General features: G+C 74.1%; 200 protein-coding genes and 2 pseudogenes (1 of these 202 running past the window's edge). 87 read left to right on the forward strand and 115 right to left on the reverse strand.

What is annotated here, in order from left to right; genetic code table 11:
* The 5 genes from ACFQRF_RS04435 to ACFQRF_RS04455 form a co-directional block, all read right to left on the reverse strand.
* Positions 1-178: the 5' portion of a hypothetical protein gene (locus ACFQRF_RS04435; RefSeq protein ID WP_379869080.1), read on the reverse strand. It extends 2 nt beyond the left edge of the window; only the first 178 of its 180 coding nucleotides appear in the window; the start codon lies at positions 176-178; only part of the stop codon is in view: it crosses the left edge, with 1 base visible at position 1.
* Between the two features lie 17 nt (positions 179-195).
* Complete coding sequence (locus ACFQRF_RS04440; protein WP_379869082.1) at positions 196-3,750, reverse strand: TM0106 family RecB-like putative nuclease; 3,555 nt, start codon at positions 3,748-3,750, stop codon at positions 196-198.
* Between the two features lie 138 nt (positions 3,751-3,888).
* Positions 3,889-4,605, reverse strand: coding sequence for a septal ring lytic transglycosylase RlpA family protein (locus tag ACFQRF_RS04445; RefSeq protein WP_379869083.1), 717 nt, complete (start codon positions 4,603-4,605; stop codon positions 3,889-3,891).
* Between the two features lie 406 nt (positions 4,606-5,011).
* Positions 5,012-5,959 carry a ribonuclease Z gene (locus tag ACFQRF_RS04450; protein ID WP_379869085.1) on the reverse strand — a complete coding sequence of 316 codons (948 nt, stop codon included), beginning with the start codon at positions 5,957-5,959 and terminating at the stop codon, positions 5,012-5,014.
* A gap of 39 nt (positions 5,960-5,998) precedes the next feature.
* Entirely contained in the window at positions 5,999-6,616 is a 618-nt protein-coding gene (locus tag ACFQRF_RS04455; RefSeq protein ID WP_379869086.1) for a CGNR zinc finger domain-containing protein, read from the reverse strand.
* A gap of 82 nt (positions 6,617-6,698) precedes the next feature.
* Between ACFQRF_RS04455 and ACFQRF_RS04460 the strand changes: the two genes are divergently transcribed.
* Positions 6,699-7,871: an epoxide hydrolase family protein gene (locus ACFQRF_RS04460; RefSeq protein ID WP_379869088.1), complete on the forward strand. Its 1,173-nt coding sequence runs from the start codon at positions 6,699-6,701 to the stop codon at positions 7,869-7,871.
* Positions 7,872-7,910: 39 nt separating this feature from the next.
* Here the strand turns inward: ACFQRF_RS04460 and ACFQRF_RS04465 are convergent, their stop codons facing one another.
* The 5 genes from ACFQRF_RS04465 to nirB all read right to left on the reverse strand — a co-directional run bounded on the left by ACFQRF_RS04465 (position 7,911) and on the right by nirB (position 14,043).
* Positions 7,911-9,092: a hypothetical protein gene (locus tag ACFQRF_RS04465; RefSeq protein ID WP_379869089.1), complete on the reverse strand. Its 1,182-nt coding sequence runs from the start codon at positions 9,090-9,092 to the stop codon at positions 7,911-7,913.
* Positions 9,093-9,244: 152 nt separating this feature from the next.
* Complete coding sequence (locus tag ACFQRF_RS04470) at positions 9,245-9,940, reverse strand: sirohydrochlorin chelatase (protein WP_379869091.1); 696 nt, start codon at positions 9,938-9,940, stop codon at positions 9,245-9,247.
* 37 nt (positions 9,941-9,977) lie between these two features.
* Complete coding sequence (locus tag ACFQRF_RS04475; protein WP_379869092.1) at positions 9,978-11,147, reverse strand: uroporphyrinogen-III synthase; 1,170 nt, start codon at positions 11,145-11,147, stop codon at positions 9,978-9,980.
* Complete coding sequence (gene nirD / locus ACFQRF_RS04480; protein WP_379869093.1) at positions 11,144-11,518, reverse strand: nitrite reductase small subunit NirD; 375 nt, start codon at positions 11,516-11,518, stop codon at positions 11,144-11,146. The genes ACFQRF_RS04475 and nirD overlap by 4 nt, the downstream gene beginning before the upstream one ends.
* A 5-nt stretch (positions 11,519-11,523) precedes the next feature.
* Complete coding sequence (gene nirB / locus ACFQRF_RS04485) at positions 11,524-14,043, reverse strand: nitrite reductase large subunit NirB (protein ID WP_379869095.1); 2,520 nt, start codon at positions 14,041-14,043, stop codon at positions 11,524-11,526.
* 390 nt (positions 14,044-14,433) lie between these two features.
* On the opposite strand from nirB, the gene ACFQRF_RS04490 reads away from it, so the two are divergent.
* Complete coding sequence (locus tag ACFQRF_RS04490; protein WP_379869097.1) at positions 14,434-14,991, forward strand: hypothetical protein; 558 nt, start codon at positions 14,434-14,436, stop codon at positions 14,989-14,991.
* Between the two features lie 93 nt (positions 14,992-15,084).
* Positions 15,085-15,903, forward strand: coding sequence for a hypothetical protein (locus ACFQRF_RS04495; protein ID WP_379869098.1), 819 nt, complete (start codon positions 15,085-15,087; stop codon positions 15,901-15,903).
* Between the two features lie 183 nt (positions 15,904-16,086).
* On the opposite strand, the gene ACFQRF_RS04500 is transcribed toward ACFQRF_RS04495, so the two are convergent.
* From ACFQRF_RS04500 to ACFQRF_RS04510, 3 genes are read right to left on the reverse strand one after another with little or no spacing between them, the layout of a single operon-like run.
* Positions 16,087-17,520: an FAD-dependent oxidoreductase gene (locus tag ACFQRF_RS04500; protein WP_379869100.1), complete on the reverse strand. Its 1,434-nt coding sequence runs from the start codon at positions 17,518-17,520 to the stop codon at positions 16,087-16,089.
* Entirely contained in the window at positions 17,517-19,634 is a 2,118-nt protein-coding gene (locus ACFQRF_RS04505; RefSeq protein ID WP_379869101.1) for a molybdopterin oxidoreductase family protein, read from the reverse strand. The genes ACFQRF_RS04500 and ACFQRF_RS04505 overlap by 4 nt, the downstream gene beginning before the upstream one ends.
* Positions 19,631-21,013 (reverse strand): MFS transporter, encoded by a 1,383-nt coding sequence (locus ACFQRF_RS04510; protein WP_379869103.1) that lies wholly within the window; start codon positions 21,011-21,013, stop codon positions 19,631-19,633. Before ACFQRF_RS04510 ends, ACFQRF_RS04505 begins: the two co-directional genes overlap by 4 nt.
* 131 nt (positions 21,014-21,144) lie before the next feature.
* On the opposite strand from ACFQRF_RS04510, the gene ACFQRF_RS04515 reads away from it, so the two are divergent.
* The gene (locus ACFQRF_RS04515) at positions 21,145-21,351 is read left to right on the forward strand and encodes a hypothetical protein (RefSeq protein WP_379869105.1); all 207 of its coding nucleotides are present in this window, start codon (positions 21,145-21,147) and stop codon (positions 21,349-21,351) included.
* 102 nt (positions 21,352-21,453) lie between these two features.
* Here ACFQRF_RS04515 and ACFQRF_RS04520 read toward each other — a convergent pair whose 3' ends face one another.
* The 6 genes from ACFQRF_RS04520 to aroF all read right to left on the reverse strand — a co-directional run bounded on the left by ACFQRF_RS04520 (position 21,454) and on the right by aroF (position 27,988).
* Positions 21,454-22,302 (reverse strand): class I SAM-dependent methyltransferase, encoded by an 849-nt coding sequence (locus tag ACFQRF_RS04520; protein ID WP_379869106.1) that lies wholly within the window; start codon positions 22,300-22,302, stop codon positions 21,454-21,456.
* Positions 22,303-22,367: 65 nt separating this feature from the next.
* Complete coding sequence (locus tag ACFQRF_RS04525; protein ID WP_379869108.1) at positions 22,368-23,825, reverse strand: 4-hydroxyphenylacetate 3-hydroxylase family protein; 1,458 nt, start codon at positions 23,823-23,825, stop codon at positions 22,368-22,370.
* Positions 23,812-24,402: a flavin reductase family protein gene (locus tag ACFQRF_RS04530; RefSeq protein WP_379869109.1), complete on the reverse strand. Its 591-nt coding sequence runs from the start codon at positions 24,400-24,402 to the stop codon at positions 23,812-23,814. The genes ACFQRF_RS04525 and ACFQRF_RS04530 overlap by 14 nt, the downstream gene beginning before the upstream one ends.
* Positions 24,399-26,240: an asparagine synthase (glutamine-hydrolyzing) gene (asnB, locus tag ACFQRF_RS04535; protein ID WP_379869111.1), complete on the reverse strand. Its 1,842-nt coding sequence runs from the start codon at positions 26,238-26,240 to the stop codon at positions 24,399-24,401. The genes ACFQRF_RS04530 and asnB overlap by 4 nt, the downstream gene beginning before the upstream one ends.
* A gap of 3 nt (positions 26,241-26,243) precedes the next feature.
* The gene (locus ACFQRF_RS04540) at positions 26,244-26,942 is read right to left on the reverse strand and encodes a hypothetical protein (protein WP_379869113.1); all 699 of its coding nucleotides are present in this window, start codon (positions 26,940-26,942) and stop codon (positions 26,244-26,246) included.
* Positions 26,939-27,988, reverse strand: coding sequence for a 3-deoxy-7-phosphoheptulonate synthase (aroF, locus tag ACFQRF_RS04545; RefSeq protein WP_379869115.1), 1,050 nt, complete (start codon positions 27,986-27,988; stop codon positions 26,939-26,941). The genes ACFQRF_RS04540 and aroF overlap by 4 nt, the downstream gene beginning before the upstream one ends.
* A gap of 658 nt (positions 27,989-28,646) precedes the next feature.
* Between aroF and ACFQRF_RS04550 the strand changes: the two genes are divergently transcribed.
* From ACFQRF_RS04550 to ACFQRF_RS04580, 7 genes are all read left to right on the forward strand, one after another.
* Entirely contained in the window at positions 28,647-29,903 is a 1,257-nt protein-coding gene (locus ACFQRF_RS04550) for an MFS transporter (RefSeq protein WP_379869117.1), read from the forward strand.
* A 110-nt stretch (positions 29,904-30,013) separates the two neighbouring features.
* Entirely contained in the window at positions 30,014-30,985 is a 972-nt protein-coding gene (locus ACFQRF_RS04555) for a helix-turn-helix domain-containing protein (RefSeq protein ID WP_379869119.1), read from the forward strand.
* Positions 30,986-31,082: 97 nt separating this feature from the next.
* On the forward strand, positions 31,083-32,726 hold the full coding sequence (locus tag ACFQRF_RS04560) for an ABC transporter substrate-binding protein (protein WP_379869120.1): 1,644 nt from the start codon (positions 31,083-31,085) through the stop codon (positions 32,724-32,726).
* Positions 32,723-33,667, forward strand: coding sequence for an ABC transporter permease (locus tag ACFQRF_RS04565; RefSeq protein ID WP_379869122.1), 945 nt, complete (start codon positions 32,723-32,725; stop codon positions 33,665-33,667). The genes ACFQRF_RS04560 and ACFQRF_RS04565 overlap by 4 nt, the downstream gene beginning before the upstream one ends.
* Positions 33,664-34,521: an ABC transporter permease gene (locus tag ACFQRF_RS04570; RefSeq protein ID WP_379869124.1), complete on the forward strand. Its 858-nt coding sequence runs from the start codon at positions 33,664-33,666 to the stop codon at positions 34,519-34,521. Before ACFQRF_RS04565 ends, ACFQRF_RS04570 begins: the two co-directional genes overlap by 4 nt.
* Before the next feature lie 402 nt (positions 34,522-34,923).
* Positions 34,924-36,399, forward strand: a complete 1,476-nt coding sequence (locus ACFQRF_RS04575) for an ATP-binding cassette domain-containing protein (protein WP_379869125.1) — start codon at positions 34,924-34,926, stop codon at positions 36,397-36,399.
* A gap of 83 nt (positions 36,400-36,482) precedes the next feature.
* Entirely contained in the window at positions 36,483-37,583 is a 1,101-nt protein-coding gene (locus tag ACFQRF_RS04580) for an LLM class flavin-dependent oxidoreductase (RefSeq protein ID WP_379869127.1), read from the forward strand.
* Positions 37,584-37,648: 65 nt separating this feature from the next.
* Here the strand turns inward: ACFQRF_RS04580 and ACFQRF_RS04585 are convergent, their stop codons facing one another.
* Entirely contained in the window at positions 37,649-38,545 is an 897-nt protein-coding gene (locus ACFQRF_RS04585) for an alpha/beta fold hydrolase (RefSeq protein ID WP_379869128.1), read from the reverse strand.
* 229 nt (positions 38,546-38,774) lie between these two features.
* Here ACFQRF_RS04585 and ACFQRF_RS04590 point away from each other — a divergent pair, with 229 nt between their 5' ends.
* Positions 38,775-39,029: a response regulator transcription factor gene (locus ACFQRF_RS04590; RefSeq protein ID WP_379869130.1), complete on the forward strand. Its 255-nt coding sequence runs from the start codon at positions 38,775-38,777 to the stop codon at positions 39,027-39,029.
* A gap of 130 nt (positions 39,030-39,159) precedes the next feature.
* On the opposite strand, the gene ACFQRF_RS04595 is transcribed toward ACFQRF_RS04590, so the two are convergent.
* The 8 genes from ACFQRF_RS04595 to ACFQRF_RS04630 form a co-directional block, all read right to left on the reverse strand.
* Positions 39,160-39,456 (reverse strand): GNAT family N-acetyltransferase, encoded by a 297-nt coding sequence (locus ACFQRF_RS04595; protein ID WP_379869131.1) that lies wholly within the window; start codon positions 39,454-39,456, stop codon positions 39,160-39,162.
* Positions 39,453-39,722, reverse strand: a complete 270-nt coding sequence (locus ACFQRF_RS04600) for a GNAT family N-acetyltransferase (RefSeq protein WP_379869133.1) — start codon at positions 39,720-39,722, stop codon at positions 39,453-39,455. Before ACFQRF_RS04600 ends, ACFQRF_RS04595 begins: the two co-directional genes overlap by 4 nt.
* 89 nt (positions 39,723-39,811) lie before the next feature.
* Positions 39,812-40,690 (reverse strand): metal ABC transporter permease, encoded by an 879-nt coding sequence (locus ACFQRF_RS04605; protein ID WP_379869134.1) that lies wholly within the window; start codon positions 40,688-40,690, stop codon positions 39,812-39,814.
* Entirely contained in the window at positions 40,690-41,430 is a 741-nt protein-coding gene (locus ACFQRF_RS04610; protein ID WP_379869135.1) for a metal ABC transporter ATP-binding protein, read from the reverse strand. The genes ACFQRF_RS04605 and ACFQRF_RS04610 overlap by 1 nt, the downstream gene beginning before the upstream one ends.
* Positions 41,427-42,371, reverse strand: coding sequence for a metal ABC transporter substrate-binding protein (locus tag ACFQRF_RS04615; protein ID WP_379869137.1), 945 nt, complete (start codon positions 42,369-42,371; stop codon positions 41,427-41,429). Before ACFQRF_RS04615 ends, ACFQRF_RS04610 begins: the two co-directional genes overlap by 4 nt.
* Positions 42,372-42,891: 520 nt before the next feature.
* Positions 42,892-44,688: an SGNH/GDSL hydrolase family protein gene (locus ACFQRF_RS04620; RefSeq protein ID WP_379869138.1), complete on the reverse strand. Its 1,797-nt coding sequence runs from the start codon at positions 44,686-44,688 to the stop codon at positions 42,892-42,894.
* 199 nt (positions 44,689-44,887) lie between these two features.
* A complete protein-coding gene (locus tag ACFQRF_RS04625) occupies positions 44,888-45,151 on the reverse strand; it encodes a hypothetical protein (RefSeq protein WP_379869140.1) in 264 nt (87 codons plus the stop codon).
* 136 nt (positions 45,152-45,287) lie between these two features.
* Positions 45,288-46,022, reverse strand: coding sequence for a metal-dependent transcriptional regulator (locus tag ACFQRF_RS04630; protein WP_379869141.1), 735 nt, complete (start codon positions 46,020-46,022; stop codon positions 45,288-45,290).
* 280 nt (positions 46,023-46,302) lie between these two features.
* Here ACFQRF_RS04630 and ACFQRF_RS04635 point away from each other — a divergent pair, with 280 nt between their 5' ends.
* Entirely contained in the window at positions 46,303-49,764 is a 3,462-nt protein-coding gene (locus ACFQRF_RS04635) for a DNA polymerase III subunit alpha (protein ID WP_379869143.1), read from the forward strand.
* A gap of 43 nt (positions 49,765-49,807) precedes the next feature.
* Here the strand turns inward: ACFQRF_RS04635 and ACFQRF_RS04640 are convergent, their stop codons facing one another.
* Positions 49,808-50,956, reverse strand: a complete 1,149-nt coding sequence (locus ACFQRF_RS04640) for an MFS transporter (RefSeq protein WP_379869144.1) — start codon at positions 50,954-50,956, stop codon at positions 49,808-49,810.
* Positions 50,957-51,161: 205 nt separating this feature from the next.
* Between ACFQRF_RS04640 and ACFQRF_RS04645 the strand changes: the two genes are divergently transcribed.
* The 4 genes from ACFQRF_RS04645 (at position 51,162) to ACFQRF_RS04660 (ending at position 56,607) form a co-directional block, all read left to right on the forward strand.
* A complete protein-coding gene (locus tag ACFQRF_RS04645) occupies positions 51,162-52,541 on the forward strand; it encodes an FAD-binding oxidoreductase (protein ID WP_379869145.1) in 1,380 nt (459 codons plus the stop codon).
* Between the two features lie 666 nt (positions 52,542-53,207).
* Positions 53,208-54,209, forward strand: coding sequence for an ABC transporter substrate-binding protein (locus tag ACFQRF_RS04650; protein ID WP_379869147.1), 1,002 nt, complete (start codon positions 53,208-53,210; stop codon positions 54,207-54,209).
* A gap of 681 nt (positions 54,210-54,890) precedes the next feature.
* Positions 54,891-55,826: a hypothetical protein gene (locus ACFQRF_RS04655; protein ID WP_379869149.1), complete on the forward strand. Its 936-nt coding sequence runs from the start codon at positions 54,891-54,893 to the stop codon at positions 55,824-55,826.
* A 19-nt stretch (positions 55,827-55,845) separates the two neighbouring features.
* A complete protein-coding gene (locus ACFQRF_RS04660; RefSeq protein ID WP_379869150.1) occupies positions 55,846-56,607 on the forward strand; it encodes a phosphotransferase in 762 nt (253 codons plus the stop codon).
* Positions 56,608-56,742: 135 nt separating this feature from the next.
* On the opposite strand, the gene ACFQRF_RS04665 is transcribed toward ACFQRF_RS04660, so the two are convergent.
* A complete protein-coding gene (locus ACFQRF_RS04665) occupies positions 56,743-57,351 on the reverse strand; it encodes a TetR/AcrR family transcriptional regulator (protein ID WP_379869152.1) in 609 nt (202 codons plus the stop codon).
* A gap of 98 nt (positions 57,352-57,449) precedes the next feature.
* Here ACFQRF_RS04665 and ACFQRF_RS04670 point away from each other — a divergent pair, with 98 nt between their 5' ends.
* A complete protein-coding gene (locus ACFQRF_RS04670; protein WP_379869153.1) occupies positions 57,450-57,881 on the forward strand; it encodes a hypothetical protein in 432 nt (143 codons plus the stop codon).
* Positions 57,882-58,215: 334 nt separating this feature from the next.
* Here the strand turns inward: ACFQRF_RS04670 and ACFQRF_RS04675 are convergent, their stop codons facing one another.
* Positions 58,216-58,839 (reverse strand): TetR/AcrR family transcriptional regulator, encoded by a 624-nt coding sequence (locus tag ACFQRF_RS04675; protein WP_379869155.1) that lies wholly within the window; start codon positions 58,837-58,839, stop codon positions 58,216-58,218.
* Positions 58,840-58,935: 96 nt separating this feature from the next.
* On the opposite strand from ACFQRF_RS04675, the gene ACFQRF_RS04680 reads away from it, so the two are divergent.
* On the forward strand, positions 58,936-59,364 hold the full coding sequence (locus ACFQRF_RS04680; RefSeq protein WP_379869157.1) for an organic hydroperoxide resistance protein: 429 nt from the start codon (positions 58,936-58,938) through the stop codon (positions 59,362-59,364).
* 445 nt (positions 59,365-59,809) lie between these two features.
* On the opposite strand, the gene ACFQRF_RS04685 is transcribed toward ACFQRF_RS04680, so the two are convergent.
* Positions 59,810-60,775: an alpha/beta hydrolase gene (locus ACFQRF_RS04685; protein ID WP_379869158.1), complete on the reverse strand. Its 966-nt coding sequence runs from the start codon at positions 60,773-60,775 to the stop codon at positions 59,810-59,812.
* Positions 60,776-61,306: 531 nt separating this feature from the next.
* Entirely contained in the window at positions 61,307-62,317 is a 1,011-nt protein-coding gene (locus ACFQRF_RS04690; RefSeq protein WP_379869160.1) for an acyltransferase domain-containing protein, read from the reverse strand.
* Positions 62,318-62,504: 187 nt separating this feature from the next.
* Here ACFQRF_RS04690 and ACFQRF_RS04695 point away from each other — a divergent pair, with 187 nt between their 5' ends.
* Positions 62,505-64,124, forward strand: a complete 1,620-nt coding sequence (locus tag ACFQRF_RS04695; RefSeq protein WP_379869161.1) for an AMP-binding protein — start codon at positions 62,505-62,507, stop codon at positions 64,122-64,124.
* A gap of 59 nt (positions 64,125-64,183) precedes the next feature.
* On the opposite strand, the gene ACFQRF_RS04700 is transcribed toward ACFQRF_RS04695, so the two are convergent.
* The 5 genes from ACFQRF_RS04700 to ACFQRF_RS04720 all read right to left on the reverse strand — a co-directional run bounded on the left by ACFQRF_RS04700 (position 64,184) and on the right by ACFQRF_RS04720 (position 66,986).
* A complete protein-coding gene (locus tag ACFQRF_RS04700; RefSeq protein ID WP_379869162.1) occupies positions 64,184-64,441 on the reverse strand; it encodes a type II toxin-antitoxin system RelE family toxin in 258 nt (85 codons plus the stop codon).
* Positions 64,438-64,704: a type II toxin-antitoxin system prevent-host-death family antitoxin gene (locus tag ACFQRF_RS04705; protein ID WP_379869163.1), complete on the reverse strand. Its 267-nt coding sequence runs from the start codon at positions 64,702-64,704 to the stop codon at positions 64,438-64,440. The genes ACFQRF_RS04700 and ACFQRF_RS04705 overlap by 4 nt, the downstream gene beginning before the upstream one ends.
* Before the next feature lie 64 nt (positions 64,705-64,768).
* On the reverse strand, positions 64,769-65,101 hold the full coding sequence (locus tag ACFQRF_RS04710) for a 4a-hydroxytetrahydrobiopterin dehydratase (protein ID WP_379869164.1): 333 nt from the start codon (positions 65,099-65,101) through the stop codon (positions 64,769-64,771).
* Between the two features lie 112 nt (positions 65,102-65,213).
* Positions 65,214-66,086 carry an SDR family oxidoreductase gene (locus ACFQRF_RS04715; protein WP_379869165.1) on the reverse strand — a complete coding sequence of 291 codons (873 nt, stop codon included), beginning with the start codon at positions 66,084-66,086 and terminating at the stop codon, positions 65,214-65,216.
* 123 nt (positions 66,087-66,209) lie between these two features.
* Positions 66,210-66,986, reverse strand: a complete 777-nt coding sequence (locus tag ACFQRF_RS04720; protein WP_379869167.1) for a hypothetical protein — start codon at positions 66,984-66,986, stop codon at positions 66,210-66,212.
* A gap of 168 nt (positions 66,987-67,154) precedes the next feature.
* Here ACFQRF_RS04720 and ACFQRF_RS04725 point away from each other — a divergent pair, with 168 nt between their 5' ends.
* From ACFQRF_RS04725 to ACFQRF_RS04745, 5 genes are all read left to right on the forward strand, one after another.
* Positions 67,155-68,231 carry an AAA family ATPase gene (locus ACFQRF_RS04725; protein WP_379869168.1) on the forward strand — a complete coding sequence of 359 codons (1,077 nt, stop codon included), beginning with the start codon at positions 67,155-67,157 and terminating at the stop codon, positions 68,229-68,231.
* A gap of 4 nt (positions 68,232-68,235) precedes the next feature.
* Entirely contained in the window at positions 68,236-69,216 is a 981-nt protein-coding gene (locus ACFQRF_RS04730) for a DUF58 domain-containing protein (protein ID WP_379869170.1), read from the forward strand.
* 37 nt (positions 69,217-69,253) lie between these two features.
* Entirely contained in the window at positions 69,254-70,201 is a 948-nt protein-coding gene (locus ACFQRF_RS04735) for a VWA domain-containing protein (protein WP_379869171.1), read from the forward strand.
* A 288-nt stretch (positions 70,202-70,489) separates the two neighbouring features.
* Positions 70,490-71,230, forward strand: coding sequence for an HAD family hydrolase (locus tag ACFQRF_RS04740; protein WP_379869172.1), 741 nt, complete (start codon positions 70,490-70,492; stop codon positions 71,228-71,230).
* The gene (locus tag ACFQRF_RS04745) at positions 71,227-72,063 is read left to right on the forward strand and encodes an NUDIX hydrolase (protein WP_379869174.1); all 837 of its coding nucleotides are present in this window, start codon (positions 71,227-71,229) and stop codon (positions 72,061-72,063) included. Before ACFQRF_RS04740 ends, ACFQRF_RS04745 begins: the two co-directional genes overlap by 4 nt.
* A 97-nt stretch (positions 72,064-72,160) precedes the next feature.
* Here the strand turns inward: ACFQRF_RS04745 and ACFQRF_RS04750 are convergent, their stop codons facing one another.
* The 3 genes from ACFQRF_RS04750 to ACFQRF_RS27715 form a co-directional block, all read right to left on the reverse strand.
* Positions 72,161-73,441, reverse strand: a complete 1,281-nt coding sequence (locus tag ACFQRF_RS04750; RefSeq protein ID WP_379869175.1) for an APC family permease — start codon at positions 73,439-73,441, stop codon at positions 72,161-72,163.
* 120 nt (positions 73,442-73,561) lie between these two features.
* Positions 73,562-73,828, reverse strand: coding sequence for a DUF1876 domain-containing protein (locus ACFQRF_RS27710; protein WP_417498554.1), 267 nt, complete (start codon positions 73,826-73,828; stop codon positions 73,562-73,564).
* 55 nt (positions 73,829-73,883) lie between these two features.
* Positions 73,884-74,087, reverse strand: coding sequence for a DUF1918 domain-containing protein (locus ACFQRF_RS27715; RefSeq protein ID WP_417498555.1), 204 nt, complete (start codon positions 74,085-74,087; stop codon positions 73,884-73,886).
* Positions 74,088-74,342: 255 nt separating this feature from the next.
* Here ACFQRF_RS27715 and ACFQRF_RS04760 point away from each other — a divergent pair, with 255 nt between their 5' ends.
* The 4 genes from ACFQRF_RS04760 to ACFQRF_RS04775 all read left to right on the forward strand — a co-directional run bounded on the left by ACFQRF_RS04760 (position 74,343) and on the right by ACFQRF_RS04775 (position 78,400).
* Positions 74,343-74,984 carry a class I SAM-dependent methyltransferase gene (locus tag ACFQRF_RS04760; RefSeq protein ID WP_379869177.1) on the forward strand — a complete coding sequence of 214 codons (642 nt, stop codon included), beginning with the start codon at positions 74,343-74,345 and terminating at the stop codon, positions 74,982-74,984.
* A 91-nt stretch (positions 74,985-75,075) separates the two neighbouring features.
* Positions 75,076-75,660 carry a TrmH family RNA methyltransferase gene (locus ACFQRF_RS04765; RefSeq protein WP_379869178.1) on the forward strand — a complete coding sequence of 195 codons (585 nt, stop codon included), beginning with the start codon at positions 75,076-75,078 and terminating at the stop codon, positions 75,658-75,660.
* Positions 75,661-76,004: 344 nt separating this feature from the next.
* Positions 76,005-77,393 carry a hemolysin family protein gene (locus ACFQRF_RS04770; RefSeq protein WP_379869180.1) on the forward strand — a complete coding sequence of 463 codons (1,389 nt, stop codon included), beginning with the start codon at positions 76,005-76,007 and terminating at the stop codon, positions 77,391-77,393.
* Positions 77,390-78,400, forward strand: coding sequence for a hemolysin family protein (locus ACFQRF_RS04775; RefSeq protein WP_379869181.1), 1,011 nt, complete (start codon positions 77,390-77,392; stop codon positions 78,398-78,400). The genes ACFQRF_RS04770 and ACFQRF_RS04775 overlap by 4 nt, the downstream gene beginning before the upstream one ends.
* Before the next feature lie 70 nt (positions 78,401-78,470).
* Here ACFQRF_RS04775 and ACFQRF_RS04780 read toward each other — a convergent pair whose 3' ends face one another.
* Positions 78,471-79,643 (reverse strand): MFS transporter, encoded by a 1,173-nt coding sequence (locus ACFQRF_RS04780; RefSeq protein WP_379869182.1) that lies wholly within the window; start codon positions 79,641-79,643, stop codon positions 78,471-78,473.
* Positions 79,644-79,697: 54 nt separating this feature from the next.
* On the opposite strand from ACFQRF_RS04780, the gene ACFQRF_RS04785 reads away from it, so the two are divergent.
* Together ACFQRF_RS04785 and ACFQRF_RS04790 are read left to right on the forward strand one after the other, a co-directional pair.
* Positions 79,698-80,447, forward strand: a complete 750-nt coding sequence (locus ACFQRF_RS04785) for an AraC family transcriptional regulator (RefSeq protein ID WP_379869184.1) — start codon at positions 79,698-79,700, stop codon at positions 80,445-80,447.
* 176 nt (positions 80,448-80,623) lie between these two features.
* Positions 80,624-80,884 (forward strand): hypothetical protein, encoded by a 261-nt coding sequence (locus ACFQRF_RS04790; protein ID WP_379869185.1) that lies wholly within the window; start codon positions 80,624-80,626, stop codon positions 80,882-80,884.
* 114 nt (positions 80,885-80,998) lie between these two features.
* Here ACFQRF_RS04790 and ACFQRF_RS04795 read toward each other — a convergent pair whose 3' ends face one another.
* On the reverse strand, positions 80,999-81,385 hold the full coding sequence (locus tag ACFQRF_RS04795) for a hypothetical protein (protein ID WP_379869187.1): 387 nt from the start codon (positions 81,383-81,385) through the stop codon (positions 80,999-81,001).
* 179 nt (positions 81,386-81,564) lie between these two features.
* On the opposite strand from ACFQRF_RS04795, the gene ACFQRF_RS04800 reads away from it, so the two are divergent.
* Positions 81,565-82,500, forward strand: coding sequence for a DMT family transporter (locus ACFQRF_RS04800; protein ID WP_379869188.1), 936 nt, complete (start codon positions 81,565-81,567; stop codon positions 82,498-82,500).
* Between the two features lie 55 nt (positions 82,501-82,555).
* Here ACFQRF_RS04800 and ACFQRF_RS04805 read toward each other — a convergent pair whose 3' ends face one another.
* Positions 82,556-83,017: a MarR family winged helix-turn-helix transcriptional regulator gene (locus ACFQRF_RS04805; protein ID WP_379869190.1), complete on the reverse strand. Its 462-nt coding sequence runs from the start codon at positions 83,015-83,017 to the stop codon at positions 82,556-82,558.
* Between the two features lie 127 nt (positions 83,018-83,144).
* Here ACFQRF_RS04805 and ACFQRF_RS04810 point away from each other — a divergent pair, with 127 nt between their 5' ends.
* Positions 83,145-83,792 carry a nitroreductase family protein gene (locus ACFQRF_RS04810; RefSeq protein ID WP_379869192.1) on the forward strand — a complete coding sequence of 216 codons (648 nt, stop codon included), beginning with the start codon at positions 83,145-83,147 and terminating at the stop codon, positions 83,790-83,792.
* Positions 83,793-83,824: 32 nt separating this feature from the next.
* On the opposite strand, the gene ACFQRF_RS04815 is transcribed toward ACFQRF_RS04810, so the two are convergent.
* On the reverse strand, positions 83,825-84,016 hold the full coding sequence (locus ACFQRF_RS04815; RefSeq protein WP_379869193.1) for a hypothetical protein: 192 nt from the start codon (positions 84,014-84,016) through the stop codon (positions 83,825-83,827).
* A gap of 191 nt (positions 84,017-84,207) precedes the next feature.
* Between ACFQRF_RS04815 and ACFQRF_RS04820 the strand changes: the two genes are divergently transcribed.
* Both ACFQRF_RS04820 and ACFQRF_RS04825 read left to right on the forward strand, forming a co-directional pair.
* Positions 84,208-85,296, forward strand: coding sequence for an FAD-dependent oxidoreductase (locus ACFQRF_RS04820; RefSeq protein ID WP_379869195.1), 1,089 nt, complete (start codon positions 84,208-84,210; stop codon positions 85,294-85,296).
* Between the two features lie 68 nt (positions 85,297-85,364).
* The gene (locus tag ACFQRF_RS04825) at positions 85,365-86,327 is read left to right on the forward strand and encodes a nucleoside hydrolase (RefSeq protein ID WP_379869197.1); all 963 of its coding nucleotides are present in this window, start codon (positions 85,365-85,367) and stop codon (positions 86,325-86,327) included.
* Positions 86,328-86,358: 31 nt separating this feature from the next.
* Here the strand turns inward: ACFQRF_RS04825 and ACFQRF_RS04830 are convergent, their stop codons facing one another.
* Positions 86,359-87,210 carry an SRPBCC family protein gene (locus ACFQRF_RS04830; protein WP_379869198.1) on the reverse strand — a complete coding sequence of 284 codons (852 nt, stop codon included), beginning with the start codon at positions 87,208-87,210 and terminating at the stop codon, positions 86,359-86,361.
* 287 nt (positions 87,211-87,497) lie between these two features.
* A complete protein-coding gene (locus ACFQRF_RS04835) occupies positions 87,498-87,962 on the reverse strand; it encodes a hypothetical protein (RefSeq protein WP_379869200.1) in 465 nt (154 codons plus the stop codon).
* Positions 87,963-88,197: 235 nt separating this feature from the next.
* Here ACFQRF_RS04835 and rpmG point away from each other — a divergent pair, with 235 nt between their 5' ends.
* From rpmG to rpmF, 3 genes are read left to right on the forward strand one after another with little or no spacing between them, the layout of a single operon-like run.
* Positions 88,198-88,362: a 50S ribosomal protein L33 gene (gene rpmG, locus ACFQRF_RS04840; RefSeq protein ID WP_379869201.1), complete on the forward strand. Its 165-nt coding sequence runs from the start codon at positions 88,198-88,200 to the stop codon at positions 88,360-88,362.
* 39 nt (positions 88,363-88,401) lie between these two features.
* Positions 88,402-88,647, forward strand: coding sequence for a type B 50S ribosomal protein L31 (locus ACFQRF_RS04845; protein ID WP_379869203.1), 246 nt, complete (start codon positions 88,402-88,404; stop codon positions 88,645-88,647).
* Positions 88,648-88,681: 34 nt separating this feature from the next.
* Complete coding sequence (gene rpmF / locus ACFQRF_RS04850; RefSeq protein ID WP_379869204.1) at positions 88,682-88,852, forward strand: 50S ribosomal protein L32; 171 nt, start codon at positions 88,682-88,684, stop codon at positions 88,850-88,852.
* A 1,125-nt stretch (positions 88,853-89,977) separates the two neighbouring features.
* On the opposite strand, the gene ACFQRF_RS04855 is transcribed toward rpmF, so the two are convergent.
* From ACFQRF_RS04855 to ACFQRF_RS04865, 3 genes are read right to left on the reverse strand one after another with little or no spacing between them, the layout of a single operon-like run.
* Positions 89,978-90,826, reverse strand: coding sequence for a citryl-CoA lyase (locus ACFQRF_RS04855; protein ID WP_379869206.1), 849 nt, complete (start codon positions 90,824-90,826; stop codon positions 89,978-89,980).
* Positions 90,823-92,046 (reverse strand): CaiB/BaiF CoA transferase family protein, encoded by a 1,224-nt coding sequence (locus tag ACFQRF_RS04860; RefSeq protein WP_379869207.1) that lies wholly within the window; start codon positions 92,044-92,046, stop codon positions 90,823-90,825. Before ACFQRF_RS04860 ends, ACFQRF_RS04855 begins: the two co-directional genes overlap by 4 nt.
* The gene (locus ACFQRF_RS04865; protein WP_379869209.1) at positions 92,043-92,816 is read right to left on the reverse strand and encodes an IclR family transcriptional regulator; all 774 of its coding nucleotides are present in this window, start codon (positions 92,814-92,816) and stop codon (positions 92,043-92,045) included. Before ACFQRF_RS04865 ends, ACFQRF_RS04860 begins: the two co-directional genes overlap by 4 nt.
* Positions 92,817-93,192: 376 nt before the next feature.
* Between ACFQRF_RS04865 and ACFQRF_RS04870 the strand changes: the two genes are divergently transcribed.
* The 3 genes from ACFQRF_RS04870 to ACFQRF_RS04880 are packed head-to-tail and all read left to right on the forward strand — an operon-like array spanning position 93,193 to position 96,367.
* Entirely contained in the window at positions 93,193-94,182 is a 990-nt protein-coding gene (locus tag ACFQRF_RS04870) for a Bug family tripartite tricarboxylate transporter substrate binding protein (RefSeq protein ID WP_379869210.1), read from the forward strand.
* A complete protein-coding gene (locus ACFQRF_RS04875; RefSeq protein ID WP_379869212.1) occupies positions 94,179-94,811 on the forward strand; it encodes a tripartite tricarboxylate transporter TctB family protein in 633 nt (210 codons plus the stop codon). Before ACFQRF_RS04870 ends, ACFQRF_RS04875 begins: the two co-directional genes overlap by 4 nt.
* Positions 94,811-96,367, forward strand: a complete 1,557-nt coding sequence (locus tag ACFQRF_RS04880; protein WP_379869213.1) for a tripartite tricarboxylate transporter permease — start codon at positions 94,811-94,813, stop codon at positions 96,365-96,367. Before ACFQRF_RS04875 ends, ACFQRF_RS04880 begins: the two co-directional genes overlap by 1 nt.
* A 52-nt stretch (positions 96,368-96,419) precedes the next feature.
* Here ACFQRF_RS04880 and ACFQRF_RS04885 read toward each other — a convergent pair whose 3' ends face one another.
* On the reverse strand, positions 96,420-98,810 hold the full coding sequence (locus ACFQRF_RS04885) for a lysylphosphatidylglycerol synthase transmembrane domain-containing protein (protein ID WP_379869214.1): 2,391 nt from the start codon (positions 98,808-98,810) through the stop codon (positions 96,420-96,422).
* A gap of 1,696 nt (positions 98,811-100,506) precedes the next feature.
* Between ACFQRF_RS04885 and ACFQRF_RS04890 the strand changes: the two genes are divergently transcribed.
* Both ACFQRF_RS04890 and ACFQRF_RS04895 read left to right on the forward strand, forming a co-directional pair.
* Positions 100,507-101,490, forward strand: a complete 984-nt coding sequence (locus ACFQRF_RS04890; protein WP_379869215.1) for an ATP-dependent DNA ligase — start codon at positions 100,507-100,509, stop codon at positions 101,488-101,490.
* Positions 101,491-101,616: 126 nt separating this feature from the next.
* Entirely contained in the window at positions 101,617-101,973 is a 357-nt protein-coding gene (locus ACFQRF_RS04895) for a transposase (RefSeq protein ID WP_379869216.1), read from the forward strand.
* Between the two features lie 634 nt (positions 101,974-102,607).
* Here ACFQRF_RS04895 and ku read toward each other — a convergent pair.
* From ku to iolC, 6 genes are all read right to left on the reverse strand, one after another.
* Positions 102,608-103,630 (reverse strand): non-homologous end joining protein Ku, encoded by a 1,023-nt coding sequence (gene ku / locus ACFQRF_RS04900; protein WP_379869218.1) that lies wholly within the window; start codon positions 103,628-103,630, stop codon positions 102,608-102,610.
* 110 nt (positions 103,631-103,740) lie between these two features.
* Positions 103,741-105,237 (reverse strand): CoA-acylating methylmalonate-semialdehyde dehydrogenase, encoded by a 1,497-nt coding sequence (locus ACFQRF_RS04905; protein ID WP_379869219.1) that lies wholly within the window; start codon positions 105,235-105,237, stop codon positions 103,741-103,743.
* A gap of 64 nt (positions 105,238-105,301) precedes the next feature.
* Entirely contained in the window at positions 105,302-107,173 is a 1,872-nt protein-coding gene (gene iolD, locus ACFQRF_RS04910; RefSeq protein ID WP_379869220.1) for a 3D-(3,5/4)-trihydroxycyclohexane-1,2-dione acylhydrolase (decyclizing), read from the reverse strand.
* Positions 107,170-108,084: a 5-deoxy-glucuronate isomerase gene (iolB, locus tag ACFQRF_RS04915; protein ID WP_379869222.1), complete on the reverse strand. Its 915-nt coding sequence runs from the start codon at positions 108,082-108,084 to the stop codon at positions 107,170-107,172. Before iolB ends, iolD begins: the two co-directional genes overlap by 4 nt.
* Before the next feature lie 71 nt (positions 108,085-108,155).
* Entirely contained in the window at positions 108,156-109,037 is an 882-nt protein-coding gene (locus ACFQRF_RS04920; RefSeq protein ID WP_379869223.1) for a Cgl0159 family (beta/alpha)8-fold protein, read from the reverse strand.
* A 17-nt stretch (positions 109,038-109,054) separates the two neighbouring features.
* A complete protein-coding gene (gene iolC, locus ACFQRF_RS04925) occupies positions 109,055-110,038 on the reverse strand; it encodes a 5-dehydro-2-deoxygluconokinase (RefSeq protein ID WP_379869225.1) in 984 nt (327 codons plus the stop codon).
* Between the two features lie 205 nt (positions 110,039-110,243).
* Between iolC and ACFQRF_RS04930 the strand changes: the two genes are divergently transcribed.
* A complete protein-coding gene (locus tag ACFQRF_RS04930; protein ID WP_379869756.1) occupies positions 110,244-110,948 on the forward strand; it encodes a GntR family transcriptional regulator in 705 nt (234 codons plus the stop codon).
* A gap of 217 nt (positions 110,949-111,165) precedes the next feature.
* Here the strand turns inward: ACFQRF_RS04930 and ACFQRF_RS04935 are convergent, their stop codons facing one another.
* Positions 111,166-112,308 (reverse strand): alkene reductase, encoded by a 1,143-nt coding sequence (locus ACFQRF_RS04935; protein WP_379869226.1) that lies wholly within the window; start codon positions 112,306-112,308, stop codon positions 111,166-111,168.
* A gap of 61 nt (positions 112,309-112,369) precedes the next feature.
* Here ACFQRF_RS04935 and ACFQRF_RS04940 point away from each other — a divergent pair, with 61 nt between their 5' ends.
* From ACFQRF_RS04940 to ACFQRF_RS04950, 3 genes are all read left to right on the forward strand, one after another.
* The gene (locus ACFQRF_RS04940; RefSeq protein WP_379869227.1) at positions 112,370-112,729 is read left to right on the forward strand and encodes a MerR family transcriptional regulator; all 360 of its coding nucleotides are present in this window, start codon (positions 112,370-112,372) and stop codon (positions 112,727-112,729) included.
* 124 nt (positions 112,730-112,853) lie between these two features.
* The gene (locus ACFQRF_RS04945) at positions 112,854-114,416 is read left to right on the forward strand and encodes an aldehyde dehydrogenase family protein (RefSeq protein ID WP_379869229.1); all 1,563 of its coding nucleotides are present in this window, start codon (positions 112,854-112,856) and stop codon (positions 114,414-114,416) included.
* A 101-nt stretch (positions 114,417-114,517) separates the two neighbouring features.
* On the forward strand, positions 114,518-115,669 hold the full coding sequence (locus tag ACFQRF_RS04950) for a pyroglutamyl peptidase (RefSeq protein ID WP_379869230.1): 1,152 nt from the start codon (positions 114,518-114,520) through the stop codon (positions 115,667-115,669).
* Between the two features lie 45 nt (positions 115,670-115,714).
* Here ACFQRF_RS04950 and ACFQRF_RS04955 read toward each other — a convergent pair whose 3' ends face one another.
* Positions 115,715-116,305 carry a peptidase inhibitor family I36 protein gene (locus ACFQRF_RS04955; RefSeq protein ID WP_379869231.1) on the reverse strand — a complete coding sequence of 197 codons (591 nt, stop codon included), beginning with the start codon at positions 116,303-116,305 and terminating at the stop codon, positions 115,715-115,717.
* 326 nt (positions 116,306-116,631) lie between these two features.
* On the opposite strand from ACFQRF_RS04955, the gene ACFQRF_RS04960 reads away from it, so the two are divergent.
* Complete coding sequence (locus ACFQRF_RS04960) at positions 116,632-117,393, forward strand: N-acetyltransferase (protein ID WP_379869232.1); 762 nt, start codon at positions 116,632-116,634, stop codon at positions 117,391-117,393.
* A 113-nt stretch (positions 117,394-117,506) separates the two neighbouring features.
* Here ACFQRF_RS04960 and ACFQRF_RS04965 read toward each other — a convergent pair whose 3' ends face one another.
* Entirely contained in the window at positions 117,507-118,349 is an 843-nt protein-coding gene (locus ACFQRF_RS04965) for a hypothetical protein (RefSeq protein ID WP_379869233.1), read from the reverse strand.
* Positions 118,350-118,712: 363 nt separating this feature from the next.
* On the opposite strand from ACFQRF_RS04965, the gene ACFQRF_RS04970 reads away from it, so the two are divergent.
* The 3 genes from ACFQRF_RS04970 (at position 118,713) to ACFQRF_RS04980 (ending at position 121,902) form a co-directional block, all read left to right on the forward strand.
* Complete coding sequence (locus tag ACFQRF_RS04970) at positions 118,713-119,471, forward strand: metal-dependent hydrolase (protein ID WP_379869234.1); 759 nt, start codon at positions 118,713-118,715, stop codon at positions 119,469-119,471.
* A 163-nt stretch (positions 119,472-119,634) separates the two neighbouring features.
* The gene (locus ACFQRF_RS04975) at positions 119,635-120,435 is read left to right on the forward strand and encodes a 2OG-Fe(II)-dependent halogenase WelO5 family protein (protein WP_379869236.1); all 801 of its coding nucleotides are present in this window, start codon (positions 119,635-119,637) and stop codon (positions 120,433-120,435) included.
* 333 nt (positions 120,436-120,768) lie between these two features.
* On the forward strand, positions 120,769-121,902 hold the full coding sequence (locus tag ACFQRF_RS04980; protein WP_379869237.1) for a zinc-dependent alcohol dehydrogenase: 1,134 nt from the start codon (positions 120,769-120,771) through the stop codon (positions 121,900-121,902).
* Between the two features lie 95 nt (positions 121,903-121,997).
* Here ACFQRF_RS04980 and ACFQRF_RS04985 read toward each other — a convergent pair whose 3' ends face one another.
* Positions 121,998-122,588 (reverse strand): TetR/AcrR family transcriptional regulator, encoded by a 591-nt coding sequence (locus ACFQRF_RS04985; RefSeq protein ID WP_379869239.1) that lies wholly within the window; start codon positions 122,586-122,588, stop codon positions 121,998-122,000.
* 158 nt (positions 122,589-122,746) lie between these two features.
* Between ACFQRF_RS04985 and ACFQRF_RS04990 the strand changes: the two are divergent.
* Positions 122,747-122,971: pseudogene (locus tag ACFQRF_RS04990) on the forward strand (serine hydrolase); the annotation flags it as partial.
* A 140-nt stretch (positions 122,972-123,111) separates the two neighbouring features.
* On the opposite strand, the gene ACFQRF_RS04995 reads toward ACFQRF_RS04990, so the two are convergent.
* From ACFQRF_RS04995 to ACFQRF_RS05015, 5 genes are all read right to left on the reverse strand, one after another.
* On the reverse strand, positions 123,112-123,582 hold the full coding sequence (locus ACFQRF_RS04995; RefSeq protein WP_379869240.1) for an NUDIX hydrolase: 471 nt from the start codon (positions 123,580-123,582) through the stop codon (positions 123,112-123,114).
* A gap of 988 nt (positions 123,583-124,570) precedes the next feature.
* Complete coding sequence (locus ACFQRF_RS05000; protein WP_379869242.1) at positions 124,571-125,116, reverse strand: CatB-related O-acetyltransferase; 546 nt, start codon at positions 125,114-125,116, stop codon at positions 124,571-124,573.
* 240 nt (positions 125,117-125,356) lie between these two features.
* Positions 125,357-127,060: an ABC-F family ATP-binding cassette domain-containing protein gene (locus ACFQRF_RS05005; protein ID WP_379869243.1), complete on the reverse strand. Its 1,704-nt coding sequence runs from the start codon at positions 127,058-127,060 to the stop codon at positions 125,357-125,359.
* Between the two features lie 367 nt (positions 127,061-127,427).
* Positions 127,428-128,645, reverse strand: coding sequence for a hypothetical protein (locus ACFQRF_RS05010; protein WP_379869245.1), 1,218 nt, complete (start codon positions 128,643-128,645; stop codon positions 127,428-127,430).
* Positions 128,646-129,009: 364 nt separating this feature from the next.
* The gene (locus ACFQRF_RS05015) at positions 129,010-129,294 is read right to left on the reverse strand and encodes a hypothetical protein (protein WP_379869247.1); all 285 of its coding nucleotides are present in this window, start codon (positions 129,292-129,294) and stop codon (positions 129,010-129,012) included.
* 291 nt (positions 129,295-129,585) lie between these two features.
* On the opposite strand from ACFQRF_RS05015, the gene ACFQRF_RS05020 reads away from it, so the two are divergent.
* Positions 129,586-130,794 (forward strand): MFS transporter, encoded by a 1,209-nt coding sequence (locus ACFQRF_RS05020; RefSeq protein WP_379869249.1) that lies wholly within the window; start codon positions 129,586-129,588, stop codon positions 130,792-130,794.
* A 73-nt stretch (positions 130,795-130,867) separates the two neighbouring features.
* On the opposite strand, the gene ACFQRF_RS05025 is transcribed toward ACFQRF_RS05020, so the two are convergent.
* Together ACFQRF_RS05025 and ACFQRF_RS05030 are read right to left on the reverse strand one after the other, a co-directional pair.
* A complete protein-coding gene (locus ACFQRF_RS05025) occupies positions 130,868-131,005 on the reverse strand; it encodes a hypothetical protein (protein ID WP_379869250.1) in 138 nt (45 codons plus the stop codon).
* A gap of 143 nt (positions 131,006-131,148) precedes the next feature.
* The gene (locus tag ACFQRF_RS05030) at positions 131,149-131,610 is read right to left on the reverse strand and encodes a MarR family winged helix-turn-helix transcriptional regulator (protein ID WP_379869252.1); all 462 of its coding nucleotides are present in this window, start codon (positions 131,608-131,610) and stop codon (positions 131,149-131,151) included.
* A 150-nt stretch (positions 131,611-131,760) separates the two neighbouring features.
* Here ACFQRF_RS05030 and ACFQRF_RS05035 point away from each other — a divergent pair, with 150 nt between their 5' ends.
* Positions 131,761-132,810, forward strand: a complete 1,050-nt coding sequence (locus ACFQRF_RS05035; RefSeq protein WP_379869253.1) for a zinc-dependent alcohol dehydrogenase family protein — start codon at positions 131,761-131,763, stop codon at positions 132,808-132,810.
* A 29-nt stretch (positions 132,811-132,839) separates the two neighbouring features.
* Here the strand turns inward: ACFQRF_RS05035 and ACFQRF_RS05040 are convergent, their stop codons facing one another.
* Entirely contained in the window at positions 132,840-134,267 is a 1,428-nt protein-coding gene (locus ACFQRF_RS05040) for a WGR domain-containing protein (protein ID WP_379869255.1), read from the reverse strand.
* Between the two features lie 170 nt (positions 134,268-134,437).
* On the opposite strand from ACFQRF_RS05040, the gene ACFQRF_RS05045 reads away from it, so the two are divergent.
* Positions 134,438-134,878, forward strand: a complete 441-nt coding sequence (locus ACFQRF_RS05045; protein ID WP_379869256.1) for an STAS domain-containing protein — start codon at positions 134,438-134,440, stop codon at positions 134,876-134,878.
* Positions 134,879-135,203: 325 nt separating this feature from the next.
* Here the strand turns inward: ACFQRF_RS05045 and ACFQRF_RS05050 are convergent, their stop codons facing one another.
* The gene (locus ACFQRF_RS05050) at positions 135,204-135,740 is read right to left on the reverse strand and encodes a hypothetical protein (protein WP_379869258.1); all 537 of its coding nucleotides are present in this window, start codon (positions 135,738-135,740) and stop codon (positions 135,204-135,206) included.
* 177 nt (positions 135,741-135,917) lie between these two features.
* Positions 135,918-136,658, reverse strand: coding sequence for a CPBP family intramembrane glutamic endopeptidase (locus tag ACFQRF_RS05055; protein WP_379869259.1), 741 nt, complete (start codon positions 136,656-136,658; stop codon positions 135,918-135,920).
* 652 nt (positions 136,659-137,310) lie between these two features.
* Between ACFQRF_RS05055 and ACFQRF_RS05060 the strand changes: the two genes are divergently transcribed.
* From ACFQRF_RS05060 to ACFQRF_RS05070, 3 genes are all read left to right on the forward strand, one after another.
* Positions 137,311-138,432: a sensor histidine kinase gene (locus ACFQRF_RS05060; RefSeq protein WP_379869261.1), complete on the forward strand. Its 1,122-nt coding sequence runs from the start codon at positions 137,311-137,313 to the stop codon at positions 138,430-138,432.
* Positions 138,433-138,452: 20 nt separating this feature from the next.
* Positions 138,453-139,055 carry a response regulator transcription factor gene (locus ACFQRF_RS05065; RefSeq protein WP_379869262.1) on the forward strand — a complete coding sequence of 201 codons (603 nt, stop codon included), beginning with the start codon at positions 138,453-138,455 and terminating at the stop codon, positions 139,053-139,055.
* Positions 139,056-139,318: 263 nt separating this feature from the next.
* Entirely contained in the window at positions 139,319-141,160 is a 1,842-nt protein-coding gene (locus ACFQRF_RS05070; protein WP_379869264.1) for a bifunctional metallophosphatase/5'-nucleotidase, read from the forward strand.
* A gap of 178 nt (positions 141,161-141,338) precedes the next feature.
* Here ACFQRF_RS05070 and ACFQRF_RS05075 read toward each other — a convergent pair whose 3' ends face one another.
* The 7 genes from ACFQRF_RS05075 to ACFQRF_RS05105 form a co-directional block, all read right to left on the reverse strand.
* Positions 141,339-141,632, reverse strand: coding sequence for a hypothetical protein (locus ACFQRF_RS05075; protein WP_379869265.1), 294 nt, complete (start codon positions 141,630-141,632; stop codon positions 141,339-141,341).
* 82 nt (positions 141,633-141,714) lie between these two features.
* On the reverse strand, positions 141,715-142,032 hold the full coding sequence (locus ACFQRF_RS05080; protein WP_379869267.1) for a hypothetical protein: 318 nt from the start codon (positions 142,030-142,032) through the stop codon (positions 141,715-141,717).
* 166 nt (positions 142,033-142,198) lie between these two features.
* Positions 142,199-142,504: a hypothetical protein gene (locus tag ACFQRF_RS05085; RefSeq protein WP_379869268.1), complete on the reverse strand. Its 306-nt coding sequence runs from the start codon at positions 142,502-142,504 to the stop codon at positions 142,199-142,201.
* 183 nt (positions 142,505-142,687) lie between these two features.
* A complete protein-coding gene (locus ACFQRF_RS05090) occupies positions 142,688-143,011 on the reverse strand; it encodes a hypothetical protein (RefSeq protein WP_379869270.1) in 324 nt (107 codons plus the stop codon).
* A gap of 162 nt (positions 143,012-143,173) precedes the next feature.
* Positions 143,174-144,292, reverse strand: a complete 1,119-nt coding sequence (locus ACFQRF_RS05095; RefSeq protein WP_379869271.1) for an aromatic ring-hydroxylating oxygenase subunit alpha — start codon at positions 144,290-144,292, stop codon at positions 143,174-143,176.
* Positions 144,293-144,296: 4 nt separating this feature from the next.
* Positions 144,297-145,460, reverse strand: a complete 1,164-nt coding sequence (gene solA / locus ACFQRF_RS05100) for an N-methyl-L-tryptophan oxidase (RefSeq protein ID WP_379869273.1) — start codon at positions 145,458-145,460, stop codon at positions 144,297-144,299.
* 34 nt (positions 145,461-145,494) lie between these two features.
* The gene (locus ACFQRF_RS05105; RefSeq protein ID WP_379869274.1) at positions 145,495-147,969 is read right to left on the reverse strand and encodes a GcvT family protein; all 2,475 of its coding nucleotides are present in this window, start codon (positions 147,967-147,969) and stop codon (positions 145,495-145,497) included.
* A gap of 645 nt (positions 147,970-148,614) precedes the next feature.
* On the opposite strand from ACFQRF_RS05105, the gene ACFQRF_RS05110 reads away from it, so the two are divergent.
* Both ACFQRF_RS05110 and ACFQRF_RS05115 read left to right on the forward strand, forming a co-directional pair.
* Positions 148,615-148,932: a bifunctional 3-phenylpropionate/cinnamic acid dioxygenase ferredoxin subunit gene (locus tag ACFQRF_RS05110; protein ID WP_379869758.1), complete on the forward strand. Its 318-nt coding sequence runs from the start codon at positions 148,615-148,617 to the stop codon at positions 148,930-148,932.
* A complete protein-coding gene (locus ACFQRF_RS05115; protein ID WP_379869276.1) occupies positions 148,929-150,113 on the forward strand; it encodes an NAD(P)/FAD-dependent oxidoreductase in 1,185 nt (394 codons plus the stop codon). The genes ACFQRF_RS05110 and ACFQRF_RS05115 overlap by 4 nt, the downstream gene beginning before the upstream one ends.
* Positions 150,114-150,179: 66 nt before the next feature.
* On the opposite strand, the gene ACFQRF_RS05120 is transcribed toward ACFQRF_RS05115, so the two are convergent.
* Both ACFQRF_RS05120 and ACFQRF_RS05125 read right to left on the reverse strand, forming a co-directional pair.
* Positions 150,180-151,544 carry a sodium/glutamate symporter gene (locus ACFQRF_RS05120; protein WP_379869277.1) on the reverse strand — a complete coding sequence of 455 codons (1,365 nt, stop codon included), beginning with the start codon at positions 151,542-151,544 and terminating at the stop codon, positions 150,180-150,182.
* A gap of 175 nt (positions 151,545-151,719) precedes the next feature.
* Entirely contained in the window at positions 151,720-152,367 is a 648-nt protein-coding gene (locus ACFQRF_RS05125; protein ID WP_379869279.1) for a TetR/AcrR family transcriptional regulator, read from the reverse strand.
* Positions 152,368-152,455: 88 nt separating this feature from the next.
* Between ACFQRF_RS05125 and ACFQRF_RS05130 the strand changes: the two genes are divergently transcribed.
* Positions 152,456-153,976 (forward strand): serine hydrolase domain-containing protein, encoded by a 1,521-nt coding sequence (locus tag ACFQRF_RS05130; protein WP_379869280.1) that lies wholly within the window; start codon positions 152,456-152,458, stop codon positions 153,974-153,976.
* A gap of 83 nt (positions 153,977-154,059) precedes the next feature.
* Here the strand turns inward: ACFQRF_RS05130 and ACFQRF_RS05135 are convergent, their stop codons facing one another.
* Positions 154,060-154,752 carry a DUF2848 domain-containing protein gene (locus tag ACFQRF_RS05135; protein ID WP_379869282.1) on the reverse strand — a complete coding sequence of 231 codons (693 nt, stop codon included), beginning with the start codon at positions 154,750-154,752 and terminating at the stop codon, positions 154,060-154,062.
* 85 nt (positions 154,753-154,837) lie between these two features.
* Here ACFQRF_RS05135 and ACFQRF_RS05140 point away from each other — a divergent pair, with 85 nt between their 5' ends.
* Positions 154,838-156,193 (forward strand): MFS transporter, encoded by a 1,356-nt coding sequence (locus tag ACFQRF_RS05140; protein ID WP_379869283.1) that lies wholly within the window; start codon positions 154,838-154,840, stop codon positions 156,191-156,193.
* Positions 156,194-156,229: 36 nt separating this feature from the next.
* Here the strand turns inward: ACFQRF_RS05140 and ACFQRF_RS05145 are convergent, their stop codons facing one another.
* Positions 156,230-156,859 carry a GntR family transcriptional regulator gene (locus ACFQRF_RS05145; protein ID WP_379869285.1) on the reverse strand — a complete coding sequence of 210 codons (630 nt, stop codon included), beginning with the start codon at positions 156,857-156,859 and terminating at the stop codon, positions 156,230-156,232.
* Between the two features lie 74 nt (positions 156,860-156,933).
* Between ACFQRF_RS05145 and ACFQRF_RS05150 the strand changes: the two genes are divergently transcribed.
* The 3 genes from ACFQRF_RS05150 to ACFQRF_RS05160 all read left to right on the forward strand — a co-directional run bounded on the left by ACFQRF_RS05150 (position 156,934) and on the right by ACFQRF_RS05160 (position 159,860).
* Entirely contained in the window at positions 156,934-157,725 is a 792-nt protein-coding gene (locus ACFQRF_RS05150; RefSeq protein ID WP_379869286.1) for a carbon-nitrogen hydrolase family protein, read from the forward strand.
* 279 nt (positions 157,726-158,004) lie between these two features.
* The gene (locus tag ACFQRF_RS05155) at positions 158,005-159,225 is read left to right on the forward strand and encodes a sensor histidine kinase (RefSeq protein ID WP_379869287.1); all 1,221 of its coding nucleotides are present in this window, start codon (positions 158,005-158,007) and stop codon (positions 159,223-159,225) included.
* Positions 159,216-159,860 (forward strand): LuxR C-terminal-related transcriptional regulator, encoded by a 645-nt coding sequence (locus tag ACFQRF_RS05160; RefSeq protein WP_379869289.1) that lies wholly within the window; start codon positions 159,216-159,218, stop codon positions 159,858-159,860. The genes ACFQRF_RS05155 and ACFQRF_RS05160 overlap by 10 nt, the downstream gene beginning before the upstream one ends.
* A 114-nt stretch (positions 159,861-159,974) precedes the next feature.
* Here ACFQRF_RS05160 and ACFQRF_RS05165 read toward each other — a convergent pair whose 3' ends face one another.
* The 5 genes from ACFQRF_RS05165 to ACFQRF_RS05185 all read right to left on the reverse strand — a co-directional run bounded on the left by ACFQRF_RS05165 (position 159,975) and on the right by ACFQRF_RS05185 (position 164,597).
* Entirely contained in the window at positions 159,975-160,151 is a 177-nt protein-coding gene (locus ACFQRF_RS05165) for a DUF397 domain-containing protein (RefSeq protein ID WP_379869290.1), read from the reverse strand.
* Positions 160,144-161,064 (reverse strand): helix-turn-helix domain-containing protein, encoded by a 921-nt coding sequence (locus ACFQRF_RS05170; protein WP_379869292.1) that lies wholly within the window; start codon positions 161,062-161,064, stop codon positions 160,144-160,146. Before ACFQRF_RS05170 ends, ACFQRF_RS05165 begins: the two co-directional genes overlap by 8 nt.
* Before the next feature lie 474 nt (positions 161,065-161,538).
* Positions 161,539-162,243, reverse strand: coding sequence for a carbonic anhydrase (locus ACFQRF_RS05175; protein WP_379869293.1), 705 nt, complete (start codon positions 162,241-162,243; stop codon positions 161,539-161,541).
* Positions 162,244-162,574: 331 nt separating this feature from the next.
* Entirely contained in the window at positions 162,575-163,270 is a 696-nt protein-coding gene (locus tag ACFQRF_RS05180) for a GntR family transcriptional regulator (RefSeq protein WP_379869760.1), read from the reverse strand.
* A 103-nt stretch (positions 163,271-163,373) separates the two neighbouring features.
* On the reverse strand, positions 163,374-164,597 hold the full coding sequence (locus ACFQRF_RS05185) for a molybdopterin molybdotransferase MoeA (RefSeq protein WP_379869294.1): 1,224 nt from the start codon (positions 164,595-164,597) through the stop codon (positions 163,374-163,376).
* A 199-nt stretch (positions 164,598-164,796) separates the two neighbouring features.
* Here ACFQRF_RS05185 and ACFQRF_RS05190 point away from each other — a divergent pair, with 199 nt between their 5' ends.
* On the forward strand, positions 164,797-165,801 hold the full coding sequence (locus tag ACFQRF_RS05190; RefSeq protein ID WP_379869296.1) for a 2-dehydropantoate 2-reductase: 1,005 nt from the start codon (positions 164,797-164,799) through the stop codon (positions 165,799-165,801).
* Positions 165,802-165,938: 137 nt separating this feature from the next.
* Here the strand turns inward: ACFQRF_RS05190 and ACFQRF_RS05195 are convergent, their stop codons facing one another.
* Positions 165,939-166,163, reverse strand: coding sequence for a hypothetical protein (locus ACFQRF_RS05195; protein WP_379869297.1), 225 nt, complete (start codon positions 166,161-166,163; stop codon positions 165,939-165,941).
* A gap of 384 nt (positions 166,164-166,547) precedes the next feature.
* Here ACFQRF_RS05195 and ACFQRF_RS05200 point away from each other — a divergent pair, with 384 nt between their 5' ends.
* The 4 genes from ACFQRF_RS05200 to fdhD all read left to right on the forward strand — a co-directional run bounded on the left by ACFQRF_RS05200 (position 166,548) and on the right by fdhD (position 172,676).
* Entirely contained in the window at positions 166,548-168,533 is a 1,986-nt protein-coding gene (locus ACFQRF_RS05200; RefSeq protein WP_379869299.1) for a molybdopterin oxidoreductase family protein, read from the forward strand.
* 205 nt (positions 168,534-168,738) lie between these two features.
* Entirely contained in the window at positions 168,739-170,727 is a 1,989-nt protein-coding gene (locus tag ACFQRF_RS05205) for an NAD(P)H-dependent oxidoreductase subunit E (RefSeq protein WP_379869300.1), read from the forward strand.
* The gene (locus tag ACFQRF_RS05210; protein WP_379869302.1) at positions 170,724-171,665 is read left to right on the forward strand and encodes a 2Fe-2S iron-sulfur cluster-binding protein; all 942 of its coding nucleotides are present in this window, start codon (positions 170,724-170,726) and stop codon (positions 171,663-171,665) included. The genes ACFQRF_RS05205 and ACFQRF_RS05210 overlap by 4 nt, the downstream gene beginning before the upstream one ends.
* 150 nt (positions 171,666-171,815) lie before the next feature.
* Positions 171,816-172,676, forward strand: a complete 861-nt coding sequence (fdhD, locus tag ACFQRF_RS05215; protein ID WP_379869303.1) for a formate dehydrogenase accessory sulfurtransferase FdhD — start codon at positions 171,816-171,818, stop codon at positions 172,674-172,676.
* A gap of 39 nt (positions 172,677-172,715) precedes the next feature.
* Here fdhD and ACFQRF_RS05220 read toward each other — a convergent pair whose 3' ends face one another.
* Positions 172,716-172,937 (reverse strand): winged helix-turn-helix transcriptional regulator, encoded by a 222-nt coding sequence (locus ACFQRF_RS05220; RefSeq protein WP_379869305.1) that lies wholly within the window; start codon positions 172,935-172,937, stop codon positions 172,716-172,718.
* 16 nt (positions 172,938-172,953) lie between these two features.
* Positions 172,954-173,700 carry a FadR/GntR family transcriptional regulator gene (locus tag ACFQRF_RS05225; protein WP_379869306.1) on the reverse strand — a complete coding sequence of 249 codons (747 nt, stop codon included), beginning with the start codon at positions 173,698-173,700 and terminating at the stop codon, positions 172,954-172,956.
* 299 nt (positions 173,701-173,999) lie between these two features.
* On the opposite strand from ACFQRF_RS05225, the gene ACFQRF_RS05230 reads away from it, so the two are divergent.
* The 5 genes from ACFQRF_RS05230 to ACFQRF_RS05250 all read left to right on the forward strand — a co-directional run bounded on the left by ACFQRF_RS05230 (position 174,000) and on the right by ACFQRF_RS05250 (position 178,256).
* Complete coding sequence (locus ACFQRF_RS05230; protein ID WP_379869308.1) at positions 174,000-174,740, forward strand: (Fe-S)-binding protein; 741 nt, start codon at positions 174,000-174,002, stop codon at positions 174,738-174,740.
* Positions 174,737-176,212 (forward strand): lactate utilization protein B, encoded by a 1,476-nt coding sequence (locus tag ACFQRF_RS05235; RefSeq protein ID WP_379869310.1) that lies wholly within the window; start codon positions 174,737-174,739, stop codon positions 176,210-176,212. Before ACFQRF_RS05230 ends, ACFQRF_RS05235 begins: the two co-directional genes overlap by 4 nt.
* Positions 176,209-176,841 carry a LutC/YkgG family protein gene (locus ACFQRF_RS05240; RefSeq protein ID WP_379869311.1) on the forward strand — a complete coding sequence of 211 codons (633 nt, stop codon included), beginning with the start codon at positions 176,209-176,211 and terminating at the stop codon, positions 176,839-176,841. Before ACFQRF_RS05235 ends, ACFQRF_RS05240 begins: the two co-directional genes overlap by 4 nt.
* A gap of 143 nt (positions 176,842-176,984) precedes the next feature.
* Positions 176,985-178,127: a methyltransferase domain-containing protein gene (locus tag ACFQRF_RS05245; protein WP_379869313.1), complete on the forward strand. Its 1,143-nt coding sequence runs from the start codon at positions 176,985-176,987 to the stop codon at positions 178,125-178,127.
* A gap of 3 nt (positions 178,128-178,130) precedes the next feature.
* Positions 178,131-178,256 carry a hypothetical protein gene (locus ACFQRF_RS05250; RefSeq protein WP_379869314.1) on the forward strand — a complete coding sequence of 42 codons (126 nt, stop codon included), beginning with the start codon at positions 178,131-178,133 and terminating at the stop codon, positions 178,254-178,256.
* A 21-nt stretch (positions 178,257-178,277) separates the two neighbouring features.
* On the opposite strand, the gene ACFQRF_RS05255 is transcribed toward ACFQRF_RS05250, so the two are convergent.
* The 4 genes from ACFQRF_RS05255 to ACFQRF_RS05270 all read right to left on the reverse strand — a co-directional run bounded on the left by ACFQRF_RS05255 (position 178,278) and on the right by ACFQRF_RS05270 (position 185,979).
* Positions 178,278-180,044 (reverse strand): ABC transporter permease subunit, encoded by a 1,767-nt coding sequence (locus ACFQRF_RS05255; RefSeq protein ID WP_379869316.1) that lies wholly within the window; start codon positions 180,042-180,044, stop codon positions 178,278-178,280.
* A gap of 1,701 nt (positions 180,045-181,745) precedes the next feature.
* Positions 181,746-183,233, reverse strand: coding sequence for an ABC transporter substrate-binding protein (locus ACFQRF_RS05260; RefSeq protein WP_379869317.1), 1,488 nt, complete (start codon positions 183,231-183,233; stop codon positions 181,746-181,748).
* A 528-nt stretch (positions 183,234-183,761) separates the two neighbouring features.
* The gene (locus ACFQRF_RS05265) at positions 183,762-185,063 is read right to left on the reverse strand and encodes an MFS transporter (RefSeq protein WP_379869319.1); all 1,302 of its coding nucleotides are present in this window, start codon (positions 185,061-185,063) and stop codon (positions 183,762-183,764) included.
* 139 nt (positions 185,064-185,202) lie between these two features.
* A complete protein-coding gene (locus ACFQRF_RS05270) occupies positions 185,203-185,979 on the reverse strand; it encodes a class I SAM-dependent methyltransferase (protein ID WP_379869320.1) in 777 nt (258 codons plus the stop codon).
* A 460-nt stretch (positions 185,980-186,439) separates the two neighbouring features.
* Here ACFQRF_RS05270 and ACFQRF_RS05275 point away from each other — a divergent pair.
* The 6 genes and pseudogenes from ACFQRF_RS05275 to ACFQRF_RS05300 all read left to right on the forward strand — a co-directional run.
* A pseudogene (locus ACFQRF_RS05275) lies at positions 186,440-186,940 on the forward strand (hypothetical protein); the annotation flags it as partial.
* Positions 186,937-187,380: an SgcJ/EcaC family oxidoreductase gene (locus tag ACFQRF_RS05280; RefSeq protein ID WP_379869322.1), complete on the forward strand. Its 444-nt coding sequence runs from the start codon at positions 186,937-186,939 to the stop codon at positions 187,378-187,380. The pseudogene ACFQRF_RS05275 and the gene ACFQRF_RS05280, both read left to right, overlap by 4 nt.
* A 226-nt stretch (positions 187,381-187,606) precedes the next feature.
* Positions 187,607-189,019 carry a multicopper oxidase family protein gene (locus tag ACFQRF_RS05285; protein WP_379869323.1) on the forward strand — a complete coding sequence of 471 codons (1,413 nt, stop codon included), beginning with the start codon at positions 187,607-187,609 and terminating at the stop codon, positions 189,017-189,019.
* Positions 189,020-189,193: 174 nt separating this feature from the next.
* Positions 189,194-192,145, forward strand: a complete 2,952-nt coding sequence (locus ACFQRF_RS05290) for a glycoside hydrolase family 2 TIM barrel-domain containing protein (RefSeq protein ID WP_379869325.1) — start codon at positions 189,194-189,196, stop codon at positions 192,143-192,145.
* 85 nt (positions 192,146-192,230) lie between these two features.
* A complete protein-coding gene (locus ACFQRF_RS05295) occupies positions 192,231-192,701 on the forward strand; it encodes an NUDIX hydrolase (RefSeq protein WP_379869326.1) in 471 nt (156 codons plus the stop codon).
* A 117-nt stretch (positions 192,702-192,818) separates the two neighbouring features.
* Positions 192,819-193,805 carry an aldo/keto reductase gene (locus tag ACFQRF_RS05300; protein ID WP_379869328.1) on the forward strand — a complete coding sequence of 329 codons (987 nt, stop codon included), beginning with the start codon at positions 192,819-192,821 and terminating at the stop codon, positions 193,803-193,805.
* A gap of 42 nt (positions 193,806-193,847) precedes the next feature.
* Here the strand turns inward: ACFQRF_RS05300 and ACFQRF_RS05305 are convergent, their stop codons facing one another.
* The gene (locus ACFQRF_RS05305) at positions 193,848-195,383 is read right to left on the reverse strand and encodes a cytochrome P450 family protein (protein WP_379869330.1); all 1,536 of its coding nucleotides are present in this window, start codon (positions 195,381-195,383) and stop codon (positions 193,848-193,850) included.
* Positions 195,384-195,633: 250 nt separating this feature from the next.
* Here ACFQRF_RS05305 and ACFQRF_RS05310 point away from each other — a divergent pair, with 250 nt between their 5' ends.
* Positions 195,634-196,017 carry an RNA polymerase-binding protein RbpA gene (locus ACFQRF_RS05310; protein WP_379869331.1) on the forward strand — a complete coding sequence of 128 codons (384 nt, stop codon included), beginning with the start codon at positions 195,634-195,636 and terminating at the stop codon, positions 196,015-196,017.
* Positions 196,018-196,104: 87 nt separating this feature from the next.
* Here ACFQRF_RS05310 and ACFQRF_RS05315 read toward each other — a convergent pair whose 3' ends face one another.
* From ACFQRF_RS05315 to ACFQRF_RS05325, 3 genes are all read right to left on the reverse strand, one after another.
* Positions 196,105-198,066, reverse strand: a complete 1,962-nt coding sequence (locus ACFQRF_RS05315) for an APC family permease (protein WP_379869332.1) — start codon at positions 198,064-198,066, stop codon at positions 196,105-196,107.
* A gap of 143 nt (positions 198,067-198,209) precedes the next feature.
* Positions 198,210-199,007, reverse strand: a complete 798-nt coding sequence (locus tag ACFQRF_RS05320; RefSeq protein ID WP_379869334.1) for an HAD-IIA family hydrolase — start codon at positions 199,005-199,007, stop codon at positions 198,210-198,212.
* An 82-nt stretch (positions 199,008-199,089) separates the two neighbouring features.
* Positions 199,090-199,599 (reverse strand): FxsA family protein, encoded by a 510-nt coding sequence (locus tag ACFQRF_RS05325; RefSeq protein ID WP_379869335.1) that lies wholly within the window; start codon positions 199,597-199,599, stop codon positions 199,090-199,092.
* A gap of 153 nt (positions 199,600-199,752) precedes the next feature.
* Here ACFQRF_RS05325 and ACFQRF_RS05330 point away from each other — a divergent pair, with 153 nt between their 5' ends.
* Entirely contained in the window at positions 199,753-200,718 is a 966-nt protein-coding gene (locus ACFQRF_RS05330; protein WP_379869337.1) for an aldo/keto reductase, read from the forward strand.
* Between the two features lie 37 nt (positions 200,719-200,755).
* Here ACFQRF_RS05330 and lnt read toward each other — a convergent pair whose 3' ends face one another.
* Positions 200,756-202,378 carry an apolipoprotein N-acyltransferase gene (gene lnt / locus ACFQRF_RS05335; RefSeq protein WP_379869338.1) on the reverse strand — a complete coding sequence of 541 codons (1,623 nt, stop codon included), beginning with the start codon at positions 202,376-202,378 and terminating at the stop codon, positions 200,756-200,758.
* An 877-nt stretch (positions 202,379-203,255) separates the two neighbouring features.
* Between lnt and ACFQRF_RS05340 the strand changes: the two genes are divergently transcribed.
* Positions 203,256-204,506, forward strand: a complete 1,251-nt coding sequence (locus ACFQRF_RS05340) for an ABC transporter ATP-binding protein (RefSeq protein WP_379869339.1) — start codon at positions 203,256-203,258, stop codon at positions 204,504-204,506.
* Between the two features lie 115 nt (positions 204,507-204,621).
* On the opposite strand, the gene ACFQRF_RS05345 is transcribed toward ACFQRF_RS05340, so the two are convergent.
* From ACFQRF_RS05345 to ACFQRF_RS05365, 5 genes are all read right to left on the reverse strand, one after another.
* The gene (locus tag ACFQRF_RS05345) at positions 204,622-205,782 is read right to left on the reverse strand and encodes an acyl-CoA dehydrogenase family protein (protein WP_379869761.1); all 1,161 of its coding nucleotides are present in this window, start codon (positions 205,780-205,782) and stop codon (positions 204,622-204,624) included.
* A 423-nt stretch (positions 205,783-206,205) separates the two neighbouring features.
* Complete coding sequence (locus tag ACFQRF_RS05350; RefSeq protein ID WP_379869340.1) at positions 206,206-207,348, reverse strand: glycosyltransferase family 4 protein; 1,143 nt, start codon at positions 207,346-207,348, stop codon at positions 206,206-206,208.
* 49 nt (positions 207,349-207,397) lie between these two features.
* Positions 207,398-208,243 carry a carbohydrate ABC transporter permease gene (locus tag ACFQRF_RS05355; protein WP_379869342.1) on the reverse strand — a complete coding sequence of 282 codons (846 nt, stop codon included), beginning with the start codon at positions 208,241-208,243 and terminating at the stop codon, positions 207,398-207,400.
* Complete coding sequence (locus tag ACFQRF_RS05360) at positions 208,240-209,211, reverse strand: carbohydrate ABC transporter permease (RefSeq protein WP_379869343.1); 972 nt, start codon at positions 209,209-209,211, stop codon at positions 208,240-208,242. The genes ACFQRF_RS05355 and ACFQRF_RS05360 overlap by 4 nt, the downstream gene beginning before the upstream one ends.
* A gap of 23 nt (positions 209,212-209,234) precedes the next feature.
* The gene (locus tag ACFQRF_RS05365; RefSeq protein ID WP_379869345.1) at positions 209,235-210,566 is read right to left on the reverse strand and encodes an ABC transporter substrate-binding protein; all 1,332 of its coding nucleotides are present in this window, start codon (positions 210,564-210,566) and stop codon (positions 209,235-209,237) included.
* A 163-nt stretch (positions 210,567-210,729) separates the two neighbouring features.
* Here ACFQRF_RS05365 and ACFQRF_RS05370 point away from each other — a divergent pair, with 163 nt between their 5' ends.
* Both ACFQRF_RS05370 and ACFQRF_RS05375 read left to right on the forward strand, forming a co-directional pair.
* Positions 210,730-211,785 carry a LacI family DNA-binding transcriptional regulator gene (locus ACFQRF_RS05370; RefSeq protein ID WP_379869347.1) on the forward strand — a complete coding sequence of 352 codons (1,056 nt, stop codon included), beginning with the start codon at positions 210,730-210,732 and terminating at the stop codon, positions 211,783-211,785.
* Complete coding sequence (locus ACFQRF_RS05375; protein WP_379869348.1) at positions 211,782-213,437, forward strand: glycoside hydrolase family 13 protein; 1,656 nt, start codon at positions 211,782-211,784, stop codon at positions 213,435-213,437. The genes ACFQRF_RS05370 and ACFQRF_RS05375 overlap by 4 nt, the downstream gene beginning before the upstream one ends.
* A 259-nt stretch (positions 213,438-213,696) precedes the next feature.
* Here the strand turns inward: ACFQRF_RS05375 and ACFQRF_RS05380 are convergent, their stop codons facing one another.
* The 6 genes from ACFQRF_RS05380 to ACFQRF_RS05405 form a co-directional block, all read right to left on the reverse strand.
* Positions 213,697-216,534, reverse strand: coding sequence for a DEAD/DEAH box helicase (locus ACFQRF_RS05380; RefSeq protein WP_379869350.1), 2,838 nt, complete (start codon positions 216,532-216,534; stop codon positions 213,697-213,699).
* Positions 216,535-216,655: 121 nt separating this feature from the next.
* Entirely contained in the window at positions 216,656-217,030 is a 375-nt protein-coding gene (locus ACFQRF_RS05385) for a DUF397 domain-containing protein (RefSeq protein ID WP_379869351.1), read from the reverse strand.
* Between the two features lie 70 nt (positions 217,031-217,100).
* Positions 217,101-217,958 carry a twin-arginine translocase subunit TatC gene (gene tatC, locus ACFQRF_RS05390; protein ID WP_379869352.1) on the reverse strand — a complete coding sequence of 286 codons (858 nt, stop codon included), beginning with the start codon at positions 217,956-217,958 and terminating at the stop codon, positions 217,101-217,103.
* Between the two features lie 103 nt (positions 217,959-218,061).
* Positions 218,062-218,421 (reverse strand): Sec-independent protein translocase subunit TatA, encoded by a 360-nt coding sequence (tatA, locus tag ACFQRF_RS05395; RefSeq protein WP_379869354.1) that lies wholly within the window; start codon positions 218,419-218,421, stop codon positions 218,062-218,064.
* A 64-nt stretch (positions 218,422-218,485) separates the two neighbouring features.
* Positions 218,486-218,665, reverse strand: a complete 180-nt coding sequence (locus ACFQRF_RS05400; RefSeq protein WP_379869763.1) for a hypothetical protein — start codon at positions 218,663-218,665, stop codon at positions 218,486-218,488.
* A 109-nt stretch (positions 218,666-218,774) separates the two neighbouring features.
* Positions 218,775-220,778 (reverse strand): helix-turn-helix transcriptional regulator, encoded by a 2,004-nt coding sequence (locus ACFQRF_RS05405; protein WP_379869355.1) that lies wholly within the window; start codon positions 220,776-220,778, stop codon positions 218,775-218,777.
* A gap of 72 nt (positions 220,779-220,850) precedes the next feature.
* Here ACFQRF_RS05405 and ACFQRF_RS05410 point away from each other — a divergent pair, with 72 nt between their 5' ends.
* Entirely contained in the window at positions 220,851-221,972 is a 1,122-nt protein-coding gene (locus tag ACFQRF_RS05410) for a DUF3866 family protein (protein ID WP_379869357.1), read from the forward strand.
* An 88-nt stretch (positions 221,973-222,060) separates the two neighbouring features.
* On the opposite strand, the gene ACFQRF_RS05415 is transcribed toward ACFQRF_RS05410, so the two are convergent.
* The 5 genes from ACFQRF_RS05415 to ACFQRF_RS05435 form a co-directional block, all read right to left on the reverse strand.
* On the reverse strand, positions 222,061-223,080 hold the full coding sequence (locus tag ACFQRF_RS05415) for an FKBP-type peptidyl-prolyl cis-trans isomerase (protein WP_379869358.1): 1,020 nt from the start codon (positions 223,078-223,080) through the stop codon (positions 222,061-222,063).
* A gap of 160 nt (positions 223,081-223,240) precedes the next feature.
* Positions 223,241-224,599, reverse strand: a complete 1,359-nt coding sequence (pafA, locus tag ACFQRF_RS05420) for a Pup--protein ligase (protein WP_379869360.1) — start codon at positions 224,597-224,599, stop codon at positions 223,241-223,243.
* A gap of 284 nt (positions 224,600-224,883) precedes the next feature.
* Complete coding sequence (gene prcA, locus ACFQRF_RS05425; RefSeq protein ID WP_379869765.1) at positions 224,884-225,621, reverse strand: proteasome subunit alpha; 738 nt, start codon at positions 225,619-225,621, stop codon at positions 224,884-224,886.
* Positions 225,622-225,704: 83 nt separating this feature from the next.
* Entirely contained in the window at positions 225,705-226,553 is an 849-nt protein-coding gene (gene prcB, locus ACFQRF_RS05430; protein ID WP_379869361.1) for a proteasome subunit beta, read from the reverse strand.
* 254 nt (positions 226,554-226,807) lie between these two features.
* Positions 226,808-227,011: a ubiquitin-like protein Pup gene (locus ACFQRF_RS05435; protein ID WP_379869363.1), complete on the reverse strand. Its 204-nt coding sequence runs from the start codon at positions 227,009-227,011 to the stop codon at positions 226,808-226,810.
* Between the last annotated feature and the right edge of the window lie 114 nt (positions 227,012-227,125).

Raw genomic sequence — 227,125 nt, forward strand, 5'->3', positions numbered from 1 at the left:
AGCTGAGGGTCCACTCGACGTTGCCGATCGCGTCGTCCTTGACCTGGATCGCTGCCAGCGGATCGGCCCAGGTGCCGTCCTCGTCCCAGCGTTCGTACCGCTCGTACGGCCGGCCCGCCGCCGGCCCGGCGACCGTGGGGCCCGCGCGGGCGGCTGAGCGGTACCTCGTTCGGCGCACGGCCACGGGCCGACCGGTCAGCGGCCGGGCCACGGGCGGGCCTGCGTGCACAGGCCCGCGAATCCGGCGAGGACCCGAAGTTCGGCCACCGAGCGCGGTGCCGCGCTCACCAGGTGCGGCGAGTACACCAGGGCCGCCAGGACCTGGGCCCGCGACAGCGCGACGTTCAGCCGGTTGCGGGACAGCACGAAATCCAGGCCGCGGCTGACGTCGGCGGCGCTGGAGACCGTCATGGAGCACAGCACCACCGGCGCCTCCTGCCCCTGGAAGCGGTCCACGGTGCCGACCCGCACCTCGCCGAGGCCGGCCTGTTCCAGTGCACGGCGCAGTGCCCGGACCTGGAGGTTGTACGGCGCCACCACGAGGATGTCGGCGCCGGTGAGCGGCCGGGGGCCGGAGCCGGGTTCGCTGAAGGCGGTGCCGGTCAGCCGGGCCGCGAGGTCGACCACCGCGGTGACCTCCTCCGGGCTGTGCGTGTTGCGGCCGGTGTGCGGCACCTCGACCCGGTACAGGCCCGGCGGCGGCCCGGCCAGGCCGCGCTCGGCGGCGCCGGGGTGGGCGTGCAGTCGCCCGCGGTAGGACAGCCGGGACACCGGCGCGCACACGTCCGGATGCATGCGCCTGGTCTGGTCGAGGAAGTAGCCGCGGGTGGCGTCGATGATCTCCTCGTCGCCCACCAGGTGCTCCAGCGCCGACGCCTGCGCGCCCTCGCCGTGCGTGCCCTGCACGACCTGCGGAAGCTGCTGCGGGTCGCCGAGCAGCACGAGGTCACGGGTGGCGGCGGAGACGGCGAGGGTGTCGGCGAGCGCGAACTGGCCGGCCTCGTCGATGATGAGCACGTCGAAGGGGTCCTCGATGATCGCCTCGTTGGCGAAGTTCCACGCGGTGCCGCCGACCAGGTAGCCGCCCTCCTGCGCGGCGCACCAGGCCACGAGCTCCTTGACGCTCTTGGGCTGGTCCCACGACGCGTCGGGGTCGGGCTTGCGGGCGGGGCGTTTGGCGCACGGCAGCACGACGCCGTGGCCGGCGGCGGCCTTGGCGGCGGCGGCCAGGACGTTCTCGATGGCCTTGTGGCTGGTGGAGCAGACCCCGACACTGCGCCCCTGGCCGACCAGGTGGGTAATGAGCTGCGCGGCGAGGTAGGTCTTGCCCGCGCCCGGCGGTCCCTGGACGGCGAGGTAGGAGGAGTCCAGCCGGTCCACGGCCGCGATGACGGTGGCCACCAGGTCCCCGCCGTGGTCGCGCGGGTCCGGCAGCGTACCGCCGCCGCGCAGCCGGGGCGGGGTGCGGCGCAGCACGTCGAGTCCGGCCAGGTCCGGGAGCGCCGGCAGGCCGGCGACGGCGCGCTCGGTGAGGGCGAGCAGCGCGGCGTCCTTCGGCGCGGCGCGCACCGGCGCGCCCGGGAGCACGGCGACCGGGGCGCGGGAGTAGGTGTCGCCCGGGTCGGTGGTCTCCACGAGGGTGAGCCGTTCGGCGGACGCCGTCTCGACCGCGGCGTTGATCGCCGTGGCCGGCTGTCCGGGCGGGCCGGGGTAGAGCAGCCGCACGTCGTCCCCGGCGGTGAACGGGTGCGGGCGCGCCGGGTCGGCGCGCAGCTCCAGCTCGCGGCGCGTTTTGCGCTGCCGCCCGCTCGGCTCCTGCCAGTCGCCCACCCGCACCCGGACCGGCACCAGGCAGTCGTTGTCGGCCTCCAGTTCCTCCACGGGCGCGGAGACCCGGCGGAAGAACTCCCACCAGGAGGGGTTGGCCTCGCGGCGGTAGTAGCCGACCAGCGCGGCGAGCAGCGCGCGGGCCTGCTGCTCGGCGTCGCGCCGCTCGGCGTCGGCGGGGACGTCGGCGAGCAGCGGCTCGGTGAGCGCCCGGGTCTGCGCCTCGATCTCGGCGCGGCGGCGGGCCGCCTCGGCGGCGCGCTCGTCGGCCTCGGCGTCGGCGAGCTCGGCCTGGACGATCGGGCGCGCGGTGATGCCGTGCTCGGCGCGGCGCTCCTCCAGCCAGTCGCGCAGCCGCGCCGTGGACACGCAGTCGTCGCGGTTGTAGGCGGCGATCCCGGACAGGATCCTCTCGGCGCGGTCGGCGTCCTCGGCGCGCAGCGCGGCGAGGTAGTCCGCGTAGGCGTCGATGCTGGAGGTGGCGGTGGTGACGTCGCCCTCCCGGCCGCCGCCGAGGTACAGCGGTTCCAGGTACTTGATGGAGTAGGAGCGCTGGGAGACGTAGAGGCTCTTCTTGACGACCGTGTACAGGTCGACGAGCCGGCGCTGGCGGAGCAGGTCGTCGACTTCGGCCTCGCGGGTGCCGAAGGTCGCCGCCAGCAGCTTGAGCCGGTCCACCTCGTAGGAGGCGTAGTGGTAGACGTGCGCGTCGGGGTCGGCGTCGATGCGCGCCATGGTGAAGTCGACGAACTCCTCGAACGCCCGCTTCTCCTGCGCGCGGTCGTGCGCCCAGAAGGCGTGGAAGCGCTCCGTGCCGCCGTCAGCGGTGACCGCGCCGAAGAGGTACTCCAGGCCGCGCCCGTCGCCGCCCTCGTAGTAGGGGAATCCCTCCATGTCGAAGAAGACGTCGCCGGGGCTGGGCGCGGGCAGGGTGGCGAGCCCGTCGGCGGAGTGCACCTCGGCGAAGACGGTGCCGACCGGGTTGTCGGCGGTGCGCGTGGCGTCCTGGCGGGTCTGCAGCGCCGCCTGGCGGCGCAGCCGCTGGTAGGAGTGGCGCGGCAGCAGGTCGGGCCGGTCGGCTTCGTCGGCGGCGGCGAGGGCGTCGATGGTGCCGATCCCTGCGTCGCGGAGTTTGCGGGCCTGGTCGGTGCGGATGCCCGCCACGAGCGACAGGTGGCGGGCCGCCGCCCGGCCGTCGGCGCACTGCGCGGCGAAACCGCAGCGGTCACAAGCGTGGCACGGTTCGCCCCACAGCGGGCTGGGCAGGTCGACCGGCGCCCGCAGCCGCCGCAGCAGCCGGCCGCGCACCGAGGTCAGGATGGGGGTGAACTCGGCCACCCGGTGGGCGTGGGTGTGCCGGTCGCCGGTGACCAGGTACATGTGCTCGGGCGCGCCGGGGCCGAGGCGGCCCAGCGCGTCGGCGTAGGCCGACAACTGCAGCACCGCGGACGGGCCGGGGTGGCGGGCGAGCTTGGTGTCCCAGGGCTCGTAGCGGCCTCCGGCGCCGTCGGCGCGGCGCTCGCCGGTGACCGGGTCGACGGCGGTGCTGATGAGGAAGTCGGCGCGGCCGTGGAAGGCCACCCCGGACTCGATCCGCTCGTAGAAGCAGCCCTGGTAGATGACCGGGACCCCGGCGCGCATGGCTTCGGCGGTGGCCTCGGCGGCGGCGCGCATGGCGGTCTCGGTCGGCTCGGGGTTCTCGATGGCGACCACGCCCTCGCCGAACAGCTCCCGCAGCCGCTGGAGTTCGGCGCGCTCGTGCGCGGCGCCCTGCTGGGCGATGAGCGGGTCGATGTCGGTGGGCGCGGGCGCGCCGGGGACCCCGGCCGCCAGGGCGGCCTTCAGCGCGCTGCGGTGGTCGCACTCCATCGCGTCGACGAGATCGGTGGGCGAGATCACCCAGCCCGATGCGGTGCGGAACACCTGCGCGCCCCTCCCCGGTAGACGGTGTTCGGGGCATTCTGCCACCAAGGGACGACCTTGGGTGCGCACCGGCGCGCGGCGTCGCCGTTTCGGCCGGTCACCGGGCCGGCGAGCGGGTCCGGCCCGGGCCGGGCGGCGCTACTCCACGACCTGCCACTCGACGTCGACGACGCCCTGGTCGGCCGAGGCGATGGTCTCGAACGCGGCGGTGGACAGGTCCAGGCAGCGCCCGTCGATGTAGGGACCGCGGTCGTTGATCCGGACGACGACGGACTTGCCGTTGTCGGGGTTGACCACGCGGACCTGGGTGTCGAACGGCAGGGTCTTGTGCGCGGCGGTGAGGGTGCTCGGGTCGAAGTACTCGCCGCTGGCGGTCGGCTGCGGCTCGCTGTACATCGACGCCTCGCACGACCCGCCCTCGCCGGTGGCGGTGCGGCCGCCGGCCGAGTCGGCGGAATCGGAGGAGCCGCCGGATTCGGCGTCCTCGCCGGTGGCGCCGGAGTCCGCGCCGGTGTCGGCGCTCCGTTCCGGCGCGTCCGCGGGCCGGGTGGCGCCGTCGAACGCCTGGACGGCCTGCCGCACGGCCTCGGCGCGGCGCTCTTCGAGCCGCTGGAGGTCGGGGGTGTCCGGCGGGCTCGCGGGGGCGGCGAGGTCGTCGGTCCGTGCCGCCGGAACGGTGCCGGGCCCGCCGTCGGCCGCGGCGGTGCCGGGCTCGGCGCCGAGGTCGTCGACGGCGGCGGCGCCCGCGGCGCCGGCTGCGACGATGACCGCGCCCGACGCGGCGGTGACGAGGAGCAGGCGCCGGGAGGAGAGGCGCTGCCGGAGGGTGGGACGGGGAGGCCGGTGGTTGCCCACGACGACGATCCTTCGAACGGGGACAGGGACGGCCGCGCCCCGGAGACCACCGGTGCTGGGGGTGGGGGTTCGGCGGGGGCGGCGCCACCCGGGGCAGGGGGTGGGGTCGGACCGGCTCTGAGCTGGGGGGACTCTGGAGCGGCCTGACCGAGGGTACGCATGACCTGCGCGTTACCTGAACATGGGACCACAAAATGTGGAAGATGTCACGAATGTCCCACTTGTCGCATTCACCCGGTCCGTCGGTTGGATCGGCGGGCCCCGCAGCGCAGCGGATGCACGGTGGACCGCTTCCGCCGCGCCCCGCACGGTACCGGACGTACGGCGGAAAACCGCGATGAAGGGGAGACCATGCGGGATCATGACCGTCAGCCGGGCAACCCCCGGCCGAGGCGCGGGCCGCTCGTCAGCGGCGGCGCGGCGGGACCGCGATCCGGTCCAGGTCCGCCGCCAGCGTGATCGCACCGTCGAAGTGCCGCGCCGCCTCCGCCACGAACCGTGGCTCGTCGTCGGCCCCATAGCGCTCGGACAGGTGGGTCAGCACCAGCCGGCGCACTCCGGCGTCGGCCGCGATCCGGCCGGCCTGCCCGGCGGTCAGGTGCCGGTACTCCGCCGCCAGCGCCGCCTCGGCGTCGAGATACGTGGATTCGATCACCAGCAGGTCGGCGCCCTCCGCCAGCCGCACCGCGTTATCGCACACCGCGGTGTCCATGACGAACGCGAACACCTGGCCGGGCCGCACCTCGCTGAAGTCCGCCCGCTCCAGCCGGGCGCCCGAGGCGTCCACGACCGTCTCTCCCGCCCTCAGCCGCCCGACGTCCGGCCCGCGCACGCCGCGCTCGGCCAGGCGGCCGGCGAGCATGCGGACCCCGTCGGGCTCGGCGACCCGGTAGCCGTAGGTGGGGACGCTGTGCTCCAGCGGCAGGGCGGTGACCGTGAGGTCGTCCTCGCCGTCGAGCCGCGCCCGCGCGCCCTCGACCGGCTGCGCCACCAGCACGTCGCCACGGCCGAACGCCCCGGGCCGGGCGAACTCCGAGGCGAGCCGCAACCGCTCCCAGTACCGTCGCCCCGCCGCCGGGAACGCCACCCGTACCGGGTGCCGCACCCGGTCCCGCGCGATCCGCTGCACCACACCCGGCAGGCCGAGGCAGTGGTCACCGTGGAAATGCGTGACACAGATCCGCGTGACGTCGTGCGCCGACAGCCCCGCGTACCGCATCTGCCGCTGCGTGCCCTCCCCCGGATCGAACAGGATGCCGTGCGCGTCCCAGCGGAGCAGGTAGCCGTTGTGGTTCCGCCGCTTCGTCGGCACCGCGCTGGAGGTCCCCAGGACCACGAGTTCCCGCGTCGACATGCCGGTGATCATGACAGGTGGGGCGGGGAGCGGCAATTCTCATGACGCGGACGCGTCATGACTCGCGCCCGGACCCGGGGGCGAGTCGCGGGAACCCGGGTTCGTGCGCCGATGGGCGGTGAAGCGCGCCTTCTTCTGGCGATTTCCGCACGTGTTCATGTCACACCATTTACGGGTGCGACTTCGGCTGGTGTCGAAGAAGGCGGCCCGGCAGGTCGGTGATGCGCACAGGGCCAATCTGCCGTCTCGTTCGCCGGCGATGATGCTGATCGCGTCGGCGGCGATCACGCTGAGGGCGTCCGCCACGCGGGAAGCCGAGCCGAGCCGCCATTGCCGCCCGCCCTCGGGCGTCAGGATCGCGGCGGCCCGCCCCTCGGTGCTGCGGTCATTGATGACGTGGACGGCGGATGCGGGGAGGGGGCTCTGGGTCGCGGCCGCTGTCGCGGCGGCGTGAATCGACTCCCGCAGTTCCCGGGCGAGGTCGAGCTGGGCGGTGGTGCACGAGTCCACGGCGAAGCCGTTCACCGCCAGCCAGTCCACGAGCCGGTGCGGCGTGGGGATGCGCTCCACGGCGTCGCCGTGACGCTCCGTCAGCGTCGCCGTGAAGCTGGTCGCCAGCACGTTGCCGAGACGAAAGTCAGGGAGCCCAGCACGCATGGAACCACCTTAGCCGGTTCCATGTCGCCATGCGGCCATGCTAGAACCGTCTTAGCCGGTTCCACCATGGCCAGGAGGTCCCATGCCCCGCCCGACCAGCGACGTGCGAGCGTTCGAAGCCCACGCGACCGACGCCGAACTCGACGATCTGCGCGCGCGGCTGGCCGCGGCGCGGCTACCGGAGCCAGAGACGGTGCATCACGCCGCGCCCGGCCCCCGCCGATGGGAACAGGGCGTCCCTCTCGCCGACCTCGTCGATGTCGTGGACCACTGGCGCACCGGGTACGACTGGCGGTCGTTCGAGGAGCGCCTGAACGGTATCGGCCAGTTCCGCACGACCATTGACGGTCTGGGCATCCACTTCCTGCACCGCCGATCCGCGCGCGCCGATGCCACTCCGCTGATCTTGACGCACGGCTGGCCGGGCAGCATCGCCGAGTTCATCGACGTAGTGGACGAGCTGGCGGATCCGGAGGACGCGGACGCGCCGGCGTTCCACGTGGTGGTCCCGTCGCTCCCCGGCTTCGGTTACAGCGACAAGCCGGCCGCCACCGGGTGGGGGACCGAAAAGATCGCGGCCGCCTGGGTGGAGCTGATGGGAAGGCTCGGCTACCACAGGTTCCTGGCCCACGGCGGCGACTGGGGAGGCAATATCACCACGGTTCTCGGCGGCAGGTTCCCGGCGCACGTTCTCGGCATCCACACGACGTTCGCGGAGGCACCTCCCGGGTCGTCAACGGACGGGCTGACGGCGGTCGAGCGCGGATGGACCGAGGAGACCCGCCATTTCTGGCGGCACCGCGCGGCCTACGCGAAGCAGCAGGCCACCCGGCCGCAGACCATCGGCTACTCGCTCGTCGACTCACCGGTCGGGCTGCTCGCCTGGATACTCGACAAGTTCGCCGAGTGGTCGGACACCGAGGACGGCCCGTTCGAGACGATTTCCCGAGACCGGATTCTTGACGACGTCACCCTCTATTGGCTGACGCGGACCGGCGCGTCGGCGGCCCGCATTTACTACGAGAGCCACAACTCGCTCGATCCCGAGCTCCGGGTCGACGTCCCGTCGGCGATCACCATGTATCCCCGCGACATCGAGAAGTGCCCGCGCCCCTGGGCACAGGAGCGGTACCGGCGGGTCGTCCGATGGAGGTCGCCGGAAAGCGGGGGGCATTTCCCGTCGCTGGAGGTCCCCGGGTATTTCGTCAATGACCTGCGAGAGGGCCTCGCGGCGGTGCTGGCCGCTCACCGGTGAAGCGTTCGGCCGCCCGGCGAAGGTCGCCGGCGCGCGTGGCTAACCCGGCGGCATCCGCGTCACCTCCGGCGCCCCGTCCGGGAACAGCACCCGGGCGGGATCCTCCATCCGGACTCCGTTCAGCGCCGCGACGGCCCGGGCCAGCTCCGGGTTCCGCAGGTGGCCGCCGACCGCCCGGATGATCGTGCGCAGCGCCTCCCGCACGTCGGCCCTGCGGGTCAGCGCCGCGTAGTGCGCCGCCACCGCCGGGGTCCGCGACTGGCAGGCCCAGCAGTGCAGCAGCACCCGCTTGCCCTCCGCGCGCAGGGCCGCGACCGTCCGGGCCGCGTCGTCCAGCACGAAGTGCAGGTTGGGGTTGGCGCCCGGCCTGTCGTGCAGCCACACCTGCACGCCGTCGCGGTCGGCCAGGTGCGCGGGGATGTCGTCGTTGCCCATCCGGCACAGCGAGACGACCGCCTCGGCGGCACCGGACGTGCGGGCGTACTCCATGTCGCACAGCACCACCCCCGGATCGTAGGGGTGCGGCACGTGGAACGCCGGGTTACGCGGCCGTTCGGCCTCCGGCATGGCCAGTGACGGGAGGTGCGGCCAGTCCCCCGGCTCGGTGTTCGGGTCCGCGCCCAGCGCGGTGGCCACCAGACGGCGCGGCGGCAGCACGTCGGCCAGCCGCCGCTGGGGGCCGTGCCCGATCCCGGAGGCGCCCCACCGCGCTCCGGCCAGCGCGCCCGCGTACATCGCGGCCTCGTCCCCGCCCCGGGCGTGCGCGGACCAGATCGCGGCGACCAGTTGCGAGCACGGGAACACCCCGCGCGCCGGATCCAGCCGGGGCACGGGCGTCTCCAGGACGCTGCGCCAGCCGACCAGGGCGGGACCGTGCGGCAGCGACAGGTCGGCCGGGGGCACCCTGCCCTCGGCGACGGTCGCGCGCAGGGCGAGCGTCCAGGTGCGTTCCGGCGCCGACCCGATCTGGCCGGCCAGGCCGGCCGGGTCGTCCAGGTGCCGGACCGCCATGGTGACCAGCCAGGCGAGCTGGGAGGGACCGACGCTGTCGCCTTCGGGGTACGCCAGCTCCACCGCCATGGCCGGCGGCGCGCCGACGAGGCACACGGCCACCGCCGCCCCGAGCAGCGTCCCCGCGGCGCGGTCCAGATAGGGGGCCCTCCGGTCCCAGGGTCGCCGGGTCACCGCGTCATCGACGCCCAGTCCGCTCTCCGGTGGCATGCCGCTCCTCGCCTGGGGGACACCGGCCACGAGCGGTATTCCCCCGGGCGGCGGCGGATCACGGATGCTGCCGGTTCCGGCCACACCGGTGGACAGCGGGGCGCAGCGGGCACCCGCGGACCGATCGGGCGGCGCCGGACACCGCGGTCGCGTCAGACCACCGCCGGTACCGCCGCCGCCCGGAAGCGGGCCACGACCGCCTCGGCGACGGCGTCGTCCGGGCACAGCGGCGCGGCGACGGCGTCGGCGCCGCTGGCGGACAGCCGCGCCTGGAACAGGCCGGGGGCCAGCAGCCAGGACGCGACGGCGACCCGCCGGTGCCCGGCCGCGCGCAGTTCGGCGACCGTCTCGGCGACGGTCGGCGTGCCGGTGGCGATGTAGCCGACGCGGACCGGCGCGGCCAGCTCCCGAGCCAGCCGGCCGGCGGCGTCGGCCACCTCGGCGCGGGCCGCCGGGTCGGAGGAGCCCGCCGCGGCCAGGACCACGGCGTCGCCGCGGCGGCGGCCCGCCTCGTGCAGGCGGCGGGCCGCGGTGCCCACCAGCCGCGGGTCGCGCCCCAGGGCCTCGGTGAGCCGGGCGTCGGCGCGGCCGGCGCGGGCGAGCTGGGCGGGGATGTCCACCCGCACGTGGTACCCGGCGGCCAGGAACGCCGGCACCACGACCACCGGCCCGGTGATGGTGGCGGCGACCTCGCCCACGTCGGGGCGCAGCACGTCGGCGAACCCGAGGCGCACCCGCATTCCGCCGAGCGCGGCCACCCGCCGCGCGAGGGCGCGGGCGACGCCCGTGCCGCGGGGGTCACGGGTGCCGTGCACGGCGAGCAGCAGCGTGGGCTGCGGTGCGGTCACGTTTCCTCCACCTTTCCCGGTCGCCCGTCACGGGCGGCTAGCGGTCGGGGCAGTCGCCCGCGTCGAGCGACAGCCGGTAGCCGCGCTTGACCACGGTCTGGATGATGCGGGAGTCGCCGAGCACCGCGCGCAGCCGCGCCACCGCGGTCTCCACCGCGTGGGCGTCGGCGTCGCCGCCGAGGGAGGCGAGCAGTTCGGCGCGGTCGCGGACCTGGCCGGGCCGCCGGGCGAGTTCGCGCAGCACCCGCATGAGCGCCGGCGAGACCGGGCGCAGTTCGCCGTCGAGCAGCACCGCCTGGCCGCGCAGCCGGAGTTCGTGGCCGGCCACCGGGAGGGTCGGGGCGGACTCCGGAAGCTCCTCGGCGAGCCGCTTGACCAGCGCGCCGATCCGGGCGCGGGCCGGCCACACGGCCGGGATGTCGCGGGCCATGAGCGGCCCGGCGGTCACCGGCCCGACGCACATGGCGAGCGCCCCGCCGCGCAGCGCCGCGATCAGCCGGCGCTCGGCGCCGGTGACGCGGGTGCGGGCCAGCAGCCCGGCGGCGGCGGGCGCGCTGGTGAAGGTGACGGCGTCGACCTGTCCGGCGGCGACCGCCTCGATCAGCCGGTCCAGCGGAGCCACGTCCTCGGGCGTGGTCCACCGGTACACCGGGACCTCCACCACCTCGGCGCCGGCCATGCGCAGCGCGGCGCAGAAGTCCGGGAGGGGTTCGCCGTGCAGCTGGACGGCGACCCGCAGCCCGGACACGCCCCGCTGCAGCAGGTAGTCGAGGACCTCACCGGAGGACTCCGAGGGCGGGGACCACTCCTCGTTGAGGCCGGCGGCGCGGATCGCCCCCTTCGCCTTCGGCCCGCGCGCGAGCAGCCGCGAGAAGCGCATGCCGGTGAGCAGCGGCTCGGCCAGCCCCCACGTCTCGCAGGCCTCCACCCAGCCGCGGAACCCGATGCCGGTGGTGGCGACGACGACGTCGGCGGGCCGCTCGGCCAGCGCGGTGGAGACCGCGCGCAGCCGCCGGTCGTCGCTGAGCGGCACGATCCGCAGCGCCGGGGCGCAGATGACCTCGGCGCCCTTGCGGCGGAGCAGCGCGGTCAGCTCCTCCGCGCGGCGGGCCGCCGTGACGGCCACCGTGAACCCGGTCAGCGGCTCGATCGGCGCGGCGGGCGCGGGGACGCTCAGCCTGTCGACCGAATCTGCCAGGCGGCTCATGTCCGTGTGCGGGAGTCGGAGTGCGCGGCGACCTCGATGACGCCCTCCCTCTCGCGCACCGTGTAGGTGTCCACGCTCACCGAGGGGTCGTCCAGGCAGCGGCCGGTGCGCAGCGAGAAGACCTGCTTGAGCATCGGCGATGCCACGGTCGGCTCGCCGGCGCGGTCGCCGACGATGCCGCGGGAGAGCACGGCCGCGCCGCAGAATGGGTCGATGTTGTCGACGGCGAACAGTTCGCCGTCGAAGGTGCGGAACAGCGCCGCCTGACGGCCGTCGGGCAGGAGCACGGCCACACCGCGCTCCGCCGCGAGCCGGTCCGCCGGGCAGGCGGGGATCCACGTCCGGTCCGGGGCAAGGGTGGTGACGGTCATGGCGATCACACCTCCGCGTGGTGGGTTCGGGTGGTGGGCAGGCCCAGGGTGACGGGGCCGGCGGGGACGGGCTGCTCGCGCTCGGTCTCGAAGCTGATCGTCGGGTCGGGAGTGTCGGGGGCGTTGGCGAAGGAGACGAACCGGGCGAGCTTGTCCGGGTCGTCCAGCACGCCCCGCCACTCGTCGGCGTACCCGGTGACGTGCCGGGCCATCGCGGCCTCCAGGTCGCCGGCGATGCCGAGGCTGTCGTCGACGACGACCGCGCGCACGTGGTCCAGCCCGCCGTCCATCGCCTCGATCCACGCGGCGGTGCGCTGCAGCCGGTCGGCCGTGCGGATGTAGAACATGAGGAACCGGTCGATGTAGCGGATCAGCGTGTCGTGGTCGACGTCGGAGACCAGCAGATCGGCGTGCCGCGGCCGGAAGCCTCCGTTGCCGCCGACGTAGAGGTTCCAGCCGTTCTCGGTGGCGATCACGCCGACGTCCTTGCCGCGCGCCTCCGCGCACTCGCGGGCGCAGCCGGACACCCCGGCCTTGATCTTGTGGGGGGCGCGCAGGCCGCGGTAGCGCAGCTCCAGCTCGATCGCGAGCCCGACCGAGTCCTGCACACCGTAGCGGCACCAGGTGGTGCCGACACAGGACTTGACCGCCCGCAGGGCCTTTCCGTAGGCGTGCCCGGACTCGAACCCGGCGTCCACCAGCCGCCGCCAGATGGCGGGGAGCTGCTCCACGCGGGCGCCGAACATGTCGATGCGCTGTGCGCCGGTGATCTTGGTGTACAGCCCGAAGTCGCGCGCGACCTCGCCGATCACCACGAGCTTGTCGGGCGTGATCTCGCCGCCGGGGATGCGCGGCACGACGGAGTAGGTGCCGTTGCGCTGCAGGTTGGCGAGGAAGCGGTCGTTGGTGTCCTGCAGGGCGGCCTGCTCGCCGTCCAGGATGTGCCCGCCCTGGGTGGCCAGGATGGAGGCGACGGCGGGCTTGCAGACGTCGCAGCCGCGGCCCCGGCCGTAGCGGGTGATGAGCTCGGTGAAGCCGGTGATGCCGGTGGCCAGCACGATCTGCATGAGCTCGGCACGGCTCTGCGGGAAGTGCTCGCACAGCGCGGTGGACTGCTCCACCCCGGACTCGGCGAGCAGGGTCTTGAGCATCGGCAGGCAGGAGCCGCAGCCGGTACCGGCCTTGGTGCAGGTCTTGAGGGCGGGCACGTCCGTGGCGCCGTCGGCGATCGCGGCGGTGATGGCGCCCTTGGTGACGGCGTGGCAGGAGCACACCTGTGCCTCGTCGGGCAGCGCGCCCACGCCGACCCCGCCGTCGCCGCGGCCCGGGGCGATGAGGTCGAGGGGGTCGCCGGGCAGCCGGTGGCCGACCAGGGGGCGCAGCGAGGCGTAGGCGGCGGCGTCGCCGACCAGCACGCCGCCGAGCAGGGTGCCGGCGTCGTCGGAGACGACGAGCTTGGCGTAGCGGCGGCCCGGGGCGTCGTTGAGGACGACCTCCAGCGCGCCGGCGGTGCGGGCGTGCGCGTCACCGAAGCTGGCGACGTCCACGCCGAGCAGCTTGAGCTTGGTGGAGGTGTCCGCACCGGGGAAGGTCGCCGAGCCGCCGAGCAGCCGGTCCGCCGCGACCTCGGCCATGGCGTTGCCGGGCGCGAGCAGCCCGTAGACGGCGCCCTCGATACTGGCGCACTCTCCCACGGCGTACACCGCCGGGTCGGAGGTGCGGCAGGAGGCGTCCACCGCGACGCCGCCACGCGGCCCGAGCTCCAGCCCCGCCTCGCGCGCCAGCTGGTCGCGGGGGCGGATGCCGACGGCGAACACGACGATCTGGGCGGCGATCTCCTCGGCCGCCTCGCCGTCGCCGATCCGCACGTGCGCGACCCGCCCGTCGTCACCGGGCACCAGGCGGCTGACGCCGGCGCCGGCGTGCACGGCGACTCCGGTCTCGGCGACGAGGTGCCCGAGCAGCGCGCCGCCGCCCTCGTCCACCTGCGCGGGCATCAGCCAGGGGGCGAGTTCCACGACGTGCGGTTCGACGCCGAGCAGCCGGAGCGCGTTGGCCGCTTCCAGGCCGAGCAGCCCGCCGCCGATGACGACGCCGGTCGTGGCGGTGCGGGCGGCGGCCGTGATGGCGTCCAGGTCGTCGATGGTCCGGTAGACGTGGCAGCCGGGCAGGTCGTGTCCCGGGACAGGGGGCACGAACGCGGAGGATCCGGTGGCGAGGACGAGGGCGTCGTAGCCGACCACGTCGCCGCCGGCGGTGCGCACCGTGCGTCCGGCGCGGTCGATCGCCACGGCGGGGTCGCCCAGCCGCAGCTCCACACCGTCGCGGGTGGTGAGGTCGGGCAGCCGCAGCCCCTCCTCGGTGGTGCCGTCGAAGTAGGAGGACAGCGCCACCCGGTCGTAGGCCGGGCGGGGCTCCTCCCCGAGCACGACGACATGCCAGGCGCCGGCCGAGTCGCGGTCGCGCACCGCCTCGACCAGGCGGTGCCCCACCATCCCGTTTCCGATGACGACGAGTTGTCTCATGCCGCGTTGCTCTCCTCGCGAGGTCGGCGGGCGCCACGTCGCGTCCCGAAAGCCGTGGTATGTCCTTCAGGCAACCGGGACGGTGTTTCACGACCGTCAGACGAACGTGTCGGGCATGTTTCGTTCTGCTGTCATCGCAGGTGGCGAGCCGGTGAGTGGTGATCTCGGCGCGGAAAGTCCGAGGTGGCGGGGGCCATCGGGGCGGCGGGTGGCAAGGGCCACGGCGCGGGAGGTTTCCGGGCGCCCCCGGCGGGAAAACGGCCCGAGCCGGCGCGCTCGCGGGTGAGACACGGCCACGGGGACCGGCCCGGCGGGGCGGGCCATAATGATCAGCGCCCGCCGCGACACGGCGGACAGCGCCGCATCGCCTGCCAGGAAGGCTCTCCCCCCGTGGACCCCGACATCCTCCGCCCGTGGCCCGAGATCCCCAACGAAGCCACCGCCGGCGACATCGCCCGCGCCCACACCGCGCGCGCCGCGTTCGAGCTGGGCCGGCTGGACCGGATCGACGCCGCCGCCGACCCGGCCGCCCGGACCGCCTCCGTCGAGGCGGCCGTGCACGCCTACGCGGTCGCCTACCTGATGCGCGCCCTGATGCGGTACTCGCCGGACGCCGCGGACGAGACGGCCCGCAACCTGAGCGCGACCGTCGCCGACAACATGGGCGATCTCGTGGAGGAGTGGCTGGACGGCTACGGGATCGACGCGACCACGGTGCTGCAGGACGGACGGGACTCCGTGGTCCCGCGGCGCACCCGGTCCACCGCCGCGACCGTGCACGGCTGGATCGCCGCCGTCCTCGGACTGAGCGGCCCGGCGATGGTCCTGCTGTGGATCTGGCTGGGCGACGTCCGGTGGGGCGTGAGCGCGCTGGTGATCCTCGTCGTCGCCGGCGTGTTCGGAGTCTTCTACAACAACGAGATCGAACGCGGACCCGCCGGGCGGTGAAGGCGGGCGGCGGTCGCCCTGCAGGCGGGTTCTCCTGCCGCGATCGCCCCGTTACGATGACACGGCCAGCACGCGTCCTCGGGAGGTCCGGCCATGGCTGACGGCGACAGGAAAGAGCACGCGACTTACACGGTGGACGACCACCTGCTAGAGATGGCCCGGAACGCTTTCGACGCCGCGTCGCGGGAGTGGGAGGCGACATTCGAAGTGGCCAGCTCCCTCGCCGTGACCTTCCTGGACAGCAGCAGGGACATCACCAGGTTCGGCAACGCCACGGTGGCACGTATCAGAGCCGAGGTCGGCCGCCTGAACGAGTTCCGGTCGCACTCGGCCATGCACGTGCTGGACGCGGCGCGGAACCAGGAGAACGCCAGGCTGCGGGAGCAGGCCGGCCGGCCTGGTATCGGACGTCAGGCGGCACCTGAACCCACTCGGCAAGCGCAACTGATCGCCGGCTATCGCGCCTACCAGGAAGCGACGCGGATACTCGGCAGCCGAACGCGTTCGGTCCGGGGCATCGCCCTGACCGCCGCACGGTACCTTCAGCGGAATACCGGAACCTGGTCGCCGCCCGATGCCCACCGGACGGCCATCCAGAGCGGGACCTCGGGAGTGCCACCGCTCAGGGTGTCGGAGGCACTGGCGGCGCTCCGCCTCCACGAGTCCCAGACGGCGGCCGGCGCAGAGCACGAACTGGGCGAACGGATCGACAGGCTGGTGGCGCTGCGTTCCCAAGCGGCCGGCGCACCGGCGGGATCGCGGGCGGTCGACACCCCGGTATCCGTGAGTGTGACCGTCGCGACGGCACCGGGCGCGGGTGCACGGCGCGGGGCGGCCAGCCGAACGCTCTCAGCGGCGCAGCGGCGGCAGCGAACGTCCCCACATGCCGGGGGCGGCGCGTCGCCGTCCTGACCCCGCGGCTCGCGGAACGGGTGCGCCCGCGCCGTCGTCTGCGGCGGCCTTGCCCCCGGCGGAAGCCGGTCGGGCCGGGACTCCGGCCCGGCCCCGTGTCCGGCCGGTACGGCGCCGAGGTCGGGGCGACGCGCCTCGGCCGCGGGGGCGAGCCGCGGCGCCGCTGTGGCGCCGCGGTCCGGTTCACCCCGCCACGCTGACCGGCGCGGTGTCGTCCCAGGCGGCCAGCAGCGCGTTGACGTCGCGGACGCAGCCGCCGCAGCCCGTGGTGGCCCGCGTGCTCTTGGCCAGGGCCTCCCGGGTGCGGGCGCCGTTCCGCCACGCGTCGGACAGTTGTTCGCGGGTCACGCCGTTGCACCGGCAGACGAGCGCGGGCCCCGCCGTGGCGGCCCCGGCCGCGGGTTCGGGAAGGGCTCGGCCGAGCAGCAGGGCGATCCGGTCGGTGGGCACCGGCGCGGCCAGGTCGTACAACTGGGTGATGGTGGCGGCGGCGTCGGGGAAGCCGAGCAGGATCGCACCGACCACCCGCTCGGACCGGACCGACAGCTTGGCGTAGCGGCGGCCGTGCGGGTCGGACAGCGTGAGCGTCTCGGCGTCGGCGTTCACCTCGCCGAGCGAGGTCAGTTCGACCCCGTCCGCCTTGAGCCGGGTCACCACCGTGCCGCCACGGTAGCGGGCGTGCGGCCCGGCGCCGGTGAGCAGGTCGGCGAGCACCCGGGCCTGGTCCCAGCCGGGCTGGACGAGGCCGGCGCCGCCGTCGGGATGCTGGGCGCAGTCGCCGATGGCGTACACGCCCGGCGCCGACGTGGCCAGGGTGTCATCGACCACGACGCCCCGGTCGACGGCGAGGCCGGCGGCCACGGCCAGTTCCGTGGCGGGCCGGACCCCGGCGGCGACCACCACGCCGGACGCGATGACCACCCGGCCGTCGTCCAGCCACAGCCCCTGCCCCGGCTCCCACCGCGCGGCGGTCCGGCCGGTGATGGCGCCGACTCCGAACCGGCGCAGCGCGGCGGCGAGGATCTCCCCTGCGGCGTCGTCGAGCTGGCGCGGCATCAGCCGCGGCGCCGGCTCGACCACCGTCACCCGGGCGCCGCGCGCGTCCAGGGCGCGCGCCGCCTCCAGGCCGAGCAGCCCACCGCCCAGGACGGCGACCGGCGCCCCCGGGCGGACGTGGTCCAGCACCCGGCGGCAGTCGGCGAGGTCGCGCAGCGTGCTGACGCCGGGCGCGGGCCCACCGCCGGCGGCGGTCAGCCCGTCCACCGGCGGCAGCGCGGCCCGGCTGCCGGTGGCCAGGACCAGTTCGTCGTAGTGCAGGGTCGCGCCGTCGTCGAGGGTGACGTGCCGGTCCGCGGGGTCGAAAGCGGTGGCGGCCACCCCGGTGCGCACCGCGACGGCCGGTCCGTCGGCGGCGGGCAGCAGAATGTCGGACGGGTCCAGGGCGCCGGAGAGCAGCTTGGGGAGCAGCACCCGGTTGTAGGCGGGCTCGGGCTCGGCGCCGACCACGGTCACCCGGATCCGCTCCCCCAGCGGGTCGCGGCGGGCGACCTCCTCAGCGAAGCGCGCGCCGACCATGCCGTTGCCGATGACCACCACGTGCCGCGGTCGCTGTGTCACGACTGTCGCCCTTCCCTCGGTCGTTGACGGGTGTTCCGGTCCGGCGGCTCGGGGTCGGCCGCCGTGAGCCGCACCGCGCACACCTTGAACTCCGGCATCCGGCTGACCGGGTCCAGCGCCGGGTTGGTGAACAGGTTGGCGCTCTGGTCGTCGGCGAAGTGGAACGGCAGGAACACGGTGTCCAGCCGGGCGTCGGCGCGGCAGCGCACGCGCGCCCGGGTGCTGCCGCGCCGCGAGCTGACGAGGGCCCAGTCACCGTCCGCCAGCCCGCTGCGGGCCGCGGTGTCGGGGTGCACCTCGACGTAGGCGGCGGGTTCCGCGGCGGCCAGTTCGGGGACCCGGCGGGTCTGCGCGCCCGACTGGTACTGCGCGAGCACCCGGCCGGTGGTGCCGAGCAGCGGGTAGTCGGCGTCGGCGGTCTCGGCGGAGTCGCGGTGCTCCACGGCGACGAACCGGGCCCGGCCGTCGGGGTGGCCGAACCGGTCCAGGAACAGCCGGGGCGTGGCGGGCCGGTCGGCGGGGCAGGGCCAGTGCAGCGCCTCATCGGAGTCCAGCCGGTGCGGCGTCACCCCGGAGTAGTCCGCGGCGCCGCCCGCCGAGGCGGCACCGAGCTCGGCGAGGACCCGTTCGGGGTCGGCCGGGAACTGGTCGGCGGGCCGGCCGAGGCGGACCGCGAGGCCGTGCAGCACGTCGAGGTCGCTGCGCACCCCCGTCGGCGGGTCGGCGGCGCGGCGGCGGCGCAGCACCCGGCCCTCCAGGTTGGTCATGGTGCCGTCCTCCTCGGCCCACTGGGTGACCGGAAGCACCACGTCGGCGAGTTCCGCGGTTTCGGACAGGAAGAAGTCGGCCACCACCAGCAGATCCAGCGCGGAGAGCCGGTTTCGGACACGGCCCGCGTCCGGCGCCGAGACCACGGGGTTGGACCCGAACAGCAGCAGTGCCGCGGGGCCGTCCGGGGTGCCGAGCGCGTCGAGGAGTTCGTAGGCGCTGCGGCCGGGGCCGGGCAGCGTCTCGGCGGGCACCCCCCAGACGCCGGCCACGTGCGCGCGGGCGGCGGGGTCGTCGATGCGACGGTAGCCGGGGAGCTGGTCGGCCTTCTGCCCGTGCTCCCGGCCGCCCTGCCCGTTGCCCTGGCCGGTGAGGCAGCCGTAGCCGGAGCCGGGGCGGCCGGGTAGGCCGAGGGCGAGCGCGAGGTTGATCCAGGCCGAGACGGTGTCGGTGCCCTTGGCGTGCTGTTCGGCGCCGCGCCCGGTCAGCACGTAGGCGTTGCCGGCCCGGCCGAGCATCCGGGCGGCGGCGCGGATGTCGGCGGCGGCGACCCCGGTGACGCGTTCGGTGCGCTCCGGCCACCAGGCCGCGGCGTGCCGCCACGCCTCGGTGAAGCCGCTGGTGCGCTCGGCCAGGTAGCCGGTGGCCAGCAGCCCTTCGGCGTGCGCGGCGTGCAGCAGGCCGAGCGCCAGCGCGAGGTCGGTGCCGGGGCGCGGGGCCAGGTGCAGCCCGTCGTTGGCGAGGGCGTACTCGGCGGTGGCGCTGCGCCGGGGGTCCACCACGATCAGCCGGGCGCCGCTCAGGTGGCCCATGAGCGGCGGCATGGTCTCGGCGACGTTCGCGCCGGCCAGCAGGATCACGTCGGCTTCGGCGAGGTCGGTGACCGGGAACGGCAGTCCCCGGTCGATCCCGAACGCGCGCAGTCCCGCGGCCGCCGCCGAGGACATGCAGAACCGGCCGTTGTAGTCGATCTGGGACGTGCCGAGCGCGACGCGCGCGAACTTGCCGAGCAGGTAGCTCTTCTCGTTGGTCAGGCCGCCGCCGCCGAACACCGCCACGGAGTCGGCGCCGCGCGATGCGCGCAGGTCGCGCAGCCGGGCGGCGACGTGGTCCAGGGCGGTGTCCCAGCTGACGGGGCGCAGCTCCGCTCCGCGGTCGGTGCGCAGCAACGGGGTGGTGAGCCGGTCGGGGCTGGAGAGCAGCGCCCCGGCGGTCCAGCCCTTGCGGCACAGCCCGCCGCGGTTCGTGGGGAACGGCGCCGGCCGGGTCCGGTAGCCGCCGTCGCCGGTGGGCTCGACGTGCATGGCGCACTGCAGCGCGCAGTAGGGGCAGTGGGTGCGGGTCATGCGGCGGCGGCGGTGACGGGCCGCTCGGCGCGGACCGGGCGGCGCAGGTAGACGGCGTAGGTGACGGCGATGCACACCACGTAGAAGGCGAGGAACGCGACGAGGGCGGGCACGGCGCTGCCGGCGGAGGCGAAGGACTCCCGGAACGCCAGGTTGATGGCGACGCCGCCGAGCGCGCCGACGGCACCGGCGATGCCGATGAGGGCGCCGGACAGCCGCTTGGCCTCGGCGGTGGCCTCGCCGCGCGGGACGCCGGCGGCGATCCGGTCCTCGGCCTTGGCGGCGAAGATGGCCGGGATCATCTTGTAAGTGGAGCCGTTCCCGATCCCGCTGAGCAGGAACAGCGCGACGAACCCGGCGAGGAAGAGCGGCAGCGACGCCTGGACGGAGGCGGCGATGATGACCGCGGTGCCGGCCGCCATCGCGGCGAACGTCCACAGGGTGATCCGGCCGCCGCCGAACCGGTCGGACAGCCAGCCGCCGACCGGCCGGGACAGCGATCCCAGCAGCGGGCCGATGAAAGTGACGGCCGCGGCCTCCAGCGGGGTGCGGTCGAACTGGTTCTGCAGGACGAGGCCGAAGGCGAACCCGTAGCCGATGAACGAACCGAAGGTGCCGATGTAGAGGAAGGACATGATCCAGCTGTGCCGGTCCCGGCAGACCGCGATCTGCGCGGCGGCGTCGGAGCGCGCCCCGGCGAGGTTGTCCATGTGCCGCCAGGCGATCCAGACGGCGACCGCGATCAGCGGCAGGTAGGCGATCGGCAGCAGCCGCGCCTCTCCGAGCCCGAAGGCGGCGATCACGGCGAGCCCGAGCAGTTGCACGGCGGGGACGCCGAGGTTGCCGCCGCCGGCGTTGAGGCCCAGCGCCCAGCCCTTGCTGCGCTCGGGGAAGAAGAAGTTGATGTTGGCCATGGAGGACGCGAAGTTCCCGCCGCCCAGGCCGGCGGTGGCGGCCAGCAGCAGGAACAGCCAGAACGGCGTCTCGGGCCGCTGGATGAGCACCATGGCCACCGCGGTCGGTACCAGCAGCACGGCCGCGGCGAAGATCGACCAGTTGCGTCCGCCGAACCGGGGGACGGCCAGCGTGTAGGGCAGCCGGAGCATCGCCCCGACCAGGGTGACGGCGGAGACGAGCAGGAACTTCTGCTCCGCCGAGAACGTGAATCCGTTCTCGGGCGTCATGAAGAGCACCAGCACCGACCAGATGCTCCACACCGAGAACCCGAGGTGCTCGGCGAAGATGGAGGCCCACAGGTTGCGGTTGGCGACGCGGCGTCCCCGAGTCTGCCAGAAGTGCGGGTCTTCGGGCTCCCAGTGGCTGATCCAGCGTCCGCCCGCACGCTGCTGCCCGGCCGCGGTCTCGGTTTCGGTGTGCACCGTTTCCCGCCTTCCTCAAGGTCGTCACCGGTTCGCCGACGACAGTAGGGCGGGGTGTTTGCCGATGTGTGACCGCTCGTAACGCCGGCGAAACAGCCGCCTCACGTTACGCACCGCGGCGCGGTGAGATCGTGGGAGATCCCGGAGCAGAGATCGCCCGGGACGAAGCCGAGCGGAAGCGTCTCGCGGAGCTCGCGGCGGCCGCTCAGGCCCTCGTTGACGCGGGGGTGACCGTGCGGGACGCGGGGCGGGTGCTGGAGACGTCTCATCAGCGCGTCGCCCAGTTGACCGACCGGCCGGGGCGCGCCCGCGTAGCCGCCGCCCTCGTGCGCCCCTGAACCGGCCGGTTCAGGGGCGATCGGCCGCACGCCCGTCCGGCGCGTGAGAAGGCCCCGGCGTCCGAGTAGTCCGGTGAGGTTCGGGCGGCAGGCGGTCCGTGCTCATTCGCGGCGGCGCAGCCGCCACAGGCGCACGGTCATCGGGTAGACCGAACCGGTTTCGCCCAGCCGCCGCTGCGCCGCGCGGGCGAGGGCGTCGAAGAACGCCACCTGGCGGTCGGGGCCGGCGATACGGCTGAAGTAGTCGCCGAATGTGGCGAGGTGGAAACGCACGTGCTCCGCTCCGTCCGCGGGGCGCATGGCGGGACGGCGTTCCCGCACGGCCTCGCTCTCCAGGGCGGGCGCGAGCAGCGCGGCGACGTCGGCGGCGGGCCGGGCGCGGCGCCCCATCGGGGTGACGCCGTGCCGGCGGAGCAGGTCGGGGAATCCACCGGGCGAGGCGAGGCCGAGGTCGGCGGCCGCGTCGCGGACGAGTTCGTCCTCGCCGCCCAGACCGTCCGCGTCCAGCGCCGGATGGTGGGTGGTGAGTAGCACCCGGCCGTCAGGGGCGAGGTGGGCGGCGATCCAGCGGAACACGGCGCGCTCGTCGGGGTGGAGCCAGTGCAGTACCGAGGTCATCGCGATGACGTCGAACCGGCGCCCTAGGCCGGGCGCGTGCCGCAGGTCCGCCCGGCGGAACCGCACCCGGTCGCCGAGGTCCGCGAGCACGGCGCGCGCCCGGGCCAGGCGGTGCGCGGAGCCGTCGACGCCGAGCCCCGTGGCGGCGGGTTCGGCGTCGAGGAACGCGCGCAGCAGTGCCCCGGTGCCGCACCCGAGGTCGGCGACCGACCGCCAGCCCGCCGGGGCGTGCCGGCGTACCCAGTCGATGTCCTGTCCCTGGCGCAGGTGCCGGATGTCGTCGTAGCCCTCCATTGTGGCGGCGCGGCCGGTCAGCTCTGCGTCGGTGGTCATGGTCTGCTCCGTGTCGTCGGTGGGCGGAGGGCCGGTGCCGGGCGAGCGGGCTCGCGGGGCCTCGCTCACAGGGGGCGGGAGATCAGTTCACGGACCCGGCCGAGGACGTCCTCCTGGTCGTGGCGCAGGAAGAGGTTGATCCGGTTGCGGGCGAGGTCGCCGCGGTGCACGAACTCATAGAGGTCCTGGCGCTGCCCGAAGCCGTCGCCCACCAGGTCCCACGCCAGCCGGAACAGCCGCGACTTCTCTGCGGCGCCGATGTCGCGCCCGCGCATGTACCGGTCGAGCTGCGGCCGCAGTTCGGAGGCCAGGTCGCGTTCGGTGGGCTGCATGAGCACCCCGGAACCGCCGATCCGCCGCAGGATCTGCACGGCGCGCCCGGACGTCTCGGCCGCCCACACCGCGGTGGCGGTGAGGTCGCCGGGCGCGAGCAGCCCGCCGTCGGTCGGGCGCGCGTCGGCCTCGCCGGCGGCGATGAAGTGGTCCAGCACGCGGACGAACGAGGTGAGCTCCCCCAGGTCCTCCTGGATGTTGCGGAAACCGGCCACCCCGATCGAGTCCGCGGCGAGCGTGGCCACCGCCAGCAGGGTGCGCAGCCGTTCCCGGTAGCGGACGAGACCGATGTAGGCGCTCCAGGCGGTGATGCGCCGCAGCCCCTCCAGGGCGAGCGCGCCGTCGTGCAGCAGGAACACCCGGTCCCACGGCACCAGGACGTCCTCGAAGAACAGCATGGCGTCCTGCTCGTCGAACCGCGCGGCGAACGGGTGCGCGTGCCCGTAGGGGGTGGCGCCGAACGGCTCCCGGCACAGGATGCGCAGGCCGGGCGTGGCGAGGGGCAGCGCGAACCACACGACGAACCGTTCGGCGCCGCGTCGCGCGAAGGACGCCGAGAGGTAGACGAGCACCTCGTTGGCGAGCGGTGCCAGCGTGGTGAGCTGCTTGGCGCCGCGTACCACGATCCCGTCCGGCCGCTCGGCGACGATCCGCAGGGCGTTGTCCGGGTGCTCGACCGGGTCGGCGGACCGGTCGATCTGCGGGTCGCCGAGCGCGTGCGTGAGGACGAGGTCGTTCTCGGCGACGTGGGTGTAGTACCGCTCGGCGTTCGCGCCGAACTCCGGCCGCGCCGCCGCCAGCCGGTTCCGGAAGTCGTAGAGGCCGACGAGGATGGTCGCCATGAACGCGGGCGAGCGCCCGTGCTGGCCCCAGGACTCGCGGAACCAGAACTCGGCGCCGCGCCGGACCACGCGCAGGTCGGCCACCGAGCGGGGCGGCCGGTAGGACTGCGCGAGCCGGTTGCCGGTGCGCGGTGACTCCCAGGTGAGCAGGTCGCGGTGGTCGGGGTGATGCTGGAGGTCGAACTGGCGGGCGAGTTCGCGCGCGGCGCCGCGGAACGCGGGGTGCCCGGCGACGTCGCTGACGCGTTCGCCGTCGAGCCAGACCTCCCGCCCGTCGTCGAGGCTGTCGAGGTAGCGCTTGCCGTCCAGCACGCCCTGGGCGGCGGTGAGATCCTCAAGGTCGCTCATGCGGCGGCTCCGATCGGCGTCGGTCGGGTTCGGGCGGGGGTTTCACGGCGAGGGCGCACGGCGCCGTGCCGTGCAGGCGGCCGCGGTGGTAGATCAGGGGCGCTCCGGGGGCGTGCGCCGTCTCCAGGACGCGGCCGAGCAGGATCGTGTGGTCCCCGCCGGGCAGCCGGTGGTGCAGCGCGCAGTCGAATCTGCTGAGCGCGTCGTCGAGCAGCGGGGCGCCGCTGCGCCCCGGGCTGGTCGCGACGGCGGCGAACCGCCCGCGGCTTTGGCCCTGCCCGGGGGCGGCGAACCGTTCGGCGAGGTGGCGCTGTCCGGCGTGCAGCACGCTGACGGCGAACCCGCCGCTGGCGCAGATGACGGCGACGATGGGGCTGCGGGAGTCGACGGCGACCGAGATGAGCGGTGGCTCCAGCGACACCGATGTGAAGGAGGAGACGGTCTTGGCGAAGCTGTGCTCGCCGTCGCTCGCGGCGAGCACGGCGACTCCGGTCGCGAAGCCGCCGGCGGCCGCGCGGAAGGCGGCGGTGTCGAGCGAGGCGGGCGGCGCGGGAGCGCCGGTGGTCCTGCCGGTCACCGGATCCGCACCCGGTGGCCGCGCAGCCAGGCGTCCAGCGCCAGCAGGTAGTCGAGTCCGCCGGTGGGGTGCGGCGCGGCCCGCGGGCCGGGCAGCACCTGCCCGGCCGCCAGCGCGCGCCGGATCCGGGAGCGGTCCACCAGGGTGAACACCGGCGCGTCGGGGGTGGCCAGCAGCTCCCGCACCCCGTCGCGTAGCGCCGTGGCGTAGCTGTCGGCGGAACTGGCCGGGTACCCGCTCTTGCGGCGGTGTGCCACGGCGGCCGGCAGCAGGTCGCCGACCGCGCGCCGCAGCAGCCCCTTCGCGGCGCCGCCCGGGGTCTTGTGGTCCCAGGGCACGTTCCACAGGTACTCGGCGAGCCGGTGGTCGGCGAAGGGGACCCGCACTTCCAGGCCGGCGGCCATGCTCATGCGGTCCTTGCGGTCGAGCAGGGCGGGCAGCCAGCGGGTCAGGGCGAGGTGGCCGATCTCCCGCAGCCGTGCGTCGCGCGGGGTCTCGCCGGCCAGGCGCGGCACCTCCGCCAGGGCCTCCCGGTAGCGCCGGGCCCGGTAGCGCCCGGGGCGGATCTCGGCGCGGGCCTCGGGTGTGAGCAGCTCCTCGGGCAGGACGGCGGCGTGCAGCCACGGAAAGGTGTCGGCGGCCACCGCGGCGGGGTCGTGGAAGTAGGGGTAGCCGCCGAAGACCTCGTCGGCCACCTCCCCGGACAGTGCCACGGTGACGTGCCGCCGGATCCCGCGGAACAGCAGGTGCAGCGACACGTCGGGCTCGCCCCAGCCGGGCAGGTCACGGGCGGCCAGGCCGACGCCGCGCTCGGCGGCGAGTTCGGTGCCGGCCACGACGACCACGGTGTGCGCGGTGCCCAGGTGCGCGGCGGCCGCCCGCGCGTAGGGGGCGTCGTCCTCGCTGTTCCAGGCGCCCAGCGTCTCGGGCCGCTCGTCGGCGGGGAACTCCACGGCGAACGTGGCGAGCTTGTCGGTGCCGCCGGCTCCGCGGGTGTGCGCCGCGGCGAGCGCGGTGACGGCGGTGGAGTCGAGTCCGCCCGAGAGCAGCAGGCCGAGCGGCACGTCGCTGACCAGTTGCCCGGCCACGATGTCCGCCAGCAGGTCGCGGACGGTGCGGACCGTGGTCGGGAGGTCGTGCGGATGCGGGTGGGACTCCAGCCCCCAGTACCGGGTCTCGGTGACACCCTCGGGGGACACCCGCACGACGTGGCCGGGGCGGACCGCGCGCATGCCCCGGTACACGGCGGCGCCGGGGGTGGGCGCGGCGGGGACGGCGAAGAGCTCGGCGAGTCCCTCCGCGTCGACCTCGGCCGGGAACTCCGGGTGGGCGAGGATGGCCTTGGGTTCGGATCCGAAGAGCACGCCGCCGCCCAGAGGCGCGTAGTACAGCGGTTTGACGCCGAGGCGGTCGCGGACGAGGAGCAGCTGGCGGGCGCGCACATCCCAGATCGCGAACGCGAACATGCCGACCAGCCGGGTGACGGCGTCGGCGCCCCAGTGCAGGTAGGCGCGCAGCACCACCTCGGTGTCGGATCGGGTGCGGAAGCGGTGTCCGGCCGCGCTCAGCTCGCGGCGCAGGCCGGAGAAGTTGTACACCTCGCCGCTGTAGGTGATGACGGCCACCGGGGCGCCGTCCTCCTCGGCGACCATGGGCTGTGCGCCGCCTTCGACGTCGATCACCGCGAGTCGGCGGTGCCCGAGCGCCGCGTGCCGGCTCAGCCAGACGCCGTGCGCGTCCGGGCCGCGGCAGGCCATGGAGTCGGCCATTCCGGCGGCGATGTCGCCGGAGCCGCGCAGGTCACGGCCGAAGTCGACCTGTCCGGAGATGCCGCACACCGCTCAGCCCTCCCGTCCCGGAGCCGGCGGAGCGGGCCGGTGCCCGGCGGGGGCGGACGCCTCCCACTCGCAACCGTGCCCGTCGGGGCCGTCCAGCAGGCGGTGGCCGGGGCGGTAGCCCCGGGCGGTGAAGTTCGCGGAGGTGGCGAGCGTGCAGTACTGGCAGGGTGACTCCAGGGTGATGGGGACACCGCGCGCTCGGGCGCGTTCGCGGTAGTCCCAGATGGCGCAGTGCGTGATGGTGATCCCGGCCCGGTAGGGACCGGCGTGGGTCACCTCGTAGTCGGAGCCGTACAGTTCGGCCTGCCCGGCGAGCCGCGTGACGACGTCGGCGGCGCCGCCGCCCCGTTCGGGCTCCACCCGGCGGTGCACGGCGGCGTTGGCGCGCGCCCAGTGCTGGAGTTCGGCCAGGCCGTAGCGGGAGACGAGGAAGTGCTCCATCAGCGCCTGGGCGCGGAAGAACACCCGTTGCCACGCCGCCGGGTCATCGTCGCCGGGGTCGGGGAGGCCGGCAAGGATCTCCGACAGGGTGTGCGGCCATTCGGTCACGGCGGTCTCGGGGTGCCGGCGGACGAGGTGGTCGGTCATGCCGGCGGTGGCCTCGACGACACGCCGCCGCCACAGCGCGGTGCGTTCGGCTGCGGACATGGTCACGACGGCGGCCCGGCGTGGGGGGCGCGGTTCCAGGTCGGTCGACGTCACGAGGGGTTCCCTTCGGCGAGGACGCGGGTGTCGGAGACGAGTGGGCGGCCGAGAGCGCGCAGGACGGGGCGCAGGTCCGCCATGAGCCGGTCGAAGTCGGCGGCCGTGAGAGCCTGCGCCCCGTCGCAGCGCGCGGTCTCGGGCGCGGTGTGCACGTCGAGCAGCAGGCCGTCCGCCCCGGCGGCCGCGGCGGCGAGGGCGAGCGGGCGCACGAGCTCGCGACGGCCGGTGGCGTGGCTAGGGTCGACGAGTACGGGAAGGTGGCCGCGGCGCTTGGCCACGGCGACGGCGCCCAGGTCGAGGGTGAATCGGGTGGCCGGCTCGAAGGTGCGGACGCCGCGTTCGCAGAGGATGACGTGCGGGTTGCCGGTGCGCAGCACGTACTCGGCGGCGCCGAACCACTCGTCGACGGTCGCGGCGAGGCCACGTTTCAGCAGCACCGGGCGACCGCTGCGCCCGGCCTCCTTGAGCAGTTCGAAGTTGTGCATGTTGCGCGCGCCGATCTGGAGTATGTCGGCGCTCTCGGCGACGGCCGCGACGTGCCGCGGGTCGAGCACCTCGGTGACCACGGGGATCGCGGTGACCTCCCGCTGCCGGGCGAGCAGCGCCAGCCCCTCGGCTCCGAGCCCCTGGAAGCTCGCTGGGTGGCTGCGCGGTTTGAAGGCCCCACCGCGCAAGATGGACGCGCCGCCCAGGGCCACGACCGAGGTGATGTCGTTCAGGACGGCCTGGCTCTCCACGGCGCAGGGGCCCGCGGCCACGACGAAGGCGTCCCCGCCGACCTCGACCCCGAATCCGACGTCGACGCGCGTGGTACTTGGCCGGACCCGCCGGGCGGACAGCCACTGGTCGCCGGGAGCGGTGAGGACGTCGATGACGCCGGGGGTGGCGGCCAGCCGGGTGATGGTGGCGGCGCCCGCGTGGCCGTCGACGGCGATCACGCACCGGTCCGGGCCCGGGTGGCGGGTGTGGGTGAGGCCGTTCTCCACGAGGATCCGGTCGATCCCCGCGAGGACGGACGGTCGCGCGTTCGTGATCACTAGCACAGTCGGGGTTTCCGTTCCTGGCCGTGGCGGCAGCGATTAACTCGAATTTAGAGACCGGAATAGTAGGAAAACAAGGATCCGATCGGATCCTCTCTCTCCGCACCACGGCTCCACGGCGTGGAGCGGCCGCCCTCCGGCCGGGCCGCCCGGCGCGGCGGAGCGGGGGGCGTCGAGCGGCTGCTCCCCGGTCATCGCCCCCACACCGGCATCCGGGGGTCGGGCCGGACGGCCGTGCCGCTCGTTGATCAGGGCCACGGCCAGGTCCGCGCACCGGCCGCGGCCGGACACGCCGGGTCCGGCGGCCACCGTGCCGGCGTCGGCGCCCGGCCGGCCGCGGAAGGAACGACGAGGGGGACGGGACGTTCGTGGCGCCGGGCCCCGGGCCCCGTTCGCACCGGGACCGGCCTGCCAGGAGGGAGCAGGACCGCCAGGCCGCACCCGGCACCGGCCGCCGCCCTGTCAGCCTGTGACCCGAGGTCACAGCACATTCCCGGATCTGGCCCCGCTCGCGGCGCGCCGCCGAGAATCGGTGCCGTGGCCGCCGCATGCCCGGCCACGGCCCACGCCTCCGCCTGCGATCCGGCCGTGCCCGCCGTGGCACGGGGAGTCCCGGCGCAGACGCGCAGACCCGCACCCATGAGCAAGAGAAGAGTCGACCGTGTCCGAGACCGCCCCCTCCGGCACCTCCACGCCGGCAACGCCGCGCCGCGCCCCCGCCTGGCTCGGCTACACGGGTGTCTATCTGCTGCTGTTCCTCATCGGCACCGAGACGTTCCTGGTCTCCCCGCTGCTGCCCACGATCGCCGCCGACCTGGACGTCAGCGAGGTGGCGGCAGCGCACACCGTGACCGCCTACACCCTCGCCTACGCGGCCGGGGCACCGTTCCTCGGCGCGCTCTCCGACCGCTTCGGCCGCCACCCCACCATCGTGGCCGGCGCGGCGCTGTTCTGCGTGAGCAACGTGGTCGCCGGTCTGGCACCGTCCCTGGCCATGCTGATCGCCGCGCGGGTGCTCGGCGCGCTCGGCGCGGCGATGGCCGGGCCCTCGATCTGGGCCCATCTGGCCGAGACGTCGCCCGAGGAGAGCCGGGGACGGGCCATCGGCACGGGGATGGCGCTGTTCGCGGCCGGCCAGGTGTTCGGGGTGCCGGCGGGCGGATTCAGCGTCGGGCTCGGCGGGTGGCCCGCGCCGTTCCTGCTGCTCGCGCTGCTCTCGGCGATCGCCGTGGCCGGGGTGGCCGCGCAGACCCGGCCCGGCCGCTGGCCGGACGCCCCCCGGCCGGGCGGGACGGACCTGCGGGCCGTTCTCACGGTCTGGGCGGACGGCACCCTGCGGCACGTGCTGGTGACGGTGCTGTTCCTGCAGGCGGCCAACCTGGGCGCCTACACCTTCCTCGGCGTGGTGCTGCACGCCCGCTTCGGGCTCACGGTGGACCAACTCGGCCTGCTGGGGATCCTGGTCGGCGCGGGCAGCTTCGCCGGATCGCTGGCCGCCGGGCGGCTGGGCGATCGGGCCCGCAGGCTCGGGCGCAGCGGCACCGGCCTCGTCGTGCTGTGGTGTGCGCTCCTCGCCGCGGGCGTGGCGGTCGCCGCCCTGGGCGCGCCGCTGTGGGTGTGCCTCGCCGCGGTGATGGTGTGGTTCTTCGCCAGCGGAGCGTTCGGCACCGACGTGCAGACGCTGCTCATCAACCTGCGCCCGCGCCTGGGTGCGACATCGAGTTCCTGGAACACCGCCTGCCTGTACATCGGAGCGGGAGCGGGGACCTGGGCCGTGGGGCTCGTCGCCGACCAGCGGATCGGGATGGCGGCGGTCGGCGGGGCGCTGGCCGGGGTCGCGGCGCTGCTCGCGGCCGGGCTGGCGCCACGTGTCCGGCGCGGTGCCGCGGTGCCGCCGTCCGGGCCGGACGAGGCGTGACCGTTCCCACGGCCGGCCCGCCGGGGCGGCGGGACGACCACGAAATCCTACTTTATAAGTGGGAAATAGATAGATTGGCGGGGTCGCGTCCGTCGCCCCAGGGAGGCGCCATGCCCGGCCCCGACCACCGCCCGACCACCGCACGCCGGAAGGAACCGGCCCGTGGCAAGGAACTGGGACGGTTCCTGCGCTCGCACCGCGAACGGATCCCGCCGTCCGCGGTCGGTCTCCCCGAGACCCCCCGCCGGCGCACCCCGGGGTTACGCCGCGAGGAGGTCGCCACCCTGGCCGGCGTCGGGCTCGCGTGGTACAGCTGGCTGGAGCAGGGCCGGGTCAACGCCTCCAAGCAGGTCCTCGACGCCATCGCCCGCGCGCTGCGCCTGGACGGCGCGTCCTACCGCTACATGCTGACCCTCGCCGGCCTGCAGCCGCCGCCGGCCGACGAGGAGCGGCACGACTCACTCGCCCGGCGGCTCGACCCGCTGCTCGGCCAGTGGACCAACGGGCCGGCCGTCCTGCTGGACCGCCGCTTCGACTTCTCCGCCTGGAACCTCGCCTACGCCAGCGTCTGGGGCGACCCCGCCGAGCTGCCGGAGAGCCGGCGCAACCTCATGTGGTACCTGGCCGCCGACCCCGGCGCCCGCCGGCTGGTGGTGGACTGGCGGGCCTACGCGGTGGCGGTGCTCCACCAGTTCCGCGCCCAGACCGGGCCGATCGGCGACGACAAGCGGGTCCAGGAGGTGTACGGCCTGCTCCGCGAGGACGCCCCCGACCTGGCCGACTGGTGGAACTGCCAGGGCGTCGCCGACCTCACCGTGGCGGAACTCGCCGTGCGGCCGGCCGGTGATCCGGTCCGGCTCACCTACGCCGCGCTGCGCCCGGTCGACGACCCCGACTCGCTGCTGATCCTGCAGAGCCCGGCCGATCCGGAAAGCCAGCGACGGCTGGCCCGGCACATGATGGCGGGCGGCCGGCCGCGCGACCTGGGCCGGGGGCGCGGCGAACGGCCCACCGGCCAGCCTGTGAGTGATGGTCACCGTACAAACGCCGATCTGCCTGGCATATCGGCGCCGGGATCATGATGGGCGGCGTCCGCGCGACCGCCCCCGCCGGCCGCCCTGTTCCGCGCGACGCGCCCCTGCCCACGGCCGCGTCGCGGCGCCGCCCCTGGAAGGGTCCATGCCCGTCTCGCGATCACCGCACGTCCGCACCGGGTCCGCCGCGATTCTGCTCAGCGCCGTCCTCACGGCCTGCGCGGGCTCCCCGTCGGCGGACGCGCCCGCCGACGGCACCCTCACCTTCGCCGTGGACGTCGGGCCGGACTGCTACGACCCGCACGTCAGCCCGGCCGACATCACCGCCGCCCTCCAGCGCAACGTCTACGACTCGCTGGTCGCCCAGCGCCCGGACGGCACCGTCGAGCCGTGGCTGGCCCGGTCCTGGGAGGTCTCCGAGGACGGCACGCGCTACACCTTCCACCTGCGCCAGGACGTGACCTTCCACGACGGGACGCCGTTCGACGCCGAGGCCGTCAAGACCAACCTCGACCGGATCGCCGACCCCGAGACCGGCTCGCAGTACGCCGCCCAGCTGATCGAGCCCTACGCCTCCTCCGAGGTGCTGGACGAACACACGGTCGAGGTCGAGCTGACCGAACCCCATGCCCCGTTCCTCCAGGCGCTGAGCACCACCTATCTCGGCTTCCACTCCCCCACCTCCATCGAGGAGTACGGCACCGACCTGTGCAATGGCGGCGCGCGGCACGTCGGAACCGGGCCGTTCACCTTCACCGGGTTCACCGAGGGCCAGCAGGCGGTCCTCACCCGCAACGACGACTACGACTGGGCGCCGCCGACGGCCCGGCACACCGGGCCGGCCCACCTTGCGGAGCTGGTGATCCGGTTCATTCCGGAGAACTCCGTACGCACCGGCGCGCTGACCAGCGGCGAGGTCGACGTCATCGACCAGGTCCCGGCCGCCGACATCGCGACGCTGGAGACCGCGGGCGGCGCCCGGATCGTCCGCCAGGACTCCCCCGGCGCCGGCTACACCTACTTCTTCAACACCACCCGGCCGCCCTTCGACGACCGCCGCGCCCGGCTCGCCGTCCGCGCCGCCCTCGACCTCGACCAGATCACGGAGACGCTGTACTCCGGCCAGTACGACCGGGCGTGGAGCCCGCTGACCCCGGCCACGTTCGGCTACGACGAGGGGCTGGAGGGCGGCTGGTCCCACGACCCGGCCGAGGCCGGGCGGCTGCTGGACGAACTCGGCTACACCGGGCGCGACGGACAGGGGTACCGGACCCGCGACGGCGAGCGGTTCAGCATCGAGCTGCTCTACGACCCCACCTACCAGCGCGAGGACCGCATCACCTACGACACCGCGGTGCAGGACCAGCTCCGCCAGGCCGGCATCGAACTGCGCATCACCCCGCTCGGCGACGGCTCCTACGTTTCCACCCGCGACGACGGCGAGTACGACATCATCGCCTTCAGCTGGGGCCGCGCCGACCCCGACGTGCTGCGCACCCTCTACCACTCCGGCCAGCAGCTCGCCGACGGCGGCGCCAACGCCTCCCGGCTGTCCGACCCGCGGATCGACGCCTGGCTGGAGACCGGGCTCACCGAGTCCGGCCCGGAGGCGCGCGCCGCCGCCTACGCGCAGGTGCAGCGCCGCATCGTCGAGGAGGGCTACGCGCTGCCCGCGTTCGTGCAGCCGCGCGTCATCGCCGCCGCGCCGGCCGTGCGGGGACTGGCGTTCGACCCGTCCGCCTGGCCGGTGTTCTACGACGTGCGTCTGGGCGAAGGCGGCTCGCAGTGACGCCGTCCCTGCCGCGCCGGGCCGCCCGGCGGCTGCTCTCGGCGCTGCTGGTCGTCTGGGGAGCGGCCACGATCTCCTTCTGCGTCCTGCACCTCATACCCGGCGATCCGGTCGACGCGGTGCTGGGCCCGCTCGTCGGCGCCTCACCGGAACTGCGCGCGCGGGTCCGCGCCGAGCTCGGCCTGGACGCGCCGCTGTGGGCCCAGTACCTGACTTCGCTCGCCCGGCTGGTGACCCTGGACCTGGGCTGGTCCTACCGGCTGGACCGGCCGGTGGCCGACGTCCTGGCCGACCAGCTGTGGCCCACGGCGGAGCTGGCCGTGGCCGCGCTCGCCCTCGCGGTCCTGCTGGCCGGCACCGCGGCCCTGGCGACGGCGGGGCGCCGGGGCCTCCCGCGCGCCGTGATCTCCGGCGCCGAGCTGGTCGGCGCCGCGGTCCCGTCGTTCTGGGTGGGGGTGGTGGCGCTGACCTTCCTGTCCTTCCGCTGGGGGCTGTTCCCCGGACCCGGCGCCGTCGGCCCGCACGCCCTGGTGCTGCCCGCCCTCACGCTCGCCGTCCCGATCGCCGGCGTGCTGGCGCAGGTGCTGCGGCGGGAGCTGGACGACACGCTCGGCCAGCCGTTCGTGACGTCAGTCCGCGCCCGCGGGGTGGGGCGGACCGGGGTGCTGGTCCGGCACGCGCTGCGGCACGCCGCCGTCCCGCTGCTGACGCTGGCCGGCTGGGTGTTCGCGGGCCTGCTCAGCGGCACCGTGCTCGTGGAGACGGTGTTCGCGCGGCCCGGGCTCGGCAGGGTCCTCGTCTCCGCCGTGACCGCCCGCGACATCCCGGTCGTCAACGCCGTCGTGGTGATCTCGGCGGCGGCGTTCGTCACCGTCAACCTGACCGTCGACGCGCTGTACCGGGTCGTCGACCCGCGGCTGCGCGGGAGCGAGGCGCCATGACCACGCTCGGAGTGCCCGAGGCGGCCCTGTGGGCGGCCACCCCACGGTGGCGGGTCCCGCTGGCGCCGGTGCTGGCCGGCGCCGTGCTGCTGCTGTTCGCCGCCGTGGCGGCGCGCCCGGAGTGGTTCGCCGTGCACTCGCCCACCGCGTCCGACCTCGGCGCGGCCCTGCGGCCGCCCGGACCGGAGCACCCCTTCGGCACGGACCAGCTGGGGCGGGACGTGTTCGCGCGGGTCGCGCACGGGGCGTGGCCGTCGCTGTCGATCGGCGTCGGGGCGACCGCCCTGGGCGTGCTGCTGGGCACGGCCGCCGGTTCGGTGTCGGCGTTCGGCGGCCGGCTGCTGGACCGCGTGATGATGCGGGCGGTCGACGTCGGGCTGGCGTTCCCGGAGCTGCTGCTGGCGCTGATCGTGCTGACGGTGCTCGGCCCGGGGCCGGTCAACGTGCTCGTCGCGATCGGCCTGGCCGCCGCCCCCGGCTACGCCCGGCTGGTCCGCTCCCGGATGCTGGTGGTGCGGGAGTCGGCGTACGTGCAGGCCGCCGTGGTCATGGGGATACCGCGCCCGCTGATCGTCCTGCGCCACGTCCTGCCCAACACCCTGGGACCGGTCAGCGTGCTGGCCACCATCAGCGCGGGGACGGCCATCGTGGTCTCGGCGGGACTCAGCTTCCTCGGGTTCGGCCCGCAGCCGCCCGCCGCGGAGTGGGGGCTCATGCTGTCGGAGGGGCGCGACCACTTGCAGCGCGCGTGGTGGATCGCGGTCTTCCCCGGCGCCGCGGTCACCACGGTGGTGGTGGCGGTGACCGTCGTGGGCCGCTGGCTCAAGGCGAGGCTGGACGGTGGGCCGCAGTGACCTCCGCGCCGCACCCGCTCCGGCTCCACGCTCCGCGATTTCGCACGCCCGGCCCGCCCCGGCCGACCGGCCCTGCTTCCGGGGAGATGCCGGCACCTCAGGACCGCTCCCCGGCCCGGGCCGCGGGCCGTCCCGCCCGTTGCGCACGGGAACGTCCCGGCATCGGCCCGTGGAACGCCCCGCCCGGCCGGCCGGCCACGCGCCGAAATCCGCTCGCGGCACGCCCCGGGCGGCCGCATCCGGCCCTCCCGGGCCGCCCGACGACCTCCGGAGCACGCCGATGACCGACACCGGAACGGACGACGATCTCCTCCGCCTCGACGGCCTCGACGTCACGTTCGGGCGCGGCCGGCGTGCGGTGCACGCGGTCCGCGGCGTCTCGCTGCGCCTGCGCCGGGGCGAGTGCCTGGCCATCGTCGGGGAGTCCGGGTCCGGCAAGAGCGCGGCCGCGGCGTCGGCCTGGTCCTGCAGGACGCCCTGGTCTCGCTCGACCCGCTGCGCACGGTCGGCGCCGAGGTGGCGGAGCCACTGCGGGTGCACCGGATCCTGCCCCGTGACCGGCGCGCCGCGGAGGTGGTCCGGCTGCTGGACGAGGTGGGGGTGCCCGACCCCGGGGAGCGCGCCGCCCAGCACCCGCACGAACTCTCCGGCGGACTGCGGCAGCGGGCGCTCATCGCTTCCGCGCTCGCCGCCCGGCCCGCGGTGCTGGTCGCCGACGAGCCCACGACCGCGCTCGACGTCGTGGTGCAGGACCAGGTGCTGCGGCTGCTCGGCCGGCTGCGCTCGGACGGGCTGGGGCTGCTGCTGATCAGTCACGACCTCGCCGTGGTCGCCCGGATCGCCGACCGCATCGCCGTCATGCACGACGGGCGGATCGTCGAGGAGGGGCCGACCGCCCGGATCCTGGACCGGCCGGCGCATCCGCGCACGCGCGCGCTGCTGGCCGCGGTGCCCGGCCCCATGACCCGGGGACGCCGGCTTTCGGACCGCGCCGCGGCCCGGACCGCCACGCCCACGTCGGCCGAGTCGGCGGCTCCGCCCCGCCCGGGCGGGGGTGCGGCGGTCCTGGCGTGCGAGGGGGTCACCAAGGTGTTCGCGGGGGCGGGCCACCCGGCGCGCACGGCCGTCCGCGATGTCTCGCTGCGCCTGGCGGCCGGCGAGGCTCTGGGCGTCGTCGGGGAGTCGGGGTCGGGGAAGTCGACCCTGGCGCCGCTGGCCATGGGCCTGCTCCCCCCGGACTCCGGGACCGTCACGCTGGAGGGACGCCCGTGGAGCGGCCTGCCCGAGCGCGCCCGGCGGCCCCGGCGCTCGGCCGTCCAGCTGGTGCAGCAGGACCCCCTCAGCTCCTTCGACCCTCGATACCCGGTGGGCCGGGTGCTCGACGAGGCGCTGCGCGCCGCCGGCGAACGGGACCGGTCCCGCCGCCGGGCGCGGGCCGCCGCGCTCCTGGCGCAGGTCGACCTTGACGGGGGGCACCTGCGGCGGCGGCCGGTGGAACTGTCGGGCGGGCAGCGCCAGCGGGTGGCGATCGCGCGGGCGCTGGCGCCGCGCCCCCGCGTCCTCGTCTGCGACGAGCCGGTCTCGGCGCTGGACGCCTCCGTCCAGGCGCAGATCACCGACCTGCTCCCCCACCTGCGCGGGGAGCTGGGGCTGGCACTGCTGTTCATCTCCCACGACCTGGGGGTCGTCCACCATCTCTGCGACCGGGTCGTGGTGATGCGCGACGGCGCGGTCGTGGAGGAAGGACCGGTCGAGCGGGTCTGGCGGGCGCCCGCCCACCCCCACACCGAGCGGCTGCTGGCGGCCGTGCCGGGCCTGCCGCCCGGTTCGGCCGCGGGCGAGCGGCCCCACCCGGCCCACCTGCCCGGCGCGACCTGATCGGTGCCGCGAGGCATCCGTCCCCGGCGTGGCCGCGACCCGCCGGTGACGTCCGGACACCACCTACCCGAGGAAGGGCGAACATGGCACTCGAACTACGCGGCGGGGTCCGGGCGGCGGCTCCGCCCGGCGCGACCGCGGAGCTGCGCCGGGCGGCACGCTTCCTTCCGGATCCACGGGCGCGCGACGCCGACCCCGCCTACGTCACGGAGCGCGCCCGCGCCGAGGAGGCGGACGGCTTCGACAGCGCCCTCGTCACCACCTACAGCTCATGGCCGGATCCGTGGCTGGTGGCCGGCTGGGCGCTGGCGGCGACGCCGCGGCTGCGGGTCACGGTCGCGCACCGGCCGGGGGTCACCGCGCCGACGGCGGCGGCGCGCACGCTGGCCACCCTGGACCGGCTGTCGGGGGGCCGCGCCGGCGTGCACGTGGTGATCGGCTCCAGCGACGTCGACGTCCGCCGCGACGGCGACGTCGCCGGCAAGGAGACCCGCTACCGCAGGGCGCGCGAGTACCTGAGCGTCTTCACCCGCGCCCTCACCGCCCCCGAGCCCTTCGACCACGACGGCGAGTTCTACACCTTCCGCGACGCGTGGTCGGGGCTGCGGCCGGTGCAGCTCCCCCGGCCGCCGATCTCGTTCGGGGGCACCTCCGAGCCCGGCGTGCGGCTGGCCGCGGAGTTCGCCGACGTGTACGCGGTCGGTCAGCGGACTCCGCAGGAGGTGCGCGCGGCCGTCTCCCGGGTGTCCGCGCTCGCCGCCGAGCACGGCCGGCGCCTGCGGTACTGGCGGCACGTGCGGTGCGTGCTCGGGGCCGACGGCACCGCCGCGCGGGAGCGGGCGGCGGAGATCGTGGCGACCGGGGTCCGTGTGATCGGCGAACGGCCGCCCGGAGAGCTGGCGGCATCCGCGCAGCTGGCCCGCGACACCGAGCGCGACCTGCGGTCCGTGGCCGCCGACATCCGCGCGGCGGCGGAACGGCAGCTGCGCGCGGGCATGGCGGGGGTGCTGGTCGGCACGCCGGCCGACGTGGCGGGCAGGATCCTGGAGTTCCACCGGGCGGGGGTCGACATCGTGCAGATCGACGCCTCGACCGAAACGGCGGAGGACGCCGAGCTGCGCCGGGAGCTCGTCGCCCTGCTGCGCTCCGGTGCCGGAACGCGGCCCGCCGCCGCGAACGGCTGACCTTCGGGGGCGCGCCCGCCCGGGGCCGGTGTGGTGCGGCGGGGGCCGGGGCGCCCGGCCCCGGGTCACCGCCCGCCGGAGGTGTCCGGCATCGGTGGCCGGGCGGTGGCCGTGAGGAACGCGCGCAGGTGGCGGGTCGTGGCCTCGGGGGCCTCCTCGGCGAGGAAGTGCCCACTGTCCAGGGCCGCGCCGCGCACGTCGTCGGCCCAGCGGCGCCACACGGCGAGCACGTCGTACCAGGCGTGCACCGTGGAGTGCGCGCCCCAGAGGGCGAGCACCGGGCAGCGGATGCGCCGTCGGCCGAGGTCCGCGGCGTCGTTCGCGCGGTCGATGGTGCTCGCGGCGCGGTAGTCCTCGCACATCGCCTGCACGGCGCCGGGGCGGGCCACCGCCGAGCGGTAGGCCGCGAGCGCCTCGGGCGCGAACACCTCCGCCCCGGTCCCGAAGAAGAAGGTCTCGGGGTCGGCCGCGATGATCCGCTCGGGGATCGGGTGGCGCTGCGCCATGAGGAACCACCGCCAGAGCCCGTGGGCGAGATCGGCGTCGACGCGCTCGTAGGCGTCGAGGGTGGGGACGATGTCGAGAACGGCGAGGGCGCGCACCCGCTCGGGGTGGTCCAGGGCCATCCGGTAAGCGCACCGGCCGCCCCGGTCGTGGCCGGCCACGGCGAAGGCCGGGAAGCCCAGGCGGCGCATCACCTCGACCTGGTCGCGCGCCATGGCGCGCTTGCTGTAGGGCTGGTGGCCGGCGGTGGCCGGTGGCCGGGAGCTGGCGCCGTAGCCGCGCAGGTCGGAGAGGACCACGGTGAAGTCCTCGCTCAGGGCGGGGGCGACCCGGTGCCACATGACGTGGGTCTGCGGGAATCCGTGCAACAGGAGCAGCGGGGGGCCGGAGCCCGCCACGGCCACCGCGATCTCGGCCTCGCCGGTGTCGATCCGGGTGGTGCGGAACCCATCGAGCACGCCGTTCCCCCCTCGGCCCGGCGGCGTCCCCGTCGCACCGCCCGCCGACCAGCCTGACCGAATCGTGGGGAATAGTCCATGGCGGTTTTCCCGGCAGGTAGTAGTGAAAGTCAGCGTATAACCGGAAACCGGATTAGCACTCATAAATGAGGCAGGTCACACCACGATCTTGCGAGGCAGTTGATATGAATAACTGCGACATTTCGCAACGCACGGGGAGCGAAACGGCGTGAAACAACATAACGGGGCAGGAAACTCGGATTCCGCGACGGAGATCTCACCGGAGGAAGCCGGCCTCAACGACCGGGAACGCGACGTGTTACGGCTGCTCGGTGCGGGTTACACCAACCGCCAGATCGCGCGGGAACTCCATCTCGCCGAACCCACGGTGAAGAAGTACCTGTCCCGCGCCATGCGGAAGATCGACCAGCCCGACCGGCTGCGCGCCGGCCTCTACGCCTACCGCCATCTCATCGGCGGCTAGCCGCGCGACTCGCTTCCCGCGCCACCCCGGCGAAACCACGCCGGCCCGCCCGCCCGAATTCCGGCACCGCCACGCGCCCCGTTTCCCGGCGAACCGCCCGCCCCGTCTCCGCCCCCGGATCGGACCGGCGCTACCCCGCCTCCGCCCAGACCACCTCGCCGTCGGCCCACCGGCCGGTCGGCCGCAGCCCGCAGTTGCGGGCCACCGCCTCCGAGGCGGCGTTGCCGGGACGAATGTGCGCGGTCACCGGCCGCAACCCGCGGTCGTGCAGCCACTCCACCAGCGCGCGGGTCGCGCGGGTGCCGATACCGCGTCCCTGCCACGGGACACCGACCAGCCAGGCCAGCACCGCGGCCCGGCCGCCCGGAATCGGCCCCACGGTGGCCTGCACCGTGCCCACCGCCGTCCCCTCCGCGGTGCGGATCACCCAGTTGCACCAGGACACGCGCCCGGTTCGTCGGAACCGGCGAGCATGTCGGCGTAGCGGGAACGCAGCCGGGCGGCACTGGGCGGCGTGCCCCCGATGTAGCGGAACAGTTCGGGGTCGGCCAGCGCCGCCGACATCTCCTCGGCGTGGGAGACCCGCAGCGGCTCCAGGGTGAGATCGCCCGCCTCGATCACGGTCGGGGTGAGCCCCGGTGGCCGTCCCCGCCCGGAAGCCTGCGCGCGCCCGCGTCCCGGATGTGCACCCATGCGCCCCACTGTCACGCACCCGGCCGCGCGGCACAAGCACCCCGCCCGCGCCATCCCCGGCGTGGACGCCCTGCGCCGCGCGGCCGCGCCTAACGGGCCGGCACCGCCGCACGCGCCCGCGCGGCCCGGGCGCGGCGCCGCCACACCACACCGTGCCGCGGCGCGAACAGGTAGGCGACCGTGAACGCCAGCGCCTGGGCCACCACGATCGCGCCGCCGGTGGCGACATCGAGGTGGAAGCTCGCATACGTGCCGAGCACCGACGCCGTCACCGACACCGCGATCGAGATCAGCAGCATCCGCTCGAAACGGTCGGTGAGCAGATAGGCGGTCGCGCCGGGGATGATCACCATGGCCACCACCATGACGATGCCGACCGCCTGCAGCGCGATCACCACCGTCACCGACAGCAGCCCCAGCAGCAGGGCCTCCAGCCGGCGCGGGTTCAGCCCGATGGCGTGCGCGTGCGTGGGGTCGAACGCGAACAGCGTGATGTCGCGGTGCTTGGCCAGCACCACCAGCAGGGTGGCCGCCGCCATGACGAGGATCTGCGCGATGTCGGCGTCGGAGACCCCGAGCACGTTGCCGAACAGGATGTGCATCAGGTCGGTGTCGCTGGGGATCCGCGAGATCAGCACCACGCCGGCCGCGAACATGCCCGTGAACACGACCCCGGTCACGGCGTCGGGCTTGACCCGCGAGGTGCGGCGCACCACCCCGATCAGCGCCACCGAACCGGCGCCGAACACCAGCGCCCCCGCGGCGAACGGCAGCCCGAACAGGTAGGACAGCACCACCCCGGGCAGCACCGCGTGGGAGACGGCGTCGCCGAGCAGCGACCAGCCGATGAGGGTCATCCAGCACGACAGCACCGCGCACACCGCGCCCGCGACCACGCTCACGAGCAGCGCCCGCTGCATGAAGTCGAACTGGAACGGCACCGCGAACCATTCCACCACCGCGCCCATCAGCCCCTCCGCTCCGACCCCGCGCCGACCCCGAACGCCGCGAGCAGCCGCTCCGGCGTCAGCACCTCCTCCGGTGTGCCGTGCGCGACGACGCGCTGCTGGAGCAGCACCGCCTCGTCGCAGAGGCCGGGGACGCTGGCGAGGTCGTGGGTGGAGAGCAGCAGCGTCCGGCCGTCGTCGCGCATGGCGCGCAGCACCTCCACGATCGTGGCCTCGGAGCGTTTGTCCACGCCGGCGAACGGCTCGTCCAGCAGGAACACGCTCGCCCCCTGCGCGATCCCGCGCGCCACGAACGCCCGCTTGCGCTGCCCGCCGGACAGCGCGCCGATCTGCCGGTCGGCGAGGCCGGCCAGCCCCGTGCGCTCCAGCGCGTCGGCGACCGCCGCGTGGTCGGCCGGCCGGGGACGGCGCATCGGCCCCATGTGCCCGTAGCGGCCCATCATGACCACGTCCGCCACGCGCACGGGGAACGCCCAGTCGACCTGCTCGGCCTGCGGGACGTAGCCGACCAGCCCGCGGGAACGCGCCCGCGCCGGCGGCTGCCCGTGCAGCCGGACGGTGCCGCGCTCGGGGGTGATCATCCCGATCACCGTCCGGAACAGGGTGGACTTGCCGGATCCGTTGGTGCCGAGCAGCCCGCAGATGCGGCCCGGCCGCACGGTGAACGCCACGTCGTCGAGCGCGAGCACGTCGCCGTAGCGGACGGTCACGCCCTCCACGGCGACCGCGGTCCCGGTCATGCGCCGCCCTCCTGTCCGGTCAGTCCCGCCGCGATGGTGTCGGCGTCGTGCCGCAGCAGGTCGAGATAGGTGGGCACCGGCCCGTCGGGGTCGGACAGCGAGTCGACGTACAGCACACCGCCCAGAGCCGCACCGGTCTCCCGGGCCACCTGGCGCTGGGCGCCGTCGTTGACGGTGCTCTCACAGAAGACGGCCGGCACCTCGTTCCGCCGGACGAACGTCACCACGTCGGCGATCTGCCGGGGCGTGCCTTCGGAGTCGGCGTTGACCGGCCACAGGTACCGCTCCGTCAGGTCGAGGTCACGCGCGAGATAGGAGAAGGCCCCCTCACAGGTGACGAGCGCCCGCTGCTCGTCGGGGAGGCCGTCGAGGCGGTCGCGGAGGGAGTCGCCGATGTCGGTGATCTCCGCCCGGTAGGACGCGGCATTGGCGGCGAACTCCTCGGCGTGCGCGGGGTCGAGGTCGCTGAGGGCGTCGGCGATGTTGTCGACGTAGACCAGCGCGTTGTCGGGCGACATCCACGCGTGCGGGTTGGCCTGCCCCTCGTACCCTCCGGCAGCGATGGGGATGGTCGGCACCCCGTCGCTCAGCGTGACGGCCGGAGCGTCGACGCGTTCGGTGAACCGCTCGAACCACGCCTCCAGCCCGAGCCCGTTGTGCAGCACGAGATCGGCCCCTTGTGCGCGGACGAGGTCGTCGGGGGTGGGTTCGTATCCGTGGATCTCGGCACCGACGCGGGTGATGGACTCCACTCGAACGGCGTCGCCCGCGACGTTGCGGGTCATGTCGGCCAAGACGGTGAAGGTGGTGAGAACGAGGGGCCGACCGTCGTCGGCCGGGTCGGGGGACGCGGGGGAACAGGCGGCGGCAGCGAACAGAGCCGCGACGGGGAGGACGGTCACGAACCGAAATACGGCGGACCTATCTCGCAAGTTCGGCACACCGAACTTTCTATCACGCGGGGCCAGGGGGCGAACATGGCGGGTTGCGTCCGATTCCGGACGAAGGTCCGTAGACAGGGGTGGTGGTCCGGCCGGTTGCTTGGGCGGAGGTCCGGATGCCGGTGTGGACGATGTTCCTGGCGGGCGCATAGGCCGCGCTTTGGGGCACCCACGTGGGGCGGACGTACGGCCGTCTTGCCTTCGTGGATCGAGACGAGGGTTCGCCCACGCGGGAGCGGAAGAACGGGGCATTGGCCGGTCTGGAGGAACGAGGAGGCGTCCGTGCCGGGGCAAGGATCAGGTCCGCACATTCCTCGCTGAGATCTACACCCCGCGTGCGGGGACAGGCGTCGCCGTCCAGCTGACACCGGGCCGGTCCCGGGCTCATCCCCGCACGCGCGGGGCGGACTCTCGTTGACCTGCGGTTCTCTCGTCAGAAACCAGCGATTCCACACACTTCTATCACCCGCGAAGCCCCGCCCGCGACCCGATCCCCATGACCGCCCCGCGCAGCCACCGCCTATGGCGCGGTGGACGGCCGCAGCACCTCCAGATCGATGGACTCCGCCACCGCGCGCAGGCCGGCGTCGCCCGGGTGGAGGTGGTCGCCGGAGTCGTAGGCGGGCAGTAGCCGGGTGGGGTCGTCCGGGTCGCGCAGGACGGCGTCGAAGTCGAGGACCGCGTCGAAGGTCCCGCCGTTGTCGCGGATGAAGGCGTTGACCTGCTGACGGCGGGCGTCGACGTCGGCCGTGCAGTCGCGGTAGCCGCCGCACGGGGCCACCGTCGCGCCGATGACGCGCAGGCCCTGGGCGCGCGAGCGGGTGGCGATGTCGCGCAGGCCCGCGATGACGTCGGCGGAGCCGGCGCCCCACCGCACGTCGTTGATGCCCTCGAAGACGATGACGGTGTGCGCGCCGGTCTGGGCGAGGACGTCGCGGTCCAGCCGGTTGCGGGCGCTCACGCCGCCGGTGTCGGTGCTCACGCCGTCGCCGGTGTAGCGGTCCGAGGCGATCCGGTTGGCGGAGATGCCCTGGTTGAGCACGCCGTACCGGGGGACGGCCGACTGTGCGGCGAGCCGGTCGGCCAGTACGTCCGGCCAGCGGCGGTTGGCGCCGGAGGTGGAGCCCACCCCGTCGGTGATGGAGTCGCCGAGCATGACCACGCTGCCGGGCCCGCCGACCACGTCGATCCCGGTGAGGAAGGGCCATACCGTGACGCGTTCGCTGAACGCTTCGCCCGATACGTCGCCGGTGTGGTCGCCGCTGTCCGTCGCGGTGCCGTAGTTGGTGCCGGTGGCGGCGGTGTGCACCGGCGCGGCGGTGACCGGCCCGGGCAGGTGCAGGCTGACCAGCAGCTCGGCGCCGGCGGGGATCCGCAGGCCCACGGGGTCGCTGTAGGCCTGCGCGCCGGCGGGGATGCGGACCTCCTGCCGCCCGCCGAAGGACACCGGAACCGGCGTCGCGCGGGCCGTCGCCCCCGACTCGCGCAGGGCCACGGTGACCCGGCCGATCCGGGCCGGCTGGGCGGCGAAGGTGTTGTCCAGCCGGATCCGCACCGCCGGTCCGCCCGTGCTGGCGCGCACCGCCAGTCGCAGCGTCCGGTCCTGCCACGGGCCCACCGGCGCGTACCCGGAGGTGCTGGCCGACCAGGTTCCGGTCCAGCCCGTGTTCTCGCGCACCGCGACCGCGAACACGTGCAGCCGCGCCTGTCCCGCCCGCGGCAGTTCGACGTGCGCCACCGCCCGTGTGGGGTCGACGGGCACGGTGACGGCGTACAGCCGGACCGGCTCGGCGCTCCGGCCGGCCGTGCCGTTGCTGTACGGCAGGGCGACGGCCTTGGTGGCGAGCGGGCCGGTGTCCCAGTCGGGGGCGGTGAGGGTGTACGGCGTCCGGGTGCCGTCCCGGTAGCCGATCAGGCCCGTCCCGCCCGCGGTCCCTCCGGTGCCCGCGACGAGGAAGGTGATCGCGTCGCCCTGCCCGGTCAGGCGGACCCGCTGCCCGTCGGCCACCACGTTGTCCGGCCGCCCCGGCCGGGTGTCAGGCCAGGTGAGCGCGGTACCGTGCAGCACCAGCCGCGCTCCAGGTCCCCATCCGGCGGCGTCGAGGGCCTGGGCGGACAGGCTGCGCCCGGTGCCGTCGAGGTCGGCGTTCGCGGGCGCGGCATCGGAGGAGATCCCCGTGTTGTCGAAGTGGTGCGCCAGCGGACGCACCCCGGACGAGGATTGCGCGGGGGTCTGCGAGGCATCCTCCGCGGCGACGGCGGGCGTCGCGACCGCCCCTGGACCCGCGGCCAGTCCCGTCACCAGAAGCAGCACCACCAGTCGCCGCCGACCGTCCCGCACCCGGCCGGCCCCGTTCCACCTACCACGCACGGTCGCGCCTCTCACTGTCGGCCGCGAGCCAACCGCACGCGGTCACCGCGCTCCACCATAAGTCGGCTGAGTCGCCGGCGGCAGGCACGGTTGCGCCGCGAATCCGTGACCGGGAGCTGAACGGCGCGTTACCCGCAGGCCCGGCTCAGGCGGGTACGGGTGCACGGTCCACCGGCCGCCACCCCGGCTCCGGGGCGACCTCGGTGGCGACGCGGTCCAGCGCCCGCAGGTACCGGTCCTGAATGAGCTTGCCGGGGTGTCCGGGCGGATCGGCTCGGTGGTGCCGGGGAGCGGCCGGTCGGGGCGCGGCCCGGCCACCTCCTCGGGGTGACTGGATGTGGGTGCGGGCGGAGTACGCCTCCTGACTCAGGCCGCGCGGGAAGTGCCCGCGCGCGATCAATCGCTTCACCTATCATCCAGAGGCCGACCCGGCGACGGTAACCGACCGTGCGCACACTGTCAGCAGGTCAGGCCGGTCCTGGCCATGGACTCGTCACTCTGCGTCAGCATCGCACGGCGCGAAGGCGCGCCGATTCGGTGCCCGCTCAGCCCTGCCGCGCGGCGTGCGGCTCCCGCTGTTCCGCGGTCTCCTGCCCGGGGGCGATCCACACCGCGTCGGCGGCCACCAGCCCGATGGACTGGTCGCGCTGCGCGCCCGGGGCGCCCAGGCGGATCACCAGGGGGCCGCCGAAGGGCTGGCGTTCGACGACCTCCACGCGCATCCCGATGGCGATCCGCTGGTCGGCGAGGTAGCGCAGCAGCTCCGGGTCGGAGTCGTTGACGCGGACGATGACACCGGCGGTGCCGACGTCGGCGTGCGAGAGCAGGCGGGTGTCGCGTTCGAGGACCTCGCCGTCACGGGTCGGGATGGGGTCGCCGTGCGGGTCGACGGTGGGGTGGCCGAGGCGGTCGGCGATCCGTTCGACGAACTGGTCGGAGACCACGTGTTCCAGGATGTCGGCCTCCTCGTGGACCTCGTCCCACGAGTAGCCGAGCGCCTCGACGAGGTACAGCTCGATGAGCCGGTGCCGGCGCAGCACCGCCAGCGCGAGCCGGTCGCCGGTCGAGGTGAGGCGGACGTCACCGTAGCGCTGGTGCTCGACCAGGCCGAGGTCGCCGAGCTTGCGCAGCATGCCGGAGACCGACGAGTTGGAGACCGACAGCCGCTCGGCGACCCGCGAGGTGGTCACCGGTCCGGCGCCGCCGCGTTCCTGAAGGTCGTAGATGACCTTCACATAGTCCTCGACCGAGGTGGAAGGCCGGTTCGTCGCAGTCCCCATGTCAGCTACCGTATCGTTCCCCGACGCGCGGGTCCGGGCGCCGACCGTTACGGGGGAGGTTCCGGCCGACGTCTCCGCTCCGCCACGCCGTTTCCCCTTCCCCCAGGTCACGGGTTTGGGACAGCACTTCTCGCGCGTTATAATCCGTACATAAGTTCGAGTGTTTCGGCCGGTCTTCCCCAGGCGTGGCGCCACCCGCCCCGCCATGGCCGCTGCGGCGGCGGGGAGGCGTCCTGGGAACCGACGGCCGGGCCACGGCGCGCAGAGGCAGGCGCGACTGATGCCCGAAACCTTCACCCACCTCGACGTGGTGTCCTCGGCGTCCATGCGGTACGGCACCACCCACCCGCCCGCGCTGGTGGAACGCGCCGCCGAACTGGGCATGCCGGCGCTCGCCCTCACCGACCGCGACGGCGTCTACGGCGCGGTCAAGCACCTGCGCGCCTGCCAGAAGGCCGGCCTGGGCGCCATCCTCGGCGTCAACCTCGCCGTCGCCGCCCCCGAAGGAGGCCGCGTCACCGTCCTGGCCCGCGGGCGGCGCGGCTGGGCGTCGCTGTGCCGGCTGGTCACCACCGCCCACGCCACCGGCGGGCGCGGCGTGCCCGCCTTCCCCCGCGACGCCCTCGCCGCACACGCCGACGGCCTCGTGGTGCTCCTCGGCCCCGAATCCGACGTCGCCCTCGCCGTCCGCGACCGCCACCACGAACGCGCCCGCCGCCTGCTCGACCGCTGGCGCGCGATCGCCGAGGTCGCCGTCGAACTCGTCGACCACTACGGCGCCGGCCAGCGGTCCCAGGCCGCCGCACTGCTGCGGCTGGCCACCGAGACCCGCACCCTCGCCGTGCTCGGCAACGCCGTCCGCTACCCCCGCCCCGCCGACGCCGAGGTCGCGCACGTCCTCGACGAGGCCCGGCGCTGGCTGCCCGGCGGCACCATCCCCGGCCCCGCCGTCACCCAGGCCCACCTCAAGAGCGGCGCGGAGATGCGCGAGGTCGCCGAACGGATCTGCGGCCCCGACCCCGCGGCCGCGCGGCGGCTCATCGCGCACACCCGCGCACTCGCCGCCTCCTGCGTCCTGAACCCCGACACCGACCTCGGAATGGACCGCCCGCACCTGCCCGTCATCCCCGACGCCCGCGACCGGCTGTGGCGGCGCTGCACCGCGGCCCTGCGGGACCGCGGCCTGCACCGCGACGGCCACGCCCGCTCCCGGCTCGCCCACGAACTGGAGATCATCGAGAACAAGGGCTTCCCCGCCTACTTCCTCACCGTCGCCGACATCACCGACCGCATCCGCGCCCACGGCATCCGCTGCTCCATCCGCGGCTCCGGCGCCGGCAGCCTGGTCAACCACCTGCTCGGCATCTCCGCCATCAACCCGCTGACCCACGGCCTGCTCATGGAGCGGTTCCTCACCCCCAGCCGCACCGGCCTGCCCGACATCGACCTGGACGTGGAGTCCGCCCGCCGCCTCGACGCCTACCAGGCGATCTTCGACGCCTACCCCGACGCCGCCTGCGTGTCGATGATGGAGACCTACCGCGCCCGCAGCGCCATCCGCGACGTCGGCGCGGCCATGGGCATCCCCCCGCACGAGATCGACATGCTGGCCAAGGCGTTCCCGCACATCCGCGCCCGGCAGATCCGCTCCGCCCTGGAGGACCTGCCCGAACTGCGCGCCGGCGGGCTGAACCGGCACCCGGCCCGGGCGCTGTTCCGGCTGGCCGAACGTCTCGACGGCCTGCCCCGCCACATCGCCATGCACCCCTGCGGCATCGTCGTCTCCGACTCCGGCCTGCGCGACCGCACCCCGCTGGAACCCAGCCAGCTCGGCTACCCGATGACCCAGTACGACAAGGACGACGTCGAGGAGATGGGGCTGATCAAACTGGACGTCATCGGGGTCCGCATGCAGTCGGCCATGACCCACGCCCTGACCGAGATCGAACGCACCGAGCGGCAGCGCGTCGACATCGACACCGTCCCCCTCGACGACCCCGCCACCTTCGCGATGATCCAGGCCTCCCACACCCTCGGCTGCTTCCAGATCGAGTCGCCCGGCCAGCGCGAACTGGTCAGCCGGCTGCGCCCCGCCGACCTGCACGACCTCATCGTCGACATCTCCCTGTTCCGCCCCGGCCCGGTCAACAGCGACATGATCACCCCGTTCATCGGAATCCGCGACGGCCACCGGCGGCCCGAGTACCCCTCCCCCGTGCTGCGGGACGCGCTCGCCGAGACCGGCGGCGTCGTCATCTTCCACGAGCAGGTCCTCGCGGTGCTGCACGCGATGACCGGATGCGGACTGGACCAGGCCGAGGCCATGCGCCGCCGGCTCGGCACCGACGCCGGCAAGGAGACGGTGCGCGAACGCTTCACCGCCATGGCCCGCGACTGCGGCCACCCCGAGGAGACCGTGCGCCGGGTGTGGGAGATCATCTCCTCCTTCGGCGCGTTCGGCTTCTGTAAGGCGCACGCCGCCGCGTTCGCACTGCCCACCTACCAGTCCGCCTGGCTGAAACGGCACCACCCCGCCGCGTTCTACGCCGGGGTCCTCACCCACGAGCCCGGCATGTACCCGCGCCGCGCCATCATCGACGACGCCCGCCGATTCGGGATCACCGTGCTCGGCGTCGACGTCAACCGCTCCGCACGGCACTGGCAGGTGGAACCGGCCGGCCCCGACGCCCCCGGCATCCGCGCCGGCCTCGCCGACGTCCGCGGCATCACCGACGCCGAGATCGACGCGATCCTCACCGGCCGCCCGTTCGCCTCGCTGCCGGACTTCGTCAACCGCGCCCGCGTCTCACGCGACGTCGTGGACCGGCTGGTGCGGGTCGGCGCCTTCGACGGCCTCCGGCACGGCCACGGCGCGCTCACCCGGCGCGACCTGATGCTCCAGGCCGGCGCCCTGGAACGGGCCGGCAGCCGCGCCCTGGGCGGCGCCCAGCTCCCGATCGGCTTCGTGGAACGCGTCCGCACCGGGGAACTCCCCGAGATGACCCCCGCCGAGGTGGTGCGCACCGAACTGGAGGTCCTCGGCTACGACGCCAGCGGCCACCTGCTGGACGAGCACGCCGACCTGCTCGCCGCGCTCGCCGCCGGCCACCGCGCCGTGCGCGCCCGCGACCTGGACCAGGTCCCGGCCGGGGCCGAGGTGCTGGTCGTCGGCGTCAAGGTGGCCACCCAGACCCCGGCGGTCCGCTCGGGCCAGCGGATCATCTTCACCACGCTGGACGACGCCACCGGCCTGATCGACCTGACGTTCTTCGAGTCGGTGCAGGACCGGTGCGCCGCCACCGTCTTCGGCTCCTGGCTCCTGGCCGTGCGCGGCCGCGTCCGCCGGGTCGGCTCCGGCCTGCCCACCATCAACGCCACCCACGCCTACGACCTGGCGGAACTCGCCGAGGAGTGGCACGCCGACGGCTCCGCCGGGCTGCGCGCCGCCCTGAGCACCGAGTACAGCCTCCGTGGCGGGAACGGGGAGGACGGTCTCCGTGGCGGGAACGGAGAACACAGCCTGCGTGGCGGGAACGGAGAAGACGGCCTCCGCGACGGAAACGGAAGGCGCGGTTCACGGGGCGGGGTCGGCGGCCGCCGCATCCGCTACGCCAACGGCTACCGGCTCTCCGGCTACGCCGACATCCCCCCGGCCGGCACCGCCGACCCGCCACGGAAGCTGGACTCCCCGTTCCCGCCACGCAGGCTGTGGCACGCGAGCCCGGGCAGCTCGGGCGGGTAGCCGGGAGGGCGCCGGGGCCCGGCCGTTCGCACCGACGGGCGCCTCACCGCGGCCGGCGCAGCGTCGCCGCCACCGCCCCCAGCCCCACGCCGAAGGCGGCGAACACCGCCGCGACGCCGATCCCACCGGCCAGCGCGCCCGCGAGCAGCGGCAGCACCGTCTGGCCCAGGTGGTTACCGCTCATCCGCAGCGCCATGGCGGTGCCGCGCGCGTCGGGGGCGGCGGCGTCGGCCACCCACGCCATGGTGAGCGGCTGCCCGATCCCCAGCCCCAGCCCCGCCACGGCCAGCGCGACCGCCAGCGCCCAGACCGGCAGCGGCACGGTCAGCGCGGCCACCGACACCGCCGAGATCACCAGGCTGACGACCAGGACCAGGTGCCGCCCCCACCGGCCGACCGCCGCACCCAGAAACGCCCGGGAGACCACCGAGGCCGCGGCGCGGACCGCGAGCAGCAGACTGACCGCCGCGGCACCGATCCCGCGCTCCTCCCCCAGCGCCGGCAGGTAGACGATCGTCATGTCGATGGCGGCCAGCACGATCAGGGACGCGACGATCGCGGGCGTGACGCCCGGCGCCCGCAGCACGTCCAGGGCGCGGTGCCGGACCGGGGCACCCTCACGGGCCGGGCGGCCCGGCCGGGACGCGGGCGCCGGCATCCCGATGAGCGCGGCCAGCGAGCAGGTGGCCGCCACCCCGGTGCCCAGGAACGCCGGAACGGTGAGCGAGTCGGGCTCGCCGGCGGCCAGCGCCGACAGCAGCAGCGGCCCCAGCAACTGCCCGGCGGACCCGGCGAGCGCGAACATCCCGAACCGGGTGTCGAAGCGCGCCCGCGGCGACCGGTTGGCCACCATGGCCTGCGCGGCGACCATGGCCAGGATCATCCCGATCCCGGCCCCCACCGAGCACGCCACGATGGCCCACGGGTCGTAGGCGAAGGTCAGCCCGAACGCCGACCCCACCAGGAAGAGGCTCCCCAGCAGGTAGGCGGGACGCTCGTCGTGTAAGTCCACCCAGCGGCCGATGGGCAGCGCCACGACGAGCGGAACGATCGATATCGCCGCGCTGAACACGCCGAGCCACCCGGGAGCCAGCCCCATCTCCAGCGCCCGGTAGGAGATGACGGGCCGCAGCGTGGCGACCGCGCCGTGGAAGAGGACTCCGTGGATGAGGATGCGGACGAACCAGCCCACCGGGACGACCTTTCACACCCGGGGCGGACCGCCGCCCACGAGAGTTCGTTAGCGTAACTAAAGGCTTTACGGTGGCTAGCCCTATCAACGCCACGCCCCCGCCGCAACCCCCGCGGTCCGCCCGGCCATCCGCACGCCCCCATGCCGCGCCCGTCCCGGCCACCCCGTAGCCTCGGTGAGGCCGACATCACAGAGGGGAGCTCGCGTGACCGCTGGGATCGCCGACGCGCTGGTCACGGCGCTGGGCGCGGAACAGGTGATCACCGACGCCGACATCGCCGCCGGATACGCCCACGACGAGGCCGAATGGGCGCCTTACGGCCGGCCCGCCGCCGTCGTCCGGCCCCGCCGCACCGAGGACGCCGCCACCACCGTACGGATCTGCGCCGAGGCACGCGTCCCCATCGTCGCCCGCGGCGCCGGCACCGGCCTGTCCGGAGCCGCCAACGCCCTCGACGGCTGCGTCGTGGTCTCCTTCGAACGCATGAACCGCATCCTGCGCATCGACACCGCCGAGAGCACCGCCACCGTCCAGCCCGGCGTCATCAACGACCACCTGCGCGCCCGCGCCGCCGAGGACGGCCTGTGGTACCCGCCCGACCCCGCCAGCAGCCCGTGGTCCACCATCGGCGGCAACGTCGCCACCAACGCCGGCGGCCTGTGCTGCGTCAAGTACGGCGTCACCCGCGACTACGTCCTCGGCCTGGAGGCGGTCATCGGCTCCGGCGACACCGTGCGCCTGGGCCGCCGCACCGCCAAGGGCGTCACCGGCTACGACCTGTGCGGGCTCATGGTCGGCTCCGAGGGCACCCTCGGCCTCGTCACCGAGATCACCGTGCGCCTGCGCCCGCTACGCCGCGCCCCCGAGCACACCGTCGTCGGCTACTTCGACTCCCTCACCGACGCCGGCGCCGCCGTCGCCGCGGTCACCGCCGCCGGCATCGTCCCCTCCGCGCTGGAACTCATCGACCGGTTCTGCCTGCGCGCCGTCGACGACTGGAAGAACATGGGACTGGCCGACGGCGGCGAGGTGCTGCTCCTGAGCCGCAGCGACCTGCCCGGCGAGGCCGGCCGTGCCGAGGCCCGCGCCATCCAGGAGCACTTCGAGGCCGCCGGCGCCGGCTACGCCGTCCGCTCCACCGACGCCCAGGAGGCCGACGCGCTCTTCGCCGCCCGCCGCCTCGCCTACCCCGCGCTGGAACGCCTCGGTCCGCTGCTCACCGAGGACGTTTGCGTCCCCCGAGCCCGGGTCCCGGAGATGCTCGCCCGCATCGAGGCCGCCGCGCGCCGCTTCGACACCCGCATCGGCAACATCGCCCACGCCGGCGACGGCAACCTGCACCCGCTGTTCATCGTCCCGGCCGGCGACCCCGATGCCAAGCAGCGCGCCCAGGAGGCGTTCGAGGTGATCGTGGACGACGCCATCGCGCTGGGCGGCACCGTCACCGGCGAGCACGGCGTCGGCCTGCTGAAACGCCGCGGCGCCGCAGCGGAGCTCGGCCCGCGCGTCATCGAGATGCACCGCGCGGTCAAGGACGCCCTCGACCCGCTGGGGATCTTCAACCCGGGCAAGGTGTTCACCTGACGCACCGTCCGCGGCCGGGAGTCCACCCCCGGACCGCCACCCGCCAATTGCCCGGCCGCCGGTCGCGGACCACGTGACGGGACCCCGAACGCGACGGCCACCGGCGACGCCGAGATCGGCGGCCACCGTGCCCCGGTGCGGGCGCTCCGGTCGCCGCCCGTGCGGACGTACGGATCGCCGCCGAAGTGCGGCACACGCTCCGCGCCGGGGCCCAGGCGCGGCCGGGGCGCGTTCCCTCTCGGGCGCGGGCGGCGATCACGGAGGCCGGCAGCGCGGGGCAGCATGGCTCTTGACGCGTCTCGCGGTGCGGCCGGTGTTCCAGCAGGCCCGCACGCGGTCGGACGATCGAGTCGGACGTCGTCGATGCGGGCCGAACAGATCCGCGTGACCACGGCCCGGGGGGCCGGGACGCGATTTTGGACGCCGGTGGCCGCGCCTGACACCGACACGGACCGGCCGCCCTTCCCACGCCCCTTCCCGCCCGAATACCCGAACGGCGTGCGTCACCGCGTCCAGCCCGGCCCGCCTCAAGAGCGCGGGAGCGCGAGCAGTGCCCGCCCACGCTCCCCGGCCGCCCCGCGCACCCCACTGGCCTCCCCCGACACCACGCCGTATAAGGTAAGCCTCACCTACCACCCAATCCCATCGGAAGAGTTGGACCCCTTCGTGAGCACCCCCAGCACCACCGCCCGCCGCCTCCTCGCCCTCGCGGCCGGCGCGGCGCTCGCCCTCGCCACCGCCTGCGGAGGCACCGAGCCCGCGGCCGACACCGACGACACCGGCGGCGAATGGACCTTCGGCGACGGCACCGGCGACGAGATCACCCTGCCCGAACGCCCCCAGCGCGTCGTCGCCTACTCCGGCGTCGCCGCCGCGCTGTGGGACTACGGCTTCGAAGTCGTCGGCGTCTTCGGCCCGGTCGACGGCGTGGGCGGCGAACCCGCCCCGCAGATCGGCGACGTCGACACCGACCAGGTCGAAACCCTCAGCCAGACCTACGGCGAGCTGAGCGTCGAATCGCTCGCCGCCCTCGAACCCGACCTCATCGTCACGCACGCCTTCGGCGACCTCCTCTGGTACCTGCCCGAGAACACCGAGCAGATCGAGGCCGTCGCGCCCATCGCCACCCTCCAGATCACCGGAGTCTCCGCCGAGCAGCAGATCCAGAACCACCTCGACCTCGCCGTCGCCCTCGGCGTCGATCCCGAGGCCGAGCAGGTCACCGAGGCCCGCGCCACCTACGAGGAGGCCATCGCCCGGCTCGACGCCGCCACCGAGGCCAACCCCGACCTGCGCGTCGTGCCCGTCTCGGCCTCCCCCGACGACTTCTTCGTCGGCAACGCCGCCGCCGGAGGCGACCTCGGCCTGTTCCAGGAACACGGCGTCAACTTCCCGGAGACCGGCGCGCCCACGGGCGACGAGTACGAGCAGCTCGGCTGGGAACAGGCCGACACCTACCCCGCCGACCTCATCCTGCAGGACGCCCGGCCCGACCGGACCCCCGTGGCGGAACTCGCCGGACTGCCCATCTGGGGCGACCTGCCCGCCGTGCGCGCGGGCCAGGTCGGCGAGTGGCGGGCCGAGACCCCGTACAGCTACGCCCGCTACGCCGAGACGGTCAGCGCGCTCGCCGAGGACATCGAGAACTCCGAACCGCTGGACGCCTAGGGCGTGTCTGGAAACCGAACCATGTAGGGATGAACGGCATCACAACCGCATACCCGGGCGTGTCACCCCGCGGGTGAGCGAAGCCTCCGCTAGACGGGTCAACGACCAAGAAGACCTTGTCAGCCGGAGGCTTCGTGCCGCCCCTACGAACAGGGCCACAAACCCCTGGCCGTGGTCATCACCGCCGGGCAGCGCGGGGACGCCCCGGGTTCGTGGCGGTCATGGACCGCATCCGCGTCGCGGGTCGCGGGCGCGGCGGGCCGGCGCGTACCCGCCCGGACCCGACCCGCGCCGGCAAGGCCTACAGCTCCCGCGCGATCCGCTCCCGCCTGCGCGGGCACAGGATCAAGGCGACCATCCCCGAGCCCGCCGACCGGATCGGCTCCCGCGAGCGCGAGGGAAGCCGCGGCGGCCGCCCGCCTGCCTGCCTGCCTTCGACAAGGCCGATTACCGCCACCGCAATGCGGTGGAACGCGGGATCGACCGGCTCAAGCGTGACCGGGCGGTCGCGACCAGCTACGACAAGCCCGCCTCAAGCTAGCAGGCCACCGCCCTGATCGCGGTCACCAACGAATGGCTCTGACCTCCCAGACACGCCCTAGCGGCGCCGCGCTCGCCGGGGTGCACCTGCCCGGCCGGTGCATCCCGGCGAGCCGCCCGCACCGCACTACCATCGGTCACATGCCCCGGCACGTGACCCCGATCCGCGACGGCTCCCGACTGCTGCTGAAGGTCGCCCGCGGCGCCGGACCTCCCGGCCTGCGGATCGAGGCCACCGGCGGCGGACGGTGGTGGCTGGTGCAGGGCACTACCCCCGTCCTCTTCGCCCGCGCCGAGCCGCGCCACTACGGGGTCCGCGTCCTGCGCACCGGGGACTACACGTCTCCCCTGCCGCCGCCGCGCGCCGCCACCGCCCGCGCGGTCGCCGACGGCCCCCATCCACGGCGGCACCTGCGGTGGGCCGACCGATTCGCCCGGTCGCTCGCCGGGTCCCCGGCGGGCTTCCTGTACGAGGGGTATTGGCTGGTCCGCCCCGTGACCCGCCGGCCGGTCGGGGAGGTCGGGACGATGGTGCTCGACCGGCTCCCGCCGATGCCCGACGCCTTCCTCGACTGGTGCGCCGGCTTCGGCGACGGCCCGCAGCGCGGCTTCCTTTCCGAACTCCTCCCGCTGCGCCCGCTCAGCCCGCCCGACGCCCCGCGGGTGCGCGCCTACCGCCGGCAGGCCCGCGAGGGTACGCTGCCGCCGGTCCTGCTGTGGCAGCTCACCGCCACCCAGTGCCCGGTCATCGTGGACGGCCACGACCGCTTCGTCGCCGCACTCGCCGAGGAACAGGCGCCGCCCATGCTGCTCGCCGAGCACGTCGACCTCTCGCCGGGCCTGCTCACCGCCCAGGTGGCCGGTTACACCACACTGGCGCGGCAGGTGCTCCGGCAGATCGACGCCGGCAGTCCCGGCGCGCCCCGCGCGCTCGCCGACATGACGATGTCGCTGGCCGCCGGCCTGCGCGACGGCGAACCGCGCCGCACCCGCGCGTGGCGGCTCCCCGGTGGCCCGGCCGCGTGGCGGGATCGGGCCGACCGGCACGCACCCGGCTGGGCCGAGCGGCCATGGTGACGGCGGACGGCGAGCCGGCATGACCGAGGTCCCGCTGCCCGGCGGATTTGGGAACACCGTGGTGCGGGTCGGCGACACGGTCCGCCGCACGCCCGGTGAACGGGCCGGGTTCGTTCACGAACTGCTCCGTCTCCTGGAACGACGCGGCTGGCCCGGAGCGCCGCGGTTCCACGGGATCGACGACGAGGGCCGGGAGGTGCTGGACTTCATCGCCGGGCATGTGGCGTGGGCGCGGGAGCAGCCGGCCGGGCTGCGTTCGGACGCCTGCCTGGCGGCCGTGGGCGGCCTGCTGCGGGAGTTCCACGACCTGACGGCCGGTACGGCGCTGGCCGGGGACCGCGAGGTGGTCTGCCACAACGACCTCTCCCCCAAGAACACCGTGTACCGCGAGAGCGGAGCGGGACTTCGGCCCGTGGCGTTCATCGACTGGGACCTGGCCGCGCCGGGCGACCGGCTGCACGACGTGGCGCACGTGTGCTGGCAGTACGCCGGTCTCGGCGAACCCGGAACCGGCGTCGCGGTGGCCGCCCGGCGGATCCGCGCGGTCTGCGATGGTTACCGGCTCACCGACCGGAGCGGGCTGGTGGCGGCGATCCTGTGGTGGCAGGACCGGTGCCGGCGGGGCATCGAGTCGGCGGCCATGGCCGGGGAGCCCGCGATGGTGCGGTTGCGCGACAGCGGGGCCGCCGCGCGGGTACGGGGAGCGTGGGAGTGGGTGGCGGCGCACCGTGCGGCGTTGACGCGGCTGCTAGAGGGTGAGGAATTGTCCGATTTAGCATGACCGGCGACCTTTACGAGATAGATTCCATGTGTAGGACGGGTCGTCGCGTCCGCCGTCCCCTCCCCCGCCAACGTCACCGGCGCGACCGCCCGTTCCCCGCCCGGGAATCCCGCCGTCGCCGCACGCCGCGGGGGTTCATCCGGCGGTGCGGTCCTCCAGAAGCGCGTCGATGACCCGGTCGGCGTAGGCGGCGTCGATCGGCTCGGCGGTGACCAGCGACCGCAGGAACAGCGGCGCGATGAGCCGCTCGATGAAGAACGCGACGTCGGTGTCAGGCGAGAGTTCTCCGCGCTCGACTCCGCGCTCGACGATGACGCCGGCACGGGCGAACCGTTCGGTCCAGAACGCCCGGACCGCCACGGCGATCTCCGGAACCTGTCCGGCGTCGGAGACCAGCGTGCGCACCACGGCTTGACCGCTGGGCGAGGAGAGGTAGGCGCCGATCGCGTGCGAGAGCCGGCGCAGGTCCTCGCGCAGCGATCCGGTGTCGGGCGTTGGCACCACCCTGCCGGCCCGCGCGAGCAGCGCTTCCGCGACGAGCTCTTCCTTGTTGGCCCACCGCCGGTACAGCGTCGCCTTGTGCACCTGCGCACGGGTGGCGACCTTTTCGACGCTCAGCTTCGCGTAACCCGACTCGACGATCTCGTCGAGCACCGCGGCGAGAACGGCCTCGTTGACCCGTGCGCTGCGACCACCAGGGCGCATGCGTCGCTGGGGGTCACCTCGGCGGGACGGTGCCGCCATGACCACCACCTCCTTTTGGCGACTACATGTTGCCATAAGCGCGGACTCCTGGGACAGTTCTTGTGGCGACAACCAGTCGCCACAAGGACGGGAGTCTCATGTCGGCGATTGCCAAGCCACCTTCTTCCGATCGCGCGACGCACGCGCGTCTCGACCTCCTCGGCCGGGTTCTGGTGGGCGTCGCGGCGCTCGGTGCCGCGGCCTCGGCCGGGTACGCCCTGTGGTCACTGGGCGGCGCGGACGACGCGATCAAGGTCGTCAGCGCGTGGCAGGCCTACGGCCTGGCCGTGTTCAGCGTGCTGTTCGCGCTGCTCGCGGCGCGTCCGCGCGCCTACCGCGGCGTATGGGAGGTCGTCATCTTCCACAAGCTCGCGATGACCCTGACCGCCATGGTGTACCAGGCGCAGGGCGGCGCGGCCGGTGCGAGCACCACCGTGGTGGTGGACGGGATCCTCACGGTCGTTCTGGTGGCCGGATACGTGCTGTGCCGGGGATGGAGCCGGGAGTCCCCGTCGCCGGAAAACGGCTGAGGAACGCGGGAACGCGCGCTCCGCACCGCGGAGGGGGCAGAGGGCTCCGCGCAGCGAAAGCCACGCGGAGCCGGCAAGCCCGAGCGGGCGGACGCCCACCCGTCATTGACCCGGCCGACCCTGAACGCGGTGCCGGCCGCCCCTGGGCGGTGGTGATGAGCATGCGCCCGGAGTCCGGTGGCAGGCGTGGTGGGGCGTGGCCATGGCCACCCGGCCATCTCGCCCGGGGCCGGGCGGTTCCGCGTCACGGGGCGGCCCCCGCAGCGCACGGGGGCGGCGTCTGGTGGCGTCCATCTGCCGTGGCTTCTCGTGCCGGATCGGCCACGGCCGTGCGTCACGTGATGCCCGGCACCCCTTGGCCGTGGGCCGCGCGCGGGCGCAGGCCGTCGAGGAGGAGGCGGACGATCTCCCGGCGCAGGGCGGTGGGAAGGACGGCGTCGGCGGAGAAGGAGGCGCGCAGCATCGCCACGCCGACCAGCGTCTCGGCCACGATGGAACGCTCGGCGTCGCGCCGGATCTCGCCGCGGAGCGCGGCATCGTGGACGGCGTCCTCGATCGCCGCCTGACAGCGGTCGATGGAGTCCCGCTTGAACGCCGCGTACAGCTCCGGGAACTGCTCGATCTCGGCGACGCAGCGCTGCAGCACACTGCGGCGGGGCTCGGCGAAGGTCGCGGCGAGGCCGTCGAGCAGGACCGCGAGGTCCTCGGCGAGCGACCCGGTGTGCGGGGGTGTCAGCCCGGCGGCGAGCGTCGACATCCCGGCGAGGATCAGGTCCTCCGGCCCCGGCCAGCGCGCGTAGATGCTGCGCTTGGCGGCCCTGGCGCGGACGGCGACGGACGTCACACTGAACTCTGCGATCCCCTTCTCGGCGAGTTCGTCCACGGCCGCGGCGAGTACCCGCTGGTCCACGGACTCGTCGCGGGGTCGCCCCCGGGGCCGGGGAGAGACGGGTTCCATGGCGGCAGGATATAGGTCACCGGCACGGTTGCATAAATGCTCCGCGACGTATTAACGTCACTGAACGAGTCGCATAAATCGCTCGAAGGAGTCGGCATGGGTGACACCCTCTACACCACGACGGCCACGGCGTGGGGCGGACGCGAGGGCAGGGTCGCATCCGGCGACAACCGGCTCGGGCTGGAGCTGTCCGTTCCCAAGAGCATGGGCGGCGACGACGGCCCCGGCACCAACCCCGAGCAGTTGTTCGCCGCCGGCTACGCGGCGTGCTTCCACAGCGCGCTCAAGGCGATCGCGCGCGGCCGCAAGGTGGATGTGAGCGATTCGGCGATCTCCGTCACGATCTCCATCGTGGGCTCCGTCGCCGCAGGTGACCTCGGTCTGCAGGCCCGGATCGAGGCCGAGCTCCCCGGCCTGCCGCCGGACGTCGGTAACGAACTACTGGCCGCCGCCCACGAGGTGTGTCCCTACTCGGCCGCCACACGCGGTAACGTTCCGGTGGAGCTGGCGCTGGTGCAGAGCTGACCGCACCGCCGGATCCAGGACGTCCTCAACGGCGACGCCTTGCCCCCGCCCGACGTCGGCCCCTGTGATGTCGGACGTCGTTGAGGAGGGTGTCCCGGCCGCCACGTGGGCGGCCGGGACGCTTCTTTTCCGCCTGACCGCACGGCTCCAGGGGCGGCCGTCTCGGCGCCGCCCACGGTGTGATCGGCCGGCCACGGCTGGCGGCCGAGCCCGATCCGGCCGGTGAGCAGCACACCGTCGGAGCCGACGGACCGCAGCCAGTAGCGCGGCGGTGCCGGAAGGGCTGCGTCGGCAGCTACAGGTGCCGCCCGCCGCCGGGGAACACCACGGCCCAGTCGAGCCCGAGCCCGGCCACGTGCGCCTCGGCCAGCGAGGTGAGCAGCCGCACCGGTCCCCCGCCGTCCCGGCGCAGCGTGCCGAGGACTACCCCGGCCCGGTTCGGTGGTCATCGCACGGGCTCGTCCTCCCCCGCCCGCAGGCCGCGGCGCAGCGCGCCCATCTTGTCGGCGACCATCCGCTTGCTGACGGCGGCCTCGGTGACCAGCGTGGAGCCGTGGAACGTGCCCGGGTAGTGGAACAGCTCGGTCGGCACCCCCGCCTGGATCAGCCGCCGGGCGTACTCCAGGCCCTCGTCGCGCAGCGGGTCGTACTGGCAGGCGGTGACGCAGGCCGGCGGCAGGCCCGACAAGTCGGCGGCCCGGGCCGGTGCCGCGTACGGTGAGACGCCGGCACCGCCGCGGACTCCCGGCCCCAGGTAGTAGTCCCAGCTCAGCTCGGCGCTGCGGCGGTCCCAGAGCGGGGTGTCCACGAAGTCCCGCATCGACGGGGTGTCGAGCCGGTCGTCCAGCTCCGGGATCCCCAGGTACTGGAAGCACGGCTCCGGTCCGCCACGGTCCCGCGCCAGCAGCGCGACGGCCGCGGCGAGGCCGCCTCCCGCGCTCTCCCCGCCGACCCCGAGCCGCGTGGGGTCGATACCGAGTTCGCCGGCGTGCTCGGCGGCCCAGGTCAGCGCGGCGAAGCAGTCCGCCACCCCGGCCGGAAACGGGTGCTCCGGAGCGAGCCGGTAGTCCACGGAGACCACCACCGCCCCCAGCTCCCCCGCCACTCGGCTCGCCTCGGGGTGGAAACCGTCCACGCTGCCGAGCACGAAGCCTCCCCCGTGGAGGTACAGCAGCCCCGGAAGCTCATCGGCGCGGTCCACCGGCGTGTAGATCCGCGCGCGGACCGGCGGCGCGCCGCCCGGCCCCGGAATCGGGACGTCGCGGTGGTGGACCGGGATGACCGGTTCGTAACGCGACAGTTCCGCGGCCGCGGCCTCCTCCGCCCGCCGGAGCGCCGCGATGTCGGTGATGTCGACCCGCGGCATCAGGTCCAGCCAGGCACGCAGCTCCGGATCGATGGCGTATTCCATGGTTCGCTCTCCCCGTGTCCGGTGCCAGTCGATCACGGCAGGTGTCCGGTCCGCATGCGGCCACGCGCAGCCGTCGCGCATCGGGCGAGATCGGCACCTGGGTCACGGCGCATGCGCATCGGGCATGAACGCCGGACCGTCATGGAGGCGGGGAGCCCGGGCGGCCGGCGCCCGTTCGGGCCGAGCGGGTCCGGCGGATCACCGACAACGGCTCTAACGCGCCGACGCGGCGCCGGACGCGTACCCGCTCCACGGCGTCGCGGACGGACAGCCGGCCGGCGCCTGCCGCGTGGCAGAACCGGACGGCCCGGCCATGGTCGTCGGCCCGCGTGCCCATGCCGCCACTGGATCCGCGGCCGTGATGACCGCGAGCTCGTGGCGCACGGCCGTCCCGGACCCGCTCGGGGACCCGCGCCGACTTGCGCGTCCTTGCGCGTCGCGTCGGCCTCGCGGCGCACGGCCGTCCTGGCGGCGTCGGCGCGGCCCGCGCCGGTGAGCGGAGGTCGCTCCCCTCGGCCAGCGCTCCCGGTCTCACCGCGGCAGCCGCAGCCACCCCGTGCGCACTCGCCAGTGCCCGCCGGCCCGCAGGTGGCCGAGGATCGCCCGTTCCAGCCGGCTGGAGCCCACGACCGCGTCCGGGGCGACCTCCGGGCGCTGGAACACGAACCGGAAGACGTCGGAGTCGCCGTCCGAGCCGCCGTCCAGGAGGGTGAAGCGGCGCTGGAACCGCAAGATGTTGGCCGTCTCGGGCAGGTGGCCGGCGAGCTGCGGGTCCAGCAGCCATGACGTGCAGGTGGCCACCGGGTAGTCGACGCCGAACCGGTCCGCGAAGAACCCGCGGGCTCTGGCCAGGGAGGCGTCCACCGCCTCGGGGGTGAGCGGACCGGTCTGCGGGATGTGCAGGCGCAGCACGGGCCGGCCGGGGGCCAGCTCGGGCCCGAACCGTTGTGCCTCCTCGGGCTCGTACCACCGGACCGCCCCCTGCGTGCGGAGCACGGCGCGCTCGTACTGCAGCCGGCCGAGCTCGTACAGGCCGCCGCGGTAGTGCAGCGCCACCCACGCCGCCACCTCCAGGCCGGACCGCCCGAACATCACGCGGGTCTTGGCGACGTGCCGCCCCACGTCCGCCAGGGTCGCGGCGGTGACCTCCGCCGGCACGCCGTCGCGGGCGTGCGCCGCCCGCAGCAGCGGGGTCGCGGCGGCGAACGCGAACACCGGCGCGCAGCGCACCCGCGCGTCGGCGGCGTCCATGAGTGAGGGCCACTCACGCCAGTCCGTGGCCCCGAGGTCGGCGGCCACCAGAGCGTACATGCGCTCCAGCAGCCACCACCGTTCCGGTCCCCAGCCGGGGCCCGGCCACATCGCGGTGAGTTCGGCGCGGTCCCGCTCGCTCAGCGCGAACGGTCCCAGCGCGGCGTCCGCCCCCTCGGGGCCGGGCAGCGGGACACCGGTGTCGGTGACCGCCACGGCGGTCAGCCGGTCCAGCCAGGGGTGGAGACGCTCCGGCAGACCGAGGCGCTCCCGCACGACGTCGAGGTCCATGCCCCAATCGTGACGGTCGGCGGTGCCGAAGTCACGCCGTCATGTGTTCACGGGGCCACACCACCCCCGCACGCTGAGTGACGGAGCCGTCGCCGGCGGGTGAGAGCCGCAGCACAGACGGGGGCATAGTCTGTCATGACGGGATCCAGCGCACACTCACCGCGGTTCGAAAGGGGACGATCGCTCGATGGCCGATCCGGTACGGCAGGTACACGAGTGGCTGGAGAGCTACGACGCACCCGGCGCCTGTGTGGCGCACCTGCTGTGCGACCGCCACCCGTCCGACGCGATCGCCATCACCGAGGTCCACCCCGACCTGTCCGCGCGGGACCTGACCTACGGCGAGCTGGCCGCGCGCTCGGCGGCCGTCGCCGGCGGCCTCGCCGACCTCGGGGTCGGTCCGGGCGACCGCGTCGCGACCCTGCTGGACAGCGGAATCGACCTGGCCGTGACCGCTCTTGCCGTCTGGCGGCTCGGCGGTGTGCACGTGCCGCTGTTCACCGCGTTCGCGCCCTCGGCCATCGCCCTGCGGCTGCGGGACTCCGGCGCGCGCACGGTCGTCTGCGGTGCCGACCAGCGGTCCAAGCTCGATCCGGGCGACGACCTGCCCGCCGGCTCGGTCTCCGCCGTCGTCACGACCGGCGGGACGCCGCGCCCCGGCGAGCGGACCCTGGCCGATCTGGAGCTCCTGCCACCGGCGCCGGCCGTCGCGATGGGCGGCGGCGCGCCGTTCATGCGGATCTACGCCTCGGGCACCGCCGGGCCGCCGCGCGCGGTCGAGGTGCCGGTGCGCGCGCTCGCCGCGCTGCACGCCTACCACCACTACGGCCTCGACGTCCGTGACGACGACGTGTTCTGGAACGCCGCCGACCCGGGCTGGTTCTACGGCCTCTACCACGGGCTGGTCAGCCCGCTGCTGGCCGGGCACCGCAGCCTGCACCTGCGCGCGGGGTTCGACCCGGAGCTCACCCTCGACGTTCTGGCCAGTTTCGGGGTCACGAACTTCGCGGCCACCCCCACCGTGTACCGCGCGCTGCGCTCGGTTCTGAAGACGCTGCCTCCGGAGATCGTGGTCCGGCGGCTCGCGAGTTCCGGCGAGCCGCTGCACGCCGACGTGGTCGAGTGGGCCGGCGATGTGTTCGGGGTGCCGGTGCACGACCACTACGGCCAGAGCGAGCTAGGGATGTGCGCCGGCAACCACGGCAACGACGAGGTGGCCGTCCCACTGAAGCCCGGCTCGATGGGCACCGCGCTTCCCGGCTGGACGGTCACGGTGCTGGAACCCGTGGCGGACGTCGAGGCCGCGCCCGGGGTGTTCGGCCGGGTCGCGATCGATGTGCCGGCCAGCCCCGCCATGTGGTTCACCGGCTACGAGGGCAACCCGCTGGCCACGGCCCGGCGGTTCAGCCCGGACGGGCGCTGGTACCTCACCGGTGACACGGGCACCCGCGACGCCGTCGGCCGGCTGTACTTCTCCGCACGGGACGACGACGTCATCCTGAGCGGCGGCTACCGGATCACCCCGTTCGACGTGGAGTCGGCGCTGCTGCAGCACCCGGACGTGGAGGAGACCGCCGCCTACGGGGTCCCCGACGAGGTCGTCGGCGAGGTCGTGGCGGCCGACGTGGTGCTGCGCGACGGCGTCCACGGCTCCGACGAACTCGCCGATACCCTCCGGGAACTGGTCCGGGCCCGGGTCGCCTCGCACGCCGGCCCCGGCCGGATCAATTTCGTGGCGCAGCTGCCCCGCACGGCCAGCGGCAAGATCCAGCGGTTCCGGCTCCGGGAGCCGCGGTTGCGAACTTGAGGGCATGTTCGCGGCGCGGGACGAGCCCGCGCCGCTGAAAGCGGCGATCTCGAGATGTTTCACTCATAGATTCGAGACCGGTGCCCGACGTTGAGCACCCAAATAACCAGCTCGCCGTTGTCCAGCGTGTAGATGATTCGATAGTCCCCCACCCGGAGCCGACGCACCTCCGGCATGCCTACCATCGCCGTTGTCCCGAGTCCCAATGGATTCCGCTCCAGCTGCTCCAGCTTTCGAAAGATGTTCATCGTTACTGACTTCGGCAACTTGCGAAGTTCCGCGCGTGCTTCCGGCCGGAATATGGTCCGATACTTCACCCGTTGTCCGCCAGCACTTCAGCGATGACGTCCTCCATCGGGATACCAGGAGCCGGGTTCTGCATGCGCTCCTGCACCATCCGGATGATGGCTTGCTCCTCATACTCCAGATACTTCCGCAGCATGTCGATCGGAACCACCGCCGCGACCTCCCGGCCTCTCCGGCTGATCACGGTCGGCTCATCATCACGGTCGGCGCGATCGACGACGTCGGCCAGATGGTCGCGCACCTGGCGGATGGACTCAACGGGAAGCTCACTCATAAGGCGAATGGTACCACTGGTACCAGTGGTACATCGCAGGCTGTGAGCAAGACGCGCTTCACCCTCACCGGCGCCCCTCCGGATCGCGCTCGCCGCCACCGGCCGCGCCCGCCTTGGTGACCAGGCGGTCGATGCGGGCCGCCAGGTTCAGGTCGCGTTCAGTGATCCCGCCGAGGTCGTGACTGGTGAGGCGGAACCGGACCCGGTCGTACCGGATGTCCATGTCGGGGTGGTGGTTGATCTCCTCCGCCGCGCGTGCCACCTCCGTGACGAGGTGGATGGCCGCCATGAAGTCCGGCAGGGCGACGGTGCGGGTGATGGTGTCGCCCTCACGGGTCCAGTCGCCCGGAAGTTCGGCCAGGCCGGCGGCGATCTGCGTGTCCTCCAGGAGCGGCATGCCGTGCCTCCTCGTCGGTGCTGGGTCCTACGTGGTGGTCCGGGCACGTGGGGGCGGCCCTCGCGGAGTCACCTGCCCGGTCGGCCCCGCGGCGACACCCCGCGGCCGGTGCTCACCGGCGCCACTCCGGATCGAGCTCGCCGCCGCCGCCCGCCCGCCAGCGGGCGAAGCCGCCCTCGGAGTTGATGACCTGGCCGGTGATCCAGCGCGCCTCGTCGGTGGCCAGCCAGGCGATGAGCCGCGCCGGATCGTCCGGGTAGCCCCAGCGGCCGAACGGGAACAGTCTCCCGAGGTCCCGCCACGCCTGTTCGGTGAGGTATCCGGTCTGCACCGGCCCGGGATTGACGGTGTTCACCGTGATGTGCCGGTCGGACAGGTGCTCGGCGAGCGTCAGCGTGATGGCCGCCAGCGCCCCCTTGGCCGAGGCGTAGGCCACCTCCCATGTCATCGGGCCCTGCCCCTGCCCCGACGTCATGAAGAACACCCGCCCACCCGGCCGGCCGTCGTGCTGGGCGGCGAACTCCTTGGCGAGCAGGATGGCGGAGCGGGTGTTGACCGCCCAGTGCCCGTCCAGCTGCTCCGCCGTGATGTGGTCCAGCGTGGTGTCGCCGCCGCTGCGCGCGTGGTTGCACACCAGGATGTCGACATGCCCCAGCTGTTCCACGGCCGCCGCCATGACCCGGGCCGGAGCGCCGGGATCGGCCAGGTCGGCCCCGAAGTCGGCCACGCGCGCCCCGGGCACCGCCAGGGCGGCCCGCACACCGGCCAGCACCTCCCCGATGTCGTCGGCACCCCACGGCTGTTCCTCGTCGTGCGGGCGGTGGTGGTGGCAGAACACGCTGGCCCCGTAGGCGGCCAGCCGCCGGGCGACGGCGTGGCCGATGCCGTCACGCCGGCTCACGCCCGTCACGAGCGCCACCCGGCCGCGCAGCGGCAGGGGATCGCGGGCGAGGTCGTCGATGCCGGGATGTTCGATGTGCGTCATGCTCACAGACTGGCAGCGGCCGCTCGCCGGTCGCATCCGAATTTCCCGGGCTGTGGAAAACCGCCACTGCCCGCACCGGCGCCGGGCGGACGCCGCCGGGCCCCGCCGGCCGGGGCCCCGTGGTCAGGCCAGGCTCGCCGGATCGGACGGGTCCACCGGCACCCCGGTGAAGTCGCGCTCGTCCAGCGGGACCGAGGGGACGTCGCTGGGCCCCGGCGACGGCTCGCCCGAGGAGTCGGGGTCGGGGCTGCCGCTCTCACCCGTCTCGCTGGGCCGTGGGCTCGGCGAAGGCTGCGGGCTCGGAGACGGCGAGCCGCTGCTCTCGGGGTCCGGCGCCGGCTGGGAGTTCGCCTGCTCGCGCACACCCGCCAGCCACAGGTACAGCAGCACGAGCAGCACGAGAAAGAGCATGATGAGCATGAGCAGCCCCGCGATCACCCCGCGGTTGGGGTGGGATTCGGCCGCGGCGGCGCCCCTGCCGCGGGGCAGCCACCCCCAGCGGGCCGCCCCCGGCGAGCCGGCGCCCGACCAATAGGGGGCGTAGCGCGGGGTGCCCGCCGCCCGCGCGCCCGCGACTCCGACCGGCCGCAGGAAGGCGGCGGCCCGGCCGTGGTCGCCGTCGGCGGAGGTGGCCACCCAGGCCACCGACGCACCGGGCGCGCTGGACGCGAGCACCCGGGGAGCCCCCGGCACGCCGGCACCCTTGGACACGGCGGCCGCGAAGCGGTCCCGCGCCGCGGGGTCGGCCGCGGCTCCCTCGCTGAGAACGGCCACGCTCACCGGGCGCCCATCGGCGTCCCGCGCGAGGTACACCACACCCTCGGGGCTCTCACTCACCCGTTCACGCAGCCGGAACGCCCCCAGCTGGCGCGGATCGTAGTCCTGCAGCGGACCAGACACCTGAAAACCGCGGCCCTTCCGTCGCGACGTCCACCCCATACGCCCCACGGCGCCGCGCCCGCTCCACGGTAGGTGGCCCGCGGAGCGGGTAGTCTCGCCGTTGCGTACCCATCAACGTACCCGGCGCGGCCGGCCGCCGGGCGCTGCGGCGCATGGAGGAGTGGATCGATGTCCGACGCCGACGCACACGGCGAGCACACCGGCGCGCAGCGTCAGGGCGCCGACGGGCCCGACGCGGCCGAGGCCACCCGTCTGCTGCGCGCCGCCCTGCACGAGGTCAGCACGGTGATCGTCGGCCAGGACCAGATGGTGGAGCGCACGCTGGTGGCGCTCATCGCCAAGGGCCACTGCCTGCTCGAAGGCGTCCCGGGCGTGGCCAAGACGCTGGCGGTCTCCACGCTCGCCAAGGTCACCGGCGGCACCTTCCACCGCATCCAGTTCACCCCCGACCTGGTGCCGTCCGACATCGTCGGCACCCGCATCTACCACCCGTCGACCGAGAAGTTCGACGTGGAGCTCGGCCCGGTCTTCGCCAACTTCATCCTGGCCGACGAGATCAACCGCGCTCCGGCGAAGGTGCAGTCCTCGCTGCTGGAGGTGATGGCCGAGAAGCAGGTCTCGCTGGCCGGCACCACCTACCCGCTGCCCAGCCCGTTCATCGTGATCGCCACCCAGAACCCGGTGGAGTCCGAGGGCGTCTACCCGCTGCCGGAGGCGCAGCGCGACCGGTTCCTGATGAAGGTCATGGTGCCGCACCCGCGCGCGCACGAGGAGATGGAGATCCTGCGGCGCATGAGCGCCCACCCGCCCGAGGCCCACCAGGTGCTGGATCCCGTCACGCTGCAGGAGCTGCAGACCGAGGCCGAGCGCGTGCACGTCCACCAGCTCATCGCCGACTACGTGGTGCGCCTCGTCATGGCCACCCGTGAACCGGAGACCTACGGCCTGCCGGAGCTGCGCCGGGTCCTGGAGATCGGCGCCAGCCCGCGGGCGACGCTGGGTCTGGTGGCCGCCGCGCGCGCCCTGGCGCTGATCCGCGGCCGCGACTACGTGCTGCCCGACGACGTGCGCCTGCTGGCCCGCGACGTGATGGCGCACCGCCTGGTGCTCACCTTCGACGCGCTCGCCGACGGCGTCACCACGACGCAGATCGTCGACCGCGTCCTGGCCACCGTCCCACCGCCGCGGGTCATCTGGGACGAGCCGCCCGCCGCCGAGACCACCGCGGCCCTGGCCCCCAGGTAGCGCCATGGGCCAGTCCGCCGGTTCCGTGCCGATCGACCCGCGCCGCCACGCCGCGCTGCGCCGCCTCGACCTGCGTGTCGTGCGGCGCCTGGACGGGCTGCTGCACGGCGAGCACCTCGGGCTGCGCCTCGGGCCGGGCAGCGAACCGGCGGAGGCCCGCCTGTACCAGCCCGGCGAGGACGACGTCCGGCGCATGGACTGGTCGGTGACCGCGCGCACCGCCACGCCGCACGTGCGCGATCTGGTGGCCGACCGTGAGCTGGAGAGCTGGACGCTGCTCGACCTGTCGGCCAGCATGGACTTCGGCACGGGCGAGGCCGAGAAGCGCGACGTCGCCATCGGCGCGCTCGCGGCGGTCAACGTCCTCACCCAGCGCGTCGGCGACCGCTTCGGCGCGCACTTCCTGCATCGCGGCCGGATCCGGCGCTGGCCTGCCCGCTCGGGCAAGGCCGCGCTGTTCGCGCTGCTGTCCACGGTCGGCGCGGCGCCCCGCTCCGGCACCGGGGAGCACGTCGAGGGCGTGGACCTGCCGGGCGCGCTCACCGACCTGGCCCGCACCCGGACCCGCCGCGGCCTGCGGGTGGTGATCTCCGACTTCCTCGACCCCGTCCCGCGGGTCGACCCCACCGCCCTCGCGGAGTGGGAGCGCCCGATGCGTCAGCTGACCACGCGGCACCAGGTCCTGGCCATCGAAGTCGTCGATCCGCGGGAGCTCGACCTGCCCGGCATAGGATTGGTGGCGATGCAGGATCCCGAGACCGGACGCGTCCGCGAGGTCCATCTCTCGCCCAAGGTGCAGCAGCGGTACGCCGAGGCCGCCCGCGCGCAACGCGAAGCCGTCCGGGCGAGTCTGCGCCGCTGCGGGGTCCCGCACCTGGTCCTGCGCACCGACCGCGACTGGATCGTGGACCTGGCCCGCTTCGTGACCGAGCAGCGCCGCACCGCCCACCGCCTCGCCCGCCACACTCCGGCGGTGCCCAGATGACGCCCCGGCGTTCCGGCGCAACGACAAGGAGAACCGGGTGACCTTCCTGTCCGCCGGACGGCTGTGGCTGCTCGTCCTGGCCGCCGCCCTCGTCGTCGCCTACGTCGTGCTGCAGAGACGGCGGCGGGACTACGCCCTGCGCTTCACGAACCTGGCGCTGCTCGACCAGGTCGCGCCGCAGCGTCCCGGCTGGCGGCGGCACGTCACGGCGGCGCTGTTCATCATGACCGTGGTGATCCTCATCGGCGCGTTCGCGCGTCCCGCGATGCCCGTGCAGGTGCCGCGTGAGCGCGCCACCATCATCGTCGCCATCGACGTCTCCCCCTCCATGGCCGCCAGCGACGTCTCCCCCGACCGCCTGACGGCGGCCAAGGAGTCCGCGCAGCGCTTCGTGGAGTCGCTGCCGGACCGGTTCAACGTCGGCCTGGTGGCGTTCTCCTCGGCCGCCGCGGTCGTCTCCTCCCCGACTCACGACCACCAGGCGGTCACCGACTCCATCGAGAACCTGCAGATCGCGCCCGGGACCGCCATCGGCGAGGGCGTCTTCACCTCGCTGCAGTCGATCCAGTCCTTCGACTCCGAGGCCGAGGACGACCCGCCGCCGTCCGCCGTCGTGCTGCTCTCCGACGGTGAGAACACCAGCGGCCGCCCGGTGACCGCCGCCGTGGAGGCCGCCTCGGGCGCGGACGTGCCCGTCTCGACGATCGCGTTCGGCACCGGCGCCTCGATCATCGAGATCAACGGCCAGTACGTGGAGGCCAACATCGACAAGGCCGCGCTGGAGAACCTCGCCAACGGGACCGGCGGGCACTTCTACGAGGCCGAGTCGGAGGAGGAGCTCACCGACGTCTACGACGACATCGGTTCCTCGCTGGGCACCGAGACCGTCCACGAGGAGGTCGTGCCGCTCTTCGTGGGGATAGCGCTGCTGTTCGCCGCAGCCACCGCGGTGACCTCGCTCATCTGGTTCCAGCGGCTGCCCTGACGGTGTAGCGCCGCGCGCCCGCCGTGGCGCGATGCCGCCGGGCCCGGCGGCGCCCGGCCCCGCCACGGGGCCACCGCCACGCGCGAGGGCGTATGTGACACCTGAAACCGAGATGTTGGTCACAGCCGCGCGATCGGTGGAGCGCCTGTGCCACGGGGGCCGTCGATCTTCTCGCACCCCTCGCGACCATGGGAAACCCTGAACCCGATACCCACGATCGCCCCGTTGCCCGCTAACGTGGACCCGTTTGTCCTGTCATCCCACACAACACGACGGAATCAAGGAACCATGCCGGAACATACCTCGACCCCCGCGGTCGTCTTCCTCGACCTCGACGACACCCTTCTGGACGATCACGCGGCCAGCTCGGCCGGCCTGCGCACGCTCATGGAGCGACTGGGCCACCCGGACTTCAACGCCGCCCGCCGGCTGTGGGACGTGCAGACCGAGATCTCCTTCGGGGCCTACGTCGCCGGCCGCCTGACCCTCGACGAGCAGCGCCGCGAGCGGGTGCGCGCGCTCGCCACGCAGGCCGGGCACAGCTGGATCAGCGAGGAGCAGTGCGACGAGCTCTTCCAGCGCTACCTGGAATCCCACCGCGCCGCCTGGCGGTCCTTCCACGACGTGGTGCCCGCGCTCACCCGGCTCGCCTCCGCCGGCATCGTCCTGGGGGTCATCACCAACGGCATCGAGTCGCTGCAGCGCGAAAAGCTCGCCACCATGGAGATCACCCGGCACTTCTCCACGATCGTGTGCGCCGACACTGCGGGCGTCGGCAAGCCCGACCCGCGCATCTTCCACATCGCCTGCCAGCAGGTCGGCGCCACCCCGGACCAGTGCTGGCACATCGGCGACCAGCTGCGCGCCGACGCCCTGGGCGCCGTCTCCGCGGGGCTGCGTCCCATCCTGCTGGACCGCCACCACCGGCACGCCGGCGCGCCGGGCGACATCACCACGATCCACAGCCTGGAAGAGGTCCAGCGGCTGGTCGGGGTCGGCGACGCCGCCGCGGCGGCGGGGCTGCTGTGAGCGATCCGGCGGCTCCGCGCCGCGCCCGCCGGGTCACCGCCCACCTGCTCCCCCGCACGGCCTCCGGTGCCGTCGCCGTCGCCGCGAGCGGTGGCGCCTGGACGGTGCCGGGAGCGCGCGTGGCCTTCGGCCAGGACCCCGCCGACGCGGCACGCTCCGCCGCCCGGCTCGCGCCCGGGACGCCGCTGACCCCGGTGGACTGCCGCACGGAGTTCGCCACCGTCCCCGCCCCGAGCGGCCCGGTGGACCTGCACGTCGACCGGGTGTACTACGCGGCGGCGGCCACCGGTCCGGCCGAGCGCACCCTCCCGGTGGGTGAGGCCCTGGCGCTGCCCGCCCGGCCGAGCGCCGCGGACCTGCTCCCCGAACCCCCGCCGGCGCCGCGCCCCCGGCTCGCGCGCGTCGCCTCCTACGGGATCGTCACCGATCCGGCCGGCCGGGTCCTGCTGTCCCTCATCTCGCCCGGGTTCCCCGGCGCGGGCACCTGGCACCTGCCGGGCGGCGGCGTCGACCACGGCGAGAGCGTCCGGGAGGCGCTGGCCCGCGAGGTCGTCGAGGAGTCCGGCCAGCAGGCGACCGTCGGCGAGCTCATCACCATCCACAGCCACCACCGCGCCGGCGAGATCGGGCCCGAGAGCGACGACACCGAGATCCACGCGGTCTGGGTGGTGTTCCACGTGCACGTCGCCGAGCCCACGCCGCCACGCGTCACCGAGATCGCCGGCTCGACCATCGACACCGCGTGGTTCACCCGTGCGGAACTCGCGGACCTGCCGCTCTCGGCCACCGCCCAGCGCGGTTTCGCCGCCCTCTCCGGCACCGCGTCCGGCTGACGCGGACCGTTCCGCGTCACGGGCGCGGCCACGGCCCCGCCCGCCGCCGGGCCGGGCCGTCCTGCTCATCAGGGCGGCGGCCTCCGATGCCGGTCCCTCACCCGGTGCCGACCCGGGACAGGCCGCGCCGGGCCAGCCACACCGCCACGCCGGACCCCACCATCACCGCGCCGCCCAGCACCAGCGGCAGCGGCAGGCTCAGCGCGAGCACGACGCAGCCGGCGAGCCCCACCACCGGTACGAGCAGCAGCGGGCGTCCCTCGCTCGGGCCGAGCCGCAGCGCCGAGGCGTTCGCCACCGCGTAATACACCAGCACCCCGAAGGACGAGAAACCCACGGCGGCGCGCACGTCGAGCACCAGCACCAGCGCGGCCACCACCGCGCCCACCGCGAGCGCCGACCGGTGCGGCACGCCGTAGCGCGGGTGCACCGCCGTGAGCGCCCGCGGCAGATGGCCGTCCTCGGCCAGCGCCAGCGCGGTCCGCGAAACGCCCAGCGACAGGGACAGCAGCGCCCCGAGGCAGGCCAGCGCGGCGCCGGCCGCCACGATGGGGGTGAGGTTCGGCCAGCCCGCCACCGTGACCGCGTCGGCGAGCGGCGCGGTGCTCGCCGCCAGCCGCCGCGGCCCCAGGACCGCCAGCACCGCGACGCACACCGCCAGGTACACGCCGAGCGCCACGGCCATCGCGATCCCGATCGCCCGGGGGATCGACCGCTCCGGCTCGCGGACCTCACCTCCCAGCGTCGCCACGCGCGCGTACCCGGCGAACGCGAAGAACAGCATCCCCGCCGCGCCCAGCACCCCGAAGAAGCCCGGCCAGGAGCCGAAGTCCAGCACACCGCGCACGTTCGCGGCGTCGCTGGGGGCGGTCACGGCCACCACCACGGCCAGCACGCCCAGCACCGCCACCAGCAGCACCCGGGTGACACGGGCCGACGCGCGCGCCCCGCTGTAGTTGACCAGCGTCACCGCGGCCACGGCCGCCAGCGCCACCGGCCGCTCGAAACCGGGGTACACGTAGGCCGCGAACGTCAGCGCCATCAGCGCGCAGGAGGCCACCTTGCCGACCACGAACGACCAGCCCGCCAGGTACCCCCACACGGGCCCGAGGCGCTCCCGGCCGTAGACGTAGGCGCCGCCCGACTGCGGATGCCGGGCGGCGAGTCGCGCGGTGGAGGTCGCGTTGCAGTAGGCGACGACGGCGGCCACCAGCAGCGCCGCCGGCATCCACCCCCCGGCCTGCTGCGCCGCAGGAGCGAACACCGCGAACACGCCCGCGCCGATCATGGCGCCCAGGCCGATCACCGCGGCGTCTCCCGTGCCCAGTACGCGCGCCGGCCGCCCGTCCGTTCCAGAAGAGCCAGAAGAGGAGGTCATAGCCCCTGAGTCTGCCGCACCCGGGTCACATGGCAGTCAAGGTGGGGGGAACGGCCGGAGTCGGCCGCGCACGGCGACGGGGCGGCCGCACCGCCCGGCCGCCCCATGCGCCGCGCCGTCTCACCCGCGCCACATCACCCCCGTGGACTCCGTGATGTCCTCGGCCGCCACTTGACGGAGCCTGCGCGCCAGGTCCGCCAGCGCCCGGGACACCGCGAGTTCGTCCCCGATCTCCGGGACGTCGAGGTCCGTCGGGTTCTTCCGGGCCATCCCGTGTCCGCGCACGTTCGTCTCGCCGTCGATCGTCAGCCCGGCCTCGGCCCAGGTACGGGCCGACTCGCCCTCGGTCTCCTCCGACAGGAGAATGTCGACCTTCCATCGCTTCATGCAGTGCACCTGATTCACCCCCGCGTCCGCCGCGGTCCGCCGCGGCGGACCGCTCTCATGTCACGGCCTCGTGGCCGCGCCTGCTCTCGACGTGGGCGTCCGTGCCCGGGTAGACCAGCGCCTCGTGGCCGTCGTCCGTCCAGCGGACGCGGTACGGCGGCGCTCCGTCCCCGCCCACCTCGACCACGACGGCGGTGCGCCGACGGGTCTCGGCACGCGGGGCCTCCACCACCAGCAGGTCGCCGACTCGTGCTCTCATCGGCTCTCCCCCATAGCCGTTCCAGCTCGCGGTACATCACCCATCCTCCGCCCGCGGCGCGGTCATCGCAATGCCCGCAGGCACGCAAAACCGCAGATCGGGGGGGTTTCCAGAGAGTTTCCGGACGGGGTTGCGGCCCCGGTCCGGTGCCGGCTCCCGGCGCTCCCTGCCGGCCGCGCGCAGCGCGCGTTCCACCGCCCGGTGCGGCGCGCCCGGCCGCGTGGAGCAGGCCGTCCGTGCTGGTAGCGTCACGGCGTGGCGCAGCACTACTTCGATTCCGACCCCGGGGCCGCGAGCCGGCCGCAGAGCGTCGACCTCGTCCTGCCCGACCTGCACCTGCGGCTCCACACGGACCGCGGCGTGTTCTCCCCCGACCGGATCGACCTCGGCACCCGCGTCCTGCTGGAGTCCGTCCCCGCCCCACCGGCCGAGGGGCGTCTGCTCGACATCGGCTGCGGCTACGGGCCGATCACCCTCACCATGGCCCGGCGCGCCCCGGGCGCCTCGGTGCTCGGCGTCGACGTCAACGCCCGGGCGGTGCGCCTCGCCCGCGGCAACGCCCACGCCAACGGGGTGGGCAACGCGCGATTCCGCCAGATCGCCCCCGATGGGACCCCGGTCGCCGAGGCACCACAGGACGAGCCGGCCGAGGACGCCGCGCTCGCCGGCCCTTTCGCCGCCATCTGGTCCAACCCGCCCATCCGCGTCGGCAAGGCCGCGCTGCACACCCTGCTGCGCACCTGGCTGGACCGGCTGGCTCCCGGGGGCGCCGCCCATCTCGTGGTGCAGAAGAACCTCGGTGCGGACTCCCTGCAGCGCTGGCTGGACGCCGCCGGGTACCCCACCGAGCGCGTCGCCGCACGGGCCGGATTCCGCGTCCTGCGCACCACGCGGTGACGCCCGTCCCTCCACTATCCAGGACCGGCACCTGCCGGTAGGCTGGTGGACGCCCAGACCACACCCGCCCGGAACGAGGAACCCAGCTCAGGTGAGCACGCAGCTGCGCCCCACCGATGTCAAGCGACTGAACCGCCAGTGGCGCAGGCGTACCGAGGGCCGTGTCGCCCTCATCGTCGAGTCCGTCACCCAGCCGTTCAACCTGGGTTCCATCCTCCGGACCGCCGCGGCCTTCGGGGTCGAGACGGTGTGGCTCACCGGCAATGCCATCGACCCCACGCACCCGCAGGTCGGCAAGACCGCGCTGGGCACGGACCAGAAGCTGCGCTGGGAGCGGCTGCGCGGCACCGCCGAGGCCATCGACGCCGCGCACGCCGACGGCTACCGCGTCGTGGCCGTGGAGCTGGCGCGCGACGCCGTGCCGCTGCACGAGGCGCCGCTGCGGGGCGACGTCTGCCTCGCCGTCGGGGCCGAGGACCACGGCTGCTCCACCGCGCTGCTCACCGGCGCCGACGCCGTCGCCTACATCCCGCAGATCGGCCGGGTCGGCTCGCTGAACGTGGCCGTCGCCACGGCCGTCGCCATCGCCGAGACCCGCCGCAGGGAGTGGCAGCACGCCGCCCCGGCGTCCGATCCGGAGCCGGCCGGCCCGGCCACCGTCACCGCCATGAACTGATCCGCCGCACCGTTCGCCCACCGCGCAACGGCGCCCGGTGGGCCGCCGGTGACCCACATCCGACGCCATGTCCACGTAGCTCCGCGGCGAAGCGGCGGAACGCCGCCACGGCGATCCGGGGAACCTCGGAAGATTCCGCGGCTCCGCGATTCAACGGCGGCACCACGGGAACTTCTCAACCTCAACGAACGTATTTCGTTACACCCGACCAGAGAGAGGATCATGGACCCGTCCCGAAGTAGCAGCAGCGTCCTCGACGGACGCTGTGCCCCAGAACACGACGAGCCTCCTTCACCAGGCGGCGCGCGCGCCGAGACTGACCGCTCCGAGGCGGTGCGTGCGACATGAGCATCATCGTCAACATTCTCCTCGGAGCGCTGGTGGTCTTCCTGATCACCGTTGCGACGGGGTACTTCGTCGCCCAGGAATTCGGATACATGGCGGTGGACCGGTCCCGGCTCAAGGCCCGGGCCGCCGCGGGTGACGCGGGTGCCAAACGCGCACTCGGCATCACCAACCGGACCTCGTTCATGCTGTCCGGCGCCCAGCTCGGCATCACCGTCACCGGACTTCTCGTGGGCTACATCGCCGAGCCCATGATCGGCGCCGGGATCGGCGAACTGCTCGGCGGCGCCGGCGTTCCCGCCGGTGTCGGCATCGCCGCCGGAACCGTGCTGGCGCTGCTGTTCTCCACGATCGTGCAGATGGTGTTCGGCGAGCTCTTCCCCAAGAACCTCGCCATCGCCCGGCCCGAGCCGGTGGCCCGCTGGCTCGCGTTGTCGACCGGGATCTACCTGAAGCTGTTCGGCTGGCTCATCTGGCTGTTCGACCAGGCCGCCATCCTGCTGCTGCGCGCGGTGCGCATCGAGCCGGTCGAGGACGTGCAGCACGCCGCGACCGTGCGCGACCTGGAGCGCATCGTCGAGGAGTCCCGCGAGAGCGGCGATCTCCCGGCGGAGCTTTCCACGCTGCTGGACCGCACGCTGGACTTCCACGACCGCACCGCCGACCACGCCATGATCCCCCGCCCCCAGGTCACCTGGGTGGAGGTCGACGACCCGGTCAGCCGGGTGGTCGAGCTCATGGCCAGCGGCCACTCGCGCTTCCCCGTCCTGGGGCACGACGTCGACGACATCACCGGCGTCATCTGCCTGCGCGACGTCCTCGCGCTCGGCGACCGGGACCTCGACAGCGTGCTCGTCAAGGAGGTGGCGCGGCCCGCGGTCATGGTGCCCACGTCCCTCCCGTTGACGAGCGTGCTCGGCCAGCTGCGGGAGAGCGGCGAGGAGTTCGCCTGCGTGGTGGACGAGTACGGCGGCCTGGCCGGCGTCATCACCATGGAGGACATCGCCGAGGAGCTGGTGGGCGAGATCGCCGACGAGCACGACCCCGAGGACGAGGGGCAGGCGCGCGTCGGCGACGACGGCACCTGGCTGCTGCCCGGGGCGCTGCACGTCGACGAGGTCGAGCGGCTGCTCGGCCACGACCTGCCCGAAGGGGACTACGAGACGATCGGCGGGCTGGTCATCAACGAACTTCGCCGGCTGCCCCAGCCCGGCGACACCGTGCACGTGGACCTGCCGCGCCACCCCGGCGCGGAGGAGGATGAACCGCACCGGTTCGTCACCCTTTCGGTCGAGAAGGTGGACCGGCACGTGCCCGAGTCGGTCCGGCTGCGCCTCACCGAGGTGGCCGTCGACACCGAGAACGCGGATCGTGAGGTGCGCGCATGAGCGACATGAACCCGGCGCTGGCCCTGCTCATCTCGGTCGGCATCATCGCGCTCAGCGCGTTCTTCGTCGCGGTGGAGTTCGCCCTCGTGGCGGCGCGCCGCTACCGGCTGGAGGAGGCCGCCGACAGCAGTGCCTCCGCCCGTGCCGCGCTGCGCAGCGCCCGGGACCTGTCACTGCTGATGGCGGGCTCCCAGCTCGGCATCACGCTGTGCACCCTGGCGCTGGGCGCCATCACCAAGCCGGCCGTGCATCATCTGATGGAACCGCTGTTCCACGGCTGGCTGCCCGAGGCGGTGGCCTACGGCGTGTCCTTCGTGGTCTCGCTGATCGTGGTCACGTTCCTGCACCTCGTCGTCGGGGAGATGGCGCCGAAGTCGTGGGCCATCTCGCACCCGGAGAAGTCCGCGATCATGCTCGCGATCCCCATGCGGGCGTTCATGTGGTTCACCCGGCCGGCGCTGGTGGTGCTCAACGGGCTGGCCAACTGGACGCTGCACCGGTTCGGGGTGGCCGCGGTGGACGAGGTCGCCTCCGGGCACAACCCGGACGACCTGCGGGAGCTCGTGGACCACTCGGCCAAGGCCGGCGCGCTCGACGAGGAGCGCCGCGACCAGCTGGCCACCGCGCTGGAGGTCAACTCCCGGCCGCTGCGCGAGATCGTCACCCCCAAGGAGGAGCTGGCCGGGGTCGGCCCCGACGCCTCCCTGGAGACGATCCAGCAGGCGTCCCGGGAGAGCGGCCACCTCCGGCTGGTGGTCCGCGAGGGAGATCAGCCGATCGGCGTGCTGCACGTCCGCGACGCTCTCACCAGCGGACCGGACACGACCGCGGCCGACCTGATGCGCCCGGTGCTCACGCTGGACGCCGGCACGCCCATCTACGCCGCGCTCAGCATCATGCGGGAGAGCCGCAGCCACCTCGCCCTGGTGGAGGACACCGAGGGCCTGGTGGGGCTGGTCACCCTGCAGGACATGCTGGACCGGCTGCTTCTGGGCACGGCGGCCTGACGGCGGCCGAGGGCCGAACCGGTGGCCGGCGCCCCCGTGGGGGTGCCGGCCACCGGCGTTACCAGGCGTGTCACCGAGGGGCGCCGGCGGCCCCGGCGGCGGCCGGTTCGGGCAGTCGCCGGACCAGCAGCCAGGCGAACGCGGGCAGCACCGCCAGCGGAGCCAGGGCCACGGCCAGCGAGGTGGCGTCGGCGGCGGCCCCGATGACGGGACTGGCCACCCCGCCGACGCTGACCGTCAGCCCCAGCGTGACGCCGCTGGCGGTACCGACCCGGTCGGGCAGGTAGTCCTGGCCGAGGGTGACCTGCAGTGAGAAGGGCAGGTAGAGCCCGGCCGCCGCCAGGGCGACGAACAGGTAGCAGGCCGGTCCGGGCACCAGCACCACGCCCGCGACGGCCGGCACCATCGCCAGATAGGACCAGCGCACGCACCGGACGCGGCCCCACCGTTCGGCGGCCCGGCCGCCCAGGACCGTGCCGGCCGCCCCGCCCGCGAACAGCAGGAAGAGGGCGGCCGCGCCGGCAGTCTCGCCGCCGCCCGTGCGCTGGGCGACGTGCAGCGCGATGAACGAGCTCAGCCCGGTGAAGACGATCGAGCGCAGCACGACGGCGAGGGACAGCCGCACGAACGAGCGCACGTCGGTGGCCGTTCCTGCCTGCCGGGCCGCGGCCGTGCGGGCGGCGGCCACGGCGGAGGCGGCGCGGCCGTCCCGCAGCGCCGCCGCGCACAACACCGCGCCCGCCAGGGCCGGCACGCCCAACAGCGGCGAGGCTCCGAGGCCGCCCACGGCGACCACCGGGGTGACGAGCAGCGGGGCGGCGGCGAACCCGACGTTGCCGCCCACGGAGAACCAGCCCATGGCGGTGTGCCGGCCGCGGGCGGCGCGCCGCGCGGCGCGGGCGGACTCGGGATGGAAGGCGGCCACGCCCACCCCGGACAGCGCGACGGCGGCCAGTGTCAGCTCGTAGGAGTCGCTCATACCGCTCACCGCGATGCCGGCCCCGGCGACGGCCGTGCTCACGGGCAGCAGCCAGGGCAGCGCCCACCGGTCCGTCAGCGCGCCGAAGAGCGGCTGCACCACCGACGACAGCAGCGAGGCGGCGAGCACGATCCCGGCCGCCGCGGCGTACCCGTAGGACCGGTCGGCCACCAGGAAGGGGACGAGGGCGGGCACGGCGCCCTGGTAGAAGTCGACGCAGGCGTGGCCCACGGCGAGGAGGATGACGGGTCTGTTCTTCGACACGCACCGATCATGGCCGCCGGACCGATTGTCCGGCTTCCGATAAAATGCCAGACGATGCCGGTTCCCCGCCACGTCCCGGTGGCTCCCACCCACGTCCGGCCGCTGCCCGCCGGCGGCGGCATCGACGCGCACCGGCACGACGACCACCAGATCGTCTACGCGGGCCGCGGCGTCCTGGCGATCACCACCGACGCCGGTTCCTGGGTGGCGCCCGCGACGCGCGCCATCTGGATCCCCGCCGGCACCGTGCACGCGCACCGCGCCTACGGCGAGACCGACATGCACACCGTCGGCCTGCCGGCCGCGGAGAACCCCTTGGGGCTGCGCGCCCCGACGGTGCTCACCGTCGCGCCGCTGCTGCGCGAGCTCATCCTCGCCTACACCCGCGCGCCGCGGGACGACACACCGGAACGGCGCCGGCTGCGCGCCGTGCTGCTGGACCGGCTTCGGGTCTCCCCACGCCAGCAGCCCGTCCACCTGCCGACCGCCCGTGACCCGCGCCTGGCGGCCGTGTGCGCCGCGCTGTGGGAGAACCCCGCCGACGATCGCACGCTCGCGGCGCTGGGCGCCGAGGCCGGGGCGAGCGCCCGCACGCTCTCCCGGCTGTTCGCCGCGGAGACCGGCATGTCGTTCCCGCAGTGGCGGATGCAGCTCCGCCTGCAGCACGCCCTGCGGCTGCTCGCCGAGGACACTCCGGTGACCGCCGTGGCGCACCGGTGCGGCTGGTCCTCCGCCAGCGCCTTCATCGACGTCTTCCGGCGCGCCTTCGGGCACACGCCGGGCGCGCACCGGATCCCGGGGTGACCGGCGGGCCCCGCGAGACTGCCGCCCGTCGGTGTTCCGTGCGGGGTGGCACAGTGGCACGGACCCTGGTGGTTCGGCGCCATCAGGTCGAGACGGTCCGCGAACCCGGGCCGGCCGAGATCTCGGTACGCGCGCGCCCACAGCGGTCGCGGCACGGCGAAATAGCGGCTCGGCCCGTGGACGAAAACGTCCTTGATCGCGAGCGGCGCGGTCGCCGGGTATCCGGCGTCGAGCCAGGATTCGGCGGCGATGAGCTCCGGTTCGAGCGGCGGGTGGTCCGCGACCACCGGCGTCCGGCCGGCGAAGGCGTCCGCGGGGGCGAGGACGCCGATTCCGTCCGCACCGACCTCGTGCCGCCACCCCTCGGGCACGTCGACGACGGTCCCGGCCTCGGTGACCGGCAGACCAGGGAGCCGTTCCAGGACACCCCTGGGTAGGCCCGGCCGGGATCCGGCCGCACGCCCGGCTCGGCGGCGAGGCGATCGAGGAGAGGCCGGTCGGCCGCGCGCGCGTCGAGGAGGTACCGGTTCTCGGCGAGCCGGACGTCCGGGTCACGCCGTGGTCGTGACCGTCGGCCAGGGCGACCGGGTGATCCGTCCGTCCCGGCTCCGGCGCGGGCACCGGCCACCCGACGTACCCGCCGTCGCCCAGAGCGCCGAAGGGCGCGAACTCCGGCGGGGAGAACAGGGGTGCGGCGGGCCGCCGCACCCACTCCTCGAACTCCGGGTCGCCGCCGCACCCGTCCGGCGGGCGGGGATCCGGTCCAGGTCGAACATGGAGTCGAAGTGGGTCCGCAGCAGGCCCTGATCGCAGGGCTCGTTCTCCAGGAAGAAGTCGTAAGCGTGCCGCCAGGCGATGTCCACGAGGGTGCGCAGCCCGGGCGGGGTGCGGAACGGGAAGAGATCGTCCTCCCAGGGCGGCGGTGTCGTGTCGGCCACGGCACCAGAGCACGTCCCTGCCCCGTCGCCGCCCGAACCGGCCGCTCCGCGCCGCCCCCGTGGGAATCGGGGACCTCCGCGCGCTGTTGTCGCCTGCGGATCAGCCGCACCGCGACACATAGCGACGAACAGAATGGACCTCCCGATGCGCGAACGCGACGACCGCCGGAGCGCGGCCCGTGGGTGAGAGCCGCCGAACCGACCGGATGTGGGCGGTCGCGCTGGCCGCCGGCCTGTGGGGCACCTCCGCCCTGATGCGCGAGCCGCTCGCCCGGGAGCTGCCCGCCCCCACCATCGTCATGTACGAACACCTGCTGATCGTGCTGTGCCTGTCGCCGCTGGTGTGGCCGGCGGTGCGGGCCCTCGCCGGGGCGGGGCCGCGGGTGCTGGCGGCGATGCTCGTCGTCGGTGCCGGTTCGTCCGCGCTCGCCACCACGCTGTTCACCGCGGCCTTCACGTTCGGTGACCCGGTGACGCCCCAGGTGCTGCAGAAGCTGCAGCCGCTGTTCGCGGTGCTGCTCGCGGTACTGCTGCTCGGCGAGCGCCTCACCCCCCGGTACGCGTGGTACGCGCTGCCGGCGCTGGCCGGCGCGTGGCTGCTCGCCTTCCCCGATCCGCTGGCGGTGAGCGTCAGCGGCGTCCAGGCGGCGGGGCTGGCCGTGGGAGCGGCCGTGCTGTGGGCGGCCGGCACCGTGCTCGGCCGGCTGGCCGGCACCCGGCTGCCGGTCCGGCACGTCACGACGCTGCGGTTCACCATCGCCCTGCCGGTGACGCTGCTCATCGTGCTGGGCACCGGTTCGCCGCTGACGGTCGGGGCGTCGCACCTGCCGCTGCTGGCGGCGCTGGCGCTCATCCCGGGCCTGTGCGCGCTCGTCCTGTACTACTGGGGGCTGAGCCGCACCGCCGCGAGCCGGGCGACGCTGGCCGAGCTGGCCTTCCCGCTGGTCTCGGCGCTGGTCGGGGTGGGCGTGCTCGGCGCGGAACTCGTCTGGAACCAGTGGCTCGGCGCCGCCCTCGTGCTGGCCGCGGTGACCGCCATGGCGTTGAGCCGGTCGCGCACCGCTCCGGGCGGTGTCGTGGCCGCCGGTTCTCCCTCGGCGCCCGTTCCGCGCTGACCCCGTCGCGGTCGGGGCCGGCGGGACGGCCGCTCCCCCGCCGGCCCGGCCCCGATCAGTCCCGGACGCCCAGCAGCTTGCCGAGCAGCCCGGTGAGCTGGTCACGCTCGTCCGGGGTGAGGGCCGCGAAGGTCCGGTCGAGGAACTCCGGGACCGTCGCCTCCGCCGCCGCGAGCGCCCGCCGCCCGGACTCGGTGACGGTGACCGCGTAGGCACGGCGGTCCTCGGGGTCCCGCTCGCGGCGCACGTGACCGGCGTGCTCCAGGTCGTCGCAGAGGCCCACCATGACACTGCGGTCGATGCGCAGTTCCTCGCTGAGCGTCTGCTGGGAGCACGGGCCGACCGCCGTCAGCATGCGCAGCACCAGGTGCCGGCCGACGCCGAGCCCCTGCTGCTCCGCGTGCGCGTCGGCGGCCCGGGCGACGGCGGCCGAGGCACGGCACAGCGCGATGTCCGGGCGGTCGGCCGCCAGGCGCGGAAAGTAACTGGGGCGGGGTCGCCCGGTCGTCGGTGGCATCGGATCTCCCTTCGCGGCGTCCGACCCTACCAGCTTCATCTCTGGCCAGATCATTTGACGGCAGACGGACCGCATCGTAGATTCGCCGATCATCTGCACACAGACGAATCGGACGGACCGTCGCCTCATGACGCTGAACCTCACCCCCGACGAACTGCTGTCCACCACCCGGGCGGTGCGCCGCCGCCTCGACCTGACCCGGCCCGTGCCGCGGAAGCTGATCGAGGAGTGCGTCGACCTCGCCACCCAGGCGCCCACCGGCCGCAACCGGCAGCGCTGGCACTTCATCGTGGTCACGGAGGAGCCCCGGCGCCGGGCCGTGGCCGACGTCTTCCGCCGCGCCCTCGCCACCGGCGGCGGACGGCCGGTGACCGAACGAGACCTGCGGCGTATGTACGCGCACCCGGGATCCATGGAGCGGATCTCCGCGGGGCTGCGGCACCTCCACGACAACGCGCACCGGGTGCCCGCCTTCGTCATCCCGGCCGTGGAGGGGCGGACGGACGGCGCCTCCGTGCTGGACCAGTCCATGACCTGGGGATCGATCCTGCCCGCGGTGTGGAGTTTCATGCTGGCCGCCCGCGCCCGCGGGCTGGGCACGGTGTGGACCACCGCCCAGGCCCCCCTGGAGCGGGAACTCGCCACGGTGCTCGGCGTCCCCCACGAGGACGTCATGCTCGCCGCATTCGTCCCGCTCGCCTACACCATCGGCACCGGCTTCCGGCCGGCACGGCGGATCCCCCGCGCCGAGGTTCTGCACTGGGACCGATGGTGACCCGTGAGGCACGGCCTGCGCCGTGCGGCGGCTCAGTCGCCGCCACCACCGCCGCCGCAGTCACCGCCGTCCCCGGAGCCGTCGGTGGAGTAGTGCCCACCGCCGGTATCGCCCACCACGTGACCGCGCCGCCGGCGCGGCGCCGCGCCGCTCCCCCCACCGGTCATGATGCCGAACAGCACGACGATGCCGAGCACCACGCCCACCGCCATCATCACGTCCATCTCGCGCCGCCTTCCCCACGCCTGCCATCGGTGTCGTGGCCGTCCGTGACGGCCTTTCCCCTTCGACGGGGGAAGGGCCGGACCGGTTGCGGCGGGAGCGGGCCGGGCCGGAACTCCGCGGCCACTACCGTTCCGCACCGCCACGTCGTACCGGTCGCCGAACGTCCACGTCACCGCGATAGCGTCGGACCATGACCGATCAGGCGACCGACGTCGACGTCGTCGTCATCGGCGGTGGTCAGGCCGGACTCGCCGCCTCCTACTTCCTGACCCGCCGCGGCTACACCGGCCCGGGCGACCAGGTGGTGCTGGACCGGGGACCCGGCCCGGGCGGCGCCTGGCAGCGGGTATGGCGGTCGGTGCGCCTCATCTCGCCCGCCGCCTACACCCGGCTGCCCGGCCTGCCGTGGGAACGGCCGGGGCTGCCGCCGCCGGACGGTCCGGAGGTCGCGGCGTACTTCGCCCGCTACGAGCGCCACTTCGCGCTGCCCGTGCGCCGGCCGGTGGTGGTGCGCTCCGTACGCAACGACGGCCCCGACGTCACGGTGACCCGCGGCACTCCCCTGCTGGTGGAGACCGGCTCCGGGACGTGGCGGGCCCGCGCGATCGTCAACGCCACGGGAACCTGGGACCGGCCGTTCATCCCGGCGGTACCCGGCCGGCACGGCTTCCGCGGGCGGCAGTTGCACGCCGCCGGGTACGACGCGCCGGAGGAGTTCGCGGGCGCCCGCGTCATCGTGGTCGGCGGCGGCAACTCCGCCGCCCAGATCCTCGCCGAGCTCTCCGAGGTGACGGACACCCTGTGGGTGACCCGCCGCCCGCCGGAGCTGCGCGCGGGCCGGCCCACCGAGGCCGACCTGGTGGCCGTCACCGACCAGGTGGCCGAACGGGTGGCCGCCGGGTTGCCGCTGCGCAGCGTGGTCAGTTACACCGGCATCAGCCGGACGCCCGCGGTGCGCGCCGCCGAGGAGCGCGGCGTGCTGGTGGCCCGGCCGATGTTCCACCGGATCACCCCGGACGGCGTGGCCTGGGCGGACGGCCGCGCCGAGCCCGCCGACGTGATCCTGTGGGCCACCGGCTTCCGGCCGGTGCTCGGGCATCTCGCCCCCCTGCGGCTGCGGGACCCGCGCGGCGGCATCCGGATGATCGGCACCCGCACGGCGCCGGACCCGCGAGTGCACCTCGTCGGCTACGGTCCGTCGGCGTCCATGATCAGCGCGCACCGGGCGGCGGCGGCCGCGGCCCGCGAGATCGCGGCCGGGCGCCCCGCCCCGTCGTGACGGCGGCCGGACCCGGCTGCCACCCTGGACGCGTACCCCGGAAGAGCGCCGAGCACCAGGAGCCGCCCATGACCGTCCCGCTGGTCATCGACACCGACACCGCCCAGGACGACTGCGTCGCGCTGCTCGCCGCGCTGCTGGATCCGCGCGCCGACCTGCGGGCGATCACGATGGTGGCCGGCAACGTCGGTTTCGACCGCCAGGTGCGCAACGCGTTCCTGACTCTGAACGCCGCGGGCCGGCTCGGTGAGGTCCCGGTCCACCTCGGCTGCCGGCGGCCGCTCGTGCGGCCGTGGCAGAGCGCCGAGAACGTGCACGGCGACGGCACCGGCGGGCTCGACGCCGACCTTACCGGGTGCGGCCCCGAGGAGGAGCACGCCGTCGACGCCCTGGTCCGGCTCGCCGCGGAGCGCCCCGGCGAGCTCTCGGTCGCGGCGATCGGCCCGCTCACCAACATCGCGATGGCGGCGGCGAAGGACCCGGCCTTCCCCGGCAACCTCCGCGCGCTCTACGTGATGGGCGGGTCCAACAACGGGCGGGGCAACATCACCGCGGCCGCGGAGTTCAACTTCTACGTCGACCCCGAGGCCGCCCGGGCGGTGTTCGCGGCGGGCTTCGCGATCACGGTCGTCCCCTGGGATCCGCTGACGCTGCGCCAGGCGGTGTTCGGGGACGCACGGCTCACCGAGATCGCCGCCCTCGGCACCCCGCTGTCCCGGTTCTTCACGCGGGTGTGCGCGGCGACACTGGAGTTCGACCGCCGGGTCGGCATCGACGGCACGACGCACCCGGACTCCCTGACGGTGGCGCTGCTGCTCCGCCCGGAGCTGCTGCGCCGCGCGGCCGGGTACCACGTCGACGTGGAGACCGCCGGTGAGCTGACCCGCGGCTACTCCGCCATGTCGTGGGGCGTGCACGGCCTGGCCCCGAACGCCGCCGTGGTCGAGGAGGTCGACACCGACGGGTTCTTCGGGTACCTGCGCGACCTGCTGGCCCGGCCGGTGCCGCCGTCGCGGCCCTGGACCGGTTGAGGCGCCCGCCCGGCCGGGCCGGGCGGGCGCCTCAGCGGACCTCGGCCTCGTTCCAGGCGTGCCCGCGCTCGTGCAGGCGCTTGATCGCCCGCAGGTACGCCTGCCAGCCGCCCTGGAAGTCGGTGGCGAGGCCGGCGTCCTCGAACCGCCCGTGCACGACCATGACCTGCGTGGCGCCGTCGACGTCGGCGAGCTCCCACCGCACCACGGTCTCCGGCGTGTCCGGGTAGGTCCAGGTGTAGGCGAGCGCCCGGCCGGGGTCGAGCAGCAGGATGTCGCCGGGCCCGTGGTCCCACCCGAAGTCGTACCGCCCGCCGACCCACGGCTCCACCGACGCGGTGCCGCCGGTCCACTCGCTGAGCGGGCCGGACTCGATGAGGGAGGCGTAGACGTCGCCGGAGGCGGCGTCGATCGTCACCTCCGCGCGGGCACGGCCGTCGCGCACCGGCCCCGGGTCGAACCTGGGGGCCAGGCGGCGTCCCTCGACCAGGTTGACGAGGTTGTCCACCGCGAGGTCCCAGAAGTAGTACGGGACGTTGCCGCCCGGGGTGCCCGACGGCGGGCGGGGCTCGTGGGTGACGGTGATCTCGGTGTCCCCGTGCTCGCCGGGCTCGATGCGGACGGCGACCGTCGCGGGGCCGGAGGTCAGGTCCCAGGCGAACCGGAGCAGCCGGCCGGGGCGGTGCTCCAGCAGCCGCTGGCGGGGGCGGTCGCCGTCGGGGGTGTGCCGGCCCCAGAAGGTGTAGCGGCCCTGCGCCAGGTCGATGTCGACGTTCTCGGTGAGCCAGGCGCGCACGGCGCCGGGATCGGTGAGCGCGCGGTGGACCGCCTCAGGCGGAGCGGCCGCGCGGGATCGGATGGTGAGGACGGACGGCTGATCCATCGGTTCGCTCTCCTTCGCGCTGCGCTCCGGCGTCTTCCTTTCCGATCCTGCATCGCGGGCCGACGGATTCCGCCGCGTGGCGGTTCAAGAGAGCTTCCCGCTTCGGTCATGGCGCGGGCGGCCTGCGGCCGCGAGTGGCCGAGCCGGTCGCCGGGCGGTGATCCACTGGATGACGGCGGTGTGCGCCGGGGGCCGCGACGGCGCGGTCTCCCGAGGCGGGCACGGCACTCGGGCCGAGCCCCGGAGGGCCCGGCCCGGTCGAACCGGCGTGCGGCGTCCGGCCGGCGCTACGGCCGGACGAGGAGGATCGAGTTGATCGGCGTCAGGTCCTTTTCGATGTAGTAGCCCGCCGGAAGGTGACCCTGGCAGTCCCCCGTTCCGTTGGCACCCGTGCAGGTGCGGGCCGTGGCACCGCCCGTCTGGTTATTGAAAACGTAGTGCAGCCCCACCTGACCGTAGATGTTGTGGGCTCCGTAGCTGTAGAAGGCGTGCGACGGGCGGTCGTTGTTCCACCCGGCGTTCTGCGGATAGATGCACACGGCCCCCGAGGGACAGCCGCGCACGGTGGCAGCGGCCTCGGCGGCGTTCGCGCTGGTCATACCGACCGTGGCGAGTGCGGCCACGGCGAACGTCAGCGCTGCGGCCTTGGTGATCTTTCGCATTTCTCTCCCCGTTTTCCCCGTTGTGCTGCGAACCGCGACAAGCCGAAATTCCCCGCTGGTATGCGGCGCGATGCGGTGCAGCGCGGTCACAATCGGAATTCTGCGCGAAATGCCGCGGCCCGCGCGATCTGTTTCGGCGTACGGCGAAAGTCGGTGCTCAACGGGCCGGCCCATGGTGCGGCCTGGCGAGGGCGCGCGCGGCAGGCACCGTGAACCCGGCGCCGGCGGCGCTCGATCAGACCACCAGACCGGGAATGAAAACGGTTATCATTCGCTTGTAGCATGTGCGGGTCCCCGCCCGCCTCGACGAACGGAGGGCTCACCAATGGCGCGCGACTCCCTGCGGCCCGTGATCAAACTGCGGTCCACCGCGGACACGGGCTACACCTACGTGACGCGCAAGAACCGGCGCAGCACGCCGGACCGGCTGGTGCTGCGCAAGTACGACCCGATCATCCGCCGGCACGTGGACTTCCGCGAAGAGCGCTGACCACTGCCCGCTCACGACCGCCCCGACCAGGAGAACCCAATGAGACCCGGAATCCACCCCGAGTACCGCCCGGTCGTCTTCCGCGACCGCGCCGCCGACTTCGCGTTCCTCACCCGCTCCACCGCCACGAGCGACCGGACGATCGAATGGACGGACGGCAACACCTACCCCGTCATCGACGTCGAGGTGTCGTCGGCCAGTCACCCCTTCTACACCGGCCGCGGACGGGTCATCGACACCGCCGGACGTGTGGAGCGCTTCCAGCGCCGCTACGGCCGATCCTGAACCCGCCGCACGCTCTCGAAAGGAGGCCACCGCCATGGCCGTTCCCAAACGCAGGACGTCCCGATCCAACACCCGCAAGCGCCGCTCGCAGTGGCGGGCCACCGTGCCGGATCTCGTCCCGGTGGAGGTCGGTGGCCGCCGCGCCCTCGTCCCCGCCCGGCTGGTCCCCGCCTACCGGCGCGGGCTGCTGCGGCTGCCGGACTGACCGCGGCGCACGGCCGCCGACGCGGGGCCGCTGCGGCCGGCCGTGCACCGTACCCGCCGTGCCAGGTGGCGCGCCCCACCCGCGCGCGCCCGCCGCGCCGGGCCGGCCGGTGCCGTCCAGCGGCGCGATGCCGACCGTGCGGAGCGGTAAGACCTAGAGCACGGTGGCCGAAGAACCGCTGCGCCCGGCCAGAGCGAGCCACAAGAGCCAGGAACGGGACGGGTGCGGTTCGCGGGCACCTGGCACAGACCGCATCCGCCAGCCGGGGCGCCGGGCCGCTGGATGGCCGATGGGGTTGGGTTCCCTGAACCGGCCGCGGGCCTGGCGAAGGGCACCGACGGCCAGGGGCGACGACGCACCTGGCCGCCCTTCCCTCCGCATCGTACGGCCATCAGGTCCGAGGGACCATCCCCGCGCGTGCGGGGAGCACATGACGCTGACGTCCAGGTCCTCCTGGGCGTTGGGGCCATCCCCGCGCGTGCGGGGAGCACGGCGTACCGGCGGGCGCGGGACGCGGCGATGCGGGACCATCCCCGCGCGTGCGGGGAGCACTACGCCCACGTGCCGCTGAGCGATGCGCCGCCGGGACCATCCCCGCGCGTGCGGGGAGCACATTACCCGGTACCACATGCGGTTCCGTTCGCGGGGACCATCCCCGCGCGTGCGGGGAGCACACGCTCCGCCCCAGAAGCTGTGATGATTCCGGCGGGACCATCCCCGCGCGTGCGGGGAGCACTCTTACTGACCTGCGACGTTATCAGCGCGGAGTCTCGTTTTCGACCACTTTCCCAATGAACGGTGACTCAGCCAACCGAGGAGAACCAAGCCTCACCCTCAGCGACGTTGACGTGGACGGTACGTCCCACGGCCGGCCCCGGGGCGCGCGCGCACCGCCGGGCGCGTGATGCGCGCCCGGACCGGTGGCGCGGCCATCCCGGACCGAGAGCGCCGCGCCGCACGCCCCCGGGGCCGTGGCGCGCACCTGGCAGCGGTTCCGCAGCCTCAACGCGGCACCCCGGCCGAACGGCCGGATCGCTCACGGCCACCGTCGCTGATCGACCACGCCCACCGAAGCGGACGCACCCTCATCCACGCCCCAGCGGCCCGGCACCCCGGCCGGCAGGGTCAGCGCTCAGGCACCGGCCGGGTCGCGGGGCCGGTGTAGGAGGCGAGCAGCCGCCGCGGGATCGGGCCCTTGATGCGGGCGCCGCCCTGGCGCTCCTCCCAGGCGTGCGCGAGCACGCCCACCGAGCGTGCGAGCACGAACAGGCCGCGCCCCAGCTCAGGGGTGAACCCCAGCTCGGCGTAGATCACCCCGGTGGCGCCGTCGATGTTCATGGGCACCGGCCGGGTCCGGCCCGCCGCAAGGGCGCGCTCCAGCGCCTCCGCGGCGGCGAGGTGCTCGCCCGCCACCACGCCGGAGTGGACCGCGTCGGCGACCAGGCCGAGCAGCGGGTCGCGGCGCGGGTCTCGCGGGTGGAATCGGTGCCCGAAGCCGGGGACGTAGCGGTGGTCGGCGCGGTGCTCGGCGACGACGTCGGCGGCCACGTCGGCCAGCTCCTCGCCGGCCCGGTGCCGGTCGCGGACCGCGGCCAGCACCTCCATGCACTGCTGGCCTGCGCCGCCGTGCACGTCGCCGAGCAGGTTGACACCGCTGGCCACGGCGTTGTTCAGCCCCACCCCGCAGGTGACCGCCATGCGGGCCGCCGCGATGGACGGTGCCTGCGGGCCGTGGTCGACGGAGGCGAGCAGCGCGGCCTCCAGCAGCCGGGCCTGCCGCGGATCGGGCAGTTCGCCGCGCAGCAGCAGCCAGACGACGTCCACGAAGGACGCGGTGCCGATCAGCTGCTCGACCGGGTAGCCGCGCAGTTCGATCTCACCCGGCGCGATGCGGGTGACGCCGGTGGCCCACCAGTCGCTGACCTCGCGTTCGGTCATGGTCGGTTCCTCGGCCTGGATCGCCTCTCGGGTCACAGCACCCCGTCCTTCCGCAGCGTGGAGATCTCGTCGTCGTCGTAGCCGAGCTCGCGCAGGAGCTCGTCGGTGTGCTCGCCCAGCAGCGGCGGGGAGCCGGCCGGCGCGCACGCATGGCCGTCCACGTGCACGCCGCTGCCGAGCACGCGCACGCTCCGGTCGTCACGGCCGGGAAAGTCCAGCTCGTGCACGAGGCCGCGCTCGGCGATGTGGTCCAGGCCGACGACCTCGGGGACGTCGAGCACGCGGGCGGCGGGCACGCCCGCGTCGGACAGCAGCCGCTCCCACTCCAGGGCGGGCCGGGCCGCCAGGGCGTCCTCCAGTTCGGAGCGCAGTTCGGCGCGGTGCGCCTTGCGCGACTCGCGCTCGGTGAACCGTGGGTCGGCGGGAAGGTCGGGGCGCCCGACCAGGCGGCACAGCGTCTCGAACTGCCGCTGCTGGTTGGCGGCGATGTTGAGGGCGCCGTCGCCGGTGCGGAAGGTGCCCGAGGGCGCGGCGGTGCCGTTCTCGTTGCCCATCGGCCGCGGCTCCACCCCGGCGATGAGGTAGTTGGACACCGCCCAGCCCATCGCGGTGACCGCGGTCTCCAGCATCGACACGTCCAGGTGCGTGCCCTCGCCGGTGCGCTCCCGCCGCACCAGCGCCGCGGCGACGGCGAAGGCGGCGGCCAGCCCGCCCAGGGTGTCGGCGATCGGGTAACCGGCGCGCAGCGGGGTGGCCTCAGCGGTCCCGGTGACGCTCATCATCCCGGACAGGCCCTGCACGATCTGGTCGTAGGCGGGCCGGTCGCGCATCGGACCGGTCTGGCCGAACCCGGAGACCGCGCAGTACACCAGCCGGGGGTTGAGCTCGCGCAGCCGCTCCGGGCCGAAGCCGAGCCGGTCCAGCACGCCGGGACGGAAGTTCTCCAGGAGCACGTCGGCTCCGCTGATGAGCCGGCGCAGCACCTCGCGGCCACGCTCGTCCTTGAGGTTGGTGGTCAGCGAGCGCTTTCCGGCGTTCTGGGCGAGGAAGGAGGCGCCGAGCAGCTCGCGATTGAGGCCGGGGTCGGCGCCGAGCTGGCGGGCCAGGTCGCCGCTGCCGGGCACCTCGACCTTGATGACGTCGGCGCCCATGAGGGCGAGCTGGTAGCTGGCGAAGGGACCGGCCAGCACGTTGGTGAGGTCGAGGACGCGCACGCCGGCGAGGATGCCGGCGGTCCGGGGGGCGGGGGGCGTCACGGGCGGCCTCCCGCTCCGAGGTCCAGGCCGATATCGGAGACGCGGGCGGCGGCCCGGGACACCGCGGCGGCGAACTCGGTCACGGCGGCGGAGGTGAACCGTGCGGTGGGACCGCCTAGCGCGACGGCCGCCACGACGGTACCGCCGGGGCCGGTCACGGGCGCAGCGACGCCGGAGACGCCGGTCTCGCGCTCGCCGTGGCTCACCGCGTAGCCGTCGCGGCGCACCTCGGCGACCCGTTCGCGCAGCGTCTCGGCGTGGTGGGCGCCCTGCGGCGAGGCGACGGCGACCCGGCGCAGCAGGGCGTCGTCGGCGCCGAGCAGCAGCACCCGCCCGGCCGCGCCCGCCCACAGGGGCAGCTCGTCGCCGACGTTGAGGACGTGCCGCAGGTTCTGCGGCCCCTCCTCCTGCGCCACGCAGACCCGGCCGATGTCGCTGCGGACGTAGAGGTTCACGGTCTCGGCGGTCTCGGCGACGAGTTCGCGCATGACCTGGCGGACCTCCTCGGGGATCCGCCAGGTGGTCCGGGCCAGCGCGGCCCAGCGCAGCAGTCCCGGCCCGATCCCGATCCGCCCGTCGGGGCGGGTCCACAGCAGGCCGCGCTGTTCCAGCGTGCCCACCAGGCGCAGCACGGTGCTCTTGGCGAGCCCGCTGTGCTCGGTCAGCTCACGGACGGCGCGGTGCTGGTGGCGTTCGTCGAACAGCGCGAGCAGGTCCAGCGCACGCAGCACGCTGCGCACGCCGGAGTCCTGTTCACCCGTGGTGCCCATGCCGTCACCTCCTCCACACGTTCGGACCATCTGGTAGCCCATTCATACCACCAGATGGCCCACACGTCGCCCCGCGTGACCCGATGACCCAGTGACCGCACGCACAGTGACGCGTGACCACGGTCCCAACACCGGACCGCGCCACTCTTCCGCCGAGACCACAATGACGAACACGACCAAAACGACCTAAAGATGTACCTGATGGCACGCGATGCGCCATGCTCGCGAAAATGACCTACCGTGACCCAGGTCACCGGCCGACCCCGTCACGGCTTGACAGCCCGGCATGTGACGCGCATCATGTGCCGGACTGAAGTGCGGACTTATCGGACCACACAGTGGACCACGCGACGACGCAACCCGAAAGAGCCCCCTCATGAGCAAACACTGGATCCTGCGCACCGTCGGTGCGGCCGTAGCGGCCGTCATCGTCGGTGCCGCCGTGGTGAACGCCGGGTCGACCGGCGAGAACGTCTCGGAGGCCCGCGCGAAGCTCACCATGATCGTGCCCGCCGACCCGGGCGGCGGCTGGGACCTGGTGGCGCGTGAGGCGCAGAACGCCTACCGCGGGGGCGACATCGTCGCCAACAGCCAGGTGGTCAACGTGCCCGGAGCCGGCGGCACGATCGGTCTCGCCCAGGCCATCCGCCTGGAGGGCCGGTCGAACACGCTCATGGTGACCGGCACGGTGATGATCGGCGGCATCGTGGTGAACCGGTCCTCCCACTCCCTGGAGGACGTCACCCCCATCGCCCGGCTCGCCGACGACTACGAGGTCGTCGTCGTCCCGGCGGACTCCCCTTACCAGGACATGGGCGACCTCGCCGAGGCCCTGCGCGACGACCCCGGCTCGGTGGCCATCGGCGGCGGGTCCCTCGGTGGCACGGACCACCTGCTCGCCGCCATGATCGGCCGCGACGTCGGGACCGACCCCCAGGCGGTCAACTACGTGCCGTTCGCCGGCGGCGCCCAGGCCCTCACCTCGCTGCTCTCGCACAGCATCGACGTCGGCATCAGCGGCTACAACGAGTTCTCCGACCAGGTCGCGGCCGGCAACGTGCGCATCCTCGGGGTCTCGGCGCACGAGCGCGTCGACGGCATCGACGCCCCGACCCTGGCCGAACAGGACATCGACGCCGTCCTGCCGAACTGGCGAGGCGTCATGGCGCCGCCCGGCATCACCGAGGAGGAGCGCCAGGAGCTCACCGACATCGTCACCGAGATGCGCGCGACGCCGGAATGGCAGGACACCCTGGAGCGCAACCGGTGGGACGACACGTTCCAGACCGGGCCGGAGTTCGAGGAGTTCCTCGCCTCCGAGATCGACCGCATCACCACCGTCACCGAAGAACTGGGGCTCGCATGACCACCGACACCTCGACCACGACGCCGGCGCCCGCTGCGACCGCGGCCGCGCGGCCCGGCTGGTGGCAGGGCCGCAGTGAACTCCTGGTCGCCGCGCTCGTCCTCGCCATCGCCGCCTTCCTCGGCTACCAGACCGCCACGATGGCCGTGCCCCCCGGCGCCGAGTCGCCCGGCCCGCGGTTCTTCCCCACCATCGTCACCGTCTTCATGTTCGGGGTCGGCATCGCGCTGGCCGTGCAGGTCATCCGGCGGCCGGCGAGGCCCGCCGACGGCGCGGCGGCCCCGGACGACGGCGCGGACGCCGCTCCCGCCGGTGAGGCCGCCGGCACCGCAACCGACGGTGCGGACGCCCCCTCGGCCGCGACGGCCGCCGCGCCGGCGTCGCGCGTCGACTGGCGGACCGTGTCGATCGTGGTGGGTTCCCTCACCGCGTTCATCCTGCTGCTGCAGCCGGCCGGGTGGATCCTGTCCGCGGCGCTGCTGTTCTTCGGCGTCAGCTACGCCATGGGCAGCCGCCGCATCCTGTTCGACATCACCCTCTCTCTCGTCTTCTCCTCGATCATCCAACTCGCTTTCGTCGCCGGTCTCGGGCTGCCCCTGCCGGCGGGGGTCTTCGGAGGCATCTTCTAGTGGACGCGCTCAACCATCTGCTCACCGGGTTCGCCCACGCTCTGACACCGGAGAACCTGCTGTGGGCGCTACTCGGTGTGCTGCTCGGCACCGCCGTGGGCGTGATCCCCGGCCTCGGTTCGTCGATGGCGGTGGCGCTGCTGCTGCCCATCACGTTCTCGCTCGATCCCACGAGCGCGTTCATCATGCTCGCCGCCGTGTACTACGGCGGTCTGTTCGGCGACTCCACCGCCGCGATCCTGATGAACACGCCGGGCCAGAGCTCGGCCATCGCCACCGCCCTTGAGGGGTACAAGATGGCGCGGCGCGGGCGCGCTCCGCAGGCGCTCGCCACCGCCGCGATCGGCGCGTTCATCGGCGCCATCATCTCCACGTCGCTGGTGGCGTTCTTCTCCCCCGCCATCATCGCGCTGGCGTTGCGGTTCGGCCCCGCCGACTATTTCGCGCTCGCCGTGTTCGCGTTCCTCGCCACCTCCGCGGTGGTGTCGCAGTCGATCGTCCGCGGACTCGTGGCGCTCGGCATCGGCCTGGCGATCTCCCTGGTCGGCATCGACTCGCTCAGCGGCGCCGAACGGTTCACGCTCGGCATCCCGCAGCTCTTCGAGGGCTTCAGCATCATCACCATCACCGTCGCGCTGCTGGCGATCGGCGAGGTGCTGCACGTGGCCGCCCGCATCCACGTCGACGAGGGGCACGAGAAGCAGCTCCGGCATACCGGCACCCCGTGGCTCCGCCTCGCCGACCTGCGGCGCACCGTCCCGGCCTGGCTGCGCGGCACTGCGTTCGGCCTTCCCTTCGGTGTGATCCCGTCCGGCGGGTCGGAGATCCCGACCTTCCTGGCCTTCGGCTCCGAGAAGAAGCTGGCCGAGCGCCGGGCCCGGCGCGGCAAGGGCGAGAACGAGTTCGGCAAGGGCGCCATCGAGGGCGTCGCCGCCCCCGAGTCGGCGGGCAGCGCCACGGCCGGAACCGCCATGGGCGCCCTGCTCGGCCTCGGCCTGCCGACGTCCGGCACCGCGGCGATCATGCTGGCCGCCTTCCAGCAGTACGGCATGCAGCCCGGCCCGCTGCTGTTCGAGCGCAACGGGGACCTGGTCTGGGCCCTGCTGGCCAGCCTGTTCATCGCCAGCACGATGCTGCTCATCCTCAACCTGCCGTTCGCGCCGATGTGGGCCCGGCTGCTGCTCATCCCCAAGCCGTACCTGTACGCGGGGATCGCGGTGTTCTCGGTCCTGGGCGTGTACGCGGCGAGCTCGGCCATGGCCGACCTGTGGTTCATGCTGCTGCTGGGCCTGGTGGGGTTCATGATGCGGCGGTACGAGATCCCGCTCGCGCCCGTGCTCATCGCGGTCATCCTCGGCCCGGTCGCGGAGTCGGAGCTGCGCCGCGCCCTGCAGGTGGGCCAGGGTGACGTCACCGTGCTGTTCAGCAGCGCGATCAGCGTCGGCCTGTACGCGGTCCTGCTGCTCGTCGGCGGGGTCATGCTGGTCAACCGGATCCGCGCCCGCCGCCGGGCGGCGGCGGAGGCGTCGGCCCCGCGCGCCGGAGTCGCGGGCTAGCCGTACCCGCCGGGGCGGGGCGGCCGGGTCTCCCGGCCGCCCCGCTCTCGTATCACAGGGCGCGCCGGCGGGTCAGGTGGTGGAAGGCCGCCCACCCGGGCAGGACCGGCAGCCAGAAGGTCAGCAGCCGGAACAGCAGCACGGCGGGCAGCGCCACCCCGGCCGGCACCCCGGCGACCGCCGTCAGCCCGCCCAGCAGCGCCGCCTCCACCGCACCGAGGCCGCCCGGCGACGGCGCCGCGGAGCCCAGCGCGTTGCCGGCCAGGAACACCACGGCCACCGCCGCGATCGGCGCGTCGCCGCCGAACGCCCGCACCGAGCAGTACAGGCAGAACACGAAGCCGAGGGTGAGCAGCAGCGTGCCTCCCACGCCCAGCGCCAGCCGGCGCGGCTGCTGGGCCAGGTCGAGGAACTGCGGCAGTACCCCCTGGAAGTACGGGCGCACCCGTTGCAGCAGCAGCCGGCGCAGCCCCGGCAGCGCGAACACCGCGGCGACGAGCACGGAGAGCACGGCGGCCACCCCGATGAGGGTCGCCGACGGCGAGAAGTCCGCCGGGTCGGCCGTGCCGGTGAGGTAGGCGCACAGCAGCAGCAGCGGCACGTGAGTGAGCAGGCCCACGAGCTGGGAGACGCCGACCGCCGAGATCGCCAGCGCGGTGGAGGCGCCCTGCAGGGTGACGTAGCGGGTGTTGAGCGCGAGCGAGCCCAGGCCGGCCGGCGCGGCGATCCGCACGAACGACCCTGACAGCTGCACGAGCACGGTCCGCCACAGCGGCAGCCGGATCGGCACGAACCCGATCAGCGCGAGCGCGGCGGCGAACGTGCACACCGCCGACATCAGCAGCGCGCCCGCCGTCCAGGCCAGCGAGGCGTCCTGGATGGTCCGCAGATCGACGTCGGTCAGCTGGGAGACGAGCACGGCGCCGACGACGACCGCGAGCGCGACGCTGACCACCGTGCGCGGGCGCATCCGCTCCAGTTGCGCCGGGCCCGCCGGGGCGTCCGGCGCGACGCGGGTGACCTCGGCGCGGACCTCGCCGAGCGTGCCGCGGGCCGTGCGCAGGTCGTCGCGGACCGCGGGCGGCAGTCCGGCCGGCTGCAGGAACGGCAGCGCCGCCGCCACCGCCTCGGTGCCCAGCTCCCGGACCGCGGTGGCCACGGACCGGCGCGCCCCGACCCGCAGCGCCAGCGTGGTGAGCAGCGCGGCGATGTCCAGGCTGGCGGTGATGGCGCCGGCCGCGACGCTCCCGCCGGACAGGTTCACGAACACGGCCCGCCCGTCCATGCGGACCCCGACCGTGCGCCCGCTCAGGTTGCGGTGCGCGACCCGGTGCCGCTGCAGGAGCGCCAGCTCGCTCCAGACCGCGGCCAGCAGGCGGTCGGTGATCTCGTCGTCGGGGATCTCCTCCAGCGCGCGGGTGCGCCGGTGCTCCCGGACCAGCACCGCGGTTCCCGGCCCGAGCTCCCCCACGGCGAGCAGCCGGGGCGAGGCGGCACCGGCGGCGGCGGCCGCGTAGTCGAGCAGCGCGGCGTGCTCCACGCGGCGGCGCAGGCTGAGCAGCATGGGAGGAGCGGCCGGGTCGCGCAGCAGCAGGCGGCCGAACAGCCGCTTCCACACCCCCGTGGAGACGTCCGCGCGCAGCACCGTCACGTCGAGACGGCGGTCCACGAGATCGACGGCGTACCGCTGGCCGCCCTCGGTGTCGGTGCCCAGTTCGGTGAGCCCGAGCGGGTCGAACCCGAACCTGCGCAGCTCCCGCACCAGCCGGTCGACGGCCAGCGGCGGCCCGGCCACCCCGATGGCGTAGCGGGCGGCCAGGGCGCCGGCCAGTCCCAGCAGCAGGGTGAGCAGCAGCGCGAGGGCGGTGGCGTAGCCCGACAGCAGGACCGACGCCGCGGTGACCGCGATGCCGCCCCAGATGGCGGTGCGGATCCGTGGCAGGTGTCCCAGCGTGGCGGCGCGGGCGTAGGCGATCACGCTCGCCAGGTAGCCGTGCAGCGGGTGGCTGAGCGCTCCGCCGTGCCCCGATCCGGCCAGCAGCACCGGCAGCCCGGCGGGGCCGGCCGGCGAGTTGATGGCGGCGTTGACGCCGACCGCCACCAGGTAGCCGAGCAGCGCGGCGGTCAGTGCGCGGGCGACGTCGCGGAACTCCCGGTGCACCAGCCGCTCGACCGAGGTCGCGCACGCCAGGATGATGACGGTGAGGTTGGCGAGTCCGGCGGCCAGCGCCAGCAGCGCCGGAGGAAGTAACGCGCGCAGTTCCTCGGCCTCGGCCGGGCGGGGGACTCCGGTGGTGGTGAGCCGGACGAGCGCCAGCACCGCGGCGACCACGAGCAGCCCCGCGAGCGCCAGCACGAGGTCGAGGGGCCTGCGCGCGGTCTCCCGCCGGGCGGCACCGTGCGTCGCGGCCGGCTGTCCGGCATCGACCGTTCCTGCGTTCACGCTTTACAGGGTGCCCGACGTCCTGACCTGCCGGAGCCCGCTACGGGTGCGTGTCCGGCACCGGCGGCACGTGGACGGCGGTCACGAGGACCGCCGTGTCCGGTACGGGACGGGGATTCCGCGCCGGCCGCCGCCCGGACAACGTTGCGTGCGGCCCGCGTCGTCCGGCCGAGGGCAGCTGGCGTCCCCCAGCGCGGGGGCCCGCTGGTTCACCGCCGCTGCCGCCCTGCTCGCGCTCTCCGGCGCCGTTGGCGCGGGGTGGCCCCGCTCTTCCTGCCGACGGCGGGTAGTGGCCGGGGCGGGCGCGCCCCGCGTTGAGCCGGTGGCGCCGTCGCGCGCGGCGGCGAGCGACCGGCGGCCGGTCACCGGGTACCTGCGGCCTTCGGACGCTTCGCTCACGACCCGGCGCTGTCCTGGCCGGAAGTGACCGACCACCGGTCGAGCGCTCGGCCGCACCCGCCCGAACGCGAGTGAACCACCGCACCGCGGAAGCCTGCCGCCGTTCCGGGGCCGTGGTCCCTCTGGCCGGACCGGCTCCTGCTCACCATGCCGCCGGGCGGAGGCCCGGTCACCCGGGCCCCGGGCCGCAGCCGCGTCGTGGTCGCCAGGGCCGCCGAGAATCAGCGGCCGGCCTCCGTCGGCTACCTGCGGGCCTTCGCCGCCCTGCGCTCGCACGATCCCCGGAAGCACTACGACGACCGACGTGCCGGCGGCGAACGGCACACCGCTGCCCCGCGAAACCTGTTCAACGAGCTCGTCGACTGCCGCTGCTGCCGCGTGCGAAACCGCACGATCTACGACCCCGACCGGCCTTCGCCCGGTCGCACTCGCCGCCTGACCGGTGGAATCGACTTCCAGCGACATGAGATGGCTCGGTGGTCCACCCTCCGGCACAGGCGAGCGCTCCGTCCGGTCCGTCCAGGGCCGCAGCCCTATTTCGCGGCCCCGGCGGCGTGGTGGTGGGCGCGCACCGTGATGGAGCCGGTGCCGACGACGCGGGGTTCGCCGGTGGCGGCGCCGGGACGTGGTCCGTTCGGCGATTCCGTCCCAGGTGCCGTCCGGCGGCGGTCGCCGGGGGCCGTGGCGTTCGGGCAGGTCCCGCCACGACATGCCGGTGCGGGCGCGGCGCCGGACGCGTTGATGACGCGCCGGTGGCCGACCGGCCGAGCGCCTTCGTGGGGGGCCGGCATGAGCGGGGGGCGAGCAGGTCCCACCCCGGCGCCGGTGCGTTCATGGCGTCGGACCACGTCGACTCGGGGTTCCAGAACTCCGGCCCGCCCCGTGAAATGTCGAATACCGGGCCGGCCGGAAGTGCGGAAGCCGGGCGACGGCGGCCCGCACCGGATGCCCGCGCATGGCTCGCCGGGACGGGCGCCGGGGCCGGACCGGGCGCCGCCGCCGACGGGGGCGGGCGTGCGGCGCGCGGGGCGCCCTCCATCGGCGGGCCATGCGCGAGGTGATCCGAAGATACTCGCCGACGGCGGCCCGCCGTGGCGCCGCAGCGCAGGTCGGCCGGGTCTTATCGCCGCTTGCGTCCCGGTCCGTGGCGGCTTGCCGCGCGGCGGCTGACCACATCAGGTCAGCCCCCGGGACGCCTGGACGGAGCACGCGTGCGCTGTCGCCGCCGTGGCCGAGGCCCGGTGGCGGGCCCTCGTGCGGGACGTCACCGCCAGGGTAGGTCTCCATCATGGAGCCGATGCTGGCGAGGACCGTCGACCGCCTTCCCACGGGAGACGAGTGCGTCTACGAACCCAAGTGGGACGGTTTCCGGGCGATCGCCGACCATCGCGGCGGCCGCGTGCTGCTGACCTCCCGCTCCGGCCGGCGGCTGGACGCCCGGTTCCCCGAGGTCGCCGACGCGGTCGCGGATCAGATACCGCCCGGCACCATGCTGGACGGCGAGATCGTGCGCTGGTCCGGGGACCGCCTCGACTTCGACGCCCTGCAGCGCCGCAACCGCGCCAGCACCCGCACCGCACGGCCACTGGCCCGGAGCGAGCCCTGCCACTACATCGTGTTCGACCTGCTGCGCCTGGAGGGCGCGGACCTGACCCGCCGCAGCCTGGAGCGCAGGCGCGAGGCCCTGGAGCGGCTCTTCGAGGACGTCGACCAGCCGTCCCTGCTCACTCTCGGCTGGCAGACGACCGACCCCGAGACGGCACGGGACTGGTACGACACGCTGCCCGAGGTGGGCGTGGAGGGGCTGGTCATCAAGGACGCCCGCCGCTCCTACCGCCCCGGCCGCCGCGACTGGGAGAAGTTCAAGCACCGCCTCACCACCGAGGCGATCGTCGCCGGCACCATCGGCCCGCCCGACCAGCCGCGTGAGCTGCTGCTGGGCCGCTTCGACTCCCGCACCGGGGATCTGCGCGTGGCCGGCCACACCACGGAGCTGACCAAGCGGCAGAGCGACGACCTGGGCGGCCTGCTGCACCGCGCCGCGGGCGACCATCCGTGGCCGCGCCGCCTCGCGCCGAGGTGGGGCGGGAAGGACCCGATCGCCTACGTGCAGGTCGAGCCGGAGGTCGTCGTGGAGGTGCAGGTCGACGCGGCGAGCAGCGCCGAACAGTGGCGGCACGTGGTGCGGTACATGCGGGTCAGGGCGGAACTGTCACCGGCCGACGTGCCCCTCGACCTCGACCTGGAGAAACGGCCCGACGGGGAGACCGAGCCCGGCTGAGCGGTGGCCATCCGGCGCGGGCCGCCGCGCGGTGGTTCCCGGCCGGCGTCGTGAGCGGGACCCCGAGGCCGGAGTTCGCCAGGAACGCGAGCGCCCGGCCTAGTCCACGGACGCCGAAACCCACCGATGGCGGCTCCTTGGTGTCGTCGGTGTTGGTACCGGGTTTCCGGCGTGCGTGGGGCAGGGTGGGGTCGCCCTGTCCCTGCCGGGGATGGGCACCCGGGTGGGTGCGGGTTCGCCATCGTGGCCGGGGATGTGGCCATCTACCGGGACGCGGGACGCCTGGCCTCCCGCGCCGGGCTCGCGCCGGTCCCGCGCGACTCGGGGCGTATCACCGGCGGCCCGCACCGGCCCGGGCGCCGCCACCGCGGCCTCCGGCGGGTTCGCCACCTGTCCGCGCCGTGGTCCCTGACGGGAACGGGCCGAACCCGGAGTGGCACGCGCGCGAACGCTCCGGGGGAAGGAATCTTCGAGAAGCGCTGATACCTCTGGCCCGCAGACGCGGGGGCGCGTTGTGGGCGCCGCGCGACGACCGCGCGTTCACCCCCTCGACGCCAGGCGTCCGGGAGGCTCGACCCGGTCATGGAAAGTCCCCTCCGCTCTCGGCGCCATAGCGCGCCCGTGGCTGGGGGCAGGGCCCCGGTCGTGCCGCCGAATTCGCGTGCACGGCCCGGTTCCACGACCGGAACCGCGAAATCGGGAGTAACGACGTGCGGTGTCGCCGCCGCTCGGGTCGCGGCAAGGCCGCGCCGATCGCTGTGCATGGGGTGGCCGCCGACGGCCGTCGACGTGATCACCGTGGGTGCCGGCCCGACCGCCCTGCGGCCGGTGGCGACCGCGCCGGTCGGCGCACGGCCGCACGACCGGAGCGGACGGCCACGACAGACGCTGGAGGCCGGCGGACCGGCCGGATCCGGGAGCCGCTGCGCTACCGCGGCCTGCTGGACGGGGCCGCCGGCCCCGTACATCCGGCCCCCAGGTACTCGTTCGGCGATGCCCATGCGGACTTCTCCGCCCTTGGCACCTCCGCCGCGGTGGCCGTCGCTCCCGCACTGCGGCTGGCGCACCTCTCGGCGAGCACGCCCGCGGACTCAGGCCGGACCCGCCGGCCCGCAGGTCAGGAGGCCGCCCGCTTCGACCGCTTGCCGCGACGCTCCGCCTTGGCGACGGCCTCCTCCAGCCCGGCGCGGTCCATCCGGCTGCGCCCCTCGACACCGAGGTCGGCGGCCAGGCGGGTCAGGTCGCGCTTGGTCATCTCCGCCAGCGGCGGGTGCCGGGGCGCCCGCGCGGCGGGAGCGGCCCGCTGCGGCTTCTTCCCCGATGCGGCGGCGGGCCGTTCCCTGCCGCCGCCGGCTCCGGTGCCCCGGCGGCTGCGGATGCTCTCGCGCAGCGCGCTGGTCAGCTCGACGACGTTGGTCTCCTCCTTCGGCGGCGCGGTGCCCGCGTACTTCAGCCGCTGTCCCTTGCTCTTGGCCTCGACCAGTTCCGTGAGGCGCTCGTGGTAGACGTCGGTGTACTGCTCGGGCCGCCAGTCGGCCGCCATCGCCTCAACGAGCTGGGTGGCCAGGGACAGCTCCCGGTCGTCGATCCGCACGTCCGGGACGGACGGAAGCACCTCCTCGGGGTCGCGGATCTCGTCGGCGAAGAACAGCGTGCTCAGCGTGAGCACGCCGTTCTGCGGGCCGATGACCGCCAGGTGCTGGCGGTCCCGCATGACCAGCGTCGCCACGCCGAGCCGCCCGGAGTCCTGCAGCGCCTGGCAGAGCAGCGCGTACGGCTTGGCGGCGGCCTTGGAGTCGGGGGCGAGGTAGTAGGCGCGGTCGTAGCTGAGCGGTTCGATGGCGTCGGCGGGCACGAAGGCGTCGATCTCCAGCGTCCGGGACCTCCCCGGCGCGATCGACTCCAGGTCGGCGCGTTCCACGACCACGTACTCGCCCTCGTCGGTCTCGGCGCCCTTGACGATGTCGCCGGGGGCGACCTCGTCGCCGGTGCGCTCGTTGACCCGCTTGTAGCGGATGCGGTCGGAGGTGTCGCGCTGGAACTGGTGCATGGCGTAGCTGTGCCGCTCCGTGGCGGCGAACAGCGTGACCGGCACGCTCACGAGACCGAACGACAGGCTGCCCTTCCACACCGATGCCATGGCGCCTCCCCCGTACACTGCCGCTCCTACCCGCGCACCGGTGATGACCACGTAAAACCTGGCGGGCGGACGCGTGGCGCCGGGCGTGGCCGGCCGGTCCGGCGGGCCGCTCAGCTGTTGGCGGGGAAGCCCAGGTCCACTCCGGCGTCGGCGGGATCGGGCCAGCGGGTCGTGACGACCTTGCCGCGGGTGTAGAAGTGCACGCCGTCGTTGCCGTACACGTGGTGCTCGCCGAACAGCGACGCCTTCCAGCCGCCGAACGAGTGGTAGCCCACCGGGACCGGGATCGGCACGTTCACCCCCACCATGCCGGCCTGCACCTCCAGCTGGAACCGGCGCGCCGCGCCGCCGTCGCGGGTGAACACCGCCGCGCCGTTGCCCCAGGGGGAGGCGTTGATCAGCTCGATCGCCTCGGTGTAGTCGGCGGCGCGCACCACCGACAGCACCGGGCCGAAGATCTCGTCGCGGTAGGCGTCCATGTCGGGCGTGACATGGTCGAGCAGGCTGACCCCGGTGAAGAACCCGTTCTCGTGCCCGGGAACGGTCAGCCCGGTCCCGTCCACGACCACGGTGGCGCCCTGCTCGCGGGAGCGGGGCACGTAGGAGGCGACCCGGTCGCGGTGCTCCCGGGTGATCAGCGGCCCCATCTCCGAAGCGGGGTCGCCGCCGGGGCCGATGGTGAGCTTGCGGGCGCGTTCGGCGATGCGCTCCACCAGCGGGTCGGCGACGGCGCCGACGGCGACGACCACCGACACGGCCATGCACCGCTCACCGGCCGAGCCGTACCCGGCGGAGACGGCCGCGTCGGCGGCGAGGTCGAGGTCGGCGTCGGGCAGCACCAGCATGTGGTTCTTGGCGCCGCCGAGCGCCTGGACCCGCTTGCCGGCGGCCGAGGCCGTGCGGTGCACGTGCCGGGCCACCGGTGTGGAGCCCACGAAGCTGACCGCGTCCACGTCGGGGTGCTCCAGCAGCCGGTCCACTGCGGGTTTGTCGCCGTTGACGAGGTTGAGGACGCCGTCGGGCAGGCCGGCCTCGGTGGCCAGCCGGACCAGGAGCGCGGTGGCGGAGGGGTCCTTCTCGCTCGGCTTCAGCACGACGGTGTTGCCGCAGGCCACGGCCATGGGGAACATCCACAGCGGGACCATGGCGGGGAAGTTGAACGGGGTGATGGCGGCGACCACGCCGACGGGCTGGCGGATGGCGGAGACGTCCACCCGGCTCGACACCTGGGTGGAGGTCTCGCCCTTGAGGAGCTGGGGGATGCCGCACGCCAGCTCCACGATCTCCAGGCCGCGCGCGACCTCGCCGAGAGCGTCGGAGTGCACCTTGCCGTGCTCGGCGGTGATGAGCCGGGCGATCTCCTCGCGGTGCGCGTTGAGCAGTTCCCGGTAGGCGAACAGTACGGCGGTGCGCCGGGTCAGCGAGGACGCCGCCCAGCCGGGCGCGGCGGCCTTGGCGGCGGCGACGGCGGCGTCGACCTCGGCGGTGCCGGCGAGCGCCACCCGCGCGGTCTCGGCGCCGGTCGCCGGATCGGTGACGGTGCCGTGGCGGCCGGACCGGCCGGGCACGGACCGCCCGCCGATCCAGTGGTCGATGGTGGTGGTCATCGTGTCTTCCTCTCAAGAGACGGCGGGGCGGCCGGGCCCCGCCACGGGAACGGTCCGGCCGGGGTCACAGGTGCCGGCGCCGGCCGCGGACCTGCCGGTCGTAGCCGGCGCGCGCCTCGATGGTGGCAGGCCGGGTGGCGACCTCGGCCACCGGGACGTCCCACCACGCCTGCGCGCCGGGGGCGGCCGGCTCGGGGACGGTCTCGACGTGGACGGCGGCGGGCCGGTCCCCGGCGCGGGCCGCGCGCAGCGCCGCGCGCAGCTCGCCCACGGTGCGCGGCCGGTGCACGGTCACGCCCAGGCTGGCGGCGTTGGCGGCCAGGTCGACGGGCAGCGGGTCGCCGGTGAACGCGCCGTCGGCGTCACGGAACCGGTAGGCGGTGCCGAACCGCTCGGCCCCGACCTGCTCGGACAGGCCGCCTATGGAGGCGTATCCGTGGTTCTGCACGATGACGACGACGATCTTGATGCCCTCCTGCACGGCGGTGACCAGCTCGGTGGGCATCATCAGGTAGGTTCCGTCGCCGACGAGCGCGAACACCTCACGGCCCGGGTCGGCGAGCCGGACGCCGAGTGCGGCGGGGATCTCGTACCCCATGCAGGAGTAGCCGTACTCGACGTGGTACTGGCGCGCGTCGCGCGCCCGCCATAGCTTGTGCAGGTCGCCGGGCATCGACCCGGCCGCGTTGATGACGACGTCGGTGTCGGCGGCGACCTCGGCGAGCACCCCCAGCACCTGGGCCTGGCTGGGGCGGGCGTCCTCGTCGTCGGCGCGGCAGGCGGCGTCGACGGTCCGGTCCCAGCGGCGCGCGGCCTCCCGGTACTCGCGCACGTAGTCCGTGCCGGCCCGGTGGCCGGCCAGTGCCGTGGTGAGGGCGCCCAGCGCGGCGCGGGCGTCGCCGATCACCGGGGTGGCGGCCTGCTTGTGGGCGTCGAAGCCGGTGATGTTGACGTTGACGAAGCGCACTCCGGGCTCGGCGAACAGCGTGCCGGAGGCGGTGGTGAAGTCGGAGTAGCGGGTGCCGACGCCGATGACCAGGTCGGCGGTGCGGGCGATGTCGTCGGCGGCGGCGGTGCCGGTGTGCCCGACCGCGCCGAGCTGGGCGGGGTGGTCGTGGCGCAAGGAGCCGCGCCCGGCCTGCGTCTCACAGACGGGGATGCCGGTGGCCTCGGCGAAGGCGGCCAGCTCGGTCTCGGCCCCGCTGTGGTGCACGCCGCCGCCGGCGATGACGAGCGGGCGGCGGGCCGCGCGGATCCGCTCGGCCGCCAGGCGCACGGACTCCTGATCGGGGACCGGGCGGTGCACGCGCCACACCCGTTCGGCGAAGAACTCCACCGGCCAGTCGTACGCCTCGGCCTGCACGTCCTGCGGCAGCGCGAGCGTGACGGCGCCGGTCTCGGCGGGGTCGGTGAGCACCCGCATGGCGTTCAGTGCCGAGGAGACGAGCTGCTCGGGCCGCCAGATCCGGTCGAAGTAGCGGGAGACCGGGCGCAGACAGTCGTTCACGGTGATGTCGGGGCCGCCGGGCGCCTCCAGCTGCTGCAGCACCGGGTCGGCGGGCCGGGTGGCGAAGACGTCGCCGGGCAGCAGCAGCACGGGGAGGCGGTTGATGGTGGCCAGCGCGGCGCCGGTGACGAGGTTGGTGGCGCCGGGCCCGATGGAGGTGGTGACGGCCTGGGTGGCCAGCCGCCCGTTCTGCCGGGCGTAGCCGACGGCCGCGTGCACCATCGCCTGCTCGTTGCGGCCCTGCAGGTAGGGCAGCTCGCCGCGGGACTCCAGCAGCGCCTGGCCGATGCCGGCGACGTTGCCGTGGCCGAAGATCCCCCAGCAGCCCGCGACGAGCCGGCGGCGCTCGCCGTCGCGTTCGGTGTACTGGCGCGCGAGGAAGCGCACCAGCGCCTGGGCGACCGTCAGGCGTTCCGTGCCGCCGCTCATGCGGACTCCTCCCCCGTGGCGGTGCCGTCCGGGTGCGCGGGCGGCGCGGTGTACAGCGGGAGCCGCGGGTCGGCCGGCTGGTCGGCCCAGGTGGCGCGGACCCAGGCGTGCGCGGGGTCGTCGCAGATGAGCCAGGCCCGTTCCGGCGAGGGACCGGCCATCACGTTGAGGTAGTACATGTCGTAGCCGGGCACCGCCATGGACGGACCGTGCCAGCCATCGGGGATCAGGACGACGTCGCCGCTGCGCACCTCGGCGAGCACGTCGCTGGGATGGTCGGGGCCGGAGGGGTAGACGCGCTGGTAGCCGACGCCGGGCCCGGCCGGGCCGTCGGCGATCTCGAAGTAGTAGATCTCCTCCAGCCGCGACTCGCCGTCGCGCTCGGTGTCGTGCTTGTGCGGCGGGAACGACGACCAGTTGCCGGCCGGGGTGAGCACCTCCACCGCGATGAGCCGGTCGGCCTCGAACACCCCGGCAGCGCAGAAGTTGTTGACCTGCCGGCTGGCCTGGCCGGCGCCGCGCAGTTCCACGGGCACGCCGGAGGCCGGGCCGTAGCGCGCGGGCAGCCGGCGGTCGCAGCGGGCGCCGGCGAGCGCGAACCGGCCGCCGCCCTCGGAGACGACGCCGACGCGCGCGTCGCGCGGCAGGTAGGCGAAGTCGGTGACGCCGTCGAACACGCCACTGCGGCCGGTGAGGCGGAAGGTGCCGCCGTCGGCCTCGACCGTGCAACCGCCCGAGAGCGGCAGCAGCACCCACTCGCTGTCGCCGGTGCCGAAGGAGTGCCGTCCGCCGGGCGGCAGCTCCAGCACCCGCAGCGCGGAGTACCCCCATCCGGCGCTCTCGGGGTCGACGTGGGTGCGGTAGGGGCCGGTCGCGGTGCTGCCCGCCGGCCGGTGCAGGGTCGGGCTCACGTGGGTGCCTCCTTGGGCGGTTCGGTTCCCGGAACGGCCGGGCGAAGCAGCCGCCGCGCGGGCGGGCGGCGTCACAGCAGACCGACGGCGGTGTCGACGGCGCCGGCCACGTCGTCATCGGGCGGGTAGAGCAGGGTGCGGCCGACGACGAGCCCGTAGACCGACGGCAGCCGCAGCGCCTTGTGCCAGCGCTGGAAGGTGGCGTCGGCGTCGCCGGAGACCTCGCCGCCCAGCAGCACCAGCGGCAGCGTGGTGGCCTCGGCCACCCGTGCCATGTCGTCGACGTCGCGGGTGAGCGGCACCTTCAGCCAGGTGTAGGCGGAGGTGGCGCCGATCCCGGAGGCGATGGCGATGGAGCGGATCACCGCTTCCACCGAGACGTCGTTGCGGACCCGCCCGTCGACGCGCCGGGAGACGAACGGCTCGACCATGGCGGTCAGTCCGCGTTCGGCGAGCTCGGTGACGGCCGTCGCGGCGCCCACCATGGTCGCGAGGCTGCCGGGGTCGGTGTCGTCGATGCGCAGCAGCAGCTTGCCGGCGTCGAAGCGGGACCGTTCGATGTCGGCGGCGCGGTAGGCGGTGAAGCGGTCGTCCATCTCGAACGCCGCGCCGGCCAGCCCGCCGCGGTTCATCGAGCCCACGACCACCTTGTTCTCCAGGGCGCCGAGGAGCAGCAGGTCCTCCAGGATGTCGGGGGTCCCCAGGACACCGTCCACTCCGGGGCGCGCCAGCGCGACGCACAGCCGCTCCAGCAGGTCCAGGCGGCTGGCCATGGCGTGCGGCCGGCCGGCCACGCCGAGGGCGCCCCGGGCGGGGTGGTCGGCGGCGATGATCATCATGCGGCCGTTGCCGGCGAGCAGCGGGCGACGGCGGCGGCGCCGCGCCGCCTCCGTGATCGCCTCGGGCCGGGTCGCGCGCAGCCGCGTCAGCTCGCTGATGCCGGGAGTGGACACGCTTCTCTCTTTCGGGGTCACGCGGGGGGCGGGGCGGTGGCGGTGACTCCGGCCGCCGGTCGGCCGGCCAGCACCTCCTCGATCTCGGCGGCGTGCGGCATGGCCGAGGAGCAGGCGAGCCGCCCTGCGACGATGGCTCCGGCCGCGTTGGCGGCGTCGATCGTGCGCCGCAGTTCCCAGCCGGAGAGCAGGCCGTGGCAGAGGGCGCCGCCGAAGGCGTCCCCGGCGCCGAGGCCGTTGACGACGTCCACGGGGACCGGCGGGGCGGCGACGCGCTCGTTCCTGGTGGCGGCGAGCACTCCGGCGGGGCCCTGTTTGACGACGGCGAGCTCCACTCCGGCGGCGAGCAGCGCGTCGGCCGCCGCGTCGGGATCGCGGGTGCCCACGGCGCGTTCGCACTCCGCGAGGTTGCCGACGGCGACGGTGGCGTGCCGGAGCGCCTCCTGGTAGTGGGCGCGCGCCGCGTCGTGGTCGGTCCAGAACATCGGCCGCCAGTCGAGGTCGAAGACGGTGATGCCGCGCCTGGCCCGGTGCTCCAGGGCGGCCAGGGTGGCGGTCCGGCTGGGTTCGGCGCACAGGCCGGTGCCGGTCATCCAGAAGACGGTGGCCGCGCCGATGGCGTCGAGGTCGAGCTCCTCGGGATGGATCTCCAGGTCGGGGGCCTTGGGCTCCCGGTAGAAGTAGAGCGGGAAGTCGTCGGGCGGGAAGATCTCGCAGAAGGTCACCGGGGTGGGGTAGCGGGCGACGGGGGTGACCCAGCGGTCGTCGACGCCGAAGTCGGCGAGCGCCCGGTGCAGGAACGCGCCGAAGGGGTCGTCGCCGGTGCGGGTGATGACGGCCGTGCGGTGGCCGAGCCGGGCGGCGGCCACGGCGACGTTCGTCGCGGAGCCGCCCAGGAACTTGCCGAACGTCTCCACCTCGGCCAGGGAGACGCCGGTCTGCAGGGGGTAGATGTCGACGCCGATGCGCCCCATCGTGATGACGTCGAACGCTGTCGCCATGAGGTGCCCTCCGCTGCTCAGCCTGCCGGGACCATCTGTACTAGGCGCCCCCAGACCATGTCAACCATTTGTCCTGACATACTTACTTCACGACTTCCGGCGCCGTTGGTAGGGTGTGCGCGTGACCACGCCGAAGACCACGTCGGCCGACCGCGCGGCCCCCTGGGATCCGGGCACCGAGATCGTGGTGGACCACGCCAGCCCGATGCCGCTGTACTTCCAGGTCGCCACCCAGCTGGAGGCGGCCATCGACTCCGGTGCGCTGCCGGCCGGCAGCCGCCTGGACAACGAGGTCCAGCTCGCCCGCCGCCTCGGGCTGTCCCGGCCGACCGTCCGCCAGGCCATCCAGACCCTGGTCGACAAGGGCCTGGTCGTTCGCAAGCGCGGGGTCGGCAGCCAGGTCGTCCACAATCGGGTCAAGCGCGCGCTGGAGCTCAGCAGCCTCTACGACGACCTGTCCGCCATCGGCCAGCAGCCCACCACCCGCGTGCTGGCCAACACGGTCGAGCCCGCCTCCGCCCAGGTGGCCCGCGCACTCGACGTCCCGGAGAAGACGCAGGTCTGGCACCTGGAGCGGGTCCGCCACGCCCGGTCCGAACCCATCGCGCGGATGCGCAACTACCTGCCCGCCGACCTGATCCCGATCCCCGACGACGCCCTCCTCGCCGAACGCGGCCTCTACCAGCTGCTGCGCGCCGGCGGCGTCCGCCTGCACGCCGCCCACCAGACCATCGGCGCCCGCGCCGCCGGCCGCGCCGAGGCCGAACTCCTGGACGAACCCGAGGGCGCCCCGCTGCTCACCATGGAGCGCACCGCCTACAACATCGAGGGACGCGTGGTCGAGTACGGCACGCACCTGTATCGCGCCTCCCGGTACTCCTTCGACCTCTCCCTGCGCGGGCCCGCCTGAGCCCGCGCGCCCGGCCGGGCCCGGCCGGGCGGTGAGCGCGGGAAACGCGGCGGAGGCGTGGCGGGCGGGCGGCACGCCGGAGTCGTTCCCCGGATGGCACCGGGGAACACCGGTGGCGCGGGCGGTCCGCCGTCTCGCGCGGCGCCGGTCACCGCCGTCCCGGCCCGGCGCCGCAGCCGAAGAGACCGGCCGGGCGCGGCCCGTCGCCTCGCCGCCGTCATCCCACGGCGCCGTCCGGCACAGCGGCCGTGTCCCGCACCGGCACGACCGCGCCGGTCCGCGGGGACAGCGGCGGGTAGTCGGTGTACCCGGCGGCGCCGTGCGTGTACAGGTGCGACGGGTCGTGGTCGTTGAGGGGCGCGCCGAGGGCGAAGCGGGTGGGGAGGTCGGGGTTGGCGATGAAGGCCCGGCCGTAGGAGACCAGGTCGGCGCGTCCGGACGCCAGGACGGCCTCGCCGGCCTCCTTCGTGGTGCGGTCGCGGTTCTCCCCCACGTTGGCGACGAGGGTGCCGTGCCAGCGGGGGCGGAGGTCATCCAGGGCCGGGTAGTCGTCGTTGTCGGTCAGGTGCAGGTAGGCCAGGCCCAGGCCGTCCAGTTCGTCCACCAGCGCCCGGTACACCGGGCCCGGATCGGTCTCCACCATGTGGAACTGCGGGTTGCCCGGCGACAGCCGCAGCGCGGTGCGTTCGGGTCCCACTGCCCGGGCCACCTCGGTGACGACCTCGATCGCGAACCGGAGGCGGTTCTCCAGCGAGCCGGCCCCGTACTCGTCCGCGCGCAGGTTGGTGTTGTCGGCGAGGAACTGGTGGATGAGGTAGCTGTTGGCCCCGTGCAGTTCGACACCGTCGAAGCCCGCGGCCATCGCGTTGCGCGCCGCGGCGGCGAAGTCCCGCACGGCCTGCCCGATCTCCGCGCGCGTCATCGCGCGCGGGAGCACCGGATCGGCCTTCCGGCCGTCGCGGACGTGCACCCGTCCCGGCACGAGGACGGCGGACGGGCCCGCCGGGACGTCGCCGAGCAGCCGGGCCAGCGGATGGCCCTTACGGCCGCCGTGCATCAGCTGGGCGAAGATCCGCCCGCCCGCCGCGTGCACCGCGTCGGTGACGGCCCGCCAGCCGCGCACGTGTCCGGGCGTCTCCAGGCCCGGCAGGCGCCAGTCGGACTGGCCGGGGCGGCTGGGCCAGATCCCCTCGGTGATGATGAGCCCGGCACCGGCGCGCTGGGCGTAGTGGTCGGCCACCACCGGCAGCGGCGTGCCGTCCTCCGTGGCACGGTGGCGCGACATCGGCGCCATGACCATGCGGTTGGGGAGCGAGAGCGGTCCGAGCCGGTACGGGGTGAGAAGTGCGGAGTGCGACATGCCGGTACGGTAGGACTTGACATCAGTGTCAGATTCAACCTCCGAGCCGGGCAGGAACCCCATGCGCATCGGTGAACTCGCACGCCGCACCGGAGTCAGCGAACGCTCGCTCCGCTACTACGAGCAGCAGGGCATGCTCACCGCCCAACGCACCCCGGGCGGCCACCGCGACTACTCCGAGGCCGCCGTCGACCGCGTCATCCGCATCCAGGAACTCTTCGCCGCCGGCCTGTGCAGCGAGAAGATCGTCGAGTTGCTGCCCTGCATGCGCGACACCGACGGCGGCCCCGCCGGCACCGCCACGCCGCGGCTGGTCGCCGACCTGACCGCCGAGCGCGCGCGCATCGACCGCACCATCGGCGACCTCATCCGCTCCCGCGAGGTCCTCGACGAGGTGATCAAGGCGGCGTCCGGCCCCTGACCGGCCACCGCCCGCTCCGCCGGTTCCGGCCCAGGTTTCGCGGCACCCCCGCGCGGTTACATCCCGGCCTGACCCCGGCCACCGCCGCCGGGCCGCCCGTCTGTCCGACAGCAATGGAGCACCTGTGACAGTCACCGCGCCCCCCGACCTGAGCTCGGTCATCGCCGGGAAGCCGCTGCCGCCCTCCGAACGGCCGTACTCCTCCACCAACCCCGCCCGCACCGCCGACGTCGTCGCGCGGGTCAGCCTCGCCGGCCCCGGTGACGTGGTCGCCGCCTGCCGTGCCGCCAAGGCCGCGCAGGCCGAATGGGCGCGGGTCCCCGCGCCCATCCGCGGGCAGGTCGTCGCCAACATCGGCGAACTGGTGGCCGCCAACAAGGAGGCCCTGGCGCGCTCCGTCACCCGTGACATCGGCAAACCCCTCGCCGAGGCCCGCGGCGAGGTGCAGGAGATCATCGACACCTGCGAGTTCTTCCGCGGCGAGGGGCGCCGCCTCTACGGCCAGACCGTCCCCTCCGAGATGCCCGACAAGCAGCTCTACACCTTCCGCAACCCGGTGGGGGTGGCCGCGGTCATCACCGCCGGCAACTTCCCGGTCGCCGTGCCCGCCTGGTACATCGTCCCCGCCCTGCTCGCCGGCAACGCCGTCGTCTGGAAACCAGCGGAGTACTCCGCCGCCTGCGCCTGGGACCTGTACCGGCTCTTCGTCCGCGCCGGCATCCCGCACGGCGTCCTCAACCTCCTCTACGCCGACGGCGAGGACACGTTCACCGGACTGGAGAGCGCCCTCGCCGAGCGGCTGGTGGACAAGGTCGGCTTCACCGGCTCCAGCGCGGTCGGCGCCCGGATCGGCGAGCTCTGCGGGCGGCACCTGCAGACCCCGTGCCTGGAACTGGGCGGCAAGAACCCGATGGTCGTCACCGAGGACGCCGACCTCGACCTCGCCGTCGAGGGCGCGCTGTTCTCCGGCTTCGGCACCGCCGGCCAGCGCTGCACCTCCCTGGGCACCGCGATCGTGCACGAGTCGGTCCACGAACGCTTCGTCGGCCTGCTCGCCGAGGCCACCGCCGCCGCGCCCATCGGCGACCCCACCGCCGACGTGCTCTACGGCCCCATGATCAGCGACCGCTTCGCCGAACGCTACGAGGGCTACCTCGGCTGGATCCAGGACCACCACCGTGTCCTCGGCTCCACCGCCACCGGGCGCGTCACCGCGGCCGCGCCGCGCGCCGGTTTCGTCGGCGACCCCGACGCCGGCCTCTTCTACCACCCCGTCATCCTCGACAACGTCCGCCCCACGGACACGATCTTCACCGAGGAGACCTTCGGCCCCATCATCGGCGTCACTCCGTACCGGACCCTGGACGAGGCCGTCGAACTCGCCAACCTCCCCGGATACGGACTGTCCAGCGCCATCTACACCCGCGATCCGGCCAAGGTGTACGCCTTCCGCACGGGCATCGGCGCGGGAATGGTCAGCGTGAACAACTCCACCTCGGGTGCCGAAGCCCACCTTCCCTTCGGCGGCAACGGCCGCTCCGGCAACGGCGGCCGGCTCTCCGGCGTCTGGGTCCTCGACCAGTTCACCCGCTGGCAGTCCATGAACTGGGACTACTCCGGCCGGCTGCAGAAGGCGCAGATGGACGTCCTGGCCATCGACGCCGACCTCGGCTTCCGGCTCGGCTGACGGCCGCCTCCCAGGGCGGCGTCACCGCCGCCCTGGCGGGCCCGACGCGTCCCCGCGAGCCGGTACGGTTGCCGCAACCCCCGGCAGCGTGAGAGGACGACGTGAGCAGACCCACCCGGACCGTCGAAGAGGCCCGCGCCGACCTGGAGGTGCCACAGGCGCTCCTGCGCCGGTCCGGGTTCGCCGCGGCGCTCCCGCTGTTCGCGGCCGACCTCGACGACGCCGCCGACCTCGGCCAGGCCCGCCAGGTCGTCTCCTCGCACGGACGGCGGCTCTGGGGCGAGGCCGTGCGCGGCGACCCCGCCGACGACCGTCCCCTCTACTGGGCGCGCCTCACCCTCACCGCCCGGCTGCGCGCGTGGCGGCCGGCGTTCCCGCTGCCCGACGCCGACCGCGCCGACCTGCTCGCCCGCCTCGAACACGCCTCGCGCGGCCACGACGACCTCGTCTTCCCCCCGGACGACGGGCTGCTGCGCGTCATCGTCACCGGCTTCGACCCGTTCGGGCTGGACGCCGACATCCGCCGGTCCAACCCCTCGGGCGTGGCCGCCATCACCCTGCACGGCACCGACCTGACCGTGCACGGCCGCCGCGCCGTCCTGCGCGCCGCGCTCTTCCCGGTGCGCTGGCGCGACTTCACCGACGGCATGGTGGAGCGTGCTCTGCTGCCGCACTACACGGCGGAGGCCGGTCCCGCCGACGCGGTGGTCACCGTCAGCCAGGGCCGCCCCGGGTCGTTCGACCTGGAGGTGTACAACGGCGCGTGGCGGGGCGGCGGCACCGACAACGACGGCCGCGCCGCCGAGGGCCAGGTCCCGGTCTCCCCGGAGGTGCCGGCGCCGCGTCCGCAACCGCAGTGGACCACGACCACCCTGCCCTACGCCGAGATCGCCGCCGCCGGCACCGGCCGCTATCCGGTGCGTGGCAACACCGAGGTGACCGAGATCCCCGCCGGGGGCGGCGAGCCGGTGGTCCGGCCCGACGGGCCCACGCCCGGCTCCACGGCCCGCGCGGGTGGCGGCGGCGACTACCTGTCCAACGAGATCGCCTACCGCAACACCCTGCTGCGTGACGCCACCGGCCGCCCGGTCGCGGCCGGGCACGTGCACACGCCGGTCCTCGCCTTCGCGGCGGGGAACACCGGCGCCGTCACCGATCCGGAGTTCGAGGACACCCGCACGGCGATCGTCGCCCAGACCCGGGCCATTGTGGCGGCGGCGCTGGAGTACGGGACACGGCCGGACGAGAAGTAGCCTTCGGCCCGCACCGGGGCGGTTCCGGCCGGTCCGGCCGGTCCGCTAGTAGATCTCCACCCGGTCGGCCTTGTTGTTCCAGTTCCCACCGCCCGGGTAGCTCAGCGCGCCGAGGTCCCCCAGCCCCACGCCCGCGCCGACGAGCAGCGTGCGGTCGGGCTGCAGGGTGCGCACGTCGATCAGCGCGGCGCCGTACTGCACGCGCCGGTTCGCGGCGCTGTTGGCGCGGTCGCGGAAGTCCCAGTCGGCGAGGTTCTTGGTACCGGGCGCGCTCCACTGCAGCCGCCGGCCCGCGTAGGCGCGGTTGTCCCAGATGCACACCCAGCCCGCTGGGCAGTCGTAGAGGTCGCGCGTCCCGATTTCGGAGTGGGCCGGGCCGAGCCCCGTGGCCTCCCGGTATGCGGCGTCGTCGTCGAAGCAGCGGACGTCGGACGGCCCGAACTCGGCGCACACGGTGGCGCCGTCCCAGCCGTCGGCCAGGTCGATCCGTTCGCCGTTGTAGGTGGCGATGACGCCGGTGCCGTCACCGGCCGGCGACGACGCGCGCGTCGTCTCGGCGGCGGCGGAGGTCGGCAGCCCCGTCGCCAGCGTGATCGCCGCGGCGGTGACCGCGGCGAACTGGTGGCTCCTGCGCATGTCTGACTCCTCAGCTGGGAACGGGCGCGGTGGTCGCCCGGTCGGCACACGGTTTCTCCGGCGCCCGATGCCGGGGGCCGGGGTTCGTCACACATTCGGGGCCCGCCGCGAACGGGGCCCGGGGAGAAGTACGGAGGCCGGTCCGCCCGTCGAAGCGTTCCGCTCAGGGGGGCCGGCGTCGTACACGTTAGGGTGCCGAGCACGTCGCGTCAGGATCGGCGGCGCGGAATTCGGCAATCCCCGAAAGACGGAGGTCAGTCGCGAGATCGTCCGAAACCGTACTCCCGCCGCGTTTCCGGCACGGGTGGTTATGCCAAACTCCCGCCATGCCTGACAAAACCCCCATTGTCATGTCCTTAGCGGAGCGTCCGGATCTGTTTCCGCGGTTCCACGAGCTCGACGGGATCTGGCCCACCTTCATGGGAGCCGACCCCGCCGTGCGGACCTTCCGTGAGCATCTGGAGGACTTCAGCGAATACCTGCTGGTCGCTTTCGATCCGGACGAGCCGGACCGGCTCGTCGCGCGTGCGACGAGCATCCCGTTCCAGCTGGCGCGCGGCGACGGCGGGCCGGAGCCGCTGCCCGACACGGGCTGGGACCAGGTGGTGCGCTGGGCGGCGGCCGACCTGCGCTCCGGCGCCGAGCCGGACACCGTCTCCGCGCTGGAGATCACCGTCGCCCGCGACCAGCTCGGACGGGGCTGGTCGCGGCACATGGTGGCGGCGCTGCGCGAGAACTGCCGCCGGCTCGGGTTCGACACCCTGGTCGCCCCGGTGCGTCCCAACGGCAAGCACCGGCACCCGCAAGTGCCGATGACCGAGTACGCCTACTGGTGCCGGGACGACGGCCTGCCCATCGACCCGTGGATCCGGGTGCACGCCCGCCTCGGCGCCGTGATCGAGGGGGTCTGCCCGCTGTCGATGACGGTGCCGGGCACTCTCGCGCAGTGGCGGAACTGGACCGGGCTGCCGTTCGACGCCTCGGGTCCGGCGGAGGTTCCGGCCGCGCTGGTGCCCGTGCAGGTCAGCGTCGAGCACGACCACGCGGTGTACGTGGAGCCGAACGTGTGGATGCGGCACAAGCTCTGAGCGCCCGGCGAGCCCGTCCGGGGCCGCACGTCACGATTTCGCGAGGCACGGCGGCTCCGTAGCCGTCTCTCCGTAGCCGGTCTCTCCACGGCCCCGGCCGCTTCCGGCCGTCCTCAGCCGGCGCGGCCGGGGGCCCGGCGTGTCAGGGCCGCGCGCGGATCGGGGGCGGCGGGGTGGAGCCGCCCCGCCGCGTCCGGCCGTGGGCTTTTCGGCCGGCCGGCCGCGTCGGCGACCGCCGCGGACAGCGAGTACGGCGCGCCGGTGCGGCGCGCCGCCCGCCGGTTCGCCTCGTAGTCGAGGTAGGGGTTGCGCACCCCGCTCGCGGCGGCGATCCGCGCCGCGTTCAGGGTGCCGGCCCGGTCCAGCGCGCCGGCCAGCTCCAGCAGCCGGTCCCAGTGCGGGCTCAGCCGTTGCGCGACCCAGGTGTGGACGGTCGGCAGGTCCAGAACTCCGGGGCCGTCGCTGCGGACCGTGACGAACCGCAACGGCGGGTCCAGGTCCGCCAGGGTCGCGATGATCTTGTCGTGGTCGTTGCGCGCGTCCAACGAGACGTCGACGTCGACGGCGCGGGTCCACAGGCCCTCCTGGCGCAGCCAGCGCAGCTCGGCCCACTCTCCGGCGGCGTTGAGGGTGACCTCGTCCCGCCACAGCACGGCCGGTCCCACGTCGAGCGTGTAGTCGTCCAGCGGGCTGACGTAGAGGAAGTCCGCCATCGTCAGGCCGCCGTCGAGGGAGAAGGCCAGCCGGGTGTGACCGCCCGTGAATTCGTACTCGCCGCTGTCCTCGTCGTGGTAAGGGTTCTCCGGGGTGTTGATGCGCATGGACTCCACCGCCACCCGGGCGAGCATGGCCGCCATGGCGTGCCCGGCCTCGTGGACGGCCGTCCGGAACCGCTGGATCCGCGCGTCGTAGAGTGCCCGGTCGGGGTCGGGCGAGGGGGAAGAAGCCGGGCACATCGGGCCTCCAGCGCGGATCACCGTGATCGGGGGGTGGCGCGCCGCGTCGTGTCCCCGGAGGGCCCGCGGCCTGTCCGGCGCCTGGCCGATCGTATCGGCATCCGGCGCAGGCCCGACACGGTAAAGGCCGCCACCATCTCACACAGTGTGATGGATTGTCCCGCTTTCCGGGACGATCCGGCCTCGGCTGGGTAAAGTCGCGGTGACATGCCCTGTAACGGGGGATGCCGCGTTCCGCCTGCCCTCCGTCCGCCACGGATCGTGGCGGCGCCGCCACGAGTCCCGTCCCCGTCGACCGCCCGCTCCCCCCCCCCCGCCGTCTCCTGCCCGCGTCCTGCGGCCTTCCCCCCAGGAGGTCCCCCCATGATGGGTTCATCGCACGCCGCCTCCGGCGCCCTGGCCGGCGCCGGGGCGGCGGCGCTGCTCGCCCCCGCCGTCAGCGACGGCGGGCTGTTCGATCTCGCGGCAGGCGTGCTCGTGGGCGCCGGCGCGGCGCTGCTTCCGGACCTGGACCATCCGCAGAGCACCGCCACCCGATCCCAGGGCCCGCTGACGCGGCTCGCGCACGCCGGCGTCGCCCGGGCGTCGCGTGCCGTGTTCCTCAGGACCCGTACCGGCGCCGATCTCGGCGGCCATGACCGTGACGGCGTGCACCGGCACCTGTCCCACACCCCGCTCGTGGCGCTCGCCGTGGGGGCGGCCGTCGCGGTGTCGGGCCTGTGGTGGCCGCTGCTCGCGGCGGTTCTGTGGTTCACGGTGAGCCTCGGCCTGCGCGGGCTGGGCCAGTGCCTCGGCCGGGGCGAGACGCGGCGGACGCTGCGCTCGTGGCCCGCCGTCTCCGCGCTCGCCGCCGGGACGGCCGCGCTGCTCGTCTGGGGCGGCGTCTCGGCGCCGTTCACCGGCGTGCTGGTCGCCGCCGGAATGGTGGTGCACGTGCTGGGCGACGCGCTCACCCGGGCCGGAGTGCCGCTGCTGTGGCCGGTGGTCCACCGCGGACGGCGCTGGTGGATGGTCCGGGCGCCGCTCACCTTCGCCACCGGCGACGGATGGCAGGAGCGGGCCGTGCGCTGGGCGTGCCTGGCGGGCACGGTCCCGGTGGCACTGCTGACGCTCGCCGCCTGAGCGGATGGACCGGACGGCCGGCCGCGCCGGTCCGAGGCGCGGATTTGAAACGGAATTGGCCCCGGCCATGTGGCGGCGGCGCTCCGGCCGCGGTCAGGATTGAGCCAGCCGGTCCGCCCGGCGCATCCCGACGTATCCGCGATCCGCGCCATGGGGAGGCGACGTGCTCCGGACGGCTCTCGACCCGCTGTTCACCGCCGTGGAGGCCGCCGCCTTCACCGACCGCCACGTCGCCAACCTCACGGCGGGCACGGTCGCCGCGGTCCGCGTCGCGGAGTTCCTCGGCCCCGGCGCCTGCGCGGCCACGCTGGACGGAATGGCGCGCCTGCCCACCTCCCACTACGACCCCGCCCGGGTCCCCGGCCACGTCGTGCGGTTCGGCCCGGCGCTCAACGACTACCGGACCGCCGACGGCGGCCTGGACACCGGCCGCTACTGGCCGGCCGCCGAGACGGCCGCCACCGCCTGGCGGCGCGCCGGGATGCGGCCGGACCCGGTCGCCTTCGCCCTCGACCGGATCGGTGCCGCGTGGAGCGCCCCCGTCGCCCCGGCCACCATCGCGGGCCGCCCCGTCTTCGGCGGCACGCTACGGGAGATCAACACCGGGGCCCTCATCCACTACGACGACATCAACCGCGAGTTCCCGCACGGGCTGTTCGACCAGGACGTCGTCGCGCAACTGGCCTTCAACCTCTGGGTCGCCGTCCCGGAGACCGGCGGCGCCACCACCGTGTGGCGGCACCGCTGGGACCCCGTGGACGAGCACCACCGCGACGCCTACGGATACCGGCCCGAAGTGGTCGGGCACTGCCAGCGGGTGAGCCTCGTCCCCCGGCTCGGCGACGCGCTGCTCTTCAACCCGGCGAACTTCCACGCGGTCGAGCCCAACCCGGGCGGGCGCCGCATCGCGTTCGCGTTCTTCCTCGGCCTCACCACCACCGGCCGGCTCATCGCGTGGTCGTGAGGCGGGCGGCCGGGCCGGAGGACCGGACGGCGGCCACCGGCTGACGCCCCGCCTCCTTTCTCGCACCGCCGGCCCGCGAGGTCCGGACCGCTCTGTGTCAGGTCGATGCGGCCGGTGGTCGGACCCGCCGGCCGCGCCCCGACCGTGCCGGGGCTCCGCCGCATCCCATGGTCATCCGGCATCCGAGCCCGCCGCCTGCTCCGGACCTCGGCGGCGCACACCCTGGTGTTATAACGACTGTCATAATACGGTGGCCGCCGGGCCGCCGCACGCGGCCCCGCCCCCGCCCGCGCGACACGCGGGCCCGCCGACGCCTGGAAGGTGAACAAGACGATGCGTGAGCTGCGGTTCCAGCGCAGCGGCCTGCTGACGTGGGCCGAGCGCGACGCCCCGGAGATCCAGGATCCCGGCGACGCGATCGTGCGCCCCTTCGTGGCCGGACGCTGCGACGGCGACACCCTGCCGATCCACCGGCGCGTCTCGCGCGCGATGCAGGCCGGCATCGCCCTCGGCGTCATCGACCCCGTCGTGGCGTGCGTCTGCGGCCCGGTCCCGTTCCGGGGACCGTTCGCGATCGGCCACGAGTGCGTCGCCCAGGTGGTCGAGGTGGGGCCGGGCGTGCGCCACGTCCAGGTGGGACAGACGGTCGTCGTGCCCTGGGCGGTCTCCTGCGGGACCTGCGACCGGTGCCGCCGCGGGCTGACGTCCAAGTGCGCCACCACCCCCCAAGGCCCGCTGGCCGCGTTCGGGTTCGGCCCGGCCAGCGGGCCCTGGGGTGGCATGGTCGCCGACACCTTCCGGGTCCCCTTCGCCGACCACATGCTCGTCGAAGTGCCGGCCGGCGTGCCCGCGCTGCGGGTGGCGGCGGCCAGCGACAACCTCGCCGACGCCTGGCGCGGCGTGGTCGCGCCCCTCGCCGAGCGGGACGCCGCATCCGTGCTCATCCTGGGCGGCGGCGCCAAGAGCATCGGCCTGTACGCGGCCGGGCTGGCCGCCGCGCACGGCGCCACGACGGTCGACTACCTCGACGACAACCCCCGGCGCCGCCGCATCGCCGAATCGTTCGGCGCGCGGGCCCGGCCGCTCACCGGCGGAACCGACCGCCTCGGCGGCGCGGGATACGACGTGGTCGTGGAGGCGACGTCACGGGCGCGCGGCCTGCGGACGGCCGTGCGCGCCATGGCGCCGGGCGGCGTGTGCACCGCCGTCGGGTACTACGTCGCCACGGGCACCCGGGTACCGCTCATGCGCATGTACACGACGGACGCGACGCTCCGCCTCGGGGTGTCGCACCCGCGCGCGGTGCTGCCCGAGCTGCTGGACTTCGTCGCCCGCACCGGATTCCCGGCCGAACGCGTCACCACGCTCACCGCCGACTGGGACGACGCGCCCCGCGCCTACGCCGCCCGCACCACCAAGGTGGTGCTCCAACGCGACCCGCTCGCCCTCCCGGAACCCCTCACCTGACGTCCCGGGGGCGGGCCACGCGCCGATCCGCGTCCCGCCGCGGAACGGTGGCGGCGCACCCGCGACGCCGCCGGGTACGGCCGTACCCGGCGGCCTCACCGCTCAGCAGCGGTCGCGGCGCGCAGCAGCGCCTCCAGTTCCACCGCGGTGTCGTCCAGGGCACCGATGTCACGCCTGGCGCGGCACACCGCCACCGCGCCCTCCACCGCGGCGACGGCCAGCGCCGCCAGCCGCGCCGCCCGGCCGGGCTCGGCACCGTGCTCGCGCAGGGACCGCGCGAGCACGGTCTCCCAGGCGGTGAACACCTCGGCCGCGGCGGCGACGGCCGCGGAGCCGGCCTCATCCGCCGGCTCCTCGACCGCCACGGCCAGCACCGGGCAGCCGGCCCGGAAGTCGCTGTCGAGCATGGTCCGCCGCCACATGCCGAGGAACGCGCGCAGCCCCGCGACCGGGCCCGCCGCCAGCTCGCGGGCCAGCACCGCGCCCACGCGGTCGCCCGCGTACCGCACCGCCTCGGCCGCCAGCTGCTGCTTGCCACCCGGAAAGTAGTGGTAGGTCGACCCGAGCGGGGTACCGGCGTGCGCCGCCAGTTCACGGACGGACGTGGCGGCCAGGCCGCGGCGCCGGATCATGTCCGCCGCCCCCGCGACGATGCGCTCGCGGGCACCGGGACTCCGCTCCCCCACGGTCGGCTCCCTCCGTCAGGTGACAGGTGCCACAGGCTACCGCGACCGGCGGTGTCGGGGCCGCCGTGTCCGACGGCGGTCACGCCGGCGCGGCGCCCGGGGCGGGCAGGGTTCCGTCACCCCTCCGCTCGCCCAGAGCCGGCCGCGACCGCGCGTCGGTGGGTCGCCCGCCGGTAGGTCAGGCTGCGCAGCAGGGTCTCCGCCGGCCCGCGCCGGCCGGGGCGGACCAACCGCTTCTCCGCACCCCCGGAACCGACGTGGCTTACTCCAACACGGGATTCGTCGTCGTGGGGCTGCTGGTAGAAGCCGCCGGTGGCCGAAGCCTTCGAGCGCAGATGAACCGGCGAATCATCCGGCCACTGCCTCCGGCCGACACGGTCTTTCCCGCCCCGACCGGGATAGGGCTGCCCGCGTCCCCCCGGCTGCACGGTCTCCGCTATGAGGCCAAAACAGGGGCCGCCGTCGAAATGCCCCGGTACACCACCACAGCGCGACGACGTGAATCATTGCGAGGAAACCAACCTCAGTGCTGGATCAGACCGCCGACGGACACTGGAGCGACGTGGCCGGTCGCTGGGAGGGTCAGCGACAGGGTGATGCCAATGTCGACCAGCGACGATCGGCGAAGGCCGGCAACGTCGGGGATCGGAGTCCAGGTCGGCTCGTCGGTTCGACCGTTCGGCTCAGGCCGGAGTTGGCCGCCGAGGATGCGGATTCTGTAGAAGATGCCAACGTTGTGATGCTCCGGTCCGGGGACGTTGCGCTCAGCAGCGGGGATGACCCTTGAGTCCACGCCCAGCAGGCGTTCGACCGCGGCATCGCAGCCGGTCTCCTCAGCGACCTCGCGAATCACCGCATCTAGTGGATCCTCGGCGTGCTCCACCCGGCCGCCCGGGAGAGTCCAGAGGGGCTCGCCGCTCGGTGGTATGTAGCGGGCGAGCAGCACGCGGCCGTCCTCAACGCAGACGGCGTACGCGGCCAGCCGGAAACTCATCCTCGTTCCTCTCTACCCCAGGCCCCGCAATAAGACCCTTCGCACTACTTGAAGGAATCTTAGCTTCATAGGAATTATGCTCTAATTTGCGGTTTTTTCTTACCTCTAATCTCGTATCGTGTCATTTGCTACCCGGCGCGGCATTCCATCGCGACGCCAGGTGCGCGCGGAGACATCCGCTCACGATGTCGCTGAAGGAGTGCCGCACCGTGGCGCACACCTTTCTCAACCCCGAAGTCATCGCACGCGCGAGCCTGAGCGCGTTGCGCAATCGCACCATCATGGCCGGACTCGTATGGCGCAACGCTGGGACCAGGTACGGCGGCGGCACCGGTGACACGAGAACAGGTCACCCGCGCCGCGCACACCCTCGACATCGCCGACCACCACCCACCCGCCGCGGAGGGATGATCGCGCCCCGCTCCAACCTGTCCCAGGGCAGCCGCGCCGTCTCCGAACAGCGCGGCACCGACCGGCACCTGGACGCACTGGAGCGCCCACCGCGTCGGTCGCCTGCGGGCGGTGCGCCATCCGCTGCCCGGCGGCGGCTCCGCCGGAAACGCCCCGGCCCGGTGGGAACGCCCGGGAGCGGCCGCGGACGGGACCAGGGCGGTGGCGGGGCCGCCAGAACTGGAAGGGGCGAGCGCCACCGTGCCGGGCCGCGGCTCGCCATCAGCGCGCTGCTCCCCATCGCCCCGCCTCCGCACCTGGTGCGGAGGGGTTCTCGGCCGTCGCGTCCGGCGGAAGCGGCGCGGGCCGTCCGGTGGGTGAGCCGGCCGGCGTCGGCCCGGCCGACCCCGGACATCAGCGCGCGTCCCTGCCCGCCAGGAGAGAAGGGGCGGGCAGGGACGCGCGGCTGCCGGGGATGGCCTGACGTGCTCTGCCGGGCATCCCCCAACACCCAGCAGAGCACGTAAACCAACGGTAAGCCACAGGTCACGCGACTGCTACGGGTGAGCGGGTAAAAGATCGCGGAACGTTCCGCGAGTCACCTCCGGGCCCGGTCCACCCCCGCCTCGGGCGCCCGCTCCGCGCCGGAACCGGCCTCCTCCGCGGCCACGCGCTCGATCTCGGCGACGTCGCCCGCCATCAGCGTCGCGGCGTGCCGGGTGATCACCTCCACCGGCCAGTCCCACCACGCGGCCGCCAGCAGGCGGCGGACATCGGTGTCGCCGAAGCGCCGGCGCACCACGGCGGCCGGGTTGCCGCCGACGACGGTGTACGGCTCGACGTCGCGGGTGACCACCGCCCCCGTGGCGATGATCGCGCCGTCCCCGATCCGCACACCCGGCATGACGGTGACGTCGCGGCCGAACCACACGTCGTTGCCCACCACCGTGTCGCCCTTGCCCGGGCGGCCGGCCAGGAAGACCTCCATCGTCGCCTCCCGCCACGCGCCGGGGAAGATCGTGAACGGGTAGGCGGACGGGCCGGAGGACATGTGGTTGGCGCCGGGCATCACGAAGCGCACGCCGGCCGCGATGGAGCAGAACCGGCCGATGACCAGCCGCTCCGGCCCGAACGCGTACAGCACGCGGGTCTCCTCGAATCCGGCGGTGTCCTCCCCGGCGTCGTAGTAGGTGTTACTCCCCCACCTCGATCCGGCCGGAGGTGACGAGAGGGCGCAGGAACATACACCGCCGCTCGCCCTCGGCCAGGGGGAAGGGGTTCATCGGGTCGGGTGCGGTCATGGCGGCGGCTCCTCGCAGGGTCGGGGACGGGTCGGGGCGGCGGGCGGCACCGGGTCCGCGCCGCCCGGTCGCGATGCGGGCGGTCACCGCTCGCCCTCCGGCGCCGCGGCCGGTTCGCCGGGGACCACGCGGCCGTCGGCGAGCCGCAGCCGCGCGCCGGTCCAGCCCCGGCGCAGCCACCGATCGTGGCTGGCCACGATGACGGCGCCGGGCGCGGTGCCGAGCGCCTCCTCCAGTTCTTCGGCCAGGGCGAGCGAGAGATGGTTGGTCGGCTCGTCCAGCAGCAGGACGTGCGGCGAGTTGCCCACCAGCAGCGCCAGGGCGAGCCGGCGCCGCTGCCCGACGCTCAGCACCCCGACCGGGCGGTCGAGGTCCCGCGGCGCCACCAGCCCGAGGTCGGTGAGCCGGGGCGCCTCGGGGCGCTCGGCCGTCAGCGCCGCGTACAGTTGCCGCGGTGTCAGTTCCGGGCGGCGGAACGTGACGTCCTGTTCCAGGAAGGCGACGGTGCTGCCGTGGCGCCACTGCACCGTGCCGGCGGCCGGCTCCAGCCGGCGGGCCAGCACCGCGAGCAGCGTGGACTTGCCGGCCCCGTTGGCGCCGGTCACCAGGAGGCGGCCGTCGGCGGGGACGTCGAGCGCGTCGAGCACCAGCCGCCCGGGCACCTCGATGCCCCGCGCCATCAGCACGTTGCCGTCGGCCGAAGCGCCGCCGGTGAGGTCGCCGGCGAACCGCAGCGGCGCCGGGGGCTTGCGCACCTGGTCGCGCTCCAGCTCGTCCAGCCGGCGCCGGACGTTGCGGATCCGGCGGGAGATCTGCTGCTGGACGGCGTCCCCGCGCATGCCGTAGGCCATCTTGTTGCCGTCGCGGATCGGCCGGGCGTGGTTGATCTGGCGCGCCGTGCTGCGCACCGATTCGCGCAGCCGCCGGAGTTCGCCCTGCTCGGCCTGGTGCCGCTGTTCCCAGCGCGCCCGGTGCGCGGCCTTCTCCCGCAGATAGTGGCGGTAGGCGCCACCGTAGTAGGTGGGGCCGTCCTGGGCGGGGTCCAGGTCGAGGATGCCCGTGCACACCTCGTCGAGGAAGACGCGGTCGTGGCTGGCGAGCACGACGACCCCGGGCAGCGCGCGCAGCCGGTCCTCCAGGAAGGCGACGGCGTCGTCGTCCAGGTGGTTGGTCGGCTCGTCCAGCAGCAGCGCGCGGGGCCGGCGGATCAGCAGCGCCGCCAGACCGAGCCGGGTGCGCTCGCCACCCGACATCGCCGAGAGCGGGCGGTCCGCCGCGACCCCGGCGATCCCGAGCCCGGCCAGCGCCATCTCGGCCCGCCGGTCGGCGTCCCAGACGTCGTGCGCCTCGGCCAGCTCCAGTGTCTCGCCATAGTCGCGCAGCACCACGGGATCCTCCGGCCGGAGGCGCAGCGCCTCGGCCTGTTCGGCGAGCCGCCGCTCGATCGCCCGCATGCCGTCAAGCGCCTGCTCCACGACCTCGCCCAGCGTCATGTGCGGCGGGTAGGGCAGCTCCTGCCGCCCGAAGCCCACGTCGGAAGGCCGCTCGATCGCGCCGCCGTCGGCCTCCTCCACTCCGGCCAGCAGCCGCAGCAGTGTGGACTTCCCGACGCCGTTCTCACCGACCAGGCCCAGCCGCTGCCCCGGCGCGACGTCGAGCGAGACCCCGTCGAGCACCGGCGTCCCGCCGTACCCCTTGACCAGGTCCCGGGCACGCAGCAACGGCGCGGAACCGGCACCGCCCGGGGTGCCGCCCCCGGTGCCGCCGGACGATTGGAATGCCTGCAAGTTCGGCCATCTCCTGTCGTTTGACGGGAGTGGCCCCAATGCCGCGGGGAACCCTGCGAAGGTGCCGAACGCCGCAACCGGCGGGACATCGAGGCCACACCCTGGATGAACGGGTGCGGGCCCGCCGGGCACCTGGCTCGACCCTGGTTTCGGGGAGCCGCCTCGGACGCGGACCGGTTCGATGTCACTTCAGCACGGACCCGAGGCTAGGGCGGGCCGGCCCGAACGTGCAAGTTCTTTTTCCGGCGCGGCGGACGTGGGAGGACAACGGAGGCCCCAGCGAGAAACCGGGCGCCGCCTGGTGTGGTCGAGACACCAGGCAGCGCCCGAGGTTCGATGCGCGGCGAGGTCGTTACCAGCGCGGGGGTCAGCGCCGGAATCCTCGCTCAGGATCACGGGGCTCAACATTCTTGAACGGTGTGAACCATTCTGCCGGCCGCATGTCGGCGATCCCGAACACGCGGTTCATTTCGGAGCCGGGGTCGAGCAAGCCGTCCATATCCGGATCGTAGAGCAGCGCTATATCCGTGTCCTGGAAGAGCGATTCGAGGCAGGCGTTCCAGTCATAGTCGTCCCGATGGGTCGGCAGCTCCGCGTGGTCCTCGTCGTCGAGGTCCTCTTTCTCCTCCAGGACCGCCTCGGCCTCTTCCACGAGCGCGAGGTAGAGCACACACTCCTCCGCGACACTACGGGGGCGGGGCCACCGGCCTGCCGCCAAGTCCGCCGCGAGGTCATCGCAGGCCCTCGCCACCTGCCGCCGCCAGGACACCGACTGCTGCCACGTGACCACCGGGAGGCGGTCGAAGAACATCCAGTTCCCGTCAGCGATGTCGGTAACAGGCTCGCCACCACTGTTCTGGATGTCGTCGTAGGCGAAATCAGCCATCGTGGCCAGGGCGTGATGAAGGACGTCAGCGGTTCGGGGGCTGAGCGTCCAGGACTCACACGTGGGACATTCGTCCTCCTCACACTCACAATTCACGACGGGGAAGGTCTTCGCGAAGTCGGGCATCGTCCCAAAGCGTGTTTCCCGTGGGTGGAGAGGTTCCGGAGACCGCCGCAGGCGCAGTCCGGAGTAGAACTCCGCGGTGATGGGGGTGGCACTCCAATCCATGAGTTCGTCTCCCGACTCGGGACGGAGCAGTTCCCCGCTCATCTCGTTACCGACATCGTCGGCGCCGGGGACCATGGCCGGACCGGCGAGGGCCATCGCAGCGCCGACGAGATCATCCGGATCCTGATCGTCCTCGCCACGTAGCGGCGTCCAACCGGTCGCGCGCGCCGCGGCGAGGAGCCGGTGCGGTTCGTGGACGTGGAGCTCGACGACACTGGTGACCCGCACGAGCTTGCCGGGGAGATCCGCGAGCCGCGCGTCGTCGGGAGGGCCGACAGCGCGGACGGCGGTGGGAGCCTGGTCGCCTTCTCTGTCGTCATCGATACCGGAGTCCGCCACGCTCGGGCTCGCGCACACCGGGGCGGGATCGGGGAAGTGGCCGGCGAATGCGTGCCCGACAGCCTCCTGGAAGGATGCCGCTGGGGCGCTCGGCAGCAGAGCGTGGACGCGTTCGGCTTCGGCCCGGACCATGGAATCCTCTCCGTCCAACCAGGCGGCTCGCAGAACGTCGGCCGTGCGTTGGGCGAGAACAGGGTCGCTGCAGGTCAGTACTGCCTTGAGAACCTGTGGTCCGCGAGAGCCGGAGACGAGGGCGTAGATCCTGCTCCGGGTCTGGTTGTGTTCGCAGTAGAAACCGGTGGGCACAGTGATCGGGGAATGCTGACCGGACATACGGAGCCTTCCGAGAACCGGCGACCGCGCATGCTGACCAGCGCGGCGCGAAAGACGTGCGGGACAGCGCTGGTGGGCGAGGTACGGCCAAGCCCCCGGGCGAGGAAGATGAGATCCGCTGGTGTCATCGGTACCGCCGACGACCCTGATCGGAGTTCCGAGGCTACCCGAACCACGGGCCGTCCGCGATCAGAACGCGAAATCTCGACGGCGGCGACCGGCCCGCGCCGACGGTGGTCCTCATGATGGGCATCGGGCCGGGCGCGTCACCGTGAACCCCGCGATGGTCACGCGTGTCCGGCACGCGGGCAACGCCGGGCCGCCGGTCGACCGTCCACTCGTCGTTCATCACCCCCGGCGTCGTCATCGGGTCCTCGGGCGGCGGGCCGGTCATCGGCGGTTTCGGGCCGCGGGCCGCGCTGTGGCTCGGCGCCGGGCCGGCCGTCACCGGTGTCGCTCCCTGGCGCCTGGCCTTCGCCGCCGGCCCGCGCCGTTGCCGTCCGGGCCCCGGCGAGAACCCCGGATGACCGGCGCCCCGGCCGCGAAGCCGTGAAATATTCGGGCGGTGGGGGCACGTCGCCCCCGGTGACCGGGCGGTGCGGGGCCCGGAGTACGATCCCCGGTTGTCGATGTGGATCAATGGACGGCCCGGAGGAGGCGGCTTCGTGCGGACGCAGGATGATCCGACAGGACGGCGTCCCGCGACCGCCCCGCGTCCCGGCGCCGCGACGGCCGGCCGGTGAGCGGCGGCAGAGCGCCGGCACGGCCCGGGCGCGGCTGGCTCGTCTGGCTGCTCGTCACGGTGATCCTGACGCAGACCAGCCTGAACCTGACCCGCCCGCTGATGTCCTACCAGACCATCTCCCTCGGGGGCGGGGCACTGGCGATCGGCATGATCACCGCGTGCTACGCGTTGCTCTCGGTGGTGACCGCCGTCCCCCTGGGCCGGATCACCGACCGTTCAGGGCGCTCGCCACTGGTACTGACCGTCGGGGCGACGCTGCTCGGGCTGTCCGCGCTGCTGCTCGCGACGGCCGGATCGGTCTGGACCGTCGCGGGGTTCGGCACCATGCTCGGTTTCGGCCACCTCGCCTTCATGGTGGCCGGACAGGGGCTGATCGCCCGGTGCTCGGCGGAGCAGGACCTCGACCGCAACTTCGGCTGGTTCACCGCCGTGACGTCCATCGGCCAGTTGCTGGGCCCGGCGCTGGCCGGCCTGCTGCTCGGCGACGCCTCGGGCACGGGACTGCGCGGCCCCACCCAGGCCGCGCTGGCCGTCGCCGGCGCGATCGCGCTCGCGGCACTGCCGGCGGCGGCCGGAGTGTGGCGGGCGTGCCGCGGGACGTCCGCCGCCGCCCGTGCGGAGGACGGCGCCGCCCCGCTGCCGGTGGCCGACCTGCTGCGCCGGCCGGGGATCGCGCCCGGGCTGTTCGTGAGCCTCGCCCTGCTGGCCGCCGTGGACGTGCTCACCGCCTACCTGCCACTGATCGCCGAACAGCGCGGCATCGTCCCGGCGACCGTGGGCATCCTGCTGAGCCTGCGGGCGGCCGCCTCCGTGGCCTCCCGGCTGCTCATGTCGTGGATGCTGCGCAAGTGGTCGCGGCGCGTCCTGATCGTGGGCAGCGCACTGGGCGCCGCGCTGACGCTCGCCGTGGTGCCGATGCCGTTCGCCGGGCCCGCCGTCATGGCCGCCGCCCTCCTCGCCGGGGGCTTCCTGCTCGGCCTCGGCCAGCCGCTCACCATGACCGTGGTGGTGCGCGCGGTCCCCGAGACCGCACGGAGCACGGCGCTCGCGCTGCGGCTGATGGGCAACCGGTTCGGCCAGGTGGCCCTGCCGGCCGGCGCCAGCCTGATCGCGGCCGGGGCCGGGGCCGGCGGAGCCCTGTGGTTCACCTGCGCGGTGCTGCTGGCCGCCGCCGGGGCGGCGCGGGCGACACCGCGCGCCTGACGGGCGGGGCCGGGCGGGAGCGGCGGCCGGCCGCGGATCCCGGCGCACCACGCGGCGGGCCGGCCCGCCGGGCTCACATCCCTACGAAGTAGGAGAGCAGCGCGAGCACGCCGACGACGCTCCACACCGCGACGGCGATCCCGTCGAGTCGCCGCCGACGGCGCGACGTCCGCCTTGCCGAATCGCCGAGGTCCCGGCCACGGGGCCGCATCGGTAACACGTTGTCGTCAGTCCGCCTTCCATCGTCGCCGCGACCGCACCGGCACAGTGCCATGGGAGACTATCGCGGGCGGTTACGGCGCCGGCGCACCCGGTCCCCGTTCGCGCGGCCCGGGCCGCCCGGCACGGCCGCGGTCACCGGCCCGCTTCGCCGGGCTCCTCGGGCCACTCCGCCAGACGGAGCAGCAGCGACCGCAGCGCCTGCCGCTCCTGCGCCGTGAAGCCGGAGAGCAGCCGCGCCTCGGCGGCCTCGCAGGTCCGGGCGACCCGGGCCTGGCGATCGCGCCCCGCGTCGGTGATGTGCGGGATACGGACCCGCCGGTCCCGAAGGTCGTGCCGCCGAACAACCAGACCGTCGCCCTCCAGCCGGTCCACCAGCAGCGTGAGCGTGGTCCTGTCCACCCCGAGATCCCGGCCGAGCTGCAACTGGGTCCGCCCCTCCGACCGGGTGAGCGCGGTCAGCACGACCCAGTCGCGGATGCCGGCCAGCTCATGCTCGCGGGCGGCGGTGTCGAGTTCGGCACGCATGCGCCGGGCCGCCCGGGTCAGCAGCCATGTCAGGTCCACGGGGGCGCAGGAGGGACGGAGCGCGGTCATGTTCCGATGGTAATCGGACTATCTGCGGCCATATGTTCCCACCTGGGATGGTCCATGGCGAGAACCGGCGGGCCGCCCGGCACCTCCCGCCGCGGCTCGCGGGTGCCGCCGCCCGTCACCGGGAAGGGGGAGGGCGAGGAGGTCCCGACCATGACCGGTGTACCGACGTCGTTGCCCGAGACCATGCCCGCCTGGGTGGTGCGGCAGCCCGGTCCCATGGCCACCCGGCCACTGCGAATGATCCGCAAGCCGGTCCCCGTCCCCGGACGCGGCGACGTGCTCGTGGCGGTCGAGGCGTGCGCCGTCTGCCGCACCGACCTGCACCTGGCCGAGGGCGACCTGCCGCCACGCCGCCCCGGCACCGTCCCCGGGCACGAGGTGGTGGGCCGTGTCGTCGGCCACGGGCCCGGGGGCACGGCGCCCCCGATCGGCGCGCGGGTCGGCATCGCCTGGCTGCGGGCCACCTGCGGCACCTGCCGCTACTGCCGCCGCGGCGACGAGAACCTCTGCCCGGCCTCCCGCTACACGGCCTGGGACGCCGACGGCGGCTTCGCCCCGTACGCCACGGCCCCGGCCGACTACGTGTACCGGCTCCCCGAGGGCCGCCCCGCCGAGGAACTCGCCCCGCTGCTGTGCGCCGGCATCATCGGCCACCGGGCGCTGGCGCGCGCCGACCTGCCGGAGGGCGGCCGCCTCGGCATCTACGGGTTCGGCGCCTCCGCGCACATCACCGCGCAGGTCGCGCTCCTGCGCGGCGCCCGGCTGTACGTCATGACCCGCGCGCCCGAGGCCCGCGACCTCGCCCGGCGGCTCGGCGCGCACTGGGTGGGCGACGCCCGCGCCACCCCGCCGGAACCGCTGGACGCCGCCATCCTGTTCGCCCCGGCCGGCGACCTGGTGCCCGTGGCCCTGGCGGCGCTGGACCGCGGCGGCACCCTGGCGGTCGCCGGCATCCACCTCAGCGGCATCCCCGGACTCGACTACCAGCGGCACCTCTTCCAGGAGCGCACCCTGCGCAGCGTCACCGCCAACACCCGTGCCGACGGCCGGGCGCTGCTCGACGTCGCCGCCCGGCACCGCCTCGACGTCACCACCACGCCCTACCCCTTCGGCCAGGCCGACCGCGCACTGGCCGACCTGGCCGCCGACCGGGTGACCGGCGCCGCCGTGCTGCGGGGCTTCCCGTCCACCACCGCCTGACTCCCCGGCGCCGAAGCGGCGTACCGCCGTCAGACCAAGCGCTTGATGTCGCCGTGCGCCCGGTAGAACCCGCCCCGGCCGGACGGCCGCACGCCGTCGACCAGATAACGGGCACCGGCCTGCCGCACGCCCTTGGGGAACTGCACGTGCCACGTGGAGTCGTATCCGGGACTGACCACGCGCACCCGCAGCCGGCCGCCCTCCTGGTAGCACTCGACCACGACGCCGTCGCCGGTGTCGGCCGTCGTCTCCAGGGCCCCGGAGGGCTCGACCGGCCGCAGCGACGCGGCGGCCTTGACGTCCACGGGCTCAGGGACGGTCCCCTCCTGTGCCGCCCGGATCGCCGCCTCGCTGGCGTCCACGCAGGCCAGGGTGCCGTCGGTCGTGACGATGTAGAGCCGGTCGTCGAGGAACTGCATGGAGAACGCCGACCCGCATCCGGTGGCGAGCTTCCACAGCCGCCGGCCGGACTCGTCGAAGCAGTACACCGACGAGTGGTTGTCGCCCGCGAAGACGTACCGGCCGCCCGGTGCCGTGGCGCAGGAGAAGACCGCGGCGTCGCACGCGTACACGGCGGTGACCGCGCCGTCGGCCTTGTTCAGCCGGTGCACCCTGCCCCGCCCGGTGCCCGCGTAGACGGAGTCGGCCTCCTGCCAGCCGAAGAGCACGTTGCCCGACACGGGCGTCTGCCAGCGGGGCGTGCCGTCGGCGGCGTCGTAGCACGCCACCCCGCGCGAGTGCCCGTGGTACACCCGGTCGCCGTCGCAGCGCACCATCCAGGCGGAGTCGCCCTCGACATCGCGTGCCCACTGGAACTCGTCCTCGTGGTCGATGGTGGTGATCCGGCCGTTGCGGTCGGAGACGCCCAGCGTCGCGTCGTCGATGTCCAGCCAGTAGATGTCGACGTCGGCCGAGATCTCGTAGGCGACCCGGGGCACCTTGCCGCTCAGGTCGTACACCTTGCCGTCGTCACAGCCGGCGTAGATCCAGAAGTCGTCGGCCACGATGCACTTCACGCCGTCCGGCAGCCGGAACCGGCCGGTGACGCCGCCGCCGTGGGTCAGCGTGTAGACGTCACCGTGCTGGTTGCCCACCCAGCATCTGTTCTCGTCCACGAAGATGCCGAAGGCCGCGGCTCCGCTGGCGAACCGCCACAGCACGGGCGCCTGGTCGGCGGTGGACCGGTTGCTGACGATGGGGCGCCGGGTCACCGGACGGCGGACGCGCTGGCCGCGCACCGCCGGGGCGTACCCCTTGCGGGTCTTCTCGTTGACCTTCTTGGCCGCGGCGGCGCGGGCCTGCTGCTCGGTGGCGAAGTCGGTGACCTTGGTCTGGCCCCGCTCGCCGATGCGGCCGTAGGTGACCGTGACCCGGGTGCCCTCGCGCACCACCTCGTAGAACTTGTGCGCGCCCCCGCCCTCCTCGGAGAGCTCCAGGTACGTGTGGTCGTCCGCCATGGTGGCCTCTTCCAGGTCTCGCCGCTGTGTTCCGACGGCCGGAAGCATAGGAGCGGGCTCTGACACCGGGCGGGCGCGCAACGGAGCGGCGGCCGGGGCGGCCGCCATCCGGGTGGGCCGGAACCCGCTCGCCGCCCGTCCGGCCCTTGCCGGGGTTCACGGCGAGGACCATGCTGGAGTCTCGGGTCGAGAAGGGCGAGCCCCCCATGCACTGGCCGACACACGAGAGTCCCGACGCGCCGCCTCCCACGCGGCCGTCGCCGATGCGGCTGACCGTGGAGCGGCCGCCGTCCGGATCCGCCGTCGCGTTCGTCTCCGGGGAGCTGGACATCGCCACGACCGGCGACCTGGCGTTCGGCCTGGTCCAGGCGCTCGACCGGCACGGCCCCCGGCTGATCGTCGATGTCTCCGCGGTGGTGTTCTGCGACGCGCCCGGGCTGTCGGCGCTGGTGCACGCCGCCAACCACGCCGAACGGCTCGGCGGCCGGATCACCCTGCGCCGGCCCAACCGGCTGCTCACCCGGATTCTGCGGCTCACCGGGCTGGACGGCCGCTTCCACCTGGTCGGCCCCGCCGCCGACGTGCCGCGGGGGCCGGGGGCCGGGGCCTGAGCGGCCATGGTGTGGAGGGGGAATGAGATGGGTTCTGGACCGCGTCCTTATATGCGATAGATTCGCGGTTTTCGCCGGGATCCGGACCATCGCCGTTCCAGGAGCGGGCCGGAGGATCTGGCGGCCGGCGGCGTGAGGTGATTGACTCGGTTCCGCGGTCCCGCCGCACGCGCGGCGGGACCGACCACCTCCCACCGCGCCGGGGCCGCGGCGCCCCGTCCACCGCCCGCATCGCTCGTCGCCCCACGGACGGCTCATCTCCATCACGGACGGGCGGCACCCCGGCCGGTGCGTGCCATCGGGGTCCCGGACCGGGACGCCGTGGTCATCCGCCGCCGCGGGGATCCGGCCGGGCGCGCCGCCACGCGTCCTCGAACTCCCCGGCGGCGATCTCCAGCTCGGCGAGGTCCGGATCGTACAGATCGAACGGCGGATTGATCGGCCAATCACCGGCCGACATCCGCAGCCCGCCGTCCGGGGCGAGTTCGACCTGGCGGACCCACCGGCCGTCCGGCCCCAGCTCCAGCAGGTAGTCCACGGTGCCGGAGTCGTCGCCGAAGGGCATGCGCAGGTACACGCGGTCCCGTCCCACCAGCGCGCCGAAGCCGGGGCGGCCACGCTGGCGGTCCCGCTGGGCGCGCATCTTCGCCAGCGGTGAGTCCGGGGGCAGCGCGGCCAGGTCGAACTCCTCCAGGTGGGAGTCGTTCGCGTAGCGGCGCACGGTCTCGGGGTCGGTGACCACCTCGACCTCGGAGCAGGTGTCGAGGATCTCCCGCGCCGAGTTCGCCCGGACCCACCACCACAGGCCGCCCATGCCGTAGTCGTGCACGACGAGAAAACGCGGGCGCGGGGCTTCTGACATGCGCCGGATCGTACCCGCGGCGCGCGGATCCGGGCCGCGCGGCCGGCGCGCACATGAAGGACGCCGCCACCGGGCGGCCCCTGTGGCGCGAGGCCACTTCCTCCGGCTCCGGCGAGGGCCCGGACCTCGCCGAACGGGTCCGGGCCCACCGCGCTCCTCCGGCACCGGCCGGTCCGCTCAGCCGGGACCGGCGTATCCGGTGAGCATCACCAGCAGCGGCAGGGCGGTGTTGTTGACGGCGTGCACGGCCACCGCGGGCCAGATCGAGCCGCTGCGGCGCATCATCTCCGCGGCGATGACGCCCACCACGACGGCCGCGGGCAGGATGATGTTGACGCCGTGGAAGACGGCGAAGATCAGCGAGCTGGACAGGACGCCGACGACGGGTCCGTAGCGCAGCAGGGCGTTGGTGACGACGCCGCGGAAGAGGAACTCCTCCCCGATGGGGGTGAGGACGGCCAGGAAGGCGAAGGTCAGGATCAGCGGCAGCACACCGCCGCCGGCCGCGTCGTAGTACATGCCCTGAGGATCGGAGTCGAACCCGGTCAGGGTGGTGATGGCGGAGATGAACACGGCCTTGACGACCAGGGCGACCAGGCCCCCGGCCACCCCGGCGAGCATCCACCGCCAGGTGGTGCGGCGCACGCTGAAGGCGCCCCAGGACCGGATGCGCAGCAGCGCGGCGGCGGCGAAGCCGGTGAGGCCGGCGACCCCGGACCAGGCGGCCAGCACCAGTCCGTAGGGGACCGGGTCCAGGTCCAGCCCTGGCGGGCCGAAGACGAGGACGGCGGCCGTGGCGGCGACCAGGGCGATGAGGCCGGCCGCGATCTCGGGCCAGCCCGGGCGTGCCGGGGAGACGGTGCCGGCCGGAGCCGGCGGATGCGGGTGGTCGGAGTGCTCGGAGTGGTCGGTCGGCATGGTGGTGGAGTCCTCGTTCCGGTGATCTCGGTCGGTGGTGGCCCGGCGGGACGCGGCCACGCGTCCGGGGCGCGGGCCGGCGTCGGCTGGGAGGGCGTTCTGCAGGCCGTGACGGCCGCCAGGATCGCTGGGCGGATCCCGGGGGCGCGGTATCGGAGTGCTCGTGGATCGCCGTGACCGCCGAGCGGTGCGGCCGGCGTTCGATCGGCGGGAACACGGTCGAACGGTCGAAATGCCGGCTTCGGCCGCGATCACGGCCGGGGCCACGTCCTCGGCGGGGACCGTCTCCGGGGCGCGGCCCGCGAGGACCGCGCTGCGCGTCCGCTCACGCGGCACGCGGACGTGTTCGGGATGGTGGAGCGTGACCGCATGGGCGGGGAACGTCCCGGTTCGAGGTGGTGGCCGAGCGGGGAGAGTCGCCGCGGCGGCGTCGGGTCCGCCGATGCCGCACGGCCAAGGTGTCGCGGTCATGCCGACCATCTCAGCCGTCGGCGCGTTCGGCTGCCAGTGCAACCACGTCATCACCTCGCCATGACGTTCCTGCGGGTGAACGCATGACACCGCGTCACTGCCGCGCGCCGCGGACGGCGAGAATACTGGACGCAGACCCCGCCGTCCCCGATCCCGGAGAGCCGCACATGGAGAGCCACCCGTGACGTCCGGCCACGCTCAGCGGACGCAGGGGCGGCTGGGCAGACTCAACCTCGTCAAGTACCTCCCGCTGCACACCGCCGTGGGCATCCTGCTGGTGGTGATCGACGCCGAGACCTGGTGGCACGCCGCCGTTCTGGGCCTGGGTGTGGCGGCGGCGCTGGTGGCCTTCTCGTGGTGGGCGATGGGCGGCCTCTTCCGTGTCGCGCTTCCCTGCCTGGCCGTCACCGCGGTGGTGTGGCTGCTCGGAGTGCTGGTGGTGGGCGGTGGCACGGCGTTCTTCGGCATCGCCCTCGTGGGCCCGCTCATCGTCCCCCGGCTGCCGCGCCACCGGGGCGTGGCGGCCGTGGGACTGACGGTCTTCGTCGCCGCCGTGGGGGCCACCCGGCTGCTGGTCGCGCCCGGCGACGTCCCCGAAGTTCTGCTGAACTACGTCCTCATCCCCGCGAGCGTCACCGCGGTGGTGACCGGCCTCATGTTCCCCAACAAGGGGTTCTACGACATGGTGACGGAGCTGGAGGAGTCACGGGAACGCGAAGCGGAGCTCGCCGTCATCCGGGAGCGGGTACGGTTCGCCAGCGACCTGCACGACATCCAGGGCCACACCCTCCACGTGGTGAAACTGAAGGTCGCGCTGGCCCAGAAGCTGGTCGACAGCGACATCGACCGGGTGAAGCGGGAACTGCGCGAGGTGCACGCCCTGGTCAGCGACACCATCACCCAGACCAAGGAGCTCGCCTACGCCCAGCGGCGGCTCAACCTGTCCGCCGAGCTGGAGAACGCGAAGAACCTCTTCGAGGCCGCGGGGATCCGGGTGCGCGTCGACCGCGAGACCGAGGTGGACCCGAGCGCGGGCGAGCTGCTCGGCCAGGTCCTGCGGGAGACGACGACCAACATCCTGCGGCACGCGGAAGCGTGCGAGGTGCGGATCACGCTGTCCAGGTCCGGTATCACCATCGTCAACGACGGGGTGCGCGCGGAGCCGCCGCCCCGGCTCGGCGGGCTCGCCGCCCTCAGGGAACGGGTGGCGGGCGAGGGCGGCGAACTGACGGTGGAACAGCGGGACGGCCGGTTCCTGACGGCCGCGGAGTTCCCGCGCCGGCGTTCCGACGCCGCGCTCTGACGACACGGAAGGGACGACCGATGACCACCGTGGTGCTCGCCGACGACGAGGCCCTCCTCCGCACGGCGCTGGCGTCACTGCTCCCGCTCGAAGGGGACATCACCGTGCTCGCCGAGGCCGGAGACGGAGAGGCCGCCGTCCAGGCCACCCTGCGGCACCGGCCCGACGTGCTCGTCATCGATCTGGAGATGCCGGGAGTGGACGGCCTCGGCGCCGTCTCGGCGATCCGCCGCGCGCGGCCGGAGCAGGTGATCCTCATGGTGACCCGCCATGCCCGGCCGGGCGTGCTCCGCAAGGCGCTGAAACTCGGGGTCCAGGGGTTCGTCAGCAAGTCGGCGGAACCGGCGCACATCGCCTCGGTCATCGCGACACTGCACGCGGGCAAGCGCTGGATCGACCCGGACGTCTCCGCACTCGCCGTCATCGACGACTGCCCGCTCACCGACCGGGAGATCGACGTGCTGCGGGCGACCGGCGACGGCTACTCGGTCGCCGACATCGCCGCCCGGCTCCACCTGGCGGCGGGCACGGTGCGCAACTATCTCTCTAACGCGATGCAGAAGACCCAGACCCGCACCCGGCACGAGGCGGCCCGGTACGCGCGGGAGCACGACTGGCTGTAGCACCGAGTCGTGGGCCGCCACCACGCCGCTCCCCCGCAGCGCTTCCGGACCGCGGCGCCCGGGGGACACCGGGCGTGCCCCCGTCGTCACGGTGCGCGTGGACGCGCCCGCCGTGCCTGGCCGTGAGCATGATCGGTGTCCAAAACGCTACCTGCTTTCATCCTGCTGTTCCCCGCGGACCTCTAGCATGAGTGGCTCCATCGGACTTCCCGGGGTGTGCACGCACCCCGGGTCCGTTATGTCTTTTTCCAGACGGGAACAGCATGCTGATACCCCCCTCTCCCCTCCGGCGTACGGCGGGCGCCCTCCTCGTCGCCTCGGCCGTCACCGTGACGCTGGCGCCGCCGGCGGCGGCCGAGTCCTCGGCGGCCGGCCGGGCCTCGTTCACCCTGACGATCCTGCACAACAACGACGGCGAGTCGCACCTGCTCGGCGCCTCGGCCGACCCCGACTACGGCGGCGTCGCCCGGTTCGCCGCCCTGGTGCACCAGCTCCAGCGCGACGCGGTGCGGCCGTCGTCCGCGCAGCCCGGTGAATCGCGGGGCAACCGGGGCGTGGTCACGCTGTCGTCGGGTGACAACTTCCTGCCCGGGCCGCAGTTCACCGCGAGCCTGGAGAACGGGACCCCCTACTACGACTCGCTCGCCATGGGCGAGATCGGCTACGACGCCCTGACGCTCGGCAACCACGACTTCGATCTGGGGCCGGAGGTGCTGGCCGACTTCATCGCGGGCGTGCCCGGCCGGGCGCCGTTCGTTTCGGCCAACATCGACGTCTCGGGCGAGGAGTCGCTGGCCGAGCTGGCCGAGCGGGGCCGGCTCGCGTCGAGCACGGTCGTCCGGGAGCGCGGCCAGAAGATCGGCGTGATCGGCCTGGAGACGCCGCTGCTCGCCGCCATCTCCAGCCCGCGCGGCGTCAAGGTCGACGAGGAGCTCGCCGCCGCCGTCCAGGCCGAGGCGGACGCCCTGATGGCCCAGGGCGTCAACAAGATCGTGCTGATCTCCCACCTGCAGGGGATCAGCGAGGAGCGCGCCCTCGTGTCGGAGCTGAGCGGCGTGGACGTGGTGATCGCGGGCGGCGGCCACGAGCTGCTCGCCGACGACGACACCCCGCTCGTGCCCGGCGACACCGTCACCGCCGACCCCGAGACCGGCGACCCGCTTCGGTACCCGCTGTACGTCGCCGACGCCGACGGGGTCGACGTCCCGGTGGTCACCACGGCCGGTGAGTACAAGTACGTGGGCCAGCTCGTGGTGAACTTCGACCGGTCCGGGCGGGTCGTCTCCGTCTCCGACCAGTCGGGCCCGGTGCGGGTCTCCGGTGTCGGCGAGGACGCGGTCCAGCCGGACCGCCGGACCCAGCGCCGCGTGACCGAGCCGGTCCAGGAGTACGTCGACGCCATGGCGGAGAACGTGGTGGCGACCAGCGATGTCGCGCTGGAGGGCCGCCGCGACCCGGGCGTGCGCACCCAGGAGACCAACCTCGGCAACCTGCTCGCCGACGCCGTGCTCGCCGCGGGACAGGCCAACGCGGAACAGTACGGGGTCACGCCGCCGCAGATCGCGCTGCAGAACGGTGGTGGCATCCGCAACGGCGCGCTGGTCCCGGCCGGCGAGATCACCGAGCTCGACACCTACGAGATCGCGCCGTTCGCCAACTTCGTCGCGGTCGTCCCGGACGTGCCGCGGGCGCAGGTCAAGGAACTGCTGGAGAACGCGGTCTCCGGCATCCCGGCCGCCGACGGCCGGTTCGCCCAGGTGGCCGGCCTGTCGTTCAGTTACGACCCGTCGGCCACCGCGCAGCAGGTGAACGACGACGGCGTGGTGCAGCGGGCCGGTGAGCGGGTTCGCGACGTGACGCTGGCCGACGGCACCGTCATCGTGGCGGACGGCGAGGTCGTCGACGGCCCGGGCATCTCGGTGGCCACGCACGACTTCTCGGCCCGAGGCGGCGACCAGTACCCGTTCCGCGGCCTGCCGTTCACCTCGGTGGGGCTCACCTACCAGCAGGCCCTGCAGACCTTCCTCACCGACGGCCTGGGCGGCCGGGTCACCGCTGAGGACTACCCGGAGGGCGGCGAGGGCCGCATCACCCGGGTGAGCTGATCGCGGTCCCCGACCGCCGCACCGGCGCCCCGGACCGCGATGCCGCGGTCCGGGGCGCCACGGTGCCGGCCGGTTCCCACGGGGCGCCTCCCGGGGGCGATCGGCTCGTAGTGGGTCGGCGGTCAGGCGCGCAGCGGCGGCCTGACCGGCCGGCCGGGTGCCCGCGCCGGGGGCCGGATCACGCGTGCCGGCAGCCGGCGCCGAACACGGCCCCGGGCGGGTCCGGGGCGATGGTCCGGCACCGCACGGCGTCGTGACTGCCGCGTTCGATGATGTAGCCGCCCGGTCCCCAGATCCCCACACAGTTCCCGAAGCCCGCCGCGCTCGGCAGGCGGCTGGTGTCCAGGAAGTCGCAGACCCAGCTCTCGCCGGGCTGCGCCGCGGCGGGCGCAGCCGTCGCCAGGCCGGTCACCGCGGCCAGCCCCAGGCCGGCCGCCACGGCCAGCGCGCGGGCGCGATTGGACATGCGCATCTATCGCCTCCTCGTCCTGCTCAGGTCGTGCTGCTCGTGAGTTCGGAACGGGCCGCGCGTGGGCCCGGTCCGTCAGTGCGGATCAGTTCGACCAGAGACAGCGGAACCCCCTGACGATGTCGGGGGCGTCCGTGCCGTCCACCCCTTCACAGCGGACCTTGCGGCCGGTGTAGCGCTCGGTGATGAAGCCCGGTTCCCCGAGGCGGGCCGAGGAGTTGTCCGGGACGCAGTTCCCGACGCCCTCGGCCGGGCCGAGCGGACGGTCGTGCAGGACGCGGTCGCACGTCCAGCTGTTTCCGGGCTCGGCCGCCGCCGGCGCGGCGAGGGCCAGGCCGGCCGACGCCGCCAGTCCCAGGCCGGCCGCCACCAGTGCCGCACGAGTACGGATCGACGTACGCATGACTCACCTCCGTGACGGGCCGGTGGACGCGTTCGCCCGGTGCGGGTCCGGCCCGTTCGCAGGTCCCACCGTGGCAACGTGAGCTCAAGCGCGGCTCAATTCTCCATCGAGCCTCACTGGTCACACCCGTCACACCGGCCACGGCCGGTGCGGCGCAAGGTCCACGTCAGCGGGCGATGAAGCGGCATCCGGTGCCGTAGACGCGCTCGGGCGCCTCGTAGCCGTCGATGTGCTCGCACCGCACGTCGAAGAGGCCGGACCGGACCGAGATGTGCCCGAAGCCCTGGTTCTCCTGGTCTGCGGTGTCAGGCGTGCAGTTGTCCTCGCCGAGGCCGTGCCCGTTGGAGTCGTAGACCAGGACATCGCAGGTGTAGCTGTTGCCGGGCCAGGCCGTCGCGGGGGCGGCCCCGGCCAGTACGAGTCCCACGCCCGCGAGGATGGCCGACGCCCGGCCCCCGGTCGCGATGCCCATGGCTGCCTCCGTCTCCCGGCCGGACGCGGCGGCGACAGGTGGCACGCCGCATGGCGCTGTCGAACGGCGCGGAGTCCGGCCGGCACTGGTCACGTGCCCGTCACGGTGAGCGTTCCATTGCTCACACTCCGCACCTTAACCGGTCACACCACACCAGACCGGTATCTCTGCGCGCGACACGCCTCACCGGGCCAGGGTCCGGCACCCCTCGCCGCGCACGTACCGCGGCGCGTGGTAGCCGATGACGTCCACGCACTGCACCGTGGGCCCGCTGACACGGGCCGTGATGAACCCCGGCCCCTGCGGGTCCGGCCGCGGGGTGTCGGCGACGCAGCGGCCTCGCCCCGTGGCCTCCTCGGATTCCTCCCGAGGCGGCACCAGCACCTGGTCGCAGGTGAAGCTGTTGCCGGGCCGGGGTTCGGCCGGAGCGACGGTGAACGCCGTGCCCGCCGCCAGCCCCAGGCCGGCGGCGAGCGCGCCGAACCGGCGCCGAAGGGTGATGCGCATGTCGCTGCCTCCCGTCCGTGGGTGGGACGGGCCGGCCGGTTCGGCGGCCCGGCCCGTGTTCCGCTCACCAGTAGACCGCACCCGGCCGCGCGTCCCCGGGAGGCTCGGGGACACCGCCGTGTCACCTCGGCGCGACGCCGTCCCACTCCATGGCCGCCGCGGCTAGCCCAGCACCTCGGCCACCCAGGTGTGGAAGGCCCCGATGTGGTGCTCGACGGGCACCAGCACTCCGCCCGCGCGGTAGGCGCGGGAGGACATCGCCGGCTGGCAGCGCTCACAGGCGGCGAAGTCCTGCCGGTTGACGCGGTCGAACAGTTCCACCGACCGCGATACGTCGTGCCCGGACTCGATCACGCCGGGGCTGTACAGCCAGTCGCACTCCACGACCGTGCGGTCGGCGGCCAGGGGGAACATGCGGTGGATGATGACGTGGTCGGGGACGAGGTTGACGAACACCTGGGGGCGGATGGTGATCGCGTAGTAGCGGCGGTCCTGTTCGTCGGTGACGCCGTCGAGGCGGGCGAAGCCCTCGCCGCCGTCCACGGTGAATCCGCGGACGTCCGCTCCGAACTCGGCGCCGTGGCCGACGTAGTACTGCGCGGCGTAGCCGTCGGCGAACTCCGGGAGCACTTCGGTCAGCTCGGGATGGATGGTGCCGCAGTGGTAGCACTCCATGAAGTTCTCGATGATGAGCTTCCAGTTGGCCCGCACGTCGTAGCGGATGCGGCGGCCCAGCGCCAGGTCCTCGATCCGGTAGCGGCCGATGGCCTCGGTGTCGCCGAGGCGTTCGGTGGCCGCGCCCACGACGGTCTCCTCGAAGGACGGCGGCTCGTCGGCCAGGCACACCCACACGTAGCCGAGCCACTCGCGCACGTGCACGCGCACCAGGCCGAAGGCGTCGCGGTCGACGTCGGGCATCCGCACCAGGTTGGGGGCGGCGACCAGCCGGCCTTCGAGGTCGTAGGTCCAGGCGTGGTACGGGCACTGGAACGAGCGGCGGACCTCGCCGCGCTCCTCCGTGCAGATCCGGGCGCCGCGGTGGCGGCACACGTTGAGGAAGGCCCGCACGTGACCGGCGCGGTCGCGGCTGACGATGACGCTCTCGGCGCCCACCTGGACGGTGCGGAAGGCGCCGGGCCGGTCGAGGTCGGCGGCGCGCACGGCGCAGAACCACATGCTCTGGAACATCCGGTCCTGTTCCAGCGCGAAGACGGCCGGGTCGGTGTAGAGGTGGCCGGGCAGGGTGGCGATCAGGCTGGACGGCAGGTCGGTGGTCGTCACGTGCTCACCTCGTGCGGGTCGGCTCGGTGCGGCTGCGCCGCGGGTCGAACAGGGCGATGGGATGGCCGGTGCGGCCGGTGGTGGCCAGGTCGGCGAGGATCTCGCCGACCACCGGGACGAACTTGAAGCCGTGCCCGGAGAATCCGCAGGCCACACTCACCTGGGCGTGCCGCGGGTGCTGGGCGATGACGAAGTGCTCGTCGGGCGTGTTGGTGTACATGCAGGCGGCGGCGCGCAGGAAGCGGCCGGGGACGTCCGGGAGCCGGGGGGCGAGGTGCCGGGCGATGACGGCGGCCTCGGCGGGGGTGACGCGCCGTTCGATGGACTCGGGGGTGCACTCGGCGCCGCGGCGGAAGAACGCGGTCTTCACGCCGCCCGCAGGGCCGTCGATGGCCGGGAAGCCGTAGACCTGCTCGCCGGCGGCGTCCTCCCAGATGTAGATGGGGTGGCGCTGCGGCTCGAACGGCTCGATCCCCCCGCGCGGGGCGAACCAGTACATCACCTGGCGCTCCACGGTGAAGGGCACGCCGAGGTCGGCGAGCAGTCGCGGCGCCCACGCGCCGGGACAGATCACCAGGCGCTCGGCGGTGTAGCCCCCGGCGGGTGTGGTCACCCGGACGCCGCCGCCGGGTGGGGCGTCCCACTCCACGGCCGGCTCCTCGAAGCGCAGGTCGGCACCGGCCGCGGCGGCGAGTCGCAGGTGCGCGGCGACGGTGACCTCGGGCCGGACGAACCCGGCGCGCTCCTCGAACAGCGCGACCTCGTCGGCCTCGGGGGTGAAGGTGGGGAAGCGCCGGCGGATCTCGGCGGCGTCCAGCATCGTGTACGGCAGCCCCCACCGCTCGGCGGAGCGGCGGCTGCCCGCGACGGTGTGGCTGTCCGGGCGGCCGATCATGAGCCCGCCGGTCTGGACGAACACGTCGGCGCCGGAGTCGCGGGCCAGCCGGTCCCAGAGTTCGTAGCCGCGCAGCAGCAGCGGCACGTAGGCGGGGTCTTCGAAGTACGCCTGCCGGATGATGCGGGAGCCGCCGTGACTGGACCCCTGGTCGTGGGCGGGCCCGAACCGTTCCAGGCCCAGGACGCGCCGGCCGCGGGCGGCGAGGTGGTAGGCGGCGGCGCTGCCCATGCCGCCCAGGCCGATGACGATGACGTCGTAGCTGGTGTTCATGGTGACGGTGTCCTCTCCGGGCCGGGGCGTCGCGTCAGCGGCGGATGCGCGCCATCTCGGGGTCGACGAGCGGTTCGGCGGCGACCGTGGCGGCCCGGCGTTCGCCGAAGTACTCGACGTACACCCGGGTGCCCGCCGCCGCCAGCGCGGCCGGCAGCCAGGCGTAGGCGATCGGGCGGTCGATCGTGTACCCGTAGGCCGCGCTGGTGACGTAGCCGACCACCGCACCGCCGGACCGGTCGGGGTAGACGGGTTCGGCCCCCATGACCACGTGGGAGCGATCGTCCATGGTGAGGCAGGTCAGCCGCCGCGCGGGTTCGCGGTCGGCGCGGTCCAGCAGCGCCGTCCGTCCGACGAAATCGCCCTTGTCCGGCCGCACCGCGAAACCGAGCCCGGCCTCGTACGGATCGTGCTCGGTGGTCATGTCCACCCCGGCGGCCCGGTACCCCTTCTCCAGCCGGAGGCTGTTGAAGGCGCTGCGGCCGGCGGCGACGGCCCCGTGCCGCTCGCCGGCCCGCCACAGCACGTCCCACAGCCGCAGGCCGAGGTCGGCGGTGGTGTACAGCTCCCAGCCGAGTTCGCCGACGTAGGAGACGCGCAGCGCGAGCACGGGCACGTGCTCGATGTGGGCGCGGCGGGCGCGGAAGTAGCCGAAGCCCTGGTGTGAGAAATCGTCGTCGGTCAGCGGCTGGACGAGGTCCCGGGCGAGCGGCCCCCACACGCCGACGCAGCAGGTGCCGGAGGTGATGTCGGTGACGCGCACCGATCCGTCGCCGGGGGCGTGCCGCAGCAGCCGGTCCAGGTCGAGGCTGCTGTTGGCGCCGACCTGGAAACGGTCCTCGGCCAGCCGGGTGACGGTGAGGTCGCTGCGCACGCCGCCGGCGTGGTCGAGCAGCAGCGTGTAGGTGACGGTGCCGGCCGCGCGGTCGAGCTGGTTGGTGGTGAGGCGCTGCAGCAGGGCGAGCGCTCCCGGCCCGGCGACCTCCAGGCGCCGGAGCGGGGTCATGTCGTACAGCGCGACGCGCTCGCGGGTGGCGCGGGCCTCGGCGGCGGCGATCGGCGACCAGTGGCGGGCCGACCAGGGGTCGCGCTCCGGCGGCCGGAGGTCGCGGGCGAGGCCGGCGTTGGCCTCGAACCAGTGCGGCCGCTCCCATCCGGCGGACTCCAGGAACACCGCGCCGAGCTCCCGCTGGCGCGGGTGGAACGGGCTGGTGCGCAGCGGACGCGGCTCGGCGGCGGGCTGGAGCGGGTGGATGATGTCGTAGACCTCGGCGAAGGCGCGTTCGCTGCGCCGGGCCACGTACTCGGGGGCGAGCTGGACGTCGTCGAAGCGGTTCAGGTCGCACTCGTGCAGGTCGGTCTCCGGCCGCCCGTCCACGAGCCACTGGGCGACCGCCCGCGCGGCACCGGCCGAGTGGGTCACCCACACGGCCTCGGCCAGCCAGAACCCGGCGAGTTCGCGGGACTCGCCGAGCAGCGGCATGCCGTCCGGCGTGAAGGAGAAGACGCCGTTGAAGCCGTCCTGCACCGAGGCGCCGGAGAGGGCCGGGAGCAGCGCGATGGCCTCGCGCCAGCTCGGCTCGAAGTCGTCCTTGGTGAACTCCAGCATGGAGGGCATGGTGCCCGGCCCACCGGGCGGCGGCACGTCCGCGAGGCGCACCGGCATGGGCCGGTGCGCGTAGCTGCCGATGCCGATCCGGTCGCCGTGCTCGCGGAAGTACAGGTCGCGGTCCTGGTGCCGCAGGATCGGCCGGGAGGTCTCCAGGTCCGCGTCGGCGCCGGCGGTCAGCGCGGCGATCGGCGTGGTGGTGGCGTACTGGTGGGCCATCGGCAGCAGTGGGACGGGGACACCCGCCATCCGCCCGATCCGTGGCCCCCAGAACCCGGCCGCGGAGACCACGACGTCGGCGGGCAGCTCGCCGCGATCGGTGACGACACCGGTGACCCGGCCGCCGCGCTGCTCGATGCCGGTCACGGTGTGGTGGGCGCGGAACTCGGCGCCGCGCGCCGTGGCGGCGCGGGCCTGGGCCTCGGCGGCGCGCAGGGCCTTGGCGACGCCGTCGTCGGGCGTGTACAGCCCGCCGTACACCGCTTCGCGGTCCAGCATCGGCCACATCCGGACGCACTCCTCGGGCGGCAGCAACCGGGCGCGCACACCCCAGGAGGCGGCCAGGCCGGCCTTGCGGGCGAGCTCGGCCCACCGTTCGGGGGTGGTGGCGAGCTCCAGGCCGCCGACCGGCCGGAAGCACCACCGGCCGTCGAGGGTGAGGTCGCGGTACTTGCGCACGGTGTAGCGCGCGAGGTCGGTCATCGTCTTGGAGGTGTTGGTCTGGAACACCAGCCCGGGCGCGTGCGAGCTGGATCCCCCGGTGGCGAACAGCGGTCCCTGGTCGACGACGGTGACGTTCGTCCAGCCGCGGGCGGTGAGCTCGTCGGCGAGTGCGCAGCCGACGATTCCGGCGCCGATCACGACGACTCTCGGGCCGCCGGCGTTCAACGTGCCTGCCATGGTGCGTGCTCCCGGTCCTGGCGTCGGTTCGCGGTCACGGTGCTGGGGGCGGGCGCGCGGTGGCGCCCCCGCCGCAGCGGGTCGGGCTGGTCGGGTCGTTCGCGGGCGGGTCGGGCACTCCTCATGGGCGTCCCTTCACGGCGGAGACGGCGGCACGGCGGCACGCGGCGAACGGTGGCACGAACACGGACGGGGAGCGAGACGGGCACGGGCACGGGAACGGGGACACGGCCACGGACACCGCCTCGCGTTGCGTATGGCGCGCAAAGTCGCACGATGAACAACGATGCGGGGCGGGTCGGTGGGCCGTCAATACCCCATCCGATTAAGCGTTGTTACGCGATGGTTACCACTTGGAGGCGGTGAAATCAGGGGTTGACGCGCCGGGGAGGACGATCCGAGACTGTTGCGTGTTGGCCACTCCGTTGCGTCAAGCACAACAGCGGCGTGCGCCGTCACTTCCACCGGCCGATTGAGCGGCCTTCCTCACTTCCGTCGGCCTCCGGCCGCCCGTCCGGGGTGCGCTCGGCCGTGCGTCCGCCAGGCACGGCCGGGCCCCCGCCCGCCGTGTCGCGTCCGCGCGGCCGGCGGCAGCGGCGGGCCGCTGTTCCACCGTCCCAGCCCCCGCGGAGTACGGGAGACGTGATGATCTACGCGTGCCATCTTGACGACCTCGCCCCGGGCGAGAGCGTGCGTGTCGACGCCGACGTGCCGATCGCCGTGTTCAACGTCGACGGCCGGCTGTACGCCGTCGACGACACCTGCAGCCACCAGGACGCCTCCCTGTCGGACGGCTGGCTGGAGGGGTGCTTCGTCGAGTGCCCGCTGCACGCCTCGGCGTTCGACCTGCGGACGGGAATGCCCACGTGCCCGCCGGCCCGGCGCCCGGTGCGCACCTACGGCGTCAGCGTCCAGGACGGGGCGGTCTACGTGCACGCGGCGGCCCACGAGGAGGCGGCATGAGGTCGGTCACCGTCGTGGGCGCCTCGCTGGCCGGGCTGACCGCGGCCCGGGCGCTGCGTGACCAGGGCTTCGACGGCCGGCTCACGGTCGTGGGCGCGGAGCGGCATCGCCCCTACGACCGGCCCCCGCTGTCCAAGGACTTCCTGCTGGGGCGAACCGGGGCCGCGGACCTCGCGCTGCACGACGACGAGGAGGAGGCGGCTCTGGCCATCGAATGGGTGCTGGGCCGTCCGGCCGTGGCACTGGATCCGCGCCGGCGCGCGGTGCGGCTGGCCGACGGCCGGGAGATCGTCTCCGACGGTCTGGTGATCGCGACCGGGGCCGCCGCGCGGCGGCTGCCGGGCGCGGACATGGCCGGCGTGCACACACTACGCACCCTCGACGACGCCGAGGCCCTGCGGGCCGGGCTGTCCCGCGGCCGCCCCTCGGTCGTGATCGTGGGCGGCTCGTTCATCGGCGCCGAGATCGCCTCGTCCTGCGCCGCGCTCGGCCTGGACGTGACCGTCGTGGAGGCGGCGCCGCTGCCCCTGGCGCCGGTGCTCGGCACTCCCATGGCCCGGGTGTGCGCCGGGCTGCACGCCGACCACGGCGTCCGGCTGATGTGCGGGGTGCAGGTGGCCGGACTGGCCGGCGGCTCCCGGGTGACGGGGGTGCGGCTGGCCGACGGCCGGGTGGTCCGCGCCGACGTGGTCGTCATGGGCGTCGGGGTGCGGCCCGGCACCGACTGGCTGGCCGGCTCCGGCGTGCGGACCGCCGACGGCGTGGTGTGCGACCCCGGCTGCCGCACCTCCGTCCCCGGTGTGGTGGCGGCCGGCGACGTCGCGCGCCTCCAGTGGCCCGGCCGCTCACCCGGACGCCGGGTGGAGCACTGGTCCAACGCGACGGAACAGCCGGTCACGGCGGTCCGCAACCTGCTGGCCGGCGCGCTCGTGGAGGAGTCGCGGCACGTGCCGTACTTCTGGTCGGACCAGTACGGGGTGCGGCTGCAGTTCGCCGGGGCCGCCGGGCCGGGCGACGAGGTCCGGGTCGAGGAGGGCGACCCGCGGGAGCGATCGTTCGCGGCGGTGTACCTGCGCGACGGCGAGGTGCGCGCGGTCCTGGCGATGAACCGCCCCCGCCCGTTCGCCCGCCTGCGCCGCCGGATCAGCGCGCGGAGACCTCCCGTGGCCGTCGGAACGTAGGGCGGGCGGTTCCGGGCCCCGCACGTACCGGCCCCGCCCGCCCGGGGCCGTGGCCCGGGCGGGCGGTCAGCCGGCGGGCACCCGGTCCGGTCGCGCTCCGCGGCCACGCGACCGCGTGGTCCAGCCGAGCACCCACGGCAGCGCCAGGGCGATGAGCCCGAGCGCCGTCCACCCGCCGCCGAGCGCCCAGCCCGCCCCCGCCATGATGATCGCCGGGGCGAAGGCGATGGTGGCCGTCTCCAGCGGCGCCAGTGGCAGGTAGGCGATCCCGAACTCTTCCAGGGTGCGGGTGCGCAGGTCGGGGTCGACCATGCGGAGCAGCGCGATGGAGGTGGCCACGGCTCCGGTCGACCATCCCCAGGTGAAGACGGCCTTCTCGAACCAGTTCGTGCTGAACATCGCCGGGGCGACGACACGGAAGAGCACGAAGCACAGCGCCAGCCCGAGCACGAACAGCAGGACGAGCGGCAGCCAGAAGCCCTGGACGAATCCCGGCACGATCGAGGCGATGCCGCACACGATGAGCACGTCGGTCGCGGTGCCCGAGATCCCCCGGAGCGTGGCCGGGTCCAGGTACCCCCAGGCCGGGGTGCGGCGCAGGGCCAGGCGCAGCAGGAGTCCGGTGACGAACGCCAGCGCGAACACCGGCAGCGTGAACCGCGGGAAGAGGCCACCGAACCACGCCTGGATCCCGTAGGCCGTGGCGGCGACGGCGCCCACGACGCACAGTTGCAGCGCCAGCGGCTCGATGGAGGACGCCGAGGAGGTGGCGGTGCCCAGGGAGGGGCGGCGCTCGGGGTCGCGGACCAGGCCGGTGCGCAGTTCCTCCGGCAGCTCCGCGAGGCCGCCGCCCCGCGCGGTGTGGCCGCGCCGCACGCCCCAGTTGCTGACGGCGATCCCGCCGATGATGCCCACGAGCATGCCGACGGTCGCGGAGGCGAAGCCGAGCGAGGCGGCCTCGGGCCAGGTGTCGCCGAAGGCCGCGCTGAGGGCGGCGGCCGACCCGAACCCGCCGGCCCACCCGCCGACCAATAGGATGCCGAACCCGTCGGGGGTGTCCCACACCGGGGCCAGCACGAGCAGGGCGAAGGCCATGCCCAGGCCCACCTGGAGGGCGTACATCCCGATGGAGTACAGCGAGAACGCCCCGGTCTGCCGGCCGGCGCCGCGCAACCCCATGGTGTCGGTGAGCGGGAGGCAGGCGAACACGACCGCGATGAGGACCGAGGAGTAGGTGCCGAGCTGCCCGGAGAAGGGCAGTACGCCGAGCACGTGCGGGCCGAGCAGCAGCCCGAGGAATCCGGCGATGACGCTGGCCGGCAGCATCAGCCGCTGCACGATCGGCACGTGCGCCCGCACCAGTGTCCCCGTGACGAGCAGGGCGGCGATCAGCCCCGCGTCGGAGAGCAGCGCCCAGGGTGTGTACTCCATCCGGCTCCTCCGTTCGGCCGGTGTCCTGGCCGGGCCGTTCCAGATGTCTAACAGCCGGACATCGGCGGAAGGAACACGAAACGCGTACCGGCCGGGTAATGACTCCGCACACGCCGGGCAGGAGGTGGGACCGGCACGGCGGCGGTGCCGGTCCGGCCGTGGCCGGCGGCCGGTCCTAGGGCGTCCGGTACCGCCGACACTCCCCGGTGAAGACGGTCGCCAGCTCGGCCCGCAGCGCCGTCGCCACCGCTTCGGCGGTGTCCCGGTGGCCGAAGCCGTCGCCGGGGGCCCGGTAGACCTGCGCCGCCAGCCCGTCGGCGAGCGCGAACAGCCGGAGCGCGGCGGATTCCGGGACCACGCCGCCGGCCACCTCGCCGCACTCCTTGCCGTTGCGCACCGCCCGGGCGATCTCGGCGCGCAGTCCGGCGGCGGTGGCGGCGTCCACCTCGGCGAGCCGGGGCACGTCCAGGGCGCGCCCGGCGAGCGCGCGGGCGACGCGGTGCTCGGCGCGCCGTTCGTCGTCGAGGGGGACGTACTCGGTCAGGGCATCGAGCAGGATCGCGGCGATCGTGCGCCGGTGCCGCTCCCCGGTCGCCACGTGCGCGCCGACCCGCGCCCGGATGTCGGCCGAGACGGTCTGGAAGGCGCACAGCAGCATGTCGTCCTTGCTGCGGAAGTAGTGCTGGACGAGTCCCACCGACATGCCCGCCGTTGCCGCGGTACGGGCCACGGTGACGGAGTCCAGGCCCTGGGTGGCGACGAGGGAGCAGACGGCGTCGGCGATCTGGCGGCGGCGCAGCTCGTGGTCGGCGGTTCGCGGCACCCGATGACCGTACCACCGTACGGCAACATAACCGTATGGCTGTATGGTTATCGCTCCGGAACCACCCGGCCTCCAGGAGGAACAGGTCATGCCCCCATCACGAACGCACCCGCCCACCGCCCGGCACCGGATCGCCGCCGCTTTCCTCCTCGTCACCGTCCTGCTGGCACCGCTGCCCGTCCCCGCCGCCGCGGCGTCGGCGCCCGCGGGCGGCACGGCCGAACCCGGCCTCGCGCGGATCGACCGCTACGTCCGCAACCACATGGCCGCGACCGGAACCCCCGGGCTGGCCTACGCCATCGTGGACGCGGGACAGGAGCCGCACGTCGCAGCGCTGGGACACGACGGCAACGGCGCCCCGGTCACCGCCGACACGCCGTTCCTGTGGGGGTCGGTCAGCAAACCCGTCACCGCCACGGCGGTGCTCGCCCTCGCCGAACAGGGCCGGCTCGATCTCGACCAGCCCGTGCGCGACCATCTCCCCGACCTGGATCTCGGTTCCGGCGGCGACCCCGTGACCGTGCGCGACCTGCTCCGGCACACCAGCGGCCTGCCCGCCTCCACCACCGGCGCGATCGGCGACGTGTACGGCCCGCGGTCCGCGGACGCCACCCCCCGCCTGGCGCGGCTGGCCGAGGTCACCCCGGTGGCCCCGCCGGGCGAGCGGCACGTGTACACCAGCGCCAACTACCTCATCCTCGGCGCGCTGGTCGAGGAGGTCACCGGCGAGCCGTTCGCCGTCCACCTGCGCCGGGCGGTCCTCGACCCGGCGGGCATGACCGGCGCGCTGGCCTCCGCCGCCGAGGCGCGGGACGGTGGACTACCGCCCGGGCACCGATCGTTCTTCGGTGTCACCCGCGCCGTGCCGGCCCGGGTGGACGACGCCGGCGTGGCCTACGGCTATCTGGGCGGCACCGTTCGCGACCTGGCCGCATTCGCCTCGGTCTATCTCGCCGACGGCGAGGGGCGGAACGGCCGGGTGCTCACACCGTCGTCGGTCCGCGCCGCCACCGGCGACGGCGTCCCGATCCCGGGAAGCGCCAACCGCTACGGCCTGGGCTGGCGGATCGGGGTCGTGGGCGGTACCGACGTCCCCATGGTCTTCCACGGCGGGTCCACTCCCGGCCACGCCGCGATGCTCGTCCTGACGCCCGGGTCCCACCGCGCGGTGGTGGTCCTGCAGAACCGGTACCAGATGATGGACGACGCGCAGATCCAGGACGTCGCGTTCGGGATCGCCCGCCTGCTGTCCGGCGTGCAGCCCGATGCGCCGTCCGTCCCGCGTGGTCACCTGCTCGTGCTGCTCGCCACCGCCACCGGCGCGGTCACCGCCACGGCCGCCGTGGCGTGGTCCGGGGTGCGCCTGCTCCGCCGGCACCGCGCGATGACCCGCCGCCGCGCGGCGGCGACCGCCGCGGCGCACCTGCTCGCCGGCTCCGCCCTGGCGGTCGCGATCCCGGTGTACCTGTCCGAGGCGGGCGGGGTACGCGCGGCACTGCTGTGGCTGCCCGACGTGACGGCGCTGCTGCTGGCCGCAGCGGCCTGCGGCGCCGGGCTCGTGCTCCTGGGGACGATCCGCGCATGGCGGGCGTGGCGGGCGGTTCGCTGACCACCGGTCGTGGGCGGACGGGCACCGCTCCGCCCACGACCGGGGAGCGGCCGCCACGCGCCCGGTCCCCGGACGGCCGCGCGCTACTCGATCGGCTCGGGGAGCCGGCGGACGCGGTAGGCGAGGGTCAGGGCGTCCCCGGTCTCCGGGTCGGCCAGTTCGGCCTTCCACGCGCCGGCGAACTGGTTCACGCCCTCGCGCATCGGGATGGTGCCGGACAGCAGCACGGTCCCCGGACGCAGCAGGTCGCGCTCGCGCAGCACCTCGATCCAGTAGGCGGGGGCGAGCAGTTCGCCGAGGGTGCCGCTCTGCAGCAGGGTGTCGGGCTCGTGCTCGCCCACCCAGGCGGTGAGGGTGAGGGCGTCGAGGCGATCGGCGACATCGGTGAGCCGCCAGGCGCGGGTGCCCAGGACGTCCGGGCCGGCGTTCTTGCTCCAGGCGACGCCGTGCACCTCCAGGGCACGGTCGGTGTGGTCGCAGGCGACCGTGATGAGGACGTCCTCGGGCTCGGGGCCCGTGACGACGATCGCCCACTCGGCCTCGCCGGACGTGCGGTCGTGCTGCACGGCCACCTCGTCGGCCTGCTGGGCGAGGTAGGGGGCGACCGGGTAGAGGGTCGGGGTGGTCGTGGGGGCGGGCACGCCCAGCTCGGCCAGTTCCTCGACGTGCGCCCGCACGTCGTCCTGGCTGCGGCCCGCGTATCCTCCGTTGAGGAGGGTCGTGACCTGCACCTCTCGCTTTTCGCCGGTGTTAACTTCGAATCTCAGAATCGGCATACGACCCTCTCACCCTTGCGCATACAGCTCGTATACAAGCAGTATATCGAGCACCCGCCGATGTCCAGAGTGAAGGGTGAGCGACATGACACATCAGGGACGGCCGGGGCCGGTCCCCCGCGCGGTGGAACCCCGCGCGCTCTGGCGGGCGTTCGCCGCCAGCCTGTCCGGTACCGCACTGGAGTGGTACGACTTCGCGGTCTACTCGGCCGCGTCCGCGCTCGTCCTCGGCCAGCTGTTCTTCCCCAGCGACAGTCAGCTGGCCGGCACCATGGCGGCCTTCTCCACCTACGCCGTCGGCTACGTGGCGCGCCCGCTCGGCGGCTTCGTGTTCGGGCGGCTGGGCGACCAGATCGGCCGCAAGAAGGTCCTGGTCAGCACACTGGTGCTCATCGGTGTGGCCACCTTCCTCATCGGCGTGCTGCCCACGCACGATGACATCGGCCCCACCGCGGCCGTCCTGCTGGTGCTGCTCCGGTTCGCCCAGGGGGTCGGCGTCGGCGGCGAGTGGGGCGGCGCGGTGCTGCTGTCCAGTGAGTTCGGTGACCCGCGCCGCCGGGGCTTCTTCGCGTCGGCCGCGCAGGTCGGCCCACCGGCCGGCAACCTGATGGCCAACGGCGTGCTCGCGCTGCTCGGCGTGCTGCTGACCGAGGAGCAGTTCCTGTCGTGGGGCTGGCGCCTGGCGTTCCTGCTCTCGGGCGTGCTGGTGCTGTTCGGCCTGTGGATCCGGGCCCGGCTGGAGGAGACGCCGGTCTTCAAGGCGCTGGAGGAGTCCGGGCAGCGCCCGGCCGCGCCGATCCGCGAGGTGTTCACCCGCCAGACCCGCGGCCTGACCGCCGCCGTGCTCAGCCGGATGGCGCCGGACGTGGTCTACGCGCTGTTCACCGTCTTCGTGCTGACCTACGCCACGCAGGAACTGGGATACTCCTCGGGGGCGGCGCTGGGCGCGGTGCTGATCGGCTCGTCACTGCAGGTCGTGCTCATCCCGCTGGCCGGCGCGCTGTCGGACCGGATCAACCGCCGGCTGCTGTACGGGATCGCCGCGGCCGGTGCGGCGGTGTGGCCCTTCGTGTTCTTCCCGGCGATCGGCGCCGGGGGCTACGCCGTCCTCGTCCTCGGCATCATCGTCGGCCTGGTGTTCCACTCCTTCATGTACGGCCCGCAGGCCGCGTTCGTCTCGGAGCAGTTCCAGCCCGAGCTGCGGTCCACCGGAAGCTCGCTGGCCTACACGCTGGGCGGCGTCATCGGCGGCGCCGTCGCCCCGCTGCTGTTCACCTTCCTGCTGGCCCAGTTCGCGAGCTGGGTGCCGCTCGCCTGTTACATCCTGGTGACCGGGGCCGTCACGCTCACCGGACTGGCGCTCGGGCGCGACCCGGATCCGGAGCGGGAGGCGGCGGTGCCCATCGCCGCGTCCGGAACACCCGCCGGAACCGCACCGTAGCGGCGCTGAAGCGGCCGGGAGCGGAGGCGAGCCGTGTCAGGTGTCCAGGAGCACCCGCAGGGTCGCCTCCAGGTGGGTGTCGATCGCGGCGGCCGCGGCCGCCGCGTCCCCGGCGGCGAGCGCGCGCAGGATCTCCTCGTGCTCGGCGAGCACCGCGTCCTGCCGGCCGGTGGCGGAGAACAGCGCCACCACACCGGCGCGGATCTGGCGGGCGCGCAGGCCGTCGTACAGCTTGGTGAGCATCTCGTTGCCGGTGGCCGCCACCAGTTCGGAGTGGAACCGGTGGTCCCAGGCGATGAACTCCCGGGCCTGCTCGGACCCGCGCAGCCCGGCCTGCTTCTCCAGGATGGCGCGCATGGCCGCGACCGGTGCGGCGCCGCGGGCGAGGGTGCGCCCGGCCGCGTGCCGTTCCACCATGCCGCGCAGCTCCATCAGCTCGCCGATCTCCCGGCCGGTCATCGGCGCCACGTAGGCGCCGCGCTTGGGGATCAACTGGACGAGCTCCTCGGCGGCGAGCAGGAACAGCGCCTCGCGGATGGGCGTGCGGGACACGCCGATCCGGTCGGCGACCTCCTGCTCGTTGATGAACTCGCCCTGGCGGTCGGGGTCGGCCAGGTACTCCTCCTTCAGGAACGCGTACGCCCGTTCGCGGCCTGACGGCGCCACCGGCAACCTCCCTGTACACAATATGTATACGCAGAGTCTAGCCATCTCCCCATGACGAGAGAGGGGACAATCCCATGCGGATCGCATTGTCGCAGATTCGGTCCACCGCCGATCCCGGCGACAACCTGGAACTGGTGCGGGAGGGCGTGGCCGCCGCCGCGGCGGCCGGCGCCCGGGTGGCGGTGTTCCCCGAGGCGGCGATGGCCCGCTTCGGCGTGAACCTCGCCGAGCGCGCACAGCCGCTGGACGGGCCATGGGCCGGCGAGGTCGCGGCGATCGCGCGCGACGCCGGTGTCGTCGTGGTGGCCGGCATGTTCCGTCCCGCCGAGGACGGGCGGGTGCACAACACCCTGCTGGTCACCGGACCGGGTGTCACCGCCCACTACGACAAGATCCACGTCTTCGACGCCTTCGGGCACCGGGAGTCCGACACGGTGGCCCCCGGCGAGACCGTGGTGACGTTCGACCTCGACGGGGTCCGCCTCGGTGTCGCCACCTGTTACGACGTCCGCTTCCCCGAGCTGTTCCGCACGCTCGCCCAGCGCGGCGCGGTGGCCACCCTGCTGCCCGCCTCGTGGGGCGCCGGCCCGGGCAAGGCGGAGCAGTGGGACCTGCTGGTGCGCGCCCGTGCCCTGGACTCCACGTCGTGGGTGCTGGCCTGCGACCAGGCCGACCCCGCGGCCTGCGGCGAGACCGTGACCGGCAACACACCGCGCGGGATCGGGCGCAGTTGTGTGGTCGACCCGACGGGAACGGTCACCGACCGGCTGGACGCCGCGCCGGGCCTGCTCGTCGCCGACATCGACCCCGGCCGGGTGACCGACGTCCGCGCGGCGATCCCGGTGCTGGCCAACCACCGGCTGTAGGACGCCGCACGGGCGGTGGCGGCGACGGGCCGGGGTGCGCACCGGCGGGCACCCCGTTCCGGCTCCGCCCGGACCGCGCGGACGGGGACCCGGCCCGGGAAGACCGGCACGGCACCGCCCGGCCGTGCCCACCCCACCGCGCCCCTGAGGTTCTCCACAGGTGCGCGCTGCGGACCGCGCCCTCCCCCGCCGCGGTCACCGGCGCCTAGGATCACTGGTGCGGCCGGCGGATGTCCCCGGCCGCACCGCCCCACCCCCTGACCGAGGCCGAGGATGCGCGTGCGAACGGACGGCGGCGGGACCGCGCCGTCCGGGCCGCGCGGCCCCGCCGGACTGGTGCTGCCGGCGTTCCGGCACACCGCCGGAGTGCTGCTCGGCTCCGCGACCGCGCTGGTCGCGGCCCCGCTGCTGTTCGCCGGCGCGCTGCTGCTGGCGGCGGCACGGCCGTGGCCCGCGGCCTGGCGGGTGGCGCACCCGGCCGCTGCGGCCGGTCTCGACCGGCTGTTCTCGCTGGACCGGTGGCGGCTGGCCCGATTGCTGGACCATGAGGTGGCCGCGCGGTACTCCCGGCGGCGCGCCCTGGAGTACCTGCTCTGCCGGCTGCCGCTCAGCCTGCTCGGCGGGTACGCGTTGTTCTCCGCCCTGTTCCTGGCCCTGCTCATGGGCGGCGGCGGGCTGTGGGTGTCGCTGTCGGGCACGTCGCAGCCGGTCAACCTGTCCCTGCCGGGGGTGAACCTCTGGGTGGACTCCGGCGTGATCGGCCTCGGCGGCGCCCCGCTGGTGCTCGCCGCCGCCATGGCCGGGGCCGCGGTGCTCGCCGCCGCCGAGCGGCGGCTGGCCCGCTGGTTCCTCGGGCCCGGCGGCTCCGACCTGCTGGAGCGCCGGATCGCCGAACTCACCGAGAGCCGCGCCGGGGTCGTCCGCGCGGTGCACGAGGAGCGGCGCCGGATCGAGCGCGACCTGCACGACGGCGTACAGCAGCGGCTGGTCGCCCTGGCCATGCTGCTCGGGCGCGCCCGGCGCGGCACCGATCCGCGCCGCAGCGCCGAGCTGGTCCGGCAGGCGCACGAGGAGTCCCAGCAGGTGCTCGGCGAGCTCCGGGAGATCGCGTGGCGGGTGCACCCCGCGGTGCTGGACGAGCTGGGACTGGCCGCCGCGCTGGCGGGGGTCGCCGAGCGGTCCAGCGTCCCCGTCCGGGTGCACGACGGGCTCGCCCGGCGCCCGGACACCGACGTGGAGACCGCCGCCTACTTCGTCGCCCGGGAGGCCATCACGAACGCCACCAAACACGCCGGGGCGAACGCCATCACCGTCACCCTCACCGAGGAGGCCGCCGTGCTCATCGTGCGCATCACCGACGACGGGAGCGGCGGGGCCGACCCCGCCGGCCCGGGGCTGAAAGGGCTCGCCCGGCGGGTCGCCGCGCTGGACGGACGGCTGCACGTGCACAGTCCGGCGGGCGGGCCGACCGTGGTCACCGCGGAGTTGCCGTGCGCGTGATCCTGGCCGAGGACTCGGTGCTGCTGCGGGAGGGCCTGCTGCGGCTGCTCGTCGAGGAGGGCCACGAGGTGGCGGCGGCGGTCGGCGACGCCGAGGCGCTACTGGCCGCGGTCGACGCCGACCCGCCGGAGGTGGCCGTGGTCGACGTGCGGATGCCGCCGACCCACACCGACGAGGGGCTGCGGGCCGCGCTGGACCTGCGCCGCCGGCACCCCGCCGTCGGGGTGCTGGTGCTCTCCCAGTACGTGGAGCAGCGGTACGCCGCCGAACTGCTCACCGGCGCCCCCGAGGGGGTCGGGTACCTGCTCAAGGACCGGGTCGCCCAGGTCGGGGAGTTCCTCGACGCGCTGGAGCGGGTGCGCGCTGGCGGCGCGGCCTTCGACCCGGAGGTGGTGCGCCAGTTGCTGGCCCGCACCAGCCACGCCGACCCGCTGGCCCGGCTGACGGAGCGGGAGCGGGAGGTCCTGGACCACATGGCGCAGGGTTACGCGAACGCCACCATCGCGCAGCGGTTGTACGTTTCGCAGAGCGCGGTGGAGAAGCACATCAATGCCATCTTCGAGAAGCTGGATCTCTCCTACACGTCCGGCTACAGCCGGCGGGTGCTGGCGGTGCTGCGCTACCTGGGAACTTGAGCGCAGGTCAGACGCGAAGAGCCCCGGACCTTCTTCCGGGGCTCTCGCATGCGGGCGGTGCCAGCGGCGCCTTGCCCGCATGCGCGGACGGCGGGAACGTAGCCGAGCCGACGATTAGAGCCGGTCGGCCTGGATGCCCTGGAGGAAGGCCGCCCACTCCGCCGCCGGAAACGTGATGTGCCCGAGCTCCCGGTGCTGGCTGTCCCGGACATCCGCGCCGTCTCGCGTGGCACGCGCTTCAACGCAGTTGCTTCCGCCGTTGCTGTAGGTGCTGATGTGCCAGTCATTCATGATCATTCTCCAACTTTCTCATCTCGTCCCGAAGCATCCTCAGCGTCTCCCCGGTTGGCGCTGCCTCAGCCTGGAGCGAGCCGTACAGCATGCGGTACCCCGCCACATCATCGTGAGCCGTGATGGTCTGCCCCTCGTGAACCGACTCCGCGAACACGACATCTGGGCTCTGGGGCCCCGTAAGCACTGTGAAGGCACCGCTATTGCCTGGATGCCGCTTGCTCTGCGCGGGGATGATCTGCATTGATACACGCCCCTGCTCCACAAGGCTCACGACGTGGGCGAGTTGCGCCCGCGTAATGTCCACGCTCTCATACCGCCGCCACAGTACGGTTTCGTCTACGACGCAAAACACCCGGGGCGTGCCGGCATCGATCACCGCCCGGGCCTGGTCCATCCGCGCGGCCACCTTCTCTTCCATCTGATCTGCCGACAGCCACGGCGCGCCGTACCGGATCAAGGCACGCGCGTAGTCCTCGATCTGAAGGTAACTGGGGAAGACCAGACTTTGAAAGTCGTAAATTGCTACTGACTCCCTGATCATCCTTGAGATTTCGACTAGCCATGCCATCCGGCCGCTGCCCGTGAGTTCGTCCCACAAGTCGATGAGTCGCCCTTGGGCATCGAGAGCCTCATCCGCAGCCAGTAGATCCTCATGCGCGATGGCCCGCTCCCCGCGCTCCAAGTTGGAGACGTGAGTCTTGCTTACGCCAATTTTCGCGCCTAGCGACTGTTGCGTGTAGCCGCTCCGGAGGCGCAGGCGCGACGGTTCGCGCCCGAAGCGCTTCCTGGCCCCATTGCCGAACCGAAGTACCGTTGCGGCGAAGAGACGAATCTCACTCGGTACCTGATCCGCCTGTGCCAGCGAGGACGACCCGATGAGCGCTGATATTCCCACCGGGCGAAACAGCATTTCTCGCAGGGTACCGGACGAAAGGCATCCATTCCCCGAACTCCGCCGCGATTTCGAGGGGCGCGGGTGGCTCGTCTTCGCGACGAAGAATGCCTATGGGATTCCGCACCCGAACGCGGTCTTCCACTCGCCCCTTCCACCCACATGCGTCAACGCCCATTGCCTCATGGAACACGTGTACGCCGACGACGCGGAGACGGCTCGCACCACGCTCAGCGACGCGGCGGAAGCCATTGAGACGCACGCCAGCAACTGCTCCAACTGCGCACACGCACTGGATCTGGCGATCAGACAGGCGCGAAATCTCTAAGGGACGGTGCGGGGCGGCGTTCCGTCCACGCGCCCCGCACCGAGGTCATGGGTGCGGCCCCGGTCGCGCTCACCGCCGCGCTCCCCTCCACCGCCGACGCGGTCGGGCCTACGGCCATTGACGCCGACGGCTCCGGACGTTCAGCGGCTCGCGCTCCGCCGGAGTCAGTCGAGGAAGTTCACCCGGTAGGTGTCGAGCTCGTAGCGGGCCGCGACGACCCGCAGCGCGCCCGAGGCCACCAGGTCCTTGAGGTCCTCGTCGGCGCGCAGTTCTTCGGCGACGTGCCGGGCGTTGGCGGAGATGCAGGCGTCCACGAAGCCGTCGCCCTCGTCGGGGGTGGCGTCCACCACGGGGAGGATCTGCTCGACCAGGTAGCCGATGTGCCCGTGGGGCGCCTCGCCGCCGTCGTGCACGTCGACGGCGGCGGTGACCGCGCCGCACGAGGAGTGGCCGAGCACCACGACCAGCGGGACGTGCAGGTGCAGGACGCCGTAGCTGATGGTGCCGAGCACCGACTCGTCCAGGACCTCTCCGGCCGCGCGGACGGTGAAGATGTCGCCGAGTCCCTGGTCGAAGACGAGCTCCGGGGGAACGCGCGAGTCGGCGCAGCTCAGGACGATCGCGAAGGGGTGCTGCCCACCGGCGACCTCTTCGCGCCGGGCGCGGGACTCGTCGGGGTGCCGGGAGGCGAATCGCCGCCAGCGCCGGTTGCCCTCCTTCAGCAGCCGCAGCGCGGTCGCGGCGTCACTGACTCGGGGAGTGCCGGCCGGCGCGTCCGCGAGGGCGGTGCCGCCGCCCGCTCCGGCCAGAGCGGCGCCGGTCCCGCCGAGGAACGACGCGCGTAACGCAGAGCGACGAGAGATCGCCATCATTCACCTTTTTCACACCGACCCCACACGGGGGCATCAGCCAACAGAGCGCCAAAAAGCGTTCTCTTCCGGCATTACGGAATGATTGCGCCAAGGTCCCAAAAAGCCCGCCTTCTCGGCGATCCCACGTCCGACGGTGGAGGCTGCGACGAGCGCGCGGAGGAATCCGGCACGGTGGATCGCACATGAGCACACGGGGCTCTGTGACCGCGCCGCACCGCGGCGAAGCGTACACGGAACGTGATCGGCACAGCGGTGTCGACGCGCCCGCGCGTTTCCCGCTCCCTGCGGGCGCGCGGCCGGTCCGGTCCCCCGGTACCGGCGGGCGCGGTCAGCGGGGTCCGGCCGCGCCCACCCCGTCGATCCGCTCGTGGTAGGTGCGCCGGGTGCGCTCGGTGTGCTCGCGCATGAGGCGGGCCGCCTCCCGCTCGTCGCGCTCCTCGATGGCGTCGATCATCCGGGCGTGCTCGTCCCAGGAGGCCCGGCCGCGGGCGCGGGCGATCGGGGCGTAGTACCAGCGGACCCGCCGGTCCACCTGCGCCGCCAGCTCGGCGAGCACCTCATTGCCCGACACCTCGGTCACGCTGCGGTGGAAGTCGGCGTTGGCGGTGACCACCGCCTCCACGTCTCCGGCCTCGACGGCGGCCAGGCCGGCGCGCCACAGGCCCCGCAGCAGCTCGATCTCGGCGGCACCGGCGTTGCGGGCGGCGAGCCGGGCGGACTCCGTCTCCAGCAGCGCGCGCACCGCGAGCAATTGGTCGGCCTCGCTCTCGGTCGGCTGGTGCACGAACGCCCCGTACCCCGGCCGCAGATCCACCCACCCCTCGTTGCTCAACCGCTGCAGCGCCTCACGCACCGGCTGCCGGGACACCCCCAGCCGCAGGGCGAGCTCGCTCTCGACGAGGTGCTGACCGGGGCTCAGTTCCCGGGTGGTGATGAGGTCGAGCAGCGCCTCGTAGACGGCCTCGCGCAGAGGCACCGGGCGCTGGACCCGGCCGGCCAGTGCGGCCTGCGGCTGGGACGACATCCGAGACGACATGCGACACTCCATCCCCGCGGCCCTGGCGCGGCTGCACTGTTTACGGTCCACAGTCTACAAAAGACACAATCGGCCACGCCGGTTCCACCGCTCAGCGCGGCAGCTCCAGCAACTCCACCGGCCCGGCGGTGTCTCCCGGCGGCAGCACGGCGAGGGCGTCGGCCACCGCCACCCCGCGCAGTGCGGCCGGGCCGTCCCCGCCGACCGGCACGGCGTGGCCGTCACGCACCCGCACGGCCACGAGGCGGGTGTCGGCGGGATGCCGGTCGACCTGTGCCGCGAGGCGGGCATGCCGTCCCGCGTGCGCCGGGTCCGGCCGACCCGCCAGCGCGGCCAATGCCGGGACGAGCAGGGTCAGTGCGGCGACCAGCGCGGCGTTGGGGTTGCCCGGCAGGCCGACCACGAGCGGCCCTCCGGGCAGCACGGCCAGCACCTGCGGGTGTCCCGGGCGGCAGGCGACCCCGGCGATGCGGATGTCGGCGCCGAGCGCGTCGAGGGCGTCGCGCAGGTGGTCGGCCGGGCCGGCGGAGGAGGCGCCGCACACCGCGACGACCTCGGTCCACGGATCGGCGGCGGCCGCGCGCAGCTCGGCGACCAGCCCCGCGCGGCCGTCGCCGACGTAGGCGCTGTGGGCCAGGACGCCTCCGGCCCAGCGGACCACTCCGGGCAGCATCGGCCCGATGGCGTCGCGGACCGCGCCCGGCACCGGCAGGCCGGCGGGAAGCACCTCGTCGCCGGTCACCAGTGCGGCGACCCGCGGGCGGCGGACCGGCAGCTCGTCGTGGCCGGTTCCGGCGGCCAGCCCCAGCAGCGCCGGGGTGACGACGGTGCCGGCCGGGGCGAGCACCGCACCCCGCGGCACGGTTTCGCCGCGGCGGCGCACGTGCCGTCCCGGTACGGCCGGGCCGGCGACCCGGTCGCCGGCCCGCTCCGCCCGCTCGTACGGCAGCACCGCGACGGTTCCGGCGGGCACCGGCGCTCCGGTGGCGATCTCGACCGCCTCGGCGGGGCGCAGCCGGTCCACCCGGTTCGGCCGCCCGGCGAGCACCCGGCCGACCACCCGCCACGGTCCCCGGCCGGCCACCGCGTAGCCGTCCATGGCGGCGGTGTCGGTGCCGGGGACCGCAACGCGCGCGGTCACGGCGGCGGCGAGCGCGGCCCCCGGCGCCTCGGCGAGCGGGAGGTGGGTGACGGGTGCGTCCCGGGCGCCGGAGGCGAGATGAGCGGTCGCGAGCTCGCGGGCGGCCTCGCGAGCCCGCGACCACGTCATGGCGCGGCGCCGGACGGGCACCGCGTGGGCGGTGGCGAGTGACATGGGGGTCTCCACCGGTTCTCCCTTCGCCGCTCGGGCGGACGGCGCGGCCACGGACCGGGCGGAGCCGGTGAGAAGAACCGGGTTTGTTGCCGTTCTCTCGGCTTCGGCGGTTCCTTCTGCCGGCCGCCCATCGGCGCGGCCACGAACACGTTTTTAGCATACTGTATACAGCATTCCCTAGTTTTGGGAGGGAAGACCCATGCGGACAGCCATCCTGGGCGCCGGGGCCATCGGCGCCTACATGGGAGCCGCGCTCGCGCGCGGCGGAGCAGAGGTGCACCTCGTCGCGCGCGGCGCTCACCTCGACGCGCTGCGCGCGAACGGGGTACGGGTGATCAGCCCGCGCGGCGACTTCCACGTCCGCCCGCACGCCACCGACGACCCCCGCGACATCGGGCCGGTGGACGTGGTCGTCCTCGGTTTCAAGGCCCAGCACTACGCCGGCTGCGGACCGCTGCTGCGGCCGCTGCTCGGCCCGGCGACCGCGGTGGTCGCCGCACAGAACGGCATCCCCTGGTGGTACTTCCACGGCGTCGAGGGCCCGCTGGCGGGCCGCCGGGTGACCAGCGTGGACCCGGACGGGGCGGTCAGCCGCGCCATCCCGGTGGAGCGCGCCATCGGCTGCGTCGTCTACGCCGCCACTGAGATCGCCGCGCCGGGGGTGATCCGGCACATGGAGGGCACCCGGTTCTCCATCGGCGAGCCCGACGGCAGCGACTCCGCGCGCTGCCGGGACTTCAGCGCGGCGATGGTCGCGGGCGGCCTGAAATGCCCGATCGAACGCGACCTGCGCCGCGACATCTGGATCAAGCTCATGGGCAACATCGCGTTCAACCCGCTGAGCGCGCTCACCCGCTCGACCATGGCGGAGATCTGCCGGGACCCGATCGCCCGGGAGCTCGCCGAGACCATGATGCGCGAGGCCCTGGAGGTCGCCGCGCGGCTCGGCGTGGAGACCGGGATCTCGGTGGAACGCCGCCTGGCGGGCGCCGAACGGGCCGGCGACCACCGCACGTCCTCCCTGCACGACGTGGAGCGCGGCCGCCCGATGGAACTCGACGCGATCCTGACCGCCGTGGTCGAGCTCGCCGACCTCACCGGCGCGCGCGTCCCCGCGCTGCGCATCGTCAACGCCGTCGCCTCCCGGCTCAACGCGCGTCTTGCGGCGGCCGCGGCGACCGCCCCGCTGGCCTCCGCGGGCTGACGCCGGCGCCCCGAGCGCCCTTGCCCGTGTCCTCCGTCCACACGACGAACGCCCACCACGGCCGCGTGGACCGTGGTGGGCGCGTCACTCTCGGAGCTAGGCGTCCGAGCTGGAACCGGGCTGAGACCGGCGGGGCATTACCACCAGCCACCCCAGCCGCCCCAGCCGCCGTCCCAGCCCCAGCCGCCCCAGCCGCCCCAGCCGCCCCAGCCCCAGCCGTCCCAGCCGCCCCAGCCCCAGCCCCAGCCGGCGGTCGCGACGTCGAGGCCGAACGGCTCGGCCATGGCCATGGTCGGCAGGCCCAGAACAAGGGCGGGAGCCAGAATGCCGGTCGCGATGATTCGGCGCGCAGTCTTCTTCATGGAAATCGAACCTCCAAGGAAGATGACCTGGCGATCTGCCAAGTCCGGGCCCGTGGTACGGAGCCCGCGCCGTGCGGCACCTTCCCTCGCCGCCGGCGCCACTCCGGGGCCGTCTCCACCCATGCTTCACGGCAGGGCGCCAAGAGTGAACACGCCGTCTTCCCACCGTCGGCCAAACCGGCGCGCCGTGGGTAAACCGGTTTTGACTCCTCCCCGTGCGACCTTCGGGAAATCATCAAGTGACCACGATCACGCGCTCGCCTTGTTACTCAGCGCAATAAGGAATACTGTAGACAGTATTATCCGTGGCGTTTCCGCCGAGCCCGACCCCGCCGGGCGCGATTCCCCAGTCCCCGCCATCGGCCACGACCAAGCGAGGCTCCGATGCGACCAGACAAGTTCACCGCTCCCTACCAGCGCCTCACCCAGCCCCTCGTCCGCGAGGACGGCGAACTCCGCCCCGCCTCCTGGACGGAGGCCCTCGACCGGGCGGCGGAGGGCTTCGCCCGCAACGTCCGCCGGCACGGCCCGGACGCGTTCGGCATGCTGTCCTGCGCCCGAGCCACCAACGAGATGAACTACGTGGCGCAGAAGTTCGCCCGCGCCGTCATCGGCACCAACAACGTCGACTCCTGCAACCGCACCTGCCACGCGCCGAGCGTGGCCGGCCTGTCGGCCGCCTTCGGCTCCGGCGGCGGCACGTCCTCTTACCAGGAGATCGAGGACACCGACCTCATCATCCTGTGGGGCGGCAACCCCCGGTTCGCGCACCCGATCTTCTTCCAGCACGTGCTCAAGGGCGTGCACAACGGCGCCCGGCTGTTCGTGGTCGACCCTCGGCGCACCTCCTCGGCGGAGTGGGCGGACCGCTGGCTCGGCCTGAACGTGGGCACCGACATCCCGCTGGCGCACGCCATCGGCCGCGAGATCATCCACGCCGGGCTGACCAACGAGACGTTCGTCAGCCGCGGCACCAGCGGGTTCGAGGAGTACCGCGCCCTGGTCGAGCCGTGGACGCTGGCCGCCGCGGAGGCCGAGACCGGCGTCCCGGCCGAGGCCATCCGCGAACTCGCACACGCCTACGCCCTCGCCGAGCGCGCCCAGATGTGCTGGACCCTGGGCATCACCGAGCACCACAACGCCACCGACAACGTCCGCGCGCTGATCAACCTGGCGCTGCTCACGGGGCACGTCGGCCGCTACGGCTCCGGACTCAACCCGCTGCGCGGCCAGAACAACGTGCAGGGCGGCGGCGACATGGGGGCCATCCCCAACCGGCTCACCGGCTTCCAGGACATCCTGGACCCGGAGGCGCGCGGGCGGTTCGAGGCGGCCTGGGGGCGTGCGATCCAGCCCCGGTACGGCATGACCCTCACCCAGATGTTCGAGGGGATGGACGAGGGCGAGCTGCGCGCCCTGTACATCATCGGGGAGAACCCGGTGCAGTCGGAGCCGGAGACGGAGAAGACGCTCCGGCGGCTGCGGGCGCTGGACCATCTCGTCGTGCAGGACATCTTCCTGACGCGCACCGCGGAGCTCGCCGACGTCGTCCTGCCGGCCAGCGCCTCCTGGTGCGAGTCGGACGGCACCTTCACCAACAGCGAGCGGCGCGTCCAGCTCGTGCGCAAGGCGCTGGACCCGCCGCCGGGCGCGCGCGACGACATCCACATCCTCTGCGACCTCGCCAACCGGCTCGGGTACGACTGGTCCTATCCGACGGCCGAGGAGGTCTGGAACGAGCTGCGCGCGCTCTCTCCCATGCACCGCGGCATGAGCTACCAGCGGCTGGCCGAACTGCAGGGGATCCAGTGGCCCTGCTACTCCGAGGACACGCTGGAGCCCAGCTACCTGCACGCCCGGCTGTGGGAGGAGGATCCGGAGCGCCGCGGCGAGCCGGCGCCGTTCGGGCTGGTGGGGCACTCCCCGCCGGTCGATCTGCTGGACGAGGAGTACCCGTTCCGGCTGACGACCGGTCGGCGGCTGGACGACTACAACACCGGCGTGCAGACCAGCGGCTTCTCCTCGCCGCTGCGCCGCGGCGAACTGCTGGACATCTCGCCCGAGGACGCCGCGGCGCTGGGCGTGCGTGACGGGGAGACGGTGCGCGTCTCCTCACGCCGCGGCTCGGTGCTGGTGCCGGCGTCGGTGACCCGCTCGATGCGGCCCGGCCTGGTGTTCATGACCTTCCACTTCCCCGACCAGGTGGACACCCAGTTGCTCACGCTGGACGCGACGGATCCGATCGCCGGGACCGCGGAGTACAAGGCGGCGGCGGTCCGCATCGAGCGCGTCGCCGGGCCGGACCCGGCGAGCGCCGCGGCGGGCACGGAGGCGCCGCCGTCGGAGCGGCCGCTCTCGGCCCCCGCCTGAGGATCGGCCGGCCCGGAGCGAGCCCGCTCCGGGCCGGCATCTCGGGGCTTGCCGCACCGGCATCGATCGCATACTGTAGCCCATATACACAAAAGTGTGATCTAGGCAACAAGAATTCACGGGCTCTCCGTTTCCCTCCCTCTCCTTCCCCCCTCCCCGTCCGCCCGAGCGCGTCCGACACGACTGATTTCGAGGTGACCGGCACGTGGACCTTCGCTTCCTGGATGCTCCCCCCACCGACGCGGAGCGCGACGCCGTCGACGCCGTCCTGGGCCCCGCGGAGTCCGGCTGGGACGGCGGCCGGCGCCAGGCGGCCGACCTGCGCTACGCGCGCGGCGGCCACGCCGCCCGGGACCGCCGCGACCTGCTGCTCCCCGCGCTGCACGCCGTGAACGACCGGATCGGCTGGATCAGTCCGGCCGCCCTCGACTACATCTGCCGCCGGCTGACCGTGCCACCCGCCGAGGCGTACGGGGTGGCCACCTTCTACGCCATGTTCGCCGTGCACGAGCGCCCGCGCCGGGTGGTGCACGTGTGCACCGACATCGCCTGCGCGGCGCGCGGCGCCGACCGGCTGCGCGCCGATCTCGCCGAACGCGCCGGGCCGCCCGGCGGCACCGACGGCGAGGTCGTGTGGCACGAGAGCCCCTGCCTGGGCCTGTGCGAACGGGCGCCGGCCGCGCTCGCCCTGGAGGCCGGCGCGCCGCCGCGCTTCGCGGTCGCCGCGCCGGTCACCGCCGCCGGACTGGACCGGCTGACCGGCTCGGCCGGCGCCCCGGCCGACGCACCGCCCGCCACCGCCAACGGGCACCGTCCGTCCGGCGCCACCACCTTCGCGCGCGAGCCGCTGGCCGGCGGCAGCGCCGAACCTCCGGCGCACGCCTCGGTCCCGCAGGCCGGTGATCCGGGGCTGGTGCTGCTGCGCCGGGTCGGCGTCGTCGATCCCGAGAGCCTGGACGACTACCGGGCGAACGGAGGATATGCGGCCCTGCGCGAGGCGCTGCGGCTCGGGCCCGCCGGGGTGATCCGCGAAGTGCTCGACGCCGGCCTCGTCGGCCGCGGCGGCGCCGCCTTCCCCACCGGCCGCAAGTGGGAGGGCACCGCGCGCCAGCCCGACACCCCGCACTACGTGGTGTGCAACGCCGACGAGAGCGAGCCCGGCACGTTCAAGGACCGGGTGATCATGGAGGGCGACCCGTTCTCGCTCATCGAGGCCATGACGATCGCCGGGTACGCCAACGCCGCCCAGAAGGGGTACCTGTACATCCGCGGTGAGTACCCGCGCGCGCTGTCGCTGCTGGAGAACGCGATCGCGCGGGCGCGCGAGCGCAACCTCCTCGGGCGCGACATCCTGGGCTCCGGCTTCGACTTCGACATCGAGATCCGGCGCGGCGCCGGCGCCTACATCTGCGGCGAGGAGACCGCGATCTTCAACTCGATCGAGGGACGGCGTGGGGAGCCGCGCAGCAAACCGCCCTTCCCCGTCGAACGCGGCCTGTTCGGCAAGCCGACCACGATCAACAACGTCGAGACGCTGGTCAACGTGCTGCCCATCATGCTGATGGGCGGTCCGGCCTACGCCGGGATCGGCACCGGCCGCTCCACCGGCCCCAAACTGTTCTGCGTCTCCGGCACGGTCCGCCGGCCCGGCGTCTACGAGCTGCCGTTCGGCGCGACGCTGCGCGAACTCCTCGACCTCGCGGGCGGGACCCCGAACGGGGCGCCGCCACGTGCCGTGCTGCTCGGCGGCGCGGCCGGGGGCTTCGTGCGCGGCGACGAGCTCGACATCCCGCTCACCTTCGAGGGCGCCCGCGAGGCCGGGGCCACCCTCGGTTCCGGTGTGGTCCTGGTGCTGGACGAGACCGTGGACCTGCCCGCCATCCTGGTGCGCATCGCCGCGTTCTTCCGCGACGAGTCGTGCGGCCAGTGCGTGCCGTGCCGGGTGGGCACCGTACGCCAGGAGGAGGCGCTGCGGCGGCTCTCCCAGGGCGTCGGAGCCCGGCGCACCGACCTGACGCTGCTGCGCGACGTGGGGGCGGCCATGCGGGACGCCTCCATCTGCGGCCTCGGCCAGACCGCCTGGAACGCCGTGGAATCGGCGATCGACCGGCTCGGGGTGTTCGCCACCGCGCCGGCGACCGTACCCGCCGCGGACGCCCCGTCCGCCGCCCCAGTTGCCAAGGAGGACCGTTGAGCACCCCTGTCCCGCTCGCGCCGCCCCGGCGCCTCGTCGACGTCACGGTCGACGGCCGCGAGGTGCGCGTCCCCGAGGGCGCGACCATCCTCGACGCCTGCGCCACGACGGGCATCGACGTGCCCACGCTCTGCTACGGCGACACGCTCACCCCCAAGAACGCCTGCCGTGTCTGCGTGGTCGAGATCGAGGGCGCCCGGACACTGGCGCCCGCCTGTTCCCGGGCGGTCGAGCCGGGGATGGCCGTGCGCACCGACTCCGAGCGGGTCCGGCACAGCCGCCGGATGGTGCTGGAGCTGCTGGGGTCGTCGGTGGACCTGTCGACGACGCCGGACGTGCCGGAGTGGATGGCGCGCTACGACGCCCGCCCCGAACGGTTCGGGCCGCGCGCCGAACCGGCGGCGCTCGGCGAGCGCGACGCCCGCCACGCGGGCTCGCACGAGGTTCCCGACGGCACGGCCGCCGCCACGGTCGAGCAGCCGGCCAAGGTGGACAACGACCTCTACGTGCGCGACTACGGCAAGTGCATCATGTGCTACAAGTGCGTGGACGCCTGCGGTGAGCAGTGGCAGAACACCTTCGCGATCGGGGTGGCCGGCCGCGGGTTCGACGCGCGCATCTCCACCGAGCACGACGTCGCGCTGCCGGACTCCGCCTGCGTCTACTGCGGCAACTGCATCGAGGTGTGCCCGACCGGCGCGCTCTCCTTCCGCACCGAGTTCGACATGCGCGCCGAGGGCACGTGGGACGAGGAGCGGCAGACGCGGACCACCACCGTGTGCACCTACTGCGGTGTCGGCTGCAACGTGACGCTGCACGTCCAGGAGAACGAAATCGTGAAGGTCACCTCGCCGCACGACAATCCCGTGACGCACGGCAACCTGTGCATCAAGGGCCGGTTCGGGTTCCAGCACGTACAGCAACGGCGCCGCGACTGACCAGGGCGGCGGCCCCGCGCCGGACATGTCCGGTGACACATGAATGAACAGGCGTCACTCCGGGAATCTGATTCGGGGCTTGGCGGCGCCCGGCCGTCGGGTGTTGACTGTCCGTCGAGGCTCGGAAGCGGCGCCGGAAAGGCGGAGATCATGGGACGGGTCACGGTCCGTGAGAAGGTTCTCCGGATCCGGGGGGCGGCGGTCAGCGGCCGCGTCGACACGCTGGTGGTCGAGGAGCCCCTGGAGATCCGGCTCAACGGTGATCCCCTCACCGTCACGATGCGCACGCCGGGGAACGACTTCGACCTCGCGGCCGGGTTCCTGGTGAGCGAGGGCGTCATCACCCGCGCCGCCGACATCGCCGCGATCCGCTACTGCGCGGGCGCCACCGAGGACGGCTCCAACACCTACAACGTGCTCGACGTGTCGCTCGCGCCGGGGGTGGCGATGCCGGAGACGTCGCTGGAACGCAATTTCTACACCACGTCCTCGTGCGGACTGTGCGGCAAGGCCAGCCTGGAGGCGGTGCGCACCGTCGCACGTTTCTCGGTGGCCGAGGATCCGGTGCGCTTCGACGTCGCGACGCTGGCGGCCATGCCGGACCGGCTGCGCGAGGCGCAGCGGGTGTTCGACCGCACCGGCGGGCTGCACGCCGCGGGGCTGTTCACCCCCTCGGGCGAACTGCTCGCGGTACGCGAGGACGTCGGCCGCCATAACGCGGTCGACAAGCTGATCGGGTGGGCGGTCCGGCAGGACCGGCTGCCGCTGCGCGGCACCGGTCTCCTGGTGTCGGGGCGGGCCAGCTTCGAGCTGGCGCAGAAGGCGCTGATGGCCGGGCTGCCCCTGCTCGCGGCCGTGTCGGCGCCGTCGTCCCTGGCGGTCGATCTGGCCGCCGACTCCGGGCTCGCCCTCGTGGGGTTCCTCCGCGGCCCCTCGATGAACGTCTACGCCGGCCGGCACCGGATCGACCTGGAGACGGCGTCCCTGACGCCGATGGCGGCCCCAGGCTGATCGCCGGCTCAGCCGTAGGCGCGGGATCGGCCGGCGCCTTCAGCCCCCTGCGCCGGCCGATCCTGAACGCACGCGCTGCGCTCCGTGGGCCGCGCGCGCCGCGTCGATGTCGGCCATGTGCCGCTCGGCCCACGCGGTCACCGCCCGCAGGCTCTCCCCCAGTGGGGTGAGCGCGTAGTCGACGCGGGCGGGCACGCTCGCGGTGACCGATCTGCGCACCAGGCCGTCGCGCTCCAGGCCGCGCAGCGTCTGGGTGAGCATCTTCGGGCTGGCCGCGTCACGAAAAGTCGTCCAGGTGCGCCCGCAGCCAGTTCTCCACCTCCAGCACGTGGACGGTGGCGGCGGCCTGCGCGGCGGCCGGGTCGCGGGCGGCGAGCGCGCGGTGAATGCGCTCGTGGTCCTCGCGAAGCCGGCCGGTGAGACCGGCCCGCTGGTGGCCGCGCCAGACCCGGGACCGGAAGGTGTGCGACGACAGGCCGGCGTTGACGGCGGCCAGCGTGGCGTTGCCGGTCGTCTCCACGATCGCCTGGTGGAAGGCGAGGTCGGCGGCGACGGTGCGCTCCAGGCTCTCGCCGTCGGCGATGTCGGCAAGCAGCGCGCCGATGTGGGCCAGCCGCTCGTCGTCCATCCGGGCGGCGGCCAGCGCGGTCGCGGCCGGCTCCAGCATGCGGCGGACCTGCAGCACCTCCACCAGGGTCTCGCCACGGGAGATCTCGGCGAGCACCCCGAAGGTCTCCAGCAGGTCGCCCGGGCGCAGCGCGGTCACGTAGACGCCGGCGCCGTGCCGGGCCTGCAGGACGCCGAGCGTGGTGAGCGCCCGGATGGCCTCGCGCATGGAGCTGCGGGACAGGCCCAGCTCGGCGGAGAGCTCCCGTTCGGTGGGCAGCCGCTCGCCGGGGCGCAGGACGCCCTCGGCGATCATCGACTTGATCCGCTCGATCGCGCGCTGGGTGACCGACGTCCGGCCGGGCTCGGTGGTCACCGCGCCCGGCGCGCGCTTGCCTGGATCGTCGGGTGTGGTCACGGGTGCTCACTCCTCACTGGTGCCCGGCGGGCGGCGGCCGTCCGGCGGCCGGAACGCGCTCGGGTCCGGGCCCCGGACGGTGCCCGGCTGGGACCATCCTGGCACCGCGCGGCGAGCGGCGCGGCGTGTCATCAGACCAATCTACGTGCGTTCGGGACGCAACCGGGTTAGTATCCCCCGAAGAGCACCGTTCGCCACGCACTCTCGCCCGAGTCCTCCGACCAATCGCCGGGCGAGACGCGGTGGCGGCGGCGCTCCGGAGGGGGCCGGCGGGCCCCGGTGCCGGAGACGAGGAGCCCATGCGCGTCGCGCTGTTCATCACCTGCCTCAACGACACGCTGTTCCCGCGCACCGGGCAGGCGGTGGTCCGGCTGCTGGAAAGGCTGGGGCACGAGGTGGTGTTCCCGGCCGCCCAGACGTGCTGCGGCCAGATGCACTACAACACCGGTTACCGTCGCGAGGCGCAGCGCCTGGCCGTGCGGTTCGTGCGGACCTTCGCCGACTGCGACGTCGTGCTGGCGCCATCGGGGTCCTGCGCTGGCATGATCCGCGAGAACTACGCCCGCCTGGCCGAACCGGGCAGCCGGCTGCACGGCGCGGTCACGGAGGTCGCCCCCCGGGTCGTCGACCTGTCCGAGCTGCTGGTGGACGTCCTGGGGGTCACCGACGTCGGCGCCTACTTCCCGCACCGCGTCACCTACCACCCCACCTGCCACGGCCTGCGGCTGCTCCGGCTCGGCGACCGCCCGCAGCGGCTGCTGCGCGCCGTGCGCGGGCTGGACCTGGTCGAACTGGCCGGCGCCGAGGAGTGCTGCGGCTTCGGCGGCACCTTCGCGGTGAAGAATCCCGACGTCTCGGCCGCGATGGCGGCGGACAAGGCCCGGCACACCGTCGACACCGGCGCCGAGGTGCTGTGCGCGGTGGACAACTCCTGCCTTATGCACATCGGCGGGACCCTGGAGCGGCAGCGCGCCGGTGTGCGGGTCCTGCACCTGGCCGAGATCCTGGCCTCGACCGAAGAGGAGCCCGCGAAACCGTGAGCGCCACGTTCGTCGGCATGCCCGCGTTCCCGGACGCCGCCCGCGCGGCGACCGGAAACGCCCAGCTCCGGCACAACCTGCGCAAGGCCACCCGCACGATCCGCGACCGGCGGCGCGCCGTCGTCGACGAACTGGACGACTGGCCGCGGCTGCGCGACGCGGGCCGGGCGGTCAAGGACCGCGTCCTGCGTCACCTCGACCATTACCTGGAGCGGCTGGAGGAGACGGTGACCGCCGCCGGCGGGCAGGTGCACTGGGCGGCCGACGCCGCGGAGGCCAACGCCATCGTCACCGACCTGGTGCGCGCCACCGGGGAGAGCGAGGTGGTCAAGGTCAAGTCCATGGCCACTCAGGAGATCGGGCTCAACGAGGCGCTCGCCGCCGCCGGTATCGCCGCGTACGAGACGGACCTCGCCGAGCTGATCGTGCAGCTCGGCGAGGACCTGCCGTCCCACATCCTGGTGCCGGCGATCCACCGCAACCGGTCGGAGATCCGGGAGATCTTCCGGCGCACCATGGGCGAGTGGGGGGTGCCGGCGCCCGACGATCTCACCGACGAACCGGCGGCGCTGACCGAGGCCGCCCGCCGCCATCTGCGCGAGAAGTTCCTGTCCGCGCGCGTCGCCGTCTCCGGCGCGAACTTCGCGGTCGCCGAGACCGGCAGCCTGGTGGTGCTGGAGTCGGAGGGCAACGGGCGGATGTGCCTCACCCTGCCCCGCACGCTGATCTCGGTGGTGGGCATCGAGAAGATCGTGCCGACCTGGGCCGACCTGGAGGTCTTCCTGCAGCTGCTGCCGCGCTCCTCCACCGGGGAGCGCATGAACCCCTACACCTCCATCTGGACCGGGGTGACGCCCGGCGACGGCCCGGAGGAGTTCCACCTGGTGCTGCTGGACAACGGGCGCAGCGCGGCGCTGGCCGACACGGTCGGCCGGCAGGCGCTGCGCTGCATCCGCTGCTCGGCCTGCCTGAACATCTGCCCGGTCTACGAGCGCACCGGCGGGCACGCCTACGGCTCGGTCTACCCGGGGCCGATCGGCGCGATCCTCACGCCGCTGCTGCGCGGTACCGCGGCCGAACCGGAGGCCTCCCTCCCGTACGCCTCGTCGCTGTGCGGGGCGTGCTACGAGGTGTGCCCGGTCGCCATCGACATTCCCGAAGTCCTCGTCCACCTGCGGGAACGCGTCGCCTCGAGCGGCGGGCACCCCGGCGAGCGGGCCGCCATGGGCGCCGCGGGCTGGGTGCTCAACGACGACCGGCGGCTCGGCGCCGCCCAGTGGGCCGCCGGCCGGGTCCGCGGCATGGTGCCGCGGCGGCTGCCCGGCCCGGGCGCCGCCTGGACCGACACCCGGGACCTTCCGGAGATCCCCGCCGCCTCGTTCCGCGACTGGTGGGCCGCGCGGGAACGGGACGGCGAACCCGGCACGGGCGGGTCGGCGGACGGGCGCGGCCGGACGGAGGACGGCCGGTGAGCGGGTCGCGGGAACGCGTCCTGGCGCGGGTGCGGGCCGCCCTGGCGGACGTGCCCCGTGACGAGCGCCCCGGCGATGTAGCGGTGCCGCGCGACTACGCCCGCGAGCACGGCCAGGGCGAGCTGATCCCGGTGCTCACCGACCGGCTGCTCGACTACCGGGCGCAGGTGCACCAGGTGACCGCCGCGGAGCTGCCGGGCGCGATCGCCGCCGCCCTGGCCCGGCGCGGTGCCGCCCGCGTGGTGGTCCCGCCCGGCCTGCCGGAGGAATGGCGGGCCGAGTCCGGTGCGGTCACGGTCCCGGACCGCCCGCTGGACGTGGCCGAGCTGGACGCGGTGGACGGCGTCCTGACGGGCTGCGCGGTGGCGATCGCCGAGACCGGCACCATCGTGCTGGACGCGGGCCCGGACCAGGGCCGCCGCGCCATCACCCTGGTGCCCGACTACCACCTGTGCGTGGTCCCCGTGGACCGGGTCGTCGCGAGCGTCCCGCAGGCGCTGCCCAGGCTCGACCCGCGCCGCCCGCTCACCTGGATCAGCGGCCCGTCGGCCACCAGCGACATCGAGCTCGACCGGGTCGAGGGGGTGCACGGGCCCCGGACGCTGGAGGTGCTGATCGTGGCGGGGTGAGGCCGCACCGGCGGGCGCCCGCACCGGATCGGTCCGCAAAAGCCGCATACCCCCCGCGGACCTGGGGTTCCAGCCCGGCGCACGGTGGCCGGGACCGGCCGTTTCCGCTGACAGCCCGGTGATCATCCGGCTACCGTCGGCGCATGGCATCCCCTGGACCCGATGACCTCGCCGTCCTGGCCCGGAGTCCCGAGTGGGCCGCGGCCTTCCGCGAGGTCCCCCGTGAGTACTTCATCCCGGACGTGGCGGAGGCCAGCTTCATGACCGGCGAACCGAGCCGGTGGATCGACCGCCGTGCCGATCCCGATGACTGGCGGGCCGCCGTGTACGCCGACTCCACGATCCTCACCCAGATCGACGACGGGAACACACCGCTCACCGAGGAGACGTACCGGCCGGGCCTGACCCTGCCGTCCAGCTCCAACAGCGCCCCCAGCCTCGTCGCCCGTCTCCTGCACCTGCTGGACCCCTATCCGGGTGACCGGGTGCTGGAGATCGGCACCGGGACCGGCTGGACGGCGGCGCTGCTCGCCGCCCGGCTCGGCGACGGCAATGTCACCACGGTCGAGATCGACCCGGCCGTGGCCGAGAGCGCGGCGCAGAACCTGAAACGCGTCGACCTGGCCCCGAACGTGATCGTCGCCGACGGCACCGGCGGCTGGCCGGACGGTGCCCCCTACGACCGGGTGCACGTCACCTGCGGTGTCGCATCGATCCCGTACGCCTGGGTGGCGCAGACCCGCCCCGGTGGCGTCCTCGTCATGCCGTGGATGCACGAGGGCCGGGGCGGCGGCCACACGGTGGCGCTAACGGTCACCGGGGAGGAGGCGGTCGGGCGGTTCCACGGATTGAACGCGTACATGATGCTGCGTGGTCAACGGGAGCCCATGCGGTCGATCGACGGCGAGGACCGGGAGTCCACCGGAACGGTCGATCCGCGGCGCATCGCGCGCGGTGGGCCGGGGCTCACACTGGCGCTCGCCGGGCTGCTGCCCAACGTCAGGATCTTCGCCGAAGAAGACGCGCGGACGGACGGCTCCGTGCGAGGTGTGGCCCGGGAACGCGCACCTGGCGAATCGTGGGCCCGGGTCGACTACTGGCCGGCGGAACATCGCTCCGAGGTCGTCCAGACCGGCCCGCGCAACCTGTGGGACGAGGTCGAGGCCGGCTACCTGACCTGGCTCCGGTGGGGGGCACCCTCCGAGGAGCGTTTCGGACTCGCCGTCACCCCGGACGGACAGTACGTGTGGCTGGACCGGCCGGACAACCGCCTGGATGGGGAGTGAGCCGTGGGCAAACACAGCAAGCAGGTCAAGTGCTCGGTGTGCGGTGGTGACGGAGAGGTGGTGGTGTACCACGACGGTTCGAAGGAGTCCTTCCCCTGCCAAGCCTGCAACGGCACCGGGTGGGTCTGACCGAACGGGACGGCGACCCGCTCACCGCCGCCCCGCGCGTGCCAGCCCCGCCACCACCCCCAGCACCCCCAGCCCCGCCGCCGGGAGCGCCACCGTCCACGGTGCGCGTTCGGCGTAGGCGATCGACTCCGCCAGCATGGCCCCCCACTCCGGAGAGTCGTGCGGAGCGCCGAGGCCGAGGAAGCTCAGGCCCGCGAGCGCCAGGGTGACGTGCGGAAGCCGGACCAGGGCGTGGCGGGTGACGGCGGGCAGCACCGACGGCAGCAGGTGGTGGCGCAGCATCCAGCCGTATCCGGCGCCGCCCGCGACGGCCGCCAGGTAGAAGCCCGAGGCGCGGATCTCGGCCGCCAGCGTGCGGGCGTGCACCGCCAGCGGGACCCAGGCCACGAGCAAGACGGCCGCCGCGGCACCCGCCAGGCCGGGACCGGCGACGGCCGCGACGAGGATGCCGACCAGCACCGGCGGCAGCGCGTTCAGCGCGTCGGCGACGCCCGCGCGGGCGCGGCGGCCGGCCAGTCCGGCCGCCAGGCCGGCCACGAGCGACACCCCGGTGACCAGCAGGCCGACGCCGATGCTGAGCGGCGCGCCGTGCCCGAAGCGGGCCAGCACGTCGCGGCCGAGCGCGTCGGTGCCCGCCGGGTGCGTCCACGAGGGCGGCTGCAGCCGGTCGGCCAGGGCCATGGCGTCCGGGTCGCGCAGCAGTCCGGCGGCGACCGCCAGCAGCAGGACCGCGCCGAGCCCGCCGGGCAGCCACCGCGCCGCGCGCCCGGCGGGCCCGGCCGGGAGTGCGGGGGCCAGCCCGGCCCCGGCGAGCGCCGGGCCCACGAGCATCCGGTGCGCGACGACTCCGGCGCCGCCGAACGCCAGCCCGGCCGCCACCAGCGCGCCGACACAGCCCTGGACGAGCGGCAGGTCCTGCGCGAGCACCGCGGCGAGCACGGTCGCTCCCAGTCCGGGGACGGCGAAGACCGACTCGACGGCGACGGAGGAGCCGAGCAGGCCGGTGAACAGCAGCAGCACCTGCGGGAGGGCGACCGCGACGGCGCGGCGCAGCAGGGCGAGCAGCAGGACGCCAGGGCCGAGGCCGGCCGCCCGCCACGCGCGCACCCACCCTTCGGCGAGGGCGGCGTCCACCGCGCCGGCCAGGATGCGGCTGAGCAGTCCGGCGGCCGGCAGCCCGAGGGCGAGCGCGGGCAGCACGGCGTTCGGCGGGCCGGCCCAGCCGGAGGTGGGCAGCAGGCCCCACCGCACGGCGACCACGGTGAGCAGCACCGCGGCGAGCAGGAAGTCGGGCAGCGCGGCGAGCGTCGCACCCACGACCGCGCCGCGGTCCCCGACCGGTCCGCCGGTCGTGACGGCGCGCCACAGTCCGGGCAGCAGCACCAGCCCGGCTCCGGCGAGGGCGACCGACACGGCGGCCAGTGCCAGGCCGCCGGAGACGCCCATCGCCTGCCCGACGGCCGGTCCGATCGGCAGGCCGGTCACCCAGGACACTCCGAGGTCGCCGCGCAGGGCCCCGCCCAGCCAGGCCAGCGCCCCGCTGACCGGGTCGGCCGGCAGGTCGAGCTCGTCACGGACGGCACGCAGCGCCGCGGGGTCGGGTTCGCGCTCGGCGGAGCGGGCGCGCAGCACGGTCAGCGCCGGGTCGGCGCCGCTCAGCCACGGCAGCGCCGCGACGACGATCGCCAGCGCGGCACCGCCCGAGACCACGGCCAGCGGTCCGCGAAGGTGCCGGAACGCCGGGCGTCCGGGGACGCGGCGGGCCCAGGACAGTGAGGGGGCGGTCATCTGCGCGTTGCCTTTCGGTGCGGTGGGTCGTGGGGAGGCTTGGCTCGCGGCGAGGCCGGACGGCCCGTGCCACGACGAGGGAGGGAGCGGGCGGGCAGCGACTCAAGGCGGTCCCGCTCGCGTGCGGAGCGCCGCTGCCCGGTGCGGTGAGTCGGCGGAGCACCTCCCGCGCCAAGGCGCCTCTGGGACAGGGGCCGGGCAACGGAAGGCGCAGCGGATCTCCGGTCGCCGCACCACCACGGCGACGAATGCGCCACGACGCACATCGACGACACAATCCACGAGCCGGACACCCCGGGCACGAGGGGTGGACTCGCAGCCACCCCGGCACGCGGCACAGCGTGCGCAGGCCACGCCCGAGGCGCTGCCGACCGAGGCGGATGAGTCGGTAGAGCCCCTCCCACGCCGAGGCGGTGAGTTGAGACGGGCGCCGAGCGGCGGAAGGCGCAGGGGAACTCGCGTCGCCGCACCCTGGCAAGGAGCGCGCCACGACGCACGTCGAAACACCATCCGTCGAAACACCATCCACGAGACGCACGGCCGGCACGGGCGGGCTCGCGGCCACCGCGGCACGTGCACAGCGGCACGCCGTTCCTGGGCCACGGCCCGGGGCGGAGAGTCGGCGAACCACCTCCCGCACCAAGGCGCCTCCGGGGCAGGAGCCGGGCACCGGAAGGCACAAGGGATCTCTTTTCGCCGCACCCCAGCACGGAACGCGCCACGACGCACGGCGAGCACGGGGCGGGCTCGCGGCCACTACGGCACATCATGCGCAGCCCACGACCCGAGACGGTGCCGCTCCCGTGCGGGACGCCGCCGGCCAGGGCGATGAGTCGGCGGAGCCCTTCCGCGCCAAGGCGCCTCCGGGACAGGAGCCGAGCAGCGGTCATCGGCGCGCTGCCTTTCGGTGCGGTGGGTCGCGGGGAGGCCGGCCCGCGGCGAGGCCGCACGGCGCATGACACGGCGTGGGAGGGAACCGGCGGGCCGCTGCCGGCCGGACGGGGAGTCGGCGGAGCCCCTCCCGCGCCAGACCGCCTCTGGGACCGCAGCCGAGCAGCGGGAAGCGCAGGGCATCTCGTCGCCGCGCCCCGCGAGGAGCGCGCCACGACGCACGTCGACGACACCGTCCACGGGCCGGACGCCGCGAGCACGAGGGCGGGCTCGCAGCCGCCACGGCAGGCGGCACGACGGCACGCCATGCGCGGAACGCGGCCCGGGGCGCCGCCGGCCGGAGCGGAGGGGCCGGTCAACGGCCCGCGGCGTTCGATGCGCCGGATGCTCCTGGCCTCGCGGCCGGCGCACTCCGCGGCGGGCCACGGGAGACGGGTGGGCGGGAAACCGGAATCGCTCAAGGAGCCGCGCCCCGGTCCGAGCCGGTGCAGCCCGAGAGGTTCCGGCCGGGCCGGACGTTGCCTCTCAGGAGGCCGGTCGAGTGCGGACGCCGAAGGCCCGACGGCCGTCCGGTGGGGCGGCCCCGCCGGACCCGCATCCCCGTCCGCGCGGACGAAAGCGCGCCGGTTTCGCCCACCCGGCGCGGCGTCCCGGGCCGCCGCCCCGCGTGCCTTCGGCGGCCACCGCGCCGCCACTGCCGGGGGGAGCCCGGCCGGGCGCCGGGCGCGGCGCTCGGGACCGTGCGGGTGCCGGTGCCGTCGGCCGGGCACGGCGTCCCTCCCCCGCCCGTCCCGCCGTCTTCCGAGCGCGTCACGACCGGGTGGTCTCCGCGGTGATCAGGGTGCGTTCGGTGGGGTCCTCGGCGACTCCGGTCACGTTCTCCGCCACGCCCAGCAGGGCGCGTTCGTGGGAGATGGGCACGGCGACGTCGCGGGCGAGCAGCTCCGCCTCGATCTCCAGCGCCGCCCGCTCCCGGTCCGCCACGGACTCCTGTTCCGCCGCCGCGGCGATCCGCCGGTCCACTTCCGGGTCGCAGAACGCGGCCAGGTTGTAGCTGCCGTCGCAGCTCCAGTCGGCGGCGAGGTAGCCGACGGGGTCGCCGACGTCGAGCAGGTAGGAGCGGTTGCCGATGACCGCGTCGAAGCCGCCGGCGAGCAGGTCGGTCTCCATCGTGCTGTACTCGCGCACGACCACCTCCACGGCGAATCCGGCCGCCCGGAGGTCACCGGCCACCACCGAGGCGATCTCGGGAAGCTCGGCCCGGTCGGAGTACGTGGCCAGGGTGATGCGCTCGCCGTCGGGGCCGGTGGGATCGGCGCTGCGGGCGGGAGGTCGCGGCCGGTCGGCGGTCCAGGGGCTGGCCGGGCCGAACAGGCCCTGTCCGGCATCGGCGCGGCCCTCGTAGATCGCCTCGACGATCGGCTCCGGATCGACGGCCGCAGCGGCGGCCGCGCGCAGCCCGGAGTCGGTGAAGGGGCCGTCGCCGGAGTTGAGGTAGAGGTTGACGGTGCGGGGCAGCGGCACCTCCAGCACGGTCCGGCCCGTGAGGGCCGGCAACTGGGAGATCGGCACCGAGTCGATGACGTCGGCCTCCCCGGCGCGCAGCGCTCCCGCCCGGCTCGCGGCGTCGGGGACGAACCGCACGTCCAGGCCCGGGGCGGCGGGCGGGCCGTCGCGGTGGTCGGGGTTGGCGTCCAGGGCCGCCGTACTGACCCCGTTGACCTGACGCAGCTCGTACGGCCCGGTTCCGGTGCCGACGGGGTCGGGCGACCCGGCGTCCGCGCGGTAGGCGGCCGGTGCGAGAACGACCAGCTCGGGAGAGGAGAGCCGCTGCACGAGGACGGGATCGGGATCCGCGGTCTCGACACGGAGGGTGTACTCCCCCGTCGCGGTGACGGTCAGCTCCTCACCGGCGAGCGCGCGCGGCGCCGGAGCGGCCTCGGCCGCGTGCCTCAGTGCGGCGGCGGCGTGCTCGGCGGTCATGGGAGTGCCGTCGTGGAACACCACGTCCTCTCGCAGGGTCAGCTCCCAGGTGGTGTCTCCCGTGCGCCGCCACGCCGTGGCGAGCAGCGGCCGCGGCGCGCCGTCGCCGTCCAGTTCCACCAGGGGCTCACCGACGCCGAGGCGGGTGAGCAGCCCGGCGTCGTCGCTGTAGGGGGACATGGCGGCGACCGGCGGGAAGGCGAGGGCGAGCCGGATGCGGCCCGCGCCGGGCGCGGGGTCGCCGGTGAAGCAGCCGGCCGTTGCCGCCAGGGCGAGCGCCACGGCGGCGGGGGCGAGTCGGCGGACGGGGGGCATGGGCGCTCCTGCTTCGTGGGGGCGTTCGGCTGTTCGTCTCCGGGGCTCGCGCGAGTGGGCGTGAGGACGTTCGATCGAGTGCCGCATTCGCACCACTCGGGGGCGATGGCGACCGCATGAGGGCGCCCTCGGCCGTGCGGCCCGGCGGCGCACCCACCGGGCTGACGGATGCCTACGTCGGATCGTCCACGCTGGGCCGGCCGACCGGGGGCGGGCACGGAACCGCCCCCGTGAATTCGGGCCACGGACCCGATCCGCCGGGCGCTGGACGTGGTGGGAACGCGGTGGGCCAGGGCGCCCGATACCGTCCGGAGCGCCCGGCTGGGCGCGTGCGCCCTGGCGGCGGGACCCGCTCCCGCCCGGTCCCGGGCAACGGTCGCCCGATGGAAACCCGTGCCTCGCGGGTAGGCGGTCGCGCTCGTGCCGAGCCGAGGCCGATTCCGGGACGCGGTCGGCAGCGACCGCCGTCCGGTCCCGGTCCGCGCATCGGTCCCGGCGGCGTGGTCCGCTGCCCGGCCACACGGGCGCTCACCGCCTGGCCAGCGCCGCGGTCCGGCGGGACAGCAGCCACAGGGTGAGACCGCCCGCCGCCGGCAGCGCGGCCAGCAGCGCCCACGGCAGCGCCGCCTCGGGAGCGGGGACGCGGGCGGCGTCCAGCAGGCCGCCGGCCACCGTGCTGCCGGCCAGCACGGCGAGGCCGCCCGCGGAGGACAGGAAGCCGAAGTGCGCGCCGAGTCTGCGCTCCCCCGCCAGCCGGGGAACGAGGTCCTGCGCCACCGGCACCGCCAGCATCTGCCCGAGGGTGAGCAGCACGACGAACGCCGCGGCCGGCGCGAGCGCGGCCGGGCCGTCCGCGGGCGGTGCCGGCGCGCACACCGCGACCACGGCGAACGAGGCGGCGAGCAGCCCGAACCCGGTGAGCAATGCCCGGCCGGTGCCGAGCCGGGTCCGGGCCCACGCGGCGATCGGCAGCTGCCCGGCCACGATGAGGAGGGAGGCCAGCGCGAACATGGCGCCGAGCGCGCCCTGGCCCCCGGTGGCGCGCAGCAGTTCCACCGGCAGGGCGAGGTAGAGCTGGTTGTAGCTGAGCAGGTAGGCGCTGTACGCGGCGGCGAAGACGAGGAACGTGCGGTTGCCGAGCACCTCTCCCCAGCCGGCGAACAGCGGCTCGTGGTGATGCCGGCCCGGGGTGCGCGGCAGCCAGCGCAGGTGCGCGAGCAGGATCAGCACGAAGGCGGCGGCCGCCACGAGGCAGGTGAGCGCGAAGTCGACGGTGAGCAGGAGCGCGCCGAGCAGCGGCCCGGCGACGGCACCGAGTTCGCCGCACACGGCGAAGAGGGCGAACAGCTCGGCGCGGGTGATGACGCCGCGCCGCTCCAGGACGGTGCCCTGTTCGGCGAGTTCGGACTCGACCGCGGGCGAGAACAGGGCGGCGGCGAATCCGGTGAGCACCGCACCGAGCAGCACGGTGGGCAGGCTCCCGGCGGAGGCGAGCACCAGGAATCCGGCGATGCGCACGGCACACCCGGCGAGGACGACCGGCTTGGTGCCGAAGCGGTCGGCGAGCGCGCCGCCGACGACGAACAGGCCCTGCTGGCTGAAGGTGCGCACCCCCAGCACCACGCCGACGGCCCAGCCGGCCAGCATGAGGTCCTCGGCGAGGTGCACGGCGAGGAACGGCAGCACCAGGTAGAAGCCGACGTTGAAGGCGAGCTGGGTGACCAGCAGCAGCCGGGTGACGCCGGGCAGGTCCCGGATCCGCCGCAGGGCTCCCCAGCGTCGTGCCAGGGACCGGCGGGTGATCCGGTGCGCGGTGGTACTGGTGGTCACGGGTGAGTGCTCCGGGTGCGAGGCGGTACGGGGCGGTGCTGCGGGACGGGTCGGGGCGCACGCCCGGCCGGCCGGGCCGCTCCGCCCTCCACAGAGGTGAGAACGATTTTCATTTCTACCATCGCGGCGCCGGCACGGGTCACCGCGCGCGGCCCGCCGTGAGGAAGTGCCCGTCCCCCGTCCCGGCGCGGTAGGCGCCGGGGGCGAGCAGGTCGTCCAGCGGAGTGGGGTCGGCGTACCCGGCCCGCGCGAGCAACCGCTGGGCCCGCTCCTGGTCGAGTCCCCGGTAGTAGGGCAGGCTGCGCCGCAGGCCGCGGTAGGCGGTGAGGAACCGCCACCCGATGGACCGCGCTCCCCGGGGCCGCCATCCCGTGCATAGCAGCCGCAACTCCTGGCGGGGCGTGTTCCACAGCCCGTCCGCGACCAGCACCGCGCCGCCGGGGCGCAGCACCGTGCGCCACCCGGCGAGCGCCCGGACCGGGTCCGGCAGCGTCCACAGCAGATTACGGCAGGTCACGAGGTCGAATCCGCCCCGCAGCGCGGGGAGCGGATCGGCGTACCCGGTCCGGACGTCGATCCGGACACCGGCGGCGGCCGCCTCGCGCTCGGCGATCGCGATCATGGCCGGCGCCGGTTCGACGGCGGTGACGTCGTGGCCGAGTTCGGCGAACGCGATGGCGACGAACCCGGTGCCGCTCCCCACGTCCAGCACCCGGAGCGGCTCCCGCCGCCCGGGAAAGAGCCGCGTGGCCGCGCCGGCGTAGGCGTCCAGCCACGCCTGGCGGTTCGGGGCGGCCCGAACGTCCTCCCGGAAACTCTCCGCCCGCCAGTCCCAGTACCGCCGCACCCGTTCCAGGACCGCGTCCGCGCCCGCCGACGCGCCTCCGCTGACCGACCCCGCCCCGACCGGTTCCATCCCGCTCCGCTCTTATCGCGAACTGTTTGCAAGTGCGAATCTTATGCGGCAGGGTCGGCGGCACCCGCGCCCGGGGGCCGGTTACCGGCCCCACACGGAGAGCGAGGATGGCGCCGAGGGACGACCGCGGCCGGTCGCGGTGGGCCGGGCGCCGCTGCGGCCGGTCACCCCGGCGGGCGTGCCTTCCCCGCCCACGGGCCGTTCAAATGCCGCTGCGGGACCCCGTGGACACCCCGGCACGCGCGTGCGCGTCCGCGCCGCAAGCGCCGGGTGCTGCGCGTCGACGCCGCCCAGCAGGAAAAGGGGCCGCGCACCGGCACGAAAGGGACGGACCGTCGGCACTCGACCGCTCCGACGACGGGCGCACGGCGAGTCCCCTCTCTGATCGCCGACTCCCGCCGCCCGGTCATCGCCGTCCGCACCGGACGCCCGGTGGCGCGCTGATGAGCGCGTCGCGTTCTGGATCGTCACCGCGGTAGGGCTCATCACCCTGGCGGCGGTGGCCCGCCTGGTCCCCGCACAGCCGCCGCGGCCCGGCGCGACGCTGCGCGCCGAACTGGGCGCGCTCGCCCGCGGCCAGGTCTGGCTCACCCTGCTGGTCGGCGCCATCGGCTTCGGCGGCATGTTCGCCTCCTACAGCTACATCTCGCCGATGATGACCGAGGTCACCGGTTTCGGCGAGAGCGCGGTCACCCTCATCCTGGCCGTCTACGGGATCGGCATGACCCTGGGCAACCTCACCGGCGGGCGCATGGCCGACCACGCCGTCCTGCCCAGCATGCTCGCCAGCATGTCCGCCATCACCGTGATGCTGCGTCCCGTGCCACGGGGTCGCCCCTACGCCCGGCCCGCTCCCCTGTTCCGCGGCCCCCGCGCCGCCGTCCCGGCGCGGTGGGCCGATGCGATGCGGCACCGCCCCTTGATCTCCACCGCACTGGAGGTACCAGACTCCTGCCCATGACCTTCGCTGCCTCCGATGCACCGATCGCCGAGGACACCTCGGTGGACCACACCGACGACATCACCGCCATCACGCGGGTGATCAAGGACGTCGAGACCGCGTTCAACACCAACGACGCCGATCTCATGACCGCGCACTTCACCCGCGACGCCTCGGTCGTCAACGCCATGGGCGTCCGCCTGACCGGCTGGGACGCCCTGCTGGACGCCAACCGCAAGGGGCTCGCCGGATTCCTGAAGGACGAGTACGTCCGCTACGACGTCGGCGACGTCGTCTTCCTCCGCCCCGACGTCGCTCTCGCCTACAAGGAGGCCCGCGCGACCACCCCCGACGGAGACCTCATCGACCGCGACCCCGCGATGGTGGCGCTCTACGTGCTCGTCCGGGAGCGGGGACGGTGGTGGGTGGCGGCACGGCAGAACACCCTCGTGCCGTCCTGATCCCCGGATCCCTCGTGGCCGCGTCGGCCCCGGCCGCGGGCTCGGTGGTGCCCGCGTCACCGAGCCCGCATGTCTCGGGGCCGGGACGGCACCTGCGACACCACGGCGCACGACGGTCCGGGGTGTCACGGTGATCGCCGGGCCACCTCTACCCTGATCACGGAGAGTGATCGGCCGTCATCGGGGTAGCAGCCGTGATCACCCCGGCAGACACGAGGAGACCGCCATGACCGCTACGCCACCGCTTCCGCTGAGATGGGCCGCCGGCGCCATCGCCCTGGTCCTGTGCTGCGCCCTCGCCGGCCCGGCGCAGCCCACGGTCGGGGCCGCCTCGCACGGGCCGGAGTTCCGGCAGCCGCGGGAGTACGTCAGCGAGAACGGCGTGCTGCGGGTCCGGCTCACCGTCAAGCAGAAGTGGGTGCGCCTGGCCGGCCGCACCGTGCAGGCCATGGTGTACAACGGCGACTTCATGCCGCCCACGCTGCGGGTCCGGCCGGGCGACCGGCTCGACATCACCGTCGTCAACGCGATGTCGCAGGAGACGAACCTGCACACACACGGCCTGCACGTCTCGCCCGAGGGCCACGGCGACAACATGGCGGTCCACATCCGGCCGGGAGACAAGTGGCAGTACTCCTACCGGCTGCCCAGGAACCAGCCCCCAGGCACCTACTGGTACCACTCGCACGCGCACCCGCACGCCGAGGGGCAGGTGTTCGCGGGGCTCGCCGGTGCGTTGGTGGTGGACGGTCTGGACCGGTACCTGCCGCGCGAACTTCACCGCCTGCCCGAACGGCTGGTCGCGCTGAAGGACTTCCAGGCGCGGAACGGCGCCATCCTCACCAGGGGCATCGACAGCAACAAGCCCACGACCCGCACCGTCAACGGGCTGGTCAACCCCACCATGCGCATCCGGCCGGGCGAGACCCAGCTGTGGCGGCTGGCCAACATGAGCGCGAACATCACCTACCTTCTGGAGCTGTCCGGCACCCGGTTCCACGTCGTCGCCCAGGACGGCAACCCGCTGCACCGTGTGTGGGTGCGCGACCGGCTGCTGATGCCGCCGGCCAGCCGCTACGACGTGCTCGTGCAGGGCGGCCCGCCGGGACGCGCCGAACTGCGGACGCTCCCCTACAGCACCGGCAGGGCCGGCGACCGGTATCCGCGCGCCACACTGGCCACCGTGGTCTCCGGAGGACGCCCGGTGCCCCGTGCCGCACTGCCCACCACCACGGCCGCGCCCTTCGACGACCTGCGCGACGCCGAGGTGGACCGCCGCCGCACGGTCACCTTCTCCGAGAACAAGAGGACCAACCGGTTCTTCATCAACGGCCGGGAGTTCGATCCCGCCCGGATCGACATCCGGACCCGCCTCGGCAGCACCGAGGAGTGGCGGATCCGCAACGACTCCGACGAGGAGCACTCCTTCCACATCCATATCAACCCGTTCCAGGTGATCAGCGTCAACGGGCGGCCGTACCGCGCACGGAGTCACCAGGACACCGTCCAGCTCCCCGCGCGCGGCGAGGTGGTGATCCGGACGCGCTTCCGCGACCACGTCGGCGTGTTCCCGGTGCACTGCCACATCCTCAATCACGAGGACCGCGGGATGATGGCGAACGTGGAGGTGGTGCGCTGACCGGCGGTGCCGCGGCCGTCCCGGCGCCCCGCTCGTGATGGGGGATGCGCTTCCGCGCCCGGCCGGGCGCCCTCCTTGTCCGCGCCCGAACCGGCCACGTACGCTCTCCCCGAGGCCCAGAAAGCGTTTACCGCGACCGCGTCCGATGCCCGTTCCCGACCTCTCGGAGACGACGTGACCGTCCACGCACCGCAGCCCGAACTCCCCTATCACGTCGATCCGGGCCCCGGGGCCGGTGCGCTCCCGCCCAGGGCGTCCGAACGCTCCGACGCACCATCGCTGCCGCTCGACGGCGACTGGCGGTTCCGCTGGTCGCCGGTGCTCCCCGACGGCACCGGCGGCTTCGAGCTCCCCGACCACGACGACGGCGCGTGGGACCGGCTCGCGGTGCCGTCGCACTGGCAACTGCACGGCTACGGCGCCCCCGCCTACCTGAACGCGGACTACCCGTTCCCGGTCGACCCGCCCTACGTCCCCGACGAGAATCCCACCGGCGACTACCGCCGGGCCTTCGAGCTGCCCGCCGACTGGCCGGACGCGGCCGCGGCCCGCACGGTGCTGCGGTTCGACGGAGTCGACTCCTGCTTCCGGGCGTGGCTGAACGGCGTCGAGCTGGGGCACGCCAAGGGCAGCCGGCTGCCCACCGAATTCGACGCCACCGCCGCGCTGCGCCCGGGCCGCAACGTGCTCGCGGTTCGGGTGCACCAGTGGTCCGCAGGCAGCTACCTGGAGGACCAGGACATGTGGTGGCTGTCCGGGATCTTCCGCCCGGTCCGGTTGCTGGCCCGGCCCTCCGGCGGAATCCCCGACGTCGAGGTGCGCGCCGACTATGACCACCGCACCGGGACCGGGACGCTGCTCGTGACCACTCCGGGCGCGTCCGCACTGGTGAGCGTGCCCGAACTGGGCATCACCGACCTGCCCACCGGCACCGCCCACCAGGTGGGGCCGGTCGAGCCCTGGAGCGCCGAACTGCCGCGCCGCTACCGGGTCGAGGTGCACACCCCGGCCGAGCGGGTGACCGTGCACACCGGCTTCCGTACGGTGCGCATCGAGGACGGGCTGCTCAAGGTGAACGGCCGCCGCATCCTGCTCCGCGGCGTCAACCGGCACGAGTGGCACCCCGACTCCGGCCGCGCGCTCACCGAGGAGACCATGCTCGCCGACGTGCTGCTGATGAAGCGGCACAACATCAACGCCGTGCGGACCTCGCACTACCCGCCCGACCCGCGGTTCCTGGAACTGTGCGACGAGTACGGCCTCTGGGTGATCGACGAGGGGGACCTGGAGACGCACGGCTTCGAGCGGCTGGGCTGGCGCGGCAACCCCTCCGACGCCCCCCGGTGGCGCCCGGCCCTGCTCGACCGGATCCGCCGGGCGGTCGAACGGGACAAGAACCGGCCGAGCGTCATCCTGTGGTCACTGGGGAACGAGTCCGGCACCGGCGCCAACCTCGCCGCCATGGCCGAGTGGGTCCGCGAGCGCGACCCGTCCCGCCCGGTGCACTACGAGGGCGACCGCGACTGCCGCTACGTCGACGTCTACAGCCTCATGTACCCGCGCCACGGCGACGTCGCCGCCATCGGCCGCCGGTCCGAGCCGCAGACCGCCGACCCCGCCGCCGACGCGCACCGGCGCGCACTGCCGTTCATCATGTGCGAGTACGCGCACGCCATGGGGACCGGCCCGGGCGGCCTGTCCGAGTACCAGGAGCTGTTCGAGGCCCACGAGCGCTGCCAGGGCGGATTCGTCTGGGAATGGATCGACCACGGCATCCGGCGCCCGGCCCCGAGCGGCGGCTACTACTACGCCTACGGCGGCGACTTCGGCGAGGAAGCGCACGACGGCAACTTCGTCGCCGACGGCCTGCTGTACCCCGACCGGACGCCGTCCTCGGGGCTGCTGGAGTACAAGAAGGTCATCGAGCCGGTGCGCGTCGAGGTGGACGCCGGGCGCCGTGTCGTCCGCGTCGCCAACCGGCACGACTTCCGCGACACCGCGCACCTCGCCTTCAGCTGGTCGCTCGCCACCGACGGTGCCGAGGCCGCCGCGGGCGGCCTGCCCGTCCCCGTGCTCGCCGCCGGCGAGGAGGCGGAGGTGCCGCTGCCCGGCCTCCCGGAGCCGGCGCCGTCGTCCGCCGCGGCCGAGACGTGGCTGACCGTCAGCGCCCGGCTGGCCGACGACGAGCCGTGGGCGCCGGCCGGACACGAGGTCGCGTGGGCGCAGGCCCGCCTCGGCGCCGCGAGCCCTCCGCCACCGCCACCCGTGGCGGGCGCCCCCGCCCGGCCGCGCCGCGCGGACGGCGCCCTGCGCCTGGGCCCCGGCGTCTTCGACCCCCGCACGGGCGTGCTGCGCACCCTCGGCGACCTCGACGTGACGGGCCCCCGGCTGGACGTGTGGCGGGCGCCCACCGACAACGACCTCGGCTTCTGGGGCGAGCGAGCGGCGGACGCCTGGCGGGCGATCGGCCTGCACCGGCTCCGGCATCGCACCGTCGCCGTCGGCACGTCCGGGCCCGGCCTGCTGGTCCGCACCGTGGTCGCCCCCGCCGCGACCGACCTCGGATTCGACGTGGAGTACCTGTGGAGCGCCGACCCGGCCGGGGACGCGCTGCGGCTGGAGGTCGCGGTACGGCCGCGCGGCGCGTGGCCGTGCCCGCTGCCGCGGGTCGGGGTGCGCATGTCGCTGCCGGAACGGATCGACCGGGTCGAGTGGTTCGGTGCCGGCCCGCACGAGTCCTACCCGGACATGCGCCGCTCCGCCCGGGTGGGGCTGTGGAGCGCCCGCGTGGCCGAACTGCAGGCCCCGTGCGTCCGCCCGCAGGAGAACGGGAACCGGTCCGACGTCAGGTTCGCCCGGCTCACCGGCCCCGACGGCGGCGGCCTGCTGGTGCGCGGCGAACCGGCGATCCACCTCGCCGTGCGCCGATGGACCAGCGAGCGGCTCGACGCGGCCGACCACCCGTTCGACCTGCGCGCCTCGGACCGGGTGTGGGTCAACCTCGACGCCGCCCTCGACGGCCTCGGGTCGGCCTCGTGCGGCCCCGAACCGCTCCCCCAGTACCGGCTGACCGCCGCACCGCGCACGTTCGCCGTCCGGCTGTCCCCTATCGGCGGCCGGGCCTGATCCGGCCCTGCCGGGCGCGGCCGGCGGCCACCGCGCCCGGCAGGTCTCCTCCCACGCGGCCGGCCGAGGCGGCACACTGGTGATCGTGACGGGCAGGAACAGCGCCGGCATCCTCGTGTACCGCAGGAGCGCGTCGGGCGTCGAGGTGCTCCTCGGCCACATGGGCGGGCCGTTCTGGGCGCGGCGGGACGCCGGCGCCTGGTCGGTCCCCAAAGGCGAGCACCCGCCCGGCGAACCGGCGGAGACGGCGGCCCGGCGCGAGTTCCGCGAGGAGCTGGGCGTAGCGCCACCGGACGGCGAACTGCACCCGCTCGGCAGCACCCGGCAGTCCGGGGGCAAGACGGTCACCGTCTGGGCCGTGGAGGGCGACATCGACCCCCGGGACGTGGTGCCGGGCACGTTCGAGATGGAATGGCCGCCCCGATCCGGCCGGGTGCGGGAGTTCCCGGAGATCGACCGTGTCGCCTGGTTCGGCGTCGCGGCGGCCCGCGAGCGCATCGTGGCCGGGCAGCGCGTCTTCCTCGACCGGCTGGCGGAGCGGCTGGGCGGAGGCTGACCGGCGGCGGCGCACGGCCGCGCCGCGCTCGCGGGCCGGGCCCCGATTCCGCGACTCGCCCGCCGCACGGGGCCCGTCTTCCCGGACGGCCGCGCGGGTGTGGGTGATAGTTGTGCCATGCGGTATATCGAGAACGCGCACACCACCAGGGCGTACTCCAAGATCGGCCTGGGCACCTGGCAGTTCGGCTCGCGGGAGTGGGGGTACGGCGCCGACTACGACGAGCGCGAGGCACCGCGGCTGGTCCGCCGGGCGGTCGAGCTGGGGGTGACCGTGTTCGACACGGCCGAGCTGTACGGTTTCGGGCGCAGTGAACGGATCCTCGGCGACGCGTTGCGCGCGGCGCTGCACGAGACCGGGACCGCCCGCGAGGAGCTGGTGGTCGCCTCGAAGATGCTTCCCCTGCTGCCGGTGGCCCCGGTGGTGGAGCAGCGCGCCGTGGCCAGCGCGGCGCGGCTGGACCTCGGCGGCATCGACCTGTACCAGGTGGCCCAGGCCAACCCGGTGGTGCGCGACTCGGTGACGATGCGCGGCATGGTCTCGCTGCGCCGGGCGGGCGTGATCCGCGACGTGGGGGTCAGCAACTACTCGCTCGCCCGCTGGCGGCAGGCGGAGACCGCGCTGGGGGCGCCGGTGCTGACCAACCAGGTGCAGTACAGCCTGGTCGCCCGCGGCCCGGAGCGCGACCTGCTGCCCTACGCCGAGGGCGCGGACCGGATCGTCCTCGCCTACAGCCCGCTCGGGCAGGGGCTGCTGTCCGGCCGGTACTCGCCGGACCGGCGGCCCCTCAACGGTGCCCGGGCGCTGAATCCGCTGTTCCTGCCGGAGAACCTGGAGCGGGTGCGGCCGCTGCTCGGCACCCTGCGCGAGGTGGCCGACGCCCACGACGCGACGCCGTCGCAGATCGCGCTGGCGTGGGTGATCCGGCATCCCGCCGTCGTGGCGATCCCGGGCGCGGCCAGTGTGGCGCAACTGGAGTCCAATGTCGCCGCCGCCGACATCAAGCTGACCGACGACGAGTACACGGCGCTGTCCGACGCCGCCCACCGGTTCACCCCGCTCACCTGGCCGGGCGCGCTGCCGCGGCTGCTGAGCAGGCGGTAGCGGCGCCCGGAGGCTCTCGGAACCGCCGCCGTCCATGGACCCCTAGCGCTCGCCGGACCGCCGCCAGTCGGCCAGCAGGTCGGTCAGCGGATCGGCCGCCTCGCCGTCCCGCCGTTCGGGGACGTGGTAGCGGGCGCCACTGGCCGGGCGCGGCGGGCGGCCGGTGCGCCGCGGGCCGGCCGGCCCGGCGCCGCCCGCGGGCTCCCCGGCCGGCGCCGGCGGGTCCTCGGGGGCCGCGGGGGCGTGGTAGCGGGCGCCGCGGGCGCGTGCGGCCCGGTTCACCGCCATCCGCCGGACGGGACGGCGGCGCGGCGCGGGTTCCGGCTCGGGTGCGGCGGTGGGCGGGAAGCGCACCGGCAGTTCCATGAGCCCGTGCACCGCGTAGGAGCCGCGCCACCGCAGCCGTTCCGCCGGGACCGCCAGGGCGAGGTCGGGCAGCCGGTCGGCCACCGTCTCGACCGCGATGGCGGCGATCTCGCGTGCCAGGGCGCGCGCCGGGCAGCCGTGCGGCCCGGCTCCCCACATGAGGTGCGCCCGGTTGCCCGCGAACCCGGCTCCGGAATCCCCGGCCACGTGCGGGTCGGCGTGCGCGGGCGCGAACCCGAGCACCAGCGCCTCCCCGGCGCGGATGTCGGCGTCGCCGATGCGCAGGTCGTGGACGGCGAAGCGTCCCGCGAGGGTCGGGACCGGCGGGTCGACCCACATGACGTGGTCGAGGAGGCCGGCGGAGGTCAGCGCCCCGCCGCGGTGGCCGGCCGCGAGGTCGGGGTCGGCCAGCAGCAGCCGCAGCGCGTTGCCGATGAGGTGGCCGGTGGGCTCGTTCCCGGCGGTGACGAACAGGGCCAGCTCGGCGGCGGCCTCCTCGTCGGAGAGTCCGGCGGGGTGGGCGAGCAGCCAGGACGCCAGGTCCGCGCCGGGCCGGGCGCGCCGGCGGGCCACCAGTCCGGTGACGTAGCCGCGCAGCCGCCGCGCCGCCCGCGCCGCGGTCTCGGGGTCGGCGCCGGGATCGGACAGGGTGGCGGTGGCTCCGGCCAGCAGGCGGCCGTAGGCGTCCTCCAGGCCGAACAGCCGGTTGAGCACGAGCGCCGGCAGCGGCGCGGCGTACTCGGTGATGAGGTCGGCGGTGCCACGGGCGGCGAAGGAGTCGACCAGCCTGTCGGTGATCTCGCGGATCTGCCGCGGCAGCCACGGGTCGCCCAGGCGGGACAGCGCGTCGACGACGGGCGCGCGGAGCCGCCGGTGCGCGGCGCCGTCGGCGGGCAGGGCCGCGGTCCCTGGGCCGCCGGGCGGCTCCGGGGTGGACGGCGCGGCGTGGTCCGCCCGCGCCCGATGCCGCGGGTCGGCGGTGAACCGGTCGGTGTCGCGCAGCACGTCGAGGTTCTCGTGGTAGCCGAGCAGCAGCCAGCCGGGGACGCCCGGGCTGATCTCCACGGGCGCGACCGGCCCGAACCGGGCGCGCAGGTCCGCCCACCGCGCGCCGCCGGCGGGCGGGGCGGCGTCCCGGTACAGCGGCACGGCGTCAGGCCGCACGGGGCACCGGGCGTCGGGGCGGCCGTCTTGTCTGTCACGATGGGTCACGGCGGACTCCTCTGCCGGACGGGAGTGACAGACACTAGGCGCCGAATGTTACGTGCGCGATTCACGGCGGAAACTTCCGTGTGGTGGCGGAAACTCCGGCCGCGGCGCCGCCGTACGCCGCGGGCCGGAGGCGGCGTCTGCCCAACCGAATAGTGTCGCACGGTTGGACGGGCGGTGTCCGGGGAATCTTGACACGGACCGACGCGTTACACCCACGAAGACCGCAAGAGCGCCTGGAGGCACGTACACGATGGCCGAGCGAGCACTTCGCGGCACACGACTCGGGGCGACCAGCTACGAGAACGACCGCAACACCGACCTGGCACCGCGCCAAGAGGTCACCTACGACTGCCCCCGGGGTCATCGCTTCTCCGTCACCTTCGCAACCGAAGCCGAGATCCCGCCCAACTGGGAGTGTCGCTTCTGCGGCGAGAACGCCCTGATGGTGGACGGCGAGCAGCCGCAGCAGAAGAAGGCGAAGCCCGCGCGTACCCACTGGGACATGCTGCTGGAGCGCCGGAGCATGGAGGACCTGGAGGAGGTCCTGGCCGAGCGGCTCGAACTGCTGCGCGCCCGCCGCCGGGAGGAGCAGGAGCACCTGCACGCCCTGTCCCGGCAGCGCCAGAGCGCCTGATCTCGAACCCGCCGCGGGGCCGGGGTGGCTCGCCGCCACCCCGGCCCCGCGGCGTGCCCGGCCCCCCGGCGCGTGCGGACCTGCCGATCAGCCGACGTGCACGAGCGGCCGGTGTTCCGGGCGGCGTTCGGCCTCGCGCAGCACCTCCCGCGTCAGCGGCGCGACATCGCCGCCGCCGAACACCAGGTAGGTCAGCATCGCCGTGACGGGGTTGCCCTCGGCCCACGAGAAGTAGACGTGCGGCACCTCGCCGGTGATGTCGCGGACGTGCAGCAGGAACGCCGCGATGCTGTTGGGCACGGTCGACCCGCGCAGCCGCAGCACCCGGTACCCGAAGCACTCCTCGCCGCTCACCTTCAGCAGCGTGGCGAACTCCGAGGCGTCGGAGACCGTCACCTCCAGGAAGAGCAGCGGCAGCTCCGGTGGCAGGTGGTTGAGCTCGCGGGTCTCGCGCTCCTTGACCCGGTACGGGGCGCGGTCGCGCGGCCCGGGCTCGTGCGCCACGAAACGCAGCGGGCGGGGCGTGTCGTGGATGAAGCGGCGGGCGGCGCGGTCGAGCTGCACCTCGGTGACGCGCAGCTCGGTCGAGCGGGTCGCGCGGGAGACCAGTGAGGTGACGACGATGGCGAGGATGAAGCAGGACGCGATCTTCACGCCGTCGGGCCGTTCGATGACGTTGGCGACGGTGGTGTAGCCGAACACGAGGGTGATCACCGCGAAGGCGACGGTGGCCCGGCGCCGGCCGGCGCGGCGCGCCGACAGGGTGACCGCGAACGCCGCCGAGAGCATCAGCACCAGCACACCGGTGGCGTACGCGCCGCCCTGCGCCTCCACCGACGCGTCGAAGATGACGGTGATGAGGAACGCCGTGCCGGTGAAGACGAACACCAGCGGACGCACCGCGCGGGTCCAGTTCGGCGCCATGCCGTAGCGGGGCAGGTAGCGCGGCACGATGTTGAGCAGCCCGGCCATGGCCGAGGCCCCGGCGAACCACAGGATGGCGATGGTGGCGGCGTCGTAGACGGTCCCGAACCCGTTGCCGAGATAGGCGTGCGCCAGGTAGGCGAGCGCCCGTCCGCTGGCGGCGCCGCCGGGCTCGAACTCCCGGGCCGGGATGAGCAGGGTCGTGGTGACGCTGCTGGTGATGAGCAGCACGCTCATGATGAGCGCGGCCGTGGTGAGCATGCGGCGGGTGTGCCGGATCCGCGTCACCGGGCGCCGGGGGGTGTCGCCGGGGCCGCCGCGCACCTGCGGCATGAGGGTCACGCCCGTCTCGAACCCCGACAGCCCCAGCGCGAGCTTGGGGAACACGAGGAGCGCCAGCCCGATGACCAGCAGCGGGTCGCCGCCGTGCTGGGTGACGAGCGCCCGCTCCCAGTCGGCGAGGACCTGCGGGTCGGCGAGGACGTGCGCAACGGCCGCGGCGATGACGACCACGTTGACGGCGAGGTAGCTGCCGACGATCACCACGGCGATTCCGACCGCCTCGCTGAACCCGGCCAGGAAGACCGCGCCGAGCAGCGCCAGGAACACCAGTGTCACGCCGACGCCGTGCCCGTCCAGGACGTGCGGGACGTAGGGGTTCTCCAGGACGTGCGCGGTGGCGTCGGCGGCCGACAGCGTCATGGTGATGACGAAGTCGGTGGCGACGAAGCCGAGCAGCACCAGAACCAGCATCTTGCCGCCCCACCAGGGCAGCAGCCGTTCCAGCATGGCGAGCGAGCCCTGGCCGCGCGGGCTGGCGCCGGCGACCCAGCGGTAGATCGGCAGCGCGCCCAGCAGGGTGACGGCGACGAGGACGAGGGTGGCCACCGGGGAGAGCAGCCCGGCGGCGATGAAGGCGATGCCCGGCTGGTAGCCGAGCGTGGAGAAGTAGTCGACCCCGGTCAGGCACATCACCTGCCACCAGCGGTGCTGGCTGCGGCTCTCACCGCCGTGCGGCCCGGCGCGGCGCCGGTCGTCGTGGTGCAGGCCGTCCAGCAGCCAGCCGCGCACCTCGGCCCGCAGCGGCCGGTGCCGCCCGGGCGAGTCGACCCTGCCTCTGGCCACCGGCGCCCCCTCGTGATCCCCGCCGCCACGCGCCGTCGGCGGGGTCCGAAGGGATCACTACCCGGGTGGCCACCGGGGATGCGCGGGCGCGGACGGTGTGCCCGCACCCCGCGCGGCCGGCCGGGTGCACGGTGCGGCGGCGGTCAGCCGCCCGCGCCGAACGGGTCGCCGGACCGGCCGATGAGGTCGGCGACCGACCCGATCACCGCGGTGGGCCGGTACGGGAAGAGCTCCGCGGTGTCGACCGCGGAGATGCCCGAGAGCACCAGGAAGGTCTGCAGGCCCGCCTCCAGGCCGGAGCGCACGTCGGTGTCCATGCGGTCGCCGATCATGAGCGTGTTCTCGGAGTGCGCGCCCAGGGCCCGCAGCGCCGAGCGCATCATGAGCGGGTTGGGCTTGCCGACGTAGTAGGGCGCCCGGCCGGTGGCCTTCTCGATGAGCGCGGCGACGGCGCCGGTGGCGGGCAGCGGCCCCTCCCGGCTCGGCCCGGTCTCGTCGGGGTTGGTGGCGATGAACCGCGCGCCGTTGCGCACCAGCCGGATGGCGCGGGTGATGGCCTCGAAGCTGTAGGTGCGGGTCTCCCCCAGGACCACGTAGTCGGGGTCGCGGTCGGTGAGCACGTAGCCGATGTTGTGCAGCGCGGTGGTCAGGCCGGACTCACCGACCACGTGCGCGGTGCCGCCCGGCCGCTGCTGGTCCAGGAACTGGGCGGTGGCCAGCGCCGAGGTCCAGATGGCCGACTCGGGGATGTCCAGCCCGGAGCGCAGCAGCCGCGCGCGCAGGTCGCGCGGGGTGTAGATGGAGTTGTTGGTCAGCACCATGAACGGGACGCCGTTCTCCCGGAGTTCGGAGATGAAGGCATCCGCTCCGGGGACCAGGTGCTCCTCGCGCACGAGCACGCCGTCCATGTCCATGAGGTAGTTCCAGCGGGATTCGCTCATCACGCTCCTGATTGTCCCCGACGGCGGGCGTTCGGGGCCACGCGGGTTCCGCGGGCCCGGCCGCCCCGGCCGGCGGGACCGGTCAGGACGACGCCGGCGACTCGCCGTCGCCGATCACGCGGCCCTGGATGACGGTTCCCTCGCCCGGGCGGGCGGCCGGCGGCTCGCCGTGCGGCTGCCCGGGGACCCGGACGCCGACCCGGACTCCGCCGGGGTCGGCGGTCATGCGCGCCATGCGGCGGCGCGCCCACGCGGTGAAGGCCCAGCGCAGTGCCGGCCGGGTGACCGGCAGCGCCAGGACGAGCCCGACGAGGCCGGTGATGAAGCCGGGGACGGTCAGCAGTACGCCACCGACGAAGAGCATCAGGGTGTCGAGCAGCCCGCCGCGCGGCGGGGTGCCGGTGCGCATCGCCTCGTCGGCGTCGCGGAACGCCCGGGTGCCCGCCCGCCGGGTCACCAGGACGCCGGCCACGGTGGTGGCGAACAGGGCGAGGATGGTCCAGGCCACGCCGATCTGCTGGCCGATCAGGATCATGACCCAGATCTCCAGGAACGGCAGTGCCATCAGCGCGAGCACGGCCAGCAGCGGCATGGAATTCATCCCCTTGGCGACGTCGGCATCCCACCCTGGTGAACGCGCGGCGGCACGCGAACGTTCCCGCGCCGCCGGGGCGGGCGGCCGGTTCCGAACCGCCGCGGCACCGGGCGGGGGATAGCATCCGCCGTACCCGGGAATCGCCGAGATATGACCGATATGACGTACCGCAGGCTCGGCAATTCCGGGCTGTCCGTCTCCGTCGTGGGGCTCGGGGCCAACAACTTCGGCGGCCGTCTGGACGAGGCGGCCACCCGCACCGTGGTCGACGCGGCGCTGGACGTGGGCGTGAACCTCATCGACACCGCCGACGTCTACGGGGGCACCGCTTCGGAGGAGTACCTGGGATCGGCGCTGCGGGGCCGCCGCGACCGGGTCGTGCTCGCCACCAAGTTCGGCGCCCGGACCCGGATCGACGGCACGCCGGAGTGGGAGGCGCTCGGCTCACGCCGGTACGTGCGCACGGCCGTGGAGCGGTCGCTGCGCCGGCTGCGCACCGACTACATCGACCTGTACCAGTTCCACTTCCCGGACCCGGCCACGCCCATCGAGGAGACGCTCTCGGCGCTCACCGACCTGGTGCGGGAGGGCAAGGTCCGCTACATCGGCTCCTCCAACCGCACCGCCTGGCAGATCGCCGACGCCGAGTGGGTCTCGCGGGCCAACGGCCTCGCCTCGTTCGTCAGCGCGCAGAACGAGTACAGCCTGCTGGACCGGCGGGCCGAGAACGAGCTGCTTCCGGCGGCCGAGCACTTCGGGATCGGGGTGCTGCCCTACTTCCCGCTGGCCAGCGGCCTGCTCACCGGCAAGTACCGGCGTGGCCAGGCGGCGCCGGAGAACAGCCGCTACCGGGTGAACCGGATGGAGGGCAGGCTCACCGACGCCCGGTTCGACGCCGTGGAGCGGCTGACCGCGTTCGCCGGGGAGCGCGGGCTGTCGCTGCTGGACGTGGCGATCTCCGGCCTGGCCGCGCAGCCGGCCGTCGCCTCGGTGATCGCCGGCGCCACCAGCCCGGAGCAGGTGCGCGCCAACGCCGCGGCGGGCCGGTGGGAGCCGGGTGAGGAGGACCTGGCCGCCCTCGACGCGATCGTGCCGCGCGGCACACTGGTCCCCTGACTCGCCCTCTCCGGGCCGCCCCGGGCGCGCCGCCGCCTCAGCGCGCGCGGCGGCGCGCCGTCACCGCGGCGACCACGACGGCGCCGGCGCCGAGCAGCGCCAGCGCCCACTCCGGGGCGGCGCCGAGGCGGGTGGCCGGGGTGAGCCCGGTCATGGCCGGGACCTCGGCGACGTGCACGGCGGGTTCGGCCTCGGGCGAGCGGTAGCGCACCGTCCCGTCGGTCCCGACCACCGCGCTGACGCCGCTGGTCGCGGCCACCACGAGCGGGCGGCCGTGCTCCACGGCGCGCAGCTGGGAGATGGCGAGCTGCTGGTCGGTCTGGCCGGTGAAGTTGTAGTTGGCGTTGTTGGTGGGAACGGCGATCACCTGCCCGCCGGCGAGCACCGCCTCGCGCAGCGGCAGGTCGAAGGCGACGTCGAAGCAGATGGCCACGGCCATGGTGGTGTCGCCCACCGGCAGCGCGCCGGGCTCGGTGCCGGGGACGGCGTCGCTGCCGACCTGCTCCAGGCGGGTGACCAGGCGGGCGGCGAGGTCACGGAACGGGACGTACTCCCCGAACGGCACCAGGTACCGCTTGGTGTAGTAGGCGCCGGGGCCGTCCTCGGGGTCCCAGACCACGCTGCGGACCTCGCGCTCGCTGCCGTCCCCGAGGTAGTGGGACAGGCCGAACATCAGCGGCACGCCGATGTCCTCGGCGGCGTCCTGGATCATCCGCGCGGCCTGCGGGTCGGCGTAGGGGTCGATGTCGCTGGCGTTCTCCGGCAGCACCACGACGTCGGGGCGGGCCACCTCGCCGGCGCGGACCTGCCGGGCGAGCTCGTGCACCCCGTCGACGTGGTTGGTCAGCACCTGCATCCGCTCGCCGCGGATGTCCACCGCACCGGGGTTGGGCACGTCGCCCTGCACGAGGGCGACGGTGACCGTGTGGTCGGTGGCCGGCGCGGCCAGGCGCGGCGCGACCGCTCCGCCGGCCACGATCGCCGCGACCCCAAGGACGGCCACCACCGCCACGGTGCCGGCCCGCCGCGGTGCGGCCGGGCGGCCGTCCCGGAGGGCCGCCGCGGCGCGCAGCACGGCCCACAGCAGCAGCGTCCCGCTGAGCGCGACCGCGAACGTCACGAGCGCCGACGAGCCCAGGGCCGCGTACCCGGTGAACGGGGTGCCGGGCTGGCTGAAGGCGAGCTTGCCCCACGGGAAGCCGCCGAAGGGGAACCGGGCCCGCACGAACTCCTGGGCCACCCAGAGCGCGGCGACCCACACCGGCCAGCCGCGCAGCCGGCCGGCGCACGCCATCGCCATGGCCATCGGCGCGTAGTACACCGTCTCGGCGGCGGCGATGACCAGCCAGACGTCGATGCCGAAGACCTGCTGCCACCGGATCAGCGGCACCATGAGCGCGGCGCCGGCCAGAGCGCCCAGCCATGCGGCGCGGCGGGCGCGCACGCCGAGCACGGCGGCGGCGAGCAGCGCGGCGCTGAGCGGGGCGAGCCACCACAGGCCGTACGGCGGCAGCGCGGCGAGCTGGGCCAGCCCGGAGCCGATTGCGGCTGCGGCGCGCAGCGCCAGGGCGCGGCGGCCGTGTCCGGGGCCGTGGGCGTCGTCGGAGCGGGTGACGTCCCGCGCCGCCGCCCCGGCGGGCGGGATCTCCTCGGCTACCACCTGCGGCTCACCTTCCACCGACCGACGTGAACCCTATGAGCCTAATGCCGGGCTCGGGGGCGCCCCTGCGGGGTGGCGGGAGACGGTGGCGCCGGGTGCCGCGGGGGCCGAACCGGGCGGAGATGGGGGGACACGGAAAAAGGCCCGATCACCCTTCGGACCGGATCCGTCTCGTAGGCGGCGAGCGCGGAGACCGTTGTCTACTGGATGTTCGAGCCTTTTCCGGGTCCAACCCCCCGCCCGGTCGCGGAACCCCGCCGCTTCCCCCGTTTCCCGCCGCACCTGGTGCGTGGTGCGGCGTCCAGCGGGGCAAGCACCGGACCGCTCGACCGGCCCGTCCAGTGCTGGACTGGTCAGTAGATTACCCAGACTGCCGACCCACCGCCGCAACCCTCGCCCGTGTCGGCGGACCTCGTGGAGACCTTCGCGGACCGCGGGTCCGCGACGCGGCCGGGACCGGGTAATCGACCGCCAGGCTAACGCACCCGCGACGCCGGGCGCCACTCCGGCGGCCCCGCGGGTCCGGACGCGAGGGTCGCCGCATCGATCAGCCGAGTGATCACGCCGCGCGCCGAAACGCCCCGCCCTGTCGTGGCATATCTCAAATAGTGAACACTTCCCGCCGCAACACGCCCACAGTCTCGACAAAACGGTCGGCAATAGTGTTCGATACAGGCGACCGATCGATAAGAACCGATCAGCAAGTGAACACACCGCTCGTATCCGCTCGAAGCACACCGGGCGGCACCACCCGCCCGCCGGACCCTCCGACCACCCGCACCGTCCGCCGGGGTCCGAGCCGGCCGCAGAGCGGGCCTGGAGATTCCGACGTGGCGGAGCCGCGGCGCCCGACCACGCACGAAGGAGCTGTTGAGCCATGGCGAAGATCGTCCTTGAGAACGTCGACAAGGTGTACTCCGGCGGGGTCAAGGCCGTCGACGACCTCAACCTGGAGATCGCCGACGGCGAGTTCATGGTGCTGGTCGGCCCGTCCGGCTGCGGCAAGTCCACCGCACTGCGGATGATCGCCGGTCTTGAGGAGATCAGCGACGGTACGCTGAGCATCGGCGACCGCGTCGTCAACGACCTCCCGCCGAAGAACCGCGACATCGCCATGGTGTTCCAGAACTACGCGCTCTACCCGCACATGACGGTGGAGCAGAACCTGGCGTTCGGCCTGAAGCTCCGCAAGACCCCCAAGCCCGAGATCGAGCGGCGCGTCAAGGAGGCCGCGGCCATGCTCGGCCTGGAGCCCTACCTCAAGCGCAAGCCCGCCGCCCTCTCCGGCGGCCAGCGCCAGCGCGTCGCCATGGGCCGGGCCATCGTCCGCGAGCCGCAGGCGTTCCTCATGGACGAGCCGCTGTCCAACCTGGACGCCAAGCTGCGGGTCCAGATGCGCGCCTCCCTCAACCAGCTCCACGAGCGCCTGGGCGTCACCACCGTCTACGTCACGCACGACCAGATCGAGGCCATGACCCTCGGCGACCGCGTGGCGGTGCTCCGCGACGGGCGCCTGCAGCAGGTCGACACCCCCAAGAACCTGTTCGACCACCCGGTCAACCTGTTCGTCGCCGGGTTCATCGGCTCCCCCGCGATGAACTTCGTCACCGCCGAACTCGCCGAGAACGGCCGCGCCGCCACCCTGAAGTTCGCCGAGCACACCCTGCCGGTCCCGGCCGAGACGCTGGAGGAGCGCCCCGCGCTGCGCGAGTACTTCGGCCGCGAGATCGTGCTGGGCATCCGCCCCTCCGACTTCGACGACGCCGACCTTGCCGCGCACGACAACGGCACCATGAACGTCGTCGCCGACGTCACCGAGGAACTGGGCACCGAGATCAACGTGATCTTCACCGTCGACGCACCGCCCCTGGAGCACGAGGACGCCGCCGCGCTCGCCGCCGACGCCGCGGGCGACGGCGAGGACGACGACGCCGTCGGCGCCGCCCTGCCGCTCTCCGGCGACAAGTCGGTGTTCACCGCCCGCGTCAACCCGCGCAGCGCGGTCCGCCCCGGTCAGCCCATCTCCCTGGCCGTGGACACCCGCCAGCTGCACTACTTCGACAAGGTGAGCGGCCTCGCGATCGGCCACCCGGCCAACGTCGCCGCCGACACCACGGTCAAGGCGTAACCGCGCCGAGCCGCACGCGCGCACCGGCGGGGCCGCCCGGATTCCGGGCGGCCCCGCCGGCCGCGTCTCCACCGGTCCGCCCGGCGGTGCCCGGCCAGGGGCCGGGCGGCCCGGCTCAGCTCCCCCGGACGAGCGCGCGCCCGACCACCATGCGCTGGATCTGGTTGGTGCCCTCGACGATCTGCAGCACCTTGGCCTCGCGCATCAGGCGCTCGGCCGGCAGGTCCGCGGTGTAGCCGCCGCCTCCGAGCACCTGCACGGCGTCGGTGGTGACCCGCATCGCGGTGTCGCTGGCGAACAGCTTGGCCATGGCCGCCTGCGTGCCGAACGGCCGGCCCGCGTCACGCAGGCGGGCCGCCGCCAAGTACAGTTCGCGGGCCGCGGCGACCTGGGTGGCCATGTCGGCGAGCAGGAACGACACTCCCTGGAACTCCCCGATGGGCCGGCCGAACTGCCGGCGCTGGCGGGCGTGGTCCACGGCGAGGTCCAGCGCCGCCTGGGCCACGCCGACCGCGCCCGCGGCGATGCCGAGCCGCCCGGAGTCCAGCGCCGCCAGCGCGATGGAGAACCCCCGCCCCTCCGGGCCGATGCGGGCCGCTGCGGGCAGCGCGACGTCGTCGAAGCGCACGACCGCGGTGGGCGAGGCGTTCAGCCCCATCTTGTGCTCGGGCGGGTCGAAGGCCAGCCCCTCGGCGTTCGCGGGCACGTGGAAGCAACTGATGCCGTCCGGGCCCGGTCCGCCGGTGCGGGCGAACAGCGTGTAGAAGTCCGCGGCGCCACCGTGCGTGATCCACGACTTGGCGCCGTGGACCCGGTACCCGCCCCCGGCCTCGGGAGCCACCGCCTCGGCGCGGGTGCGCAGCGCGGCGGCGTCGGAGCCGGAGTGCGCCTCAGAGAGACAGTAGGCGCCCAGCGTCTCGCCGCCGAGCAGCCCGGGCAGCAGATCCGCGCGCTGCCGCTCGCCGCCGAACTCGGCCACCGGGAAGCAGGCCAGCGTGTGCACGCTCAGCCCGAGCCCGACCGTCAGCCACTCCGTGGCGAGCTCCTCGACCACCTGGAGGTAGACCTCGTACGGCTGCCCGCCGCCGCCGTACCGCTCAGGGTAGGGCAGCCCCAGCAGCCCGGCCCGGCCGAGGGTGCGGAACACCTCGCGCGGGAACGTGGCGGTCCGCTCGCTCTCGGCGGCCCGTGGCCGCAGCTCCTTCTCGGCCAGCTCCCGGGTCAGGGCCAGCAGCTCCCGCGCCTCCGGAGTCGGCAGCCGACGCTCCACGGTCATGCAGACCTCCAGCAGAGTTCCCGCACACCAGCGATTTAGTAGGTCGTCCATGTAAATGGTGACGTTCGGCACTCTACCCACGCCAGGTCCCCGGCGCCAGCGGCGCACACGGCCGGTAGGGGCCACCGCGGCCGTCCCCGGCGGCGCACCCGCACGCCGTCGTGGCGCACGTCAGAAGGCGGCGGGGACGCCGGCGCGGGATCGGGCACCGCCATGGCCGAGGTGCCCATGGCCTCCAGGACCTCGCGCGGCCCTCTCCCCGAGGGGAGTCCCACGGCGGGCGCACCGAGGCGGGAGTGTTCGCCCGCGCCGGGCAGCGCCTACCGGCCCCGGCCACCTCGGTCCCGCACGACCGGGAGACCGGCGCGCCCATCGAACGATCCCTGACCGCTTGCGGCCGCTGAAGGCATCGGGCTCATTCGGCTAGACCGGCTCCAGCAGCTCCGCGACCCGCCGGGCCGCCGCGTCCCACGTCCAGGCGTCCAGCACCCACGCCCGCCCGGCGCGGCCCATCGCCCGGGACCGGCCCGGCTCCGTCAGCAGGCCGGCCAGCCGCTCGGCCACCGACCGGGGATCGCGGCCGTCCACCACGTAGCCCGTCTCGCCGTGCCGCACCGCCTCCGGCGCGCCGCCGGAGTCACCGACCACGACCGGGAGCCCGGACGCCGCGGCCTCCAGGAAGACGATGCCCAGCCCCTCGGCCTCCAGCCCGCCCCGCCGGTTCCGGCACGGCATCGCGAACACGTCGGCGGCGGCGTACCAGGCGGGCAATCGCTCGGCGCTCTGCACCCCCGCGAACACCACCCGGTCCGTCACCCCCGCCCACGCGGCCAGCGCGCGCAGCCGCCGCTCGTCCGGCCCCTGGCCGACCACCACCAGCCGGGCCTCCGGCACCCGCACCCGCAGCCACGTCATCGCGCGGACGAGCGCGTCGACCCCCTTGCGCGGCACCAGCCGGCAGACGCACAGCACCATCGGCGCCGAGCCCAGCCCCAGTTCCTCGCGGACCGCGTCGCCGCCCGAGTCGGGCCGGAATTGCTCCGTGTCCACCCCCGGCGCCAGCCGGGCCATCCGCTCCCGCGCCTCGGGCGGCAGCGCCCGCCGCAGCACGTCCCCGGTCGCGTTCCCCAGATGGGTCAGGACGTCGACGTCCCGCGAGATGCGCCGCAGCAGCTGCCGCGCTCCGGGAACCCTCGCCCACCACAGCTCGTGGCCGTGCGTGATGGCCAGCGTCCGGCGCGCCCCGGCCCGGCGCAGGCCGCCCGCCAGCAGCCCCAGCGGGGCCGCGGCGCCGAACACCACGCGGTCGCACTCGTACTCGCGGAGGAGTTCGGCCGCCCGCCGCGCCACGCGCCGCGTCGGCAGCAGCGTGCCGGCGGCGTCGCGGACCACGGGGAACGGCAGCCGCGCGTCGGCCTCATGGTCGCCCATGGCGCGCGACGTGTACACCACCACCGATCCGCCCGTCACGCCGGGCAGCCGCACGGCGAGCTCGTAGCAGAACGTCTCGATCCCGCCCGTGCGGGGCGGGAAATCGTTCGTGATCAGCAGGATGCGCTGCGCCATGCCCCGGACGTGTCCTTCCTGGCCTCCCGGACACCCCGCCCGGTCGGGTCTACCCCTTCACCGCGCCGGCGGTGAGCCCCGAGACCACGAACCTGCGGAACACCAGCACCAGGATCGCGATGGGCGCGGTCACCGACACCGCCGCCGCGAAGATCGTGCCATAGGGCACCTCATAGACGGTACCGAACAGCGCCATCCCCACCGGGATGGTCCGGTAGGCGTCCTGGGAATTGATCGTCAGCGCCATCAGGAACTCCGTCCAGGTGGCCGTGAAGGTGAACACCCCGACCGTGAACAGCCCCGGGCGCACCTGCGGCAGGATGATCCACAGCACGGTGCGGGTGGGCGTGGCCCCGTCGACCCGCGCCGCGTCCTCCAGCCCGCGCGGCACCCCCAGCATGTAGTTGCGCATGATCCAGATCGCGAACGGCAGGTTGAACGCCACATAGGGGATGATCAGCCCGAGGTGGGAGTTGAGCAGCCCCAGCTGCCGCTCCGCCAGGTACAGCGGGGTGAGCACCGCGATCGCGGGATACACCGAGATCATCAGCAGCGCCACCATGATCGGCCCCCGGCCGCGCATCGGCAGCCGCGCCAGCGCGTACCCCGAGAACGTCGACAGCCCCACCACCACGAGCGTCGCCGACAGGCTGATGACCAGGCTGTTGCCGATGTAGGTGCCGAACCCGGCCCCGACGAACGCGTCCTCGAAGTTGTCCAGGGTCGGCTGCTCCGGCCACGCCGTCGGCGGCACCTGGCCGATCTCCGCGCCCGGCTTCAGGGCGTTGGCCACCAGCCAGTACAGCGGCGCCGCGGTACCGGCCGCCAGGACGACCGCCCCGACGTTGACCAGGTTGAACACGCGGCGCCAGCCGCGCGGGCGGCGGCGCCTCATGACAGCTCCTCCTTGCCGATCTGGGACCGGAACGCCTTCAGGCAGAGCAGGCACGCACCGCCCACCAGCAGCCCGGTGCTGGTCGCGATCGCCGCCCCCGGGCCGATGTTGAGATCCTGGAACAGCACCTTGTACCCCATCACCGCCAGCGACTGCGTGGCCACCCCCGGCCCGCCGCCGGTCAGCACGAACGGCAGGTCGAACACCCCGAACGCCTGTAGCACCCGGAACAGCAACGCCACCGCGATCGTGGCGCGCAGCTGCGGCAGGGTGACCCGCCAGAACATCGTCCAGGCGCTCGCGCCGTCCACCTCGGCGGCCTCGAAGACGTCCCGGGGGAGCATCACCAGGCCGGCCAGCACGATGATCGCGACGAACGGGGTGGTCTTCCAGATGTCGGCCACCATCATCGCGGTGATGGCCGGCAGCGGCCGGCCGAGGATCAGCGGCGCCGACTCCAGCCCCAGCACGCTCTCCAGCGTCCAGGTGATGACCCCGTACGACGAGTTGTACATGTAGGCCCACAACTGCGCCGAGACCACCGTGATCATCGACCAGGGGATGAGCAGCAGCGCCATCAGCCACCCGCGCGCGCCCGCCAGCCGCTCCAGGATGAGGGCGGCCAGGGTGCCCAGCACCAGCTCCACGGCGACGGTCACCACCGTGTAGCCGACGGTGAACGCGATCGCGTAGTACCAGTCGCCGGAGTTCAGCAGCGCGAGATAGTTGCGCACCGTCAGCGCCTCGACCGCGAACCCGTCGTAGGTGATCCGCACCCGGGCGAAGCTCAGCACCACCGAGAACAGGATCGGGAAGATCGTCACCGCGGCGATGACCACCAGCGACGGCGCCGTGTAGATCCACCCCACGCGCGCCATCCGCCGCTCGTCGGCGTCCCGGTGCCCGCGGGCGGCGCCGCGGCGGCGCGCCCGGGCGCCGTCGTTCTCCGGCGGGCGTGGCGCGGGCACGGCCGCTCCTTCCCTCAGCGTCGTCACAGCGCCGCTCCATCCCGTGCCTGAGCCATTTGGTCCGCCATGGCGTCGACGGCGCCGCGGACGTCGCCGCCGCCGGCGACCACGATCGGGTTGACGTTGGTATAGACGGCTTTGCTGATCTGGGGATAGTAGGGCGACTTCGTGGGACGCAGCACGAGTTCGGCGTCCGAGGCGAGGCCGAACGTCGGGTTGTCCTGGCCGACGACGTCGGGGGCGGTGAGCACGGCCCGGCGGGTCGGCGTGTACGGGGACGTGGTGGCCATGAGGGTCTGCGCCTCGTCCCCGGCCATCCATTTGGCGAACGCCAGCGCCGCGCCCAGCTGCTCGGTGTGCGGGTTGACGAAGTTGTGCCAGCCGCCCATCGTGCACCGGCCGGGCCGGCCGACACCGTCGAACGTGGGACGCAGCGCCACGCCCACCCGGCCGCGCACGGACGACCTCGAACCGTTGGCCGCGCCCCAGGCGTAGGACCAGTTGCGGAGGAAGGCCGCCTGACCGCTGGAGAACGCGGTCATGGCCTGCTCCTCGGCGAACGTGCCGACCGCCGCCGGTGAGACGCCGTCGGCCACCAGCCCGGCCATGAACTCCAGGGCGTGCCGGGCGGCGTCGGAGCGCACCAGGACCTCGCGCGACTCCGCGTCCATCAGCGCGCCGCCGGCGTCGGCCACCAGTTCGTTGACATTGCAGGTCAGCGCCTCCGACGACGCCGCCTGCCACACGAACCCGTACCGCACGTCACCGGCCTCCCGGAGCCGCAGGGCGGTCCGCGACAGCTCCTCCCAGGTGCGCGGGACAGGCAGGCCGTGCTTCTCCAGCAGGTCGGCCCGGTAGTACAGGAAGGCGTAGTCGACGTACAGCGGGTAGGCCCACGCCTGGCGCCCGTAGCGCACCGCCTCGGCGACCGGCTCGGGAAAGCCGTCCCAGAACCGGCGGTCCGCGGACACCTCCCCCAGCGGCGCGGCCAGCGAGTTGTGCGCGAACTGCGCCGGCCACACGCAGTCGCCGAGGTACACGTCCGGCTGGGGAGAGCCGCTGGCGATCTGCGTGGTCAGGGTCGTGCGCCGCACGTCGGTCGTCGGCGGGACCTCGGTCAACCGGACGGTAATGCTGGGGTAGCGCCGCTGGAACGCCTCGACGAGGGTGTCGCGCAGGTCCCGCCCCTGGTTGTCGGCGAGCCGCTGCGCCATCCACCCGATGGTGACCGGTTCCTCGGGAACGGCGGTACTGCGGCCCGCGAGCGGGTTCCCGCCACCGGTCGCGCACCCGGCCAGCGAAGTCGCTGCCATCGCCGCCGCGGCGCGCAGCAGCGTCCTCCGCGAGAGTCGCATGCGTCACTCCTAGGGACCGTCCCAGATGGATGCAAACGTTGCCATTTCAAGTGTGTTCCAGTCAACACTCAGTGAAACCAATGGCCGATAGATTGCGCCAATGTGTACGCGCTTGACCTGACAGCGTTGCCAATGCGGCAAGCCGCCGGTTAGCATCCCGGCCATGGCGGCCCCGGAACACCCGCGCATGAGCGACGTCGCGCACCGCGCCGGAGTCTCGCTCTCCACGGTGTCGCGCGCGCTGCGCGGCGCCCCCGGCGTCTCACCCGCCGTGCGCGCGCGGGTCGAGCGCGCCGCGGCCGAGCTCTCCTACGTCGTGTCGCGCGACGCCTCCAGTCTCGTCACCGGCGCCACCGGCCGCGTGGCGGTGATCGTGCCGTTCCTGCGGCCGTGGTTCTTCGGCGCGGCCCTCGCCGGCATCAGCCCCGAGCTCCGCGCCGCCGGGCTGGACATGCTCGTCTACGAGGTGGGCGACGCCGAGGCGCTCGACGGATACGTGCAGGCGCTGCCACTGCGGCGCAACGTGGACGCCGTCATCGCCGTCTCCCTGGACCTCGACGACCGCGAGACCAAGCAACTGGACGACATCGGCGTTCCGGTCGTCTACTGCAGCCAGCGGGCCGAGGGACGCCCGAGCGTGTTCATCGACAACGTGGCCGCCGCGGCGGCGGGCACCCGGCACCTGCTCAACCTCGGGCACCGGCGCGTGGCCTACGTGCAGTCGCGGGACGAGACCGGATTCTCCTGGGGCTCGCTGCACCGCAGGGACGGCTATCTCCAGGCCATGGCCGAGGCCGGCGCCGAGCCGCTCGTCGTCACCGACCGGGCCGGCCAGCGGGGCGGCGCCGCCGCGATGGCCCGGCTGCTCGGTGCGCCGTCCCCGCCCACCGCGGTGTTCGCCGAGTCCGACGACGTCGCCTTCGGCGCGCTCGCGGTACTGCGCCGCTCACGGGTGCCCGTGCCCGAGGCGGTGTCCCTGCTGGGCTTCGACGACAACGACGTCGCCGCGGTACTGGACCTGACCACCGTGGCGCAGCCGGTCCACGAGCTGGGCGCCGAGGCGGCCCGCCTGACGGCCCGCCTGCTGCGCGGCACCGCCGACCGCGCCGAGCACCTGCGGCTCCCCACCGAGCTCGTCGTCCGCCGGTCCACCTCCGTCCCCCGCACGTCCCCCGGCATGCACCTCCACAGTCACACCGACCTCAGAGGGAGACAATGAGCGACACCTGGTGGCGCGACGCGGTCATTTACCAGATCTACCCCCGCAGTTTCGCCGACACCGACGGCGACGGTGTCGGCAACATCGCCGGGATCACCCGGCGGCTGGACCACCTCGCGGCACTGGGAGTGGACGCCGTCTGGCTGTCGCCGTTCTACCCCTCCCCCTGGGCCGACGGCGGGTACGACGTCGCCGACTTCCGCGACGTGGATCCGCTGCTCGGCACGCTGGACGACTTCGACGAACTGGTCGCGGCCGCCCACGACCGCGGCATCCGGGTGATCGTCGACATCGTGCCCAACCACACCTCCGACCGGCACACCTGGTTCCAGCAGGCGCTGGCCGCCGGCCCCGGGTCGCCGGAGCGCGAGCGCTACATCTTCCGCGATGGGAAGGGCCCCGACGGGGAGCTGCCGCCGAGCAACTGGGAGTCGCGGTTCGGCGGTCCCGCCTGGACCCGCGTGCCGGACGGCCAGTGGTACCTGCACCTGTTCGCCCGGGAACAGCCCGACCTCAACTGGGCCAACCCCGAGGTCCGCGCCGAGTTCCTCGACATCCTCCGCTACTGGAGCCGGCGCGGGGTGGACGGGTTCCGGGTGGACGTCGCCTACGCCCTGATGAAGGACCTCACCGAGCCGCTGCGCGACGTCGTGCTGGTGCCCGACGCCGAGAGCAACGGCCTGTCCGACATCACCGCCAACCCCGACCACCCGCACTGGGACCGGCCGGAGACGCACGAGATCTACCGGGAGTGGCGCCAGGTCTTCGAGGAGTTCGACCCGCCGCGGATCGCGGTGGCCGAGGCGTGGCTGCCCAGCGACCGGCTGGTGCGCTATCTGCGGTCCGACGAGCTGCAGCAGGCGTTCAACTTCGAGTTCCTGCGCTGCCCGTGGGACGCGGTCGACTACCGGAAGGTGATCGACACCTCCATCGCCGACGCCACGTCGGTGGACACGGTCGCCACGTGGGTGCTGTCCAACCACGACGTGGTCCGCCCCGCCTCGCACTTCGGCCTGCCCCCCGGCACCGACCTCACCGCGTGGCTGCTCAGCGACGGCACCGACCCCGTCCCCGACCTGGCCCTGGGCCGGCGCCGGGCCCGCGCGGCGGCGCTGCTGGAACTGGCGCTGCCGGGGTCGACCTACATCTACCAGGGTGAGGAGCTGGGGCTCCCGGAGGTGGCCGACCTGCCGGCCGAGGTGCTTCAGGACCCGAAGTGGGAGCGCACCGGCCACACCGCCAAGGGGCGCGACGGCTGCCGGGTCCCGATGCCGTGGGAGCGTTCCGGGCCGTCCCTGGGCTTCGGCACCGCCCCGGGCTGGCTGCCGCAGCCGCCCGGCTGGAGCGACTTGTCGGTGGCGGCGCAGACCGGCGACCCGGACTCCACGCTGGAGCTGTTCCGCACCGCGATCCGGGAACGCCGGGCGTTCTCCCGCGACGAGTCGTTCGCCTGGGACGCGACCCACGACGACGGCGACGTGCTGGCCTTCTGGCGCGGCGAGAACGTGCTGGTGCTGGTCAACACCGGCCCCACGGCGGTCCCGCTCCCGGAGGGCGAGGTGATCGTCGCGAGCGGCGAGGTGAGTGGCGGGACGCTCCCCGGCGACACGGCGGTGTGGCTGCGGACGAGCCGGCGGGCCGAGGAGGCGTGACCGGAGATCGGATGTCCGATTTGACCAAGACGTCGATCTTGACGGCGTAGATTCCCTTTGTCGCTCAGTCCCGATCGGCTGAAACGGGGCGGGACGCGGATGGCCCGCGTCCCGCCCCGCTCGCCTGTCTGACCTCGTCCCGCCTGCCGGATCGCGTGTCGTCGGCTCGCGCACGGTGCTGCCGGGCCCCGCCTGAGCCACGGGAACACAGGGGCGGGACCGCCGGACGCCGCCCGACGGTCCCGCTCCTGGACGTCCGTCACCCCACCGACGAGTAGGCCACCACCCCGCGCCGGACCGCCTCCATCGCGGTGCGGGCGTTGCCGCGGACGGCGCTGCCCTCCGGGGCGGCGTCGGCGACCTGCCCCAGCATGTCGATGAGCATCTTGGTGGCGCGCACGAAGTCGCCGGCCGGCATGCCGGCCTCCTCCAGGATGCGGTCCAGCCGATCGCCGCTGGCCCAGCGGAAGGTGGGCCACACGAAGCCGAGGTCGGGCTCGCGCAGGAACGCCACCCGGTGGTCGCGCTCGACCTCGTTGAGATCGCCCCACAGCCGCACCATCTCCGCCAGCGCGTCCTGCGCGGCGCCGGCCGGCACCCGGGGGTAGCCGTCGTCGGAGCGCCGCGCCTCGTACACCAGCGCCGACAGGCACGCCGCCAGCTCGGCCGGGGTGAGGCGCTCCCAGAGGCCACGGCGCAGGCACTCCGCCGCCAGCAGGTCCAGCTCGGAGTAGATCTTGGCGAGGCGCCGCCCCTCGGCGGTGACGGCGTCGCCGTCGAGGTAGCCGAGCCGCTGCAGCACCCCGCAGACCCGGTCGAACGTGCGCGCGATGACGTGCGACCGGCCCTCGACCCTGGACCGCAGCGTGTCGGTCTCCTTGGCGAGCCGGAAGTACCGCTCCGCCCAGCGGGCGTGCTCTTCCCGGTCGGCGCAGCCGTGGCACGGGTGGGCGCGCATCTCCCGGCGGAGCCGGGAGATCTCGGGATCGTCTCCCCCGCCGCCGCGCGACTGCCGCGGCGGGGGCGTATCCATCCCTTCCAGCTTGGCGCGCAGTGACGACGCCAGGTCCCGGCGCGACTGCGCGGAACGCGCGGAGAAGTTCTTCGGGATGCGCAACCGGCCGGCCGGCTCGGCGGGCACGGGGAAGTCCGCGGCGTTGACCCGCTTGACCTGCCGGTTGAGGGTGAGGACCAGCGGTGCGGGGTCGTCGGCTCCCCGGTTGCCCGGATCGAGCACCACCGCGTACCCGGAGTGCCGGCCGGCCGGGACCCGGATGATGTCGCCGACGCGCAGCTGCTCCAGGCTGCGCAGCGCCTCCTGGCGCCGACGCGCCCCACGGTTGCGGGACGCCTGGGCCTCCCGGTCGCTCAGCTCGCGGCGCAGCCGCGCGTACTCCATGAAGTCGCCCAGGTGGCACTCCGCGGCCTCGGCGTACCCCTCAAGCGCCTCCTCGTGCTTGCGGAGCTGGCGGACCAGGCCCACCACCGCGCGGTCGGCCTGGAACTGCGCGAAGGAGGACTCCAGCATGCTGCGGCTGCGCTGCCGGCCGACCTGCCCGACCAGGTTGACCGCCATGTTGTACGACGGCTGGAAGCTGGAGTTCAGCGGGTAGGTGCGGGTGCTGGCCAGCCCGGCCACGGACGTGGGGTCGGTGCCGGGCTGCCAGACGACGACGGCGTGCCCCTCGACGTCGATGCCGCGGCGGCCGGCCCGCCCGGTGAGCTGGGTGTACTCGCCGGCCGTGAGAGCCGCGTGCGTCTCGCCGTTCCACTTGTCGAGTTTCTCGATGACCACGGTGCGGGCCGGCATGTTGATGCCGAGCGCGAGCGTCTCGGTGGCGAAGACCGCCCGGATGAGCCCCCGGGAGAACAGCGACTCGACGACCTCCTTGAAGGTCGGCAGCAGCCCGGCGTGGTGCGCCGCGAAGCCGCGCTGCAGCGCGGCGATCCACTCGTGGTAGCCGAGGACCGCGAGGTCGGCCGCCGGGATGTCGGCGCACTGCCGCTCGGCGTACTCCCGGATCTCCTCGGCCTCCTCCTCGGTGGTGAGCGACAGGCCGGCCAGGACGCACTGGCGCACGGCGTCGTCGCACCCGGCCCGGCTGAAGATGAACGTGATGGCCGGGAGCAGCCCCTCGCGGTTGAGCTCCTGGACGATCTGCACCCGGTTCGGCGGCAGGAACTTCGACCGGGGCCGCGGCGCCCCCGATCGCGCCCGCGCCTGCGGGGGCCGCCGCCGGAACGCGAGCTGGGTGATGCGGTCGTCCTCCTCGGCGAGCCGGATCAGCCGAGGGTTGACCTGCATGCGCTCACCGCCGACGAGCACCTCGGCGGGCGCGGGGCCCGCGTCGCCCCGGCGGCGCCGATTGCGTCGGCCGCGCCCGGAGGGAGCCTCGTTCTCGGTCTCGGGCTCGGCGAGGTCCACGAACAGGTCGTGGATCCGGTTGCCCACCATCATGTGCTGCCACAGCGGCACCGGGCGGGTCTCGTCCACGATGACCGTGGTATCGCCCCGCACCTGGAGCAGCCACTGGCCGAACTCCTCGGCGTTGCTCACCGTGGCCGACAGCGCCACCATCCGGACCGACTCCGGCAGGTGGATGATGACCTCCTCCCACACGGCGCCGCGGAACCGGTCGGCGAGGTAGTGGACCTCGTCCATGACGACGTAGGCGAGCCCACTGAGCGTCTGCGACCCGGCATAGAGCATGTTGCGCAGCACCTCGGTGGTCATGACCACGATCGGCGCCTCGCCGTTGACGCTGTTGTCGCCCGTGAGCAGCCCGACCCGCTCACCGCCGTAGCGGCGCACGAGGTCGGTGTACTTCTGGTTGGACAGCGCCTTGATGGGGGTGGTGTAGAAGCACTTGCTCCCATCGCGCAGGGCGCGGTGGACGGCGTACTCCCCGACCACGGTCTTGCCGGAGCCGGTGGGGGCCGCGACCAGCACGCCGTGTCCCATCTCCAGAGCCTTGCAGGCCCGGATCTGGAAGTCGTCGAACTCGAACCCGTACAGGTCCTGGAAGTCGGCGATGTCGGCGCTGGACTCGCTCTGGCGCCGACGGAACTCGGCGTAACGCGCGGCGTGCGTACTCATATCGCACAAGCCTAGGGCGTCCGGGCTGGTCGCGCGCGCCCGGAACGCCCATCTGTGGACAGTCGCCGCGTTCGCGGCGGAACACCCCCGCCCGGCGGGCCGGCCCGCCGGGCGGGGCCGGCTAGTCCTCGTCCTTGGAGGGCGTGGCGTTGTTCGGGGACGGCACCGCGTACACCGGCACCTCACCGCGCTGGATCGCCGCCTCCTCCGGGGTGAGGTACTCCTCGGGGATGTCGAACTCGCCGTCCTTGGCGCCGAGGACGAACGCCTCCCACTCGGCGGGCGTGAAGAACAGGATGCCCTTGTCAGGGTTCTTGCCGTCGCGCACGGCGCGGAAGCCGTCATCGAACTTGGCGACCTCGACGATGGCCTCGGAGTCCTCACTGGACAGCGAGGAACGCTTCCAGACGGCGTTGGTGGTGTCGTGCCACTTCTCGTTGCCCTGCGCCTCGGGCGGCAGTTCCCGCGCGGGCGGCTGGCTGGACTGCTCGCTCATCGGTGTACCTCTCCCTACTCCGTGGGGGATGCGGCGGAGCGCCTCCCGGCTCCGGTCTCCGGCCCCGACCTTAGCGGTTCGGCGCGATGGGAGTTTCGTCTTCGACGTCGTCGATCGAGGAGATCTCGTCGTCGCCGAGTTCGGCGTAGGGGTCGTTCCGCGGCAGGCGGCGGTCGTGCAGGAAGCAGATCAGCTCGGCGATCTCGAACAGGATCACCACCGGAACGCCCAGCGCCATCATGGTGAAGGGGTCGCCGCCCGGGGTGGCGATGGCGGCGAACACGAACGCGGCGAAGATGATCATGCGCCGCCACTTGGTGATGGCGGCGTGCGGCAGCACCCCGAGGAAGTTCAGCAGCACCACGATCAGCGGCAGGATGAACGCGGCGCCGAACACCAGCAGCATCATGATGATGTAGCTGAGGTAATTGTCCATCGTGATCAGCGGGACCGAGCCGTCCGGTCCGAAGCTGAACATGATCTGCATGCCCTTCTCGGTGATGAAGTAGGCCAGCGCCGCCCCGGAGAGGAACAGCGGCACGGCCGCACCGACGAAGACGTAGGTGTAGGTCTTCTCCTTCCCCCGCAGCGCGGGGGCGACGAAGGCCCACAGCTGGTACAGCCAGAAGGGGCACGAGACCACGATCCCGATGATGATCGCGACCTTGAACTGCAGGAAGAAGGCGTCGAAGATGCCGGTGTAGATGAGGTTGCAGCCGTCGGAGTCGAGCTGGCTGGACTGCGGGAGCTCACAGTAGGGCCGCTGGAGGAAGTCCCACACCAGGTCGAACTGCCAGAACCCGATCACGACGCCGCCGGCCAGGAACAGCAGCGCCTTGACGACCCGGTTGCGCAGCTCACGCAGGTGGTCCATCAGCGGCATGCGTCCTTCGGGGTTGGGCTCCCGCCGCTGTCGCCTCAGCCGCATGACCGCCTTCTCACTTCTCTCTCCGCCGGGCCGGAATCAGGACGGACGCGGCGCCGGGAGGGCGCCGCGTTCCGGCCGTGCCTGTGGTCGCTGGTGTGCCGTGTCAGTTGCCGTAGGGGCGCTGGACCGGCTCGCCGGCCGACCCGTCGACGATGCGCTGACCCGCGGGAAGCTGCGGGTACCCCGGCTGCTGCGGCTGGGAGGGGTAGGACTGGTACGGCTGCCCCTGTTGCGGCTGCTCGTACTGCTGCTGGGGAGCGGCGGGCTCGGGCTGACCGGAGGCCTGCGCGGGCTGCGTCTTGGAGTCGCCGTTCTCCTCCTCGGCGAGCCCCTTGGCCTCGGCCTTGAGGATGCGGGCGCTGCGCCCCATCGAGCGCGCGAGCTCCGGGAGCTTCTTCGCGCCGAACAGCAAGAGAGCGATCACCAGCAGAATGAGGATCTCGCGCGCTCCGATACCACCCATGTGTCTCAACCTCTCTCAGGGGCGCTTCCTGCGCCATCGATGGTACGCCCTGTGTGCCCGGATTTCACCGGACGTCCGGGCGGGCGTCCTCGGTGAGCTCGCGTAACGCCCGGCAGCGCGGTTCCAGCTCGGCCCGGGTCGTGGCCACCTGCGCCCTGAGGCGCCGCGCCTCGGCCAGCAGCCGGCCCGCCAGGACACCGACGAGCACAAGGCCGACCGCGACGACGCTGAGAAGACCGACCATGGCGAACACGCCTTCGAGCCTACCCCGCCGCCTCCCGGCCTTCGGCGGCCCCCAGGTGAATTCGCCGGGACGCTCCGGCGCCGCGTTCGGGCAGGTCGGACCGGCCTCGTCACGATCCGGCGTAGCCGGCCACCGCCCGGGCGGCGTCGGCGCGCACCCGTTCGGCCAGGTCGAGCGGCGCCGTCACCCGGGCGTGCGGGCCGAGCCGGAGCGCGAGGCGCCGCGCCCACGCCGGGGCGGGTGTGCGCAGCGTCACCCGCAGGCTGCCGTCGGGCAGCTCGCGCAGCCCCGAGCACACGTACTCCTCGGTCACCCACCGCGCCCGGGGGGCGAGTTCGAGCGTGACGAACGCGTCGTCGGCCGAGAACTGCAGCACCCCGGCGCGCAGGTCGCGCAGGCCGGCGTGCGCGGGGACCTCGGCGGCGATCGGGAGCACGGTCAGGTCCAGCACCCGGTCCAGGCGGAACATGCGCACGCCCTCGCGCAGCCGGCACCAGCCCTCCAGGAACGGGTGGCCGTCCTGCACGACCAGCCGCATCGGGTCGACGTCGCGCTCGGTCACCTCGTCGTCGTACCCGGCGAGGTAGCGCAGGTGCACCCGCTGCCCGCCGCGCAGCGCGTCCTCGACCCGGCGCTGCAGCCGGCGGACCTCATCGCTCAGCTCGATGCGCACGTCCACCGCGGCGGTGAGCCGGTCCGCGCCGACACCGGCGGCGGCGCGCAGCTTCGCCCCCACGCTCTTCAGGGCGGCGCTGTGGTCGGCGCCGGCGATCTCGGCCAGCAGGTCCACACCGACGATGAGGCTGGCCGCCTCGTCCGCGGTGAGCCGCAGCGGCGCGGCCAGCGTCTCGGCGTTGCCGATGATGATCTCGCCGGTGGACTCGGCGGCGTCGAGGTCCACCTCGATGAGGTCGCCGGGGGTGTAGCCCGGCAGTCCGCACATCCAGAGCAGGCTCAGGTCCTTGAGCACCTGCCGCTCGGGCAGCTCGAAGTGCTCGGCGACCTCGGAGACGCGCACGTCGTGGCTGAGCGCGTACGGCACCAGCATGAGGAGCCGGCGCAGTTGTTCGGCGGAGGCGGCGGCCCGCCGGACGGTGGGTGCCGGAGCCTGTTCGGTCGCGGGCTCGTCGGTCCCCTCGGCCTCGGGCGCCCGCTCGGCGACCGCCCGCAGGTGGTCGCGCACGGCCGCGCGCGCTTCGGGCGGCGACTCCACCACCACGCGGTCGCCGAACTGCGCGACCTCCCCCACCAGTTCGGCGAGGTCCGCATAGGGGTACTCGACGCGGTCCCAGCCGGGCGTGGTCTGCGAGTGCTCCCCGGGGACGATCCGGCGGGCGCCGCGCCGCAGCGCGTGCGCGGAGTCCGGGCGCACCCGGATCACCGCGGTCTGCTCCGGTTCGGCGCGCTGCCCGCGGACCAGGGAGCGCACGTCGGCGTCCTCGGGGACCCGCACCGCCGGCCCGCTGGTCACCACGCGGACGTCGCCGACGATCCGGCCGAGCCGGAACACCCGGCGCTCGCCGCGGCCGCGGTCGAATCCGGCCACGTACCATCTGCCCCGCAGATTCACCACGCCCCAGGGCTCCAGTTCGCGGCGGCTCACCGTCTGGTCGGGCTTGCGGTAGTCGAAGACCACGGGGCGGTGGTCGCGGACCGCCTGCCAGATCGGCAGGAAGGCGGGCTCGTCCGTGCCCAGGACCGGCGTGATGTCGGAGGCGGCAGCGCCGTCGACCGGCACACCGGCGGCGCGCAGCTTCAGCAGCGCGTTGGCGGCGGCCTCCCCCAGCGCCGCGTGCCGCCACGCCCGCGCGGCGAGGCCGAGCACGGCCGCCTCGTCGGCGCGCAGCTCGATCGGGGGAAGCTCGTAGTCGGCGCGGGAGATGCGGTACCCCTCCTCGTCGCTCCAGACGTCGCCGCCGCCCGTCTCCACCGGAATGCCGCTGTCGCGCAGCTCCTTCTTGTCCCGCTCGAACATGCGCTTGAACGCGGCGTCGCTCTCGGCCTCGGCGTAGCCGGGCACGATGGCGCGGATCTCCTGCGCGGTGAGGAAGCGCCGTGTGGCCAGCAGGCAGATCACCAGGTTGAGCTGCCGTTCGGTCTTCCGCTGCGACATCGTCTCGCCCCTCCGCAGTCTCTGCGCCCGTATCCCAGCGCCGGTTCCCGCCAAGACGGTACCGTGCCTCACGTGATCAGATGGCGCACCGGCGTGGTCAGCCGGATCCGACGCGAGTGGCCGGGTGCGGCCGAGATGGACGTCGAGGTGCTGCCGGCCGGGACCGGCGCGCGCGGCCGGCCGCCCACGGCGGGGTCGCCGGAGCCGTGCCGGGCGCTCGCCTACACCGCCCTGGTGGGGCGCCCCGAGACCGGCGACCGGGTGCTGCTGAACACCACGGCGCTGGCCATGGGGCTGGGCACGGGCGGGTACGCGCTGGTGGTGGCGGTCCCGGACCGGCTGCCGCCGGACCCGGCGGGCCCCGGGCACCTGGTCAAGGCGCGTTACACGCCGTTGCAGTCGACCGTGCTCGGCGCCGACGAGCAGGGGTCGCCGCACCACGAGACGCTGCGCGACGCCGACGGCGTCGACGGGATGCCGGTGGTGACCGCCGACCTGCACTCGGCGCTGCCGGCCGTGCTCGCCGGCGTCGAGGACGCCCGGCCGGGGACCCGCGCCGTCTACGTGATGCTGGACGGCGGCGCGCTGCCGGCGTGGTTCTCCCGCAGCGCGGCCGAGCTGCGCGCGGCGGGCCGGCTGGCCGCGACCGTCACCGTGGGGCAGTCGTTCGGCGGTGATCTGGAGGCGGTCACCACGCACACCGGCCTGCTGGCGGCCCGGCACGTGCTGGGGGCCGAACTCGCGGTGGTCGCCCAGGGGCCGGGCAACCTGGGGACGGGCACTCCGTGGGGGTTCTCGGGGGTGGCCGCCGGCGAGGCGGTGAACGCCGCCGCCGTGCTCGGCGGGCGGCCGGTCGCGTCACTGCGGGTGAGCGCGGCCGACGCGCGCGAGCGGCACCGGGGCGTCTCCCACCACAGCCGGACCGCTTATGGGCGGGTGGCGCTGGCGGCGGCCGACGTCGTGGTCCCCCTGCTGCCGGGCGAGTTCGGCGCGCGGGTGCGCCGGGAGGCCGCCGAACTGGCCGGACGGCACCGGATCGTGGAGGTCCCGGTCGACGGGCTGGAGGAGGCGCTGCGCAGGCTCCCGGTGCGGGTGTCGAGCATGGGGCGCGGGCTGGACGAGGACCGGGAGTACTTCCTGGCCGCCGCGGCGGCGGGCCGGCACGCGGCACGGCTGCTGGACGGCGCGGACTGAGGGCCGGCCGGGCCACGGCCCGGCACGCGCGACGCCCGGCCGGGGCGTCCCGGCCGGGCGTCGTCTCCGAGCGCGAAGGCGCCCTGGGTCACTCCTCCGGGCTGGGGCTCGCCTCGCCCTCGGCCGGCTCCTCGTCCAGCGGCGGCGCGCTGTCCACGGCGCCCAGGATGTCGACGACGAAGACGAGCGCGCCCTGCGGAGCGCCTTCCTGGCCGTCGTAGGCCAGTTCCTCGGGGATCGCCAGCAGGACACGGCTGCCGACCTTGCGGCCGACCAGCCCCTCGTCCCAGCCCTGGATGACGGCGCCGACGCCGATCTGGAAGGTGGCCGGGGCGCCCGCGCGGCTCCAGGTGGAGTCGAAGGTCTCGCCGTCGGACCAGGTGACCCCGGTGTACTGCACGACGAGCTGCTGGCCCTCCTCGACCTCGGGGCCGTCGCCCTCGATGAGGTCGACCGCTTCCAGGTCGGCGGGCGGGTCGTTGTCGGGGATGGAGATGCCCGGGGCGTCGTGGCCGTTATCGGTCACGGTGGGAAGTTCGCCGCCGCCATCGGTGGCCTGTTCGCCGGGGACGGTGTCGCCCTTGCCGTAGCGGCCCCGGATGTCCACGATCGACACCGAGGCGCCGGCCGCCGCGTCGCCGGTGGCGGCCGCCTGGTCGGCGGCCGGGAAGACGTAGACGACCCGGGAGCCGACCGGCTGGTCGACGAGGTCCTGGCGCAGCTCGTCGGTCATCTGCTCCAGCTGGAGGAGCACCGGCGCGCCGGTCTCGTAGGTGGACTGGGTCTTCTCCGCCTCGCCCTCGCCGGTCCACTGGTAGTCGACGATCTCGGCGAGCAGGATGTCGTCGGCGCGCACCAGGTCGTTCTCGCCCGAGCCGCGGGTGACCACGCCGGAGATCTGCTCCTCCGGCGGCGCGATGTCGGGGAAGGACACCTCCGGCTCCGAGCCGAAGTCGCCGGTGACCGTGGGCAGCCGCTCGTCGAGCGCCTCCTCGTCCTTCAGGAAGGCCGGCGTCCGCCAGTCCTCGGGGATGACCCCGCAGCTGGACGTGGCCAGGAGGATCGCGGACAACGGCACCACCAGTGCCGCTGCGGTGCTACGACGCATAATGCCAACCTCAAGATTCGGTCCGGAGTCCCCGACACACTATCGAAGCCGCCATACTGCACGGACCGGGTTAGAGCACCGTAAGAGGGGGGCCGCCGGGAGCGGGCGCCGCGCCCCGTCCCGGCGGGGACGGGGCGCCGACGTGGGCGAACCAGGCCGGTCACATGCCGGCGATCAGCTTCTCGACCCGCTCGTCGACCGCCTTGAACGGGTCCTTGCACAGCACGGTCCGCTGCGCCTGGTCGTTCAGCTTGAGGTGCACCCAGTCGACCGTGAAGTCGCGGCGCTTCTCCTGCGCCCGGCGGATGAACTCGCCGCGCAGCCGGGCGCGGGTCGTCTGCGGTGGCACCGACTTGGCCTCGAAGATCTTCAGGTCGTCGACGACCCGCTCCATCTGGCCGCGCCGCTGGAGCAGGTAGAACAGGCCGCGGTCGCGGTGGATGTCGTGGTAGGTGAGGTCGAGCTGGGCGATCCGCGGCGAGGAGAGCGAGAGCCCGTGCTTGGCACGGTAGCGCTCCAGCAACTGGTACTTGGCGACCCAGTCGATCTCGCGGGACACCAGGTCGAGGTCACCGGTCTGCACGGCGTCGAGCGTGCGCTGCCAGAGCTCCAGCACCCGCTTGCCGGTGGCGTCCACCCCGTTGCGGTCGGTGTAGGTCTGCACCTTCTCCAGGTACTCGCGCTGGATCTCCAGCGCGCTCGCCTCCCGGCCGTTGGCCAGCCGCACCTTGCGGCGGCCGGTCATGTCGTGGCTGACCTCGCGGATGGCCCGGATCGGGTTCTCCAGGGTGTAGTCGCGCATGACCACCCCGGCCTCGATCATCCGCAGCACCAGATCGGTGGAGGCGAGCTTGAGCAGCGTGGTGGTCTCGCTCATGTTGGAGTCGCCCACGATGACGTGCAGCCGGCGGAAGCGTTCGGCGTCGGCGTGCGGCTCGTCGCGCGTGTTGATGATGGGCCGGGAGCGGGTGGTGGCCGAGGAGACGCCCTCCCAGATGTGCTCGGCGCGCTGACTCACGCAGTACAGTGCGCCGCGCGGGGTCTGCAGCACCTTGCCGGCGCCGCAGATGATCTGGCGGGTGACCAGGAACGGGATGAGCACGTCGGCGAGCCGGCCGAACTCGCCGTGCCGGCCCACGAGGTAGTTCTCGTGGCAGCCGTAGGAGTTGCCGGCGGAGTCGGTGTTGTTCTTGAACAGGTAGATCTCGCCGGCGATGCCCTCTTCGTGCAGGCGCTGCTCGGCGTCGACCTGGAGCCCCTCCAGGATCCGCTCGCCCGCCTTGTCGTGCGCGACGAGGTCGGCGAGGCTGTCGCACTCCGGGGTGGCGTACTCCGGGTGGCTGCCGACGTCCAGGTAGAGCCGGGCCCCGTTGCGGAGGAACACGTTGCTGCTGCGCCCCCACGACACCACCCGCCGGAACAGGTAGCGCGCCACCTCGTCCGGAGACAGCCGCCGCTGTCCCCGGAACGTGCAGGTGACGCCGTACTCGTTCTCCAGGCCAAAGATGCGACGTTCCACGCGGCTCACCCAACTCCCGTCCCACGTCACCGCAGGCAGGCACGCCGCGGTGCTCCAGACCTCACACTATTGCCCGGTCCCGTCCAGTGCCAGAGCGGCGGTGCGCGATTCGGCCGGCCCCCGCAGGGGGCGGGACGGGCGGGCGCCCCGCACCCGCCCGGCACCCGCGGCTCGCCGTGGTGCCCTCTGCCGCGCTCACCACCTCACTCCCCTCCACCGCCGACACGAACACGGCTCCGCCGAAAAGGCGCCGACGGCTCCGGACGCTCGGCGCGGCGTCAGGATCAGGCCTCCCCGCCGTCCGCCTCGGTCTCCCCGCCGGACTCGCCGCCACGGGACTGCTCGATCAGCCGGTTCAGCCGGGCGCCCTGCAACCGGCGGAACTTGCGGTGCTCCTCGCGGGAGCGGTCGAGCACGGCGACCTCCAGGCTGCTCGCCTCCAGTTCGCGCTGCTCGCCGTTCTCGTGCGCCAGGGCGTGCATCGCCGCGGCCAGCGCGTCGGGCAGCGCGGCGTCGCGGACGTAGCGCTCGGTCAGGGCCGCCTTGACCCGCTCGGCCGAGCCGCCCATGGCGACGAAGTCGCGCTCGTCGACCACCGAGCCGTCGAACGTGATGCGGTACAGCTGGTCCTCCTCGGCGGTGTCGCCGACCTCGCCGACGACGATCTCCACCTCCCACGGCTTGTTGCTCTCCGTGAAGATGGCGCCGAGTGTCTGGGCGTAGGCGTTGGCCAGCATCTGGCCGGTGACGTCGCGGCGGTCGTACATGAAGCCGTGGGAATCGGCGTAGCGGACCCCGGCCAGCCGCAGGTTCTCGAACTCGTTGTACCGGCCGACCGCGGCGAACGCGATCCGGTCGTAGAGTTCGCTGATCTTGTGGAGGGTGCGGGACATGTTGTCGGCGACGAACAGGATCCCGCCGTCGTACTGCAGCACGACGGCGCTGCGGCCCCGCGCGATTCCCTTTCGCGCGTAGTCCGCCTTGTCCTTCATGACCTGTTCGGGCGAGACGTAGAACGGCATCGACACCGCGAGTGCTTCCTTTACTGGTCGAGCCGGTGGCCCGGGGCGTGGCCCGGGCGGCACGGCGAGGGAGGGTCAGGGTCTCAGCGCACCGGCGCGGTGGGGCCGTCGGGACGGTCGGCGCGGCCCTGGACGACGGTGGCGGCGAGGCCGGCCACGGTGTCGGCCGGCAGCCGGCGGTGCCCCTCGTCGTTGATGACGTCGACCAGCGGGAAGATCTCGCGGTGCAGGTCCGGCCCGCCGGTCGCGGAGTCGTCGTCGGCCGCGTCGTACAGCGCCTGCAGCGCCACGACCACGGCGTCCTCCTCGCTCAGGTCCTCGCGGTACAGCTTCTTCAGAGCACCCCGGGCGTAGACGGAGCCCGAACCGATGGAGTGGAATCGGTGCTCCTCGTACCGGCCGCCCACCGGGTCGTAGCTGAAGATGCGGCCCCGCTCGCGCGGCTCGTCGTAGCCGACCAGCAGCGGGACCACCACGAACCCCTGCATGGCGAGGCCGAGGTTGCCCCGGAGCATCGCCGCCAGCCGGTTGGCCTTGCCCTCCAGGGACAGCGGCTGGCCCTCCTTCTTCTCGTAGTGCTCCAGCTCGACCTGGAACAGCTTCGCCAGTTCGATGCCGATGCCGGCCGAGCCCGCGATGGCCATGGCGGAGAACTCGTCCGTGCGGAACAGCTTGTCCATGTCGCGGTTGGCGATGAAGGTGCCGGAGGTGGCCCTCCGGTCGCCGGACAGGACCACGCCGCCGGGGAAGGTCAGCGCCACGATGGTGGTGGCCTCGGGGGTGAGGTGGGAGGCGGAGCCGCCCTGGGGCAGTTCGCGCCGGCCGGGCAGCAGCTCCGGGTTCACCGACGCGAGGAAGTCGGTGAACGACGACGTCCCCGGATTCATGAACGCTGCGGGCAGCCGTCCGCCGCCTTCGAACGCTTCAGACACGCGGTTCCCTTCGACTGGCAGGTCTGGCGCGCCTGCCCTGGCCGAGGGAGCGAGCGGGCGCGCCGGATTGTTCGGTTGGCTAGTGGTTCGACCCTACTGAGCCGCGCGGATCGGGGTGTAGCCGCCGGTCTGGACTTTGCTTTGGGCGAACTGAACGGCGGCCGGGCCGGAGCGGTGTCCCGCCCGGCCCGCGCGGCACCGGGCGCCGTCGGGACGGCGGCGCCGGGAGTGAGTGGCGCTGGTGATGGGGCCGGTTACTGGCCGCCCTTCTGGACGAACTGCCGGACGAAGTCCTCGGAGTTGGACTCCAGGACCTCGTCGATCTCGTCCAGGATGTCGTCGACGTCCTCGGTGAGCTTCTCGTTGCGTTCCTGCGCCTCTGTCCCGGCCTCGACCTCGTCGATGTCCTCGCTCTGCCGGGTCGCGTGCTTCTGGCCGCCGGTGTCCTTCGTCGCCATCTCCACAACCTCCCGTTGCTTGGTCCCTCGCCCCTTATATTGGCCCAACGCCGCCCGGCTCAATCTTGATCGCGACGCCTGTTTTGCGCCCTTCCCCTCGTTCGGGTCCGCACA

Origin of the sequence: Marinactinospora rubrisoli (genome assembly GCF_042664915.1) — a bacterium.
GTDB lineage: Bacteria > Actinomycetota > Actinomycetes > Streptosporangiales > Streptosporangiaceae > Marinitenerispora > Marinitenerispora rubrisoli.

What these genes read in the sequence shown, in the direction of transcription:
- ACFQRF_RS04450 (WP_379869085.1), bottom strand. Translation starts at nt 5,959, where the DNA reads ATGTCGACGCGGGAACTCGTGGTCCTGGGGACCTCCAGCGCGGTGCCG.
- ACFQRF_RS04455 (WP_379869086.1), bottom strand. Translation starts at nt 6,616, where the DNA reads ATGCGTGCTGGGCTCCCTGACTTTCGTCTCGGCAACGTGCTGGCGACC.
- ACFQRF_RS04460 (WP_379869088.1), top strand. Translation starts at nt 6,699, where the DNA reads ATGCCCCGCCCGACCAGCGACGTGCGAGCGTTCGAAGCCCACGCGACC.
- ACFQRF_RS04465 (WP_379869089.1), bottom strand. Translation starts at nt 9,092, where the DNA reads ATGCCACCGGAGAGCGGACTGGGCGTCGATGACGCGGTGACCCGGCGA.
- ACFQRF_RS04475 (WP_379869092.1), bottom strand. Translation starts at nt 11,147, where the DNA reads ATGAGCCGCCTGGCAGATTCGGTCGACAGGCTGAGCGTCCCCGCGCCC.
- nirD (WP_379869093.1), bottom strand. Translation starts at nt 11,518, where the DNA reads ATGACCGTCACCACCCTTGCCCCGGACCGGACGTGGATCCCCGCCTGC.
- nirB (WP_379869095.1), bottom strand. Translation starts at nt 14,043, where the DNA reads ATGAGACAACTCGTCGTCATCGGAAACGGGATGGTGGGGCACCGCCTG.
- ACFQRF_RS04495 (WP_379869098.1), top strand. Translation starts at nt 15,085, where the DNA reads ATGGCTGACGGCGACAGGAAAGAGCACGCGACTTACACGGTGGACGAC.
- ACFQRF_RS04505 (WP_379869101.1), bottom strand. Translation starts at nt 19,634, where the DNA reads ATGACCCGCACCCACTGCCCCTACTGCGCGCTGCAGTGCGCCATGCAC.
- ACFQRF_RS04520 (WP_379869106.1), bottom strand. Translation starts at nt 22,302, where the DNA reads ATGACCACCGACGCAGAGCTGACCGGCCGCGCCGCCACAATGGAGGGC.
- ACFQRF_RS04525 (WP_379869108.1), bottom strand. Translation starts at nt 23,825, where the DNA reads ATGAGCGACCTTGAGGATCTCACCGCCGCCCAGGGCGTGCTGGACGGC.
- ACFQRF_RS04555 (WP_379869119.1), top strand. Translation starts at nt 30,014, where the DNA reads ATGCCCGGCCCCGACCACCGCCCGACCACCGCACGCCGGAAGGAACCG.
- ACFQRF_RS04560 (WP_379869120.1), top strand. Translation starts at nt 31,083, where the DNA reads ATGCCCGTCTCGCGATCACCGCACGTCCGCACCGGGTCCGCCGCGATT.
- ACFQRF_RS04570 (WP_379869124.1), top strand. Translation starts at nt 33,664, where the DNA reads ATGACCACGCTCGGAGTGCCCGAGGCGGCCCTGTGGGCGGCCACCCCA.
- ACFQRF_RS04580 (WP_379869127.1), top strand. Translation starts at nt 36,483, where the DNA reads ATGGCACTCGAACTACGCGGCGGGGTCCGGGCGGCGGCTCCGCCCGGC.
- ACFQRF_RS04600 (WP_379869133.1), bottom strand. Translation starts at nt 39,722, where the DNA reads ATGGGTGCACATCCGGGACGCGGGCGCGCGCAGGCTTCCGGGCGGGGA.
- ACFQRF_RS04605 (WP_379869134.1), bottom strand. Translation starts at nt 40,690, where the DNA reads ATGGGCGCGGTGGTGGAATGGTTCGCGGTGCCGTTCCAGTTCGACTTC.
- ACFQRF_RS04610 (WP_379869135.1), bottom strand. Translation starts at nt 41,430, where the DNA reads ATGACCGGGACCGCGGTCGCCGTGGAGGGCGTGACCGTCCGCTACGGC.
- ACFQRF_RS04630 (WP_379869141.1), bottom strand. Translation starts at nt 46,022, where the DNA reads ATGGGGACTGCGACGAACCGGCCTTCCACCTCGGTCGAGGACTATGTG.
- ACFQRF_RS04635 (WP_379869143.1), top strand. Translation starts at nt 46,303, where the DNA reads ATGCCCGAAACCTTCACCCACCTCGACGTGGTGTCCTCGGCGTCCATG.
- ACFQRF_RS04655 (WP_379869149.1), top strand. Translation starts at nt 54,891, where the DNA reads ATGCCCCGGCACGTGACCCCGATCCGCGACGGCTCCCGACTGCTGCTG.
- ACFQRF_RS04660 (WP_379869150.1), top strand. Translation starts at nt 55,846, where the DNA reads ATGACCGAGGTCCCGCTGCCCGGCGGATTTGGGAACACCGTGGTGCGG.
- ACFQRF_RS04665 (WP_379869152.1), bottom strand. Translation starts at nt 57,351, where the DNA reads ATGGCGGCACCGTCCCGCCGAGGTGACCCCCAGCGACGCATGCGCCCT.
- ACFQRF_RS04670 (WP_379869153.1), top strand. Translation starts at nt 57,450, where the DNA reads ATGTCGGCGATTGCCAAGCCACCTTCTTCCGATCGCGCGACGCACGCG.
- ACFQRF_RS04675 (WP_379869155.1), bottom strand. Translation starts at nt 58,839, where the DNA reads ATGGAACCCGTCTCTCCCCGGCCCCGGGGGCGACCCCGCGACGAGTCC.
- ACFQRF_RS04680 (WP_379869157.1), top strand. Translation starts at nt 58,936, where the DNA reads ATGGGTGACACCCTCTACACCACGACGGCCACGGCGTGGGGCGGACGC.
- ACFQRF_RS04685 (WP_379869158.1), bottom strand. Translation starts at nt 60,775, where the DNA reads ATGGAATACGCCATCGATCCGGAGCTGCGTGCCTGGCTGGACCTGATG.
- ACFQRF_RS04690 (WP_379869160.1), bottom strand. Translation starts at nt 62,317, where the DNA reads ATGGACCTCGACGTCGTGCGGGAGCGCCTCGGTCTGCCGGAGCGTCTC.
- ACFQRF_RS04695 (WP_379869161.1), top strand. Translation starts at nt 62,505, where the DNA reads ATGGCCGATCCGGTACGGCAGGTACACGAGTGGCTGGAGAGCTACGAC.
- ACFQRF_RS04705 (WP_379869163.1), bottom strand. Translation starts at nt 64,704, where the DNA reads ATGAGTGAGCTTCCCGTTGAGTCCATCCGCCAGGTGCGCGACCATCTG.
- ACFQRF_RS04710 (WP_379869164.1), bottom strand. Translation starts at nt 65,101, where the DNA reads ATGCCGCTCCTGGAGGACACGCAGATCGCCGCCGGCCTGGCCGAACTT.
- ACFQRF_RS04715 (WP_379869165.1), bottom strand. Translation starts at nt 66,086, where the DNA reads ATGACGCACATCGAACATCCCGGCATCGACGACCTCGCCCGCGATCCC.
- ACFQRF_RS04725 (WP_379869168.1), top strand. Translation starts at nt 67,155, where the DNA reads ATGTCCGACGCCGACGCACACGGCGAGCACACCGGCGCGCAGCGTCAG.
- ACFQRF_RS04730 (WP_379869170.1), top strand. Translation starts at nt 68,236, where the DNA reads ATGGGCCAGTCCGCCGGTTCCGTGCCGATCGACCCGCGCCGCCACGCC.
- ACFQRF_RS04740 (WP_379869172.1), top strand. Translation starts at nt 70,490, where the DNA reads ATGCCGGAACATACCTCGACCCCCGCGGTCGTCTTCCTCGACCTCGAC.
- ACFQRF_RS04750 (WP_379869175.1), bottom strand. Translation starts at nt 73,441, where the DNA reads ATGACCTCCTCTTCTGGCTCTTCTGGAACGGACGGGCGGCCGGCGCGC.
- ACFQRF_RS27710 (WP_417498554.1), bottom strand. Translation starts at nt 73,828, where the DNA reads ATGAAGCGATGGAAGGTCGACATTCTCCTGTCGGAGGAGACCGAGGGC.
- ACFQRF_RS27715 (WP_417498555.1), bottom strand. Translation starts at nt 74,087, where the DNA reads ATGAGAGCACGAGTCGGCGACCTGCTGGTGGTGGAGGCCCCGCGTGCC.
- ACFQRF_RS04770 (WP_379869180.1), top strand. Translation starts at nt 76,005, where the DNA reads ATGAGCATCATCGTCAACATTCTCCTCGGAGCGCTGGTGGTCTTCCTG.
- ACFQRF_RS04775 (WP_379869181.1), top strand. Translation starts at nt 77,390, where the DNA reads ATGAGCGACATGAACCCGGCGCTGGCCCTGCTCATCTCGGTCGGCATC.
- ACFQRF_RS04785 (WP_379869184.1), top strand. Translation starts at nt 79,698, where the DNA reads ATGCCGGTTCCCCGCCACGTCCCGGTGGCTCCCACCCACGTCCGGCCG.
- ACFQRF_RS04805 (WP_379869190.1), bottom strand. Translation starts at nt 83,017, where the DNA reads ATGCCACCGACGACCGGGCGACCCCGCCCCAGTTACTTTCCGCGCCTG.
- ACFQRF_RS04810 (WP_379869192.1), top strand. Translation starts at nt 83,145, where the DNA reads ATGACGCTGAACCTCACCCCCGACGAACTGCTGTCCACCACCCGGGCG.
- ACFQRF_RS04815 (WP_379869193.1), bottom strand. Translation starts at nt 84,016, where the DNA reads ATGGACGTGATGATGGCGGTGGGCGTGGTGCTCGGCATCGTCGTGCTG.
- ACFQRF_RS04820 (WP_379869195.1), top strand. Translation starts at nt 84,208, where the DNA reads ATGACCGATCAGGCGACCGACGTCGACGTCGTCGTCATCGGCGGTGGT.
- ACFQRF_RS04825 (WP_379869197.1), top strand. Translation starts at nt 85,365, where the DNA reads ATGACCGTCCCGCTGGTCATCGACACCGACACCGCCCAGGACGACTGC.
- ACFQRF_RS04830 (WP_379869198.1), bottom strand. Translation starts at nt 87,210, where the DNA reads ATGGATCAGCCGTCCGTCCTCACCATCCGATCCCGCGCGGCCGCTCCG.
- rpmG (WP_379869201.1), top strand. Translation starts at nt 88,198, where the DNA reads ATGGCGCGCGACTCCCTGCGGCCCGTGATCAAACTGCGGTCCACCGCG.
- ACFQRF_RS04845 (WP_379869203.1), top strand. Translation starts at nt 88,402, where the DNA reads ATGAGACCCGGAATCCACCCCGAGTACCGCCCGGTCGTCTTCCGCGAC.
- rpmF (WP_379869204.1), top strand. Translation starts at nt 88,682, where the DNA reads ATGGCCGTTCCCAAACGCAGGACGTCCCGATCCAACACCCGCAAGCGC.
- ACFQRF_RS04865 (WP_379869209.1), bottom strand. Translation starts at nt 92,816, where the DNA reads ATGGGCACCACGGGTGAACAGGACTCCGGCGTGCGCAGCGTGCTGCGT.
- ACFQRF_RS04870 (WP_379869210.1), top strand. Translation starts at nt 93,193, where the DNA reads ATGAGCAAACACTGGATCCTGCGCACCGTCGGTGCGGCCGTAGCGGCC.
- ACFQRF_RS04875 (WP_379869212.1), top strand. Translation starts at nt 94,179, where the DNA reads ATGACCACCGACACCTCGACCACGACGCCGGCGCCCGCTGCGACCGCG.
- ACFQRF_RS04890 (WP_379869215.1), top strand. Translation starts at nt 100,507, where the DNA reads ATGCTGGCGAGGACCGTCGACCGCCTTCCCACGGGAGACGAGTGCGTC.
- ACFQRF_RS04895 (WP_379869216.1), top strand. Translation starts at nt 101,617, where the DNA reads ATGGCGGCTCCTTGGTGTCGTCGGTGTTGGTACCGGGTTTCCGGCGTG.
- ku (WP_379869218.1), bottom strand. Translation starts at nt 103,630, where the DNA reads ATGGCATCGGTGTGGAAGGGCAGCCTGTCGTTCGGTCTCGTGAGCGTG.
- ACFQRF_RS04905 (WP_379869219.1), bottom strand. Translation starts at nt 105,237, where the DNA reads ATGACCACCACCATCGACCACTGGATCGGCGGGCGGTCCGTGCCCGGC.
- iolD (WP_379869220.1), bottom strand. Translation starts at nt 107,173, where the DNA reads ATGAGCGGCGGCACGGAACGCCTGACGGTCGCCCAGGCGCTGGTGCGC.
- iolC (WP_379869225.1), bottom strand. Translation starts at nt 110,038, where the DNA reads ATGGCGACAGCGTTCGACGTCATCACGATGGGGCGCATCGGCGTCGAC.
- ACFQRF_RS04930 (WP_379869756.1), top strand. Translation starts at nt 110,244, where the DNA reads ATGCCGCTGTACTTCCAGGTCGCCACCCAGCTGGAGGCGGCCATCGAC.
- ACFQRF_RS04935 (WP_379869226.1), bottom strand. Translation starts at nt 112,308, where the DNA reads ATGTCGCACTCCGCACTTCTCACCCCGTACCGGCTCGGACCGCTCTCG.
- ACFQRF_RS04940 (WP_379869227.1), top strand. Translation starts at nt 112,370, where the DNA reads ATGCGCATCGGTGAACTCGCACGCCGCACCGGAGTCAGCGAACGCTCG.
- ACFQRF_RS04955 (WP_379869231.1), bottom strand. Translation starts at nt 116,305, where the DNA reads ATGCGCAGGAGCCACCAGTTCGCCGCGGTCACCGCCGCGGCGATCACG.
- ACFQRF_RS04960 (WP_379869232.1), top strand. Translation starts at nt 116,632, where the DNA reads ATGCCTGACAAAACCCCCATTGTCATGTCCTTAGCGGAGCGTCCGGAT.
- ACFQRF_RS04965 (WP_379869233.1), bottom strand. Translation starts at nt 118,349, where the DNA reads ATGTGCCCGGCTTCTTCCCCCTCGCCCGACCCCGACCGGGCACTCTAC.
- ACFQRF_RS04970 (WP_379869234.1), top strand. Translation starts at nt 118,713, where the DNA reads ATGATGGGTTCATCGCACGCCGCCTCCGGCGCCCTGGCCGGCGCCGGG.
- ACFQRF_RS04980 (WP_379869237.1), top strand. Translation starts at nt 120,769, where the DNA reads ATGCGTGAGCTGCGGTTCCAGCGCAGCGGCCTGCTGACGTGGGCCGAG.
- ACFQRF_RS04995 (WP_379869240.1), bottom strand. Translation starts at nt 123,582, where the DNA reads ATGAGTTTCCGGCTGGCCGCGTACGCCGTCTGCGTTGAGGACGGCCGC.
- ACFQRF_RS05010 (WP_379869245.1), bottom strand. Translation starts at nt 128,645, where the DNA reads ATGGTCCGGGCCGAAGCCGAACGCGTCCACGCTCTGCTGCCGAGCGCC.
- ACFQRF_RS05025 (WP_379869250.1), bottom strand. Translation starts at nt 131,005, where the DNA reads ATGCGGCCCCGTGGCCGGGACCTCGGCGATTCGGCAAGGCGGACGTCG.
- ACFQRF_RS05030 (WP_379869252.1), bottom strand. Translation starts at nt 131,610, where the DNA reads ATGACCGCGCTCCGTCCCTCCTGCGCCCCCGTGGACCTGACATGGCTG.
- ACFQRF_RS05035 (WP_379869253.1), top strand. Translation starts at nt 131,761, where the DNA reads ATGACCGGTGTACCGACGTCGTTGCCCGAGACCATGCCCGCCTGGGTG.
- ACFQRF_RS05040 (WP_379869255.1), bottom strand. Translation starts at nt 134,267, where the DNA reads ATGGCGGACGACCACACGTACCTGGAGCTCTCCGAGGAGGGCGGGGGC.
- ACFQRF_RS05045 (WP_379869256.1), top strand. Translation starts at nt 134,438, where the DNA reads ATGCTGGAGTCTCGGGTCGAGAAGGGCGAGCCCCCCATGCACTGGCCG.
- ACFQRF_RS05050 (WP_379869258.1), bottom strand. Translation starts at nt 135,740, where the DNA reads ATGTCAGAAGCCCCGCGCCCGCGTTTTCTCGTCGTGCACGACTACGGC.
- ACFQRF_RS05055 (WP_379869259.1), bottom strand. Translation starts at nt 136,658, where the DNA reads ATGCCGACCGACCACTCCGAGCACTCCGACCACCCGCATCCGCCGGCT.
- ACFQRF_RS05065 (WP_379869262.1), top strand. Translation starts at nt 138,453, where the DNA reads ATGACCACCGTGGTGCTCGCCGACGACGAGGCCCTCCTCCGCACGGCG.
- ACFQRF_RS05070 (WP_379869264.1), top strand. Translation starts at nt 139,319, where the DNA reads ATGCTGATACCCCCCTCTCCCCTCCGGCGTACGGCGGGCGCCCTCCTC.
- ACFQRF_RS05075 (WP_379869265.1), bottom strand. Translation starts at nt 141,632, where the DNA reads ATGCGCATGTCCAATCGCGCCCGCGCGCTGGCCGTGGCGGCCGGCCTG.
- ACFQRF_RS05080 (WP_379869267.1), bottom strand. Translation starts at nt 142,032, where the DNA reads ATGCGTACGTCGATCCGTACTCGTGCGGCACTGGTGGCGGCCGGCCTG.
- ACFQRF_RS05085 (WP_379869268.1), bottom strand. Translation starts at nt 142,504, where the DNA reads ATGGGCATCGCGACCGGGGGCCGGGCGTCGGCCATCCTCGCGGGCGTG.
- ACFQRF_RS05090 (WP_379869270.1), bottom strand. Translation starts at nt 143,011, where the DNA reads ATGCGCATCACCCTTCGGCGCCGGTTCGGCGCGCTCGCCGCCGGCCTG.
- solA (WP_379869273.1), bottom strand. Translation starts at nt 145,460, where the DNA reads ATGAACACCAGCTACGACGTCATCGTCATCGGCCTGGGCGGCATGGGC.
- ACFQRF_RS05105 (WP_379869274.1), bottom strand. Translation starts at nt 147,969, where the DNA reads ATGGCAGGCACGTTGAACGCCGGCGGCCCGAGAGTCGTCGTGATCGGC.
- ACFQRF_RS05110 (WP_379869758.1), top strand. Translation starts at nt 148,615, where the DNA reads ATGATCTACGCGTGCCATCTTGACGACCTCGCCCCGGGCGAGAGCGTG.
- ACFQRF_RS05115 (WP_379869276.1), top strand. Translation starts at nt 148,929, where the DNA reads ATGAGGTCGGTCACCGTCGTGGGCGCCTCGCTGGCCGGGCTGACCGCG.
- ACFQRF_RS05120 (WP_379869277.1), bottom strand. Translation starts at nt 151,544, where the DNA reads ATGGAGTACACACCCTGGGCGCTGCTCTCCGACGCGGGGCTGATCGCC.
- ACFQRF_RS05130 (WP_379869280.1), top strand. Translation starts at nt 152,456, where the DNA reads ATGCCCCCATCACGAACGCACCCGCCCACCGCCCGGCACCGGATCGCC.
- ACFQRF_RS05135 (WP_379869282.1), bottom strand. Translation starts at nt 154,752, where the DNA reads ATGCCGATTCTGAGATTCGAAGTTAACACCGGCGAAAAGCGAGAGGTG.
- ACFQRF_RS05140 (WP_379869283.1), top strand. Translation starts at nt 154,838, where the DNA reads ATGACACATCAGGGACGGCCGGGGCCGGTCCCCCGCGCGGTGGAACCC.
- ACFQRF_RS05150 (WP_379869286.1), top strand. Translation starts at nt 156,934, where the DNA reads ATGCGGATCGCATTGTCGCAGATTCGGTCCACCGCCGATCCCGGCGAC.
- ACFQRF_RS05165 (WP_379869290.1), bottom strand. Translation starts at nt 160,151, where the DNA reads ATGAATGACTGGCACATCAGCACCTACAGCAACGGCGGAAGCAACTGC.
- ACFQRF_RS05170 (WP_379869292.1), bottom strand. Translation starts at nt 161,064, where the DNA reads ATGCTGTTTCGCCCGGTGGGAATATCAGCGCTCATCGGGTCGTCCTCG.
- ACFQRF_RS05175 (WP_379869293.1), bottom strand. Translation starts at nt 162,243, where the DNA reads ATGGCGATCTCTCGTCGCTCTGCGTTACGCGCGTCGTTCCTCGGCGGG.
- ACFQRF_RS05180 (WP_379869760.1), bottom strand. Translation starts at nt 163,270, where the DNA reads ATGTCGTCCCAGCCGCAGGCCGCACTGGCCGGCCGGGTCCAGCGCCCG.
- ACFQRF_RS05185 (WP_379869294.1), bottom strand. Translation starts at nt 164,597, where the DNA reads ATGTCACTCGCCACCGCCCACGCGGTGCCCGTCCGGCGCCGCGCCATG.
- ACFQRF_RS05190 (WP_379869296.1), top strand. Translation starts at nt 164,797, where the DNA reads ATGCGGACAGCCATCCTGGGCGCCGGGGCCATCGGCGCCTACATGGGA.
- ACFQRF_RS05195 (WP_379869297.1), bottom strand. Translation starts at nt 166,163, where the DNA reads ATGAAGAAGACTGCGCGCCGAATCATCGCGACCGGCATTCTGGCTCCC.
- ACFQRF_RS05200 (WP_379869299.1), top strand. Translation starts at nt 166,548, where the DNA reads ATGCGACCAGACAAGTTCACCGCTCCCTACCAGCGCCTCACCCAGCCC.
- fdhD (WP_379869303.1), top strand. Translation starts at nt 171,816, where the DNA reads ATGGGACGGGTCACGGTCCGTGAGAAGGTTCTCCGGATCCGGGGGGCG.
- ACFQRF_RS05220 (WP_379869305.1), bottom strand. Translation starts at nt 172,937, where the DNA reads ATGCTCACCCAGACGCTGCGCGGCCTGGAGCGCGACGGCCTGGTGCGC.
- ACFQRF_RS05230 (WP_379869308.1), top strand. Translation starts at nt 174,000, where the DNA reads ATGCGCGTCGCGCTGTTCATCACCTGCCTCAACGACACGCTGTTCCCG.
- ACFQRF_RS05245 (WP_379869313.1), top strand. Translation starts at nt 176,985, where the DNA reads ATGGCATCCCCTGGACCCGATGACCTCGCCGTCCTGGCCCGGAGTCCC.
- ACFQRF_RS05255 (WP_379869316.1), bottom strand. Translation starts at nt 180,044, where the DNA reads ATGACCGCCCCCTCACTGTCCTGGGCCCGCCGCGTCCCCGGACGCCCG.
- ACFQRF_RS05260 (WP_379869317.1), bottom strand. Translation starts at nt 183,233, where the DNA reads ATGCCCCCCGTCCGCCGACTCGCCCCCGCCGCCGTGGCGCTCGCCCTG.
- ACFQRF_RS05270 (WP_379869320.1), bottom strand. Translation starts at nt 185,979, where the DNA reads ATGGAACCGGTCGGGGCGGGGTCGGTCAGCGGAGGCGCGTCGGCGGGC.
- ACFQRF_RS05280 (WP_379869322.1), top strand. Translation starts at nt 186,937, where the DNA reads ATGACCTTCGCTGCCTCCGATGCACCGATCGCCGAGGACACCTCGGTG.
- ACFQRF_RS05285 (WP_379869323.1), top strand. Translation starts at nt 187,607, where the DNA reads ATGACCGCTACGCCACCGCTTCCGCTGAGATGGGCCGCCGGCGCCATC.
- ACFQRF_RS05300 (WP_379869328.1), top strand. Translation starts at nt 192,819, where the DNA reads ATGCGGTATATCGAGAACGCGCACACCACCAGGGCGTACTCCAAGATC.
- ACFQRF_RS05310 (WP_379869331.1), top strand. Translation starts at nt 195,634, where the DNA reads ATGGCCGAGCGAGCACTTCGCGGCACACGACTCGGGGCGACCAGCTAC.
- ACFQRF_RS05320 (WP_379869334.1), bottom strand. Translation starts at nt 199,007, where the DNA reads ATGAGCGAATCCCGCTGGAACTACCTCATGGACATGGACGGCGTGCTC.
- ACFQRF_RS05325 (WP_379869335.1), bottom strand. Translation starts at nt 199,599, where the DNA reads ATGCCGCTGCTGGCCGTGCTCGCGCTGATGGCACTGCCGTTCCTGGAG.
- ACFQRF_RS05330 (WP_379869337.1), top strand. Translation starts at nt 199,753, where the DNA reads ATGACCGATATGACGTACCGCAGGCTCGGCAATTCCGGGCTGTCCGTC.
- ACFQRF_RS05340 (WP_379869339.1), top strand. Translation starts at nt 203,256, where the DNA reads ATGGCGAAGATCGTCCTTGAGAACGTCGACAAGGTGTACTCCGGCGGG.
- ACFQRF_RS05345 (WP_379869761.1), bottom strand. Translation starts at nt 205,782, where the DNA reads ATGACCGTGGAGCGTCGGCTGCCGACTCCGGAGGCGCGGGAGCTGCTG.
- ACFQRF_RS05350 (WP_379869340.1), bottom strand. Translation starts at nt 207,348, where the DNA reads ATGGCGCAGCGCATCCTGCTGATCACGAACGATTTCCCGCCCCGCACG.
- ACFQRF_RS05355 (WP_379869342.1), bottom strand. Translation starts at nt 208,243, where the DNA reads ATGAGGCGCCGCCGCCCGCGCGGCTGGCGCCGCGTGTTCAACCTGGTC.
- ACFQRF_RS05365 (WP_379869345.1), bottom strand. Translation starts at nt 210,566, where the DNA reads ATGCGACTCTCGCGGAGGACGCTGCTGCGCGCCGCGGCGGCGATGGCA.
- ACFQRF_RS05370 (WP_379869347.1), top strand. Translation starts at nt 210,730, where the DNA reads ATGGCGGCCCCGGAACACCCGCGCATGAGCGACGTCGCGCACCGCGCC.
- ACFQRF_RS05375 (WP_379869348.1), top strand. Translation starts at nt 211,782, where the DNA reads ATGAGCGACACCTGGTGGCGCGACGCGGTCATTTACCAGATCTACCCC.
- ACFQRF_RS05380 (WP_379869350.1), bottom strand. Translation starts at nt 216,534, where the DNA reads ATGAGTACGCACGCCGCGCGTTACGCCGAGTTCCGTCGGCGCCAGAGC.
- ACFQRF_RS05385 (WP_379869351.1), bottom strand. Translation starts at nt 217,030, where the DNA reads ATGAGCGAGCAGTCCAGCCAGCCGCCCGCGCGGGAACTGCCGCCCGAG.
- tatC (WP_379869352.1), bottom strand. Translation starts at nt 217,958, where the DNA reads ATGCGGCTGAGGCGACAGCGGCGGGAGCCCAACCCCGAAGGACGCATG.
- tatA (WP_379869354.1), bottom strand. Translation starts at nt 218,421, where the DNA reads ATGGGTGGTATCGGAGCGCGCGAGATCCTCATTCTGCTGGTGATCGCT.
- ACFQRF_RS05400 (WP_379869763.1), bottom strand. Translation starts at nt 218,665, where the DNA reads ATGGTCGGTCTTCTCAGCGTCGTCGCGGTCGGCCTTGTGCTCGTCGGT.
- ACFQRF_RS05405 (WP_379869355.1), bottom strand. Translation starts at nt 220,778, where the DNA reads ATGTCGCAGCGGAAGACCGAACGGCAGCTCAACCTGGTGATCTGCCTG.
- ACFQRF_RS05415 (WP_379869358.1), bottom strand. Translation starts at nt 223,080, where the DNA reads ATGCGTCGTAGCACCGCAGCGGCACTGGTGGTGCCGTTGTCCGCGATC.
- prcA (WP_379869765.1), bottom strand. Translation starts at nt 225,621, where the DNA reads ATGCCGTTCTACGTCTCGCCCGAACAGGTCATGAAGGACAAGGCGGAC.
- ACFQRF_RS05435 (WP_379869363.1), bottom strand. Translation starts at nt 227,011, where the DNA reads ATGGCGACGAAGGACACCGGCGGCCAGAAGCACGCGACCCGGCAGAGC.